General features: G+C 64.7%; 205 protein-coding genes, 1 tRNA gene and 2 pseudogenes. 131 read left to right on the top strand and 77 right to left on the bottom strand.

All coding sequences use genetic code 11. The features are described 5' to 3' along the window. The 3 genes and pseudogenes from A3E1_RS0114795 to A3E1_RS46080 form a co-directional block, all read left to right on the top strand. Window positions 1-2781, top strand: a pseudogene (locus A3E1_RS0114795) (hypothetical protein); the annotation flags it as partial. Between the two features lie 5 nt (window positions 2782-2786). Further along, complete coding sequence (locus A3E1_RS0114790; protein WP_157631522.1) at window positions 2787-3698, top strand: hypothetical protein; 912 nt, start codon at window positions 2787-2789, stop codon at window positions 3696-3698. Beyond that, window positions 3695-4972, top strand: coding sequence for an SUKH-3 domain-containing protein (locus A3E1_RS46080; protein ID WP_020521560.1), 1278 nt, complete (start codon window positions 3695-3697; stop codon window positions 4970-4972). Before A3E1_RS0114790 ends, A3E1_RS46080 begins: the two co-directional genes overlap by 4 nt. Here the strand turns inward: A3E1_RS46080 and A3E1_RS44685 are convergent, their stop codons facing one another. After that, window positions 4973-6184, bottom strand: coding sequence for an SUKH-3 domain-containing protein (locus A3E1_RS44685; RefSeq protein ID WP_020521559.1), 1212 nt, complete (start codon window positions 6182-6184; stop codon window positions 4973-4975). Between the two features lie 92 nt (window positions 6185-6276). Between A3E1_RS44685 and A3E1_RS0114775 the strand changes: the two genes are divergently transcribed. Together A3E1_RS0114775 and A3E1_RS0114770 are read left to right on the top strand one after the other, a co-directional pair. Next, on the top strand, window positions 6277-6633 hold the full coding sequence (locus A3E1_RS0114775) for a hypothetical protein (RefSeq protein WP_020521558.1): 357 nt from the start codon (window positions 6277-6279) through the stop codon (window positions 6631-6633). Between the two features lie 228 nt (window positions 6634-6861). Then, window positions 6862-11100: a discoidin domain-containing protein gene (locus A3E1_RS0114770; RefSeq protein ID WP_020521557.1), complete on the top strand. Its 4239-nt coding sequence runs from the start codon at window positions 6862-6864 to the stop codon at window positions 11098-11100. Here A3E1_RS0114770 and A3E1_RS40315 read toward each other — a convergent pair. Then, on the bottom strand, window positions 11093-11812 hold the full coding sequence (locus A3E1_RS40315; protein WP_157631521.1) for a uroporphyrinogen-III synthase: 720 nt from the start codon (window positions 11810-11812) through the stop codon (window positions 11093-11095). The two genes, A3E1_RS0114770 and A3E1_RS40315, sit on opposite strands and share 8 nt — an antisense overlap. Window positions 11813-11975: 163 nt before the next feature. On the opposite strand from A3E1_RS40315, the gene A3E1_RS0114760 reads away from it, so the two are divergent. From A3E1_RS0114760 to A3E1_RS0114720, 9 genes are all read left to right on the top strand, one after another. Then, window positions 11976-13226, top strand: a complete 1251-nt coding sequence (locus A3E1_RS0114760) for a CmpA/NrtA family ABC transporter substrate-binding protein (protein ID WP_020521555.1) — start codon at window positions 11976-11978, stop codon at window positions 13224-13226. Further along, the gene (gene ntrB, locus A3E1_RS0114755; protein WP_020521554.1) at window positions 13223-14053 is read left to right on the top strand and encodes a nitrate ABC transporter permease; all 831 of its coding nucleotides are present in this window, start codon (window positions 13223-13225) and stop codon (window positions 14051-14053) included. The genes A3E1_RS0114760 and ntrB overlap by 4 nt, the downstream gene beginning before the upstream one ends. Next, window positions 14050-14838, top strand: a complete 789-nt coding sequence (locus tag A3E1_RS0114750) for an ABC transporter ATP-binding protein (protein WP_020521553.1) — start codon at window positions 14050-14052, stop codon at window positions 14836-14838. Before ntrB ends, A3E1_RS0114750 begins: the two co-directional genes overlap by 4 nt. A gap of 75 nt (window positions 14839-14913) precedes the next feature. Next, the gene (locus tag A3E1_RS45660) at window positions 14914-16524 is read left to right on the top strand and encodes a SigE family RNA polymerase sigma factor (protein ID WP_020521552.1); all 1611 of its coding nucleotides are present in this window, start codon (window positions 14914-14916) and stop codon (window positions 16522-16524) included. Between the two features lie 202 nt (window positions 16525-16726). Beyond that, window positions 16727-17809: a sugar ABC transporter substrate-binding protein gene (locus A3E1_RS0114740; protein ID WP_020521551.1), complete on the top strand. Its 1083-nt coding sequence runs from the start codon at window positions 16727-16729 to the stop codon at window positions 17807-17809. 62 nt (window positions 17810-17871) lie between these two features. Further along, complete coding sequence (locus tag A3E1_RS0114735) at window positions 17872-18621, top strand: ATP-binding cassette domain-containing protein (protein ID WP_020521550.1); 750 nt, start codon at window positions 17872-17874, stop codon at window positions 18619-18621. Next, window positions 18621-19805 carry a sugar ABC transporter permease gene (locus A3E1_RS0114730; protein WP_020521549.1) on the top strand — a complete coding sequence of 395 codons (1185 nt, stop codon included), beginning with the start codon at window positions 18621-18623 and terminating at the stop codon, window positions 19803-19805. The genes A3E1_RS0114735 and A3E1_RS0114730 overlap by 1 nt, the downstream gene beginning before the upstream one ends. A gap of 22 nt (window positions 19806-19827) precedes the next feature. Next, window positions 19828-20976, top strand: coding sequence for an ROK family transcriptional regulator (locus A3E1_RS0114725; protein ID WP_020521548.1), 1149 nt, complete (start codon window positions 19828-19830; stop codon window positions 20974-20976). A gap of 75 nt (window positions 20977-21051) precedes the next feature. Next, the gene (locus A3E1_RS0114720) at window positions 21052-22128 is read left to right on the top strand and encodes a hypothetical protein (RefSeq protein WP_020521547.1); all 1077 of its coding nucleotides are present in this window, start codon (window positions 21052-21054) and stop codon (window positions 22126-22128) included. Here the strand turns inward: A3E1_RS0114720 and A3E1_RS49135 are convergent. Next, on the bottom strand, window positions 22121-22423 hold the full coding sequence (locus tag A3E1_RS49135) for a GNAT family N-acetyltransferase (protein ID WP_026208449.1): 303 nt from the start codon (window positions 22421-22423) through the stop codon (window positions 22121-22123). The two genes, A3E1_RS0114720 and A3E1_RS49135, sit on opposite strands and share 8 nt — an antisense overlap. Before the next feature lie 103 nt (window positions 22424-22526). Here A3E1_RS49135 and A3E1_RS0114710 point away from each other — a divergent pair, with 103 nt between their 5' ends. From A3E1_RS0114710 to A3E1_RS0114620, 20 genes and pseudogenes are all read left to right on the top strand, one after another. Further along, entirely contained in the window at window positions 22527-23648 is a 1122-nt protein-coding gene (locus A3E1_RS0114710; protein ID WP_026208448.1) for an inositol-3-phosphate synthase, read from the top strand. Next, window positions 23621-24535, top strand: coding sequence for an SCO3242 family prenyltransferase (locus tag A3E1_RS0114705; protein ID WP_245571180.1), 915 nt, complete (start codon window positions 23621-23623; stop codon window positions 24533-24535). The genes A3E1_RS0114710 and A3E1_RS0114705 overlap by 28 nt, the downstream gene beginning before the upstream one ends. After that, a complete protein-coding gene (locus tag A3E1_RS0114700; RefSeq protein ID WP_020521543.1) occupies window positions 24532-25353 on the top strand; it encodes a sugar phosphate isomerase/epimerase family protein in 822 nt (273 codons plus the stop codon). Before A3E1_RS0114705 ends, A3E1_RS0114700 begins: the two co-directional genes overlap by 4 nt. After that, on the top strand, window positions 25350-25868 hold the full coding sequence (locus A3E1_RS0114695) for an EboA domain-containing protein (RefSeq protein ID WP_020521542.1): 519 nt from the start codon (window positions 25350-25352) through the stop codon (window positions 25866-25868). The genes A3E1_RS0114700 and A3E1_RS0114695 overlap by 4 nt, the downstream gene beginning before the upstream one ends. Beyond that, window positions 25868-26716 (top strand): TatD family hydrolase, encoded by an 849-nt coding sequence (locus A3E1_RS0114690; RefSeq protein WP_020521541.1) that lies wholly within the window; start codon window positions 25868-25870, stop codon window positions 26714-26716. The genes A3E1_RS0114695 and A3E1_RS0114690 overlap by 1 nt, the downstream gene beginning before the upstream one ends. Continuing rightward, a complete protein-coding gene (eboE, locus tag A3E1_RS0114685) occupies window positions 26716-27852 on the top strand; it encodes a metabolite traffic protein EboE (RefSeq protein WP_020521540.1) in 1137 nt (378 codons plus the stop codon). Before A3E1_RS0114690 ends, eboE begins: the two co-directional genes overlap by 1 nt. Further along, window positions 27853-29226 carry a nucleotide pyrophosphatase/phosphodiesterase family protein gene (locus A3E1_RS0114680; protein WP_020521539.1) on the top strand — a complete coding sequence of 458 codons (1374 nt, stop codon included), beginning with the start codon at window positions 27853-27855 and terminating at the stop codon, window positions 29224-29226. Further along, on the top strand, window positions 29223-30263 hold the full coding sequence (locus tag A3E1_RS0114675; RefSeq protein WP_020521538.1) for a polyprenyl synthetase family protein: 1041 nt from the start codon (window positions 29223-29225) through the stop codon (window positions 30261-30263). The genes A3E1_RS0114680 and A3E1_RS0114675 overlap by 4 nt, the downstream gene beginning before the upstream one ends. A 105-nt stretch (window positions 30264-30368) precedes the next feature. After that, window positions 30369-31574, top strand: coding sequence for an ROK family transcriptional regulator (locus tag A3E1_RS0114670; RefSeq protein ID WP_245571178.1), 1206 nt, complete (start codon window positions 30369-30371; stop codon window positions 31572-31574). After that, the gene (locus A3E1_RS0114665; RefSeq protein ID WP_020521536.1) at window positions 31571-33103 is read left to right on the top strand and encodes a sugar ABC transporter ATP-binding protein; all 1533 of its coding nucleotides are present in this window, start codon (window positions 31571-31573) and stop codon (window positions 33101-33103) included. Before A3E1_RS0114670 ends, A3E1_RS0114665 begins: the two co-directional genes overlap by 4 nt. Then, window positions 33100-34104, top strand: a complete 1005-nt coding sequence (locus A3E1_RS0114660) for an ABC transporter permease (protein WP_020521535.1) — start codon at window positions 33100-33102, stop codon at window positions 34102-34104. The genes A3E1_RS0114665 and A3E1_RS0114660 overlap by 4 nt, the downstream gene beginning before the upstream one ends. Before the next feature lie 66 nt (window positions 34105-34170). After that, the gene (locus tag A3E1_RS0114655) at window positions 34171-35205 is read left to right on the top strand and encodes a substrate-binding domain-containing protein (protein WP_026208444.1); all 1035 of its coding nucleotides are present in this window, start codon (window positions 34171-34173) and stop codon (window positions 35203-35205) included. Between the two features lies 1 nt (window position 35206). Then, window positions 35207-36388, top strand: a complete 1182-nt coding sequence (locus A3E1_RS0114650; RefSeq protein ID WP_020521533.1) for a Gfo/Idh/MocA family protein — start codon at window positions 35207-35209, stop codon at window positions 36386-36388. Between the two features lie 56 nt (window positions 36389-36444). Further along, complete coding sequence (locus tag A3E1_RS40300) at window positions 36445-39630, top strand: carbohydrate-binding protein (RefSeq protein ID WP_020521532.1); 3186 nt, start codon at window positions 36445-36447, stop codon at window positions 39628-39630. Continuing rightward, window positions 39627-41702: a ThuA domain-containing protein gene (locus A3E1_RS0114640; protein ID WP_020521531.1), complete on the top strand. Its 2076-nt coding sequence runs from the start codon at window positions 39627-39629 to the stop codon at window positions 41700-41702. The genes A3E1_RS40300 and A3E1_RS0114640 overlap by 4 nt, the downstream gene beginning before the upstream one ends. A gap of 82 nt (window positions 41703-41784) precedes the next feature. Next, window positions 41785-42789, top strand: coding sequence for a sugar phosphate isomerase/epimerase family protein (locus A3E1_RS0114635; RefSeq protein ID WP_020521530.1), 1005 nt, complete (start codon window positions 41785-41787; stop codon window positions 42787-42789). A gap of 71 nt (window positions 42790-42860) precedes the next feature. Continuing rightward, complete coding sequence (locus A3E1_RS0114630; RefSeq protein WP_026208442.1) at window positions 42861-43445, top strand: copper resistance CopC family protein; 585 nt, start codon at window positions 42861-42863, stop codon at window positions 43443-43445. Window positions 43446-43454: 9 nt separating this feature from the next. Beyond that, a pseudogene (locus A3E1_RS48395) lies at window positions 43455-43805 on the top strand (toll/interleukin-1 receptor domain-containing protein); the annotation flags it as partial. 138 nt (window positions 43806-43943) lie between these two features. Then, complete coding sequence (locus A3E1_RS48390) at window positions 43944-44189, top strand: cold shock domain-containing protein (protein WP_051105031.1); 246 nt, start codon at window positions 43944-43946, stop codon at window positions 44187-44189. Between the two features lie 42 nt (window positions 44190-44231). Next, window positions 44232-44894: a SanA/YdcF family protein gene (locus A3E1_RS0114620; RefSeq protein WP_020521527.1), complete on the top strand. Its 663-nt coding sequence runs from the start codon at window positions 44232-44234 to the stop codon at window positions 44892-44894. Here the strand turns inward: A3E1_RS0114620 and A3E1_RS44680 are convergent. Further along, entirely contained in the window at window positions 44830-45435 is a 606-nt protein-coding gene (locus tag A3E1_RS44680) for a TetR/AcrR family transcriptional regulator (RefSeq protein WP_020521526.1), read from the bottom strand. The genes A3E1_RS0114620 and A3E1_RS44680 overlap by 65 nt on opposite strands. Beyond that, window positions 45416-45919, bottom strand: a complete 504-nt coding sequence (locus tag A3E1_RS0114610) for a hypothetical protein (protein ID WP_020521525.1) — start codon at window positions 45917-45919, stop codon at window positions 45416-45418. The genes A3E1_RS44680 and A3E1_RS0114610 overlap by 20 nt, the downstream gene beginning before the upstream one ends. 143 nt (window positions 45920-46062) lie before the next feature. Here A3E1_RS0114610 and A3E1_RS0114605 point away from each other — a divergent pair, with 143 nt between their 5' ends. Continuing rightward, on the top strand, window positions 46063-48444 hold the full coding sequence (locus tag A3E1_RS0114605) for a P-loop ATPase, Sll1717 family (protein ID WP_020521524.1): 2382 nt from the start codon (window positions 46063-46065) through the stop codon (window positions 48442-48444). Here the strand turns inward: A3E1_RS0114605 and A3E1_RS0114600 are convergent. After that, window positions 48416-49234 carry an alpha/beta hydrolase gene (locus A3E1_RS0114600; RefSeq protein WP_020521523.1) on the bottom strand — a complete coding sequence of 273 codons (819 nt, stop codon included), beginning with the start codon at window positions 49232-49234 and terminating at the stop codon, window positions 48416-48418. The genes A3E1_RS0114605 and A3E1_RS0114600 overlap by 29 nt on opposite strands. Window positions 49235-49301: 67 nt before the next feature. Between A3E1_RS0114600 and A3E1_RS0114595 the strand changes: the two genes are divergently transcribed. Beyond that, window positions 49302-50465, top strand: a complete 1164-nt coding sequence (locus A3E1_RS0114595; RefSeq protein ID WP_020521522.1) for a monooxygenase — start codon at window positions 49302-49304, stop codon at window positions 50463-50465. Window positions 50466-50472: 7 nt separating this feature from the next. On the opposite strand, the gene A3E1_RS47695 is transcribed toward A3E1_RS0114595, so the two are convergent. From A3E1_RS47695 to A3E1_RS40285, 3 genes are all read right to left on the bottom strand, one after another. After that, the gene (locus A3E1_RS47695) at window positions 50473-50649 is read right to left on the bottom strand and encodes a hypothetical protein (protein ID WP_020521521.1); all 177 of its coding nucleotides are present in this window, start codon (window positions 50647-50649) and stop codon (window positions 50473-50475) included. 24 nt (window positions 50650-50673) lie between these two features. Further along, entirely contained in the window at window positions 50674-51939 is a 1266-nt protein-coding gene (locus tag A3E1_RS40290) for an MFS transporter (protein WP_020521520.1), read from the bottom strand. Between the two features lie 75 nt (window positions 51940-52014). After that, window positions 52015-56502 carry a ThuA domain-containing protein gene (locus A3E1_RS40285; RefSeq protein WP_020521519.1) on the bottom strand — a complete coding sequence of 1496 codons (4488 nt, stop codon included), beginning with the start codon at window positions 56500-56502 and terminating at the stop codon, window positions 52015-52017. Window positions 56503-56663: 161 nt separating this feature from the next. Between A3E1_RS40285 and A3E1_RS40280 the strand changes: the two genes are divergently transcribed. Further along, the gene (locus tag A3E1_RS40280; RefSeq protein WP_157631519.1) at window positions 56664-56891 is read left to right on the top strand and encodes a DUF6412 domain-containing protein; all 228 of its coding nucleotides are present in this window, start codon (window positions 56664-56666) and stop codon (window positions 56889-56891) included. Between the two features lie 88 nt (window positions 56892-56979). Beyond that, window positions 56980-57579, top strand: a complete 600-nt coding sequence (locus tag A3E1_RS40275) for a YidC/Oxa1 family membrane protein insertase (RefSeq protein ID WP_020521517.1) — start codon at window positions 56980-56982, stop codon at window positions 57577-57579. Between the two features lie 44 nt (window positions 57580-57623). Here the strand turns inward: A3E1_RS40275 and A3E1_RS0114565 are convergent, their stop codons facing one another. Further along, window positions 57624-58247, bottom strand: a complete 624-nt coding sequence (locus tag A3E1_RS0114565) for a hypothetical protein (protein ID WP_020521516.1) — start codon at window positions 58245-58247, stop codon at window positions 57624-57626. 158 nt (window positions 58248-58405) lie between these two features. Between A3E1_RS0114565 and A3E1_RS44675 the strand changes: the two genes are divergently transcribed. From A3E1_RS44675 to A3E1_RS0114530, 7 genes are read left to right on the top strand one after another with little or no spacing between them, the layout of a single operon-like run. Next, window positions 58406-59800: a hypothetical protein gene (locus A3E1_RS44675; protein WP_020521515.1), complete on the top strand. Its 1395-nt coding sequence runs from the start codon at window positions 58406-58408 to the stop codon at window positions 59798-59800. Between the two features lie 32 nt (window positions 59801-59832). Then, a complete protein-coding gene (locus A3E1_RS0114555) occupies window positions 59833-61356 on the top strand; it encodes a GMC oxidoreductase (RefSeq protein ID WP_157631518.1) in 1524 nt (507 codons plus the stop codon). Then, window positions 61353-62222, top strand: coding sequence for an NAD-dependent epimerase/dehydratase family protein (locus tag A3E1_RS40265; RefSeq protein WP_020521513.1), 870 nt, complete (start codon window positions 61353-61355; stop codon window positions 62220-62222). The genes A3E1_RS0114555 and A3E1_RS40265 overlap by 4 nt, the downstream gene beginning before the upstream one ends. After that, complete coding sequence (locus A3E1_RS0114545; protein ID WP_020521512.1) at window positions 62219-63448, top strand: glycosyltransferase family 2 protein; 1230 nt, start codon at window positions 62219-62221, stop codon at window positions 63446-63448. The genes A3E1_RS40265 and A3E1_RS0114545 overlap by 4 nt, the downstream gene beginning before the upstream one ends. 32 nt (window positions 63449-63480) lie before the next feature. Next, window positions 63481-64380 (top strand): GNAT family N-acetyltransferase, encoded by a 900-nt coding sequence (locus A3E1_RS40260; protein WP_020521511.1) that lies wholly within the window; start codon window positions 63481-63483, stop codon window positions 64378-64380. A gap of 9 nt (window positions 64381-64389) precedes the next feature. Then, entirely contained in the window at window positions 64390-64821 is a 432-nt protein-coding gene (locus tag A3E1_RS0114535; RefSeq protein WP_020521510.1) for an SRPBCC family protein, read from the top strand. Between the two features lie 52 nt (window positions 64822-64873). Continuing rightward, window positions 64874-65917, top strand: a complete 1044-nt coding sequence (locus A3E1_RS0114530) for an LLM class F420-dependent oxidoreductase (protein WP_026208439.1) — start codon at window positions 64874-64876, stop codon at window positions 65915-65917. Here the strand turns inward: A3E1_RS0114530 and A3E1_RS0114525 are convergent. From A3E1_RS0114525 to A3E1_RS0114510, 4 genes are all read right to left on the bottom strand, one after another. Continuing rightward, entirely contained in the window at window positions 65885-67207 is a 1323-nt protein-coding gene (locus A3E1_RS0114525; protein WP_020521508.1) for a glycoside hydrolase family 18 protein, read from the bottom strand. The two genes, A3E1_RS0114530 and A3E1_RS0114525, sit on opposite strands and share 33 nt — an antisense overlap. A gap of 118 nt (window positions 67208-67325) precedes the next feature. Beyond that, complete coding sequence (locus A3E1_RS0114520) at window positions 67326-67994, bottom strand: hypothetical protein (RefSeq protein WP_020521507.1); 669 nt, start codon at window positions 67992-67994, stop codon at window positions 67326-67328. Window positions 67995-68059: 65 nt separating this feature from the next. Next, window positions 68060-68707 carry a hypothetical protein gene (locus tag A3E1_RS40255; protein ID WP_020521506.1) on the bottom strand — a complete coding sequence of 216 codons (648 nt, stop codon included), beginning with the start codon at window positions 68705-68707 and terminating at the stop codon, window positions 68060-68062. 35 nt (window positions 68708-68742) lie between these two features. After that, window positions 68743-69327 carry an RNA polymerase sigma factor gene (locus A3E1_RS0114510; protein ID WP_020521505.1) on the bottom strand — a complete coding sequence of 195 codons (585 nt, stop codon included), beginning with the start codon at window positions 69325-69327 and terminating at the stop codon, window positions 68743-68745. 86 nt (window positions 69328-69413) lie between these two features. On the opposite strand from A3E1_RS0114510, the gene A3E1_RS40250 reads away from it, so the two are divergent. From A3E1_RS40250 to arfB, 4 genes are read left to right on the top strand one after another with little or no spacing between them, the layout of a single operon-like run. Next, complete coding sequence (locus tag A3E1_RS40250) at window positions 69414-69752, top strand: hypothetical protein (RefSeq protein ID WP_157631517.1); 339 nt, start codon at window positions 69414-69416, stop codon at window positions 69750-69752. Further along, on the top strand, window positions 69749-71884 hold the full coding sequence (locus A3E1_RS0114500; RefSeq protein WP_020521503.1) for a bifunctional polysaccharide deacetylase/glycosyltransferase family 2 protein: 2136 nt from the start codon (window positions 69749-69751) through the stop codon (window positions 71882-71884). The genes A3E1_RS40250 and A3E1_RS0114500 overlap by 4 nt, the downstream gene beginning before the upstream one ends. Window positions 71885-71935: 51 nt before the next feature. Continuing rightward, window positions 71936-73204 (top strand): C39 family peptidase, encoded by a 1269-nt coding sequence (locus A3E1_RS0114495; RefSeq protein ID WP_020521502.1) that lies wholly within the window; start codon window positions 71936-71938, stop codon window positions 73202-73204. A 26-nt stretch (window positions 73205-73230) separates the two neighbouring features. After that, window positions 73231-73686: an alternative ribosome rescue aminoacyl-tRNA hydrolase ArfB gene (arfB, locus tag A3E1_RS0114490; RefSeq protein ID WP_051105027.1), complete on the top strand. Its 456-nt coding sequence runs from the start codon at window positions 73231-73233 to the stop codon at window positions 73684-73686. Here the strand turns inward: arfB and A3E1_RS40245 are convergent. Continuing rightward, window positions 73658-74710: a DUF4037 domain-containing protein gene (locus A3E1_RS40245; RefSeq protein ID WP_157631516.1), complete on the bottom strand. Its 1053-nt coding sequence runs from the start codon at window positions 74708-74710 to the stop codon at window positions 73658-73660. The two genes, arfB and A3E1_RS40245, sit on opposite strands and share 29 nt — an antisense overlap. Before the next feature lie 23 nt (window positions 74711-74733). Here A3E1_RS40245 and A3E1_RS0114480 point away from each other — a divergent pair, with 23 nt between their 5' ends. Both A3E1_RS0114480 and A3E1_RS0114475 read left to right on the top strand, forming a co-directional pair. Beyond that, window positions 74734-75849 carry a calcium:proton antiporter gene (locus tag A3E1_RS0114480; RefSeq protein WP_020521499.1) on the top strand — a complete coding sequence of 372 codons (1116 nt, stop codon included), beginning with the start codon at window positions 74734-74736 and terminating at the stop codon, window positions 75847-75849. Window positions 75850-75959: 110 nt separating this feature from the next. Next, a complete protein-coding gene (locus A3E1_RS0114475) occupies window positions 75960-77030 on the top strand; it encodes a glycoside hydrolase family 18 protein (RefSeq protein WP_083929499.1) in 1071 nt (356 codons plus the stop codon). A gap of 55 nt (window positions 77031-77085) precedes the next feature. Here A3E1_RS0114475 and A3E1_RS0114470 read toward each other — a convergent pair whose 3' ends face one another. From A3E1_RS0114470 to A3E1_RS0114455, 4 genes are read right to left on the bottom strand one after another with little or no spacing between them, the layout of a single operon-like run. Then, the gene (locus A3E1_RS0114470; RefSeq protein ID WP_020521497.1) at window positions 77086-78045 is read right to left on the bottom strand and encodes a zinc metalloprotease; all 960 of its coding nucleotides are present in this window, start codon (window positions 78043-78045) and stop codon (window positions 77086-77088) included. A 56-nt stretch (window positions 78046-78101) separates the two neighbouring features. Beyond that, the gene (locus A3E1_RS0114465; RefSeq protein WP_157631515.1) at window positions 78102-78947 is read right to left on the bottom strand and encodes an SCO6745 family protein; all 846 of its coding nucleotides are present in this window, start codon (window positions 78945-78947) and stop codon (window positions 78102-78104) included. Window positions 78948-78950: 3 nt separating this feature from the next. Then, complete coding sequence (locus A3E1_RS0114460) at window positions 78951-80927, bottom strand: M48 family metallopeptidase (protein WP_020521495.1); 1977 nt, start codon at window positions 80925-80927, stop codon at window positions 78951-78953. Beyond that, entirely contained in the window at window positions 80928-81527 is a 600-nt protein-coding gene (locus tag A3E1_RS0114455) for a LemA family protein (RefSeq protein WP_020521494.1), read from the bottom strand. It lies immediately after the preceding gene. A 63-nt stretch (window positions 81528-81590) separates the two neighbouring features. Here A3E1_RS0114455 and A3E1_RS0114450 point away from each other — a divergent pair, with 63 nt between their 5' ends. From A3E1_RS0114450 to A3E1_RS0114415, 8 genes are all read left to right on the top strand, one after another. Next, a complete protein-coding gene (locus A3E1_RS0114450) occupies window positions 81591-82130 on the top strand; it encodes a TetR/AcrR family transcriptional regulator (protein WP_020521493.1) in 540 nt (179 codons plus the stop codon). A 61-nt stretch (window positions 82131-82191) separates the two neighbouring features. Next, entirely contained in the window at window positions 82192-82644 is a 453-nt protein-coding gene (locus tag A3E1_RS0114445) for a hypothetical protein (protein ID WP_211215929.1), read from the top strand. Then, on the top strand, window positions 82644-83984 hold the full coding sequence (locus tag A3E1_RS0114440; protein ID WP_020521491.1) for a hypothetical protein: 1341 nt from the start codon (window positions 82644-82646) through the stop codon (window positions 83982-83984). The genes A3E1_RS0114445 and A3E1_RS0114440 overlap by 1 nt, the downstream gene beginning before the upstream one ends. After that, window positions 83981-85279, top strand: coding sequence for a VWA domain-containing protein (locus A3E1_RS0114435; protein WP_020521490.1), 1299 nt, complete (start codon window positions 83981-83983; stop codon window positions 85277-85279). The genes A3E1_RS0114440 and A3E1_RS0114435 overlap by 4 nt, the downstream gene beginning before the upstream one ends. A gap of 8 nt (window positions 85280-85287) precedes the next feature. Then, window positions 85288-86391: an ATP-binding protein gene (locus A3E1_RS0114430; protein ID WP_020521489.1), complete on the top strand. Its 1104-nt coding sequence runs from the start codon at window positions 85288-85290 to the stop codon at window positions 86389-86391. Continuing rightward, window positions 86388-89117: a DUF5682 family protein gene (locus A3E1_RS0114425; RefSeq protein ID WP_020521488.1), complete on the top strand. Its 2730-nt coding sequence runs from the start codon at window positions 86388-86390 to the stop codon at window positions 89115-89117. Before A3E1_RS0114430 ends, A3E1_RS0114425 begins: the two co-directional genes overlap by 4 nt. Window positions 89118-89126: 9 nt before the next feature. Next, the gene (locus A3E1_RS0114420) at window positions 89127-89525 is read left to right on the top strand and encodes a hypothetical protein (protein WP_020521487.1); all 399 of its coding nucleotides are present in this window, start codon (window positions 89127-89129) and stop codon (window positions 89523-89525) included. 30 nt (window positions 89526-89555) lie between these two features. Then, window positions 89556-90425, top strand: a complete 870-nt coding sequence (locus A3E1_RS0114415; protein WP_020521486.1) for a hypothetical protein — start codon at window positions 89556-89558, stop codon at window positions 90423-90425. Window positions 90426-90437: 12 nt separating this feature from the next. On the opposite strand, the gene A3E1_RS0114410 is transcribed toward A3E1_RS0114415, so the two are convergent. The 4 genes from A3E1_RS0114410 to A3E1_RS0114395 form a co-directional block, all read right to left on the bottom strand. After that, window positions 90438-91382 (bottom strand): hypothetical protein, encoded by a 945-nt coding sequence (locus tag A3E1_RS0114410; protein WP_157631514.1) that lies wholly within the window; start codon window positions 91380-91382, stop codon window positions 90438-90440. A gap of 36 nt (window positions 91383-91418) precedes the next feature. After that, the gene (locus A3E1_RS0114405; protein ID WP_026208434.1) at window positions 91419-91982 is read right to left on the bottom strand and encodes a disulfide bond formation protein B; all 564 of its coding nucleotides are present in this window, start codon (window positions 91980-91982) and stop codon (window positions 91419-91421) included. A gap of 17 nt (window positions 91983-91999) precedes the next feature. Continuing rightward, entirely contained in the window at window positions 92000-92158 is a 159-nt protein-coding gene (locus A3E1_RS47690) for a DUF5993 family protein (RefSeq protein WP_020521483.1), read from the bottom strand. Between the two features lie 65 nt (window positions 92159-92223). Further along, complete coding sequence (locus A3E1_RS0114395; RefSeq protein WP_020521482.1) at window positions 92224-93702, bottom strand: glycerol-3-phosphate dehydrogenase/oxidase; 1479 nt, start codon at window positions 93700-93702, stop codon at window positions 92224-92226. 100 nt (window positions 93703-93802) lie between these two features. Between A3E1_RS0114395 and A3E1_RS0114390 the strand changes: the two genes are divergently transcribed. Next, window positions 93803-95197 carry an FAD-binding oxidoreductase gene (locus A3E1_RS0114390; protein WP_083929503.1) on the top strand — a complete coding sequence of 465 codons (1395 nt, stop codon included), beginning with the start codon at window positions 93803-93805 and terminating at the stop codon, window positions 95195-95197. A gap of 50 nt (window positions 95198-95247) precedes the next feature. On the opposite strand, the gene A3E1_RS0114385 is transcribed toward A3E1_RS0114390, so the two are convergent. Beyond that, on the bottom strand, window positions 95248-95976 hold the full coding sequence (locus A3E1_RS0114385) for a D-Ala-D-Ala carboxypeptidase family metallohydrolase (protein ID WP_020521480.1): 729 nt from the start codon (window positions 95974-95976) through the stop codon (window positions 95248-95250). A gap of 68 nt (window positions 95977-96044) precedes the next feature. Beyond that, window positions 96045-97352, bottom strand: a complete 1308-nt coding sequence (locus A3E1_RS40240) for a threonine/serine exporter family protein (protein WP_157631513.1) — start codon at window positions 97350-97352, stop codon at window positions 96045-96047. Between the two features lie 130 nt (window positions 97353-97482). Here A3E1_RS40240 and A3E1_RS47930 point away from each other — a divergent pair, with 130 nt between their 5' ends. Together A3E1_RS47930 and A3E1_RS49130 are read left to right on the top strand one after the other, a co-directional pair. Further along, complete coding sequence (locus A3E1_RS47930) at window positions 97483-98301, top strand: RNA-guided endonuclease InsQ/TnpB family protein (RefSeq protein WP_281167376.1); 819 nt, start codon at window positions 97483-97485, stop codon at window positions 98299-98301. 10 nt (window positions 98302-98311) lie between these two features. Further along, window positions 98312-98530 carry a zinc ribbon domain-containing protein gene (locus A3E1_RS49130; protein ID WP_211215928.1) on the top strand — a complete coding sequence of 73 codons (219 nt, stop codon included), beginning with the start codon at window positions 98312-98314 and terminating at the stop codon, window positions 98528-98530. A 51-nt stretch (window positions 98531-98581) separates the two neighbouring features. Here A3E1_RS49130 and A3E1_RS0114370 read toward each other — a convergent pair whose 3' ends face one another. Then, window positions 98582-99088, bottom strand: a complete 507-nt coding sequence (locus A3E1_RS0114370; protein ID WP_020521477.1) for a PaaI family thioesterase — start codon at window positions 99086-99088, stop codon at window positions 98582-98584. Window positions 99089-99144: 56 nt separating this feature from the next. Between A3E1_RS0114370 and A3E1_RS0114365 the strand changes: the two genes are divergently transcribed. Together A3E1_RS0114365 and A3E1_RS0114360 are read left to right on the top strand one after the other, a co-directional pair. Further along, the gene (locus A3E1_RS0114365) at window positions 99145-99624 is read left to right on the top strand and encodes a winged helix-turn-helix transcriptional regulator (protein ID WP_020521476.1); all 480 of its coding nucleotides are present in this window, start codon (window positions 99145-99147) and stop codon (window positions 99622-99624) included. A 28-nt stretch (window positions 99625-99652) separates the two neighbouring features. After that, window positions 99653-100435 carry an SGNH/GDSL hydrolase family protein gene (locus A3E1_RS0114360; RefSeq protein ID WP_020521475.1) on the top strand — a complete coding sequence of 261 codons (783 nt, stop codon included), beginning with the start codon at window positions 99653-99655 and terminating at the stop codon, window positions 100433-100435. Between the two features lie 48 nt (window positions 100436-100483). Here A3E1_RS0114360 and A3E1_RS44670 read toward each other — a convergent pair whose 3' ends face one another. Continuing rightward, on the bottom strand, window positions 100484-100972 hold the full coding sequence (locus A3E1_RS44670) for a hypothetical protein (protein WP_020521474.1): 489 nt from the start codon (window positions 100970-100972) through the stop codon (window positions 100484-100486). Window positions 100973-101069: 97 nt separating this feature from the next. On the opposite strand from A3E1_RS44670, the gene A3E1_RS0114350 reads away from it, so the two are divergent. The 14 genes from A3E1_RS0114350 (at window position 101070) to A3E1_RS0114285 (ending at window position 117559) form a co-directional block, all read left to right on the top strand. After that, window positions 101070-102653 carry an acyl-CoA dehydrogenase family protein gene (locus A3E1_RS0114350; protein WP_020521473.1) on the top strand — a complete coding sequence of 528 codons (1584 nt, stop codon included), beginning with the start codon at window positions 101070-101072 and terminating at the stop codon, window positions 102651-102653. Window positions 102654-102684: 31 nt separating this feature from the next. Next, window positions 102685-103872 (top strand): glycosyltransferase, encoded by a 1188-nt coding sequence (locus A3E1_RS0114345; protein WP_157631512.1) that lies wholly within the window; start codon window positions 102685-102687, stop codon window positions 103870-103872. Window positions 103873-103882: 10 nt separating this feature from the next. Beyond that, the gene (locus A3E1_RS0114340) at window positions 103883-105301 is read left to right on the top strand and encodes a lipopolysaccharide biosynthesis protein (protein WP_157631511.1); all 1419 of its coding nucleotides are present in this window, start codon (window positions 103883-103885) and stop codon (window positions 105299-105301) included. Between the two features lie 182 nt (window positions 105302-105483). Then, on the top strand, window positions 105484-106836 hold the full coding sequence (locus A3E1_RS0114335; protein ID WP_157631510.1) for an O-antigen ligase family protein: 1353 nt from the start codon (window positions 105484-105486) through the stop codon (window positions 106834-106836). Beyond that, a complete protein-coding gene (locus A3E1_RS0114330) occupies window positions 106833-107852 on the top strand; it encodes a Gfo/Idh/MocA family protein (protein ID WP_020521469.1) in 1020 nt (339 codons plus the stop codon). Before A3E1_RS0114335 ends, A3E1_RS0114330 begins: the two co-directional genes overlap by 4 nt. Then, on the top strand, window positions 107849-108982 hold the full coding sequence (locus A3E1_RS40230) for a thiamine pyrophosphate-dependent dehydrogenase E1 component subunit alpha (protein ID WP_020521468.1): 1134 nt from the start codon (window positions 107849-107851) through the stop codon (window positions 108980-108982). Before A3E1_RS0114330 ends, A3E1_RS40230 begins: the two co-directional genes overlap by 4 nt. Further along, on the top strand, window positions 108979-109962 hold the full coding sequence (locus tag A3E1_RS0114320) for an alpha-ketoacid dehydrogenase subunit beta (RefSeq protein ID WP_020521467.1): 984 nt from the start codon (window positions 108979-108981) through the stop codon (window positions 109960-109962). Before A3E1_RS40230 ends, A3E1_RS0114320 begins: the two co-directional genes overlap by 4 nt. Continuing rightward, entirely contained in the window at window positions 109959-111077 is a 1119-nt protein-coding gene (locus A3E1_RS0114315; protein WP_020521466.1) for a hypothetical protein, read from the top strand. Before A3E1_RS0114320 ends, A3E1_RS0114315 begins: the two co-directional genes overlap by 4 nt. A 9-nt stretch (window positions 111078-111086) precedes the next feature. Further along, window positions 111087-112211: a DegT/DnrJ/EryC1/StrS family aminotransferase gene (locus A3E1_RS0114310; protein WP_020521465.1), complete on the top strand. Its 1125-nt coding sequence runs from the start codon at window positions 111087-111089 to the stop codon at window positions 112209-112211. Continuing rightward, entirely contained in the window at window positions 112208-113200 is a 993-nt protein-coding gene (locus tag A3E1_RS0114305) for a glycosyltransferase (RefSeq protein ID WP_020521464.1), read from the top strand. The genes A3E1_RS0114310 and A3E1_RS0114305 overlap by 4 nt, the downstream gene beginning before the upstream one ends. Continuing rightward, window positions 113197-114177 carry a UDP-glucose 4-epimerase GalE gene (gene galE, locus A3E1_RS0114300; RefSeq protein ID WP_020521463.1) on the top strand — a complete coding sequence of 327 codons (981 nt, stop codon included), beginning with the start codon at window positions 113197-113199 and terminating at the stop codon, window positions 114175-114177. The genes A3E1_RS0114305 and galE overlap by 4 nt, the downstream gene beginning before the upstream one ends. A 16-nt stretch (window positions 114178-114193) precedes the next feature. Beyond that, the gene (locus tag A3E1_RS46070; protein WP_020521462.1) at window positions 114194-116020 is read left to right on the top strand and encodes a DegT/DnrJ/EryC1/StrS aminotransferase family protein; all 1827 of its coding nucleotides are present in this window, start codon (window positions 114194-114196) and stop codon (window positions 116018-116020) included. Window positions 116021-116113: 93 nt separating this feature from the next. Continuing rightward, window positions 116114-116914 carry a phytanoyl-CoA dioxygenase family protein gene (locus A3E1_RS0114290; protein WP_245571174.1) on the top strand — a complete coding sequence of 267 codons (801 nt, stop codon included), beginning with the start codon at window positions 116114-116116 and terminating at the stop codon, window positions 116912-116914. A gap of 285 nt (window positions 116915-117199) precedes the next feature. Next, window positions 117200-117559 (top strand): hypothetical protein, encoded by a 360-nt coding sequence (locus A3E1_RS0114285; protein WP_020521460.1) that lies wholly within the window; start codon window positions 117200-117202, stop codon window positions 117557-117559. Window positions 117560-117635: 76 nt separating this feature from the next. Here A3E1_RS0114285 and A3E1_RS40225 read toward each other — a convergent pair whose 3' ends face one another. Continuing rightward, complete coding sequence (locus A3E1_RS40225; protein ID WP_020521459.1) at window positions 117636-119693, bottom strand: family 20 glycosylhydrolase; 2058 nt, start codon at window positions 119691-119693, stop codon at window positions 117636-117638. A 104-nt stretch (window positions 119694-119797) separates the two neighbouring features. On the opposite strand from A3E1_RS40225, the gene A3E1_RS40220 reads away from it, so the two are divergent. Beyond that, window positions 119798-120256 carry a DUF6328 family protein gene (locus tag A3E1_RS40220; protein ID WP_020521458.1) on the top strand — a complete coding sequence of 153 codons (459 nt, stop codon included), beginning with the start codon at window positions 119798-119800 and terminating at the stop codon, window positions 120254-120256. Between the two features lie 61 nt (window positions 120257-120317). On the opposite strand, the gene A3E1_RS0114270 is transcribed toward A3E1_RS40220, so the two are convergent. Then, window positions 120318-121331, bottom strand: a complete 1014-nt coding sequence (locus A3E1_RS0114270) for an endonuclease/exonuclease/phosphatase family protein (protein ID WP_020521457.1) — start codon at window positions 121329-121331, stop codon at window positions 120318-120320. A gap of 188 nt (window positions 121332-121519) precedes the next feature. Here A3E1_RS0114270 and A3E1_RS0114265 point away from each other — a divergent pair, with 188 nt between their 5' ends. From A3E1_RS0114265 to A3E1_RS0114235, 7 genes are all read left to right on the top strand, one after another. Next, window positions 121520-124582, top strand: a complete 3063-nt coding sequence (locus tag A3E1_RS0114265; protein ID WP_051105030.1) for a penicillin acylase family protein — start codon at window positions 121520-121522, stop codon at window positions 124580-124582. A 66-nt stretch (window positions 124583-124648) separates the two neighbouring features. After that, window positions 124649-125914, top strand: a complete 1266-nt coding sequence (locus A3E1_RS0114260) for a hypothetical protein (RefSeq protein WP_020521455.1) — start codon at window positions 124649-124651, stop codon at window positions 125912-125914. A 164-nt stretch (window positions 125915-126078) separates the two neighbouring features. Further along, a complete protein-coding gene (locus tag A3E1_RS0114255) occupies window positions 126079-128100 on the top strand; it encodes a carbohydrate-binding module family 20 domain-containing protein (RefSeq protein WP_026208429.1) in 2022 nt (673 codons plus the stop codon). A 45-nt stretch (window positions 128101-128145) separates the two neighbouring features. After that, window positions 128146-128466: an ArsR/SmtB family transcription factor gene (locus A3E1_RS0114250; RefSeq protein ID WP_020521453.1), complete on the top strand. Its 321-nt coding sequence runs from the start codon at window positions 128146-128148 to the stop codon at window positions 128464-128466. Continuing rightward, on the top strand, window positions 128450-128872 hold the full coding sequence (locus A3E1_RS0114245) for an SRPBCC domain-containing protein (RefSeq protein ID WP_020521452.1): 423 nt from the start codon (window positions 128450-128452) through the stop codon (window positions 128870-128872). The genes A3E1_RS0114250 and A3E1_RS0114245 overlap by 17 nt, the downstream gene beginning before the upstream one ends. Window positions 128873-128973: 101 nt before the next feature. Then, a complete protein-coding gene (locus A3E1_RS0114240; RefSeq protein ID WP_157631509.1) occupies window positions 128974-130257 on the top strand; it encodes a serine hydrolase domain-containing protein in 1284 nt (427 codons plus the stop codon). Between the two features lie 91 nt (window positions 130258-130348). Further along, window positions 130349-131668 (top strand): HNH endonuclease signature motif containing protein, encoded by a 1320-nt coding sequence (locus tag A3E1_RS0114235; RefSeq protein ID WP_020521450.1) that lies wholly within the window; start codon window positions 130349-130351, stop codon window positions 131666-131668. A 17-nt stretch (window positions 131669-131685) separates the two neighbouring features. Here the strand turns inward: A3E1_RS0114235 and A3E1_RS0114230 are convergent, their stop codons facing one another. From A3E1_RS0114230 to A3E1_RS0114215, 4 genes are all read right to left on the bottom strand, one after another. Next, window positions 131686-134223: an ABC transporter permease gene (locus A3E1_RS0114230; RefSeq protein WP_157631508.1), complete on the bottom strand. Its 2538-nt coding sequence runs from the start codon at window positions 134221-134223 to the stop codon at window positions 131686-131688. 52 nt (window positions 134224-134275) lie between these two features. Further along, complete coding sequence (locus tag A3E1_RS0114225; protein WP_026208428.1) at window positions 134276-136390, bottom strand: HelD family protein; 2115 nt, start codon at window positions 136388-136390, stop codon at window positions 134276-134278. Between the two features lie 7 nt (window positions 136391-136397). Next, complete coding sequence (locus tag A3E1_RS0114220) at window positions 136398-137042, bottom strand: DedA family protein (RefSeq protein WP_020521447.1); 645 nt, start codon at window positions 137040-137042, stop codon at window positions 136398-136400. A gap of 73 nt (window positions 137043-137115) precedes the next feature. Continuing rightward, complete coding sequence (locus tag A3E1_RS0114215) at window positions 137116-137448, bottom strand: hypothetical protein (protein WP_020521446.1); 333 nt, start codon at window positions 137446-137448, stop codon at window positions 137116-137118. 194 nt (window positions 137449-137642) lie between these two features. Between A3E1_RS0114215 and A3E1_RS0114210 the strand changes: the two genes are divergently transcribed. Further along, window positions 137643-138134 (top strand): DUF3145 domain-containing protein, encoded by a 492-nt coding sequence (locus tag A3E1_RS0114210; RefSeq protein ID WP_026208427.1) that lies wholly within the window; start codon window positions 137643-137645, stop codon window positions 138132-138134. Here A3E1_RS0114210 and A3E1_RS0114205 read toward each other — a convergent pair. Then, a complete protein-coding gene (locus tag A3E1_RS0114205) occupies window positions 138118-139509 on the bottom strand; it encodes an aminotransferase-like domain-containing protein (protein WP_020521444.1) in 1392 nt (463 codons plus the stop codon). The two genes, A3E1_RS0114210 and A3E1_RS0114205, sit on opposite strands and share 17 nt — an antisense overlap. Between A3E1_RS0114205 and A3E1_RS0114200 the strand changes: the two genes are divergently transcribed. Both A3E1_RS0114200 and A3E1_RS0114195 read left to right on the top strand, forming a co-directional pair. Further along, entirely contained in the window at window positions 139508-140728 is a 1221-nt protein-coding gene (locus tag A3E1_RS0114200; protein WP_020521443.1) for an aminotransferase class V-fold PLP-dependent enzyme, read from the top strand. The genes A3E1_RS0114205 and A3E1_RS0114200 overlap by 2 nt on opposite strands. Further along, window positions 140721-141950, top strand: coding sequence for an MFS transporter (locus tag A3E1_RS0114195; protein WP_020521442.1), 1230 nt, complete (start codon window positions 140721-140723; stop codon window positions 141948-141950). Before A3E1_RS0114200 ends, A3E1_RS0114195 begins: the two co-directional genes overlap by 8 nt. A 187-nt stretch (window positions 141951-142137) precedes the next feature. Here the strand turns inward: A3E1_RS0114195 and A3E1_RS0114190 are convergent, their stop codons facing one another. From A3E1_RS0114190 to A3E1_RS40215, 8 genes are all read right to left on the bottom strand, one after another. After that, entirely contained in the window at window positions 142138-143550 is a 1413-nt protein-coding gene (locus A3E1_RS0114190) for an acyl-CoA carboxylase subunit beta (RefSeq protein ID WP_026208426.1), read from the bottom strand. 92 nt (window positions 143551-143642) lie between these two features. After that, window positions 143643-144869, bottom strand: a complete 1227-nt coding sequence (gene fabF / locus A3E1_RS0114185; protein ID WP_020521440.1) for a beta-ketoacyl-ACP synthase II — start codon at window positions 144867-144869, stop codon at window positions 143643-143645. 16 nt (window positions 144870-144885) lie between these two features. Next, window positions 144886-145125: an acyl carrier protein gene (locus A3E1_RS0114180; protein WP_020521439.1), complete on the bottom strand. Its 240-nt coding sequence runs from the start codon at window positions 145123-145125 to the stop codon at window positions 144886-144888. A 27-nt stretch (window positions 145126-145152) separates the two neighbouring features. Then, window positions 145153-146103, bottom strand: a complete 951-nt coding sequence (locus A3E1_RS0114175; protein WP_020521438.1) for a beta-ketoacyl-ACP synthase III — start codon at window positions 146101-146103, stop codon at window positions 145153-145155. A gap of 79 nt (window positions 146104-146182) precedes the next feature. After that, window positions 146183-147352 (bottom strand): acyltransferase domain-containing protein, encoded by a 1170-nt coding sequence (locus tag A3E1_RS0114170; RefSeq protein WP_026208425.1) that lies wholly within the window; start codon window positions 147350-147352, stop codon window positions 146183-146185. A gap of 78 nt (window positions 147353-147430) precedes the next feature. Further along, on the bottom strand, window positions 147431-148615 hold the full coding sequence (locus A3E1_RS0114165; RefSeq protein ID WP_020521436.1) for a PucR family transcriptional regulator: 1185 nt from the start codon (window positions 148613-148615) through the stop codon (window positions 147431-147433). Window positions 148616-148624: 9 nt separating this feature from the next. Then, a complete protein-coding gene (locus A3E1_RS0114160) occupies window positions 148625-149398 on the bottom strand; it encodes an LppM family (lipo)protein (protein ID WP_020521435.1) in 774 nt (257 codons plus the stop codon). A gap of 15 nt (window positions 149399-149413) precedes the next feature. Further along, a complete protein-coding gene (locus A3E1_RS40215; protein ID WP_051105026.1) occupies window positions 149414-150007 on the bottom strand; it encodes a hypothetical protein in 594 nt (197 codons plus the stop codon). A gap of 192 nt (window positions 150008-150199) precedes the next feature. Here A3E1_RS40215 and A3E1_RS44660 point away from each other — a divergent pair, with 192 nt between their 5' ends. Then, window positions 150200-150745, top strand: coding sequence for a copper resistance CopC family protein (locus tag A3E1_RS44660; protein WP_020521433.1), 546 nt, complete (start codon window positions 150200-150202; stop codon window positions 150743-150745). On the opposite strand, the gene gltX is transcribed toward A3E1_RS44660, so the two are convergent. Then, the gene (gene gltX, locus A3E1_RS0114145) at window positions 150719-152131 is read right to left on the bottom strand and encodes a glutamate--tRNA ligase (protein ID WP_083929497.1); all 1413 of its coding nucleotides are present in this window, start codon (window positions 152129-152131) and stop codon (window positions 150719-150721) included. The genes A3E1_RS44660 and gltX overlap by 27 nt on opposite strands. A gap of 32 nt (window positions 152132-152163) precedes the next feature. Between gltX and A3E1_RS0114140 the strand changes: the two genes are divergently transcribed. Beyond that, complete coding sequence (locus tag A3E1_RS0114140; protein ID WP_020521431.1) at window positions 152164-152823, top strand: ThuA domain-containing protein; 660 nt, start codon at window positions 152164-152166, stop codon at window positions 152821-152823. Here the strand turns inward: A3E1_RS0114140 and A3E1_RS0114135 are convergent. Continuing rightward, window positions 152792-153292: a hypothetical protein gene (locus A3E1_RS0114135; protein ID WP_020521430.1), complete on the bottom strand. Its 501-nt coding sequence runs from the start codon at window positions 153290-153292 to the stop codon at window positions 152792-152794. The genes A3E1_RS0114140 and A3E1_RS0114135 overlap by 32 nt on opposite strands. 46 nt (window positions 153293-153338) lie before the next feature. On the opposite strand from A3E1_RS0114135, the gene A3E1_RS0114130 reads away from it, so the two are divergent. Both A3E1_RS0114130 and A3E1_RS47085 read left to right on the top strand, forming a co-directional pair. Next, on the top strand, window positions 153339-153869 hold the full coding sequence (locus A3E1_RS0114130) for a hypothetical protein (protein ID WP_020521429.1): 531 nt from the start codon (window positions 153339-153341) through the stop codon (window positions 153867-153869). After that, entirely contained in the window at window positions 153866-154039 is a 174-nt protein-coding gene (locus A3E1_RS47085) for a hypothetical protein (RefSeq protein ID WP_020521428.1), read from the top strand. Before A3E1_RS0114130 ends, A3E1_RS47085 begins: the two co-directional genes overlap by 4 nt. On the opposite strand, the gene A3E1_RS0114120 is transcribed toward A3E1_RS47085, so the two are convergent. Continuing rightward, window positions 154028-154435 carry a YjbQ family protein gene (locus A3E1_RS0114120; RefSeq protein WP_020521427.1) on the bottom strand — a complete coding sequence of 136 codons (408 nt, stop codon included), beginning with the start codon at window positions 154433-154435 and terminating at the stop codon, window positions 154028-154030. The genes A3E1_RS47085 and A3E1_RS0114120 overlap by 12 nt on opposite strands. Before the next feature lie 17 nt (window positions 154436-154452). Here A3E1_RS0114120 and A3E1_RS0114115 point away from each other — a divergent pair, with 17 nt between their 5' ends. Then, complete coding sequence (locus tag A3E1_RS0114115) at window positions 154453-155055, top strand: nitroreductase family protein (RefSeq protein WP_020521426.1); 603 nt, start codon at window positions 154453-154455, stop codon at window positions 155053-155055. Here A3E1_RS0114115 and A3E1_RS0114110 read toward each other — a convergent pair. The 3 genes from A3E1_RS0114110 to aceE form a co-directional block, all read right to left on the bottom strand. Next, the gene (locus tag A3E1_RS0114110; RefSeq protein ID WP_051105025.1) at window positions 155052-155636 is read right to left on the bottom strand and encodes a hypothetical protein; all 585 of its coding nucleotides are present in this window, start codon (window positions 155634-155636) and stop codon (window positions 155052-155054) included. The two genes, A3E1_RS0114115 and A3E1_RS0114110, sit on opposite strands and share 4 nt — an antisense overlap. A 103-nt stretch (window positions 155637-155739) precedes the next feature. Continuing rightward, on the bottom strand, window positions 155740-157017 hold the full coding sequence (locus A3E1_RS40205) for a M48 family metalloprotease (RefSeq protein WP_157631507.1): 1278 nt from the start codon (window positions 157015-157017) through the stop codon (window positions 155740-155742). 64 nt (window positions 157018-157081) lie between these two features. Beyond that, window positions 157082-159817 (bottom strand): pyruvate dehydrogenase (acetyl-transferring), homodimeric type, encoded by a 2736-nt coding sequence (aceE, locus tag A3E1_RS0114100; protein ID WP_020521423.1) that lies wholly within the window; start codon window positions 159815-159817, stop codon window positions 157082-157084. 176 nt (window positions 159818-159993) lie between these two features. Here aceE and A3E1_RS0114095 point away from each other — a divergent pair, with 176 nt between their 5' ends. Both A3E1_RS0114095 and A3E1_RS0114090 read left to right on the top strand, forming a co-directional pair. After that, window positions 159994-160404, top strand: a complete 411-nt coding sequence (locus A3E1_RS0114095; RefSeq protein ID WP_020521422.1) for a hypothetical protein — start codon at window positions 159994-159996, stop codon at window positions 160402-160404. Further along, window positions 160401-161933, top strand: coding sequence for a DUF4139 domain-containing protein (locus tag A3E1_RS0114090; RefSeq protein WP_020521421.1), 1533 nt, complete (start codon window positions 160401-160403; stop codon window positions 161931-161933). The genes A3E1_RS0114095 and A3E1_RS0114090 overlap by 4 nt, the downstream gene beginning before the upstream one ends. On the opposite strand, the gene A3E1_RS0114085 is transcribed toward A3E1_RS0114090, so the two are convergent. Genes A3E1_RS0114085 through A3E1_RS48385 form a run of 3 tightly spaced genes read right to left on the bottom strand, consistent with a single transcriptional unit; the run spans window position 161934 to window position 164022 of the window. Continuing rightward, window positions 161934-162725: an ABC transporter permease subunit gene (locus A3E1_RS0114085; protein ID WP_020521420.1), complete on the bottom strand. Its 792-nt coding sequence runs from the start codon at window positions 162723-162725 to the stop codon at window positions 161934-161936. Further along, window positions 162722-163603: an ABC transporter ATP-binding protein gene (locus A3E1_RS0114080; RefSeq protein ID WP_020521419.1), complete on the bottom strand. Its 882-nt coding sequence runs from the start codon at window positions 163601-163603 to the stop codon at window positions 162722-162724. Before A3E1_RS0114080 ends, A3E1_RS0114085 begins: the two co-directional genes overlap by 4 nt. Window positions 163604-163605: 2 nt before the next feature. Next, window positions 163606-164022 carry a GbsR/MarR family transcriptional regulator gene (locus A3E1_RS48385; RefSeq protein WP_051105029.1) on the bottom strand — a complete coding sequence of 139 codons (417 nt, stop codon included), beginning with the start codon at window positions 164020-164022 and terminating at the stop codon, window positions 163606-163608. Window positions 164023-164116: 94 nt separating this feature from the next. Here A3E1_RS48385 and A3E1_RS0114070 point away from each other — a divergent pair, with 94 nt between their 5' ends. From A3E1_RS0114070 to A3E1_RS0114045, 6 genes are all read left to right on the top strand, one after another. Then, window positions 164117-166360, top strand: a complete 2244-nt coding sequence (locus A3E1_RS0114070) for a transketolase C-terminal domain-containing protein (protein ID WP_020521417.1) — start codon at window positions 164117-164119, stop codon at window positions 166358-166360. Window positions 166361-166464: 104 nt separating this feature from the next. Next, window positions 166465-166884: a DUF3052 domain-containing protein gene (locus A3E1_RS0114065; RefSeq protein ID WP_020521416.1), complete on the top strand. Its 420-nt coding sequence runs from the start codon at window positions 166465-166467 to the stop codon at window positions 166882-166884. Then, on the top strand, window positions 166871-167320 hold the full coding sequence (locus A3E1_RS0114060; RefSeq protein ID WP_020521415.1) for a peroxiredoxin: 450 nt from the start codon (window positions 166871-166873) through the stop codon (window positions 167318-167320). The genes A3E1_RS0114065 and A3E1_RS0114060 overlap by 14 nt, the downstream gene beginning before the upstream one ends. An 18-nt stretch (window positions 167321-167338) precedes the next feature. Beyond that, a tRNA-Val gene (locus tag A3E1_RS0114055) sits at window positions 167339-167410 on the top strand. After that, window positions 167399-168424 carry a malate dehydrogenase gene (locus A3E1_RS0114050; RefSeq protein WP_322786260.1) on the top strand — a complete coding sequence of 342 codons (1026 nt, stop codon included), beginning with the start codon at window positions 167399-167401 and terminating at the stop codon, window positions 168422-168424. The genes A3E1_RS0114055 and A3E1_RS0114050 overlap by 12 nt, the downstream gene beginning before the upstream one ends. 93 nt (window positions 168425-168517) lie before the next feature. Beyond that, window positions 168518-169345, top strand: coding sequence for a spermidine synthase (locus tag A3E1_RS0114045; RefSeq protein ID WP_020521414.1), 828 nt, complete (start codon window positions 168518-168520; stop codon window positions 169343-169345). On the opposite strand, the gene A3E1_RS0114040 is transcribed toward A3E1_RS0114045, so the two are convergent. From A3E1_RS0114040 to A3E1_RS0114020, 5 genes are read right to left on the bottom strand one after another with little or no spacing between them, the layout of a single operon-like run. Next, a complete protein-coding gene (locus A3E1_RS0114040) occupies window positions 169322-170068 on the bottom strand; it encodes a tyrosine-protein phosphatase (RefSeq protein ID WP_020521413.1) in 747 nt (248 codons plus the stop codon). The two genes, A3E1_RS0114045 and A3E1_RS0114040, sit on opposite strands and share 24 nt — an antisense overlap. A gap of 9 nt (window positions 170069-170077) precedes the next feature. Next, a complete protein-coding gene (locus A3E1_RS0114035; protein ID WP_020521412.1) occupies window positions 170078-170851 on the bottom strand; it encodes a dioxygenase family protein in 774 nt (257 codons plus the stop codon). Between the two features lie 4 nt (window positions 170852-170855). Then, window positions 170856-171278, bottom strand: coding sequence for a type II toxin-antitoxin system VapC family toxin (locus A3E1_RS0114030; protein WP_020521411.1), 423 nt, complete (start codon window positions 171276-171278; stop codon window positions 170856-170858). Further along, the gene (locus tag A3E1_RS0114025) at window positions 171268-171534 is read right to left on the bottom strand and encodes a type II toxin-antitoxin system Phd/YefM family antitoxin (protein WP_020521410.1); all 267 of its coding nucleotides are present in this window, start codon (window positions 171532-171534) and stop codon (window positions 171268-171270) included. The genes A3E1_RS0114030 and A3E1_RS0114025 overlap by 11 nt, the downstream gene beginning before the upstream one ends. A 32-nt stretch (window positions 171535-171566) precedes the next feature. After that, entirely contained in the window at window positions 171567-172493 is a 927-nt protein-coding gene (locus tag A3E1_RS0114020) for a helix-turn-helix transcriptional regulator (protein WP_020521409.1), read from the bottom strand. A 62-nt stretch (window positions 172494-172555) separates the two neighbouring features. Between A3E1_RS0114020 and A3E1_RS0114015 the strand changes: the two genes are divergently transcribed. Continuing rightward, entirely contained in the window at window positions 172556-173419 is an 864-nt protein-coding gene (locus A3E1_RS0114015; protein ID WP_020521408.1) for an NmrA family NAD(P)-binding protein, read from the top strand. Between the two features lie 57 nt (window positions 173420-173476). Here A3E1_RS0114015 and A3E1_RS0114010 read toward each other — a convergent pair whose 3' ends face one another. Beyond that, window positions 173477-174007: a carboxymuconolactone decarboxylase family protein gene (locus A3E1_RS0114010; protein ID WP_020521407.1), complete on the bottom strand. Its 531-nt coding sequence runs from the start codon at window positions 174005-174007 to the stop codon at window positions 173477-173479. Then, window positions 174007-174558: a peroxiredoxin gene (locus A3E1_RS0114005; protein WP_020521406.1), complete on the bottom strand. Its 552-nt coding sequence runs from the start codon at window positions 174556-174558 to the stop codon at window positions 174007-174009. Before A3E1_RS0114005 ends, A3E1_RS0114010 begins: the two co-directional genes overlap by 1 nt. Before the next feature lie 274 nt (window positions 174559-174832). Here A3E1_RS0114005 and cimA point away from each other — a divergent pair, with 274 nt between their 5' ends. The 4 genes from cimA to A3E1_RS48380 all read left to right on the top strand — a co-directional run bounded on the left by cimA (window position 174833) and on the right by A3E1_RS48380 (window position 179117). Then, window positions 174833-176392 (top strand): citramalate synthase, encoded by a 1560-nt coding sequence (cimA, locus tag A3E1_RS0114000; protein ID WP_020521405.1) that lies wholly within the window; start codon window positions 174833-174835, stop codon window positions 176390-176392. A 108-nt stretch (window positions 176393-176500) separates the two neighbouring features. Continuing rightward, window positions 176501-176977 carry an RNA polymerase sigma factor gene (locus A3E1_RS0113995; protein WP_020521404.1) on the top strand — a complete coding sequence of 159 codons (477 nt, stop codon included), beginning with the start codon at window positions 176501-176503 and terminating at the stop codon, window positions 176975-176977. After that, window positions 176974-178287, top strand: a complete 1314-nt coding sequence (locus A3E1_RS0113990) for a TolB family protein (protein ID WP_020521403.1) — start codon at window positions 176974-176976, stop codon at window positions 178285-178287. Before A3E1_RS0113995 ends, A3E1_RS0113990 begins: the two co-directional genes overlap by 4 nt. Window positions 178288-178559: 272 nt before the next feature. After that, complete coding sequence (locus tag A3E1_RS48380) at window positions 178560-179117, top strand: hypothetical protein (RefSeq protein WP_026208420.1); 558 nt, start codon at window positions 178560-178562, stop codon at window positions 179115-179117. Between the two features lie 406 nt (window positions 179118-179523). Here A3E1_RS48380 and A3E1_RS0113980 read toward each other — a convergent pair whose 3' ends face one another. Next, entirely contained in the window at window positions 179524-180435 is a 912-nt protein-coding gene (locus A3E1_RS0113980) for a peptidoglycan-binding domain-containing protein (protein ID WP_211215927.1), read from the bottom strand. Window positions 180436-180651: 216 nt separating this feature from the next. Between A3E1_RS0113980 and A3E1_RS0113975 the strand changes: the two genes are divergently transcribed. The 6 genes from A3E1_RS0113975 (at window position 180652) to A3E1_RS0113950 (ending at window position 186618) form a co-directional block, all read left to right on the top strand. After that, window positions 180652-181113 carry a hypothetical protein gene (locus A3E1_RS0113975; protein ID WP_020521400.1) on the top strand — a complete coding sequence of 154 codons (462 nt, stop codon included), beginning with the start codon at window positions 180652-180654 and terminating at the stop codon, window positions 181111-181113. A 61-nt stretch (window positions 181114-181174) separates the two neighbouring features. Further along, entirely contained in the window at window positions 181175-182071 is an 897-nt protein-coding gene (locus tag A3E1_RS0113970; protein WP_063825131.1) for an endonuclease/exonuclease/phosphatase family protein, read from the top strand. A gap of 10 nt (window positions 182072-182081) precedes the next feature. Then, window positions 182082-182795 carry a type 1 glutamine amidotransferase gene (locus A3E1_RS0113965; RefSeq protein WP_040390842.1) on the top strand — a complete coding sequence of 238 codons (714 nt, stop codon included), beginning with the start codon at window positions 182082-182084 and terminating at the stop codon, window positions 182793-182795. 4 nt (window positions 182796-182799) lie between these two features. Beyond that, the gene (locus tag A3E1_RS0113960; protein ID WP_020521397.1) at window positions 182800-183057 is read left to right on the top strand and encodes a DUF1876 domain-containing protein; all 258 of its coding nucleotides are present in this window, start codon (window positions 182800-182802) and stop codon (window positions 183055-183057) included. Between the two features lie 5 nt (window positions 183058-183062). Further along, on the top strand, window positions 183063-185837 hold the full coding sequence (locus tag A3E1_RS0113955; protein ID WP_020521396.1) for a bifunctional [glutamine synthetase] adenylyltransferase/[glutamine synthetase]-adenylyl-L-tyrosine phosphorylase: 2775 nt from the start codon (window positions 183063-183065) through the stop codon (window positions 185835-185837). A gap of 7 nt (window positions 185838-185844) precedes the next feature. Beyond that, the gene (locus A3E1_RS0113950; RefSeq protein WP_020521395.1) at window positions 185845-186618 is read left to right on the top strand and encodes a metallophosphoesterase; all 774 of its coding nucleotides are present in this window, start codon (window positions 185845-185847) and stop codon (window positions 186616-186618) included. Here the strand turns inward: A3E1_RS0113950 and A3E1_RS0113945 are convergent. Next, the gene (locus tag A3E1_RS0113945; protein WP_020521394.1) at window positions 186615-188258 is read right to left on the bottom strand and encodes an SIR2 family NAD-dependent protein deacylase; all 1644 of its coding nucleotides are present in this window, start codon (window positions 188256-188258) and stop codon (window positions 186615-186617) included. The genes A3E1_RS0113950 and A3E1_RS0113945 overlap by 4 nt on opposite strands. A 137-nt stretch (window positions 188259-188395) precedes the next feature. Between A3E1_RS0113945 and A3E1_RS0113940 the strand changes: the two genes are divergently transcribed. Further along, entirely contained in the window at window positions 188396-189190 is a 795-nt protein-coding gene (locus A3E1_RS0113940; RefSeq protein ID WP_020521393.1) for an alpha/beta fold hydrolase, read from the top strand. Here the strand turns inward: A3E1_RS0113940 and A3E1_RS0113935 are convergent. The 3 genes from A3E1_RS0113935 to glnA form a co-directional block, all read right to left on the bottom strand. Further along, window positions 189180-191633, bottom strand: coding sequence for a penicillin acylase family protein (locus A3E1_RS0113935; RefSeq protein WP_020521392.1), 2454 nt, complete (start codon window positions 191631-191633; stop codon window positions 189180-189182). The two genes, A3E1_RS0113940 and A3E1_RS0113935, sit on opposite strands and share 11 nt — an antisense overlap. 27 nt (window positions 191634-191660) lie before the next feature. After that, a complete protein-coding gene (locus A3E1_RS0113930; protein ID WP_020521391.1) occupies window positions 191661-192470 on the bottom strand; it encodes an ion transporter in 810 nt (269 codons plus the stop codon). Between the two features lie 99 nt (window positions 192471-192569). Next, a complete protein-coding gene (glnA, locus tag A3E1_RS0113925) occupies window positions 192570-194003 on the bottom strand; it encodes a type I glutamate--ammonia ligase (protein ID WP_026208417.1) in 1434 nt (477 codons plus the stop codon). 119 nt (window positions 194004-194122) lie between these two features. Between glnA and A3E1_RS0113920 the strand changes: the two genes are divergently transcribed. Beyond that, entirely contained in the window at window positions 194123-194488 is a 366-nt protein-coding gene (locus A3E1_RS0113920; protein ID WP_245571170.1) for an RDD family protein, read from the top strand. Here the strand turns inward: A3E1_RS0113920 and A3E1_RS0113915 are convergent. From A3E1_RS0113915 to A3E1_RS47080, 3 genes are all read right to left on the bottom strand, one after another. Continuing rightward, a complete protein-coding gene (locus A3E1_RS0113915; protein WP_020521388.1) occupies window positions 194485-195183 on the bottom strand; it encodes a DUF4191 domain-containing protein in 699 nt (232 codons plus the stop codon). The genes A3E1_RS0113920 and A3E1_RS0113915 overlap by 4 nt on opposite strands. 10 nt (window positions 195184-195193) lie before the next feature. Continuing rightward, the gene (gene lipA, locus A3E1_RS0113910) at window positions 195194-196165 is read right to left on the bottom strand and encodes a lipoyl synthase (RefSeq protein ID WP_020521387.1); all 972 of its coding nucleotides are present in this window, start codon (window positions 196163-196165) and stop codon (window positions 195194-195196) included. 82 nt (window positions 196166-196247) lie between these two features. Then, window positions 196248-196460: a hypothetical protein gene (locus A3E1_RS47080; protein WP_157631506.1), complete on the bottom strand. Its 213-nt coding sequence runs from the start codon at window positions 196458-196460 to the stop codon at window positions 196248-196250. Here A3E1_RS47080 and aspS point away from each other — a divergent pair. Continuing rightward, window positions 196459-197691: an aspartate--tRNA(Asn) ligase gene (gene aspS / locus A3E1_RS0113905; RefSeq protein ID WP_020521386.1), complete on the top strand. Its 1233-nt coding sequence runs from the start codon at window positions 196459-196461 to the stop codon at window positions 197689-197691. The genes A3E1_RS47080 and aspS overlap by 2 nt on opposite strands. Here the strand turns inward: aspS and lipB are convergent. Continuing rightward, on the bottom strand, window positions 197681-198316 hold the full coding sequence (gene lipB, locus A3E1_RS0113900) for a lipoyl(octanoyl) transferase LipB (protein ID WP_026208415.1): 636 nt from the start codon (window positions 198314-198316) through the stop codon (window positions 197681-197683). The two genes, aspS and lipB, sit on opposite strands and share 11 nt — an antisense overlap. Window positions 198317-198424: 108 nt before the next feature. On the opposite strand from lipB, the gene A3E1_RS0113895 reads away from it, so the two are divergent. From A3E1_RS0113895 to A3E1_RS0113885, 3 genes are all read left to right on the top strand, one after another. Then, window positions 198425-200515 (top strand): MMPL family transporter, encoded by a 2091-nt coding sequence (locus tag A3E1_RS0113895; RefSeq protein ID WP_026208414.1) that lies wholly within the window; start codon window positions 198425-198427, stop codon window positions 200513-200515. An 18-nt stretch (window positions 200516-200533) separates the two neighbouring features. Further along, the gene (locus A3E1_RS0113890) at window positions 200534-200980 is read left to right on the top strand and encodes a hypothetical protein (RefSeq protein WP_020521383.1); all 447 of its coding nucleotides are present in this window, start codon (window positions 200534-200536) and stop codon (window positions 200978-200980) included. A 69-nt stretch (window positions 200981-201049) separates the two neighbouring features. Further along, window positions 201050-204472, top strand: a complete 3423-nt coding sequence (locus A3E1_RS0113885) for a LamG domain-containing protein (protein WP_083929495.1) — start codon at window positions 201050-201052, stop codon at window positions 204470-204472. Between the two features lie 36 nt (window positions 204473-204508). Here A3E1_RS0113885 and A3E1_RS0113880 read toward each other — a convergent pair whose 3' ends face one another. Then, window positions 204509-206212, bottom strand: coding sequence for a hypothetical protein (locus A3E1_RS0113880; protein WP_026208412.1), 1704 nt, complete (start codon window positions 206210-206212; stop codon window positions 204509-204511). Between the two features lie 95 nt (window positions 206213-206307). On the opposite strand from A3E1_RS0113880, the gene A3E1_RS0113875 reads away from it, so the two are divergent. Genes A3E1_RS0113875 through A3E1_RS0113865 form a run of 3 tightly spaced genes read left to right on the top strand, consistent with a single transcriptional unit; the run spans window position 206308 to window position 208321 of the window. Further along, window positions 206308-207285: an ATP-binding protein gene (locus A3E1_RS0113875; protein WP_020521380.1), complete on the top strand. Its 978-nt coding sequence runs from the start codon at window positions 206308-206310 to the stop codon at window positions 207283-207285. After that, window positions 207275-207643 (top strand): SCO5389 family protein, encoded by a 369-nt coding sequence (locus tag A3E1_RS0113870; RefSeq protein ID WP_020521379.1) that lies wholly within the window; start codon window positions 207275-207277, stop codon window positions 207641-207643. Before A3E1_RS0113875 ends, A3E1_RS0113870 begins: the two co-directional genes overlap by 11 nt. Before the next feature lie 6 nt (window positions 207644-207649). Then, a complete protein-coding gene (locus tag A3E1_RS0113865) occupies window positions 207650-208321 on the top strand; it encodes an LLM class flavin-dependent oxidoreductase (RefSeq protein ID WP_020521378.1) in 672 nt (223 codons plus the stop codon). On the opposite strand, the gene A3E1_RS0113860 is transcribed toward A3E1_RS0113865, so the two are convergent. Genes A3E1_RS0113860 through lpdA form a run of 4 tightly spaced genes read right to left on the bottom strand, consistent with a single transcriptional unit; the run spans window position 208292 to window position 212877 of the window. Then, complete coding sequence (locus A3E1_RS0113860; RefSeq protein ID WP_020521377.1) at window positions 208292-209176, bottom strand: TIGR01777 family oxidoreductase; 885 nt, start codon at window positions 209174-209176, stop codon at window positions 208292-208294. The genes A3E1_RS0113865 and A3E1_RS0113860 overlap by 30 nt on opposite strands. 4 nt (window positions 209177-209180) lie before the next feature. Beyond that, a complete protein-coding gene (locus tag A3E1_RS0113855; RefSeq protein WP_083929501.1) occupies window positions 209181-209681 on the bottom strand; it encodes an FKBP-type peptidyl-prolyl cis-trans isomerase in 501 nt (166 codons plus the stop codon). Between the two features lie 5 nt (window positions 209682-209686). Continuing rightward, entirely contained in the window at window positions 209687-211456 is a 1770-nt protein-coding gene (gene sucB / locus A3E1_RS0113850) for a 2-oxoglutarate dehydrogenase, E2 component, dihydrolipoamide succinyltransferase (RefSeq protein WP_026208410.1), read from the bottom strand. 44 nt (window positions 211457-211500) lie between these two features. Continuing rightward, window positions 211501-212877 carry a dihydrolipoyl dehydrogenase gene (gene lpdA, locus A3E1_RS0113845; RefSeq protein WP_020521374.1) on the bottom strand — a complete coding sequence of 459 codons (1377 nt, stop codon included), beginning with the start codon at window positions 212875-212877 and terminating at the stop codon, window positions 211501-211503. Window positions 212878-213016: 139 nt separating this feature from the next. Between lpdA and A3E1_RS0113840 the strand changes: the two genes are divergently transcribed. Continuing rightward, a complete protein-coding gene (locus A3E1_RS0113840) occupies window positions 213017-213322 on the top strand; it encodes a hypothetical protein (protein ID WP_020521373.1) in 306 nt (101 codons plus the stop codon). 127 nt (window positions 213323-213449) lie between these two features. Here the strand turns inward: A3E1_RS0113840 and A3E1_RS0113835 are convergent, their stop codons facing one another. Beyond that, window positions 213450-215027 carry a leucyl aminopeptidase gene (locus A3E1_RS0113835; protein WP_020521372.1) on the bottom strand — a complete coding sequence of 526 codons (1578 nt, stop codon included), beginning with the start codon at window positions 215025-215027 and terminating at the stop codon, window positions 213450-213452. A gap of 71 nt (window positions 215028-215098) precedes the next feature. Between A3E1_RS0113835 and gcvT the strand changes: the two genes are divergently transcribed. The 3 genes from gcvT to mscL are packed head-to-tail and all read left to right on the top strand — an operon-like array spanning window position 215099 to window position 216976. Then, window positions 215099-216196: a glycine cleavage system aminomethyltransferase GcvT gene (gene gcvT / locus A3E1_RS0113830; protein ID WP_020521371.1), complete on the top strand. Its 1098-nt coding sequence runs from the start codon at window positions 215099-215101 to the stop codon at window positions 216194-216196. A 2-nt stretch (window positions 216197-216198) separates the two neighbouring features. Further along, window positions 216199-216546 carry an MmcQ/YjbR family DNA-binding protein gene (locus A3E1_RS0113825; protein WP_020521370.1) on the top strand — a complete coding sequence of 116 codons (348 nt, stop codon included), beginning with the start codon at window positions 216199-216201 and terminating at the stop codon, window positions 216544-216546. Next, window positions 216539-216976 carry a large conductance mechanosensitive channel protein MscL gene (gene mscL, locus A3E1_RS0113820; protein WP_020521369.1) on the top strand — a complete coding sequence of 146 codons (438 nt, stop codon included), beginning with the start codon at window positions 216539-216541 and terminating at the stop codon, window positions 216974-216976. The genes A3E1_RS0113825 and mscL overlap by 8 nt, the downstream gene beginning before the upstream one ends. Here the strand turns inward: mscL and A3E1_RS0113815 are convergent. Beyond that, window positions 216948-217685, bottom strand: a complete 738-nt coding sequence (locus A3E1_RS0113815) for an adenosylcobinamide-GDP ribazoletransferase (protein ID WP_026208409.1) — start codon at window positions 217683-217685, stop codon at window positions 216948-216950. The genes mscL and A3E1_RS0113815 overlap by 29 nt on opposite strands. Next, window positions 217675-219504, bottom strand: a complete 1830-nt coding sequence (locus A3E1_RS40200; protein ID WP_020521367.1) for a bifunctional adenosylcobinamide kinase/adenosylcobinamide-phosphate guanylyltransferase — start codon at window positions 219502-219504, stop codon at window positions 217675-217677. The genes A3E1_RS0113815 and A3E1_RS40200 overlap by 11 nt, the downstream gene beginning before the upstream one ends. Window positions 219505-219535: 31 nt before the next feature. Here A3E1_RS40200 and A3E1_RS0113805 point away from each other — a divergent pair, with 31 nt between their 5' ends. Continuing rightward, window positions 219536-219730: a hypothetical protein gene (locus A3E1_RS0113805; protein ID WP_020521366.1), complete on the top strand. Its 195-nt coding sequence runs from the start codon at window positions 219536-219538 to the stop codon at window positions 219728-219730. Here A3E1_RS0113805 and A3E1_RS0113800 read toward each other — a convergent pair. After that, complete coding sequence (locus A3E1_RS0113800) at window positions 219717-220715, bottom strand: aldo/keto reductase family protein (RefSeq protein WP_026208408.1); 999 nt, start codon at window positions 220713-220715, stop codon at window positions 219717-219719. The genes A3E1_RS0113805 and A3E1_RS0113800 overlap by 14 nt on opposite strands. A 24-nt stretch (window positions 220716-220739) precedes the next feature. Then, window positions 220740-222668 carry a WG repeat-containing protein gene (locus A3E1_RS0113795; protein ID WP_245571168.1) on the bottom strand — a complete coding sequence of 643 codons (1929 nt, stop codon included), beginning with the start codon at window positions 222666-222668 and terminating at the stop codon, window positions 220740-220742. A gap of 428 nt (window positions 222669-223096) precedes the next feature. Between A3E1_RS0113795 and A3E1_RS0113785 the strand changes: the two genes are divergently transcribed. From A3E1_RS0113785 to A3E1_RS40195, 4 genes are all read left to right on the top strand, one after another. Next, entirely contained in the window at window positions 223097-223951 is an 855-nt protein-coding gene (locus A3E1_RS0113785) for an ABC transporter permease (protein WP_020521362.1), read from the top strand. Continuing rightward, the gene (locus tag A3E1_RS0113780) at window positions 223944-224747 is read left to right on the top strand and encodes an ABC transporter permease (RefSeq protein WP_020521361.1); all 804 of its coding nucleotides are present in this window, start codon (window positions 223944-223946) and stop codon (window positions 224745-224747) included. Before A3E1_RS0113785 ends, A3E1_RS0113780 begins: the two co-directional genes overlap by 8 nt. Beyond that, window positions 224744-225703 carry an ABC transporter ATP-binding protein gene (locus A3E1_RS0113775; RefSeq protein ID WP_020521360.1) on the top strand — a complete coding sequence of 320 codons (960 nt, stop codon included), beginning with the start codon at window positions 224744-224746 and terminating at the stop codon, window positions 225701-225703. Before A3E1_RS0113780 ends, A3E1_RS0113775 begins: the two co-directional genes overlap by 4 nt. A 78-nt stretch (window positions 225704-225781) precedes the next feature. After that, window positions 225782-227026, top strand: a complete 1245-nt coding sequence (locus A3E1_RS40195) for an MFS transporter (RefSeq protein ID WP_051105021.1) — start codon at window positions 225782-225784, stop codon at window positions 227024-227026. The last annotated feature ends 159 nt before the right edge of the window (window positions 227027-227185 follow it).

Here is a 227185-nt window from a genome sequence, read left to right as displayed (position 1 = left end):
GACCCTGAGCTGACGCAGCCGGTGCAGGTTGAGCAGGTTGATCCTGAGGTGACGCAGCAGGTCAGTCCGAAGGTTAGTTTGCAGAAGGCTGACCCCGAGCAAACACAGCCCGTGCAGGTTCAGCAGCAGGCACCGGTCGACCCGAGGATCGCCTACGCACACGAGCCGGGACCGGTGGATCCGCGGATCGCGTTCCAGCAAGGGACTCAGCAGCAGGGGACTCAGCAGACACCGCCGCCGAGCCAAGCGCCGGGATCGACTCCGCCGCCGAGTGGGCCGCCGCCGTCGCGTCCGCAGGCACACCGCCCGCCGGACCCTGCCGGTCTGGCACCGGGCAGCATTCCGTTTGGTTACGAGGAGTTCTTCAACGATCCTCGCTGGGCCGAGCAGGCGCTCGCGTTCGAACAGGCGGTCGGTGCGCGGTTGTTCAACGATCCGGCTGTGCTTCAAGCAGCCCGCGATTCGGTTGTCCGCCTTCGGGACATGATGGTGGCGCTGCAGGCCGTCGGTCAGGTCAACGCCAACGGGGAGCTGGTGCCTGTAACGGATGCCGACATCCGCAACGCCTTCTTCCCTGGAAGGTCCAGTGATCTGACTAGCGCGGGGCAGGCCAGCGCGGACACCAGCATGGACGATCTGCTGGAACGAGGCAACGTCCGTGAGCTGATGACGGCGTATTTCAATGCGGCTTATGCCTTCCGGCATGGTTCGACCCTCGCCAACATGCTGCAGGCAGTGATTGCGACTGGCAATTATGATCTGGCACGCCAGGCCGGCGTCGATACCGATGTCTTGCACGACATCCGGGCACAGCTCAATGCGAACCGTGAGCGCGCACAAGGCGATCCAGTCACTTGGGGCGGCATCTTCTCACAAGGCATCGTCAGCCTGATTTCAAGCCATGCGGCGATGGACCTCATTGAAACCGGCCGCAGCCACGATGGCCGTGGCGATCGTGATACCGCGGTGCAAGCGGCGATGGCCAACACCGCGCAGCACTACGCCGACCTCGGCACACCACTTGGTGAATTCGAGCGCGCATTCATCGAGCAGGCACTTGGCCGCCCACTTACCGACGCGGAGCAGTTGCCGTGGCGGGAAGGGCACACGCTTCTTGAGCTGAACTCGCAGTGGTTGCGAGAGTTCGATGCACGCGGATTCCCGACCGCTGCGGGCATTTCGATGACGACCACACGAATGCTCACAGCGGCGCGCCTAATGGGCTTGGACGCTGATCAACAGCAGCAATTCATGGACGCCTTGATGGCGTGGATGCTGCCGTGTCGCGACCACTCTCTGGCCGAGATCTACCGCGCGGCAATGATTTCGGATATCGAGCGGGTCACCCGTGAGCAGTACCCTGATCTCTCGGTCGTTGAGTTGTATCGCGAAATGACCGGCATGGATCTGGCGAGCCTGCGTGACGAGGTCGGAGTCCAAGACGAGACGGCGCATCCCGATCCGCAATCGCGGCGCGGTCTGCTGCCACACGAAGCTCGCTACCTAGAGCGCGCCTTCGACGGCACTCTGAGCGACGTCACGCCACAGATGCGCCAAATCGCCCAACAGGCATGGCACATGCTGGCCACGGGTGACGTGTCGACACGGGCTCTGCAGGAGTTCCAGCGAGCTCATGGTCAGGAGCCCACTACCGCGGCGGAGCGCAGGCATGCGGCCAACTTCCCAGGTCATTTGCGGGAATGGTTGCAGCGCAACGGAATCGACCCGGACGACTCGGCAGCGGTGCGTGCGCTGACGGACCGGCTGTCGATGGCGCACATGATTTCGTTCTCGGTCTACACCGGATTCGGCTACGGGCTCATCAATGGTGCGCTCACGGGACGGATGGAGTCGGAAGACGCTCCCTGCGCGCGGCGCATCGCCGAGGCACTGCCTGAGTTGGACCTTCAGCCACCGGATGACACCGCGGTTGAGCGAGAAGTGGGCAGGAAAGCCCGGCAGCTCGTGCAGAAGTACTTCGATAGGTATACCGGTGCCATTGAGAGAGGAAGGACGCCGGAACAGGCGGAGCCCCGGCACATCCCGGAGTCAATTCGGGCCGTCATGCACGGTGAAGCGGGCGACCGCTGGCGGGACGCACTTCAGCGTCACCGTGCGGCTGTCGCGCTAAATCACGCGCTCTTCGCCAGCGGCGACGATGAGGCAGCGCGTGCTGTCGGCCGCGAGATTGCACAGGCCCAAGCGGACTTGCGTGCCGCCGTGGTGGACATCCATGCTGCTCTGGATGAGGCCCTTCCGGGCATTATCGCGGAGATGAAGTGGCACGCCGACATGATCATGGACGGGGCGCAGCAGCTGCCGCACCAGGGCTCTGAAGAGAATCCAAGGCTCGTCTATCGTGGTGATGGCGCGAATCTTGATCCGGATGAGACGTCCCCGCTCTACGGTTCGCCGAGCCGGGATCCAGAGCCTATGCCGAAGGTGGTGAGCACCACCGTCGATAGGGCACAGACCATCATCTTTATGGGCAACGACGACTCCATTACCGACGAAAACCGCGTGCTGGTCGCTTATCAGCTCACGGGCCAGGCGTCCGTCGATATCGCACCGTTCTCTGTCTATCCACTTCAAGAAGAAGTTCTGCTGCCGCCGGGCTCACAGGTTCACCGTGTGGATGATCCAGAGGCTGCCGAGAGGCTGCGGCAGGAAATGATGGCGCTAGAGAAGTTCCCAGACGAGTGGCGAGATGACGCGGACGGTAATCCGCGGTTCAGGGTCATTATCATGCGGGAGGGCGAAGCACCCGGAGAGAGTGAGTGACGCACATGGGCCGGAGCTATCTCGTGCCAGAACACCAGAACCCTGGTGTGGTTGAGATGTACATGAATCTGCATGAGATGATCTTGCGGTTGGCGGGGCGGATTCCGGATGAGAAGCTCGCCAAAATCCGTGCGACGCTTCATGAGGGCGATTGGCAGATGACAGGGGCCGAGCTGGAAGCGGTCGCCTTTACCTACAAGGTCCTACTGCCGACGCAGGGCATGACGCAGTTGCCACGTCGCGTCACGGAGCCCGGATGGCAGACAAACAAGCCATTGGAGCCAGCGGGCGATTTCAATACGGTGCTGCCGCTGAAGAACTACACGTTCACGCCATTTCCGCCTCAGTATCTCGGGCAGCTCCCAGCAAACTGGCTCGACCTCCTCGATATTTCAGCGGGCGAGCCTGCGATCCCCTATCGCCAGCTTCGCGAGCTTTACGGATGGGATCATTCCCCGCTGGTGCCGGGCCTCGGGCCAGACGATGGGGTGACGGGCATCTGGCAGTCGTGGCGTTCGGGTCCCGATCCGGACAGTCCAGTGAAGAGAATCTATATTATCGAGCTTCACCCGAAAGCGGATCCCTCGGAGTACGAAAGCCTCGCCAGGACCGACTTGACTATCGCTAACAGGAGTGAAGAGCAGCTGCTGGAGGCGTATCGGTCGGGGTGGGAGTTGCCGGAGTACCACCGGCGGGCGCAGTTCAACGGTGTGCTCGTGTGGGCGAGGTATCCGGGGACGGTCCACGTGGTGGCGGAGTCTGGAGGACGCGCTGGCGCACGGGTGCCGGGGACGGACTTCTCCACCGACGGGCTGGTGGTGTGGCCGGGGCCGGGCAACGGTGAGCTGTCCACAGTGGACGATGTCGCCAAGTTCCGGGCGTTCTTGGCGTTGCGCAAAGCGGGGAAGGTCGCATGACGACGGTTACGGCACGGGATGCAGCACAGGTGGCAGCCTACTTCGCTTATGTGTCAGGCAAACCGGGGCCGTCGTGGCAGCCGAGGGTGGCGGAGTTCCCCGAGTGTTTCGTGGTGTGGGCTGTGCCGCCGAAGCCGATCATCGGCACCGGGGTGCGGACCGTTATTGACAAGGTGACCGCTCGTTTGACGACCTATCCGGCGGCGACGCCTGAGGAGATCCGTCAGCGGCATCAACTGAAGACCCTTCAGCGCCCGCCAGCACCGGCGACCGCGGATTCCTTCGTGGCGTTGCGCCGGATGGGCAGGCGCGTAGCGACGCCAACAACCGTGGCGCACTTGACGTTCGCCGACGGTGTTCTCCGGAGGGCGAGTGGGGCCAAGGGCGACCAGGTCGTACGCCACCATCCGCTCGTGCTCGACTGGCTGACCGATCACGAGCCAGGCGATCTGGTGCGCGGTGCCTACCGGCACGCTGAGCTGATCGTGGTGTCGGACTGGCTGCACGACATGGAGCACGAGGCGACCCTGACGGGTCAGCCGCCGGTGGATCTGGACCAGGCGCGAGCGGTGGCTCGTGGACTGTCCAGTGTGGAGCTGCGTTACGTGCGGGAGGAAGGCGATCCGCTTGCGGGCGGGCCAGCCGAGCCGTGCGATTCGTGTCTTGAGGCGTGGGCGCACTTTGGGATCGCGCCAGCGTCAGCGGTGCGCCAGCCCGATCCGGGGTTGCCGGTGATGGGCATTCCGCCTGAGCTGGAACGGTTTCCGGCTGATGTGGCGGCGGCGCTCGCGGCGGGTGGCTTTGGCCAGCAGCCGATGATCGGTGACCGTCCCGTGTCGCGGGCCGAGTGGGCGCAGTTGTCGCTTGATGTGCTGGCCGACGACTTCGGTCATGAGCCGCTCGAGGCTGTTCGGGCGGCGCTCGAGGCGTACCCCTATTTGGTGGTCACCCGAAGGGGGCCTGGAGTGACCCACCGGGTGCGGCCTTTTGAGCTCGCACCCGATCTGGCGGGCAAAGCCGGGATGTCGCTCGCGGATTTCGCTCAGGTGATTGGCTTTCCGCTTGCGCCCCTTGGGGTCGAGGCCGGTGGCGACGGGATCCTCGCTATCGACGCGCGCGGCATGGTTTTCGTTCTGGACCAGGCGGGCGAGTGGTTCGCTGGCGAGAACGTGGAGACGGCGCTGATCGCGCTGATCCAGGGAACCCGGCTGGCGCGGGTCCGGGACGATGGATTGATTGAGGTCCCGGAGCCCGCTGGGGCAGAAGACGAGTAGCTACCAGGTGCCGTCGGCGCGTACACGTGGCGTGGCGGCACCGGTTAGCAACGCTTGCATCGCCTCGTCGAGGTTGGCCCCTACATACCAGATGCCCACGTGGTCCACGATGAACACGCGCTGTCCCTCGTCGATGGCGAGCACGGCTGTGTGACCAGCGCCTTCCTCACCGATCGGGAAGAGGCGCGTTCCAATGTGGACGCTCGCGTCGCCGAGGGTGTCGGCGAGCGGGACGGACATTTCCGTGTTGAGCGTGAAGCCTTCGACCCGCTGGGCGGCCGCCGGTGCGCTCTGAAGCACGCCATAGACCGTGCCGTAGGGCGCGAGAAGCTCCGGCAGGAACGGCAGGACGGGCAGCTGGTGGCGCAGCCCTGGCGTTAAGGCGGTGTGCACGAGGGAATCGGTGATGAGCTGCTTGACGAAGCTCAGGTCACCGGTTTCCTTAGGCGGCAGCGGAGGGGCCATGAGGTCTGGCGGCGGATTACCTGGTACCCCCAAGGAAAGAAGGACCGCGCGGACCGTATGGCAAGAGAACCCCGGCTGGGGATCATCGGGGTCGGAGCCTTCGGTAAAGGCCCGCAGCCGCACCGAGGCGGTGCCGAGCAGAGAGCGAACCTGGTCCAGCGGTGGGATGTCGCTGCCGAAGAAAGCGAACAGGGCCTTGGATAAGGCGATGAGTTCAGCGTGCCGCTCGGCGCCACGATTGCGGTTGCCCGGGGCGATGGAGCTGAACGCCTGCCACACGAGCGGGTGGTGGGCCGGGGTCGCGTCGTCGGTGTGCCCGACCGCGGTGAAGGCGGTCCCGTTGACGGTCAGTTCGGCGGCGACGTGCGGGAGCCGGAACGGCTGGCCGTTCAAATAACGCACGAGTTCCGCTTCGAGAAGGGCCGCTCGGCGCTGGCGCTCACTTAAAGGGATGGCTGGCGCCCGAAAGGAAGAAACCTCCGGTTCGCTGCGCGGAACGTACATCTCGCGGGCCACGATGTCGGGAACGCCCGGAATCATGGTGATGTCACCGGTTTCCCGGTCGATGATGTAGGTCTGGCCACTGCCCGGCGGGAGGTCCTGCCGGTGTTGCGGCGGGTAGGGCGCCCAGACAACCCAGCCTTTGTCGAACTCGTTCAGGTGCGGCTCGCACTCGTAGCCGCGCTGGAACGATTCCGTTACCGCCCAGCGGCGCACGATTCCGTTCAGTTGTTCTTGTGAGATCATCTACGGCTCCCCAGCAGTGTTCACCCGTCTGCACAACCTATCGCAGACGGTTCGTGGTTGCGCACCCGCTCGATTTCTGGACCATGTAGGGCATGCGGGAAGAGGCCGGGCAGGATCGCTGGGACACGGTTAACTTAAGGCCGGATCAGTTTGAGCAGGTGCTCGCCACTGACGTGGTCGAAACCATCCGCATTGACCAGGCGATGGCGCATGTTATGGCCCGCCTTGAGGGCACGCCTCCGCCTCCTCCGGTTAGGACGGTCCGGTTCGGGGCGCCGATCGCGTTCTGCACGCTCGCCATCGTGTGTGGGTCAGCCGCCTTGTTAATCGAGAGCAATTTGTGGCGTGTGCCGTGGCGTCTGGCCGGCATCATCGGGTTCGGTGCGCTGTCCGTCATGAGTGGTGCCGCGGCGCTATTTCTGCTGATTGACCGGCTGCGCAAGCGGTAAAGCGACCTACAAACAGCCTGCGTAAGGGCCCCGTGCCCGATTTATCCACAATAGATACTCACCGTTGACGTGACCGAAGCACGTCTGTAACGTTTGGCCAACGCAGCGCAATTTTCATGCAAAACTAGGTTCGAATCTTTGCTTCCCAATGCAACTACTGCATGGGAGGGAGAGAGGGGCATTCCGCTCGGCCCTAACCCTCGTCCGTCCTAACGAGACAGGAATGTCATGAGATCCAAGCGCACTTGGCGGGTCATCGCGGCGTCTGCCGTGGCCAGCCTGTTGCTCCCCGTCGCGCCGTTTCCGGCCGCGGCGGCAGGCGGCCCCAACCTTTCCATTGGCAAACCCGCGGCAGTCAGCAGCACCAACGCCCCTTATGGGGCGGGCAATCTCAACGATGGCAACCAGGCCACTTACTGGGAGGGTACGAATAACTCGTTCCCTCAGCACGCCACGATTGACCTCGGCAGCCCAACGAGCATCGATCAAATCATCCTGAAGCTTCCAGCCGGCTGGGGTTCGCGGACCCAGACGCTGAGTGTGCAGGGAAGCCTTGACGGCTCAGGCTTCTCAACCATCGTCAGCAGTGCTGGTGTGGTCTTCAACCCCACGGCGACGATCAACTTCCCAGCCGCCACGACGCGTTACGTGCGTGTGCACATCACGGCTAACACCGGATGGCAGGCGGCGCAGATCTCCGAGTTCGAGATCTACGGGACGTCGACGTCAACGGGCAACCTGGCGCAGGGCAAGGCGATGGCCGAAAGCAGCCACTCCGACGTCTATGCCGCTGGCAACGCCAACGATGGCAATCAGGGCAGCTATTGGGAGAGCGCGAATAACGCGTTCCCACAGTGGCTTCAGGTCGACCTCGGTGCTTCCGTGGCCATCAACAAGCTGATCCTGAAGATTCCCTCCGGCTGGGGCGCGCGCACGCAAACCCTGGCTGTGCAAGGAAGTACGAACGGAACGTCGTTCACCGACATCGTCGCGAGCGCGGGCTACAACTTCAGTCCCACCGTGACGATCAACTTCAACACCACGACAACGCGGTATGTGCGGCTGAACATCACCGCGAACACCGGCTGGCCAGCGGGCCAGATCGCCGAGTTCGAGGTCTATGGCCCGGGCACGGGCGACACCCAGCCGCCGACGGCACCGTCCAACTTGGCTTACACGCAGCCCGCGAGTGGCCAGATTCGCTTGACGTGGAACGCTTCCACCGACAACGTGGGCGTGACGGGTTATGACATCTACGCCAACGGCACGCTGCGCAGTTCCGTTAACGGGACGACGCTGGTGTTTGTCGACAACCAGCCCGACACGGCCACCGTCACGTATTACGTGCGGGCCAAGGACGCGGCCAACAACCAGTCGGGCAACAGCAACAGCGTCACCCGCACCGGACAGTCGGGTGACACGCAGGCGCCGACAGCACCGTCCAACTTGGCCTACACGCTGCCCGCGAGTGGCCAGATTCGCTTGACGTGGAACGCTTCCACCGACAACGTGGGCGTGACGGGCTACGACATCTACGCCAACGGGGCGCTGCGCGCTTCCGTCAACGGCACGACACTGACCTACACCGACAGTCAGCCGGACACGGCCACGGTCAGCTACTACGTCAAGGCTAAGGACGCGGCCAACAACCAGTCCGCCAACAGCAACACGGTGACCCGGACCGGCACCCAGCCGCCGGGAAGCAATGTGGCGCAAGGCAAGCCGGTGACGGAGAACCACCACATTCACACGTTCGCCGCTACGAACGCGGTTGACGACAGCACGGCCACCTACTGGGAGAGCAACGGCGTTCCCGGTATCCTGACGGTGCTGCTCGGCTCCAACCACGTGACGGACCGGATTGTCGTCAAGCTCAACACCGACAGCGCCTGGGGTGCCCGCACGCAGAACATCACGGTGTTCGGCCGCGAGCAGAGCGCCAGTGGATTCACCCAACTGGTCGCAGCGGCCAACTACAGCTTCAGCCCGGCCAGTGGTAACCAGGTCACGATTCCGTTCGCGCAAACCGTCGCCGACGTCAGGCTGCAAATCAACTCCAACAACGGTGCTCCCGGCGGTCAGGTCGCCGAGTTCCAGGTCTTCGGCACTCCGGCGCCGAACCCGGACCTCACCATCACTGGCCTGTCGTTCAGCCCGGCCGCACCGTCGGAGACCGACAACATCACCCTCAGCGCCGTCGTGCGCAATGCCGGTGAGGTGGCGTCAGGCGCGACCAACGTCAACTTCTACCTCGGGGGTACTCAGCCAGCAGGCACCGCGAACGTCGGGGCATTGGCCGCTGGGGCACAAACGACGGTCAGCGTGAACATCGGCCCGCGCAGTGCGGCCAGCTACCCGTACAGTGCCAAGGTCGATGAGGCCAACAGTGTTGTCGAGAAGAACGAAACCAACAACACGTTCACGAGCGCCACGAACCTGGTGGTGCAGCCCGTTCAGAGTTCGGACCTCGTGTCGACGGTCAGCTGGAGCCCGGGCAACCCATCCTCCGGCAATGCCGTGACGTTCTCGGTGACGGTCCGCAACCAGGGCACGATCAATTCAGCGAGCGGAGCGCACGGCATCACGCTCACGGTGCTCAATGACACGGGCGGCACGGTCGCCACGTTCAACGGCTCCGTCAGCGGAGTCATCAACGCGGGTGCTAGCGCCAGCCCGGTGAACCTGGGTCCGTGGACCGCCGCCAACGGCCGTTTCACGATCCGTGTCGTGCTGGCCAACGACGGCAATGAGCTGCCCGTCAAGCAGGGCAACAACACGAGCAACACCTCCCTGTTCGTCGGCCGCGGCGCGAACATGCCTTATGACATGTACGAAGCCGAGGACGGCAGTGTGGGCGGTGGCGCTACGGTGCTCAGTCCTAACCGGACGATCGGTGACCTCGCTGGTGAGGCGAGCGGCCGCCGGGCCGTGACCCTGAACAGCACCGGGTCTTATGTTCAGTGGACGACGAAGGCGCCAACCAACACCCTGGTTACCCGGTTCTCCATTCCGGACAGTGCCGGTGGCACAGGCACCACGACGAACCTGAGCATCTACGTCAACGGCACCTTCCACAAGAACATTACGCTGAACTCCAGGTATGCCTGGCTCTACGGAGCCGAAGCCGGACCGAGCAACTCGCCCGGAGCCGGTGGGCCACGGCACCTTTACGACGAAGCCAACATCATGCTGAACTCGTCGATCCCGGCGGGCTCGACTATCAAGTTGCAGCGTGACTCGGGGCAAAGCATTGCCACGATTGACTTCATCAACCTGGAGCAGGTCTCGCCGCGGGCGAACCCGGACCCGGCCCGTTACAAGGTGCCAGCCGGATTCACCCATCAGGACGTGCAGAACGCGCTCGACGCGGCCCGTCAGGACGCCAACTCCCTTGGTGTCTACCTGCCCGCCGGCACGTACAGCACGGCCAGCAAGTTCACGGTGTATGGCAAGGCGACCAACGTTATTGGCGCCGGTATGTGGTACACCCGGTTCGAGACACCTCAGTCGCAGGAGAACACCAACGCCGGTTTCGATGTGCCGACGTCGGGCAACGGCTCCCGGTTCGAGGACTTCGCGTTCTTCGGCAACTACACCAACCGCATTGACGGCCCGGGCAAGGTCTGGGGCGAATTGATGAACAACCAGAACCTGGTCATCAACCGCACCTGGGTCGAGCACACCGTCTGCGCCTACTGGGGTGTCCACAACAACAACATCACCATCACCAACAACCGGTTCCGCAACACCTTCGCCGACGCGGTGAACTTCACCAACGACACCACCAACTCACTGATCTCCAACAACGAAGGCCGCGGCAACGGCGACGACGCGTTCGCGCTGTTCTCCGCGACCGATGGCGGTGGCTCGGTGGGCAACAACGGCAACGTGTTCGAAAACCTGAGCGCGACACTAACGTGGCGTGCCGCGGGTGTGGCGGTCTACGGCGGGTTCAACAACACCTTCCGCAACCTCTACATCGCCGACATGCTGACCTACTCCGGTTTGACCGTCAGTTCACTGAACTTCGGTTATCCGTTCGTCGGCTTTGGGCCTGGAATAACCACCTTCCAAAGCATCTCGCTGGTGCGGGCTGGTGGGCACTTCTGGGGCGGGCAAACGTTCGGCGCGATTTGGTGCTTCGCGGCGACCCATGATTACCGGGCGCTGAGATTCATCGACATCGACATCGTCGACCCGACCTATTCGGGCATCATGTTCCAGAGCAAATACCCGGAACAGAAGGCGGTCACGGACACCACGTTCAACGGGGTCCGCATCTCGGGCGCGCAAAAGAGCGGTGACGCGTTCGACGCCAAGTCTGGTTTCGGTATCTGGGTCAACGAGATGCCGGAAGCGGGACAGGGCCCGGCGATCGGGTCGGCCACCTTCACCAACCTGGTGTTCAGCAACAACTTCCAGAACATCAAGAACACCACGACCACCTTCACGCTGATCATTAACTAGTGGCTGCTCCTTCGACCACTAGGCGGTAACCGCGACGGGAGACTGTCGCGATCAGCCAGCTGCGTTCGCCGAGTGCGGTACGCAGCTGGCTGACCGTTTGTTCCACCCGCCTGACGGACAGTCTCGCCAGCGTCGACCTCGGCACCGGAGCGCCACGGCTATCGGCAAGCGCGCGCAACACGGTGGCCAGAGGCGGGTCGAGCGCTATGGCCCGGCCATCGACGAGCAAAGCGTTGCCCTGCAACACAAACCGGAGCCTCCCAGCGGTGAATTCGCGACGCTGTGCCCACAACGCCGCGGCGAGCGCGTGTTCCAGCAGCGGCCGTGCAAGACGAAGCGGCGGCTGGGCGGCGACGTCACTGGCAATCCCGGCCTGCCCGTTCGCTGGCACCGGCCGTCCTATTAAGACCGGCAACCCGCGTTGGGAAAGTGTCGCGACCGCCTCCGCATCGCCCGCGGCGATCACATCGCTGGCGAAAGCGGTGAGAACTTGGGCTTGCAGGCCGGTGCGGTTAGAGAGGCTTAGCAAGGCGGCGAGCATAGGCGCTGAAGCGAAGGCGACGGCGTGGACGTGCCGTTGGACGACGAGGCGGAGTAAGGCCGGGCGCGATGGCTCGGATAACAGCGCGCCTAGCCCGAGCAAATGGGCGTGGAAGCGGCCGGACTGTGGTCCGGACATCGCGATCGTGTAGCCGGTTAGCGTCATTGCCATGGCCGACAGACTCGGGATGGCTGGTTTCTGCGGTGTTGCCCGCAGACATAGCCTGCCGTAAACCTCCCTCACGCCCGGTCACCAGCGAATGTGCGCGCGGTATAACGGGCTGTTGACTAACCGGCAATGGTGGCGGCCGGCAGCGTCCCTACCGTCGCCCACTATGGACAACAATTTGCACCGCCGGAGGTTCCTGAGCCTCGCCGGTTCCGCGGCACTCGTGACAGCCGCCGGTGGCGCGCTGGCGGGTTGCGCGATCGGCGACAGTCAGGCGAAAACGCCTGAAAACATAAGCAGCAGCAAACCGGTCCGGAAGGTCAAGCTCGGCTTCATCGCCCTGACCGACTGCGCCCCGCTGATCGTCGCCAAGGAGCTCGGCATGTTCGCCGAGCGCAGCCTCGACGTCGAGCTAATCAAACAGGCATCGTGGCCGGTGACGCGCGACAACCTGCTCAACGGCGAGATCGATGGTGCTCACGCCCTGTTCAGCCTGCCGCTCGCGGTGGCGACCGGCATCGCCGGCAAGGCGGGCACGATGGACCTCAAAATCGCCTTGGTGCTCAACAACAATGGCCAGGCCATCACCCTGAAGAAGGCGTACTCCTCAGCCGGTTACGGTGACCTCGCCGCCGCCAAGGCGATGCTGGAACGCGAGGCGCCGAAGCTGGCGATGACGTTCCCGGGCGGCACGCACGACACCTGGTTGCGTTATTGGCTCAAGGCGACCAAGGCAGACGTGTCCAAGGTGCAGATCTCGGCACTGCCACCGCCCACGATGGTCGCCAACATGACCGCCAACAACATGGAGGGGTACTGCGTAGGTGAGCCCTGGAACGCCGTAGCCGTCCAAAACGGAGTGGGCTTCACGCACCTTGCCACGCAAGACATCTGGCAGCACCACCCGGAGAAGGCCCTTGTCGTGGGCCCGAAACTGACCAACGACAAGGACATCCTGCACGACGTCATGGCGGCGGTCCTCAAAGCACAGAAGTGGCTCGACGACTTGGCGAACCGGCCGAAACTGGCCGAACTGCTGGCTCCGGTCAATTACGTGAACACTCCGGCCAAGAACATCGAAGGCCGCCTGCTCGGTCAGTATGACCTGGGCGTGGGCCTGGGCAGCAAGACATTCACCGGCGACCAGATGACCTTCTACCGCGACGGCATGGTCCCGATGGCGCGACGGTCCTATGTGTACTGGTGGCTCGCCCAGTATCAGCGGTTCGGTTTGCTGAAGGAGACACCTGATTACGCCAAGCTGGCCGACGGCCTGATCCTGCGCGATGACTACGCCAAGGTAGCCGCGTCGGTAAACGTTCCAGTGCCAGATGACGACATGAAACCGTTCGTGGTCAAGCTCGATAACACGACGTTTGACCCGGCGAAGGTGGCGGAGGAGGCGAAGCGCCCATGACGACAACGTCGCTAGAGGCGGTCATCGTCCCCCGTAAGCGCGGCGGAGGCCGGATTCTTAAGCAGCTCAAGGGCTTTGGCTGGATGCTTGTCGGCCTGGCCGTGTTCCTCGCGTTGTGGCAATTCGCCGCGAGCGGGGAGGAGTCGGTGCCCACTCCGCTCGATGCGGCAACGACTCTGGGCGAGTTGTGGAGCGATCCGTTCGCCAATAGCACCAACGACAAAGGCATCGGGCTGCACCTTTACATCTCCCTGCAGCGCGTGTTCCTCGGATTCGCCGCGGCGGCGGTCGTCGGCATCACCCTCGGGCTGCTGATGGGGGCGATCCGGCCGGTGTGGCAAGCCATGAACCCCATCGTGCAAGTGCTGCGCCCGGTCTCGCCACTGGCTTGGTTCCCGATCTGGCTCTACATCATCAAAGACGCTGGCGTGTCAGCGGTGGTCGTTGTCTTTATCACGGCCCTATGGCCGACTCTTATCAACACGGCGGCCGGGGCCGCGGCGATTCCGCGCGATCAGCGCAATGTCGCCAAGGTGTTCCGGTTCGGGCCGCTGGCGTACCTCTGGCATGTCTTGATTCCCAACGCCCTTCCGCTCATCATCACGGGACTGCGGTTGTCGATGGGCATTGGCTGGATGGTCATCATCGCGGCCGAAATGCTCTCGGGGAACTCGGGCATTGGCTACTTCGTGTGGAACTCCTACAACGCTTTGGAGCTAGACAAAGTCGTCGCGGCCATTGTCTGCATTGGAGTGATCGGTTTGGCGCTCGATGCTGTGCTGCTGAGGATTTCGCGGCGTGTGACGCTGGAAGAGGTGCGGTCATGACGATCCGGATCACTGGTATCCGCAAATCCTTTAAACAGCAGGATGTCCTGCGCGGGATCGACCTGACGATCCAGGCTGGTGAGTTCGTCTCGTTCATCGGGCACTCCGGCTGTGGCAAGTCGACCCTCCTGAACATCGTTGGCGGGCTAACCAAACCGGACAGTGGCAGCGTGCTCGTTAACGGCCAGCCGGTAACGGCACCGGGCCCGGACCGCGCGATGGTGTTTCAGAACTATTCGCTCCTGCCGTGGCTCAGCTTGCTCGCTAATGTGCGCGTCGCCGTCCGGGAAGCCAGGCCGGACTGGAAACGCGAGCGCGTCGATGAGATGACCGAGCGGTACCTAACAGCCGTTTCCCTGTGGGAGCACCGTAATAAGCGGCCCGGTCAGGTGTCGGGCGGGATGGCGCAACGGGCGGCCGTGGCCCGTGCCTTCGCGGTTGGGCCGCGCACGTTGCTGCTCGACGAGCCGTTTGGCGCTCTCGACGCGCTCACGCGTTCGCGCTTGCAGCAACAGCTCATCGAGCTGTGGGGGCACGAGAGTGAGACCGAGACGGTCCTTATGGTTACGCATGGACTCGACGAGGCGATCCTGCTGGCCGACCGCATCGTGGTAATGTCGAACCCGCCCTATCAGTCGATCCGGACCATCATCGGCGTGCCGATCCCGCGCCCGCGCCACCGCACGACGATCGGGCACCATCCGGCCTATGACGAGATCCAGCAACAGCTCGTCGACCTCCTGATCGCCGACCACGTGGAGGAGCTAGCGGGAGCCGCGGCCTAACAAGAATGCCGGGGAGCGTGAAAGACTCCCCGGCATGCTGCAACCTGGCTTTCGAGGTCCGCGTGTTAGAGAAATGTGAAATTGGCGTCGCAAGGCTTTGACCTGGATTTTGACGGCTTCTACCAAGCGAACTTCCGGGATACGGTGTCTATCGTCTATGGACTGACGGCGGACATGCCGGAAGCGCAGGACATCGCGCAGGAGGCGTTCGTCCGCGCGTGGCAGCGCTGGGAAGCGCTTGTCAACTATGAGAATCCGGTGTTCTGGGTGCGCCGTGTGGCGGCCAATCTGGCGACCTCGCGGTGGCGCAGGGCGAAGGTGGCCGCCGCCTACCTCGTGCGGCAACGTCCCCTGGACACGATGCCAGAGCTGTCGCCAGCCAACATCGACATCATCAACGCCCTCAAGAAACTGCCCGTCATCCAGCGCAAAGCGATTGTCCTGCACTATCTCGTGGACATGGCGGTCGATGACGTCGCGGCGGAATTCGATGTTCCGGTGGGTACCGTCAAATCTTGGTTGCACCGTGGCAGAGCCGCATTGTCGGAACAGCTTGCTGACGAAGTCAGGATGGGCGCTCCGGCTCCGGATGTCAGGCAAGTGAAGCAAATAACTGGCCGACGCCAGGCTCAGCGCCGTATCGCCGCCACCGTCGCCGTCTTCCTGGCGGTGCTCATAGGTGGGCTCGCCTTGCTGAAACCCGGCCGCGACGGTGCGCCGCAGCCACCGGCGACGCCTTCCCCTTCGGTCAGCCCGTTGCCTATGGCTCCGTCGTTGCCGGCCTCTTGTCAGCCAGCGCTGCTGCCACTTCCGTCTGGATTGGAGGACGCCAGAAGCCGGGTTCGGGGCGGTGATCCCAGCGGCAAATATCTATACGGGACGGCGATTTCCGGCCAGGAGGTCCACTCTCTCATTTGGACCGACGGTGTGGTGACGGGGGTTTTCCCGGTCGGGCGTTTGCCAGCCAGCATCCGGGCGATGAACATCAACGGAGTCGCTGTGGGTGCGAATGGCTACGTTGACGGTCCACTGGCCCGCCGGGCGTTCTACGTCCGCGACGGCAAACAGGTTCCGATGCGCGGTGTGTGGCCCCACCCGGTCGCCATCAACGCGTCCAACGTGGCGGCAGGCTCGTCCGACTTCCGGCCAGCCGTGTGGCGTGACCTCGACAGGGAGCCCGAGTTTCTGCCGCTGCCACCTGGTTATAACGCGGGTACGGCTTACTCCATCCGTGACGATGGCTTGATCGTGGGCATCGCCGCGAAGGCCGACTCGGCCGCGAAGGAACCGGCCGAGGGGCTGGCGGTCGCCTGGCACCCGAGCGGGGAGATTCAGATTCTCGATCCGTCCGAACGCTATCCCTGGGTTTGGCTGGAAGGCGATTACGTCGTTATGGGAAGCTTTTCGGAGGGAACGAAGTATCTCAATATTCGGACAGGTGCGACGGGTGATTCGCCACAAGGCCGCATCAACAGACATGGCTGGCTCGTCCAGCCTGCCCCAGGCGGTGTGTCGATCACCGATGGCCCCCGGAGCATGGTCGTCAGCAAGAGGCAAATAGTCGCTGGCGCGAGCGAGCCGCAGACGATTTCCATCGTCGCGGTGTCGCCGGACGGCAGGGCGATGGCTGGCTATGCGCATTGGCTTGACGGGCACGAACGACCGCTCAGGTGGACCTGCTCCTAGACCGCTCCCAACGAGGGCCCGGGCGACCGCCCGGGCCCTCGTTTCGTGCGCGTTGCTGAATTGTTATCGCGGGCAACAAACTCGGGACTTGCGGAAATACGGCGGCTGAACATACGTTGTCGCTCACAACAAAACCCTCGGCAGCGACCGGTCGCGCTGATGCACAGCCCTAAATAAATCCCTAAGGAAGGATCTGAGCACCATGCGCAAGACGATCCTGGCCCTGACCGCCGGAATGCTGGCGCTCGGTGGTCTGGCCGCCTGTGGCGAAGATGCTGGCCCAGGCGAAGCCAAGAAGCCAAAGATCGGGGTAATCCTGCCCGACAGCAAGTCGTCGGCCCGCTGGGAGACCGCGGACCGTAAGTACCTTGAAGCCGCCTTCAAGGCCGCAGGCGTCGACTATGACATCCAGAACGCGCAGAACGACAAGGGCGCTTTCCAGACTATCGCCGAGCAGATGATCACCAACGGCGCGAACGTGCTGATGATCGTTAACCTCGACTCCGGCAGCGGCAAGGCCGTGCTGGAGAAGGCAAAAGCGCAAGGCGTCGCCACTATTGACTACGACCGGCTGACCCTCGGGGGATCAGCGGAATATTACGTGAGCTTCGACAACGAGGCCGTCGGCAAACTGCAGGGAACCGGTCTGGCCAAGTGCCTGACCGACAAGAAGGTGGCCAACCCCGTCGTCGCCTACCTCAATGGTTCGCCGACTGACAACAACGCCACCTTGTTCAAGAATGGCTACGACTCGGTCCTCAAGCCGAAGTTCGACAGCAAGGAATACACCAAGGGCCCCGACCAGTCCGTTCCTGACTGGGACAACGCCACCGGTGCCACGATGTTCGAGCAGATGCTGACCGGCGCCAGCGGCAAGATCGATGGCGTGCTCGCGGCGAACGATGGTCTCGGTAACGCCGCGATCACCGTGCTGAAGAAGAACAACCTCAACGGCAAGGTTCCGGTGACCGGTCAGGACGCGACGGTCGCGGGTCTGCAGAACATCCTTGCGGGCGACCAGTGCATGACCGTCTACAAGGCGATCAAGAAGGAAGCCGACGCCGCCGCGGAATTGGCTATCGGCCTGGCAAAGGGAACGAAGAAGCCGGTCTCCCAGAAGGTGATCGACCCGGAGACGAAGCGAGAGGTGCCGTCGGTTCTGCTGGAGCCGCAGGCGATCTACTTCGACTCGGTGAAGGCAGTCATCGCCGATGGCTTCGTCACCAAGGCCGAACTGTGCACGGCAGCGTTCGCGGCCAAGTGCACCGAGGCCGGGATCAGCTAGACCGCCCGCTATTACAGTGGCCCGGGTTACGGCCCGGGCCACTGCGATGAAAGGACGCAAACGTGCAAGCACCCCTCCTCGAATTGCGCGGGATCAACAAGAGTTTTGGTCCCGTGCATGTGCTCCGCGACGTCGCTTTGACGGTCCGCGCGGGTGAGGTGACCGCTCTGGTCGGCGACAACGGCGCCGGGAAGTCCACTTTGGTCAAGTGTGTTGGTGGAACGCACCAAATCGACAGTGGCGAAGTCTTCTACGAAGGCAACCCGGTGCAGGTGCACAGCCCGCGCGACGCGGCGCAGCTGGGCATCGAAATCGTCTATCAGGATCTGGCGCTCTGCGACAACCTGGACATCGTCCAGAATATGTTCCTCGGACGGGAACGCAAACGGGGCTGGGTGCTTGACGAGCCAGAAATGGAAGCGCTCGCGACGGCGACCCTCGCGGGGCTGTCGGTCAAAACGGTAAGCAGTGTGCGCCAGCCGGTGTCGAGCCTGTCGGGTGGCCAAAGGCAGATCGTCGCGATCTCCAAGGCCGTGCTGTGGAACAGCAAACTGGTGATCCTGGACGAGCCGACCGCGGCTCTGGGCGTCGCGCAAACGGCGCAGGTGCTTGAGCTGGTGCGCCAGCTGGCCGACAACGGGCTGGCCGTGGTGCTCATCTCGCACAACATGAACGACGTCTTCGCGGTGTCCGACCGGATCGCCGCCCTCTACTTAGGACAGATGGTGGCGCAAGTCAAAACCACCGACATAACCCATGCCCAGGTCGTCGAGCTCATCACGTCTGGCCGCAGTGAAGGGCTGGCCCAGTAATGAGAGAGTGGTTCGCTTCGGTCCGCAGGGGCAACCTCGGCGCGCTTCCGGCGATCGCCGGGCTGCTGGTGCTGTGCACCGTTTTCACCATCATGCGGCCGCGATTCTTCAGCGCCGGTAACTTCGCCAACCTGTTCACCCAGGGCGCGGCCGTCACGGTCATCGCCATGGGTCTCGTCTTCGTGTTGCTGCTAGGGGAAATCGACCTCAGCGCTGGCTTCGCCTCTGGCGTGTGTGCCGCTGTCCTGGCGATCACCCTCGATCAGCAGCAATTCCCTTGGTACGCAAGCGTTGGCATCGCGATCGCCACAGGACTGGTGATCGGGCTGATACTAGGATTCCTCGTAGCGAAGCTGAACATACCGTCGTTTGTGGTAACCCTGGCGGCATTCCTTGCCTTCCAGGGGATCGTGCTGCTCATCGTCAAGGACGGCAATATCGTCCCGGTGCGCGATGAGGTCATCGTCGCGCTGGCCAACAAGAACATGCCGCCGCTGCTCGGCTGGATCGTGGCTGGCGCTGGGGTCCTGGGATACGCCGCTATTCAGATCGTCTCGGCGGTTCGCCGCCGCGCGCGGCAAGCCACGGCTCCGTCGTGGAACGTGCTGGCGCTGCGGATCGGTGCCCTCGCCGTGCTGACGGTGACGGCGGTGTATGTGCTCAACCAGGAACGCAGCCGTAATGCGCTCATATCCTCGCTTAAGGGAGTGCCTTACGTAGTACCCCTTATCGTGGTGTTGCTTATCGCTGGAACTTTCCTGTTGCACCGCACCGCTTATGGACGGCACCTCTACGCCGTGGGTGGCAACCGTGAAGCCGCCCGGCGAGCCGGTATCAATGTGGACTTGATGCGCATCTCCGCCTTCGTCATCTGCTCGGGACTGGCCGCTGTCGGCGGCATCATCGCCGCGAGCCGGGCGACCTCGGTCGACCCGAACACCGGTGGCTCAAACGTTTTGCTCTACGCCGTTGGTGCCGCGGTCATTGGTGGCACAAGCCTTTTCGGTGGCAAGGGCCGCGTGCTCGACGCCATTCTCGGTGGCGCTGTAATCGCTGTGATTGACAACGGCATGGGGCTGATGGGCTACACATCGGGTGTGAAGTACGTTGTCACCGGCACCGTTCTGCTGCTTGCCGCGAGCGTTGACGCGCTTTCCCGCAAGCGGGCGAGCACCAGCAGTTAAGCCAGTGAGCAACGGGAGAGGAATGCGGGCATCGGCACCGAGCCAGGAGGAGATCCGGCGGCAGAATCTAGGCGCGCTCTTGCGGTTCGTGCACGAGCGTGGCCAGATGTCGCGGGCGGAACTCACGACGGAGCTTGGCCTGAACCGCTCCACCATCGGGGCTTTGACGGCAGATCTGACCGAGGCCGGCCTGGTGACCGAGGAAGCGCCTCGCGAAACTGGCCGGGCCGGAAGGCCGTCGCTTGTGGTCCGGGCAATGTCGGAGACGGTCTACTCCTACGCGGTTAGCGTTGAGGTGGACCAGATCCGGGTTGCCCGGGTCGGCCTCGGCGGCGTCATCCTGGATCAGCGCAGTGCGAGCCGTCCCCGGGGCGAAACGAGTGACCTAATCAGTCCGATCGCGACATTCATCCGGGACATGACCGGCGCTGGGCGTTGCCTCGGCGCGGGAATCGCGGTCGCGGGGATGGTCCGCCACGAGGACGGTGTGGTGCATCTGCACGGCGACCTTCCTATCGCGACACTCGTGCGGGAGCAGTTGCCGGATCTGCTTCCCCAGGTCAAAGTGGGCAACGTGGCCGACCTGTGCGCGCTCGCCGAGCACACCAGGGGCGTGGCCGCGGGTTGTGACAACGTTATTTACGTCTATGGCGACGTCGGTGTGGGCGCCGGGATCATCGCGGGTGGACGCCGGGTCACCGGGCACGGAGGCTACGGCGGGGAAGTCGGCCACATGGTGGTCAACCCGTCTGGCCGGCGGTGCAGCTGCGGCTCAAAAGGCTGCTGGGAGACCGAGATTGGCGAGCTGCCGCTGCTGGAGCTGGCTGGCAGCAACGAAACCGGGCTCTCAGCGGTGTTAGCCGTCGTCGACCGGGCCGCTCGCGGCGACGCCGTCGCCATCTCGGCGGTCCGTCACGTGGGCGATTGGCTCGGCTTCGGGGTCGCCAATCTGGTGAACATCTTCAACCCGGAGCTCGTGATCTTTGGCGGGACGTTGCGCGACGTCTATCTCGCGTCAGCCGCGCAGGTGCGCAGCAAGCTCGCCAGCATGGGCCTGGCCGCGACCCGTGAGCACGTGCGCCTGCGGACTCCGGCACTCGGGGTGGACGCCGCTCTCATCGGAGCGGCCGAGCTAGCCTTCCAGGCGCTCCTGGAAGATCCGCTAGCTTAGCGGCTCAAGTCAGCTCGCGGGGCAAAATCGCAAACAACGCGCGCCTGCTTGAAACCGCCCATACAGTCGGCAACTGTGACACGGAAACTGCTGCTCTGCGCGCTGCTGGCCAGCGCTTTCGCCTTCGCGGGAAGCCCCGCGGCCGCTGACCCGGCGCCAGCGCCCCCACTCCTCGTGCGCATTCAAGCCGCGGGAGCCGAAGCCAAAGTCGGTTACTCAGTGATGCTGCAAAACACCCGGCCCGATCCGCAAACGGTGATGGTGACGCAGAGCTTCGCCGAGGCACCGACCACCGTGTCGGCGTCAGGCGAGGCCAAAGTGGACGGTGGCGGCGCACAGTGGATGGCCGTAGAAGTGCCGCCGCTGCAAGCGGTAGTGCTGAGCACGGATGCCGTTTTCCCGTCGCTTTCCTCCTCGGCCCGCACGACGGTCTGCATCGCCGAGCCGCACGGTCCCGTGCGCGATTGTCTCGTCGGCGATCTGCCGCTGGCTATCGCTCAGGAGCGTTCCAGCGGCCCGTTCCCGTGGACGGCGGTTCTGCTGTGGACCCTCGCCGTGGCGGCCATCGGCGCGGGCGGGTACGCGGCGTACCGCTGGCGTGATCGCTGGATCCCCGGCCTGTTCGCCTGGATGCGCCCGCGCCGCAGTTTCCTCGCTGTCGTGGCCGCGGCCGTCGCGCTCGTCGTGGTTTCCGCGGGCATCCTTGGTTACGTGGCCAAGCGCACCAAGTCGGCTGTCTCGACCGCGACCGGGGCCAACAGCGTGCTGACGACACGGGGCCAGGAGTCGTTGCAGATCGGGTTGCCCGCGATGGCTGGCCGGGCTGAATTCACCGTCTACCAATGGTTCTGCCAGAACACTGAAACCCGCCGGTGTCAGGCGATCGTGTCCATCCGCAACACGGCCAGCTCGATGCAGCCTTGGCACCGGCGGATGCAGCGGCTGCACGAGACGCCGCAGAAGTGGGTCGAGCCGGATCACGACGCGACTGTCGCGGCCAACGGTGGCTCGGACATCTTCGCCGCGCCGTTAGCGGCAGGGGAGCGCCGGCTCGGGACGCTCGTGTTCACCTTGCCGGATCAGGAACCACTGTCGTGGCTGGAGCTTCGCGATGGCGCCTATCCCCGCGGCGTGTCCATGAACTTCAAATAACCCACGCATGCAGATGCATGTCGTGCCGGCCGTCGGCGTGGATGGCAGCGCTTCGCTTGGTTCCCTCCAGGACGAAGCCCGCCTTCTCGGCGACCCGGCACGACGCCGCGTTGCGGAACGAATGGTCGAGGTGCAGGCGGTGGAAGCCGGTGCCGAAAGCCCAAACGCTCACCGCGCCCAGGACACGCAAACCGCCTTCAGCATCGATGATCGGCTGCGGGGTGGCGGCTAAGCTGCCTGCGGGAATGGCTGACTGTGTCGTGAGGACATACGTCACGCACTTATCCTCCAGCATGGCGGAAGTTTTGCTCAAATCGAAAAAACTAAGTCGCACTATCTAGAAAGTTTTGCGTATACGGATTTAATATGGCCGTCACTAAGACGTGACGGAGGCCCTTGTGCGCACCGGAATGTGGCTGATCGGCGCTCGTGGTTCAGTGGCCGTGACCAGCATCGTTGGAGCGCTAGCCGTGCGTGGTTCGTTCGCCGGACCGCCCGGTTTGGTCACCGAACTGCCCGCCCTGCGCCACCCGGCCATCCCAGCCCTGAACGATCTCTACATTGGAGGGCACGATAGCGCGCCCTTGTGCCTCGTCAAGAAGGCGCAAGATCTCGCCGCGGCCGGGGTGCTGCCAGCTCCCATCGTGCAAGCCGTGTTGCCGGAGCTGAATTCGCTTGAGGGCGAGGTGCTTCCCGTGCCCACGGGACGCCATCAGCTCGAGGTGGCCCAGCGTGCCGCCGATGACCTTAGGCGCTTCCAGGAGCGGCACGATCTCGACCGGATCGTGGTCGTCAACGTCTCGGCGACGGAACCCTTGCGGCACTTCGACGGTGACCTCGGCATGCTGCAAGAAGCCATGCGCGCGGGGCAGGTGCTGTCGTGGAGCTCGCTTTACGCCCATGCCGCGCTCAGCGCTGGCTGCTCCTATGTGGACTTCACGCCGTCGACCGGTGCCCGGATTCCCGCTCTGCACGAACTAGCCCTGGAGAACCAAGTTCCTTACGCCGGGCATGACGGCAAGACAGGCGAGACTCTGCTGAAATCGGTGCTCGCACCCATGTTCGCGATGCGTCACCTGCAGGTGCGCTCTTGGTCGGGGATCAACCTGCTCGGCGGGGGAGACGGCGCGACACTAGCCGAGCCGGGCGCCAATGCCGCCAAGGTGGCCAGCAAGCAGCGCGTGCTGCGCGAGACGCTGGGCTATGAGCCTGAAGGGCAAACCCGCATCGATTTCGTACCAGACATAGGCGACCTGAAGACGGCCTGGGACCTGATCACGTTCAGCGGTTTCCTCGGCACGCGCATGCGGCTTGAGTTCACTTGGCACGGCTGCGATTCCGCGCTCGCCGCACCGCTCGTGCTCGATCTGGCCCGCCTGACCGCCGCCGCGCACGCTCAAGGGTTGAGTGGTCCCTTGCCCGAACTCGCGTTCTTCTTCAAGGATCCTCTCGGTGACGTGCCGCACGGTCTTGCCGCCCAATGGAATCTGCTGTGCGACTGGATCGGTGGGTGGAGCTGATGTGGCGCGATCTGCTTGAGCTGGTGCGAGCCCCAGCCGCGCTGTCGGTTCCGGGTGACGCGATCGCGGGAGCCGCGGCGGCTGACTGTGTGAGCGGCAGGACCGCTGGGCTGGCCGCGGCCTCTGTGTGCCTCTATTACGCGGGCATGGCGGCCAACGACTGGGCCGACCGTGAACTGGACGAGATCGAGCGCCCGGAACGGCCCATTCCGTCGGGACGCGTTACCCCGTCGCAGGCGCTGACCGTCGCCAGTGGACTGACCGCGGCGGGGCTCGGCATCGCCGCGCTGGCCGGTGGGCGACGGGCGTTAAGCGTCGCGGTTCCGCTCACGGCGGCGATCTGGGCCTACGACCTCAAGTGGAAGAACACCGCTCAGGGACCGGCCGTCATGGCCGCGTGCCGGGGGCTCGACGTGCTCCTGGGCGCCAGCGGCGGACGTATCACCCGTGCCCTGCCGACAGCGGCGGTCGTGGCCGCGCATACCTACGTCGTGACCGAACTGTCCCGCCACGAAGTCCACGGCGCCGACGCTTCCCTCGCCCGCAAAACCCTTCCCGCCACGGCCGCCATCGCGGCGGCCGCCACCTCGCTAACGCGCCCATCAGGCACCCCTTCCCGCCCGGCGCGCACATCGGGAATGTCCGGAGTGGACAAGGGCGCTGCCGCGGCCCTCAGCGGCTGGTATCTCAAGCGATTCGGGACGGCGCAACGCAAAGTCATGGACAAGCCGAACGCGGAGCATGTCCGTGCCGCTGTTGGGGCGGGGATCATGGCGTTACCCGCACTTCAAGGCGCTTTGACGGCCCGCCAGGGCAGGCCGGTGCTCGGGGCGCTGGTGGCCCTAGGAGCCGCTCTCGGCAAGCGTCTGGCCAGGCGGGCGACATGACGCTGCGCTTCGGCTACGGCACCAACGGTTTCGCCAACCATCGCCTTGAGGACGCTTTCGCGGTCATCTCCGACCTCGGCTACGAGGGCGTGGCCCTGACACTGGACCACAACCACCTTGACCCCTATGCCCCCGGGCTCGGCTGGCGGGTCGAAGCGGTCGGCCGCCTGCTCGAACGGTATGACCTCGCTGTCGTCATCGAAACAGGCGCCCGCTATCTGCTCGACCCGTGGAACAAGCACGCGCCAACTCTGCTCGACGACGACGCCAGCAAACGCATTGGCTTCCTCAAGCTCGCCATCGACATCGCGCACGACCTTGGCGCCGAAGCGGTTTCGTTCTGGGCGGGCGTGTGCCGCGCCGACACCGAAGTCGCTTGGGAGCGCTTGGTTCGCGGGTGCGCCGAAGTCGCTGAAGCAGCCGACAGCCGCGACGTCATGCTGGGCTTCGAACCCGAGCCGGGCATGCTCGTCGAGTCGCTGTCTGACTGGCATCGCCTCCGGCACGATCTCGGCCAGCCGCCACGCTTTGGGCTCACGCTCGACATCGGGCACTGCCGGGCGGTCGAGCCGCTGCCGGTTGACGACTGCGTTCGCCTTGCCGGGCCTTATCTCGTGAACGTGCAGATAGACGACATGAAACGGGGCGTGCACGAGCACTTGGAGTTTGGGGAGGGCGAGATCGAGTTTCGGTCCGTGCTCACCGCTTTGTCCGAAGTGGAATATGACGGCCTGGTCGCGGTGGAGCTACCGCGCCATTCGCACGCCGCCCCGGCCGTCGCCGCACGGTCGCTGACCTATCTTCGGGAGCACTCATGACGTGGCTTGAAGACGCTGTAACGGCCGTGGCAAAGGAGGCCACCGCGATCCGGGCGCTGTTTCCCGCCGCGGGACGCCGGGCTGGGCGCGACAACGCCGACGAGGCCAGGGCGGCCCTCCTCCTGGCGTTATCAGGCGAGAGCCTGGCCAAAGAGGTCGCCGGCCTCTACCACCATGGCGACAACGACGAGAAACGGGCCGTGCTCAAGACGTTGCCGTCTTTGGACGTGGGCGACGGCTGTGTGGAGCTGCTCCGCGATGCCTTACGCTCCAACGACTCCCGGCTGATCGCGGCGGCACTCGGCCCGTACTCCCGCCATCTGGCCGACGCTGAGTGGCGCCAAGGCGTGCTCAAGAGTGTCTTCATGGGACTGCCGTTGTCGTCTCTGCACGGGCTTGACGAGCGTGCCGACGCCGAACTGGCGCGCATGCTCGGCGGCCTGCGTGACGAACGCGAAGCGGCGGGCCGCGTTATGCCCGCCGATGCCGTTGCCCTGCTAGAGAGGCTGGCCTGATGCGCATCTTCGACCCGCACATCCACATGACGTCGCGCACGACCGACGACTACGAGCGCATGGCGGCCAACGGGGTGACAGCCGTGGTGGAGCCGGCGTTCTGGCTCGGCCAGCCCCGCACCAGCGTCGGCTCCTTCACCGACTACTTCGACGCCATCATGGGCTGGGAGCCCTATCGTGCCGCGCAATATGGCATCACGCACCACTGCACGATCGCGCTGAATCCCAAGGAAGCCAACGATCCCCGGTGCCGTGAGGTGCTTCAGGTGCTGCCGCGCTATCTGGTCAAAGACCGCGTGGTGGCCGTCGGCGAGATCGGCTACGACTCGATGACCCCGGAGGAAGACGAAGTCTTCGCTCAGCAGCTGCAATTGGCACTAGCACACGACCTGCCCGCTCTGGTTCACACTCCCCATAGGGACAAATCAGCTGGTACTCAGCGGAGCCTGGACGTGGTCAAAGAGTCCGGCATAGAACCGGGCCGGGTCGTGCTGGACCACCTCAACGAGGTCACCGTGGCATCGGTCCTCGAGACCGGCTGCTGGATGGGCTTCTCGATCTACCCGGATACCAAGATGTCGCCGGATCGCATGGTGGTGATCCTGCGTGAATACGGCCTGGACCGCATGCTCGTGAACTCCGCCGCGGACTGGGGAAAGTCGGACCCGCTGCTGACCGTGCGCACCGCCGAGGCCATGGCAGCAGCGGGTTTCACCGCTGACGAGATCGACAAAGTCCTGTGGCGCAATCCGGCCGAGTTCTACGGGCAGTCGGGGCGGCTGGACCTCGGTGAAGCCGAAGCGGGCGGGGCGTTTGAGGGCAACACGATTCTGCGCGGCGGTTCGTGATGCGAGCCGGCCACCTTCACTTGGCTTACTGCACTAACGTGCACCCGGCCGAGGACCTCGCCGGCATCGTGGCACAACTGGACCGCTTCGCCGTACCGGTGCGCAAAGAACTTGGCGTGGACGTGCTGGGCCTCGGGCTGTGGCTGGCCGCCCCCGTGGCGGCGGCGCTCGCGGCCGACGCCGGCCTGCGTGCGAAGTTCAAGCACGAACTAACGAGCCGCGGCCTGGAAACGGTGACGTTCAACGGCTTCCCATACGAGGCGTTCCAGGCCCCGGTCGTGAAGTACGGCGTCTACTATCCGGATTGGACGGATGAGCAGCGGCTGCGCTACACCCTCGATCTGGCAACGGTTCTCGCCGATCTGCTGCCCGATGACGCGGTCCGTGGCTCGATCTCCACCCTCCCGTTGGCGTGGCGCACGCCGTGGGATGCCGAGCGCGCGAACGCAGCCCACGCCAATCTCAACGCGCTGGCGGCAGGGCTGCGCCAACTGCCGCGCCTGATCCGCGTCGCCTTTGAGCCTGAGCCAGGATGCCTGATCGAAACGACAGCCGATGCCATTACTCACCTTCGGCCGGCAGCCGCCTGGCGCGAAGGCGCCGGCATTGACCTTCACGGGTGGGAGGGCATCGACACCGGACATCTCGGCGTGTGTGTGGATCTGGCGCACCTGGCGTGTGCGTGGGAAGAGCCGAAAGTCGCGCTCAAAGCGCTGGAGGAAGCGGGAATCCCCGTCGTCAAGGCACAGATCTCGGCGGCGCTAGAGGTCGCCGATCCGGATAGAGCGCGGGCCGTGCTGGAGTCCTATGTCGAGCCGCGGTTCCTGCATCAGACGCGGGCACAGGGCGGCGACGCGTTTGACGATTTGCCGCAAGCGCTTGAAGCACAAGCAGACGGCCCGTGGCGCGTGCACTTCCACGCCCCTATTCACGCCGCCGCGCTCGAACCGCTGAGCACCAGCGTGGACGTGCTCACTGAGGGCATCGACGCCCTCGTGGCGGCCGGTGTCGACCACCTCGAAGTGGAGACCTACACATGGGGTGTGCTGCCTGCGGCGAGCCGCCCGGTGACGGATCGGGATCTGGCCCGCGGGATCGCCGCTGAGCTGAGGTTCCTCAAGGAAAGGGTGTCCTGAATGGACCGGCCAACCCCTCTGGTCGTGCTGAACGTGGTGGGTCTGAACCCCAGCCTGCTTGAGCACATGCCAAACCTGCGGCGAACGTGCCAGCATTCGTCGCGGCTGGAGCCGATCCTGCCTGCCGTGACGTGCAGCATGCAGGCCACCCTCCTGACCGGTGAAATGCCCCGTGAGCACGGCATTGTCGGCAACGGCTGGTACTTCCGCGATCTCGGCGAGGTGCTGTTGTGGCGCCAGCACCATGCGCTAATGGGCGGCGAGAAACTCTGGCAGGCGGCGAGGCAGGTCTATCCTGATTACACGGTCGCCAATGTCTGCTGGTGGTATGCGATGGGTGCCGACGTGAACTGGACGGTCACCCCGCGGCCGATCTACCGGGCCGACGGGCGTAAAGAGCCTGACTGCTACACGTTCCCCGCTGACCTGCACGATGAGCTGCCCGTGTTCCCGTTGTTCAGCTACTGGGGACCGGGGGCGGGGATCGCCTCGTCGAAGTGGATCGCCGAGACGGCGCAGCACCTCATGCGCACGAGACAGCCGGACCTGACGCTGGTCTATCTTCCGCACCTGGACTATGACTTGCAGCGGTTCGGGCCGCACGGGCCAGAGGCGATCAAGGCGGCGGTGGAGCTCGATGAGGCCATCGCGCCAATGCTCGGCGACTGCCAGGAACGCGGCGCGACCGTCGTGGCGCTGTCTGAATACGCGATCACGCCAGCGGATCAGCCGGTGCACATCAACAAGCTGTTGCGTGAACACGGCCTGCTCAACGTGCACACGCAGGACGGCATGGAATACCTCGACCCGTGGACTTCCCGCGCTTTCGCCGTCGCCGACCACCAGATCGCCCATGTATATGTGCGCGACGAGGCCGACCTCGCGACCGTGGCCAAGCTGTGCGCCGATCTCAAGGGCGTGGCCAAAGTGCTTGACGCGCAAGGGAAAGCTGAACACGGCCTGGACCATCCGCGCTCCGGCGAACTCGTGCTCGTGGCCGAACCGCCCGCTTGGTTCACCTATTACTACTGGCTGGACCCGGCGATGGCACCCGACTTCGCGACGCATGTCGAGATCCACCGCAAGCCCGGCTATGACCCGGCGGAGTTGCTTTTCGACCCGGCCGGTCCCGGGGCCGCCAAGGGCCGTGCGGCCAAGGCTCTTCTCAAGAAAAAACTCGGCATGCGGTACCGGATGAATGTCGTCGGTTTGGAAGCCGGAGCCAGCGCGATCCGTGGGTCGCACGGCATGCTGCCACAGAGCGCGGCCGATGCGCCGGTTTTCCTTAGCTCTCAAGCGGAAGCGGCCCCGGCGGCGATAGCCGCGACGGAGGTCAAGAAAGTGCTGCTGCGGCTGGCTGGGCTGACGCCATGACCATCGCCCCCGCGCCGGCCGCGCTCGCCTTCCGGGTAGACGAGGTGCTGAGCACGTTCTTGCGCCAGCAGGAACCGTCCCCTTTGCTGGACGCGGTGCGGCGCTTCGTCAGCACCGGTGGCAAACGGATGCGCCCAGCCTTTTGCTACTGGGGCTGGCATGGCGTGGCTGAGGCGGGGGCCGACGACAACCCGGCCATCTTCGCCGGGGCGGCGCTGGAGCTGTTTCACTGTTTCGCGCTGATCCATGACGACATCATTGACGCGAGCACCATGCGGCGGGGCAAGCCCTCACTGCATGAGGAGTTCGCCGGCTGGCATGAAGACCAAGGCTGGCAAGGCGATTCGCAGGCTTTCGGCCGCAACGCCGCTTTGCTGGCTGGAAACCTTTGTGCGACGTGGGCCGTGGCGCTGTTTGACCAATGTCATGGCCCGCCCGCTGCCAAGGCTCTGTTCACCGTGACGCGTGCTGAAGCCATCGCGGGGGAGTTCCTGGACATCACCGCCCAGGCGCGTGGCAGTGGCCCTGGAGCGGTCGAGCGGGCCTTGCAAGTCGCCAGGCTGAAGACAGCGCGTTACTCAATCGCGCGGCCCCTGCAGATCGGGGCCGCGCTCGCCGAAGCTGACGAAGCACTTCTGTCGTCTCTGGAAGACTTCGGTGACCTTCTAGGTGAAGCATTCCAATTGCGTGATGACATCCTTGGTGTCTTCGGTGATCCCGCGCGCACGGGAAAGTCTGTTTTGGACGATCTGCGGCAAGCCAAGCCCACCGTGCTGCTCGCCCTGGCGTGGCGAAGGTCGAATCGCCGCCACGCGAAGCTTCTAAGAGAGATCGTCGGGCAGCCCGATCTCGATGAGCAAGGTGCCGCGGCGGTGCGTGACGTCATGATCGGCACTGGTGCGCTAGAAGAAACGGAAGCCCGGATTGAGCGCAGCCATCGCCAGGCGCTCAAGGTCCTGAACTCGCTATACATAGGCGAGACAGCCCGGGAGAACCTGCGTGAGCTGGCCAACTTTGCCGTTTCCCGGCGAAGTTAATTATGGATCAACAGAACTTCTTTCCATTTGAACAAAAGATATAGACATGGCGAAGCAAAGCTCGTAACCTCTCTGACACAACATCCGGCTATACCCTGTGTCCACATGGGAGCATCGTTAATGAGCCTGGCGAGAGAATTGGCCGAACCTCTGCAAGTCCGCCTGCTGCGGATGTTGCGGGATGAGGGGCCACTGTCGCGGGCAGAGTTGGGTGACCGGCTCGAAATTCCCCGGACCAGGCTGCTCGCCGAGCTGGACCGTCTCGTGGCGGCGCAGATCATCGCCGAAGCCGGGCCTGCTGAGTCACGCGGGGGAAGGCGGTCCACGCTCGTGGAGCTTAACCCGCGGCTGCGGTTCGCGGGTGTCGACCTCGGCGCCACCTCCATCGACGTCGAAGTGGTCGACGCGCGGCTGGAAACCATTGCCGCCTATAGCGAACCAGCCGATATCAGAATCGGCCCCAAAGCGATCCTGCACCGGGTCAACGAACTGCTTGGCAAAGCCAAGGTGGAAGGCGCCTACGACCGCCTCGACGCGGTTGGCATCGGCGTGCCCGGCCCGGTCAGTTTCCGCGACGGTGTTCCGGTTTCGCCGCCGATAATGCCCGGGTGGGACCGGTTCCCCGTGCGCGAGTTCCTGTCCCGTGAGCACGGCTGCCCGTCCGTGGTGGACAACGACGTGAACATCATGGCGATCGGGGAGCGCCACGGTGGAGTCGCGCACTCGGTCGACAACTTCCTGTTCGTCAAGATTGGCACCGGCATCGGCTGCGGCATCCACCTCGCGGGCGAGGTCTACCGCGGCACCGACGGTTGTGCTGGCGACATCGGGCACATCCAGGTCGATCCCAACGGGCCGGTGTGCTCGTGTGGCAACATCGGCTGCCTCGAAGCCTTGTTCAGTGGCGCGGTCCTTGGAGCGCAAGCACTTGAGGCCGCCAAGATGGGCAAGTCAGCTTCGCTGGAAGAACGGCTTTCCTCTAACGGGACTGTTACGGCGCAGGATGTCGCGCTTGGCGCCATGGAAGGCGACCTCGCGTGCATCCAGATGATCCGTGACGGTGGCCGCCGGGTGGGCGGGGTGCTGGCCGGTCTGGTCAGCTTCACCAACCCGTCCATGATTGTGATCGGTGGCGGGCTGGCTCAGCTGGGGCACATCCTGCTAGCCGAGATCCGCAGCGTCGTCTACCGCCGCTCGCTTCCACTCGCGACCGGCAATCTCCCCATCGTGCTGTCCGAGCTGGGAAGCAGGGCCGGTGTCGCCGGTGCCGCCGTCCTCGCCAGCGAAATCCTCTTTGAGCAGGCGTCATGACAACGACCGAACCTGATGTGATTCTCCGTCTGTCCAATGTGGTCAAAGACTTTCCCGGCGTGCGGGCCCTCGACGGTGTCGAGCTGGAAGTCCGTGCCGGAGAGGTGCATTGCCTGCTCGGCCAGAACGGAGCCGGCAAGTCCACTTTGATCAAAGTGCTCGCAGGCGTGCACAAGGCCGACGCCGGCACCGTGGAGTGGCTTGGCGAGCCGGTGTCGTTCGCCAACCCTCAAGCCGCGATGAAAGCCGGCATCGCCACGATCTACCAGGAACTCGATCTCGTTGACGACATGTCTGTCGCCGAGAATGTGTTCCTCGGTCACGAACCCCGCAAATTTGGTTTCGTGCTGCCAGGGCAAGCCGCCCGCAACACGACCACGATCCTGCGGCGGCTGGGCCACGCCGAGGTCCCGCCGCGGCGGCTTGTCCGCGCTCTTCCGAACGCTGGCAAGCAGTTGGTGAGCATGGCCCGTGCGCTTTCGCACGAGGCCAAGCTCATCATCATGGACGAGCCGAGCGCTGTGCTCGCCCATGATGAGGTCGCCAACCTGTTCCGGATCATCCGTGATCTGACCGCCCAGGGCATCGCTGTCGTCTACATCTCGCACCGGCTCGAAGAGATCCGTGAGATCGGCGACCGCGTCACGGTTTTGCGTGACGGTCAGACCAGTGCGGTCAACCTTCCCGCGCGCACGACGCCAACGCGTGACCTCGTGAGCCGGATGACCGGCCGCAACATCGAATATGTCTTCCCGCCGCGGCCGGAAACCGAGCGCGGCGAGTTGTTGCTAGAAGTCGAAAACCTCAGCCGGGACAACGAGTTTCACGACGTCTCGCTGAAAGTCCACGGTGGCGAGATCGTCGGCATCGCGGGCCTCGTCGGCTCAGGCCGCTCGGAGTTGCTGGAGACTATCTTCGGCGCCCGGCGGGCTGACAGCGGCAGCATCACCATGAGTGGAAAGCCATTGCGGGGCAGCGTCGCCACCGCGGTGCGGGCCGGGCTCGGCATGGCACCCGAGGAGCGTAAGTCGCAGGCGCTGCTCCTGGGAGAACCGGTCTACCGCAACATGACCCTCACGACCTTCTCGCGGATCGCCCGCTTCGGCTTCACCGACGCGGACCGTGAACAGCGCGAGTCGATGGCCGTGGCCGATCAGCTGGAGCTGCGCCCACGCGACGTCCGCCGTTCCGTGAGCACCCTCTCGGGCGGCAACCAGCAGAAGGTCGTGGTTGGACGGTGGTTGCTCGGCGGCACCAAGCTGCTGATCCTCGACGAGCCAACGCGTGGCGTCGACATCGGGGCGCGAGCTGAGCTCTACCAAGTGATCCGGCAACTGACCGCCCAAGGCGTCGGTGTGTTGCTGGTGTCCAGTGAAGTGCCTGAGGTACTCGGGCTGGCCGACCGCGTGCTCGTCATGCGTGAGGGCCGTGTGGTCCGGCAGGCCGATGCCGGGCAGCTCACCGAAGATGACGTGCTTGACCTCGTCATGGCGGGGTCGCTTGATACTTCTGGAGAAGAAGCGGCGTGACAGCGTTGACGACTACCGGCTGGTGGCGGGACGAGTCCCGTGAGCCCTTGCGGCGTAACCTCGGCCTGATCGGGGTGCTGGTCGCCCTGTTCGGCATCGGCGCCATCATCCGGCCCGACCTTTATGGCGACCCGCAATGGGTCGTGGACAACACGCTCGTCATCCTGCAGCAGGCCGCCGCCATCGGGGTGGTCACGGTCGGCATGACGTTCGTGATTATTGGCGGCGGCATCGACCTGAGCGTCGGCGCCCTGATCGCTCTAGCCGGGGTCTGGTCGACAACCGTTGCGACCCAAAGCTTCGGGGCCGGTGGCATGATCTTCACCGCGATCATCGTCGGTGTCCTCGCCGGTCTCGTCAACGGGGTGCTCATCGCCTATGGACGGCTGGTTCCCTTCATCGCCACGCTGGCGATGCTGGTCGCCGCGCGTGGTCTTGCCGCCCAGATCTCGGGCAAGCAAACGCAGGTGTCCAACGACCAGTTCATCAACGGGCTTGCCAGCAGCAAAGTGCTTGGCATTCCTTCGCTCGTGCTCGTTCTGCTCGCTGTCGCCGGTCTCGGCTGGGTGCTGCTCAACCGCACCACGTTTGGCCGGCGGACCGTCGCCATCGGCGGAAACCAGGAAGCGGCCCGGCTCGCTGGCATCAACGTTCGCCGGCACACCATGCTGCTCTACGCGCTGTCCGGCCTGTGCTGTGGCATCGCGGCCATCATGCTCACCTCACTAGCTACCTCATCGCAGGCCGCCGCGGCCGAACTCTATGAACTCGACGCCATCGCCGCCGCGATCATCGGAGGCACACTGCTTTCCGGTGGCCGGGGCACGGTGACGGGTTCACTGATCGGGGTGGTCGTCTTCGCGACCATCACGAATCTTTTCGCCATCGCGAACCTGCCGACCGAGGTCCAGAACATGGTCAAGGGCGGAATCATTGTCTTCGCTGTCCTTGTCCAGCAGCTGAAATTCAAGTCAGTCAAGCAACTCCTGACACGCACGTAAACGACGCTCCAAAAATGGCCATCTATGAATGGCCTGGCTGCTCACACCCTTTTTCAGGAGGAATGTATGGCAACTCGCCGCAATATGTTGCTCGGCGGTGCCGTTTTAGGCGCGCTCGCGGCGGCTGGATGCACCAGCAACGAAACACCCTCCGGCAACGCGCAGACCAAGGGCCCCGACGCGGGCAACCCTAACGCGGCACCGGGCAAGAAGATCACGATCGGCTTCTCCGCTCCCGCCGCTGATCACGGCTGGATCGCGGCCATCACCAACAACGCCAAGGCACAAGCGGCCACCTACTCGGACGTGACGTTCAAGCAGGTTGAGGCCGGCAAGGACGCGGCGGCACAGCGCGCCGTGCTCGAGACCCTCATCGCTGAGAAGCCTGACGTCATCGTGCTGCTCCCGCACGACGGCAAGGAGCTCAACGCTTTCGGCCTCAAGGCCATGAATGCTGGCATCCCGGTCGTGAACCTCGACCGCGCCTTCCCCGACGCTCTCGCCTACCGTTGCCAGATCAAGGGCGACAACTACGGCATGGGTGTCGCGGCCGGTCACTACATTGGCAAGGCCCTCAAGGCCAAGAACATCGCCAGCCCGATCATCGGTGAAATCGCCGGCATGGACGAGCTGGAGCTCACCCAGGAGCGCAGCCAGGGCTTCAAGGCAGCCCTTGCTACGTATGGCTTTACGGTGGCCAACCGCCGTGCCGCCCGCTTCACCGCGGACACCGGCCAGAAGGAAGCGCAGAACCTGCTGCAGGCACTGCCCAAGATGGACGCTCTGTGGAACCACGACGACGACCAGGGAATCGGTGTGCTCGCGGCCATCAACGCCGCTAGCCGCAACGAGTTCCTGATGGTCGGCGGCGCGGGCTCGAAGAAGGCGATCGAAGACATCGCTGGAGACAAGTCCGTCCTCAAAGCGACCGTCACCTACAGCCCCTCGATGGCGTCCTCGGCCATCTCTCTGGCCCGGCTCATCGGCCAGAACAAAGGCATGGCAGATCTCGTCGAGCTGCAGGTGCCGAAGGAGGTCATTCTCGCCTCCGAAACCATCACCAAAGAAAACGCACAGACCTATTTGAAGCTTGGATTCTGATATGGCAAATCTCCGGGTTGGCATGATCGGGTACGCGTTCATGGGCGCCGCGCATTCACAGGCGTGGCGCACCGTGAACCGGGTCTTCGACCTGCCAATGCAGATACAGATGGCAGCTGTCTGCGGCCGCGACAAGGAAAAGGTCGCAGCCGCCGCGGGCCGGCTTGGCTGGGAGTCCTACGAAACCGACTGGCGCTCACTCATCAACCGGGACGACATCGATGTCATCGATATCTGCACACCCGGAGATAGCCACGCTGAGATCGCCATCGCAGCTCTCGCGGCAGGAAAACACGTGCTTTGCGAGAAGCCGCTGGCGAATACGGCCGAGGAGGCGCGGGCCATGGTGGCCGCCGCCGACGCGGCGCCTGGCGTGGCGATGTGCGGGTACAACTACCGGCGCGTGCCGGCCACGACGCTGATGCGGGACCTGGTCGCCCAGGGCCGCGTCGGCAAGATACGGCACGTGCGCGCGGTGTACCTCCAGGACTGGATCACAGACCCGGAGTTTCCGCTCGTGTGGCGGCTTCAGCGGGACAAGGCTGGTTCCGGTGCGCTTGGTGACATTGGCGCTCACATCGTGGATCTGACCCAGTTCATTACCGGGCAACAGATCAGCGGCGTGAGCGCCGTGACCGAGACCTTCATCAAGGAGCGGCCGCTTCCGTCGGAGTCATCAGGCCTCGCGGCGTCACGTGACGGGGGCCGTACCGGGCACGTCACGGTCGACGACGCGGCGGTCTTCGTGGCGCGTCTGAGCGGAGGGGCGATCGCGACCTATGAGGCGTCACGGTTCGCCACGGGACGCAAGAACGCGCTGCGCATCGAGATTAACGGTTCGCTCGGGTCACTGGTCTTCGACCTGGAACGCCTGAACGAACTCGAGTTCTACGACGCGACCAAACCGGGACCGGAGCAAGGATTCAACCGGATCCTCGTGACCGAGCCCGAGCACCCTTATCTGTCCGCTTGGTGGCCGCCTGGCCACATCATCGGATACGAACACTCCTTCACTCATCAAGCTCGTGATTTCATCACCGCCGTAGCGACGGGAACCAGGCCCGCACCGTCCTTTGGGGACGCTCTGCAGGTGCAATTGGTGCTTGACGCGGTGTTGCGCTCGGCTGAGACCGGATCCACGTGGACTGAAGTGGAACCGGTGTTTGCCGCGGCGGCGAGCTAACACCACACGGGCGCGGCGGCGCGTGCCCCAAACAATTACGGAAGGCAAACCGTCCTATGTCTATCCGCTCAATAGGCAGCACGTTATTGCTCGCGGTCACCACCGGAGCCGTGGCGTTGCTGCCGACCGCCCCAGCCGCCGCGGCTATTGATCCTGCCGACTATCAGCAGGTGGAAATGGCCCGTGGGGTCGCCGAAATGGGTGAACCGATTTCGCTCGCGGTGCTGCCGGACAACTCTGTCCTGCACACCGCGCGCAACGGTCAACTGCGCCGCACCGATCACGCCGGAACCACCACGGTCATCGGCACCATTCCCGTCTACAGCCACGATGAGGAAGGCTTGCAAGGAGTCGGCATCGATCCCGGCTTCGCGAGCAACCGCTTCATCTACCTCTACTACGCGCCGCCACTGTCCACTCCCTCCGGTGATGCCCCCGCCACCGGGACGTCGTGGACGCAGTGGCAAGGCGTCAACCGCTTGTCCCGCTTCACTTTGAACGCCAACTGGACCGTGAACATGGCCAGTGAAGTGGTCGTGCTGGACGTTCCGGCCGACCGGGGCATCTGCTGCCACGTCGGTGGAGACATCGACTTCGACGCGGCCGGGAATTTGTATCTGTCCACGGGCGATGACACGAATCCCTTTGACTCCGCTGGGTACTCGCCGATTGATGAGCGTACGAACCGCAACCCGGCCTATGACGCGCAGCGCACCTCGGCCAACACCAATGACCTGCGCGGCAAGGTGTTGCGCATCAAAGTGAACGCGAACGGGACTTACTCGATTCCGGCCGGGAACATGTTCGCGCCTGGGACAGCCAGCACACGGCCCGAGATCTACGCGATGGGGTTCCGCAACCCGTTCCGGATGACCGTCGATAAGGCGACCGGGCATATCTGGCTCGGCGACTACGGCCCGGATGCGGGCAGCACCAACGCTAACCGGGGCCCGAGCGGCCAGGTCGAGTTCAACCGGATCACCTCGCCCGGGTTCTATGGCTGGCCCTACTGCACCGGCACCAACACCACGACAGAGACTTACAACGAGTGGAACTTCGCCACCGGCGCGACCGGGCCCAAGTTCAACTGCACCGGCGGGGCGACCAACAACTCGTTCCGCAACACAGGTCAGTCCACTTTGGCCGGTGCGCGCCCCTCGTGGATTCGCTACGGCGGTGACGCGGGCACCCCGCCAGAATTCGGCGGTGGGTCCGAATCGCCCATGGGCGGCCCGGTTTACCGTTACAGCGCGTCGAATCCGTCCACCATCAAGTTCCCGCAGTCCTTCGACGGGCACTTCTTCGCCGGCGAGTTCGGCCGTGGCTGGATCAAAGACATCGCCGTGAACACCGACGGATCGCCTGGGACCATTCAAGATTTCCCCTGGGACGGGTACCAGGTAATCGATCTGGCCTTCGGCCCCAACGGAGCGCTCTATGTGCTCGACTACGGCACGGGCTACTTCAGCGGTGACGCGAACTCCGCGCTCTACCGCATCGAATACATCGCGGGCACCAACCGCGCGCCCATAGCGAAGGTGAGTTCTAACAAGACCTCCGGCATCGCCCCACTGGCCGTCCAGTTCTCCTCTGCCGGATCGTCGGATCCCGAGGGCGGGACGCTGAGCTACCACTGGGACTTCGGCGATGGCACCACGTCGACCGCGGCGAACCCGGCGAAGACCTATACCACCAACGGGGTGTACACGGCGACGCTGACCGTGCGCGACACGGGGATGGCCACTGGCACGTCGAGCGTCATCATCACGGTTGGGAACACCGCGCCGACGGTGACGGTGCAACTGCCCGCGAACGGTTCGGTGTTCTCGTTTGGGGACACGATTCCGTTTCAGATCACGGTCACCGATCCCGAAGACGGCACCATCAACTGCTCCCGGGTCAAGATGACCTATGTGCTCGGGCACGATCAGCACGGGCACGCGATCACCTCGCAGAACGGTTGCACCGGTGTGGTGCAAGTGCCGGTCGACGGTGAGCACGATGACGCCGCGAACATCTTCGGGGTCTGGGACGCCGAATACACCGACAACGGCGCCAACGGCCAGCCTGCCCTGACGACGCACGCACAGCACATCACGCAACCGCGACACCGGCAGGCCGAGCACTTCAACGGTTCCCAGGGTGTCAACACGTTCGCCAAGACGCCTGCCGAAGGCGGCAAGACAGTCGGCGATATCCACAATGGAGACTGGATCTCGTTCAACCCGTACACCTTGGGCAACCTCACGTCCTTCACGGCACGGGTGTCCTCGGGTGGCGTTGGCGGGACGCTTCAGGTGCGGGCGGGCTCGGCGACGGGCACGGTGCTTGGCAGCGCAACGGTTCCGGTGACTGGCGCCTGGGATGTGTTCACGAACGTCAGCGGCACGATCACGGGAGCGCCGCCTGGCTCCACGACGCTGTATCTGACCTTCGCCGGTGGCGCGGGCGCGCTCTTTGACGTGGACGCGTTCACGTTCGCGTCAGCGACCGAGGCGGAAAGCTATACGTCTCAGACCGGCGTGGGCCGCATAGCCAAACCGGCCACCGCGTCCGGCGGTTTCACCGTCGGCAACGTGAACAACGGCGACTGGACGGCCTACAGCGGCATCAACACGCTGGGCGCCACCAGGTTCACGGCGAAAGTCTCGTCCAATGGCGTCGGCGGCACGATCCAGGTGAGGTCCGGTTCAGCGACCGGAACGTTGCTTGGCTCGGTCACCGTCCCGGTTACGGGCGGCTGGGAAACGTTCACGAGCGTCACCACGCAGCTGTCGGCAAGTGCCAGTGGGCCTTTGTATCTCGTCTACACCGGCGCCGCCGGGGCCTTGTTCGACATCGATCACTTCACGTTGCACAAGTCGTCGAGCGGCCCGGTTACCGGGCTCGCGGGCAAGTGCGTCGACATCAGCAACGCTGGAACCGCTGACGGGACCAAAATTCAGCTGTGGGGCTGCAACGCCTCCGCGGCACAGAAGTGGACCCGTAGCGGCCAAACATTCCAAGCCCTAGGAAAATGTCTGGACGTGTCTGGCGGCGCGACCGCTGACGGCACGAAGGTCCAGCTGTGGACCTGCAACGGAACCGGTTCGCAAAACTGGGTGACCGGCGCGAACAACTCGCTCATCAACCCGCAATCCGGCAAGTGCCTTGACGTATCTGGCGGCAACTCCGCTGACGGCACCCAGATCCACATCTGGACGTGTCACGGTGGGACCAACCAGAATTGGATTCTGCCATGAGAAAAGCACTAGCGATCGCCCTGTTCGCGGCGGCGTGCACCGCGGGGCCGGTCAGCCCGGCCAGCGCCGCGGACGCTCCCTATGACGTGCTCGTGTTCAGTAAGACGGCCGGATTCCGGCACGACTCGATCGCCGTTGGCACACAAGCGATCCGCGACCTTGGCGCGGCGAACAACTTCACGGTCACCGCGACCGAGGACGCGAATACCTTTACGGCCAGCGGTCTGGCGAACTATGAAGCGGTCGTCTTCCTGAACACCACAGGCGACGTACTCAACGATACGCAGCAAGCGGCGTTCGAAGCCCACATCCGTGGTGGCCGCGGTTACGTTGGCGTGCATGCCGCCGCGGACACCGAGTACAGCTGGGCTTGGTATGGCAACCTCGTGGGCGCCTACTTCGCGAGCCACCCCGCTATTCAGACCGCCACGACCCGAGTGGAGAACCGTGGGCACGCCGCCACGTCGAGCTTGCCGCAAACACTGAGCCGCTCCGATGAGTGGTACAACTACCAGACCAACCCGAGAAGCACAGCCAAGGTCTTGTCCACTTTGGACGAGACGAGCTACTCGGGTGGCAGCATGGGCGCCGATCATCCGCACTCGTGGTGCAAGGCGTTCGACGGTGGCCGGTCCTACTACATCGGTGCCGGGCACACCCAAGCCAGTTATGGCGAGGCGAGTTTCCGCGCACAGCTCCTGGGCGGCATCCGTTACGCGTCCGGACGGTCCAAGGCGGACTGCCGGCCGGAGACGGGCTACACGACGCTGTTCAACGGGTCGACCACGGGATGGTCGCAGGCCGGGCCGGGCAGCTTCACCAACAGTGACGCGACCTTGGCCAGCACCGGGGGCATGGGCCTGTTCTGGTACTCAGCCAAGCAGTTCACGTCGTATTCGCTGAAGTTCGACTGGATGATGCCGGGCGACGACAACTCCGGTGTCTTCATCGGCTTCCCGCCCTCGACCGATCCGTGGTCGGCGGTCGATAACGGATACGAGATCCAGATCGACGCGACGGACAGCGCTGACCGCACGACCGGTGCGGTGTATGGCTTCCAGTCGGCGAACATCGCCGCCCGTGACGCTTCGCTCAACGCCGTGAACGAGTGGAACGCCTACGAGATCCTGGTTGAGGGCGAGCGTCTACGTGTCTATCTCAACGGGACGCTCATCAACGACTACACGAACACGATCGCGGCCCGCTCGCTGGCCGGCCACATCGGCTTGCAGAACCACGGCGCCGGTGACGACGTCCGGTTCCGCAACGTGCGGATCAAGGAACTGGGCACGCCGCCCGGCAACGTGACCCGCGAAGCCGAGGCGTTCTCCACGGTGAGCGGCGCACAGGCGTTCACTAAGGCTGGCGCGCACGGCGGGCAGACCCTCGGTTACATCGACCCGGGCGACTGGGCCGCTTACAACGGCATGGACCTGACCGGTGTCGTGACCTTCAAGGCGCGTGTCGTGTCTGGCGGGCCGGGCGGGCAGGTGCAGATCCGCACCGGCTCGACGACCGGGGCGATCCTCGGAACCCTCAACGTCCCGAACACGGGCAGCTGGACCACCTTCGCTGACGTGCAAACGGCGCTCAGTGGCGTTCCCTCCGGTACCCACAACTTGTATTTGACCTTCACCGGAACAGGCGCGGGACTCTTCGATCTCGATGACTTCACCCTGGTGAAAGGCACCTCCGGAACCGGGGCGATCACGGGCCTGGCCGGAAAGTGCCTCGATGTAAACAACGCTGGGACAGCCGACGGCACGAAGATCCAGCTCTGGACCTGCAACGGCTCCGCGGCACAGACGTGGACCCGCAACGGCCAGACCTGGCGAGCCCTCGGCAAGTGCCTCGACGTGGCCGGCAGCGGCACCGCCAACGGCACGAAGGCCCAGCTCTGGACGTGCAACGGCTCCGCGGCTCAGAACTGGGTGCCGGGCGCGAACGGATCGCAAGTGAACCCGAACTCGGGCAAGTGTCTAGACGTATCTGGCAATAACTCCGCCGATGGGCAGCAGATCCATATTTGGACCTGCCATGGTGGGGCTAACCAGCGCTGGACCACGCCCTAAAGAACGTGGGGGAACCCGTCTCGCACGTACGCCGACCGGGCGAGGTGTGGTTCCCCCACTCAAACAACGATAGGGAGTTTCCATGGCAAGGCCCATCACCCTTTTCACCGGTCAGTGGGCGGACCTTCCGTTCGAAGAGGTCTGCCGGCTGGCGTCAGAGTGGGGATATGACGGTTTGGAGATCGCCTGCTGGGGTGATCATTTCGACGTTTCCGCAGCTCTGACCGATCCGTCCTATGTGGAGCGCAAACACGCGACCCTCGCCAAGTACAACCTGAAGGCTTGGGCGATCTCGAACCACCTGGTGGGCCAAGCCGTCTGCGATCACCCGATCGACGAACGGCATCAGGGCATTTTGCCCGCACGGATCTGGGGGTCAGGCAACCCCGAGGAGGTCCGGCAGGCGGCGGCGAAGGAAATGGCCGACACGGCGCGGGCAGCGCGGGCGTTCGGCGTTGACGTCGTCGTGGGATTCACGGGCTCCTCGGTGTGGCACACGCTCGCCATGTTCCCGCCTGCTTCGCAGGAAATGATCGATCGTGGGTACGAGGACTTCGCACGCCGTTTCAACCCGATCCTTGACGTCTACGACGAGGTCGGGGTCAAGTTCGCGCACGAAGTGCACCCGAGCGAGATCGCCTACGACTACTACACGACCAAGCGCGCGCTTGAGGCGGTGGGCAACCGTCCGGCCTTCGGCCTGAACTGGGACCCCTCGCACATGGTGTGGCAGGGCATCGACCCGGCGAACTTCATCCTCGACTTCGCCGACCGGATCTATCACGTGGACTGCAAGGACGCGAAGGTCAACACGAAGGATGGCCGCCGCGGCATCGTGTCGTCGCACCTGGCGTGGGCCGACCCGCGCCGCGGCTGGGACTTCGTGTCCACCGGGCACGGCGACGTGCCGTGGGAGGCGTGCTTCCGCGCGCTCAACACGATCGGGTACAAAGGCCCGATCTCGATCGAGTGGGAAGACGCCGGAATGGACCGTCTCATCGGCGCTCCCGAGGCGCTGCAGTTCGTGCGCCGGCTGGCCTTCGACGCTCCGGCCGCCGCGTTCGATGCGGCTTTCTCGTCCAACTAGAGTGAGGCTCTCTGCCGGGGCCGCTGGCAATGATCCCGTCCCCGGCAGAGCATTTCTTCGGGAGTGCCCTGATGCGCAAGACCGCCGCTTTTGGACTCGCGCTTTCCGTTGCGATCCTTGGCTTTCCGGCCCCGGCTTTCGCGCACGGGCAGCTGGCCTATTCAGTGCCGGCCAACCAGACGACCGTCAGCACCACACCGCGTGAAATCGCGCTGTATTTCACCGAAGCCCCCGCTCAGTCCGCCACCTTCACGGTGACCTCCCCGGACGGACAGCAACTCCTGTCCGGCTGGTCGCACGGTCAGCCGTCGCCGCTGCCCACCCCGGCGCAGGAGCTGAACCTTGTCGACGGCAAGTGGGAGCCTGTCTTCTATCGCACCGGCTTTCCGGCTCTGCTGACCGTCACGCACTGGCCCGTGCAAGGTCTCTACACCGTCAGCTATCAGTCGGTAGCGTCTGACGGCGACAAGGTCCAGGGCACGATCCGGTTCGACTATCAAGGCCCCATGACCACCGCACCACCCGCACCCGCCGCATCGTCGCCCCATGCGAGCTCTAGCTCGTTTCCTTGGTGGTTCGTGGGTGTAGCCGCAATACTCCTGATTGGAGCCTTGGCCTGTTTCGCACCGCGCCACCGTCGGAAGAAGGCTGACTAAGATGGGGCGATGGCCCCTACCATCTCGATGTTCATCAGCTACGCCCACGCCGACAAAGCATTGGCGCGCACGCTGGCGACCGGCCTGACGACCTATGGACTACGAGTCTGGATCGACGAAGGTGAGCTGCTGGTCGGCGACTCCATCATCGATCGCATCTCACGCGCGATCCAAGAGGTTCACTTCGTTGTCGCCATCGTTTCGCGCAATTCGGTGCAGTCGGCCTGGTGCCAAAAGGAACTGGCAATGGCGATCTCTGGTGGCATAAACAGAAGAGGGGTAAAGGTCCTGCCGCTGCGCGTCGGAGACGTGGAGATGCCAGTGTCGCTGCACGACGTGCTGTATCTGCAGCTCACTGACCTCAACGCTGACAATGTGATCAAGGAGCTGGTGTTGGCCGCGATGAAACATGAGGCACAGCATCAAATCGCCGCAGGTCTCACCGCCCCGCTGCAGGCGGTCCCAGACCTTCCGGCAACCGCCGAGGTTCGTGATCCCCTGAGCAGCTATCAGGCTTCGGTTCGGCCGCCAGCCGAGCCGCGCCGGGTCTCCGGCTATGTGAAGTGGTTCAATGCGGAAAAAGGCTTTGGCTTTCTCACCACAGATGATGGGCGCGACATATTTGTTCATTTCTCCGCCATCGAGATGAATGGATATAGGGTTCTGGAGGACGGCCAGGCCGTCAGCTTCGAGATCGTGCAAGGTACTAACGGACCGATGGCTGACAAAGTGAGAGTTCGGTGAAGAAGGCGCCGCAGGGCAGACCCGCTAAGGCAAAATGAGGGCATGGGCGGGGTCTGGTGGCGGCGTATCAAGTGGACGGCGGTAGCGCTGATCGCGGCAGCGGTCGTGTTCGCCGCGGCGAGTTTGATTTGGGTACGCGCAGCGTCGTCGGGACGCCTGTACACGCTGGATGACGTCCCCGCGAGACCGGTCGCCATGGTGCTCGGCGCGCAAGTGTTCGCCGACGGGACGCCGTCGCCGTTTCTTGAAGCCCGCCTGGCGATGGCACGCGATCTCTACCATGCGGGCAAGATCCGGGCCGTGCTCGTGTCTGGCGACAACATGAACTTCGACTACAACGAGCCTGACGCGATGCGCGACTGGCTGATCGCTCAAGGCGTTCCGGCGCACAAGGTCGTGGCCGACTACGCCGGGTTTGACACGTCTGACTCGTGCCAGCGGGCGCATCGCATCTTCGGGGCGACCTCGCTGATCGTGCTGACGCAGAGCTTCCACATTAGACGCGCGGTCGCCCTGTGCCGCGACGCTGGCATCGACGCGATCGGCGTCGGCGACGACTCCGTCGCGGTCTACCGCCAGCCGTGGCGCAACGGGCTCATCAGGGAACAGGGCGCGATCGTGAAGGCCCTTTTCGAAGTCGTCACCGGCCACGAGCCGACGCACTGGGGGCCGCGCGAGACTTCCCTCGACGAGGCGTTGCGTTAGCACTGCCCCAGATGCGGCTCAGAAACAGCCTGACGTCAGGCATCTCGCCGTGACGCAACGCCCACTGATCGAGCGTGTGCAGCACACTGTCCGTCAAAGCTGTGATGAGGTCGCGATCCGTCCCCTTGGCTAGCAGCCCCAAGGCGTCAGCGTTGCCGACCAGATGCCGCACCCACTGATCCGGTTCCGTCGCCCGAGCGGTCGCCAAGATCGCCCTGTCGGCGGGATTGTCCTGCGAATACCGCCAAAGAGTGGCCGCGCCCGCTTCCAGTTGAGCCCACAGATCGTCCACTGTGGACACTCGCCGCCACGGCCCGAGCTTGTCGAGAATGCGTTGGGCCGCACCGGCTAGCACGGCGTTGAACAAGTCATCTTTGCCGTCAAAGTAGTGGTATGCCGAGGTTTTCGAGATGCCCGCGTCGGCGATGATCTGGTTGAACGATGCCGCGTCCTTGCCGTCGCGGGCGAAGTGCTCCTGTGCGACCGCGAGAATAGCCGCACGGTTCTCGCCGGGAAGCCGGTTAAACCGCGGCAACGGCACGGTCTGCCACCGCCAATCTGTTGTTGGCAAAGGAGGTCATCGCCCAGTGACCGATCCATAGTGGAATCGCGATGGCCCCGCCCACATAACCTGCGATGCCCGGGAACAGCGAGAGAATCTGGAACGCACACCACGCGTAACCGACGACGGTCCAGCGCCTGACGAAACCGTCTGACATGCGCCCGGCAAGCGACACGGACACGTTGCGCACGATGAAGAAGTCTTCGGTGAAGTTATAGGGGATCGCGAACATCCACCACACCGAAGCCGGGTTAGCGTGACCGGTCAGCATCAAGGTCCGCTGCAGCCCACGGCAATAGAGCGCGACGAGCCCGAAGAACACGAGCACCGCGATCAGCCCACCGGGCATCTCGGCCGCCCAGAACTCGCCCAGAATGCCTTGTCCCCACTGCGGCGCCCACAGCGGATAGGTCAGCAGAACCGTCACCAGAGCGGTGCCGATGACCTTGATAGCCACTCGCATGTGCCGAGTGTACCACTGGTACACCCTACTGGTTCACCTGGCAAAGTTAGTACGATCATCGTCGATTTTCGTACCACTAGTGGTATTCGTGCGACTCCGCAACGTGGCCATATTGACGAAGCCACAACGACTGGGGAGGCAGCGTGGAGCGACTTTTCTTTGGCTATGGTTCCAAGCCGGAGGCCGTGCGAGAGCTGATCAGGGAAACCGCTGCCGAAATGGCGAGTCACGCCAATGTGGACAGTTCCATTTCCTGGGAAGATCTTCAGGTCAACGGACGGCTCATCGTCAACGAGATCGAAAGTCAGCTGAACTCGGCCACCATCGGCGTTTTCGAGCTGACGTCCATGAACGACAACGTTCTCTTTGAGCTGGGCCTGGCCATTGGAAAGAAGAAGCGCGTCGCGATCCTGCTCGACGCGGACGACCGGCAAGCCGACAAAGCCTGGCGCGACTTCGCCCTGCTGACCACCACGGGTTATTCCAGCTACCGGAACAAGAAGGACCTCGTAGAAAAGCTGTCGCGGGTTGTCTCGGACAGTGGCGGCCCGACACTCTGGGATGACCTCACGGGTGGGCTCGACGAACGTGCCGCCCCGTCGCGTCTCCTCTACATTCCAAGCCTCAAAGAGGACGAAGCCAGCCGCAAGCTAACCCAGCTCATCGAGCGCTACAGCAAACTGGAAGTCAGCACACTTGATCTGGCTGAATATGGCAGTAGCGCACCGCTCGCCTGGTACATCGAGGAAATTCATCGCTCTCGTGTGGTGATCTTCCACATGACTCCCACCAAGGCCTACCTGGCCGAAGCCGGCAATCCCCGGGTCTCGTTGCTCGCCGGCATCGCCCGTGGCATGGGCCGGGAGGTCCTCATCGTCGCGGAGCACACGGTCCGCAGTCCCATCGACTACCGAGACCTGGCGATTCACTACCGCAGTCCCAGTGGGCTGAAGTCCGCCGCGAAGACCTGGATCGAGTCGCTGCACGAGCCACGCTCAGCGCCCGTGTCGCGGGTTCGGGAGCACCTGGCGGAGATCGCCGCGTTGCGGTTCGGTAATCACGTCGCCGAACGCGATCGCGAAGGGCTCGACCGCTACTTCGTGGAAACCCGCGACTACCGCGACGTTCTCGACGCCAGTGCCAGCATCTTCTGCGGCAAGAAAGGGACGGGCAAGACCGCGAACATGCTTCAGGCTGCCGCCGCCCTTCGCGAAGATGCCCGCAATCTGGTGTGCGTCATCAAGCCGGCGAGCTATGAGCTCGAAGGTCTCCTGGAGGTCATGCGGAAAATCAAGACCGCCTACCTCGGGGACTATCTCATTGAGGGACTCTGGAAATACCTGATCTACACCGAGATCGCCAGCCAGGCTGTCGCTGAGGCGGAGAGCCGCCCGGCCGGAATTCCGACCGGCTCGCCACTGGCCGCACTGCAGTCCTATTTGGAGAAAGAACACCTGGGCAGCGACGCCAGCTTCTCGGAGCGGCTGGACCGCCTGATCAACTCCATGAACAAGCTGCTCGAAGACGGCATCGACGAACACTCCGTCGCCGAGGCGCGGCAGAAGGTCAACTCGGCCCTGTTCACCGATAGCCTCAAAGCCTTGCGCGGCAAGATCGCACGGGCGATCTCCGGCAAGCAGCGGGTCGCCGTTCTCGTGGACAACCTCGACAAGGCTTGGGAGCCAAGCGCGGATTTGCCGTTGCTCGCTCAGTTCCTGCTGGGCCTGCTGGGCGTGGTCAGCCGGGCCTCGGATGAGTTCCGGGCGGAGGCTGGCCGAAACACGGCCAGTCAAGTGACGCTCACCGTCTTCCTGCGAAGCGACATCTTCGCCTTCATTCGCACCCAGGCCAGGGAACCTGACAAGATCCAGGTAGTGGAGATCGGCTGGCGCGATCCTGACCTGCTGGCGCGCGTGCTGGAGGATCGTTTCCTCGCCTCCTCGACGGAGGAAAACGTTGCCGCGGAAGACTTGTGGGTGCACTACTTCGAGCCGGAAGTGCGCGGCCTGACTTCGCGCGAATACCTCCTGTCCCGTGTGCAGCCACGCCCTCGTGATCTGGTTGTCTTCGCCAACGCGGCGGTGACGCGCGCGGCGAACGCCAAGCACACGAAGATCAGCGAAGATGACATCCTCGAAGCCGAGAAGGACTACAGCCGCTTCGCCTATGAAGCGCTGCTGGTGGAAGCTGTCGCGTTCTCCGTGAACCTCGAAGACATCCTGATCGAGTTCGCCGGCGAGGAATCGATCCTGAGCCCGGCCCGCCTCAGCGAACTGCTCAGCATCGTCAGCCGGAGCGCCTTCCAGCAACGTGAACACACCAAGGTGTTGCGGCAGCTAGCCTTCATCGGGGTCGAGACGGGCGACGGACGCTTCGACTACGGCAGCTCCGACGAGGACATGCGCAAGGCCGACGTGCTCGTCAAGAAGTTCGAACGGGCGGCCGGGCGTTCCTCCCGCTTCGAAATCCACCCCGCCTACCGGGCTCACCTGGAAATTAGCGATTCGGTGCCGGGAGAGCGCTGACAACGGCGGCGATGAGTTCGGGGCCGTCGAGCAGGACGCGGTCGTTATGGTCGGCGCCCTTGACCTCGACCACGGTCACCGGGCCGGCGGCCCGTTTGGCGACTTCACGGCTTTGAGCCGCCGGCACGATCGAATCATCAGAACCATAAACAACCACCGTGGGTACGCCGAGGCGAGCCACGTGATCGGCCACCGGAAACTTGTCCCGGGCCAGCAGCCGCACCGGCAGGAACGGATAGTGCACGGCACCGGCGTCGGGCAGGCTTGTGAACGGCGAGCGCAAGATCAGTGCCGCGGGCGGATGCTCAAGCGCGAGCGCTGTGACCACACCCGTGCCAAGGCTCTCCCCAAAGTAGACAACCGGCCCGGGACCGAGAAACGTGAGCGCGGCCTTGGCGTCGAGCAGCAGGCCCTGCTCCGTCGGGCTGCCCGGATTGCCGCCATAGCCGCGATAGTCCAATAGCAGCACAGAAAAGCCCTGCGCCGCGAGGGCCTCGGCCAAAGGCGCTCTTCCGGCCCTGTTCCCGCCGTTGCCGTGCGCGACCAGGAAGCGTATGCCACGGTCGTTTGCCGTCGCGGGCACGAACCAGGCTTTCAGCTCAAGTCCGTCCTCAGTGGACAGCGTGACGTCCCGCGCCCCCGCGATAGCCAGGTGAGCCGCGCCCGGATCTTCCGTGTCCGGAAAGTAGATCAGCTTGCGCTGAAACGCCCACATCAGCAGCATCAGCAGTGCCACGATCACTAGCAGCACCAGCACGGGCTTCACGATCACTCCAGCCTTACCCAGCATGCCTTCATGGTAATTTTCAGGTAAGAGGCGATGTCCTGGCGGGCTACCGGCGCGTAACGTCGGAGTCATGAAGCGGGTTCTCGCCGGTTTGACTGTCTTGGTGCTAGCCGGGTGCACGGCGCCCCAGGAGCAACAGCCGCCGTCCACGGCAGACGCTCACTCGACACATACGTTCAGCGTGGCGCCGCCCAAGCCGTTGCGCGCGGGGGAGCGGTTCACCGAGCTGAAGATGGAGCGGGCGTTCACACCGCAACCTGACCGGGGCACCGATGAGTATCGCTGCTTCCTGGTTGACCCTGGATTCACCCAGCGGACCTTCGTGACCGGCAGCCAGTTCCTGCCGCAGAACCCAGCGCTGGTGCACCACGCGATCTTCTTCCGTGTCGCCCCCGACGATGTGGCTCAAGCCAGGGATCTCGACAGCGAAGACGACGGTGACGGATGGACCTGTTTCGGCGGCACCGGCATCGGGCGAGGCGATCCGCGCACGCGTGGCCTGGCCAGTGGCGCGGCCTGGATCGCCGCGTGGGCGCCGGGCGGCGACGAGATCGTGCTCGCCAATGACATCGGCTACGAGATGCCCGCCGGCAGCCAGATCGTCATGCAAATCCACTACAACCTGCTGGGCGCACAAGGCAAAGCCGGGACGGACCAATCAGGGATCCGGTTGCGCCTCAACGACGGTGGGTCCTCGATGCGTCCACTGCAGACGACGCTCTTGGTCGCGCCGGTCGAACTCCCGTGCACCGCAACCGAATCGGGGAATCTGTGTAACCGTGACAGGGCGCTCATCGATGTGTGGTCCCGCTTCGGGAATCAATCCGGAACCACGATCGGCGGGCTCCTCCTGTTGTGCAGTGGCGGCAAACCGAAGCCGGGACCGGTGCAAAGCTGTGACCACAAGGCGCGCGAAGCCGGGGTCATCCAAGCGGCAGCCGGGCACATGCACCTTCTGGGCCGGTCTATCAAGGTGGAGCTTCATCCTGGTACGCCTGAGGCAAAGGTTTTGCTCGATGTTCCTGTGTATGACTTCGACGACCAGGGAGCCCGTCCCCTCGCCGAACCGGTGACGGTAAAGGCAGGCGACATCGTGCGAGTGACCTGCACCCACGACGCGTCGTTGCGCCAGCAACTGCCGGCCCTGCGTGGTCTCGAACCGCGCTACGTCGTTTGGGGAGAGGGAACTAGCGATGAGATGTGCCTTGGCATCCTCAGCTGGACCCGCACCTAGCCTCCGGTCAGTCGAAGTCGAAGATGGAGTTGCGGTCGTAGAAGTGCAGGATATAGCGGCAGTTCGTGCAGATCAGCAGGGTCATCTTGTGTGAGGTCAAGCCCCACTTGCTGTCGAGACGGCCTTCTTCTTGCTGAAAGCCGGTGCTCTGGCACAGCGGGCACGCGAGCTGCGGTGTCGTCATGAGGTGGCAGCCTAAGGCCATCGGTCAAGCGGCGCTGGTGGCAGGCACGAGGGGCTGCGGGTCTTCGGCCGGGCGGGCACGCAGGTTGCGCACGGCGGGGCTGGTGAGTGCGGCGAGTGTCGCCATCGAAACGATCGCCGCGCAACCGAGCAACGCGTGCCTGGCGCCAACGGCTTCGGAGACGGGGCCGGCGGCAAGCATGCCGAGCGGGCCGAACATCAATGACCCGAGCGCGTCATAGGAACTCACGCGGGACAGGGATTCCGCGGGGATTTCCCGTTGCATCGTGGTGTTCCACAGTACGCCGAAAATGTTGAAGCAGACGCCCATCGCGAACCCGGCGGCGACAGCTATCCACAAAGGAGCGTTGACGCCCAGTGACAGGGACGGCAAGGCGACGGCGAACATCATCAAGGTGGCGACCAGAATCGGCCGCTTCGGGCGCACGCGCATGGCGATGACCGCTCCGGCAAGCATTCCCACGGCCTGGGCGACCAGAATCGCCGACCATGCCTTAGCACCACCGAGTTCGTGCTTGGCCACGACAGGGCCGAGCACACCGTGCGCGGCTTGCATCGCCATCACTAGAACCGAAAACTGGGCTACGACGACCCAAAGCCATTGCCTGCTGTGAAACTCGTGCCAGCCGTCGCGCAGTTCCTTTAGCACCGTTTGCGGTTTCGGGCGGGCGGCCATCGTGGTGCGCCGGCCGAGCGCGGCGATCAGGAAGCCGGCGGCAGCGAACAACAGTCCCGATGTGGCTAGAGCCCAGCCCGCACCGATCAGGGTGACCATCGTGCCACCGGCGACCATGCCGCCAATGCGGGCTGAGTTCATGCCGAGCCCGAGCAAGCCGTTGGCCGACTGAAGCTGGTGCGCTGGAACGACTTCGGGCACGACGCCGATCAAGGCGGGCCAGAAGACCGCTAATCCAATGCCGCCAACGGCTGACGCCAAGGCGAGTGCGGGAAGCGGTGCCCAGTGGGTGAAAAGCATCGCCGATAGCGCCAGGCAGGAAACCGCGTTCATGAGTTCGCCGGTCATCATCACCCGCTGCCGCGGGAACCGGTCCCCGATAACGCCGCCAAACAACATGAAGGCCACCATTGGTGCCGTGTTGGCGGCGAGCACGACTGACAGCGTGGTGGCTGTGGCTCCGGGCAGCTCAAGCACGCCAAACGCCAGCGCCACCGGGGCACAAGAAGCGCCGAAGACGGAAACCGTGCGGGCGGCTAGCAGCAGGCTGAACTTGCGGTCTTTGAGCAGGCTCAGGTCCTGGCGATACGACACGTGCCGACTCTAGCGCGGCAACGGGCGGGGGCCGGTCCCCTCTGCTGTTGGCAGAGGGGACCGAACTGCGATTTACTAGACCGTGCCGATGATCTGCAGGTCCGACAGCTGAGCCGCGGGCCAGCCGGTGTTGGCGGTGAAGGTGAGCCGGACATAGCGGGCCGTCGTATTTGCAGGCAGGTTCACGGTCACGGACCCTCCAGCGGGGAACGAATAACTCGCCGAGCCCACGATGGTGGTGTACGAGGAGCCGTTGGTGCTGCCCGAAAGGGACAGTGTCTGATTGCGTGAACCCCAGCCCGGTGGCACCCGCAGGACAAGGGAAGTCAGCGAGCACAACGAGCCCAGGTCGACCGTGATGCTTTGCGGGAAGGCGTTATTGGGGCTTTCCCAGTAGCTGTTGACATCAGCGTCGACCGTGTTGGACGGCACGTAGTTTTGCGTATGCGAAGCGGTGACAGGCTTGCCCAGCGCGAGGTTGGACGATCCGCCCACGCCACTGCCGGACAGCGCCACGGTCAGACCGTTCACCGTCAGGTTGCCTGACTTGGCACCGGCTGAGGTTGGGCTAAACGTCACGCTGATGTTGCATGACGCTCCGGCCGCGAGCGTGGAGCCGCAGCTGTTCGTCTGGGCGAACTGCGCTGGAGCGCTCACGCTGACCGATCCGGCCGCGGTGCCGGTGTTGGACAGCACGACCGTTTGCGGATTGCTTGTGCTGCCCACGTTGACCGAGCCGAAGTTCAGCGAGACCGGTGACACCCCGAACACGGGACCGCCACCAGCGCCGCCGAAGATCTGCAACTCCGACAGCTGACCGGCGGGCCAGCCCGTGTTCGCCGTTATCGTCACGCGCACATAGCGGACCGCCGCCGCCGTGAACGCGATGTTGACCGTGTTGCCGGTCGCCGGGTCAAACACCCGTCCCGCTGACGGGGAAAGGGTTGTCCAGTTGGACCCATCGGTGCTGCCTTGCACGGTCAGCGTCTGGGTCCGGGTCGCCCACGCGGCTGGTGGTGGCAGCTTCAGCGTTACCGAAGCGACCGAGGACGGTGCCGTGAGATCGACCTGAATCCACTGTGGGAAGGCGTTGTTGTTGCTTTCCCAATAGCTTGAAGCGTTATCGTCGTTGACGTTGGACGCGGGGAATCCGCCATTGGACGAACTGGCGGTCACCGGTTTACCCAGAGCCAGGTTCGTCGTTGAGCTGACACCTGTGCCGGACAGTGCCACATTGGACGGTGCCACACTGAGCGTCCCGCTCTTGGCCCCGGCCGACGTGGGCACGAACCGCACCTGCACGGTGCATGAAGCACCAGCGCCAAGGGCAGTCGGGCAATTGTTGGTTTGCGTGAACTGCCCGGTCACCGAAAGAGCCGGAACCGGGACGGACGCTGTGCCCGGGTTGCTGATGGTGACGTTCTGCGGGTTCGATGTCGTGCCAACATTCTGGTTGCCGAAACTCAGCGAAGACGGCGAGACGGACAGTCCAGCCGTGTCAGCCATGCCGCGGCCGTTGAAATCAACCCAGTTCACGTTGAGAATGCCGCCGGTTCCCGTGCCGCCGGTGGGGTTCTTGACGACGAAGAACAGCGGGCCACTGACAGTTGATGCCGGTATGGCAACCGTGAAGTCAGCGTAGGTCTGCCAGGCACCCGTCGATCCGACGGTCGCTGTCGCGAGCAACGTGCCGCTCGCTGAACCGGTGCGGACCTCGATGCGACCACCGCCGGGGGAAGCGGCGCGGAACCGGATCGAGTCTATATTGGACAGATTCACGGGCGTGTAGGACCAGTAGTCGCCGTCCTCGATGAAACCGATGTTCTGGAACCCTCCAGCGGTATCACCGGTTGCCTCACGGACGACTCCGGGGTCACCTGTTCCGATGCCGCCGGGGGCTCGCCCCGTACCAGAGAAGTGTTCTGCTTGTTTGTGTTTGGGTTGCAGGACCTTGTTGGATCTGCCAACCAGGCCACCGTTGTCGGTGTAGGCCGCTTCGAAGACGGAGAAGACGTTAGCGTCATCGCCGTGCCCCGAATTCGAGGCGGTGGCGACGCTTCCGGAACAGCCAGTGTAGTTCTGAATCGGGTGGCCGTGCTCATCGTGGCCGAGGTAGTACTGCAGCACGAGCCGCGTGCAGTTGATGGTCTCGTCCGGATCGGTGACCGTTGTGGTGTAACGGATCTGATCGCCCCAGGCGAAGAAGCCGCCGTCGAGCGGATACGTCATGTTCACGGCCGGGACCGTGTTGCCCACGCTGATCGGAACGCTTGCCGTGCCGGTCTTTCCGCCCGGATCCCGGACCGTGAGCACCGCCGTGTAGTTGCCCGCGATGCTGTAGGTCTTGGACGGGTTGGCCGCCGTTGACGTGGTGCCGTCACCGAACGCCCACGAATACGTGATGACTTGGCCGCCCGGATCGTTTGATCCCGCACTGGAGAACTGCACCGTCAGCGGAGTCGGGCCGCTTGTCGGCGTCGCACTCGCGACGGCGATCGGTGCCGCGTCGCCTGGCAGGTAGTCGATCCGGTAGACGCCAGAGTCGGCGTTGTTGCCGCCGAAACCGGTGCCCCACTCGATCAGGTACATCGCGCCATCCGGGCCAAACTCCAAGTCCATGGGGCGCAACACGTTCATGCCAGCGAACAGCTGGTTGATGTCCACAAGCGACCTTCCATCCGCGGTCACCTGCATCGTGTACATCTTGTTCTGGTTCCACTCGCCAAACAGCGCCTTGCCATCCCAGTAGGCAGGCCACTTGCGCGAGGAGTTCAGCGAAGCGTTGTAGCGGTAGACCGGGCCGCCCATCGGCGCACCGCCGCCACCGATTTCCGGGAACAGCGGATTGCCGCCGTAGTCATAGTCCACGGTAGCGGGTTTGGCGGGCGGAAGGTTCTGCAGCCCGGTGTTGTTGGGGGAGTTGTTAACTGGCGCGTTGCAGTTGTGCGCGCCGTTACTCGGGCCAGACGGGAACGTCCAGTCGTGATAGGCATAGTTGTTGCCATGGCAATAAGGCCAGCCATAGTTTCCCGCCGTCACGACGTTCCACTCGACGGTCCCTTCAGGACCGCGATTGGCGTTGGGAGCGCCCGCATCCGGTCCATAGTCCGCCGCGTAGAGCGTATTCGTCGCCTTGTCGACGCCGATGCGGAACGGGTTGCGGAAGCCCATCGCGAAGATTTCCGGCCGCGTGTTCGCCGTCCCCGATGGGAAGAGGTTGCCAGCCGGAATGGTGTAGGTGCCGTTGGCCTGAGGCGTTATCCGGATTATCTTGCCGCGCAAATCATTCGTGTTGCCAGACGTGCGCTGCGCGTCGAAGTCCTGCCGCCCGGATCGTTCGTCCAGTGGCGAGTAACCGTCTGACTCAAACGGGTTGGTGTTGTCACCCGTTGCCAGGTAAAGGTTTCCGGCCGCGTCAAAGGTCATGCTCCCGCCAGCGTGACAGCACGTGTTGCGCTGCGTGGTGACTTGCAGCAGAACAGCTTCAGTGGAAAGGCTGAGGCTGTTGCCCGACACGGTAAAGCGGGAGATCTGATTGCGCGGGCCGCCGGTGTTGGGCGAGTAATAAAGGTAAATGAACCCGTTGCTGGCGAAGTTGGGATCGAGCCGGATGCCCAGCAGCCCATCCTCGTTACCCGTGAAGACGGGAAGCGTCGCCGCTGTGACGGTTCCGCCCGCGGGCAGAATGATCTGCACCCGCCCGTCGCGCTCGATGTAGAACACGCGGCCGTCGGGAGCGACGTCAAGCTCCATCGGGTTATTCGTGTTGGAGTCGATCGCGATCTTTTGGAAGCTGCCGTTCAGGCTCGCTTTGCAATCGCTGGCGACAGCGTCAGCGGTCGTGTTGATCCCGCCGAGCAGGTGATTGCGGAACGCGGTGTCGTTAAAGGTCTCGTTGGCGTGGCCAAGGCCGGTGTACCAAGACTTTCCGCCATCGAACTCTTGGCACCAGGAAATAGGATGGTCAAACCCCATGGGTGTACCAGGTGAGTACGTCTTCTCATCCAGCGACGCCAGCACGTGGACCCTCGGGCGCGGGTTGGCCTGGAAGTTGTACCACTCGTCCGTGCGCGTCCACTTGGCCGGGAGCCCACTCGTCGAAGCGTGCGCCGGGTCTTCCACTTTGACCGTGGCACTTTGGACGGCCGGGTGACTGGAGAAGTAGGCGCCCGCTAGGTTGCCGTACCACGCCCAGCCGTATTCGGTATCGGCCGCGGCATGAATGCCGACGTAACCGCCGCCCGCGCGGATATACCGCTCGAACGCGGCTTGCTGTGTGGCGTCGAGGACGTCACCGGTGGTGCTGAGCCAGACCACGGTGGCGTAGTTGGCCAGGTTGGCGTCGTTGAATTGGGCGGCGTCTTCCGTCGCCACCACCGTGAAGTTGTTCGCCGTTCCGAGAGCCTGGATCGCGGCGATTCCAGCCGGGATCGAGTCATGCCGGAAGCCGGCTGTCTTCGAAAAGACTAGGACAGAGAAAGCGGCAGCCTGCGCGGGTGCCGGTGCCAGCAGGAACGCGGACGCTAGCACCACGCACGCGAGGACGCGGCGTAAGGCAGACACGGATGATCTCCTTGCCAGGTAAGCCCGGTTGAGCGGAGACCGGAGGGATGGGGACGGTTATGTTCAATGAATAAACTAATTCAATCAATGCAGAAGTCAATCCAAAGTGGAGCAAGAAATTTACAGGCGTGATGTTGCACGGGGCTGCTACGTTGCCTGACGTGCCGTTTTTCGCGCTGTTGTTCTTGCTGGCTGATCAGCCGCACTGGACCAGTGCGGTCGTCCTGACCGTCGCGGCGATCTGCCTCGCGATCTTTATGCGGCCCGTGATCGCGGCGGTCGCCGCACCTTCGACCGGGTTCGGGTCAAGCCACCGGCGACCGGTTTATCTGCGTCAGCGTGATCCCGACGCCGCTGGTCACCCCCGCCCTCGCGCTCCAGGGCGCTAGCCGTCGCGCTTTCCTGTCCCACGCCATGATCGTGGGCTTTGAAGCGCTGCGCTGGTCCTCTTTCCTTGCCTAGCTCTGGAGTCTTCCTGTGTTCGATTTCCTTGCCGTGCCCATGAACTACGCCGTCACCAACCTGGCCGTCATCGCCGGTGTGCCGTTGGCCATCGTCCTGGCGACCCTGCTCGCCCGGGTCATCCTGCTGCCGCTGGGCTATGCCCAGCATCGCGCCGACCAGCGTCGCACTGACCTCCTTGGCCGCGCGGCCAAGCTGCCGGAGGCCGAACGCGTCCAGCTGCTGCAAGCGGAGGGAGGCAACCTCGCGCGCGGCTGTCTGCCGATGCTGTTGCAGATTCCGGTCTTCGCCGCGATGTATTCGCTGTTCGTCTCGCCAACCGTCGGCGGCTCGGCCAACGTTTTGCTGACGGAGACCATGTTTGGCGTTCCGCTGGGGAGCCATCTCAATTCCACCAGTGCGATGGTGTTCCTGGGCCTGATCGCCCTCATGGCACTGGTTGGTTATCTGTCCACACGCACCCTTCCCGTCAAGCCGACGGGAATCTTCAAGGCACTGCCTTATGTCTCAACAGTTTTCGCGTTGTTCCTGCCACTGGCCGCGACGCTCTATCTGGTCACGACAACAACGTGGACAGTCGTGCAGACCGTCGCCTTGCGCCAATTCGCCCCGTGAGCGGTCGGCGGCGCCCACGTCTCGTGGGCGCCGCCTCCCTAGTGCTAGCCGCCGTAGACCTCGGCTATATCCAGGTATGCCTGGTCGAAGCGAGCCATCGCCGCCTCGATGTTCGGCTGTGGTTCCGGGTCGCCTAGTGCCTTCTGCATGAGAGCGTGCCCGGCGATGAGGTTCTCCCCGGCGGACTTGAGCGCCGCGTTGCCCGTTGAATCCGGGAAGAACTCGCCCTTCTTCAGATCAGCCCAGCCAACGCTTTCCAGCTCGACTCCTGACGCCGCGCTGATGTCGGCGGCTTTGAAGAACGACTCCTGAGCCAGCGCCCGCAAGTGCTTGATCTCCTTGGGATCGGTGCTGAGCGCGGCTTGGCCGAGCAAGCCCAGGCCTTCGCCCCACCCTCGGACGTAATCGTGCCGTTGCCAGATGTCCAGCTCGTCCCACGGATCGAAGGCCACGGGGCAGGAGAGGCACTCCGGCGGCCAAGGCGGTTTGGGCGCTAGTTCCGGCAGGACGATGGTGAAGCAGTCGAAGATGGGCCGACCGCCGAACTCGCCTACCTGAAAGCACACCCGAATCGCCTGGCCGCCGGCGTTAGCCGGACCGGCAGGAACCAGGAACGTGGCGCTAAGCATCAGCGCCGCGGCTAGCAGCAACCGCCTGAATACGTTCATACTTGCCTCCTTCTATAAAGAGAGCGATCGATGTTGGCACGGTAGCGGCTAGCGGCGGGCGGCACTCGTGACTGACCCTTACACGACACCATGACCCGCGAACAAGATCCCAAAGGCCTTGAAGCCCAGCTCGGCTGAAGCGTTGCTATATTTCACCGGTGCTGAAACGGGTACTGGTCGCTGTCAAGCCCCACTGGGCGTTCGCCGTCGCGCTCGGCGTGGCCGCGTTGATCCGGCTGCTCGTGCTCGTCGCTTACCGCCCGGCATTGTGGTACGGCGACACGCCTGAATACCTTGGCAGCGCCAAAGAACTGGCGATTCCGCCGGTGCACCAAATTGGCTACCCGGTATTCCTCTCAATCACCCATTTCGAGGGCGTCACGGTCGCGACCGTGACAGCGGCACAGCACCTTATTGGGCTTGCCTTGGCGATACTCTGTTACGCCTTTCTGCAGCGCCGCCACGTCCCCAGGTGGCTGTCGATCGCGGGCGTTTCACCGCTGCTATTCGACGGGTTCCTCATCACCATGGAACAGTTCGTCATGGCGGACACCTTGTTCCTGGCGTTGTTGCTGACCGGGCTGGTGATGCTGTTCTGGGACGAGCGGCCAACAGTGTGGCTCGCGTTTGGGGCGGGTGCGTTTCTGGCCGCCGCCACTCTCACCCGGGTAATCGGGCTTCCGGTGGCGCTGCTAGCCGTTATTTACGTGCTATTGCGGCGCGCGGGATGGCGTCCAATGCTCACGCTCGCGGCGACAATGGCGATCCCCCTAGCCGCCTATGTGATGCTGTTCCATCAGAAGTACGGAACCTACGGTTTCAGCACCCATCAAGGCGGCTTCTTTTATGCGCGGGTAGCCACCTTCGTCGACTGCGACAAGCTGCAAGTCGAAGAGCGCCTAATGCGTTTATGCCCAGTGGAACCTCTCGATGCCCGTAAGCACCAGGAGTATTACCTCTGGCAGGCTGGCGCGGTCGCCCAGTGGGGTGAGGCGACCGACATCGGGCAGGAGTTCGCCAGCGCGGCTATAGCCCAGCAGCCCGGCGCCTACCTGAAGGTCGTGGCGCTCGACATGTGGCATTACTTCGATCCGTTCTGGAAGCCGGACCCCACCACGACGAGCTATCGCGTGAGCTATGAGCTGGCGGCCGACCCGGCGACCATTCCCCTGGTCGACGCTTCCACGGGCCGTTACAAGGTCTTAGAGGAATCGCGACGGTCAGCGCTTACCGAGGCGCTCCACTGGTATTCGCTGCACATCAAGACGCCGACGTTCCTGATCCCCATCCTGCTAGCCGTTGTGCTGGTCGCTCTTGCCCGCCGCCGGGACTGGGCCAATGTCGCCGCGGCGCTGATCGTCGCCTCAGGGATGGGAATGGTGCTCGCGATGACGGCGATGGACATGCACGAGCCCCGGTTCCTGCTGCCAACCATTCCGATCGTGGTCCTTGGCGCGACGGTGAGCATTTCCTCGCTGCTTCGCCGCTCACCCGAACGGGCACCAGAGCCAGAAAATCGGCCGGCCGAACTAGCCACAGTGGCGGGTAACTGATGTTCTACGTCATTGGTTCCGGAGCAGCGGGTGTGTCCGCTGCGGTGGCTTTGCTGGCGCAAGGTCACGAGGTCACCATGCTCGACGCTGGCAACAGCCTAGAACGTGAGCGCGCCGAATTGGTACGCCAAATGTCCGAAAAGGACAAAGGCGAGTGGACGGCAGCACAAGTGTCAGCGGTCAAGGACAACATGCGGTCCGGTGCCGCGGGCATTCCGCTCAAATACATCTACGGCTCGGACTATCCGTACCGCGACGGCGAGACCCACCTCCCCAGGCGCGGCAACGACACCGGCCTGCTGCCGTCCTATGCCCAGGGCGGCCTAGCGAGCGTCTGGGGCGCTTCGGTCCTGCCGTATCACGCTAGCGAACTGGGTTCCTGGCCCATCACCTACGAGGACTTGGCACCGCATTACGCCTCGGTGTTCTCCTACCTGCCGCTGTCGGGTGTTGAGGACGGACTGGAACCGCAGTTTCCGTTGTACTCCAGCAAGTTCGGCTCCTTGCCGCAAAGCCGGCAGGCTCAGTTGTTCCTCGCTGACCTGGACCGCAACAAGGAAGCCCTTCACGCGAAAGGCTTTCTCTTTGGCCGGTCCCGGCTGGCGATCGAATCGACCGGGTGTGCCGCGTGCGGCCTGTGCATGTATGGATGCCCCTACGGGCTCATCTACAACCCGGCCTTCACGCTGAGGGACCTGCGCACGAACCCACTTTTCCATTACCAGCCCGGCGTTGTCGTTGAGCGATTCTCCGAGAACGCGGGCGGTGTGCGGATAGAAGCGCGTTCGCTGGCCGACGGTTCGCCGCTGACCTATGAGGGCTCCAGGTTGTTCTCGGGCGCGGGAGTGCTGCCAACGGCCAAACTGTTCCTGGAATCCACCCAGTCTTACGGGCAGAAACTGTCTGTTCTGGACAGTCAGTACTTCTTGCTGCCGATGCTCCGCTACGCCGGTGCGCCTGGGGCGGCGAAAGAGGAGCTGCACACGCTGGCACAAGCGTTCATTGAGATTTTCGATGAACGGATCTCGGCCAACAGCGTCCATTTGCAGGTCTACACCTACAACGACCTCTACCGTCAGGCGATTCAGGCGATGCTGAGGTTCGCCTACCCGCTCTTTAGGCCGATGTCAGACGCGTTCCTGCAACGGATGCTCCTGATCCAGGGCTACCTGCATTCCGACCTGTCGGCCCGCATCGAGCTGACGCTGGACAAGTCCGGAACTCTGGAGATGAACGGCCGGCGCTCGCCCGCGACACGTGCCGCGCTCAAGGGGGTCGTGCGCAAGCTCAGGACGAGCAGGTCGCTGTTGAAGGCCATGCCCATCGGCCCGGGCATGAAGGTCAGCGAGCCGGGCCGGGGATTCCACTCCGGTGGCACGCTTCCCATGCGCAGCCAGCCCGGCCCCTTCGAGACCGACCGGCTTGGCCGCCCGTATGGCTTCGAGCGGGTCCACATCGTTGACTCAAGTGTGCTGCCGACGATCAATGCGAGCACCATCACGCTCACGGTGATGGCGAACGCGCACCGGATCGCTTCCGATCGGAGTCTGTCATGAATGTCGCCGTTACCGGTGCCGGTGGCTATCTCGGTTCTCGGCTCGCCGCCGCGTTCCGCGCGCACGGCGGCAATGTGGACGAACTCAAGCGCTCAGGCGACAACGCCGTCCCGTTCACGCTCGCGGATGGCGCACCCGAGGGCTACTTCCGCGACGCGAAGATCGAGGTTCTCGTGCACTGCGCGTGGGATTTCAGCCTTGTTCGCAAAGAAGATATCTACCGGGTGAATGTCGGCGGCTCGATGAAGCTGCTGGAGCAAGCTCATCGCGAAGGCGTTAAGAAGATCATCTTCATTTCAACCATTAGCGCGTACCCAGGCTGCAAGAGCCTTTACGGTCAGTCGAAGCTCGCGATCGAAGAGCAGGCGCGCCAGTTCGGAGCGATCGTCATCCGCCCCGGGGTCGTGTTTGGCGAGAAGCCAGGGGCGATCGTGGGCGCGATGGCCGCGGCGATGGAAAAGCTGCCTGTGGTCCCCCTGATCGGCAACGGCCGGCAGACCCTTTACCCGTGCCACGAAGATGACCTGGCCCAGCTCGTCATCGCGCTAGCCACTTCCGCCGAGCCGGGCGGCATGCCCATCATCGCCGCCGGTGAGAACGGCTGGACCTTCCGGGAGATCCTGGCAGGCCTCGCCAAGGCGCGCGGTCGCAAGCTCCGGCTGCTGTCCGTGCCGTGGCGAGCGGTCTGGATGCTGATCTGGACGGCGGAACGAGTGGGGCTGCGGCCCGGCTTCCGCAGCGATAGCGTCATCAGCCTGGTGACCCAGAATCCGGCACCGGACTTTGGACCAACCCGCCAAACCCCTGTTACATTCCGCGACTTTTCGGCCCTAACCGGGTCGGCCCAGATGGAGGAAGAGCAATGACCGCGACGTCCGAGATTGAGGTCACGGTGCTCATGCCGTGTCTTAATGAAGCCGAGACGGTGGCCACGTGCGTTCGCAAAGCGGTCGAGGGACTTGAGCGCATCGGTGTGCGTGGAGAGGTCCTGGTTTCCGACAACGGGTCGACCGACGGGTCACAGGCGCTCGCGGTCGAAGCTGGCGCGCGGGTTGTCCATGCCCCGATCCGGGGGTACGGCGGCGCGCTGCTCGCCGGCATCGAAGCCGCTCAGGGCAAATATGTGATCATGGGTGACGCGGACGACTCGTACGACCTGGGAAATCTCGGCCCGTTCATCTCGCAACTGCGAGCGGGCAACGATGTCGTGATGGGCAACCGTTTCCGCGGCGGCATTGAGCGCGGAGCGATGCCCTTCCTGCACAAGTATCTCGGCAACCCGGTGCTGTCGTGGCTCGGCCGAAACCTCTTCGGGCTGAAGAAGATTGGCGACTTCCACTGTGGACTCCGGGGCTTTCACCGCGACCGGATTCAGGCCCTTGGGCTGTGCATGCCCGGCATGGAGTTCGCCAGCGAGCTCGTGATCCGCGCCGCGCTCGCGAATTACTCGATGGCTGAAGTGCCAACAACGTTGCGCCCCGACGGCCGCAGCCGCCCACCGCACCTGCGGACCTGGCGCGACGGCTGGCGTCATCTTCGCTTCCTGCTGGTGTTCGCCCCGAAGCGGACGCTCATCCTGCCCGGCCTGATCTTCACGATCCTGGGCCTGGCCGGCATTGGCTGGCTGCTTCCGGCCGAGCGGCAGATTGGCAGCGTTTCCTTTGACTCCAACGCTTTGGTGTATGCCTGTCTTTCGGTTCTCGTCGGCGTTCAGCTCATGCTGTTTGGGGGATTCGCCAGGCTCTACGGTGTCCAAGAAGGAATCACCAATGAGGACCATCATGCGTGGTGGAGCCGCATTCTCCGGTTCGAAGTCTGTGTCGCGGCGGGGCTGATTCTGATCGCCGCTGGCATCGGTGGCACCGTGTTCGCGCTCAGCACCTGGGGCAACAGCGGCTTTGGGGAGCTCGTGTTGCGCGAGACGATCCGGATCGTGCTGCCATCCGCGACGGCTATCGCGCTCGGTGTCGTCGTCATGTCGTCAGGCTTGTTCGCGAGCCTGCTGTCGCTGCGGGCCGTCTCGGGCTCGGCGCTGCGGCCCAGCACGGACAGCGCTAAGGCCCAAGTGGTCAAGCAAAGCGTGGGCGTCTAAATCCGGTTGCACCGGTCGGTAGGGTCGGAAACGTGCTGATCAGGGAAACGACGGTTGACGATATTCCGGATATTGACGCGATCCGGCGGGCGGCAGAGCCGTGGCATGTAGCGACTATCGAAACACAGCGAGTGTGGTTCGACAGCAATACGCCTGAGTCGAAAGTGCTCCGGCTCTGTGCCGAGGTCGACGGCAGGGTGTTGGGCAGCGGCTGGGCCAAGCTGGACCTGCACGCTGACCAGCCGAATGCGGGCATCATGGCGCTTGGTGTGCATCCGACAGTGCAGCGGCAGGGGATCGGGGCGGCGCTGCTGGCTCGGTTTGAGGAGCATCTGCGCGGGATCGGTGCCAGCCAGCTGCAGGTCTACCTGGTCGTGAACGACGACTCGGTCGCCTTCGCTGAAAATCATGGGTTCGTGCTTGGCGCCACGAATAGGTGGATCGTCCTGGACCCGCGCGTCCTTCCACCCATGCCCGAAATCCCCAGCGGGGTAACGATTTTGACGGCCGCTGAGGCGGGACCGCAGCCGTGGTATGACGTCGTCGACGTGGCTGCCCGCGACGAGCCAGGCGACGTCGCCTTCACGGGAATGCCTTATGAGGAGTGGTTTGACAGCCAGTGGGTGACGCTCGACAAAGAGCTGAGCCTGATCGCTTTCGTCGACGGCAAACCGGCGGCGGCCACGGCACTGATCACGAATCACGAGACCGGCAAAGCGATGTCTGGCGGCACGGACAACCTGCGCGAGTTTCGCGGGCGCGGCCTGGTGAAGCTGATCAAAGCGAAGTCGCTGGAACTGGCCGCTCAGGCGGGGATTACCGCCGCATACACCGGAAACGACGAGGTCAACGCTCCTATGCGGGCGATCAATGCCTGGCTGGGCTATGAGTTCGTTGGTGAGACCCGTTCCGCTATCAAGAAGTTCGCCTAGTATCGCGGAGTGAGCCAGCGACGGATCTCCGAGACGCGCGTCATCAATGCCCCGGCAGCCGAACTCTTCGAGCTGCTGGCAGATCCGCAGCAGCATCCGGTCATCGACGGCTCAGGTTCGGTGATCGCGGCCCGGGGCAGCAAACGCCGGCTCGCGCTGGGCATGAAGTTTGGCATGGACATGCGCATGGGGGCGCCCTACAAAATCCTCAACACGGTGGTGGAGTTTGAGGAAGGGCGCCTCATCGCCTGGCGCCACTTCAACGGCCACCGCTGGCGGTGGGAGTTTGAGCCCCGAGGCGACGCCCAGACGGCCGTCACCGAAACCTTCGACTGGTCCACGGCCAACTATCCCTGGCTCATCGGCATCAGCTGGTTCCCACGGCGCAACCGCAAAGCGATCCACGAGACGCTGAACAACCTCGAGCGGCTCTATTCCTGACCGTCCAACCAAGCACTTGCTTGTTCGACGAATTCGCCATAACTTCGTCTGTGTGCGGATTGGAATGATGATCAGCTACGCCGGTGGGTTCGAACAAGCCGTCGCGGAACTAGCCGACTATGAGGCAGCCGGGCTTGACCTGGCCGTCGTGCCCGAGGCTTACAGCTTTGACGCCGTCAGCCTGCTCGGGTTCGTCGCCGCCCGGACGACCCGGGTGCAGCTCGCTTCGGGGATTATGCAGCTCTATACCCGCACGCCCACGCTGACCGCGATGACCGCCGCTGGGCTGGACTTCGTCTCCGGCGGGCGGTTCAACCTGGGCATCGGCAGCTCGGGTCCGCAAGTCATCGAGGGCTTCCACGGCGTACCCTTCGAGGCTCCTCTGGGCCGTACGCGTGAAGTGATCGAAATCTGCCGCAAGGTGTGGCGCCGTGAGGTGCTCGTGCACAACGGCAAGTACTACCAAGTGCCCCTGCCCGGAGGCACCGGCCTCGGCAAGCCGCTGAAGATAATCAACAAGCCGGTGCGTGACCGGATCCCGGTGATCCTGGGTGCCGTGGGTCCCAAGAATGTCGCGCTGGCGGCCGAAATCGCTGAAGGCTGGCAGCCCCTGTTCTACTACCCGGAAAAGGCGCACCACGTGTGGGGCGAGCCGCTCAAGGCTGGACTGTCCAAACGCGACCCCGCGCTCGGCTCGCTCGACATCCTCGTGACCGCGCCCTTCGCCATCACTGACCGGCCCGAGCACGTGTGGGAGGGGCACCGGCAGGCGCTCGCGCTCTACATCGGCGGCATGGGAGCCAAGGAGAAGAACTTCTCCAACGAATTGGTGCGCCGCTACGGGTACGCCCAAGAAGCGCAAAAAATCCAGGAGCTGTTCCTGAGCGGCCGCAAAGCGGAGGCGGCGGCCGTCGTCCCGGATGAGCTGGTGCACAACACGTGCATCGCCGGGCCGCTGTCCTATGTGAAGGACCGGCTCGCCGCCTTTAAGGCCGCTGGTGTTACTACCCTTCAGATTTCACCGATGGCGCAGACGCACGCTGATCGGGTGCGTGACCTCGCGTCACTGAAGTCCATTGTGGATGGCGGTAGTTAGCTCACCTGTCGCTGTGTCGCCGTCCAGGGACCAGACCATGGAGCCGCCGAGCCCGTTGGTCTTGATATACGCGCACTTCTGGGCGATGACCTGTGGAGTGTCGTAGGACCAGAAGTTGGTGCCGCTCAGTTTCCAAGAGGCGACCGCGGTCGGGTCGTAGAAGACCGTGCCTGTCTTGGTGACCAGCTTCTTGTAGTCTTCCGTGCCGTCTTCGAACGTGCCCCGGGCCGGTCCAGTGGACGGTTGCCCAAGTCCGTTGTTGGTGCTGCTCACGCCAGCCCAGCCCTTACCGTAGTAGGGAATGCCGAGCACGAGTTTGCTGGCTGGTGCGCCGCCAGCGAGATAGGTGTCGATGGCGAGGTCAACGCTGAAAGTTGAGCCGCTGACCGGGTAAAGGTTGGAGGCGTGCCCGGTGACCGGGTTCCACGGGCCGGTCAGGTCGTAGCCCTGGATCGTCGCGAAGTCCAATGACGACAGCAGGGGCGCGATCTCGATGCCAGCCGCGATCTTTGCCGGGTCGGCCGGGAGGAACGCGGTCAGCGAGAACGTGCGGCCGACCTGAGCGCCGTAGGCGTTGAGCTGGCTACGGAACTCCTGAGCGAGAAGGGTCAGGTTGTGCTTGTCCTCGGGCCGCACGATGTTGCCCACGTTGCCTTCTGAGCCGGGCCATTCCCAGTCGAGGTCGATGCCGTCGAAGACGCCGTAACCACTGCCCACGCCCCCGCGCGTCGAGTTACCAATGAACGGGAGGTCGCCCTTGAGGTAGAGGTCGATGCAGCTGGAAACCATCGCCGCGCGCGAAGCCGGGGTCAGCGCCGCGTCGGAGAAGTACTTCGACCAGGTCCAGCCGCCGAGCGAGATCTGGACTTTCAGGTTCGGGTACATCGCCTTGAGTTTCTTGAGCTGGTTGAAGCTTCCGGCGAGTGGCTGGTTGTAGACATCGCCCACGCCGTCAACGGATTCGCCGGCCTTGAAACCCTTTTGGTAATCCGCCCAGGCGTCACCGACGCCAGCTTCGTTGGCCTCGAAGCACTTTCCGTCCGCGCCAACGTTGCCGAAGGCGTAGTTGATGTGGGTGAGCTTGCCCGCCATGCCTGAGGTGTGCAGGCTCTTCACGGTGAAGTTGCGCCGGTAGATGCCCCACTGCGTGAAGTAGCCGACCTTCACGAATGGCGCAGCGGCCGCCGACGGTAGGTCAGCGGCCGCTGCGACTGGGGAGGAGTGAACAGCTACCAGCGCGGCAGGAGTTACCAGCAACGCGATCAGGGTGCGCCTGAAGGTATTTATCATATTAAAGATAGTTATCTTTAATAATTTTCAGCGGATCGTCCAAATGGGGGAGGCGGCCGGTGCGGACGCGAGAAAGGGGCGGGGGATTCACCACGCCGCACCGGCCAGAGCAAAGCCTCTATTCCAGTTCGGACAGTCGCGCTAGTTCCAGCTTGCGCCGGCGGTTGAGCAGGAACAGCACCACGGCGCCGACGGCGATGATGGTGACGCCGGAAACCGCGATGGTGCCGACGGCTGCGCCGGTGGTGGGCAGCCCCGGCGTGCCGGGGGTGCTGTTGCTCGGCGAACCGCCTGGATCGCCGGGCGTGCTGCTGCTCGGGCTTGGGCTGGGGTCCGGCGACGGGCTCTGCGACCCGCCAGCGGGACAGGTGTGCGTCAGCACGAACTGCGACGCGGTCCCAGTGATTTCGGCCGACGCCCCGGTCAAGGTGTAGCCGGCTGGAAGCGCGATGTAGGCCTTGCTGTGACCGGACAGGTAGATGGCCCCACCGTCGGTCGGGATAGTGAACGTTTTCGGACCGTCAGGCGTAGAGAACTGAGCGGTGACGGTGACGAAGTCACCGGTCGTGTCGTGGTTGCCAGCGAGGTTGAAGACCCAGACATCTTTATCGCCATATGGCCCGCCCGGAACGCCGCCGCACTCGTGGTCGCTGTGACCGACGGCCGTGGTCGGCACGTTGCCGGGATTGATGTTAATCGTCATGTTCGCCCATGCCGGGCTGGCAAAGGCCATAATGCCCGCAGCCGCGATGCCGGCTAGCAGGCTGGGGAGCCTGAAGAGACGCATGTAAGGGTTCCTTGTCGAAGGCTGGTGAGGGTTCACCTCCTACAGCGCCACGACCCGGCTTTGTGTCACCGCTTGGCGTTACTGGGTGGTGCGGACGGGCGTCCGCCAGGGACCTGGCCGTCGTTGCCTGGGGTGTGCGACTTCTCAGGCTTCGGCTTGTCCGGCAGAGCCGCGCAGTACGCGTCTACCTGATTCGCCCCGCCCGCGGCGGCCACGAGCCGCTCGAACGCGGGGCTTTCGAGCGCCTTCGCGCGGTCTTCGCTCGACTTGGCGAGATAGGCGTGGCAAAGGCCCTTAACCATTTCCGCCGCCTCATCGGAGGCGGAGGGCGCGGCCGATGGCGTTACCGAGCCAGCCGATGGGTGCACGCTAGGCACGGGAGACGACACCGTCGGAACCGGCGTCGGGCGGAAGGGAGAGGGGATGATTCCCGTCCCCGACGCGAACGCGAGTCCGCCCGCCGTCACCAGGGCGACGACCGCGCTGACCTTGAGAACGAGCATCCGGCGCAGCCTGTGCGGCCGCTGCATCGGATTGCGCCGGGCGGCCAGGAACGCGGCGACCGCGGCTGACTCGCCCGCCAGCTCGCCGGGCAGGGCCGGGCCGGCAGCGCTGGACAGCAGGGCAGACAGCTCGGGATGAGCGGTCGACGAAGCGCCGCTAAGCAGTCGCTCAGCGGTTTCGCGATCAAGGTGGCGCGGGTGCTCGGTCATCTCATCCCCTTCAGCGTCTAGTCCCACGGTTCATGTCACTCTTCCGTGCCCGGAATGTGCTGCCCAAGCGCTTCGCTTAGGCGTCGTAACCCCCTGTAAGCGGCAGTGCGGACCGCTCCGGCGCGCTTACCCAAGACCTTGGCGGATGACTCCGCGTCCAGTCCGATCACGACCCGCAGCAGGATGGCCTCTGCCTGGTCCGGCGGCAGTGACGCGATCAGCGCCATCGCCTCCGAAGTAGACACGAGCTGCATCGCCTGGTCCTCGGTCACCTCCCGGTCGGGCAGATCGGCCAGCGTTTCCACCGGTGTCGCCACGGAGGGGCGCCTCTGATGGTGCCGCAGGTGATCTAGCGCACGGTGACGGGCAATCGTGATGGTCCACCGACGGAAACCGTTGCTGTCCCCACGGAAGGTATGAAGGTCCTTGACGATATGCAGCCAGGTCTCGGAAGCTACGTCTTCAGCATCAGCACCAACGAGTACTTGGAGATAGCGCAACATACCGGGCTGAATGGCTTGATATAGGGCGCGAAATGCCTGGTCGTCACCTTCGCGGGCAGCGCTGAGCGCAGACGCCAATTCGTCTGGCTGAGCATGGCCTGGCCCGGTCGCGGTCACCCGAGGATTCTGCACTCTCCCACGCCCGATCGCGAGCGCCGGGCGGCGATGTGACAAAACCTCACCCTCTGGCGCTGTTTAAGACCGTGAGAAGACCTGTATTTGTCGACAGCTCCGGCCGCCGGCGCCGCGCTGTCCTGGTGCTCGGAAGCGGACTCGGGGTCCTGCTCGTCACCGGACTGGTCATGCTCCTGGCCGGGCTGTTCACGGGGTCACCAGGTCAATTGCCGGGCTGGCCGGACGCGGCCCACCCGGAGCCCGCCGCGACCCCCGCGCAGGAGCCTGAGCCAGCGCCCACCTCCGCCACGCCGCAGCAGAAGCCGACCGCCACCCCCGCCACTGTGCCGGCCACCACCCCTCCCGGAAACGGGAACGGCAACGGCAACGGCCACGGACGGCCGTCGAAGACCCCCGGCAAGCCGTGAGCCACCGATTAGTAAGGCAGCCCAGAGCCCACTGGATTCTCCTGCTGCTCGGCCTTGTCGTCCTGCTCGGCCTGCTGATGCTGGGCGGATATTCCAGCGGCGTGCTCGGCGGGTCCGGGCGCGATCAGCCGGCCGGCGATATGCAGGCCGACCGCGTACCAGAAGAAGCTCTTAAAGCCGGACCGGTGATCAGGCTGGACGGTCCCACGGTCCGGAGCCTGTCGATGCCTGAAAAGACCATCGCGCTGACGTTTGACGATGGGCCTGATCCACAGTGGACGCCGCAGATTCTTGACATCCTCGCCAAATATGACGCTAAGGCGACCTTCTTTGTCATCGGGGCAAACGTCAACGAAGAGCCTGAGCTGACCAGGCGCATCGCCGATGAGGGGCACGAGCTCGGATCGCACACGTTCACGCATGCCGAGCTGGCGGTCACATCCGCGTGGCAGCGTCAGCTGGAGATCACGCTGACGGGCAACGCGATCGCTGGCGCGACGGGTTTGCAGACCAACCTATTCCGGCCACCGTTTTCGTCCAGTGCGGACGCGTTGACCAATGGTGATTTCGAAACGCTGCAAGAGATCGCTCAGCTGGGCTATGTCGCTGTGCTGTCCGATGTGGACACTAAGGACTGGAAGCGCCCAGGAACCGATGCGATCGTCAAGGCCGGTACACCGGAGGTAGTCGCCGGAGCGGTCGTGCTGATGCACGACGGTGGCGGTGACCGGAGCCAAACCGTTGCGGCCCTTGATGTTATGCTTCCGGCGCTGAAGGCCAAAGGCTACCGTTTCGAGACGGTGTCGAAGGCGGCTGGCGCACCGTCGGCGATGACACCGGCTCCGACGGCACAGCAGTGGCGGGGCAAGACGTTGCGGTGGGCGCAGGTGGTCGCTTCGGCTGTCGCGACGGGAATGACGTGGCTGCTGGGCATCGCGTTGAGCCTTGCTGTGCTGCGGTTGGTGGTGCAGCTCATTACGGTTCGCCTGCACCGCAAGCGCGTCAAGCGGCGCTGGTCTTACCGGCGTTACGAGGTGCTGGTGCCGGTGTCGGTGATCGTTCCGGCGTACAACGAAGCGGCCAACATCGCGGCGACCGTGCGTTCACTTGTGGCAAGCGACTACCCCTATCTGGAAGTGATCGTCGTCGACGATGGCTCCAGCGATGGCACCGCTGACATCGTCCGGCGGCTTCGCCTGCCCGACGTTTTCGTTATCCAGCAAGCGAACGCGGGCAAGCCGGCCGCGCTTAACACGGGCATGCGGGCCGCCCGGGGCGAGTTGTTCGTGCTGGTGGACGGAGACACCGTCTTTCAGCCCGATACCGTCTACAACCTCGTGCAAGGGTTCGCCGATCCCCGTGTTGGCGCGATCGCGGGCAACACCAAGGTCGCTAACCGCAAGGGTTTCCTCGGTCGCTGGCAGCATTTGGAATATGTGATCGGGTTCAACCTCGACCGGCGGTTCTATGATGTCGCGGGTTGCATGCCGACAATTCCGGGTGCGATCGGGGCGTTCCGGGCCGAGGTGATGAACGATGTCGCCGGTGTTCCGGGCGACACGCTCGCCGAGGACACCGACTTGACCATGGCCGTGATCCGGGCCGGGTGGAAGGTGACCTACGAAGAGCACGCGATCGCCTGGACCGAGGCGCCTTCGACGTTGCGGCAACTGTGGCGCCAGCGGTACCGGTGGTGTTACGGGACGATGCAAGCGATGTGGAAGCACCGCCGGGCCGTCGGTGAACGTAACCGGCTAAAGATCGGGCTGACCTATCTGGCCCTTTTCCAGGTGGCGCTGCCGCTAACCGCGCCCGCGGTCGACATCTTCGCCGTCTATGGCCTGCTTTTCCTTACGTGGCAACAGATCGCCGTGTTCTGGATCGGCCTGCTGGCGCTGCAAGGTTTCGCGGCGGCGGTGGCGCTCAAGCTCGACCGGGAAAAGCTCGGCCCGCTGGTGAGCATCGCCTTCCAGCAGATCGTCTACCGGCAGCTGATGTATCTAGTGGTCGTTCAGTCCGTCGTGACCGCCCTGATCGGCAGCAGGCTCGGCTGGCACCGCATGGCCCGTACGGGATCGGCCGCCGCGCTGATGTCGCACGATGAGCATGATCGGCCTCTTGCCAGAAATTAACGGATGGAGCACGCTCTAGGAAAATTTCTTTCCACCCCCTCTGGAGTGTTAATGGACAGACGAACGACCTTGAAGCTCGCGGCTTTGGCAGCGTTGGGCGCGGCGAACACCGCGGCCGTGCAGCCGAAGAAACCACCCGTGAGCACGACACGCAACGTCCTGTTCAAACGGTGGAATAGCGACGCGGAACTGAGCACGGGAACACTCGCCGGGCTGGCCCTGGCCGGTGGCGCTCTGACGATCTCGGCTCCCGTGGGCCAGCGCAGCTTCACTGACCCGGTCACCGGAACGTCGGGCACCTACGACTACGCGACCTGGACGTCACCGATGCTTCCCGTCGGGTTCACCGCGACCGAAGCGATCGCCTCGTGGACCGCGAGCACGCCCGGTGGCACCTGGCTGGAGATCCGCCTTCGTGGGGTGACTCAGCTCGGCAACACCACGAAGTGGTACATCATGGGCGTCTGGGCCGCTGACGACACCGAAATCACGCGCACCTCGGTGTCGCTGCAAGGAGACACCGACGGATTTGTCTCCGTCGACACTTTCGTCGCGGCGGAGGGTCACGCTGTTACCAGTGTTCAGGTCGAGGTCGCCCTCTACCGTCCAGCTGGGACAACGCAGACGCCACAGGTCCGCTCGATGGGAATGATGGCCTCACAGCTGCCGGAGCCCGGAAGCGTCGCCGCCAGCACGCCCGCGCTCGCTCAGGGCGTTGTGCTGCCGGTGCCGCAGTATTCGCAGCACCTGCACGACGGTCACTATCCGCAGTGGGACAACGGCGGTGAAGCCTGGTGCAGCCCGACGTCGACCTCGATGGTCGTGGCGCACTGGGGCACTGGGCCGACGCCAGCCGACTACGCCTGGGTCGACCCGTCCTTTGCCGACCCCTGGGTCGACTACGCGGCCCGCAACACCTTCGACTACACCTACAGCGGTTGCGGCAACTGGCCGTTCAACTCCGCCTACGCCGGCCGGTTCGGCTTGGAAGGATTCGTGACGCGGCTGCGCTCGCTCAACGAGGCTGAGAAGTTCATCGCCGCGGGCATTCCGCTGGTCCTGTCGCTGTCGTTCAAGAAGGGCAAGATTCCTGGTTTGAGCTACGGCACGAATGGGCACTTGCTGGTGTTGGTGGGTTTCACCGCGACCGGGCAGCCCGTGCTCAACGACCCGGCCGCCGTGGACAACCCCGCGGTCCGCAAGATTGTTGGCAGGGCTGAATTTGAGGCCGCCTGGCTCGATACGAGCGGCGGCATCACCTACGTTATTCACCCGTCATCAGTGTCCTTGCCCACGCCCCCCGGGCAAGCAAACTGGTGAACGGCCCCGATCCGGGGCGGGTGCGAATGCCCGCCCCGGATCCGGGTAATAATGTCCGCGTGACCGGCGATCTTCAGGTGAGCGACCGGCTCGTCATTCCCGCGGCGGAACTAGGCGAGCGGTTCTCACGCAGCTCCGGCCCGGGTGGCCAGGGCGTCAACACCACGGACAGCCGGGTTGAGCTCAGTTTTGATGTGCAGCGGTCAGCCAGCCTGCCCGAGCACCTGCGAAACCGTGCCATCGAGCGGCTCGGTTCGCGCCTGGTCAACGGAGTCCTGACGATCACCGCGAGCGAACACCGGGCGCAGCTGCAAAACCGTGTCGCCGCGCGAGCCCGGATGGCCGCGCTGTTGCGTGACGCCATCGCACCGCCGGGGCCGGCGCGCCGCCCGACCAAGCCCAGCAAGGGTTCCGTCGAGCGCCGGATCGCCTCGAAGAAGCGCCGCTCCACCATCAAGCAATTGCGCCGCGGCGACGAATGAGCGCGCGGTAGCTTTCCAGCACGGCGGGCCGGTGCTCGGGCCGCGCTAGGATGTCGGTGTTGTCCACCCAAAGCTCGATGGAACCGATGGGCGGCAAGCGTTTCAGCTCCGGGTCGGTGATCAGGGCAAGCAGTTCCGAGGTGAGTTCACTGGCGACTGTCCGGTAAGGACGGTCGAAAAAGGGGACGGTCGCTGGCTTTACGGCGGGCAGCCCGCGTTGCCGCTGCCGCTCGGCTAGGAAATCGGCTGCCCGGCAAAGGCCGTCTTCGCGCTCATGCCAGGTCTTCGCGGTCGCGGCTTGTTCTAGGTGTGGGGTAAGTGATTCAGCGAGAGGGAGCAGTCTCTCCGTCCACTTTGGATAAGGGATCCATTGCCGCTCTAGGAAGAAGGCCAGCTGCATCAGCACCGTGACGAGCCGGGCGCTGAGCATCCGGGACTGCAGCTCCTGTCCCGTTTCGGCCGTGCGGCCCACAAACGCCAGCCCCTGCGCGAGTTTCTGCCAGGCCGAGGCCAGATTGAAAACCTCAACCTCCAGGGGGTACTCCCGGAGTTTGCTCTTCCATTGACCAAACGCCACTGTCGTGTCGTGAAACACCGGCCCCCCAACGGCTTCGAGCACGCTGTGCCCGGTGAGGCAGAGCCAGTCGAGGTGGCTGAGCGGCAGCAACCCCAGGCGGCTCGCGATAAACGCCTCAACCGTCGCGATTTCGGTTTGGTGCACGGGCTGTGGATTCCACGTCACCGGGAAGCGCACCGGCCTGCCCCGGAACGTTTCCGGCAGGTCACGCTCCAGCGACGCGCTCAGATCGCCGATGGCCTGCTCATCAGCCGCGTCGACGAGCAGCGTGAGCCGACAGCCCCAGTCGTGATCCTGGCTGCGCGCGTCATCGAGCCCGAGCACGTCTGAGCCGGACCCGAGCCTCCCGGCTAAGTGGCGCAAGCGGGGAAACCCGCGGTTGAGCAGGGGAGCCACGAGCTCCCGGTAGAACGCTTCGGACAGCGCCGCACCTGCCAGTTCAGTCACGAAAGGCATTATCTTCTGCCAAAGTGGATTTTGTGGCGGGCAAAGACGGCCGGTTCTCCCCACCGTGGACAGTCATCGTCCCGGTGGCGGCGTTGCTTCCGCTGTTTCTTCTTTGGGGACGCAAGCCGCCCATCGCGGGTGTCATCGTCGTGGCCCTGCTGCTCGGCGCCGCCGTCCTGGCCGCTGTGCACCACGCTGAGGTCATCGCGCACCGGGTCGGTGAACCCATGGGCTCGCTGACCCTCGCTGTCGCGGTGACGGTCATCGAGGTCGGTCTTATTGTGACGCTCATGTCGGCCGGCGGCCCGAAGAGTTACTCCCTCGCCCGTGACACGGTCTTCGCCGCGGTCATGATTACCTGCAACGGCATCGTCGGACTGGCGCTCGTGTCCGGCACGCTACGGCGAAAAGTGGCACTGTTCAATGCGGAGGGAACGGGTGCCGCGTGGGCGACGGTCGCGACCATCGCGACGCTCTCACTGGTGCTGCCGACCTTCACGACCAGTCAGCCTGGACCGGAATTCGCTCCGGCGCAGCTGGCCTTCGCTGGCGTCGCTTCGCTCGCGCTCTACGGCCTGTTCGTGCTCACACAGACAAAGCGGCACCGCGACTTCTTCCAGCCGATCGCGACCGACGGGACCGTCATCGACACCGCGGCCGAGGATGCCCACGGGCTCCCGAGCATCAGGGCGAGCATGCTCAGCCTCGGGTTCCTCGTCGTGGCGATGGTGGCGGTCGTTGGCGACGCGAAGCTCATCTCCCCGTCCATTGAGGATTCAGTCGCGGCCGCGGGCTTACCGGCCGGAGTGGTTGGTGTGGTGATCGCCCTGCTCGTGCTGCTGCCCGAAGGCATGGCCGCCGTGCGTGCGGCGCGGCGCGACCGGATTCAAGTCAGCCTCAACCTCGCCGTGGGATCGGCGATCGCCAGCATCGGCCTGACCATTCCAGCCGTGGCGCTCGCGTCGGTGTGGCTTGACGGACCGCTGATCTTAGGACTGGGCCCGATCCATATGGCGCTGCTCGCGCTGACGATCGTGGTAGGAACGCTGACGATCGTTCCAGGACGGGCGACCCTGCTCAATGGCTCGATCCATCTCGCCATTCTGGCGGCGTTTCTCGTGCTCACGACGGTGCCCTAAGACGGTGGTGGGACCAGCAGGGGTGCGCCAGGCTGGTCCCACTTACCTCAGCGCCGGGTCATCAAAATTCGTCACAGTGACGGTCCGGCATCGGCAGACGCCTATAGGACATGAAACGTTTAACTTTCTTTCTAGTGGCGTTGCTGGGGCTCGGGGTGGTCCCCGCGCCCGCGGCGGCCGCCACGCCAATGCAGATCTTCGGTGCGTGGCACTGCAGCGACGATTTCTGCACCTGGGCGACCGTGCGTTCGGTCGCGCAATTCGACAGCCAGAATCACTGGCTGATCGACCGGGGCGATGGGCGGCCCTCGGTCAACCTTGTCGTGCTCAGCTTCGTCAACCCACTGCGGCTGCTCAACCAGACCACCGACGCCGGCAACCTCAACGGCATCCCCCGCGGGATGAACACGGACATCGTGAACTATTTCAAATCACGGGGCATCCGCGTCATGTTCTCCATCGGCGGATTCACCTACGCCGACGACTGGGACACCGCCCTCGCTAGCAACGCCAGCCTGCTCGGGCAGCGGGCCGCCGCGATGGCCTCGCAGTTCGGGGTAGGGGTGGAGATTGATTACGAGCGCAGCACCAACCCGAACCTGACCGGGCTCCAGGCGTTCATCAGTGCCTACCGTGCCGTGCATCCCTACGACGCGTCCGGATCGGACCATCGCGCACGGCTGACCATCGACGTCGCGGCCGGTGACCGCTATCTGATCGACATCAACCGCAAGGCGACGGCCGACTGGCTGCGCACTGACGCTCCGGTGCTCGACTACGCCAACGCGATGGTGCCGGCCCGTCAGCCGTCAGCTTCGGCCGCGCAAGGGCACTGGCAGGAACACGTGGACGGCAAATCCAACTACTCCCCGCCAATTCCGCCACTAGCGCCAGCGAAGTTCACGGGCAGCCTGTATGTCGCTTATGGACGGTCGCCGCTGCCGGAGTGCACCAACTTCAGCAGCTCGGTGCAAAAGGCGGTGGGGCCGTATGTCCAAACTGTCGCGCCCAACGGCGCGGGCACCACACCGGGGATGCTCGGGCTGATGTTCTGGGCCGCGGAACGCCCGGCAACCCGGGGCATCGGCACGGTTCCGCCGAACACCTGCGAGGGTGGAATGGGTGCTGGCGCAACGGCTTTCAGCATCGCGATCCCGATGCCGGCCCTGCGGCAGAGCTGAGAAAAAAGGGTTCCGGCGCCGCGCACCGACGCCGGAACCTCCCTAGCGTATCAGGCTAGGCTCGGTACGCGTTCCACGCCGACAGCATCCTCGCGGCCTGTCCTGCGGTGAACTCGTACATGCAGGCGTCTTCCGTGTAATCCATGAAGTTATGGATCGGGTCGAGGCCTGGCTTGCTGGCGCAAGTGTCGCGCCCGGTGGGGCAGCCGAAGGCCGGTGAGGCCTCGGCGGGGGTGTCGGAAACCTGGTCGCCCTGACCGTTACACCCACCTTGGAAGGTGTGGTAGAGGTTGAGCCAGTGCCCGACTTCGTGCGTAGCGGTGTCGCCCAGGTCGTACGGGGCGGCGGTGCCACCCGGCGCCGATTCGTGCAGCATGACCACGCCGTCAGTCGTGTTGAGCTTCGACTTCGGGAACGTGGCCCAGCCGAGCAGATCGTCGCTGAGCTCACCGGTGTAGATGTTGAGCGTTCCCATGTCGCCGACCCGCAGGGCCGCCTTCATCTGCTTCTCCGCCGCCGATCCATAGATGATCGGGTACCAAGCGGGGTTGGTGACCCGGTTGATCGACTGCAGAGAGAACTGGAACGAGGTCGCGGCCCCGCCGGTCGCACCGGCGTAAGCCTGGTTCAGCACATTCATCTGTGCGTTCACCATGGAATCGGGAATGTTGCCATTGGCCCTGGTGCCGTCCTCGGAAATGATGTGGAACACCACCGGGATCGTGACAGCCGCGGCCGCCACATCACCCGGCTTGGCTTCCTTCTTGCCCTTAGCGGAAAGAAGGTCACGCATCTCCTGATCGCGGCGTGCCGCTTCAGCCGGGCTGAGCTCGTTGGGGTCGTGCTTGGCTCCGCCACCAGGCTTCGCTTTCGCACTTACCGAGGTCTCGGTCACGGTCGCACAGATGTCGCTTTGTGCGGCCGCGAGGCTGACAGTGGCCGGGTTTAGGGCCATAACGGCCGCTGCGGCGAGGGTTACCGCACCGGCACTACTGAGGGTGCGCCTCAGTTTCATCGAATCACCTCTCCCAATGAACGATGTGGAGAGGAGCCTATGGTCAATACCGAGGATTACTCAAGGATCGGCGACGGTAAACCGATCGGGTTAGAGATCGGCAGCCCGGCGTAAGCCCGCTGGGAAAGCGGAGTCAGCAGGTCGACGAGGCGGTCCGTCGCTTCTGGACCGAGATCTTCCCAAGGGCGAAACGCTAGCCGGTCCGTTATCGCCTCAATGTCGCGATGTGCTTGAGCCGCAAGGGCTGTCGCACGTCCCTCGAGGTCGAGCCAGCCGCGGGCCATCAGCCGTTGTTCCGCTTCGGCCCACTGCTCGTCGGTCCATCCCCGGGCCGGCTGAAGGGCATCACGCGACAAATCAAGACTTGTACGCCAAACCAGCGCCTCGCAACCGTCGAGTTCCCAGGACACCAGCGCGGCGACGTGCCCATCGCCGCGGTGTTCCCTAAGGACGGTCGTGGCATGCCACAGCTTGGCGATCGGCTCGCTTGGCACGGGCAGGGCGGCATTGGCCGCCGCGAGCACCCGTCCCGCTGTATCGACATAGCTAGCTGCTTCACTGAGCAGGTCGGCTGCCTCAGACAGGGTCGGCTGCTCGCCGAGGAGCCGCCGCAGGGCAGCGACCGCACCGTCTTGGCGGGCCTGCAACACCGCCTCGGGTGTGGCCCGGGTCCACACGTCGGGCAAGGCCCGCTCCACCATCGGCGCGGCGAAACTGAAGAAAGCGGCGGTGACCGGGGCTGCGTCCACTTTGCCCAGTGGCGCGCTACGCCCGGCGAAGTAACCGCGCCAGAATCCTCTTAGTCCCGCCGTCTCAAACCGCTCACGGCACTCGGGAACGAAGTAGGTCACCGCGTGCAGCGGCTCGAACAGGGACCACATCCGGCGGGCGTCGTGAGGCATGCCTCATGAAATCACAAGCGGCGGAAGTGGGCAGTGCAGCAGAGCACACACCGTTCGCAGCAGTTCGATTTCGCGTACCGACGGCGCACCGTCAAAGGACACGACCGCCTCGGCCGCGTTGATGAGCTGTTCCTTGCCATCCGGGCCTAGCTCGCGCAACACGTGCCAGACGTCGTCGAGCCGTGTGACGGGCAGCTTTTGCCACCCTTGCGTCTCGTCGGGAAACGCCACCGTCATTCCGGCGCGAAAGGCCGGATCGTCCTCGGCGAGAACCATCAGCAGCGTGATCGCTTCGGTTTTGGCGCTGCGCAGCGAACGGCGCTCGGAGTGCCAGTGGGGTTTCGGGTGCATCGACTGGTAGAGATCGCTGTGCAACATCGCGGAGAAGCAATATTCAAACGTACTGATCCGTCCGTCGGCGTTGATGAGCGCTTGCACCGCGTCTAGTACCGCCTCTTGTTCAGCCTCCGAGCGGTGCCGCAGGGCCGGGAAGGCGATCTCGGCCAGCGGCAGGCGCAGGAGCGGGTCGAGCATGACGAGCTGCCCTGACTCGCGAAACGCGGTGTCAGCGACCTCGGGCCCATAGCGAGCGGACAGCTCCGCGTACTGGGCTTGGCGCACCGGTGCGTCCTGAGACAGAAGCAGCCCGAGCACGAGCGGGATCACCTGATCGACGCGGTGCGCCCGGTCCCGGATGTCAGGCGGAATCCGGTCCAGCAACATCGCCGCACGCGCGTAGTGCTGATCCTCGGGCGTCGCCACCTTGTCGGTAAGACCCATGGTGCCCGCACCGGGCGTCGCCGGGCGCAGGCCCAGCGGAGTGGAGTCGTTCCAATGCGACGGCAGCTTCGCCGCGCCGAGCGCTGACGGCTTGCCGGGCGAGTCTTGGAGCGGGCCTGTTCCGGCGGCTAGGCGGCTTTCGGTCAGGCCCAGGGTCACGTCTTCTTGCATGCCAACGGGTGGCGACTGCGCCCAATGCTGTTGCAGGGCGGCCAGTTGCGCGACGTCGAAGTCGGGTTCGAGCGCCTTGATGCGGTCGGGCAGCGGCGGATGGGTCGCGAAAAGCGACTGCCGCTTCTTGGCCCCGGAGCCGAAGAGCATGTGCCCGACCTCTTCGCTCTTGGGCGCCTTGATCGTGGATCCGCCGGGCAGGCCCGCGATCTTCTTGAGCGCACCCGCGATGCCTGTGGTCTGGCGCGTGAACTGAACGGCTGAGGCGTCCGCCAAGTACTCACGTTTGCGTGACACCGATGCCTTAATCATCCGTCCAAAGAAGACACCGACAAACCCGGCGATCACCAAGGCGATGCCGATGAGGGGCAACGGGTTCCCGCCCGACTTCTCATCGCGGGAGCGGGTGAAAACTCCCGCGCGCATCATCGTCTCGCCAGCGACGGTCAGGAACAGGATGCCGAAAAGGAGTCCCATGAGGCGGATGTTGAGCCGCATGTCGCCGTTAACCACGTGACTGAATTCGTGTGCGATGACCCCTTGCAGCTCATCGCGATTGAGCCGTTCGAGTGCCCCGCGCGTCACCGCCACAGCGGCGTCCGAAGTGGACCAGCCGGCCGCGAAAGCGTTGATGGACTCCTCGTGCTGGAGCACATATACCTCGGGAACCGGTGTCCCAGAAGCGATCGCGATCTCCTCGACCACGTTGCGCAGCCGCCGCAACTGCGGGTCGGTCGTGTCCTCCGGCACATAGTCGCCGCCGAGTTCGCGTGCCACCCGCCCGCCACCGCCGCGCAACGTCGCCGTGCGGTAGAGCGTCGCGAGCCCGATGGCCGCCGCTGTCGCGATGCTGCTGACCGTCACGATCTGCACGATGTCGCTCGTTGAAGCGCCGAAAGCGTTGAAGGCGAACAGAACCGCGAGGTCGACGGTGATGATGATGCCGATGACGGCGAGCGCGAACAGCAGCACCAGCCGGAAGGACATCCGGCGCAGGTGCCGCTGGCGGTCGAAGAAGTTTGAGGACATCTAGAACTTGACTTCTGGAGCCTTGCGCTCTTCGGGACCTTCCGTGGCCTCAAGCAAGGCGGCCGGCGCGAAGCCCATGGGGCCAGCGACCACGTTGCCGGGGAAGGCTTCCCGCTTGTTGTTGTACGCCATCACGGCGTCGTTGTAAGCCTGCCGCGCGAACGCGACCTTGTTCTCCGTGGAGGTTAGCTCTTCGGAGAGCTGCATCATGTTCTGATTCGCTTTGAGGTCCGGATAGGCCTCAGAAAGCGCGAACAGCCGCCCCAGCGTTTGGCTCAGCACGTTTTCCGACGCGGCCAGGTTCTGCATCGCGGCGGGATCGCCGGGATTGGCCGCGGCCGAGGCTTGTGCCGTCACGGCTGAGTTGCGCGCCTGGATCACCGCGTCGAGGGTCTCGCGCTCGTGCTTCATGTAGCCCTTGGCGGTCTCGACCAGATTCGGGATCAGGTCATGGCGCCGCTTGAGCTGAACATCGATCTGAGCGAACGCGTTCTTGTACGCGTTACGCGCCCGGACCAGGCCGTTGTAAACGGACACGCCGTAGCCCACGACCGCCGCGACGATCAGCAGGAGGCATACCAATCCCAGAATCCACTCCATTCGCGCAGAATATCCGAATTTGTCTCGCTCTTGAGGCGTTTTCGATCTGCTACAAATAGCCACGTGGTGTCACTTCGCGATGCGGCGCTCGATGCGGCCCGGGACTGCGTGCTGGCCTATGGCGTGCGCAGGACGACCCTGACCGACGTGGCCCGCCGGGCAGGGGTGTCCCGGATGTCGATCTACCGCCGCTGGCCCGATGTCACCACGCTTGTCGCTGATCTCATGAGCCGCGAGTGGCACGAGGTCATCGTCTCGGCCCCGCCGACCATCGACAACATCGTGACCGTGGCCAGACGGCTGCGCGAGCACCCGCTTCTGCGCAAGATTTGCGAGGCTGACCCGGAGACACTGCTGCCCTATGTGCTGTCGCGCCGGGGCACCAGCCAGCAGGAGATGCTGACGTTCCTGGAGGAGGCGCTGCGCGCGGGGCAGGAAGCTGGGGCGGTCCGTTCCGGGGACCCGGGGCACCTGGCACGGGCCGTCTTGCTGACCGTCCAGTCGTTCGTCTTGTCGGCACCGGTCGCCCTCGATGAGTCCTTTTCGGACGACGATCTCGATCACGAGCTTCGTGCGTTGCTGACGCGCTATCTGACCTCCTGATTCTGTGTTTGTCGCACCTCTGCTGTAGAAATACCGCGTGCTTGCGGGAGATCAGAGCAGTGTGACTCAGGTGGTGCCGCCGATACAGCCGCGCAAACTGGCCAAGGTGCCGTTTGCCGAGCTGGCGGAAGGACGGTTGCAAGGGGTGGTCTCATCCGGATCGGACATTGACCGGGTCTACGTGTCCTCGATCGAGGCGGGCACCCACGACTTCAGTTGCAGCACCAACAACAACCGCCCGTGCGGTGGGGTCTATGGCGGTGGCTGCAAACACTTGAGCGCGCTCATGGACGAGGCGATCCTTCAATACGGAGCCGGTAGAGTCCGCCGCTATTTGCGCATTGACGGCGAGGGTGATGACCTCATGCGCCAGCTCAAAGGAACCCATCAGCAGGCGCCCGCGGCGACGGTGTTTAGCCGGTTCCTGCGGCACCTCGCCTATTTGGAGCTGCCCACCACCACAGAGCCGTTGCCAGAGTTGCACTGGTTCCCGGCCCGCCGAAGGGAAAGCTGATGCTGCCGGCTCACTACGAAGCACTGGCTTCAGCGCCAGCGGGAGTTGACGAGGCCCTCGGTTTGCTCGACGGCTTCGATGAGGCGCTGTGCCATGGGTTTGCCCGCTTAACGGACGCGCACGCGGGAGCACTCGCGGCGCTGGCGGGCGCGGTTGGCTCGACGCCGCTGCGGGAACGGGTCGCCGAAGCGGCCGAGAAGATCGCCGCCGGATCGGTTTCCAGCGAACACCTCATGGCGCTGGCGGCGGCGCGTGCCGCCATCACGGGAGCGGTGCACGACGCCTTGCTGGCACAGTTTGACGCCGCCACTTCCCGCACCCGCGCCGTTTGGTCGCCGTCCACTTCGGACAGTCCGTCCGCTCCGGAGAACTTGCTTGGGGCGGCACGGTCGTGGCTGGCGGAGCTGGGTGTGACCGGGTGGCGCGGCGTGACAAATGACTTGGTGGCCGCTTCGGCGACGGTGGTGCAAGGGTTACTGGGCGATCCGTCCTCGCGGCGGCTGGGGGTGCTGCTTGATGGGCTAGCCGCCGAGCTGAGCGCTTGCAGTCCACTCGCGACGATGGAGCAACTGCCGGCCCGGCGCTGGGGTGACCTGTGGTCACGGGCGCTTCTGTTGTCACAGCACGGAAGCTGGGGTGGCGGCGACGTCACCACCGTTTCGGGGCGGCTGCTGATCCTGGGCGCTGATGTGCACGAGCACGAAACCACGGTGCAGGTTCAGGTGCACGGGATCATCGAGGGGGAAACGCCGCGGCTCGTTCGGGCGAGCTTGACCGCGGCTAAGGTCGCGACCATTACGGGGGCGGGGGATTGGCGACTGCTCACGGCGTACCAGGCGATGCTCCGCGCCTTGGCCGAGAAGCGCGGCCTGGAGTTGAGCGAGATGCCGGTGCTCGCCTCCGGCGATCTGGTCTGGCAGGACGAGCGCGCTCAGGTTGGTGATGTGGCCGATCCGTTCACGACGGCGCGGGTCCTGTTGCCGAAGGCGACCGCGGCTGCCACACCGCCGCTCGACCGGCACCCGGTGCGCATCGCGGAGCCGGTTCTCGTTGAGGGGCAACAGATCCCTGACATCGACCGGCTGCCCGCGACCGGGCCATTGACCCGGGACCTCGTCGCCGGTGCCTCGGCGTGCATCGGGCTGATGCGCTGGGACGCGGGGCGATGGGTGCTGCAACCACTCGCCGTGCAGGCGACGGTCAAGAAGAAGCCCGTGTCGGTCCACAATGGAGACTGGGCGCAGGGGATACCGGATCCCAAGGTGGCCAAGGCAGAAGCGGCCAGCGGTGACGCCGTCGCCGTGCTGCGGGAACGGGCAGGACGGTTGCTGCGTAAATGAGTTCAGACGAGAGCCGCCGGCAGGTCCTTTACTGGCGCCTGCTGGCCAGACTGTTCGATGGCGAAGAGCAGCCGACGCTGGAGTCAGCCAGTGTCGCGATCGTGGAAGATCTGGGGTTGCCGGTCGCGTTGCTGGATCCGTCGATCTCGGTGGATACGGTGGTGCAACGGTTTCCGGATATCGCCGCCGAGTTTGATGGGCTGATGGCCGAGGGGCCCGGGGAGCCCGACGGTGGGGAAGTGCGCCGGGCAGCGCTGGTTTCCAAAGTGCTGCTCAATGTTTTCGCCACCGGCTCGGGCAATGTGACAGCGACCCAGCTGTCGAAGTGGCAAGCCGACGCTGGCTGGTTCGAACGGGCGCTCGGCATGGACCCGGGTGAGTTGCGGACGAGGCCGCAAGGCAACGAGCTAGGCGGCGTGCTCGCTGGGCTCGAAGGCGATCTGGTCAAGCGCATGCACCTGCGCGAGGTGCTGGCAGACCCGGCTTTGGCCAAGCAGCTGACGCCGAGCATGTCCCTGATCGAACAGTTGCTGCGCGACAAGAACAATCTCGACGGGCTCGCGCTCGCTAACGCTAAGTCGCTGATCCGGCGGTTCGTGGACGAGGTCGCCCAGGTTCTGCGGACTCAGGTCGAGCAGACCAGCGTGGGCACGATCGACCGCACCGTGCCGCCCAAGCGCGTGTTCCGCAACCTTGACCTCGACCGGACCATCTGGAAGAACCTGACCAACTGGAGCCCGGAAGACGAGCGGCTCTATGTGGACCGCTTGTTCTACAAGCAAACCGCGCGGCGCACTACTCCCGCCAAACTCATCGTCGTGGTGGACCAGTCCGGGTCGATGGTCGACTCGATGGTCAACTGCACCATCCTGGCGTCGATTTTCGCTGGGCTGCCTAAAGTGGACGTGCACCTCATCGCCTTTGACACCAGGGCTTTGGATCTCACCCCTTGGGTGCACGATCCGTTCGAAGTGCTGTTGCGAACCAACTTGGGCGGCGGTAACGACGGCCCGGTCGCGATGGCGATGGCCCGCCCGAAGATCACCGATCCGCGAAACACCGTCATGGTCTGGATTTCTGACTTCTACGAGTTCGGCCGGTCACAGCCGCTTTTTGAAGGCATCGAGGCGGTGCACCGATCGGGGGTCAAGTTCATTCCGGTCGGCTCGGTGAACAGCAGTGGGACCCAGAGCGTCGACCCGTGGTTCCGCCAGCGCTTCAAAGACCTGGGCACGCCGGTGCTATCCGGTCACATCCGCAAACTTGTCGCCGAACTGAAGAACTTTCTGACCTAGGAGAACCAATGCTTCGCCCCCCTGCCGAGATCAAGTACGCCGAGGAACTCGACTGGCTGGAGTCCATTGACGACGGCCCGAAGCCGTTCTCGTGGCGCCTGAGCCCCAAGATGGTCCGGCTATTCGTCCTCGGTTCCGAGCGCTCCGACGGACTCGACCGTGAGGTCAGCCAGAAGTGGTTCGGTGACCGCAGTTTCGTCGAGCGCAGCATCGTCACGCTGGCCTCCGACCGCGGGCTGCTCCTGATCGGCGACCCGGGCACGGGCAAGAGCTGGCTGGCCGAACTGCTCGCTGCCGCGATCTGCCGCAACTCGACGCTCGTGGTGCAGGGCACGGCCGGCACGACCGAAGATCACATCAAGTATTCGTGGAACGTCTCGATGGTTATCGCGAAAGGACAGTCGCGTCAGTCGATGATCCCGTCGCCCATCATGACCGCGATGGAAACCGGTGTGATTGGCCGTTTCGAGGAGCTGACGCGGTCAACGTCTGACGTGCAGGACGCGCTGATCTCGATTCTGTCGGAAAAATATGTCTCCATTCCGGAGCTCGACGACGACAACATCGTGTTCGCGCAACCGGGCTTTTCCATCATCGCGACGGCCAACAGCCGTGACCGTGGCGTCAACGACCTGTCGTCAGCCTTGAAGCGCCGGTTCAACTTCGTGCGGATTCCCGTGGTCACTAACAAGCGCAGCGAGGCCGAGATCGTGCGGTTCCGCACCGCGGAGTTGTTGCGCCGGCACCAGATCGAGCTTGAGGTCCCGCCGACGCTGCTCGACATCCTGCTGCAGAGCTTCGCCGATCTGCGGGCGGCCGCCTCCGCTGCCACCAGCGATGACGAGAAGCTGGAGTCGGCGCTGTCGACCGCGGAACAGATTGGTGTGCTTGAAGACGCGATCCTGCACAGCCAGTTCTTCGGCGACACCGCACTTCGTGCCTCGACCCTGGCCAGCTCGCTCGTCGGTTCGCTGGCCCGGCGCAGTCCGGAGGATCTGGCCATCCTCAACAAGTACTGGCACGGTGTGGTCGAGCCACGCAGCAAGGCTGACGGTGGTGAGTGGCCAGACTTCCTTGAAGGCGGCCGCCAGGCGATCTCCACCCTGTCATGACATTCGACGCACTGCGGGCACAGCTAACCGGCGCCGCGACCGCTTTCGCCGACGGCCCAGGAGTCCTGGCCGGGATTCTGTCTGGAATGGTCGATGACGTTGACCGCGCTCTGCGCGAGCCGCTGGAGATTTTCCCGGTCTGTCACCACTCGCCAGCCTCCGGGCTGGCGATGGTGCGCCGCCTGCGGGAGAAGCAGCCGAAGGTCATTTATCTGGAGCTGTGCGAAGACCTTCAGCCGTTGCTGAGCGAGCTGCGCAACTGTCACCTTCCGGTGGCGCTGCAAGCTTTCGCGTCTGAGCTCGACGGCTTTCCCGATGACTGGGGTCCGCTGAGCGTGGTCGCTCCAGTCACCGAATCCTCGGCTGAGTACCAGGCGATCGCGTACGCGCTGGAAACGCCAGGGGTCGAGCTGGTGCTTGTGGACCGCTCGTCGGATCACGTGTTCCAGTGGATGCCCCAAGACGACGCCAAACCCGCTGAGGCTGACTCACTGCATGGCGACGCGGTCGGGATCGAGGTCGGTGACCTGCGGCCACGGTTCGCTGAGCTGGAGTCCTATCTGCTGCATCACGGGAAGGTGCGCCACTGGTCGGAGTGGTGGGACCAATATGTGGAGCAACCGCTCGCTGACGCCAGCTACGAGACCTACCGTCAGGCGATGGTGCTGATCGGCAGCCTGTTCCGGCGGCTGGGCACTGATGATAGGTCCAAGCTGGACCGTGATGAGGACCGCGAGCGTTACATGTGGACGCGGATGCGGGAACACCTGGCTTCCTCCGGCGTGCCTGTGAGTGATTGCCTTTACATCTGCGGTGCCTTCCACGCGGCTTCGCATGTCGCCGAGTTTGGCTCTGCCTCTGATGTCATGTTTGACATCTCGGAGCGCACGGGCACGAAGTGGCTCTACGGCATGATTCCGTCGAGCTATTCAGCCATCGAAGGCCAGTTCTCCCTCGCGCCTAGTTCGGTGTCGATCGCGGCCACGACGTGGTCAAAATCGTTAAGCCGCAGTGGGCTAAAGCCGTTCTCGCTGAGTGGGCAGAAGGGAAAGGCCAAGGGCGGCCGCAAGGCTCTCGCCGCCCCGGTGCCGGCGGTGGAGACAAGCGATCAGCTGACTTCCTTCCTGTCCCGCCCGCCCACGCTGGACAGTCTCGACGAAGCGGAGCTGCTCGGCTGGTGCGTCGATATCGTCCGGCTCGCCCGGCGAAACGGTTACCTGGCAAGCACTGCCGATGCCATCGCCATTTACGAGACGTCGATTCTGTTGGCCGGCATGCGCAACCGTGCCCGGCCCACGCCCTATGACTTCCAAGACGCCGCTGTCACGTGCATCGAGAAGGAAACGGTGCCTGGGCGCCGGGATGTGCGGCGGCTCTGCGAGATCCTCATGGGCGGCGATCGCATCGGCCAGGTCGGCTATGACGCGTTGCCACCGCTAGCCCGCGACGTCTATGACCGGCTCGTCCCGCTGGAGCTCAAGCTTGAGCAACGGACCGTCCAGCGGGCTTTGCTTGACCTGCAAGCCAATCCGCACCTGCAGCCGTGCTCACGGTTGTTGTGGATGCTGCGTTACCTCATGCCCCAGGGCGCCGTCCGGCCTATCATGGGTGACCGCAAGCTCGGCGAACAGTCCATTCAGGAGAGCTGGGATCTGGCGATCGGCAAGAACCAGCGTGCCCTGATCGAGCTGGGCTATGAGGGTGTGACCATCGAGCAGGTGCTCGAACAGCGGTTGCGCAGGGCGGTTAACGCTCCTAACGCGACTGCGGCCACAGCCCTTGCCGCTGTTGAGGATTCGCTTCTTTACCTGGGCAGCCGCCGGTTCACCGACGAGCTCGGCCAGCGCGCGGTCACGTTGCTCGCCTCGGAACGGGCGGCCGATGACGCGCCTCAGGTGCTGCAGCGGATTCGCCGGTTGCTCGCCTTCTACCGGACGTCCAGTCAAACGCTGCCCGCCTGGTGTGAGTCGTTCGTCAAGACCGGTTACGCGCACTACTGCACACTGCTGCCAACGGCCTTCGTCGACGAGGAGACCGGCGTTCGCCAAGTCGCGGCGATGCTCGGCTTTCTGTCCACAATGGAGAGTCTTGCGATGTCACTCGGCTGCGACCGCGCGCAGCTGGAGATCGCGGTGCAGCAGTCTCATCCAGAAGCACCCGCCAAGGTCGCGCTGCTGTGGGCGGTCCGCTATCAGCTTGGTCTGCTGCCACTGAGCGAGCTGCGCTCCCGTGCGCACGAATTGCTGGCCAACCCGCTGATCGTGCCGAAATTCCCGTTGTATCTCAGCGGATTCGTGCAAGCACTCGAACCCGTGCCAACGCTGTCCTCCTTCGTCGTCGAGCTGATGTCGACTGCCTTCGCCAAACTGCCCGATCCGGTGCTGTTGCCGTGGCTGCCAACGCTGATCACGACGTTGCGCGAGCAGGCGCCCGAGTTCGTGCCAGTGCTCGTGCGCGAGGCCGGCCGCACGTTCCCCGGCAACCTGCCCGCCGTGGACACCTTCGTGCCCCCGTGGCTTGCCCCGGCCAGACCGGCCGTTTCCGTGGCAGCGCCAGCGTCCTCGGCGGCGACCGTCCTCATCGCCGGTCATCCCGAAACGACAGACGCTCTCGCGGCGCTCCTCGGCTGCGACGCCACGTGGATCTCCCAAAGCGCTCCCGGCGGCCTGGCGCTACTGGCCGAGCATCCCGCGACCGCGGAAGCCTTGCTGGAACTGATCGGTTAGCGGGGTCAGGTGTACATCAGGTTTGAGGCGACCGAGGCCAACGAGCACGGCAGGCGGGTCGGGATCTTTGGGCTGGCCAACGGCCTCGCGAGATCGGGGAAGCTGAGTGCCGAAGACTGGAAGTGGTGGCGTGCGAACAATGACTGGCTCGACGCCGCCTACGCCGATCCCGGCAAAGTTGACGCCACCTTGTTTGACAAGTCGGTCAACCCGCACGTCACCTGCTGGTTCAAGGACTCGGCCGGGCATCTTCTCGAACGGGTACCCGGCTATCTAGCTTTGCTTGACCGCTATGACGTCGCCTGGGTTGAAGTGCGCTCCAGCGATCCTGGCGTCGTGCTCTATGAGGACGACGTCCAGATCGTTGTCGCTGCGCACAGGACAACGGAACTGGGCACGGCCGCATAAGCTCGGTCCACGCCGGATGGAGGAGGACGGGTGCGGATTCCACGGTTTTGGGCTGCGGCCGAAGGATCGGGCACGGGGCCGCAGGGGGAGCGGCTGTTCCGGCGGGCCTGGGGATGGTCGATGTCGTCCACGGCCGAGGCGCTCACCGTCGCACATGAGCAGTTGCGGTCCGCGCTCGCTAACGTCCTGTCTGGCACCCGTGTCGGTGGCTACTATCCGCGTGCTCCGTTGCGTGAGCCCATTTTGGACGAAGTCCTCGATGGTACTGAGCAAGCCCTTGCGGTTACCCGCAATCGTTATGGCGCCGAGGTCCTCAACACCGACCGCCTGCTGATCGCTGATATCGACCTGCCCGAACTGGAAGATCAGGCCGGTGATGGCTGGCTGCGGCGCCTGTTTCGGCGGCGCCCGGCTCGGGAAGAAACGCCGGGCGAGCCGCCGGTGGTGCAAGAGCGGGTTGCCGAGCTGGAGCGCTGGGCGGCGGCCCATCCGGATTTCGGCGTGATCGTTTACCGTACGGCCTCCGGTCTGCGCGTGTTCGTCACCGGTGTCAGTGAGCCCACGACCTCGGCACAAGGCGAGAGCATTCTGGTTGAGCTGGGTGCTGACCCGATCTATCGCGAGCTGTGCCGCACTCACGGGACATTCCGTGCCCGCCTCACGCCAAAGCCATGGCGCCTGCCCGGCTTCAAGGCACCGGGGGACCGCTGGCCTTTCGCCGACAGCCGGTCCGAACGCCGTTTCCAGCGCTGGCTTGACGACTATGAGGCCGCCTCCCGTGGCTACGCCGTGTGCCGGCGGCTCGCGGCCTATGGACGCGCCCCGTCGGTGTGGGAGGCACACATCATCCAGCGGCACGACGACCGCGCGTTGGTGCAGACCGTGTTGCCCCTCGCTTGACGAGGAGGCCCGCTAAAGCAAAATCCGGCTTCGCTCAGCTTCGTTAGCCTGGAGCCGCTGCTGGCAGGTGGTGCGCCGGGCTTCGAGGCGGGCGTGCAGCTGCCGTACTTTGCCGATGAGCTCTTCGACATTTGCCTGGGCGTCCTTGATTCGCCCCCGCACTGACAGGTCAGAGAAGATGTTATCGAACCAAACGTCGGCGAAGCGGGTGAATTCGCCGATCGCCAGACCGGGCATCACGGCGGCAGCACCCTGAACGTCAGCCAGCTCATGGCGCAGCTTCGTCAGCGCATCGTCGGCAGCGTCGGCGGCTCGCGCCGCTTCGTCAAGGCGCGAATGCTTGATAGAACTGCTGATGATGCCACCTCCGAAGAAAGTGTCGTAGGTGGACCAGTTTGAGGCGCTCGACAGCAGGGAATCCACCCGGCCCAGCGCTTCCAGCGCGCTCGCCGCGGCGTCCCGAGCTTCTTCGGTCTCCGTCAGCTCCGCCGCTAACGTTCCGCGCTCTTCGGCCAGCTTCGCCAGTTTGTTGCCCCGGTGTCCGCCGGATCTGGTTAGGGCACGCTCTTTGTCAGCCAAGGCGGCCCGAAACTGTTGTGGGGCATGAGAAACCGAGGCTCGCCGGGTGTCGGTTTGCTGAAGTTCCGCGACCGCTGTATCGAGCCGCGCCTGAGCTTCCGCGACGCGGTATCGCGCGGCCTCGGCTTCAGCCTTCTCCCGCGCCAGATCGTTGTCGCGTGAGCCGCGAAGGGAGGCGATAACCCTTGTCAGCGAGAGCTTTTCGAGCTTCGTCACATCCCTGGCTTCCACGGCGTGGGCCTCGGTCAGCTCGGCGACCGTCTGGCGCCGGAGCGCGACCAGCTGGCGCAACTCCTCGCATCTTGCTGTCAGGATCTCTAGCTCACGCATAGCTTGAGCGGCACAAGCCAGCTTCGTTTCGTAGTCCCCGTCGGTCATGGACACCATTGATAGCAGCCGGGTGCAAAAGACGTCCTAGCGGAAGATCTCGTAGCGCGACGGATCGTCAGGCAAGAACCAGTGGAAGCCTTCTTCGAAGAACACGGCCACGAGGTTGGCCGCGATGATCGCGAGGAACAGCCCGAGCGCGACGTGTGACAGCACACCGAACCGGATGCCGGTGGGGAGCAGCTCCCGGGCGAAGATCAGGCTCACGCCACAGAAGAGGATCACGATCACGAAGGTGATGAAAGCCCACGTGTAGAGGTGCAGCCCCAGGACCGGCTCACCGTAACCCGGGTCGGGTGGCCGGATGTGCAAGAGCATCTGCCGCGCCGACATCGCCGCACCGGCGACGGCCGAGATGATGCTGATGCCGTATCCGGTCGCGTAGTCACGGAGCGAGACACCGCCGTGCCGGGCCCGGCTGATGATGTAGGCGGGCCCGAAGGCCGTCAGAACCATCGACATGCGCTGCAACACGCACAATGGACACGGATACTCCCGCCCGATGAACTGCACGGCGAACGCGCTAAGCAAGACCCCGCAATAGGCGAGCACAAAAGCGTGCGCGAGCCAGAAGCCGATGCGGTTGCCGATGCCTGGCATGAGTCCACCTAGAAATTCAGGGGGAGCTTGCTGGTGATGTGATGGCTGAGCAGCCAGAGCACCGCGGCCAGGCTGACCGTCCACAGGATCAGGATCAGCCGGCGGGACTTACCGCGATACGTCACCCATCCCGTGTAAAGCAGCAGGCCGAAGATCAAGGTGTCCATGCCATCCTCCAGTTACGATCTTCGGAGGTTTGGCCATCTTTGTCTGCGAAACCGCTCTTTCGGGACTAAGAAAAAAGCGAGCGGGCAAAGGGCAAGGCGGCCTCGCGGTCGGCCAGAACGAGGCCAGCGCGGGTGCGGCGGTCGAGAAGGTCGGATTCATCAAGAGCGCCTTCGTGTCGCACCGCCCACTGGAGTTCGCCGGTGGTGACTCCGGGGGCGACCTCTTCGGTTCCCATGGCGGCCACTAGTGGGGCCTCGGAGCCATAGCGGGCAGCGAGACGAGCGGGCGCGTCCACGTTGGACGGTCCGGCGCCAGGCAGGGCAAGGGATTTGGTCACGCATCCGCTGGCGGGAAGTTTGGCGAGCTTGACCGCCGCGTTGACGGCGTGCTCGGCCATCCGGCGATAGGTGGTGAGTTTGCCGCCGACGATGGTGACCATGCCGTCTTCGGAGACCACGGCGTGACGGCGAGACAAGTCGGCCGACGCCCCTGGGGCGGCCAGCAAAGGCCGCAGCCCGGCGAACGTTCCCAGCACCTCGTCGCGCCGGACCGGCCGGTGCAGCACGGAATTGAGCACGCTGAGCAGAAAGTCGACGTCCTGTTCCGGTGCGACGGGAACGTCAGGCAACGGACCGTCAACCGGATCATCAGTGATACCAACGTAAACGCGCTCGTCGTGTTGCGGGAGCGCGAAGACGTACCGTGAGGTCGATCCTGGCACGGGCACGGTCAACCCGGCGCTGAGTCCATTGAGGACACTCTTGTGCAGGACGAGATGGGAGCCTCGCGACGGACGCAGACTTAACGAAGGCGCCAGTGACGCGGCCCATATCCCGGTGGCGTTGATGACCACGCGCGCCTTGATGTCGAAGGAAGATCCCGTGAGCTCATCGCGCAACTGGTTCTTCGATACCGCCCGGCACCGGGTGATGATCCGTGCGCCATGCCCGGCGGCGGCCCGCGCGAGCCCCGTGACGAGCCGGGCATCGTCACACAACTGACCGTCCCAGGACAGCAAGCCGCCGCGTAACCCTTGTGGCTCAAGCGCTGGCACGATCGCCCTCGCCTCCACCGCCGACAGTCGCCTGGGCTTGGGCAAGACGCCCCTAGGCGTTCCGGCTGTGAGGCGCAAGAGGTCACCTGCCGCCATTCCGGCGCGGGCGAGGTGAATCATGGACTTGGAGACGCCGGCCGCGGCGGGCAGCAGCATCGGCAGGGGACGCACGAGGTGCGGGGCGATGCGGGTCATCAGTAGCCCACGCTCTACGGCGCTCTCCCGCGCGATGCCAACGTCGCCCTTGGCGAGGTAGCGCAGTCCGCCGTGGACGAGTTTGGAACTCCAGCGTGAGGTGCCGAAGGCGAGGTCGTGCGCGTCGATCGCGGCGACGGTCAGCCCACGGCTCGCGGCGTCCAACGCGACGCCCGCTCCGGTGACACCGAGGCCGACGACGAGGACGTCAACCTCACTTTCGGCAAGCTCTTGCAGCTCACGTGCCCTTCTGACGGCATTGAGCGACTGCGACGGGTTGCGGCGGTGTGACATCACGTGCCACTCTGTCACAGTGACGGAAGAGAGTCCAGAGCGCTGGGGTGGATGGGGCGATCCGGCGAAGGCGGCCCCCCTGCCCGACAAACTGCGCCTCATGCTGGGGCTAGAAGGTCAGTCTCCGGGCGTGCCGCTCGAGGAGGTGACGGTCGCACCGCCGCGTTTCGACGTGAGCGGGCTCACCGCGATCGTCGGCGCCGAGCACGTGCACACGGATGCGTTGGCGCGAGCGCGCTTTGGCACCGGAAAGTCCACTCCCGACCTGTTGCGTCAGCGGGCGGGCGACGTGACGACCGCTCCGGATGCCGTCGTGCGTCCCGGTTCACATGACGAAGTGCTGGCAGTGCTTGCCTACGCGGCCAGCGCTGGGCTCATTTGCGTGCCGCACGGAGGGCGAACCTCGGTCGTGGGCGGGCTAGTGCCCGAAAGCTCAAGCGCCACAGGCACCGTAGCGATCGACCTCACGCGGATGAACGCGTTGCTTGACGTTGACCCGGTTTCACGGACCGCGACCCTGCAAGCCGGCGTTAGGGCGCCCGATGCCGAGCGATTGCTTGCTGAGCATGGCTTTACACTCGGGCATTTCCCGCAGTCGTTTGAATACGCGACGATTGGCGGCTTCGCGGCGACGCGTTCGTCGGGGCAGGCGTCAGCTGGCTACGGCCGGTTCGACGCGATGGTCGTTGGCCTGACCGTGGCGACCCCACGAGGCACCATCGAAACGGGCCGTGCCCCGGCGAGTGCCGCCGGACCGGATCTGCGGCACCTGTTCCTGGGCTCGGAAGGCGCTTTCGGGATCATCACCTCGGTGACCGTGCGCGTGCGGCCGGTCAAGCAGCTGGCCTATCAGGGCTGGCGGGTGGAGTCGTTCGCCGACGGTCTCGAGATCGTCCGCAAACTCGCCCAAGACGGCCCGTTGCCGGCTGTCCTGCGGCTATCAGACGAGATGGAAACGATGCTGCAGCACTCGGGCGAGGGCTGTTTGCTCATCACCGGCTCGGCCGGCGATGTGTCCGTCCCGGGCGCTGAACCGCTGGGAGAGGAGCCCGGCGAAAAGTGGCTGCGCGGGCGCTACGAAGGACCGTACCTTCGCGACAGTCTGCTCGACGCCGGAGCGTTCGTCGAAACCCTTGAGACAGCAGCGTTCTGGTCGCGCATCCCGGCCCTTTACGCGGCCGTGAGAGAAGCCATCACGGACGCTTTCGTGCTGTGCCACGTGTCGCACGTGTACGAAACCGGTGCCTCGCTTTACTTCACCGTTGTGTCGCCGTCGATGACGCTCGACGAGTGGACCCGCGCCAAAGCCGCCGCGAGCGACGCCATCCTCGCCGCTGGCGGAACCATCACGCACCATCACGGCGTCGGCACCGACCACCGAGACTGGTACGTCCGCGAGGTCGGCGCGCTCGGCATCGAAGCGCTGCAAGCGGTCAAGCGCGCCCTCGATCCAAACGCGACACTCAACCCCGGCATCCTCCTGCCACCCGTTTAGAAGGCCGGCCGCTGATGCGGCCGGCCCGGTGTGCGTCCTAACTAGACGGATCAGATGCCGCAGGAGCTGGCGGACCAGAACTGCGACGACTTGTGCGCGACGTGCGTGTGGTCGCTGTGGCCCGCGTAGCCGGGACCGAGGATCTCACGCCAGCCGTGGTAACGCGCGCGTTGAGCGAGCGTGCAAAACGACGGGCTGCCAACCATGTCGACCGCGTCGCCGTATAGATGACGGCTCGAAGCTGAGCCGCCGACGGCGTTGTTGCACGCGTAGCTGCGGAAGCCGCTCGTGACCACGATGGGAACGTCGCCGAGCGCGTGACGCAAGGCTTCTAGTTTCCACATGTTCACGCGGGCATTGGCTTTCGCTGTCGCGGCCGAGACCGCGCCACCTGACCAGTCTGAGTTGCATTTGTTCAACTCGGCATAGGTGAAGTGGATGGTCGTGCAGTCGTTGTCCTGCAACGCGTAGATCTTGTTGTACGTGGCTGCCCCGGCGATGCCATCCGCGGCAAGGCCCCAGGCCTGCTGGAAGCGAATGAGCGCGGAACGGGTCGCGGAACCGAAGTCGCCATCGAGAGCGAGCACCGCACCGTAACCGGGGTAACCGGAAATGCGGATTTGCAGCTCTCTGACGTCGTTTCCGGTCATGCCCTGGGAAAGGTTGCGTCCCCAGGTGTAGCAGCCATCGGCGTGTGCGGCGGTGGATGTGCCGAAGATGACCGTCACCGAGGTGATGATCGATAGGAGGACGGCGGTAAGTGCGCGGGTAAAACGCATGGAACCTCCACATCGGACGGGGGAAATCCGGTGTCATCGATCCTTGCGCTGGGGTGGGTAGTTGTCAATTATTTTCTTTGGCGTACGGAACGTGAAGAAAATAAACGCGAAGAGGCACGGGCGGTAGCCGTCAGGCTTGAGCCAACCAGGACGCCAAGGGCGACTGAGACGACGGTGAGGAAGGCCGTCACCAAGCTCGACGTGGGGTTGCCGACCGTTTGGCCGACCAGGCTCGAAACCTGAGCCAGGCCAAGGGCTCCCGGCACCAGCAGCCAGAAGGCGGGCAGCGAAGCCACCTGGGCTGGCGGTCCTTGCAGACGCTGCACGAGGGTCGCCACCGGGACGACGAACAGGCCGCCGGTGAACGCGCCGAACAGTCCGCTCGCGGTGGGATCGTCGGGAATGGACGCCCCGCCTTTCTGCGCGCCCCAAGCGATGAAGAGCATGACCAGCAGCCAGGGCAAGGAGCGCTTGGGAGCTGAACTGTTAAAGAACATGCCGACGCCGAAGATGAACACACCTAGAACGGGCACCCAAGGCTTGCCGGACAGGTCGGCCAGTTGATGCGACAGGTCGACGATCGGGGTCCACCAGCCAGTCAGCGCTAGCTGCTCCGCGGATGGGGGGACGGCTAACTGAGTACCAGCGAAAATCCCGAAGGTTAAAAGCAGAAGCATGTAGACGCCGGAAACGATGCGGCTTGCCCCGCTGATCATCGATCTGGTCGCCATCTCTTGCGCGCCAAGGGTAAGCGCCGCCCCGGGCAGGAACGTCACCAGAGGCGGGATGACGAGCTGGTTCGGATCGATGGACAGATAAGGCGCGTAGGCGTAGGCCAGACCAGTCACGAGGGCGGCGGCCGCGACCGGCAGGGCCAGCGAGAGCACCTGGACCCGGTCTGCGACCAGGCGCAGCAGCCCGACGAGCAGCCCTAGCCCAGCGAGCAAGATGAGCGCCGACACCTCGCCGGTCAGCAACAGTCCAAGGCCGACGGTCAGCACCGTGTGCCCCAGCACTTGCACGGCCGCGTTGAAGCGCGGCTTGGCTTCAACGATGATCTCCAGCCGGTCGATCGCCTCGGCCGGCGGGATCGGGCGCGCTTTCACCTCTTCGATGAGCTTGTAGAGACTGTCCACTTGGTCTAGCCGCAGGGGCGGACCGTCAGCGTTCATGAAGTCTGTCGTGACCGACCCGTCCTCGCTGACGACGCGCACGAACACACCCGTTGGCACGACAAGGAATTCGACGTCGCCCTCGCCATAGGCGTCAGCGAGGGCCTCCATCTCCTCGGGGATGCGGCTAGCCGCCTCACCCGCGAGACACAGGGCGACGCCGCAGCGGCGCAAGAACTCCAGAAGGTCCGGGTCTCTGGTCACCATAAGAGGGTAGCGAGGATGCTCCGTCGTCCAGCGCGGGGAAGGGATCGCAGAAAGCCGGGAAGACACCTTTGAGGTCGTTGGCCAGTTTCGATCGTACGACTTGGGAGGTTAGTACAAATACCTTAATCTGTTTCATGTAGACAGTAAGACAGGTAGAGCCCGGTATACCTACCGGCTTCGCCTTTCTTCCACAGCGCAGCGTTTGCTTCTGGCCGAGTGGGATAGATGTCGCTGGGTTTGGAATCATTGTGTCGAGCAGTCTCGCGCCGCGCACAATGCTAAAGAAGAGTGTGGCCCAGCGCGGCTAGATAAGATGCTGACCGGCTGGCGTGCCGAGTACGAATGGCTGGGTGCAGGTGCATCAGTGCCGCAGCAGCAGATCATTCGAGACTTCGCCAGGTCCCGCACGAAAGCGCTCAAAGACATCAAGGCGCGTCTTCCTCAGCAGCAGCGGGCTGGGATGCCAGGCTTTAAGAAAAGAGATCTGGCAGCGCCGACACTCAATTACACGCTGCGTGGCTTCCGCCTCAAAGAGGGCCAGCTGTATCTGGCAGGCGGAGTCGTCCTGAGCGTTGTCTGGTCGCGCGAGCTGGCCGCCGGTGCGTCCAGCGTACGGGTCTACCGTGACAGTCTCGGGCACTGGTATGCCTCGTTCGTGGTTAAAGCGATAAGCGAGCCGCTGCCCGCTACCGGACGGGTGATCGGCATCGACTGGGGGGTGAAAGAAGTTGCTACCACGACTAGCGACAGTCACGACCTCCCGCACGCCACGCACGGCCAGAATGCCGCCGCAAGGCTTACCCGCTATCAGCGGATGATGGCACGCAGAAAACCTAAGAAAGGTTGCCCATCCTCGACGGGTTACCTTGCGGCCAAACGCAAAGCGGCAAAGGTGCATAAGAAGGTTGCCCGGCAGCGTCAGGACACCGCTCGCATACGGCCGTGATGTTAGGCTCGTGCACCCTGCCAACACGACAAAGGACTGCGCTAACTGCGGTGCGAGAACCAAGCACGCACTACCGCTGTCCGAACGTATCTATAAATGCATCGCGTGTGGAGCGGCCTCGCCCCGGGACAAAAACTCCGCCCGAGTGATGCTCATACGGGCTGGTCTCAACCCGGCTGGTGCTGATCGAGTAAGTCCGAGTGGCCTGCAAGGTCATCCGGCATCGTGAGCCAGGAATCCCTGGCCTTCGGACCGGGAGGAGTCAATCAGGCAGTATGCGTTACTGGTCAAATCCCATGATGAGGCAGCTCGACGTGGCGTGGGCGACCAGTTTTCCGGCCTCGTCACGCAGCTCAGACTGGGCCAGGGCGACCCGGCGGCCGCGCTGGATGACGGTGCCCTCACAGGTGAGCAATCCCGACTCGGTGGTGACCGGCCGCAGGAACTTCGTGTTCAGGTCGAGGGACGTGTAGCGCTCGCCGACTTTGAGTGTCGAGTGAACTGAGCACGCCGCACCGGTGTCGAGCAACGTGGCGATCACTCCACCGTGGACACCGCCGAGCGGGTTGTAGTGAAACTCCTGTGCCCGCATCGTCAAGCGCACGACGCCGAACTCAGCCTCGAAACTGAGCATGTCGACCAGATCCATCACGGGCGGGCGTGGCGCCTTTCCGGCGATCATCGACTGCAGTTGCTCCAGCCCGTTGAGCGTGATCATTTCAGCGAAGTCGATATCGGCCGGGTTCTGCCAGGAATAAGTCCGGCTGCGCATCTGCGTCTCGGTCATAGACTCAGCCTGGCATTGGCTTGCTGAGTCTGTCAACGAGACCTAGCCTGTGAGATATGCAACCGGTAGCGCTTGAGTGGTCCGTCGACAACTGCACCGTGGGACGGGCTATGGCAGTGCTCGGGGAACGCTGGACATTTGTGGTGTTGCGTGAGGTTTTCAATGGCATCAGGCGCTTCGAGGACATCAGGGCGCATACCGACATCCCACGGCAGGTGCTGACCAACCGGCTCGCTGTGCTTGTCGAGCAAGACATCCTGCGCCGCTCGCCATATCAGGCGCCGGGTGCCCGCGTCCGCTACGAATACAAACTCACCCCCAAAGGCCTCGACTTGTACCCGGTGCTCGTGTCCATCTGGGCGTGGGGCGACCGTTACATGGCCGACCCGGAAGGTTCCCCGGTTGAGTTCGCCCATCGCGATTGTGGCGCACAGGTGCACGCCCAGCTGTCGTGTGTGGAGGGACATCTGATTTCCTCGCCCCGTGACGTCGTTCCCCGTCCCGGGCCGGGAGCCGTAAAACGCACTCTTCCGTAGACATATATGGATCTGTCACTATGCGCTCATGCGCCGGTTCACGCTCCCCCTCGCGGCATCGGTCCTTGCCGCACTCGTCATCACCACGCCGGCCTATGCGGCCGCACCCGCCTACACCGCTTTAGGGGACTCATATTCCTCAGGTGTAGGCACTCGTGAGTACTACTCCGACAGCGGAGGGTGCCAGCGATCTCCCCACGCCTTCCCCGTCCTCGACGCGGCCCGTCTCGGTGCCGCCCTCACCTTCGCCGCCTGTTCTGGCGCCAAGGTTCCCGACGTCCTCAATGGACAACTGGGTAGCCTGAACACCAACACGCGCTATGTCACGGTGTCGGCCGGTGGCAATGACATCGGCTGGTCCTCGGTCATCGTGCAGTGTGCCAAGCCGTGGCCCTACACCTGCTGGGGCCAGATCGACGCGGCGGAGAACTACATCCGCGACACGTTGCCCGGTCAGCTAAATCAGCTGTACGCGCGGATTCGCCAACTGGCACCCAACGCCCGGGTGGTCGTCGCCGGGTACCCTCGGCTGTTCAATGGCCAGGAATGCAACGCGATCGCCCGCATCTCCCCGGGTGAGCAGTCCCGGCTGAACGCGGCGGCCGACTTGCTCGCCACGACGATCGCCGCCCGCGCCGCCGCCAACGGCTTAGCGTTCGCCGATGCTCGTGGCCCGTTCACCGGACACGCCGTCTGCGACGGTTCCGAGTGGATAAACGGGACGTCGTGGCCGCTGGGCGAGTCCTATCACCCGAACAAGTCCGGTCAGCTGGGCTACGCTGGGTTCGTCGAGGCCGCCTTGCGGGGCTAAAGAAAACGCGCCCCCGCAACGTTTCGCGGGGGCGCGCCAAGCGCTTGTCTACTTCAGGTTGCAGGTCATCGCGAGCGGTAGCGCCCAAGCGGTGACTTCCTTGGTGAACGGTGCCTCGAAGTCGGCGATCTTAACGCCCTCAAGGAACTTGAGGTCCGAGGAAGCCTTCATGCTGTCGGCGACCTTCTGGATGTCCGCCTTGACCTTGGGGTCGGTCGCGGTGCCGGCAAGTGCGGCCAGGGCGTCGGCTTCCTTGACGATCGCCGCGGTCGCCTCCTTCTTGGCGGCCTCGGCCTGCGCCTTGGCGCCAGCCTCGTTGAAGCCAATCCAGGTGCCGACGGCGGTCCCGATGGTGGTCATCATCGTTTCCATCTTCGTCTCGATCTGCGAGCACACCTCTTTGGTGTTCGGCGAGGCCGAAGGAGAGGGCGACTTGCTCTCGGCGGCCGATGGAGTGGCGGCGGGCGTGTTGGTGTTACAGGCGGCGGTCAGCGCGAGTGCGAAACCCGCGGTGAGGGCCAGCATGGTGCGGCGCATCGTGGCTGTCCTAAAAGTTGGGGGTATGGCCGCGGGCCAGCGTAGTCCAAGCGCAGGCTCTAGGCTGACCCGGTTACTGGCAAGTAAGGTAGCGCACATGGGTGCCACACATGAGGTCCTGAACCAGCCCCCGGCGCTAATCGGCTATGACGCCTTCGCCGCTGACAACGCCCTGGCCAGTGGAGTGGATCGTTATGGAGCCGAGGCCTTCGATGGCAGCTTCTTCGGCTCGGAGCAGGCCCAGGAGCTGGCGCGGCTCGCGCACTCCTACCCACCCGTGCTGCGCACCCATGACCGCTTCGGCAACCGCATCGACGAAGTCGAGTTCCATCCGGCCTGGCACGAGCTGATGCGCCGCGCGGTCGAAGCCGGTGCCGCCGGGGCGCCGTGGGCGGCTGGCGGAAGTCATGTCAAGCGCGCGGCACTGGCTTACCTTGGGGCACAAGTGGAAGCGGGCCATGGCTGTCCGATCTCGATGACCTATGCGATCCTGCCCGCGTTGCGGCACGAGCCGTCGCTCGCGTCCTTGTACGAGGCGAAGCTGGCAAGCCGTACCTACGATTTCGGGCTTCGCCCGCCTTTGGAAAAGGACGGTCTCATCGCTGGCATGGCGATGACGGAGAAGCAAGGCGGCTCCGACGTTCGCGCCAACACGACGCGGGCTGTGCCCACGGGCGATCACTATTTGCTGACCGGGCATAAGTGGTTCTGCTCGGCACCGATGAGCGATGTGTTCCTGGTGCTCGCGCAAGCGCCCGGTGGGCTGACGTGTTTCCTGCTGCCCCGTGTGCTGCCCGACGGCACCCGCAACACGTTTCGCTTGCAGCGCTTGAAAGACAAGCTGGGCAACCGGTCCAACGCCTCGTCCGAAGTGGAGTTTGACGACACCGTCGCGTGGCGGGCCGGCCCGGAAGGCCGGGGCGTCGCCACCATCATCGAGATGGTCCAGATGACACGGCTCGACTGTGTCATCGGCTCGGCCGGGCTCATGCGTGCCGCGCTCGTGCAGGCGATCCACCACGCCCGGCACCGCCGCGCTTTTGGGGAGCTGCTCGTCGACCAGCCCGCCATGACCAGTGTGCTCGCCGATTTAGCCGTGGAAAGCGAAGCGGCCACGGCGTTGATGCTGCGCCTGGCCAACGCGGTGGACACCGGCGAAGTCGCGTTTGGACGGCTCGCCACCGCGGTGGGCAAGTTCTGGGTGTGCAAGCGCGGGCCGATGGTCGCCGCTGAAGCTCTGGAATGCCTGGGCGGCAACGGTTATGTCGAAGACAGCGGCCTGCCCCGGCTCTACCGCGAAGCACCGCTGAACTCCATCTGGGAGGGCTCGGGCAACGTCATCGCGCTAGACACGTTGCGTGCCATGGCAAAGCAGCCCGAGAGCGTTTCGGCTTTCTTCGCCGAGCTGGCGCTGTCCGAGGGCGCTGACGCGCGTTTGGACGCTGCCGTCAAGCGGCTGCAAACCTTGCTGCTGACGGCGGATCAGTCCAGTGCCCGGCGCATCACAGCGCTCATGGCGGTGTGTTTGCAGGGTTCGCTGCTCGTGCGCCAGGCTCCTGCCGACATCGCTGACGCGTTCTGCGCCACACGCCTGGAAGGGGACTGGAGCGGTGTCTTCGGCACGCTGCCGCCGGGCACCCCTGCCTCCGCGATCACAGACCGGGCATTTGGGGCACGCTAGCGAACAAACGCCGAGGCGCTATCCTCGCGTGGTGGAAGCAACGCAGCGGCGCCCAGTGCGCGTGGGCATGCTCGTCATCAGCGAGTACGAGTCGGACGCGCGAGTGCGACGGCAAGCTGAAGCCCTCGTTGAGCGCGGTGACGAAGTTACCGTGCTCGCTTTGCACTCCCCGGGCAGGCCCGAGGTCGAGATGATCGACGGAGTGAAAGTCGTTCACCTGCCGACGCAGAAGTACCGCGGCGAGTCCAGCATGTCCTACATCAAGCTCTACGGCGGTTTCGCGGCCCGTGCCGCGGCGCGGATGGTGCGCTGGGGCCGCAAGTTCGACGTCGTTCAGGCCCACTCCATGCCTGAAGCGCTGGTGTTCTCGGCGACGTGGCAGCGTGCGCTGCGGGTGCCCGTGGTGCTCGACGTCCACGACCTGACCTCTGAACTGTTCTCCTCCAAGTTCGAGAACAAGAACGCCCTCATGGCCGCGGTGCGCTTCAGCGAGCGTGCCTCGTTCAAATTCGCCAACGAGGTACTAAGCCCGCACGAGAAATACGCGGAGATGCTGCGGTCGATGACCAGCACGCGCGTGACGACGGTGATGAATTGCCCGGACGACCGCCACTTCCAGGCTCGCCCGTGGAAGGGCTGGGAGCCCGGTGGCGAAGTCGTCTTCGGTTATCACGGCCTTATCGCGCCAAGGCACGGCTTGGTGCAGGTCGCCGAAGCGCTCAAGATGGTGCACGCGGAAGCACCCGCCGCCAAGATGCGCGTGTGGGGCAGCGGCGATGGCATCACGCCATTGCGCGAGCGAGTCACCGAGCTAGACCTCAGTGACGCCGTGCAACTGCCCACGAAACTGTTGCCCATCAACGAGATGACGCGCGAGCTGGACAAGATTCACGTTGGCATCCTGGCGAGTCAGCTCGACCCGTGGACCGCCAATGTCCTGCCGAACAAGCTGATGGAATACGCCGTGATGGGCATCCCGGTGATCACGTTCCGCAATCCGACCATCGAGCACTACTTCCCGGATGACGCGGTGACTTTCGTCGATCCCGCCAGCCCGGAGAACCTGCGTGAAGCGATGCTGCGTCTCATCCGCGAACCGGAGAAGGCACGCATCCAAGCCGAGCGCGCCCGGGAAGTCATGACCGGGCGCACATGGCGCTATCAGCGGGAGCACTACTACGACGTCATCGACCGGATGGCGGCCCTGCGCCGTGGCTGAGGCCGCCGTCGTGAACAGGCGTTCCGGCACGGTCATCAGGACGAGCTTGCTGTCAATGCTGGCCATCGCGGCACTCGGCGTGACGCGGCTCGTGCACAACCTGCTGCTGGCGCACGCCACCACCAAGGAGATCGTGGCGCAGGTGAGCGTCATGATCGGTGCGACGATGATGGCCGGTCTCTTCCTGCCCGGCGGTCTATCGAGCGCGGCCGGCAAGTTCATCCCGTTCCACTTAGGACGGGGAAACTCGCTTACCGCACAAGCGGTTTACCGCCTCATCTCGCGGGCCGGGCTCCTGGCGTCGGTGCTGCTGTCCTTGCTCACGGGCGCGGGGATCTACCTGTGGGGAGCGTCCATCGCGGACGCGGCGGCCACGGGTTTACTGACGCTGGCCTTCTCCCTTTACAGCATTGAGAAACAGGCGCTCTACGGTTTCGACCGGGTCGCTGGATACGTCCGGCTGGAGCTGGCGGGCTCGGTCGTCGCCATCGGCCTGATGATCCTTGTCGTGTCGGCGGGGTGGACGGCCTATCTACTTCCGCTAGCGCTCGGCTACACCGTTCTCATCTTCGGCGCGTGGTTCATGTTGCGCCGGGGCCAGCCCAAAGCACCGGTGTCCCTGGTATCGGCGGCGGAAAGACGTGAGATCTGGGGCTTCGTCGGCCTGGCCAGCCTTGGCGGCTTCGCCAGTGCCGGTCTGCTGCAAGCCCTGCCGGTCATCGCTGAGATCGTCACGTCCCAGCAAGAGGTGGCCTACTTCGGGGTATCCGTCGCGCTCGTCGCTCCGCTTTACTTCTTGCCGCGGGCGCTCAGCATGGCTTTGTTCCCGGCGATGGCGCACGCGCACGGAGCCGGCGACGCGGAGACCGTCAAGCGGCACGCCGATCTGACGACCCGGGCGCTGTTCGTCCTCCTGGCACCTCTTTTCGCCGTGGCCGTGGTGCTGGCGCAGCCGGTCCTCAGCACGCTCTATGGGGCCGAATACGCGGCTGGCGCCACGGTTCTGCAAGCGCTCCTCGTCGCGAGCTTCTTCATGGTGTCGCAAGTAGGTGCCGTGAACGCACTGTCCAGTGGGGACGCTCGCGATGTGCGGATTCCCGTAGGGTCGGCGGTCGTGGGCTGGTTCGCGGCTGTGATCGCCGCTGTGCCGCTCGGCATCTGGATCGGCGGGCTGGGCGTGGGAGCTTCCTATTTGCTGGCCGCCGTCGTCAGTGCGGCGTGGCCACTCGTGGTCATCGCCCGCCGGCATCAGCTCGCCTGGTATGGCCCAGTGATCCGCTCAGTGCTGGCTATTGCCCTCGCCGTGGCGATCGCACAATTCCTCAAAGACGGGTGGATACCGAGTGTCATCGGCGCACTTATCGCTGGTGCGGCGGCTGTCGTTGTGCTCTACAAGGACATTAGGGACATCCTCCGTCACCGCCGGTGACTAAACGATAGGTTTGCACCGCCCAAGACCTGGCTGCTAGCGTCCTTTTCGCGCACGTCTGGCGGGTCGGTGCTGCGGGATGAGGAGCTGGTGTGCAGTCGAGCGGTGTAGCTACGCGTAGTGCCGCCACCTTGCTGGGGAAATCGATCTTTGTCCTTCTGGGCTTACTCCTTGTGCTGGTCATGGCCGAAGGATGGCTCGTCACCATCTTTGGTTCGAGCCATTTCAACGCGGGTACCCAGAAAACAGTCATCGATGAGGCAGGGTGGCCTAAAACCCTCAAAAGCGTGATCTACTTCGCGCTGTTCGGCGTGACCGTGGCCAAACTCACCATCGATCGCTCCTGGGGCATGCTGCGCTCCAAAGTGGACATAGCGCTCGCGGTGCTCGCGTTGGTTCTCATCGCGGCAGGGCTGGCTGGCGGGTCGTCGGCCACCTTGATCGGCCAGGCGCTGTTCGTCTATTTCCGCGGCGCCATCGTCTTTTACGCCTGGCGCGCCCTGAAGCCGAGCTGGGAGCAGGCGCGCCCGCTGTTCTGGCTCGGGGGCGGGCTCGTGGTGCTCAACGTCTTAGCGGCCTTGTGGCAGTTCCTGGCGGGCCGTTCGGCTTACACCGCCGTCGGCTGGCCGAATCTGCAGTGGGCCGATGAGGGCCGGGCACAGGGATTCCTGCCGCACCCAAACGATCTCGGCCACGTGACCGGCCTGATGGTCCTGGGACTCGCCGCGTGGATGCTCAGCCGCGAGAACATGAAGCGGCGCTGGTGGGCGCTGTTCGTCTTGATCGCGGCCGGTCTGTCGGTTGCCAGCTCGAAACACTCGCTGCTGGCCGCTGTGGCCGGGCTCGGGGTCATCGCGGTGTTGCGGCGCGGCCGGTTCAAGCGGGCGATCGCTCTAGGGCTCATCGTCGCCGTGATCGGCGGCGCGCCCATGGCCTTCTCCCCAGAAGTGCGCTATCAGCTGTCGTACCGCTTCGAAGGGCTGTTCAACGCCCTAGGCATCAAATGGGGCAAGCCGCAGACCAGCAATGACCAGGAAATCCGCATCCTTTACGCCAAGCAGGGCGCCAAGTTGTGGGCGGCGAGCCCGGTGCTGGGTTACGGCGTCGGCCAATTTGGCGGCATCGTCGCGGTTAAAGCCGACCCAGCGTGGAATGAAGACCCTCGGTTCGTTGAAGTGCTCGGCGGCAAAGGCTTCGACAAGCTCAACTTCGAGGCGACCTCGGTCGACATGTTCTGGCTCCATTTACTCGTGGAAGCGGGAGCGCTCGGCATATTGGCCTATCTGGTCTGGCTGGGCCTGATGGTGGCGCCACTAGTGCGGTCGGCCTGGCGGGACAGGGGCGGGACTTTCCCGCTCTGGGCAGCCGGTACGGTGATTTTCGCGGTGGTTATCGCGGCGTGGTCACCCTCACTTGAGGACCCGCTCTTTCCGCCGCTTATGTTCTCGGTGCTGGGCTTCGGCTGGGCACTGCTGAGTTCAGCGGGCACCATTGGCGCGGTCGCGTCTGAAGGCAGAGAGGTGGATCGGACATGACGGGTGGATTCGCCCAGATTGGTTTTGGGTACTGGGGGCCAAACCTCGCCCGGAACCTGGGCACCCTGGCCGGGCCACGCTGGCGTTACCTGGTGGACCTGTCGCCGGAGCGGCGCGAGAAGGCGGCCTCGCTTTACCCGCAGGTGAACGTGACCGACGATCTTGACGCGGTGCTGGCTGACGATCAGGTCAGCGCGGTCATCGTCGCGACCCCGGCGGCCTCGCACGCCCCGCTAGCGCGCCGGGCCCTGGCCGCTGGCAAGCACGTCTTCGTGGAAAAGCCGCTCGCGTTGTCTACTGAAGACGCCGTCGAGCTGGCCCGCACCGCCGACGAAAAGGGCGTGACCCTGATGGTGGGTCACACGTTCGAGTTCAACCCGGCCGTGCGCGCGATGAAGGAATACATCGACTCTGGCGAGATCGGTGAGGTGCTTTACCTGCACTCGCAGCGGCTGAACCTGGGCCGGATCCAGAGCGACATCAATGCTTTCTGGTCGATCGGGCCGCACGACGTCTCGATCGCGAACTACTTGCTCGGCTCGTCGCCCCAATGGGTGTCCGCTCGCGGGGCTCGCTATCTCAATGACACGGTTGACGACGTCATGTTCGTGACCGCCTCCTACCCGGGCGGCGTCCTCGTGCATATGCACGTGAGCTGGCTCGACCCGTCAAAGACCCGCCGCACCACCGTGGTGGGCTCCAAGAAGATGCTGGTCTATGACGACATGGACCAAGACGGCCGCCTGAAGATCTTCGACAAGGGCGCCGATCGCCTCGACCCTGACGCTTACGGCGCCTACCAATACCGCCTGCGCGATGGGGCCATGCACGTGCCGTCGCTGCCGATGGTCGAGCCGCTGTCGACCGAGCTGCGCCACTTCATTGAGTGCGTGGACACGGGCCGCCGTCCCGACGTCGACGGATGGAACGGTGCGCGGACCGTCGCCGTGCTCGAGGCGGTCGACCGTTCGCTGCACGCCGATGGCGCCCGCATCGATATCGGGACCGTCCAATGACGATCACCCTGCCCAACTTCCTGAGCCCGGAACCGGAGAAGGAGAACCCGGCAGCGCCGGCAATCCCGCTTCCGGCCGAGCCCGAAGCGGCCATCACCGGCGCCACGACGCTCAGCAAAGCCGTGACAGTCCCGCTCGGTGAAGGTGAAGCAGCAACGCTCAGCCAGGAAGCGGCCGTCAACGAAAGCGAGGCCGCGGCTGAAAGCGCGGTTGCGGCAGAAGGCGCGGCGTGGGTAACACGGCAAACAGTGGTAGCGGGTTCGCGGGAGTTGGGGCTCTACCGGGGAATGCGGTTCATCCGCCGCTTCGAGGAGACACTGCTTGGCCTGTTTGAGGAAGGCATCCTCAACGGCACCACGCACGCGTGCATCGGGCAGGAAGCCGACGCCGCCGGGGTCATCGAGCATCTGCGCGAGGGCGACCACATCTTCAGCAACCACCGCTGTCACGGCCACTATCTCGCTTGGACGGGCGATGCCCTGGGCTTGATGGCCGAGATCATGGGCAAGGAAGCCGGTGTCTGCGCCGGAATCGGTGGCAGTCAGCACATCTGCGCCGAGGGCTTCATGTCCAACGGTGTGCAAGGGGGCATTTTGCCGACCGCGGCAGGGATCGCCCTGGCGAAGAAACTCAAGGGCGAAGACACGATCAGTGTCGTGTTCATGGGTGACGGGACGCTGGGGGAAGGTGCTGTCTACGAGACGCTGAACATGGCGTCGCTGTGGGAGCTGCCGTTGCTGATCGTGCTGGAAGACAACGAGTGGGCCCAGTCCACGCCGGTCGCGCTGAACACCGCGGGCAGCATGCGGGCGCGGTTCGAAGCTTTCGGATTGCCAGTGTCCGAAGTGGAATCCACGGACGTCTTGGAAATCAGCTCGCACGCCGAAGAACTCGTCGAAGCCGTGCGCACCACCGGCAAGACCCACGTTTTGGTCATCCACACTTACCGGCTGTGCCATCACTCCAAAAGCGACGATCACCGTCCCGAGGAGGAAGTCGCGCTGCGCTGGCAGACCGAACCGCTTGCCGTGCACCGTCAGCGGCTCGCCGAAGCCGACTGGCAGGCGATCGACGCGTCGGTGGAAGAAGAGCTGGCAGGCATTGTCGCGAAGGCGAGGGCGCTGCCGTGATTTTCGCTAAAGAGCTTGGCGCCGCACTGCGCGAATCCCTGGAGACCGATGAGCGGGTCGTGCTGATCGGGGAAGACATCATCGACCCCTATGGCGGGGCGTTCAAGGTGACCCGGGGACTATCGACGGACTTTCCGTCGCGGGTGCGCACGACGCCGATCTCCGAGGGTGCCATCGCCGGGTTCTCGGCCGGCCTGGCCCTCGCCGGGATGCGCCCGATCGCCGAAGTCATGTTCGGCGACTTCATCACGCTGTGCTTCGACCAGATCGTCAATCACATCACCAAATACGAGGCGATGTACAACGGCAAAGCCACGTGCCCGGCGGTGTTCCGGGTGCCGAGCGGTGGGCACCGGGGTTACGGCCCGACGCACAGCCAGAGCCTGGAAAAGCATTTCTTCGGAGTACCCCATCTAAGGGTTGTCGCGGCAAGTCTCTTCCATGACCCGCGTGATGCGTTCCGTGACTTTTTGAGCCAGAACACCCCTGTGCTTTACGTCGAGCACAAACTCCTCTACCCGCAGCACATGCGGCTCGCACCCAACGGCCTTATCACCACACGAGAAGGCTCAACGGTTCGCCTGTCAGCTGTGCCCCGCGAGGATTGCACCGCAACGGTTTTGGCCTACGGCTATCAGGCCGGGCTGGCCGCCGACATCGTGGAAAAGCTCGCGGTGGAAGAGGAAATCTTCGTCGAGCTGCTCGTCCCGGCCGAACTGTCGCCGATGGACTGGGCTCCGGTAGAGGTGTCCGCCAAGGCGACGGGAAGCCTTGTCACGGTGGAAGAAGGCACGGCGGGCTGGTCCTGGGGCACCGAGGTTTCCGCGGTCATGTCGGAGCGCCTGTTCGGGTTGCTGCGCCGCCCGGTGAGTGTCGTCGCCAGCGAGAAGACTGTCATTCCGTCCTCACGTGCCAAGGAAGGCCGCATGCTCGTCGGCTCGCCGCAGATCGAAACCGCCATCCGGGAGGCCGCCAAGTGAAGCCGGTCATCATTCCCACGCCCGACGTGAACAGTGAGCATGGCGTTGTCGTGGCCTGGTTCGCCGACAACCACGCGTGGGTGGACGCTAGCGCCGATCTGGCCGAAGTCGAGACCAGCAAAGCGGTTCTCGAAGTCACCGCGCCGGACAGCGGCTACGTCCTGCACTTGGCCAACGTCAAGGACGAGATCACGCTGACGGCTCCCGTCGCGTTGCTCTTCGATGACCTCGACGCGCTCAAGGCACACGAGGCGGCCCTTGCCGCGCAACGCGAAGCGCTGAAGGCCGAAGGCCCGCGCGCGAGCCTCAAGGCGATCCAGCGAGCCGAAGAGCTCGGCATCGATCTGTCCACACTGGACAGTTCGCATCTGATTACGGTCAAAGACGTTGAGGCCGCGTTCGCCGCTATCCAGCCGGTGGACTACAGCGACCTGCCACGGCCGTTGCAAACAAAAGAAGGCGTGCAGCGGGTTCTGCTGATCGGTGGCGGACTCGGGGCGACCCAGGTCATCGACATCTTCGCCGGGTCAACGACACAGCAGGCCGTCGCGGTTCTCGATGACAAGCGCGACAAGTGGGGAAGCGACGTCGTCGGCGTGCCCGTCGTCGGTGGTCCGGACCGGCTCGCCGCGCTGTGGCAGGAGCAAGCTTTCGACGCCGCGGTCATCGCCATCAGCACCAGTGTCGCCGCGCGCAAGAAGTTCCGTGAACTCTGCGAAAAGCTCGGCATCCCGCTGGCTAACGCGATCGACCCCACCTCGAAGATCGCGACCGGCGTCGTCATCGGCACCGGCAACGTCATCTGCGCCTTCTGCCACTTCGGCTTCGAAGCGCAGATCGGTGACAACAACTTCTTCTCGGCATACAACTCGTTCGACCATCACAACGTGATCGCGAACGACTGCTCAACCGGTCCTGGAAACCTGACCTCTTCGCGGGTCAAGTTGGGTAACCAGGTGCGGCTGGGCACCGGTATACACATTGAACCCGGCGTCGAGCTGGGAGACCGGGTTCAAGTGGCGTCCGGAGCGACCATTGTCCGTTCTGTTCCCGCAGACCATGTCGTGAAGACCAAGGTTGTGACGACCACCGTCGTCCCGGCCCGGAGCAAGTAGGAGTAAAGCGTGTCTAAGATTCCCCTGGTCGATCTCAAGGCGGGCTATGCCCGGCAGAAGGCCGAGATCGACGCGGCCATCCAAGAGGTCGTCACCAACACCCGGTTCATTCAGGGCAAGGAAGTCAAGGACTTCGACGCCGCTTACGCCGCGTTCTGCGGCACCAAGCACTCCATCGGTGTCGGCTCGGGAACGGCCGCCCTGCACCTGGTGCTCGCCGCGCTGGGCATCGGCCCGGGCGATGAGGTCGCGGTGCCGGTGCACACGTTCATCGCCACGGCTGAGCCGGTGAGCTGGCTGGGCGCCAAGCCCCGCTTCATCGACGTGGACCCCGAGACCGGCAACATGGACCCGGCCGAGCTGAAAGGCTTGATGGACGGCGTTTCCGCGGTCATGCCGGTGCACATTCACGGCCGCCCGGTCGACATGGAGACCATCTCGGCCATCGCCGCCGACGCTGGCGTGCCGGTCATCGAGGACGCCGCTCAGTCTCAGGGCGCTGAGATCATCAAGACCGACGGCACCGTCGTGCGCGCCGGTGGTTACGGCATCGCGGGCTGCTTCTCGTTCTTCCCGGGCAAGAACCTGGGCGCGTTTGGTGACGCTGGTGGCATCACGACGAACGACGACGACTTCGCGGCGAAGCTGCGGATGCTGCGCGATCACGGGCGCACCACCAAGTACTCCCATGAGATTGTTGGTTATGCCCATCGCCTCGACACCCTGCAAGCGGCGGTGCTCAACGTCAAGCTGACCACTTTGGACGCGGGCAACCAGCGCCGGCGTGAGCTCGCAGGGCTGTATTCGCAAGCGCTGCTTGGCATTGGCGACCTGCGGCTGCCGCCGGTGACGCCGGGCCAGGTGTCGGTCATGCACCACTACGTCGTGCGCACGCACCACCGTGACGCGCTTCTGGCTTTCCTGAAGGAAAACGAGGTCGAGGCGGGCATCCACTACCCGATCCCGCTGCACCTTCAGCCTGCCTACGCGTTCCTCGGGCACAAGGAAGGCGACTTCCCGGTGGGCGAGGCCTACGCCAAGGAGTGCCTGTCCCTGCCGATCTACCCGGAGCTGACCGAAGAGCAGCTGGAGCGGGTCGTCGCGACGGTCAAGAGCTTCTTCGAGACGGTATGACGAATCTTCGGGTCCTGGCTGTCACCAACCTCTGGCCGGTTGGTGAGAGCTTCCGTGGCATCTTCGTCAAGGAGCAGATCGAGGCGCTGCGGCGGCTCGGTGTGCACGTTGACGTCGAAGTTGTCGCGCAGGCACGCGGCAAGGGGGACTACTTCCTTGCCGCGCAACGGATCCGGTCTTTGCTCAAGCGCGGTCGCTACGACATCGTGCACGTCCACTATGGAATGTCGGCTCTGGCCGCACGGCTCGCGGGCGGCACCGTCCCCCGCGTGCTTTCGCTCTACGGCAGTGACATCAACGTCGGCTATCAGCGGGCGCTCACTAAAGCCGGGCTCAAAGGTGTGTCGGCGCGCATCTATGTCTCGCAGAACCTCGCCATCAACGCGGGGGAGCCTAACGGGACGGTCATCGCCGACGGCGTTGATTTCGAGCTGTTCAAGCCGGGCGACCGGCTGGCGGCCCGCGACCTTTACGGCTTTTCAGAAAGCGAACGAGTCGTCTTGTTCGGTGGCCACCCGGATAACTGGGTCAAGGGATACGACGTCTACAGCGCCGTGCTCAAAGAGCTGCAGCAGCGCGGCATCAACGCCCGTGAGCTGACGATCGTCGGCCCGAACCAGCCGCGTGCGGCGGTGCCGGGCAAGTTCGACGCGGCCGATGTGCTGCTGTTCACGTCACGCAAAGGCTCTGAGGGTTCGCCGAGTGTCATCAAAGAGGCGACGGCGATGAACCTTCCCGTGGTCAGCGTCAACGTTGGCGACGCGGAGAAGCTGCTCAATGGCGTCGAGCCGTCAGAAATCGTTGATTTTCCAGAGCCTTGGGGCGATGAAGAAGCCAAGGCTAAACTGATCCGCTTACTGGCTGACCGCACGGCTGATGTGCTGGCGGCGGGCAGCCGCTCAAATGGGCGGGAACAAAACGCATGGTTCAGCTCCGAACAGGTGGCTGAGCGTGTCCTCGAGGTGTATCGGCAGGTGCTTAACAAGTGACCGAGAAGGACGTTTGGCTAGTCACGGGCGGTGCCGGTTATATCGGCGGGCACACCGTCGCCCGGTTGCACGCGCAGGGGCACGCGGTTGTCGTGCTCGACGATCTGTCCAGTGGGCTGGCGCACCGCGTTCCTGACGGGGTGCCGTTCGTGAACGCCGCGGTGCAGGACCTTGCGGCCGTCGCCGAAGCGTTGCGTGAGCACAAAGTCACTGGAGTCATCCACTTCGCGGCGAAGAAGTCCGTGCCCGAGTCGATGGCTGACCCGATCCTCTACTACCGCGAGAACCTTGGCGGCATGACCAGCCTCCTCGGGGCAATGGTCGAAACCGGGGTGAAGAAGATCGTCATCTCCAGCACCGCCGCCGTTTACGGCATGGTGCAGGACCCGATCGTCACCGAGGACACGCCAACGGCGCCCATCAATCCCTACGGGCACACCAAACTCATCTGCGAGCAGATGGTGCGCGCGGCGGGCGAGGCGCACGGGATCTCGTGGCTGGCGTTGCGTTACTTCAACGCCGTCGGCGCCGATGACCCGGCCCTGGCCGATCGCGGCATCTCCAATCTGTTCCCGCTCATCTTCCGGGCCTTCGCCGCTGGCAAGCCGGCCCTGGTGACGGGCGACGACTTCGACACCCACGATGGCACCGGTGTGCGCGACTACATTCACGTCGCCGACCTCGCCGACGCTCACGTCGCCGCGGTCGAGCGGCTGAACAAGGGCGCCGCCGCTGACTTCTACAACGTTGGCACCGGGCAGGGCTACTCCGTGCTTGATGTGCTGGCGGCACTGCGTGAGGTCACGGGCGAAGAGGTTCCGTACACGGTTGGCCCACGCCGCCCCGGTGACCCCGCCTCGGTGGTGGCCTCCGTCGAGCGCATCCGCACCGACCTCGGCTGGTCGGCTCAGCGCGATCTCATGGACATGGTTTCTTCCGCTTGGTCAGCGCGGAAAGCGCTGGAACTGTCCGCTTAAGAAAGGGTCTGTCTCCGTGGCACCTCAGTATCAGTTCCAGTCCGGCAGCGATGTGCGTCCCTGGGCCAACAGCGTGCGCGCGGCGGTTCAGCGTCTCGCGTTGCCGGCCCGGGTGGCCCTGGTGCCCACGCTCACGTCGACGGAAACGCAGCGTGGCTGGCGCGAGGAGCAATACTCACTGCGGCGTCCCGATGGCACGGCTTTCTCAGTGAGCGTTCGCCGCCCTGACGACACCGCCATCTACCCGGCCGTGATTGGCGTCGATTCTGGGGCACCGCTTGGCGATGGGCTCATCTCGGTGAGCATGCCGGCAACGGTCGCCCCTGAGCGTGAGCAAGAGCTTGTCCTCAATGGACGGTCAGTTCTGGCTGCCGCCGTTGACGATGTGCTCGCGGTGCGGGAGTGGCTAAGCGACGGTGGGATCAACCAGATCGGTCTGGCTGGCGGCGAAACCGCTCTGCACGCGGCACTCGTGCTCGGCGGCTCCGAGCCGGTCGCCTTTGAGCTGCCAGTTCAGCCTTACCTCAACAGCGGTTACCTTGCCCTGCCGGGCATCCTGCGGGTGGCCGATCTGCCCGACCTCGTGGCGGCGCTCGCCCCGCGCCCGTTGTATTTGCGGTCCGCGCACGAGACGGTTACGGCCGCCTATGGCGACGGCCCGCTGACCGTTGGCGGGCCGACCGTCGACTTCTTCAAGGCCGCCTTCGCCACTGAGGCGAAGTTCAGCATTCCGCCGCTGAAGGTGCTCTTCGACATCTCGGCCCGTGTAGAAGTGGCCGACAACCTCGACCAGGTGCTCGCCAGCGGGATGCTGACCCAGGGTCAGCTCGTCGGCAAGTTTGAGAAGCTAGCCAACAAATTCACCGGTTCCGATGACACGATCGCGGTGTCCACGGGGACGGCGGCGTTGGATATCGCCTACCAGCTGCTCAACGTCACGGGGCGCACGGTCCTGGTACCAGTCAACACGTTCTTCGCCACCGCGGCCTCGGTGGAGCGCAATGGCGGCAAGGTGGAATTCGTCGATATCGAGCTCGACGGCTTCGGTATGGACCCGATCGCGCTGCGGTCTGCTTTGGAAAAGCACGACGACGTCGCCGCCGTGGCGGTCGTGCACATCGGTGGCATCGTCGCGCCGTCGTTCCGCGAGGTGCTCAAGGAGTGTCAGGCGCGCGGCATCCCGGTCATCGAGGACACCGCGCACGCACTGGGCGCCTCTTTGGACGGTCAGCTCGCCGGATCCTTTGGCGCCATGGGAACTTACAGCCTGCACCCGGCTAAGGTCGCGACCTCCGGCGAAGGAGGCCTGTTCACGGCTGTCTCGGCCGAGCACCGCGACGCCGCCCGCAAGCTGCGTGACCACGGCAAGATCTCGATTTCGCAGAACATCCACGACCGCCTCGGCAACAACTGGCGGCTCAGCGAGGTCCACGCGGCGGTCGGCCTGGCCCACTTCGCCCGGCTCGACGAGCTGCTGGAGATGCGCCGCGCCCTGGCCAGCTGGTACGACGAGCACCTCAACACGGTGCCGCACGTCAAGCGCTACGACATCCCGGCTGGCGTCGAGAGCAACTACTACAAGTACATGGCGTTCCTCGACCCGTCGATCGACCGCGCTGAGCTGAAGAAGGAGCTGCGCGAAAAGCACGGCGTCTCCCTGGCTGGCGAGGTCTACGACGTGCTGCTGAGCGACCAGCCTTACTACGCTTCACGTTTCGAGGGCCGGACCTTTGAAAAGGCACTCTGGTTTACGAAACACCACATTTGCCTGCCCGCGTTCCCGTCAATGACGACCCGTGAGCAGGAGCATGTTCTAAACGCCCTGCGTAGTGTTCTATCCTGACCCGCAAGCCGGCAACACAAGCGAAGGACTGAGGTAATGCAGGTTCTTTCGAACGGGGTTCCCGTTCCAACCGACTCCGAGCACTTTGCACCGATGCAGGACAGCACAGCTCTGCTGAACGACCCCGCTGCGCTGCGGGACCGCTTCCAGCAGGACGGTTACGTCTACCTGCGCGGAGTGCTCGACCGCGAGAAGGTCATCAACCTGCGCGGCCACTACTTCGGCATGTTCGACGACGCCTACTTCGCCTCCGGCACCGATCGTTCCGCGGGCATCTGGTCCGGCTCCGCGCCGGCCAACGCCCTGCCCCACGGCGTCGAAGGCCACCCGGCTCACACACTGGTCCGCTCGCCGTATTTCGAGGACTTCGCCGCCTCACCCGAGCTGGCCAACCTCGCGCAGATCCTGCTCGGCGAGGACGAGGTCTTCCAGCTGCCGCGCCAGATCGTGCGCCACTTCAACAAGGGCCCGCTGTCCTCGCGCGCACACACCGACTTCGACTACATGGACCGCGGCTCCGCCAGCATCATCACCATGTGGCTCCCCATCGGCGACTGCCCGCCTGAGTCCGGCGGCCTGACCTACCTCGAGGGTTCACACACCATCGAGAAGTCCAAGCTAGACGTGCTCAAGGGCAAGCGCACGGACCGCTCCGGCGACCTGCGCCCCATCAGCCATGACCTCGGCTGGACCCAGGAACAACTCGGCGGCCGCTGGCTCTACGCCGACTACAAGGCCGGCGACGTCGCCATCCACTCGCCTCACCTGGTGCACGCGTCGCTCGACACCCAGACCGACGCGATGCGCATGTCCGTCGACCTCCGCTTCCTGCCGAAGTCGGTCGAGCCCGACCCGCGGTGGCTAACCAAGTGGGCCGGCAACGACGGCAATTAATCCGGCCTATTTCCTCCCTGAGCTGCGTTGCGGCCCCTCTTGTTGACCGTAAGTCAACGGCGAGGGGCCGCGCCATGTCAGGAAGAAAATATGCCTGGCTTAATTCGGGGGTCAGGCTTGAAAAACCTTTAAGGGCAACAAATATTTCCGATGTCCGTCGTGGGCGCGACCGTCCCTCCCGCGAGGCCGTCAAGGTCCGCGCTTCCCGGGCTGTTGAGGACCTCTGATGAAGCGCACTGAGCTGACCCGATTGCTGCTCGATAGCAGCGTGGTGTGTGCATTACTGTGAGGCGCGTTGAACTGGCCCGCTTGCTGTCTCGTGACGGCGAGGTGTTCGAGCTTTGCCGTGAGGCGTTGCTGGCCGGCGCCAGATTCGAGATCTGGCCCGGACTGGTCGAGCGTAAGGCTTTAGCCAGGATTTACTCGCTCCGGGCGGCGTTGGCGCGTAAGCGAAATGTGCCCGCGATGGGGATGGATGAGGCGGCTGAGGCGCTCGGGCGGTTTGAGGGTCCTGAAGTTGCGCTCGGGTACGTTGATGACGGGCCTGCGGGCTACCACTTCCAGCTCTTCCTCGCGCCCGATCTTTCCGGCGTCGTCGCGTGCCTTGGTGCGGGACTTAAGCATGATCCACAGCCCAAAGCGTGATCCACATCCGTGGAGACGTGATCGAAAGGCGCTTTGATCACGTCTGTGGGGATGTGGATCACGGGTGAGCGATGGGTTAGGACAGGGTGACGTCGTCGGCGTGGTAGGCCGGCTGGCCGTACCAGCCGTGGAGGTAGACCGTCACCGAAGTGGTGCTCGGGCCGGTGGTGAAGCCGACGCTGAGTTGGGAGTAGGCGCCTCCGGTTCCCGGCGTCCAGGTGTTCGTGTCAGTGGTTCCGGTGCCGGCAACGCCTAGGAAAATGTAAGAACCGTTGACGAAGGCGCGCAGCTGATACGTCCGGTTCGGTTGCACCGCAATGACTTGCTGACACCTGGCGTTGTCTGACGACGATGTCGCGCCACGCAGCGCGCGAGTTCCGGACTTCACCGGGCTCGTCACGACACTGCACTGACCGCCGGTCCACGGGCTGAGTGAGCCGGACTCGAAGCCTCCGTTGACAATCCCGCCTCCCGGAGGTGGGCTGGACGTCGGACTCGTTGTGGGGCTTGTGGTCGGGCTGGCCGTCGGCGACGCGGTTGGCGATGCCGGTGGGCCCCAAGGGATTTGCGTCGAGGGATAGTAGCCAATTCCCATGATGGTCCAGCGCGGGCCATGCGCGCCGAGCCTGGTGCGGAAGGAGGTCCAGCTGTGTGTGGACCACGGCGACCAGCCGAGTTCCGCGATGGCTGGCAGCCTCGGGAACGCCATGTATTCGACGTGCTCCGGTGTGACGATTGTTTCTGTCCACAATGGAGCTTCAACGCCGAGGACCGCGGATTCGGCTACGCCGCTCAAGTGCGTCCCCGGGTTCCACTCATAGGCGGTCTGCACCTCGATGAGTCCAGCCCACGAAAGTCCAAGCGGGGTCGACGAGTTGTACTTCATGTCCAGGTAAGCCTTGTTGGCCGGGGACATGACGACCTTCGCGCCGCGTGACACGGCAGTGGATACGAGACTGTCTGATGTGGACAGTCCCCAGTACTGCACTACCCGGTTTGACGAGTGCTGCACGGCAGAAGCGCCGATCTGGTGCCAGCCCATCACGGCTTTGCTTCGCGCGGTCACCATCGGCTGAACCCGGTTGATGAACGTGGCGTATTGATCCGCTGGTGTCACGTTGGCTTCGTCCCCGCCGATGTGCAGGAACGGCCCCGGCGTCATCGCCGCGAGCTCGCCCAGAACCTGGTTCACGAACGTGTAGGTGACTTCCTTCGTCGTACACAAGGAAGAGAACCCGACTTCAATGCCGGTGTAGAGGGGCGGTGCGGTGTTGTTGCAGTTCAGTTCGGCATAAGAAGACAACGCGGCGTTGGTGTGTCCCGGCATGTCGATCTCGGGAATCACCGTGATGAACCGTGACGCCGCATAGGCGACGATGTCCTGGAACTGTGCCTTGGTGTAGTAGCCGCCCGGCCCGCCACCAACCTGCGTGGAACCACCGTGGGTCGCCAGCCGTGGGTAGGAGTCGATGACGATCCGCCAGCCCTGGTCATCTGAAAGATGCAGGTGCAGCTGGTTAATCTTGTACAGCGCGACCCGGTCGATGTGCTCCTTGATCGTGCTGACCGGATGGAAATGCCTTGCTACGTCTAGCATCGTGCCGCGATAACCGAAACGTGGCTTGTCGACAATACGGACGCCTGGGATCTGCCAAGGCCCGGCTTGGACCGTCGCCGCTTCGATCTCAGCCGGCATGATCTGCCGCAATGTCTGCACGCCATAGAAAAGTCCGGCGGCGGTTTGTGCGCGGATGACAACCATCGAGGCGGTGATGTCGAGGGTGTAGCCTTCCGTGCCGACGGACGGGTCCGCACCGCTGAGCAGCAGATTGATCCCGCTCGTGGGCGTACCGGGTGCCGTGGTCACGGGCAACGCGTACCCGGTGGAACGGCGCAGAATCGAGGCGGCATAGTTGCCGACCTCGGTAGCACCGGTGCCCGTGAAGATGCTTGCCGATGACGGCAGGGTGTAGGTCACGCCCGCTGTCGCCTGAACAGAAGCAGGCACAGGGACTAAATGGCCAAGGGAACCAATCGCGGCAGTGGCCGGGGCCGCCACCATCGTCCACATTGCTGCCCCGGCGATGACCAGCGCACTGGCCCCGACGGCGGCGCGCGAACGCCGGAAAACCATGATGCCTCCGAGTTCGAGAATTTATTAGTAAACTTTATTGAAAGATTTGAGGCTGTCAAGGTATGCGGCGGTTACCGGCACACTTGGCCGGGTAATGAAAGTGGATGAAGGATGGCGGGCTGCAGGATGACAGTAAAGAGCAGTGGGACAGGCGATTTGCCGAACTGTTGCAGGAGATTCGGGTAGCGCAGACCGGCGGTCAGATTCTGTTCGCGTTCCTGTTGACGCTGCCGTTCTACAACCGCTTCGGGGAGATTGACGGCGTTGACAAGGTTGTTTATGTTCTGACGCTGCTAGCCGCCACGGCCTCCATGGCGCTTCTTATCGCTCCCGTGAGCTATCACCGGCAGGTGTTCCGGCAAGGGCGTAAGCCGCAACTCGTGACCACGGCATCGACGCTGGCGCAGGCTGGGCTCGGCGCGTTCCTCGTGGCTCTGTCTGGTGCGGTGTTCCTCGTGATCGACGTGGTAGCGGGCCTCACCTGGGCCGCGATACTCTGCGCCGCAACGGTTCTCGTCTACGTGCTGCTCTGGTATGTGCTTCCAGCGGTCGACCGCGACTAAAGCACATGCCGGGAGACAGCCGCCGCCACCCTGCCTCGCAGGGCGGCTGTCTCTTGTGGACCTAGTAGTACTTCAGTGCGGCGCCCTGACCACGGTGGTCAGAGTATTTCTGGGGCCCGCCTGGGCTGCCAGCGGCTTGCCAGGCTTGGTAATAGTCGACGGTGCCCGAGCCGGAGGCGGTGTGCGCCTTCGCGAGCAGGAAGTCGATTCTCGTGCCGCCGTGGGTGCGGTGGACGTTGTCCATGCACTTCCAGATGTTGTACGCGCCGTCGTTGGTCTCGTCGCACTTGCGGTATTGCGGGTCTTTCCAGCCGAGGTTGGAACCGCCGCAGTTGCCGAGTGCACCGCCCGCGGTGGTGGTAGTCCCTTCGTACCAGCACTCCCAGTTCACCGAGGTGCCGCTGACGGCCGCGTCAACGTGGTTCCAGTCGCCGCCCATGATCTGCATCTGCGATGAGCCGAGATTGGCCAGCGCGGAGCTGATGATCTTCGAGTTGTCCCAGGCGCAGTCAGCGTCCTGGGCGTTCCCGTTGTAGGGAAGGTGCACCGAGGCGACGTTGACGTACTTCCCGGCGACCTTGTCGTCTGAAAGCCTCAGGGCTTGTGCCGTCCAGGTGCTGTTCTTGCAGTCGGTCTCGGACTCGAACTCGCGGTACTTGAGCGGGATCGTAGCCTCGCCAACTTTGGAGAGCCTGCCGGTCCGGTAGACGATTGAGGATCCACCGGTGTCGTTGGTCTCGTAGCAGTGGTAGTCCTCGCCGGTCCGCGATTGCAGCAGGTTCGCGATGTTCTCGCAGCCCGGGAGGTTCAGATAGTCGGTGCCTACTTCCTGAACGGTGACGATGTCGGGGCGGTAGCTGACCCGGCCAGCATCGGTGATGTAGTAAATGAATTGGCGCCAGTCGGTGTCGGGGCCGGTCGACATGCGTGCCGTGTTGTAGTTCCAGACCTGAAGCCAGCCATTGACCGACTGTGGTGGTGGCGCGGCCTGAGCCGGGGACTGTCCGAATAGGACGGCCGCCGAGGCTATGACCAGGGCGAGAGGTATCCGCAGTATGCGGTGAACAGATTTCATGAGTCAAGATCTTAAGATACTCGATCAAAATTGCAACAGGTTCTAATTTTCTGCAGCGTGTGCTAGACCGGCAAAGATGAATTTCCCTCTGTTGTAGACGGTGGGGTCATCCCTAGGATGTGAGCACCCTTCACATACACCGTCCCGAGAGGGGATAGCCCGTGTTCAGCAAAGTGACGCGGGCCGGAATGGCGCTTGTGCTTGTCACCAGTGCATTGGTGCTCGCTCCCGCCGCCCCGGCTGTCGCTGCCAGCGCATATCTGCAGCCCAATGACTTCTGCCTGGATCAGTGTGACGATATTCTGCCGCCCGGGCAGAATGGGAACGCTACGTTGGCGGAAATCCTTGCGGCACAGGCGTTCGGCCTGAAACCTCCGCACAACGCGGATCAGATCGCGAAATACAACAACCTGCTCAGCGCCTATACGGGGCTGACGAACGAGCAGATTGGGCAGTTCTACAACGATGCCTCCTTCGGCGTGCCCGCGTCGCAGGTGGAGAGCACGATTACGCCGCGGTCCGATGTCAGGATCGTGCGTGATAAGGCAACGGGCGTCCCGCACATCTATGGGACGACACGTGGCGGCACGATGTTTGGGGCCGGGTTCGCCGGTGCCAATGACCGGCTGTTCCTGATGGACCTGCTTCGGCACGTCGGCCGGGGAAACCTGACCTCGTTCGCTGGCGGGGCGCCCGGCAATCAGGCGCTGGAGCAGCAGGTCTGGCGCAACTCGCCCTACACCGAGGCTGACTTGCAGGCGCAGGTCGACGCGCTGCGCGATAGCGGTCCGCGGGGGCAACTGCTCTACAGCGATATCACGGAATACATCGCCGGCGTCAATGCCTACATCGCTCAATGCATGGCGGCGCGGCCCGTGAATTGCCCAGGGGAGTATGTCCTGACCGGACACCTGGACGCGATCACGAACGAGGGTGGCCCGGTGCCGTTTAAGGTGACTGACGTCGTCGCGATCAGCGGTGTCGTGGGCGGGCTGTTCGGCGGGGGCGGCGGGGCTGAGATGCGCTCGGCGCTGGTGCGTGTCGAAGCCCGGATCAAGTACGGCCCGGTCGTGGGTGACCAGGTTTGGCGGGCGTTCCGGGAGCAGAACGACCCGGAGACCGTGCAAACGCTACACAACGGGCAATCGTTCCCGTATGGCCAGACGCCGGCGAGCCCGAGCGGAACCGTGCTGCCGGATCGAGGCACGGCGCATCCGGTCCCCGTTGTGTATAACCAAACCGGCGGCGCGAGCGCGCAAACCCTGACGGAGCAGCGAAGGGGTATGTCGAACGCCGTTGTCGTCTCCGGAGCGCACACGACGACCGGCAACCCGATCGCGGTATTTGGGCCGCAGACGGCCTACTTCTCGCCGCAACTGCTGATGCTGCAAGAGCTTCAGGGCCCGGGCATCAGCGCACGGGGCGCGTCCTTCGCCGGAGTCAATCTCTATGTCCAATTAGGACGCGGGCAAGATTATGCGTGGAGCGCCACGAGTGCGAGTCAGGACATCACCGACACGTACGCCGTAGAGCTTTGCGGAGACATCAACAGTAACGTCTACAAGTTCCGTGGTGTCTGCACCCCGATGGACGTGCTGCGCCAAGACAACTCTTGGACACCAACGCTCGCCGACGGCACCCCGGCCGGATCGTATTCCCTCATCACGTATCGCACCAGGTACGGCCTGGTGTTGTGGCGCGGCATGGTAAACGGTGTCCCGACGGCGTTCGCCTCTCTGCGCTCGACCTACCGGCACGAGGCGGACTCGGCGATCGGGTTCCAGATGTTCAACGACCCGGCGCAAATGGGCACCGCGAGCGCGTTCATGAACTCGGCGCACAACATTGGCTACGCGTTCAACTGGTTCTATGTCAACTCACGCGAAGCGGCGTACTTCAACTCGGGTTCAAACCCGGTGCGTCCAGCGCACGTTGACCCGAACCTGCCGATCGCGGCAACGCAGGCCAATGAGTGGACCGGGTGGAACCCGGAGAACAACACCGCTCAGTACACGCCTGCCAGCGCGCATCCGCAGTCGGTGAACCAGGACTATTACATCTCCTGGAACAACAAGCAGGCCAAGGATTACAGCGCCTCCGACGGAAACTTCAGCTTCGGCCCTGTGCACCGCGGCGATCTGCTGGACAAGAAAGTCAAGGCAGGCATAGCGAACGGGCAAAAGCTCGACCGCGCGGCGGTGGTCAAGATAGCGGAAGCGGCCGCGCACGAGGATCTGCGAGCGACATCGTTGCTCCCGTTGCTGCTGCAAATCCTCAAGCCCACCGGCGATCCCAACGTCGCCAAACTGGAGGCGTGGCTGAACGCGGGCGGCCGCCGCACCGAGACAAGCCCGGGAAGCAAGGTGTATCAGCACGCTGACGCCATCAGAATCCTGGACGCCTGGTGGCCAAAGCTCGTGGAGGCTATGTTCAAGCCAGCGTTGGGCGCGGAACTCTACGGATCGCTAACCAACGCGCTCGGCGTGGACGAGTCGCCATCGGATCACGGTCAGCCGCATAAGGGTTCCGCGTTCCAATATGGATGGTGGGGCTACGTGTCGAAAGATCTGCGCTCTGTTCTCGGGCAGCCCGTGAGCGGACCGCTGGCCGCGACCTATTGTGGCAACGGCGATCTGGCCAACTGCCGCAACGCGCTCCTCACCAGCCTGACGCAGGCGGCCGGAGTACCAGCGAATCAGGTTTATCCTGGCGATGGTGATTGCGCCGCAGGCGACCAGTGGTGCGCGGACACCATCATTCATTCGGCGCTCGGCGGCATCGGGCAAGACCCGATCAGCTGGCAGAACCGCCCGACCTATCAGCAGGTCGTGCAGTTCCCCGCGCGGCGCGGCGACAATATCGCCAACCTCGCGCACAACAAGTCAGCTAGTGCGTCGAGCACACAGTTCCTCACGAGTCACACGCCGGGCAAAGCTGTCGATGCCAACGATGGCACCCGGTGGGCGAGTTCGTGGAGCAACAACCAGTGGCTCAAAGTGGACCTTGGCTCAGCGCAGAGTGTCAAACGCGTGATTTTGAACTGGGAGTCGGCCTACGCCACGGCCTACCGGATTGAGGTGTCCACTGACAATTCAACGTGGACAACGGTTTTCTCGACCACCGCCGGCAATGGAGGAACCGACAACGTCCAGTTCAACGCCGTCAATGCCCGCTACGTGCGGATGTATGGCGTGACGCGGGCGACGTCCTACGGATTCTCACTATACGAATTCGATATCTACGCGAAGTGAAGCAAAGTGGGGCCCGCTCTCAGAGGCGGGCCCCACCAGTTTGCTCAAAGGTGCTATACCAGCAGCATGACGAAGCGCACCGCCATCGCCGTGACCGGTGGCGTCCTGTTAGCCGTTGTGGTGGCTGGCATCTGGGCACAGGCGGTGCAGCCCCCCGAAGCGTTTCCGGCAAGTTCGCTCGTCGCGTTCGTCCTCTTCGGACTATCGATCGTGATATCTTTCGCCAACATTCCGCTGATTTGGGCTAACCGCCGGCAGATCCGTTTTCAGATCACGGCGTCCGGCTTTCGCTTGATTCCCGCGAGCGATCCGCTGCTGCCCGCTATCGGGACCTTGACGCTTGTCGCGGCCGCGATCTCGATGCTCATTGGCGGGCACGGGTTGCTCGCCCCCGACACCCCGCCGCCGGTGCGGCTGACGCTCACGGTTGTCAGCATCGCGTGTGTACTTCCCTTCCTGGCCCTCGGCGTGCTCATCGCCAGCACAGCGTTGCGTCCGGGTGGGACGGAGCTGACGCCCGAAGGCATTGGTGTCACGACACCGTTCGCCCATCGCTTTATCCCTTGGGAGGCATTGGCTTCCGGTGGGCCGCCGCGGCCGTCGCTGGGCTGGAATGGCCAGCAAATCCGGCTCGCGATCGTCCGGCCCGATCTCGTTCAGCAGCGCGGATTTCAAGCCAGCATGGGGCCGACGACGGCGCCGACGCTGCCGCTGCAAACCAAGACCCATCGCTGGCTAATCGCCGACGCGATCCGTTGGTACGCCGAGCATCCAGAAGACCGCGCCGCGATCGGAACCGAAGCCGAACACGACCGTCTCACAGGACGGTTTGAGATTCGCGCCGAGGTGAAACCATCGCGCCCACTCACCATCGCTATCGCCGTGTGGACAACTTATGCCGGTGTATTGCTTGGTGTGCTTACCGCCGTGGCCGATCTCGTGCTGATGCGGGTGTTCGGCGACGAACTCCTGGCGGCCGATCCCGAACTGACGCCCACGGATGTAGACGGCAGCCTTGCTATGTTCACGATTTACGGTGCCGCCGAAGTCGCTGCCGCGCTGTTGGCCGGCGCCATCGCGGTCGTCCTGGCCAAGCAGGTCAGCCGAGGTGCCGATCCGGCGCGCCTTGGCCTGGCTGTCCTTTCCGGACTCGTCTTGTTCGCCGCGTTGTGCCCCTGCGGTTCGCCGCTCTTGGGGCTGGACGACACGCTCGCCGGACCATTCGTCTTCATGGCGTGGTTCGCCATCCGTGGTCTCATCGCCCTCGCCGCGATCGCCACCCTCGTCTTGCTCGTGGTGCCGGCATCAGAGAGGTTCACTCGCCCTCGCTAAAAGATCTTTGCAAGATTTTGCTGGTACGCCATAAGCCCGACCTGCGGCACCACCTATTACCTGCGGCTGAAACTGAAAGGCCCAGCTCAGCGACTCTTCACATCTCCGCAACGCGGGGCTAACCTCGGTGAAACTTTCGCAAGAGTTTCCAATGAGGAGGCTCCATGTCCGTCCCTCGTTCCGTCATGGCCGCCGTGGCTACGGCAGCCGCGGCCGTGCTATTCATACCAACGCTTACTGAAGCCAAAGTGGATGCGAACCCTGGTCCCCGCGACGTCATCGTGCATCTGTTTGAGTGGCCGTGGACGTCGATCGCTTCCGAATGCACGAATGTGCTGGGGCCCAAGGGTTTTGGTGCGGTCCAAGTTTCCCCGCCCCAGGAGCACGTCGTGTTGCCTGGCCACGGCTTCCCGTGGTGGCAGGACTATCAGCCGGTCAGCTATCAAATCGTGTCACGACGTGGTGACCGAGCCGCGTTCGCGAGCATGGTGCAGACGTGCCACGCCGCGGGCGTGAAGATTTACGTCGACGCTGTCGTGAACCACATGGCAGGCGGGGCGTCGACTGGCCCGGGAAGTGCTGGCAGCACCTACACGCAATACAGTTATCCTGCCGTGCCTTATGGTTTCGACGACTTCCATCACTGCGGCCGCAACGGCAACGACGACATTCGCAGCTGGACGGACCGTTGGGAAGTGCAGAACTGTGAACTCGTCGATCTGTCTGACCTCAAGACGGAGTCGTCTCACGTGCGCGGCAAACTCACCGCCTATCTAAACGACCTCATCGGCCTTGGCGTTGACGGATTCCGGATCGACGCGGCGAAGCACACTCCCGTCGCCGATCTGCAGGCCGTCTTGAGCGGACTGTCCGGCAGCCCGTACATCTTCTCCGAAGTCATTGAAGGCGGACCCGGCGAAATCAGCCCGAGCGAATACACCGGCCTCGGCGACGTCACCGAATTCCGTTACGGCGATAAGGTCGGCAACGCGTTCCGGGACGCCAACTTGAGCGGTCTCAACGACTTCGGCGGCATGCTGCTATCGCACGGTGACGCGGTCAATTTCGTGGATAATCACGACACCCAGCGCAACGGCCGGGCGCGACTGACCTATAAGGACGGCCAGACCCACGCGCTGGCACAGGCTTTCAGCCTTGCCTATCCCTATGGCACGCCACAGCTGATGAGCAGCTTCAGTTTCACGAACAATGAAGCCGGCCCGCCAGCCAACGGCAGCGGGATCACCAATCAGGTCACGTGCGGTGCGGGCTGGGAGTGCGAGCACCGGCGTACGGTCGTGGCGAACCTGGTTGGATTCCACAATCAGGTCAACGGCACGGCGGTCACCAACTGGACGTCGCCGCAATCCAACCGGATCGCCTTTGGTCGCGGCAACAAGGGTCACACTGCCTTCAACCGGTCTGGAAGCGCTTGGAGCACAACGTTTAGCACGCAGTTGCCCAACGGCAACTACTGCAACGTGGCTCTGGACGGGTGCTCAGTCATCAGTGTCAGCGGCGGTCAGTTCACGGCAACCGTTCCGGCCAACGGGATGATCGCGCTGCACGTTGGTGCTCTCAGTGGCGGCACACCTTCACCGACGCCAACTCCTACCGGGTGCACCTCAACGGCGACCACGTTTAGTTTCAGCGAGAACGCCTACATCGTCGGCTCCATCCCAGCATTGGGCAGCTGGAACACGGCCGCCGCGATTCCCGTTCCGGGCACGGTGAACATTCCGTTCAACACGACGTACCAATACAAGTACATCCGCAAGGACGCCGCCGGCAACGTCACGTGGGAATACGACCCGAATCGCAGTCACAGCACGGCGACGGCTTGTTCGGTGGCCTATGCCGAAACGTGGAACGGGCCAGGTTCATCGTGCACCTCGATCGCTGTGACGTTTGAGGTGAACGCGACCACGACGTGGGGACAGAACGTGCATGTCGTGGGCAGCATCGCTCCGCTGTCGTCTTGGAACACGGGATCGGCGCCTTTGCTGAGCTCTGCTGCGTACCCACTGTGGCGCGGGGTTATCAATATCCCGCCGGGCACGGCTTTCGAATTCAAATTCATCAAGAAGGACGGCTCGGGCGGTGTTGTGTGGGAAAGCGGCGCCAACCGCACTTACTCCACCGGCACGAGTCCCTGCGCCGCCACGATTTCCACGACCTGGAAGTAGCTTGGGCTGTTGTCTCCGCCAACGGTAAGTGGTAACTTACGGTTCGTGGAGACTTACCAAGTGCTGGACGCACTCGGTGACCGGACTAGGCGCAGCATCCTTGAGCTGCTGCGCGAAGGTCCGGTCACCGTCGGCGAGCTGGCCGCGCGGCTGCCCGTCAGCCGTCCCGCGGTGTCGCAGCACTTGCGCGTGCTCCAGGAGTCGGGACTGGTCGCGCACGAAACCGTGGGAACGCGCAACTTCTATCGCGTCGACTCCCGTGGGCTGACCGTGTTGCGGGACTGGCTCGACGACTTCTGGGGCACGGCGCTGGAAAGTTTCGCCGCCTTCGCCGATAAGGAGAGTAGCGATGGAACCGCTGATTAAGACTGTCCGTGTTCAGGTCGCGCCAGACCGCGCGTTCGCCTTGTTCACCGCGCGCATGGGGGAGTGGTGGCCCTTGGCCACTCACTCGGTCGGGGCAGCTGACGCCACAGATGTCACGCTCGAAGGCCGCGTTGGCGGCGAGATCGTGGAAACCTTACGGGACAACACCACCAGCGTCTGGGGAACGGTAACCAAGTGGGATCCGCCCGCCGTCGTGGCGTTCACGTGGCACCCGGGGCGCACAGCCAGCGAAGCCACGCAGGTCGAAGTCAGCTTCACCGCTGACGGCACCGGAACCCGCGTCGAGCTCGTGCACACAGGCTGGGAAGCACGCGACGCGGCGGCACGCGACAACTACGACTCCGGCTGGGATTTCGTCCTCGGCTGCTTCACGTCTGGGGTGTAAAGGTTCGTTTCGGTTGGTGTGCCGGGGTTTCGCGTCAGCCAAACGGACCAGATTCGGCGAAACACCGTTGGGGCTCATCAGCTATTGCCTATGGTTGCGGCATGTGGACCCGACGGGGGTTGGCCCTTTCCGCAGTGTTGTGCCTTGCGATTTCGCTCGGAGCGGCCGTGCCGTCCGCGGCATCAGCCACGGTTGCACCCGCGGCCAATCCTGCCGCCGCGGTTGTGGCTGATCAGTGCGTCGCGGACCCGGCCAGCGTGGCCTCTAAGGCCCCCGGATCCCCGTCGGCCACGCTACCCGCGGATCTGGTGTCCAAACTGGACGCGGCCGCGCAAGCTTCGTTTGCCGAAGCAGCCGCTCCCGGTGCTCTTGTTGGCGTTCGCACCCCACAGGGAACCTGGACGGCGGCTTACGGTTATGCCAACCCAGAAATCCAGGCGCCGATGTCGACCGACATGCACATGCGCATCGGTTCTGTGACCAAGACTTTCACCGGCACCGTGCTCTTGCAGCTCGCCCAGGAAGCGAAGTTGTCCCTGGATGACCCGATAGACAAGTACTACCAAGGCATCCCGAACGGCGACCAGATCACGCTCCGGCAACTGGCCAACATGACCAGCGGAATCTCGACCTACTACACCGAGCCGTTCCTGGAACGCTATTTCGGGAACCCCGAAACGACGTTCACGCCTGACGAACTGATCGCCTACGGCGTCGCGGCATCGCCCATCTTCGAGCCCGGTGCTCAGTTCAACTACTCCAACACCAACACGATCCTGCTCGGAAAAGTCATCGAATCCGTTACCGGCCAGCCGGTTCAGGAAGTCTTCCAGCAACGCGTCTACGACCCGCTGGGCCTGACCGAAACCTCGCTCCCCGATGTGTCACTGGAAATTCCGGCACCGCACCCGCAGGGCTACACCTTGCAGGGAGCCAAGGAACCAGGCGTGCCCATCAACGCCACCAACTGGAGCCCTTCCTTCGGCTGGACCGCCGGCGGCATGATCTCGACCCTTGGCGACATCCTCACGTACAACCGCGCTCTCGGGACGGGCCAAGGACTCCTGTCGCCCGAAACGCAAGTCGAGCGGCTAACCTCCTGGCCCGAACCAACCGGCTATGGCATCGCCCTTGGCTGCTTCGATGGCTGGGTCGGCCACACAGGCGAACTGCCCGGCTTCAACACCTCGCAGTTCTACGACACCACAACGGATACCTCCGTGGTCGTGATGGTCAACAGCGACATCGCCTCCGGCGGCTGCACCGAATCTCCAACGCTGTCAGACAATCCATCCGACCTGCCTTGCTCGGCTCCAGCCACGCGCGTCTTCGTCGGCCTCTCCGAAGCACTCGGCCACCCCTTCCAGCCACCACCCGCTCGCTAGTGCGGTGAGATGCCGAGAAGGCTTGCGGCTATGCGGTTTTCCGCTGGAATCGCGGCGGGGAATTGTCGTCGCGGTTGCTTAGAATTCTGGTGTGGCGGTTGAGGGGGCGGTTGACGAACTGATCGCCGCTGTCCGTGCCGCCGCTTCGGCTGAGGCGCGCGTGCTGAAGGCGCTAACGCTGGTCGAAGAAGTCACTCCTGTGCGTGAGTTTGCGCCGATGGAGGTCGCCTCCGCAGTCGCTTGGTCGCGTCAAGCCGCTACGGCGAAGCTTGCCCTCGCTCGCGAAATGCTTGAGCTGCCTAACGTCTACAGCTCGCTGAGTCGCGGCGCCATCGACCTGCCGAAGGCCCGCGTGTTCTGTGAGGAGACAAGAGTCCTGCCCCGCGACACCGCAGGTCACGTGTGCGACCAGTTGCTGCCCGAAGCACTTCGCCTTACTACGGGCCAGCTGCGCGCGAAGCTCGCCCGTCTCGTTCTCAGCACGGATCCCGATGCGGCAGCCATGCGCCACAAGCAAAAGACTGCCTCACGACGCCTTGTCTTCGAGCCCGATCGCGATGGCTGTGCCAGTTTGCTCGGGCTAGATCTGCCTGCCGACAGAGCCCGTGCCGCTGCGAACGCTGTCCACACCCAAGCTCGATTGGCTCGCGCGAATGGCGACACACGCTCGATGGGTCAGCTGCGTGCGGACATCTTCCTAGACCTGTTGTCGGGCAAGCCTTCCAGCGGTCGCGGTGGCATCGTCGAGCTGACGGCATCGCTGCAGATGCTTACTCAACTAGCCGAGACACCTGGCGACCTCGCTGGCTACGGTCCCGTGATCGCCGACGTGGCCCGAAAAGTCGCGGCGCAGCAAGGAAAAGCGTCGTGGACCTACACTGTCCACGACCCAGAGACTGCCGAAGCCTTTCACGGCACCACCCGCGCCCGCCCCACGCAACCAGACCTCCAGCGCCCACAGCGTTCGTCGCCCGGCACCGCAACGCAGGCTTCTCGGCAGAGCAATTCCGGCGACCGCGAACAGACACGGTGCGGCGGAACTGCCAGCCGCAGTCAACCGACCGAGCGCATGACGGTGCCAGGAGACAAGGCCGAGGTTCGCCGTCGGCAGGTGGAGAGCACAGCGGAAGCTCGTCGGGCGACGGCTGAAGTCGCAAGGATCGTGCGGGCACGCGACCGGAGGTGCCGTGCGCCTGGTTGCCGTGTTCCCGCTTCACGATGCGATCTCGACCACCGGCAAAGCTGGGTCAGAGGCGGGCGATCCGAACCGTGCAATCTCGCACCGCTGTGCCGCTATCACCACCGTGCTAGGCATGAAGGCGGCTGGCGCTACCGCCGCACGAAGCGAGGCGGCTATGTCTGGCGAAGCCCACTCGGCCGGATCTACGAAGTCGAACCCGAACCCCCGTAGGTAAGCGGCGATTCAGGTTATTCAGAGGCGAGGCCGGCGGTGATGGAGGCGCGGGCTGCCAGGCGGGCGGGTAGAAGGGCGGCCACGGCTGCCGCCAGTGCGGCGACCGCGAGGTAGAGCGCGAACTGTCCAAACGGGACAACGGGTGAGCCGTGCCCGTAGAAGCTAATCAAGCCAAGCGAAGCGACCCATCCCACGGCTCCGCCGAAGACGAGCCCGGCACCGCCGCCGACGATGGCCATGAGGATCGCCTCGAGCAGCAGCATCGCTCGCAGGCCAGCCCGGCTCAGGCCGAGCGCACGCAACGTCGCCGACTCGCGCGTGCGTTCCCACACCGAGAGTGCCAGCGTGTTGCCGATGCCAAACACCGCGATCAACAGCGAAACCCCCAGCAGGGCAGTGAAAATCCCGAGCAGCCGGTCGAAGGTTTCCGTCAGCTCCGCGCGTGCCTGAGCTTTTCCAGAAACTTCGATCAGGGGGTACTCAGTAAGCACTCCATCCAGCACAGCCTGTCCCTGAGCGGCGGTCAAACCTGGTGCCAGGGAAAGGATGATGGCTTCCGGAGCGGACTGTCCGTGCAGGGCGGCGAAGTCGTCCCAGCTAAGAAGGACGACAGCGGTGTTTGGCGCGTCGTCATAGATAGAGACGACCGTGAACTTCCCGTTGTCAATCTCCAGAGTGTCACCGAGTTTGGTGCCGCGCTCGTCGGCATAGCTGCGGTCGATGGCGACGTTTCCGTTGCCTAGCTCATCGATCGAGCCGTGGAGCACCTCGGGCAGAAACGGTCCCGTGAGTTCCTGTGCCGACCAAATGTAGATGCCTGAGTTGTTCACGGTGCCTAGCTCGCCGCGGACACCGGTGACGGCGGCGAAAGCGGGATTGTCCCGTAGCGCGGTGATGAGCGCGGGCGGGACGGTCGCCTTGCCGTTGCCCATTTTGACGTCCACTGAAGTGAGCTGAAAGTCGACCGCGAAGTTCTCGTTGAGTTCCTTGCGAGCCTGCTCCGAGGCGGTGGCGAGCAGCACGCTGACCGTGGCGAGGACGCCGACGCCCACCATGAGAGCGCTAGCGGTCGCTGCCGCGCGGCGGGGTTGGTGGCGGGCTTGCCCGAGGGCGAGCCGTCCACTCGCACCGAACAGCTTGGACGGCAACCAGCCTGCCGCCACCGTTAGCGGGCCGATGACAACGGGCAGCAGCAGGATGAGTCCGCCGAACAGGATCACGGCTCCGCCGAAGACCCACGGCAGACCGTCAAAGCCCCACGGAAGTCCCCGGCGCATGAGCCAGGCGGCGAAAGCGGCCAACGCCAGGGCAGCCGCGACTCGCAAGAACGCGTGGCGGCCAGCGGGACGCAGCTCGCGCAAAGGAGCGATCTGCAGTGCTTGCAGCGGCGAGATCCGAGCCGCGCGCCATGCGGGCAGGAGAGCGGCGACGACCGCGGTTAGTACGCCGACGGCGAAGGTAAGCAGGATAGGGAAGGGCCGCAACACAAGCGAGTGATCCGGGACGGTGGTGCCGCCGGTCGCGCCGCGCCCGATGACAAGGCCCCAGCCGATCGCGGCGCTGACAAGCACACCCGCCAGCGAGCCAGCGATGCCCAGGCCGGCGGCCTCAGCGAGCACGAGAAGGCCAACCTGTTTGCGGCTCGCGCCGAGGCAGCGCCACATGCCCAGTTCGCGGTAGCGCCGCGCGGTCAGGATCGTGAACGTGTTGTAGATGACGAACACCGCCACGGCGAGCGCGATCAGGCTGAAGCCAAACAGGATCTGGTGGAAGCCGTCGACATACTTCCCGGCGTCAACGGCGAGCTGATGGCGCCACGCGTCGCCGGTCAAGACCCGGAAACCTTGAGGGACAACGGCTTGTACGGCGTCGCGGGCCTCCGACGGTGAGGTCCCCGGAGCGACCCGCGCGACGACTTCCGTGGCACCAGCCGGTTTGACGAGGCGTTCCAGGTCGGATGGGTGCAAAGCGGCGACTGACAGCCCAGAGATCCCGCGGTGGATACCGAAGTCGAGCAGACCCGTGATGGTCATGCGGTGCACGGTGCCGTCGTCAGTGGCGAATTCGGCTACCCCGTTTAGTTTCAGCCCGTGCCGCTCGACGGTCGCGCGGTCGACGGCCACTTCGCCGGGACTGGCAGGCAAGCGCCCGTCCACGAGATCAAAGCGCCGCAGTTCCGCGACGTCACCAATGCTGATGGCATAACCGGCCTGGCCATAGTTGGAGATGAGCCGCCCGTGCTGGTCGAGCAGACCGAACACTTCGCTAACCCGAGTGTCCACAGCGGACAGTTGCGGCAACCCGGCGATCGCGGCGGCGGTCTGCCCGTCGATCCGGGCGAGGTCGTCATCCTTGGGCGGCATGACGACGATATCGACGTTGCGGGCTGAGCGCGCCAGCGCGTCATAGAAGGCGGCCGTGGCCGTGTCGGCGTAGACGAAGGTGCCCGACAGGAAACCCGCCCCGCCAGCGATCGCGGCAGCCGTCAGCATGAGCCGCCCGGCCTGGACACGCAGGCCAGACCAAACCGTCCGCAGGAGGGGGAATCTCACCCGTAGAGTCTGCCAACAGGGCGGCCTTGAGATCGATAGGCCGTCTGTCGGATCAACGCCACTGTCTGGTCGCGATGGTCGTCAAGCGCTGCGTCGCCCGGGACAAGGCGACATAAAGCGTGCGGGCGTTCTCGACCCCGGCCGGCTCGATCAGAGCGACCGCGTCGTACTCCATACCCTTAGCCGCCAGCGCGGTCACCACGCTGACGCGTGCTTCGAGCGCCTCAGCGGGCAGCCCGTGCCGCAGCCACGACTTGATACGGTCGCGAGCCTGAGCCTCGGGGGCGATGACGCCCACGGTGCCTTCGACCTCGCTGAGCAGCTCGGTGACCGCCGCGACCACGGTGGGACGCAGGTCTTCGCCGCCGACGAGAATGTGCTTAGGCGCGATGCCCGTCGAGCGCACAGCCACGGGCAGCGGAAGATCAGGCTGGACCTTGCGAATCACTTCGGCCGCGACTTCGAAGATCTCCGCCGAGTTGCGGTAGTTCGTCGTGAGGCGGTGCTCGTGCCGGGCCCGGGAACTGATGGCCTCGTCACGCGCGCGAGCTGGCTCGCCCGCGTTGCCCGCCCACGCCGACTGGGCCGGGTCGCCGACGATCGTCCAGCTGGCGGCCCCGCCTCGACGGCCGATCATCCGCCACTGCATGGGCGTGACGTCCTGCGATTCGTCGACCACGACGTGGGCGTAATCGCGGTAGTCGGCGCCACGGATGGCGCGTTCGCGGGACTGTCCGCCTACGAGACCTAGGGCTTGCTGTTGACGTTGCTTGCGGGCCTTGGGTTTTGGCTGTGTGCCGATGAGTTCGGCGATCTCGTCGAGCAACGGCACATCGTCGATGCTCGGCTCGTTCTTGATGCTGCGAGCCAAGAGCCGCTGCTCGTCATGGCTCAGGATGCCGTCGGCATAACGGCGCAGCCGTCGCGGGTCGCCCAGCCAGCTCAGCACGGTGGCGGGCGTGACGATCGGCCACCACCTTCTCAGGAACGTGCGAAATTCCTCGTGATCGGACAGTTCGTCATCGAACCTTGACTGCTCGATGCGCAGCTCATCGCGTACCCCCGAAAAAAGGTGGTCGAGAATCTCGCCGAATGCCCGGCCGCGGACCTCGTTGCGCCGCGAACCTCGCCCGATTTTGCGCCTGATGTTTTCGGCATCGCGTTTGGAAAGCGTGAGCCAGGTGCCGCGATAACGCATCCGCAGACCGTCGGGGCTGTCGGCGGGCTCGTCTTCCGCGGCGCGGCGCAGCACCTTACGCATCCGCAGCGAACCCTTGACGGCCCGCACGGCGGCGGTCTCCTCGCGGGTCGCGTTGACACCCTCGACGAGCTGGCCGAGCGAGCGCAAAGTCGCGGAATCCTCGCCGAGCGCGGGAAGAACCGTTTCGATGTATTGCACGAAGACCGGTGACGGGCCAACGATCAGGACACCGCCGCCGGCGAACCGTTGCCGGTCGGTGTAGAGCAGGAACGCGGCGCGGTGCAGGGCCACAGCGGTCTTGCCCGTGCCGGGACCGCCCTCCACGACGGTGACACCGTTGGCGGGGGAGCGGATCGCGAGATCCTGCTCATGCTGAATCGTGGCGACGATGTCGCGCATGCCCGTCCCCTTGGCACGGCTCAGCGCGGCCATGAGGGCACCATCGCCGACGACACGCAGCTCGGCTGCGGCTTCGGCCGACGGGTCGAGCAGATCGTCATCGAGCGAGGTGACTTTCTCGCCGAACGAGGTGATCATCCGGCGGCGGATCACGCCGAGGGGGCGGGCGGCCGTGGCGCGGTAGAACGCGGCGGCGGCGGGAGCCCGCCAGTCGATCAGCAGTGGCTCGCCGTCTTCGCCCCGGACCCCAAGGCGCCCAACGTATCTGGCGCGGTTGGCCCAGGCCTGCTCTTCCGGATCGTCGCTGGCTTCAAAGTCAGGACGCAGGTCAAGGCGGCCGAAGACGAGGCCCTCGTGCTGCGAGTCAAACGTGTGCCGGCGCCGCGCCGCGTGGAAGACCATCGCGTCGCGCTCGACCAGCGAGCCAAAGTTGCCGACCTTGGCCAGCTGGTAGCCGTCAGCTTCGGCCTGCTTGGCGTCAGCGCGCAACCTGGCTAGCCGGGAGTAGACCCGGTCGACATGTTTCTGTTCCAGGACGATCTCATCGTGCAAGGTGGAGTCGCTCATCTTCTTGCTAGCCGACCGCATCCTCTGCTAGCTCCGGCGCGGGCTGCGCCAGTGCCTTCTTCGCGCGGTACTTGAACCACATGGTGGTCGCTACCCCACAAAGGACGGCCAGCAGGAGCGCTGCCCAGGAGAACCGCTTGAGCCACGTCTCGGCCACCTCACCGAGCCAGTAAAGGACGTAAACCGTTCCGTAGGCCCAGACCAGGCCGCCGGTCGCGTTGGCCAGGAGGAACTTGCGGTAGGGGACCTTGAGGGCGCCAGCCATAGGCCCGGCAAGGATGCGCAAGAGGGCGACGAAGCGTCCAAAGAAGACGGCCCAGGTGCCCCAGCGCGCGAACATGCCTTCAGCACGCGCGAGCTGGGCAGGGCCGAGGTGTTTGGGGAATCTGCGGCCCAGGCGCTCCAGCATCGGGCGGCCGCCGCGCTTGCCCACCGCATAGCCAATCGAGTCACCGACGATCGCGCCGACCGCGGCGAAAGTCGCCACACCCAGCGGCGTCCCGACTCCCTTAACGGTCAGCAGGGCCGCACTCACGAGCGTGATTTCGCCTGGGAGCGGGATGCCCATGCTCTCCAGGCCGATGACGCCGCCAACGATGAGATAGATGACAATCGGTGGAAAGTCTTGCAGCCACTGCGTTACCTGCTCCACCGCTTGCCCCTTCGCAGAAATAAAGGCCGTCCCTGGCGCATCGGCGGCCAGGGCGGCCTTTCATGTTACGTGCTTAGGCGGTCTCGAACACACCCGCGTCGGCAAGCCGCTTCTCGGTCGCGTCCCAGCCGTGGGCCGGGTAGGACTCGTTCAGCGTGACGAGCTCCGCGCGGATCTTCGCGGCGTGACCGGCACCGGCCAGGACGCGGATCTCCTCGACGAAGGCATCCGACGTGGTGCTCAGGTGCGTCGTCTTGCCATTGGTGAGGTTGCGCACGTAGACGTGCTTGCCACCGTTGAGGGGGATGAGGTACTTGAACTCACCGAGCACGCTCAGGGCGCCATCTTTGCCTGCCTGCCCGGCACGGACTGACGCGCGCGCGGTCTTTGAGGTGCTTGTCGCCACGTGCTGCTCCTTGATTGCAAAGTCGATTGACCCTGAAACTTTACACGACACTCCCCGGAGAAGAAAAAGTCGGTCCAGATCTTGGCGCGTCACTGGCGTCACACCGCTATCGCCGTCATCATGGGTCTCACCCGGAGGGAAAAAGTCAGGCCGTAGGGGAAGACGTGCCTGTCTTTGTCCGGGAGGTCAACGAAGTGCCGACGCGTGGCGTTGTATACGTCCACTCGAGCCCGCTCGCTGTGTGCCAGCACGTGGAGTGGGCGATGTCGCGTGCCCTGGCAATTCCAGTGTCCTTGCCCTGGACGGTGCAGCCGGTCGAGCCAAGTTCCCGCCGAGCCGAGTGCGGCTGGTCCGGCCGTCCTGGCACAGCCGCGCAAATCGCCCACGAACTACGGCAGTGGTCGATGATCCGGTTCGAGGTCACGGAAGAGCCCTCGCCAGGCTGCGACGGCGAGCGGTTCATGCACGTGCCGTCTCGTGGGCTGTTTCGCGCGACAACGGGAGCGGCCGGGGACATCCAGATCGGGGAAGACCGACTGCGCACGATCATCGCGCAGTCGCGTAGCCCCGAAGCCCTGTCTTTCGCGCTCGACACCGCTATGGGTACCGACTGGGACACCGAGCTTGAGCCCTATCGGTATGCCGCTGAGGGCGCCCCGATCACCCTTCTTACCCGCGCAGGCTAGCCGCGCCCAGCCTTCGTGCCCCTTCCGCGAGCTCACTGGAGTCGGCCGCTTCGGCGAATGACAGGCGGAGATAGGCACCCGGCGGCTCGGCGGCGAAGTAGCGCCGCCCCACGCAGGCGGTCACTAGTTGCTGCCGCGCGGCGTTGGCCAGTGCCGTGTCGTCAACGCCGGGCGGCAGGGTCACCCACAAGTGCAGGCCGCCGGCGGGGCGGCTCACTGTCCAGTTTGGACAATGGTGGGCGATCGCCTGCGACAGGTCACGGCACCGGTCCCGCAGCGCCACTGACAGCACGCGCAGATGCCGGTCCCAGGCGGGCGAGCTGAGCAGCTCCAGCGTCGCCTCCTGCATCGGGCGCGTGATGAAGAAGTCGTCGACTTGGCGGATCGCCCGCAGGCGTTCCATGACCGGGCCACGGGCGATGATGGCCCCGATCCGCAGGCTCGGTGCGGCCGGTTTGGACAGTGACGTCACGTAAACGACGTGACCGTCGCGATCGTCGGTGATGAGCGGCCGCGGCGGGGTCTCGTGGTGTGCCAAGTGCCGCGCGAAGTCATCCTCGATGACAAAGGCACCACTCGCGCGGGCGATGTCGAGGATCTGCTTGCGCCTATCGGCTGAAAGCGTTGCCCCCGTTGGGTTCTGATAGCACGGCTGGCAAAACAGGACCCGCGCGCCGGTCATCGCGAAGGCGTCGGCGAGCAGATCCGGCCGCAGTCCTTCCTCATCGATGGGTACGGGTACCGGCCGCAAACCGGCGGCGCGAGCGGCAGCGAGCGCGCCCGGATACGTTGGTGACTCAACGAGAATCGGGCTCCCGGGCGCGGCTATCGCACGGAAGGCCATCGACAGTGCGCTCTGTCCGCCAGCGGTGATGAGGACATCGTCGGCGGCCAGTCCGGTATACGCGGCGAAGATCGCCCGCAACTCGGGCAGGCCGTTGGGAGGAGTGCGCTCCCAGGCGTCAGGACGCCGGCCGGCTCGGGCCAAAGCCGCGCTGAGCGCGTTTCCGGACTGTAGCGAGCGGTGCAGGTAGCCGCCGTCCAGGAGAATCGATCCCGGCAGCACCGGTGAGAGAGCGTCCGAAAGCGACCGGATGTCCACGGCGCGATCAGTCAGCGCGACCGTCTGCCAGCCGGTGTCGATGGTGTCCTTGGCCGCGCGGGCCCGTGGGGCGACATAGGTGCCACTGCCGGGTCGCGTGACCACGGCTCCTTCCGCCGCTAGCTGTGCCACGGCGCGTGCGACTGTCACGGGGCTGACCCGGTAGCGCTCCACCAGGACGCGACTGCTGGGAAGACGGTCGCCAGGAGACAGCTCATCGACGGCCGAACGCAGCGTGGAGATGAGCCCGGCGAAAGTGCTATCGTTCTCCATGAGAGAACATGATAGCGCTACTGATCTAGATATCGCAGCGCTACGGTCGGACACTCCCGGCTGTGGCAACGTCATTCACTTCAACAACGCGGGCTGCGGGCTGCTGGCCAAGCCGGTGCTGTCCACGATGCTGGAACATCTCAACCTAGAAGCCAACATCGGTGGGTACGAGGCTTCCGCGCTGCGCGCTGACCAGGTAGCCGGGTTCTACCGCGAAACCGCCGCTCTGATCAACGCGAAGCCGGAGAACATCGCATTCGCGGGCAGTGCTACTCACGCCTATGCCACAGCGCTATCGGCGATCCCCTTCTCGCCCGGGGACACCATCCTCACCACGCGCGATGACTTCGTCTCCAACCAGATCGCGTTTCTGTCCCTGCGCAAGCGGTTCGGCGTCAGGATTGTCCACGCGCCCGATCTGCCGGGCGGCGGTGTTGACGTCGCGGCTATGGCCGCGCTGATGCGAACGGACCGTCCGCGTCTGGTGGCCGCGACACACATCCCGACGAACTCCGGACTCGTGCAGCCAGTCGCCGAGATCGGACGCCACTGCCGTGAGCTCGACCTGCTCTACATCGTCGACGCGTGCCAGTCCCTGGGGCAGTACGAACTTGACGTTGAAGCGATCGGCTGCGATCTGCTGACGGCGACCTGCCGCAAGTTCCTGCGCGGGCCACGGGGATCCGGCTTCCTCTTCGTCTCGGATCGTGTGCTGCAAGCCGGATACGAGCCGCTTTTCATTGACATGCATGGCTCGCGCTGGGTAGCGCCCGACCGGTATGAGCCAGCGCCAACCGCGGCACGCTTTGAAGACTGGGAGTTTCCGTACTCAACTCTGCTCGGCTGCGCCGAAGCCGCACACTATGCCCGCCAAGTCGGCATGCCAGCGATCGCACGCCGCACCCCAGCCCTCGCCGCGGATCTACGCGACCAGCTCGCTGTCATACCAGGCGTGCGCGTCCTGGATCGCGGGCCACAACTGGGCGCGCTCGTCACGTTTGCCATCGAGGGGTGGGAAGCACAGCCGTTCAAAGCCGCGCTCGACGCGCGAAACATCAACTCAGCGTTGAGTTTCCGTGAGTTCGCTCAGCTCGACTTCGGGGACAAGAACATTGACTGGTGCCTTCGGCTTTCGCCGCACTACTACAACACGGGCGGCGAAATCGCCGCCGTCGCTGACGCCGTGGCCCAGTTAGCGGGAACTGGCGCCGATGGCTGAGCAAAGCCTTTGGCACAACAGGGATTTCCTGAAATTCTGGGCAGGCGAGACCATATCGTTGCTGGGCACACAGATCACGAACCTCGCGCTGCCCCTCACCGCGATCTACATCTTTGGCGCCACTGATGAGCAGGTGGGGTTGCTGCGGTTCCTGCAACTCGTGCCTTACCTCGGTCTGGCCATGGTGTTCGGCGTTTGGGTCGACCGGGTACGCCGTAAGCCCGTGATGCTGGCAGCCAACGTCACGCGGATGGTCCTCATTGGACTGATCCCGGTGCTGTGGTGGCTGGGATGGCTCAATCTGGTCGTGCTGCTGGCGATCGCGGCGGCGGTGGGCATCGCCTCGGTTCTTTTCGACGTGAGCTGGATGGCCTTCGTGCCCGTGCTGGTGCGGGATCGCCGCAACTATGTCGAGGCGAGCGCCAAGATGGGCGTCAGTTCGTCCTCAGCGGACATCGCTGGACCGGGGTTGGCAGGCTTGCTGGTGAGCATGCTGACCGCACCGGTGGCACTCATCGTCGATGCCGTGAGCTATGCGTTTTCAGCGGTGCTATTGCTCGTGATCCGCACACGTGAAGAGGCGCCGGAACCGGTCGCGGAACGCCATCTGCTCACCGAACTTCGTGACGGCATGCGCTGGGTCATCCGCGATCCCATCCTGCGCTGGCTGGCGCTCATCGGCTTCTGCGTCAACTTCTCGATGATTTCGGTGTGGACGATGTTCCTGCTCTACGGCACCCGTGACTTGGGGCTGAGCTCGGCGACGCTCGGCACCATCCTGGCTGCCGCTTCCGTGGGCGGCCTGACGGGAGCGCTGATCTCACAGAAGGTGATCCGGCGGTTTCCCCTGGGCCGCGTTTACCTGGTGGCCCAGTCGGCTCTGCTGCTGGGTCCAAGCCTGATCGTGCTCGCCGGTGGCCCGCGGCAGATGATGGTCGGGATGTTCGTCGCCTCGTTCTTCCTTACCTACCTTGGACTCGGGGTCGCCGGCGTCATCATCGTCAGTCTGCGTCAGTCAGTCACCCCGCAAACAATGATGGGCCGGATGACAGCGGCATTCCGCACGCTCCTGTTCGGAGGAGGAGCCCTCGGCGGACTCTTCGCCGGCCTGCTCGCAGGCGAACTCGGCGCCAAACGCGCCCTCACCGTCGCCGCCCTAGGCTCCGCCGCCGTCATCGTCGCCCTAGTGCTCTCCCCAGTCACCCGTCTGCGCACCGCATAACAAACGGCCGCTGTCCACCCCAGACAGCGGCCCCTCACCACAGAATCTCGCGCCGCTTTGTACGGACAGCCGATCCGCTCTAAGGCGGCGGATTTACGGCCGGTCACTTGCAGGCATAATTTTCACGCCGAGTAGCGCGAACCTCGCACCGCTTGCACACGGACAGGTGGACCCCACAAAGGAGGCGTCATAACGGTATGTTGCCGTGTGCACCCCGAGCCGCCGGAGCGTCTGACAGGGCGCCTGCGATCCGTTTGCGGGTTTCGGCGGGCTTGATGATGTCGTCGACGACGCCGATCTCGAGTGCGCGGTTGACGCCGCCGGCTTCGGCGAGCTGTTGCTCGACGAGCTTGGCGCGCAACGTTTCGCGCTCTTCTGGCGGGCAGGCGGCAAGCTTCTTGCGGTGCAGCACGTTGACCGCGGCTGACGCTCCCATGACCGCGATCTCGGCGCTGGGCCAGGCGAAAACCGCTGTGGCGCCAAGGGAACGCGAGTTCATGGCGATGTAGGCGCCGCCGTAGGCCTTGCGGGTCACCAGGGTTACCCGCGGGACGACCGCTTCGGCGAACGCGTGCAGGAGTTTCGCGCCGCGGCGCACCACTCCTTCCCACTCCTGGCCGAGACCGGGCAGGTAGCCCGGCACGTCCACGAGCACGATCAGCGGGACGCCGAGGGAGTCGCACATGCGCACGAAACGAGCCGCCTTCTCCGCGCTGGAGGCATCCAGGCATCCGCCTAGGCGCAGCGGGTTGTTGGCGATGACGCCGACGGTCCGGCCAGCGAACCGGCCGAGCGTGGTGACGATGTTGGGCGACCACTTGGCGTGCAGTTCCACGCCGGGCTCGTCCAAAAGCGCCTTGACGACGGGCTTGACGTCGTAGGCACGTGTGGCTTCTGGCGGCATGGAGGCCGACAGGTCCCGGTCGTCGGCGACGTCGGCTGGACTGATCCGGCCTTGGGCGCCAAGGAGTTTGGCGACCTTGCGCGCCTCTTCCAGCGCGGAAGATTCGTCCTTCGTGGTGATATGAGCTACGCCGGACCGCCGCCCGTGCGGCTCGGGGCCGCCCAGGCGTTCCATGTCGACCTGTTCGCCGGTGACACTGCGGACCACCTCGGGACCGGTGACGAAGATGCGTCCCGCTCCGCTCATAATGACGATGTCGGTCAGTGCTGGGCCGTAAGCGCCGCCACCGGCGGCCGGCCCGAGCACGACCGAGATCTGCGGCACGCGGCCGGAGGCCCGGACCATCGCCGCGAAGACCTGGCCCACACCATCAAGCGCGACAACGCCTTCGGCTAGCCGGGCACCACCGGAGTGCCACACCCCGACCACCGGGACGCGCTCACGCACAGCCGCGTCAATAGCGTCCACGATGTGCTGGCAACCCTCGACGCCCATGGCACCGCCCATTTTCGTGGCGTCGGTGGCATAGGCGATCGCTGGCGTCCCGTCGATGAGACCGCGGGCGGTCAGCACACCGGAGTCGTCCTTGCCGGTGAGCGTCTTGACGGTGCCCTTGTCGAACAGCGTCCTTAGCCGCACCAGCGGGTCGCGAAAGTCCACAGTGGACTCGTCAAGCGGGGTGGAGGTTATCGTCATGACATTCTCCAAGCGCTGATGCGGCGAAGCCGCGTTGTTTCTCGCGGCTTCGCCGCGCACGCTTTGGCACTGTGCTGACTGCTTCGCACGGGCTACGCCCGCGCGAAGATCAGCGCGACGTTGTGGCCGCCAAAACCGAACGAGTTGTTGAGGGCCGCTGGAATCTGCATGGGACGGGCTTTGTGTGCCGCCACATCCAGGGTCAGCGCGTCGTCGGGGTCATCGAGGTTGATCGTCGGAGGGACAACACTGTCGCGGATCGCCAGGATCGTGGCGATCGACTCAAGCGCGCCCGCCGCACCGAGCAGGTGACCGGTCATCGACTTTGTCGCCGTCAGCACCGGGTGTGCACCCAGAACCCCTTGCACCGCACCAACTTCGGCCATGTCTCCGACCGGCGTCGAGGTCGCGTGCGCGTTGACATGCGTGACATCGGTGGCAGCGAGGCCGGAATCGCGCAGGGCCACGCGCATCGCCCGCGCGCCACCTTCGCCTTCCGGATGCGGCTGCACGATGTCGTACCCATCAGAGGTCATGCCCGCCCCGGCAAGCCGGGCGTAGACGCGGGCCCCGCGGGCAGCGGCGTGGTCGGCGCGTTCAAGGATGACGATTCCGGCACCCTCACCGAGCACGAAGCCGTCACGGCCCTTGTCCCATGGGCGGGAAGCCTTTTCGGGATCGTCGTTGCGCGTCGACATGGCGCGCATCGAGGCGAACCCGGCGATCGGCAGCGGATGGATCACTGCTTCCACGCCGCCGGCGATGACCACGTCGGCCCGGCCGGAACGGATCATGTCCAGGCCCCAGGCGATCGCCTCAGCACCGGTCGCGCAGGCGCTTGTCGGCGCGTGCACCCCGGCCTTGGCTTTGTACTCAAGCCCCACGTAGGCCGCAGGCCCGTTGGGCATGAGCATCGGAACCGTGTGCGGGCTGACCCGCCGCGGCCCGGAAGCTTCAAGAATGTCGTCCTGGGCAAGCAGGGTCTGTGCCCCGCCGATGCCAGAACCAACCACGACACCGAGTCTTTCCCCATCAAGACTGTCGCGGTCTAGGCCGGAGTCCTTCCAGGCCTCGGCTGCCGCGATGAGGCCCAGGGCCTCAGACCGGTCGAGCCGGCGCAACAGGATCCGGTCGAGCACCTCGCTCGGCTCTACCACCAGCTGAGCGGCGATGCGAACCGGCAACTGTTCGGCCCACTCCTGGGTCAGCTTGCTGACCCCGGAGCGTCCGGCCAGCATCGCGTCCCAAGTGGACGCGACATCCCCGCCGAGCGGGGTAGTGGCGCCCAGGCCGGTGACAACTACCTCTGGCTTAGTCACATTAATCTCGCAGTTCTCAGGCTTGCTTGAGTACGAAGTCGGCTGCGTCACCCACGGTGCGCAGGTTCTGCACCTCGTCGTCCGGGATCTTCACACCGAAGCGCTCCTCGGCCGCCACGACGACCTCGACCATGGAGAGCGAGTCGACGTCGAGGTCGTCGGTGAAGGACTTTTCCTCGCTTACGTCGTCAGGGTTCACGCCAGCGACCTCTTCGAGAATCTCGGCCAGGCCGGTGACGATCTCTTCCTTGGTCATTTCTTTCCTTTCGGGTTTGTTTTGCAACTACGGGCAGCGGATGACTTGACCGGCATAGGTCAGGCCCCCGCCAAAACCGACGAGGAGCACGGAGGCACCGGACTTGACCTCGCCACGTTCGATCATTTTGGACAGCGCGAGCGGAATGCTTGCCGCCGAAGTGTTTCCGGACTCCACGATGTCGCGCGCGAGAACGTCGGGATTGACGCCGATCTTGCGCGCCAGTGGCTCGATGATGCGCAGATTGGCCTGGTGCGGAACAAACCCGCCCAGCTCAGCCGGCTCGACACCGGCTTTCTGGCATGCGGCCAAAGCGATAGCTGGTACTGCGGTGGTCGCCCACCGGAACACCTTCTGTCCTTCTTGGACGATGTAAGGCCGCCAGCCCTCGATCGCGATCGCCTCACTGGGATCTGAGCCCCACACGACCGGCCCGATGCCCGGCTCTTCGCCTTCGCTGATCGCCGTCACGACCGCCGCGCCCGCCCCGTCACCGAAGATGACGCAAGTGGACCGGTCGGACCAGTCGGTTATCTCGGAAAGCTTCTCCACACCGATCACTAGCGCGTTCTTGGACGCACCAGCCTTGATGGCGTGGTCGGCGTTGGCCAGCGCATAGGAAAAGCCGGAGCAAGCGGTGTTGAGGTCGAAAGCGGCCGGGGCACCGATGCCAAGCTTGGCCGCTACACGGCACGCCGTGTTGGGGCTGCGGTCAGAGTTGGAGCAGGTGGCCACGACGATCAGGTCAATGTCGGTGGCGGAAAGCCCCGACGCGGCCAGTGCCTTCTCAGCCGCCAGGGCGGCCATGTCAGCGACGGATTCGCCGTCGGCGATCCGCCGCTCTTTGATCCCGACGCGGGACTGGATCCACTCGTCGTTGGTGTCGACCATCTGAGCGAGGTCGTCGTTGGTCAGGATGCGTGATGGCTGATAGTGGCCGAACGACAGGATCTTGCTGCCGCTAACACTGCTGCTCATGTCGCCGTCTCCCTTAGGTCGCCGACGCCATGAGGCACTAGCCAACCTGTGATTCCGATTCGCTCGTGCAAGCACTCGCTCATGAAAGCTCTCCGATGCGCGCGAGTGGCTGCCCGGAGCTAACCGGGTCATCGCGGTGCGCCAGCCACTCGACAAGAAAACCGGTCTGGTGCGCGGTGATATCGACCGCGCCCTGCCGGGTGTTGATCTGCCCGATGAGCTGCCCAGCTTTGATGGGTGAACCCTCTTCGAGGCCGTCAGCGGGAACGAAGGTGCCGGCGGTAGCGGTCACCACGACCCCGAAGTGAAGGGATGGCTCGTTGGTGTGAGCCGCCCGGTGCCGCGCGATCAGGTCGCGTGCGGCCGGGAGGTCATCTGGGGTGTTCAGGGTGACGATCTCGGGCAGGCCTGGCCCGCGCAGTTCGCGCTTGATCAGGCCAGCGAGGGTGCCCGCTGGGGGCAGCTCGATGACGGCGGTGACGCCGAGGTCGGCGAGGCCGCGCATGCACAGGTCCCAGCGGACCGGTGCGGTGACTTGGCGGACCAGGCGAGCGAGCATCTCGTCGCCGTCGGTCACGGCGACGCCATCGGCGTTGGACAGCAGCAGACGGGCCGGGTGAGTGGGCGTGATGCCACCCGCGATGGCGCCGAGGGCCTGCTCAGCGGGCGCCATGTAAGGCGTGTGGAACGCCCCGGCGACCTGAAGCTTGATGACTTTGGACTTGGACGGCGGTTCCGCGGCGAACTTGTCCAGGGAGTCGCGGGCGCCAGCGGCGACGATCTGCCCAGCACCATTGCGGTTGGCTGCGTAAAGGCCGTGTTTCTCAAGCGCGGCAAGGATTTCCGGCTCTTCGCCGCCAATGATCGCGGCCATGCCGGTGGGTTCGAGCGCGCAAGCGGCGGCCATTTCGCGGCCACGCACGCCGGCGAGCGTGATGGCCGACTCGGGTGTCAGCACTCCCGCCAGCGCGGCAGCCCCCAGCTCGCCGACGCTGTGCCCGGCGGCGACGGAAACGTCGGCGATCGGCAGGTAGTCAGCGGCGAGGAGAGCAGCGGCGATGAGGAGTGGCTGAGTCTTGGCCGTGTCCTTGATTTCGTCGGCGTCAGCGACGGTGCCAAGGTGGATGAGGTCGACGCCTGCCAGGGCGGACCACCAGCGAAGTTTGGACTCAGCGCCCTCCAAAGAGAGCCATGGGGTGAGGAAGCCGGGCTTCTGGGCACCCTGGCCAGGGGAGAGAACTGCTAGCACCACTTAACCCTGCTGGATCACGGCCTTCCACGCCTCTGTCATGCCTCACTAATTCCTCCTACAACTGTTGTAGGAGGTCTACAAACCAGGCTCCAGGCGCCCGAGGACAAGGGCAATGCGCAGGGCAAAGGCGTCGCGGGGCAGGAGCGGGGCGAAGCCTGTGACTTCAGCCACCCGGCGCAATCTATAGCGCACCGTGTTTGGGTGAACGAACAGCGCTCTAGCGGTCGCTTCCAGGGCGCCACCGTTGGCGAGGAAGGCGTCGAGGGTCTCCAGTAGCTCGCCGGAGGCCTTGACCAACGCACCGTAGGCGGCATGCCGCAAGATCCGTCGCGCTTCTCCATCGCCGGATAGCGCCCGCTCGGGCAGGAGATCGTCAGCGTGGACGGGACGGGGAGCGGCAGGCCATGCGCCCGCCGCACGGAACCCGGCCATCGCGGACCGGGCTGAGTCAGTGGCCGCCTCGAGCGTGGGCACGGACGGGCCAATGACTACAGGGCCCTCGCCAAAGGCACTCAAGAGCGTGCTCGCGGCCTTGTGCGTGTCGTCGGCACCGCCGATCACGACCACGAGCCGATCCCCGTGCACGCCGCCCAGCACTTCGAACTTTCCGCGCCGGGCCGCCCGCGCCACGCCGTGCAGCACGGCTCCGGCTTCGCCGCCGGGCGACCGTCCAACCACGACAGTGACGGGTGGAGCGTCCGTCCAGCCGAGCGCGGCGGCGCGGCTGGCCAGGACATCGGCGGAATCCCCGCGCAGCAACGCGTCCACGAGGAGGGCTTGGAGCCGGGCGTCCCAGGCGCCGCGGGACTCAGCCGCGCGCGCGTAAACCCGGGCCGCGGCGAAGGCCACCTCCCGCGAGTAGCGCAGGACCGCCTCGCGCAACATGGCTTCCTCGCCCTTGGCGGCCAGTGTCGGCACCTGCTCCTCGACGACTTCGATCGTGACCTGAATGAGCGCCACGGTCTGCTGCAGGCTGATGCTGCGGGCCAGGGCCCGGGGAGCGGCGTCGAAGACCTCGTCAGAAACCGCCTGTGGCCCACCGTTTAGGCCGCCGCCTTGGCGCAGCCACTCCACGAGGGACTGAACGCCGGCCTGGGCCACGAGCATGACCCAAGCCCGCTGATCGGCCGGCAGATCCCGGAACCAGACGAGCGATTCGTCCATTCTGGAAACGCTCGCGGTGGCCAAAGCACCCGCCGACCGCTCGATTTGGCGCAGCGTCGCCGCTAAGGGCTCACCCGCCGCGCCGCCTCTGGTCATGGGGACAGCCTAGGGGGCCGGCCTGTCATCGATGGTTGGATACGCCGCGGTTGGGGGCAGCGGACCTGGAACGACCACGCCTTCTTGGGTAACGGCGGCGGGCGGGGTCCGGCGCCTGCGGGAGATGACGACGGCCACCACGATCAGCACCGCCACGAGAACCACGCACAGCACGCTGCCCACGATGGTGGCGAGCTGCCACGAGATCAGGGCTGGCTCTTCGGCCACGGCACGCAGCTCGTAGTTCTTGGTCATGCGCAGGTTCCACGTCGCGGTGTTGCCGTCGACCTTGGCGTCAGCGTCGTGCTCAATCACCTTGCCAGGGAAGGTAACCGTGAACTTCATCTCGACGTTGGCCAGCATGGCGGCCATCTGAGCGCCTTCGGCGCCAAGCTCATCGCTTGCCGCCTTGGCCTTCATCGTGAAGACATAGCGGCCGTTCTCGTGCACGAGGCGGGGCGCATCGGCTTCCTTGTCGCTGGACTTGTTGAACTCGGCCAGCGCCAGGTTTTCGAACAGGATGCGCTGCCCGTAGAACTTTCCGTCGTCGTAGACCTCGACCCGGCTGCCCGTGGGCAGGCTGTCGTTTCCGCTCGACATCTGCTCGAACGCCTTCTCCGGGGACTGGCCCGAAGCGGTGAGGAGCACTTTCTCCATGGCGAAGATCATGGATCCGTTAATCGTGTCCGACTTGGAGACGGTCAGATCCATCTCGATCTTCATGCAGCCGGTCAGGGTGACCGCGGCAAACAACAGCGCGGCAAGCGCTCGGAGGGGTCGCATGGCAGAAAGTATGGACTATCGCCCCTGCTTACGCAGCACGAAGGCCAGCACGAAGATGCCCATCGCGACGATGATGATCAGTGCGCTGTTGAGGCCGGTGAACTTGGTCCAGTCGCCGAGCACCTGGGCCAGATCAGGGGAGTCGGAAGTGGTTGGGGCGACGTCGGCGCCACCGCCACGGCCGGCGTTGATGCCCGGGTCGCCGGGCACGCCCGTCAGCGGAACGCCCACGTTGATGAGTGTCGTTGGCATGCTGAGGCGGCCGTAGAACCAGCCGGCGCCCACTTTGCGGCCGTCGGGCTGGGTGTCGGGACGAAACGCGCGCGGGCCACCAGCCGCCTGCGGGTAGAGGTCATAGGTGTCGGTGGCTTTGCCGTCGGTCAGAATCACCAGCGTGTACTTAGGCCCGAGCCGGTCGGGTGCCGGGGAACTCGTGACGCTGCGCTGCCCGGCCAGCCAGGAAACCTCGCTGAAGACAACGTTGAAGCGAGCTTTGTCTTTGTCGGAGGCGAGCTGGATCGCGGTGTCGATGCCCTCACCCGTGATTTCGATGACCTTGATGGGATCGGCCATCGTGCCCGCTGAGGCCGTGGCTAAGGGCAGCGTCATTGCTGCTCCGACTAGCGTGACGCCCAACAAGAGCAGCCTGCGAACCATCGCTCGCCCCGATTCTTATGTCCCCGTGATTTGCTACCTAGACGCCTGGCTTGACCGGAAAGTTGCATGGAGAACTGTCGGGTTTCGGCACTTTATAGATCTTGTTTTTTCCCCGGGAACTTTCCGCCCAGGTACCGTCGACCAATGCTCATGAAGCGCATCGCCCTGGGAATCGCCGCCCTTGCCGTCGCCGTGTTCGGCGTGCAGGCACCAGCTTTCGCCCACAACTCGCTCGTGGAGCGGCTGCCGGAAAAGGACGCGGCGCTGACCCAGGCGCCCGCTGAGGTCAAGCAGCGCTGGCTGGCGTCGCTCAAGCCCACCGCCAAGATGACCGTCACCGGCCCCGACGGCGCGAGCGCGATCGGCGAGCTGAAGATCGACGGCAAGTTCATGAGCGCGCCGTTCACCGGGAAGACCAGCGGCAAATACACCGTCGCCTATGAGGTGCCTTCGGATGACGGCCACCCGATCACAGGCAGCTACGGCTTCACGCTGACCTTGCCGGAACCGGAACCGGTCAAGCTCACGCAATCGCCGACCCCGGCCGCGTCGAGCCCAGCGGCTGCTGCCACCCCGGAAACCAAGAGCGAGAACACTCCCTGGCTCCCGTGGATCGGCGGCGCGGCCGTTGCCGGGCTCGTCGTCGGCGGGCTGATCTCCTTCTTACGAAACCGACGCCAGCGCGTTTAGGCGCTGCAAGGTTTTCTCACGGCCGAGCACCTCAAGGGACTCGAACAGCGGAAGCCCGACCGCTTTGCCGGTCACGGCGACACGCACCGGGGCCTGAGCCTTGCCGAGCTTGAGTTCGTGGGCCTCACCGACCGCGATCAGGGTGTCCTTTAACGACTGAGCGTCCCAGGACTCCAGCTTCGAGAACGCCTCGATCACTGAAGGCAGGATGTGAGCGTCCTTGCCTGCCTTGGCCCACGCCGCGTCGTCGAGCCGCGGCCGGTCGAGGAACAGGAAATCCACATTGGGCACGATCTCCGACAGCACGGCGATGCGCGTCTGTGCCAGTTCGGCGACCTGCTCGAACAAGGCTGGGTCATAGGCGTGCGGTGCCCACGGGGGAGCGGCGATGCCGTATTCGGCGCCTTCCTCCTTGAACGGTCCGGTCAGCCAAGGCTGGCACGCGTCGATGAACTGCGGGACGGTCAGCGCACGGATGTATTCGCCGTTGAAGGCACGCAGTTTCTTCTCGTCGAAGAACGCCGGCGACGGGTTCACGTCTTCGAGGCGGAACTCGGCCTCGATGACCGACCACGGCACGATCTCCCGGTCGCCTGATGGCGCCCAGCCCAGCAGCATCAAGTAGTTGCGCATCGCGTCGGCGAGGTAGCCCTCGTCGCGATACATCTCCAGGGCCACCTTGTCGCGGCGCTTGGACAGCTTCTGCCGCTTCTCGTTCACCACGACGGGAACATGTGCCCAGATGGGCGGCGTCTTGCCCAGCGCCTCCCACAGCAGCTGCTGCTTGGGCGTGTTCGGCAGGTGCTCCTCGGCGCGGATCACGTGGGTGATGCCCTGCGTGATGTCGTCAGCCACGTTGGCCAGCATGAATACGGGCGAACCGTCGCCACGCGCGATGACGAAGTCGTCGAGGTTCTTGTTCTCGAACGACGGTTCGCCGCGGATGAGGTCCTTGACCACGGTCACACCCTCATCGGGCGTACGGAAGCGAATCGCGCCACTGGTCAGCCCACGGTCCCGGCAGAAGCCGTCGTAGCCGCCGTATTTGTTGTCGGTGCGCTCATTGATCTCGTCGCGGGTGCAGGTGCAGTAGTACGCCTTGCCCCCGTCAATGAGCTGCTGGATCGCCTTTTGCTGCTCGGCCAGGTAGGACGACTGGAACAGCGGGCCCTCGTAGGAGCCGCGTTCGATGCCGATCCACTCCATCGCGGTCAGGATGCCTTCGGTCCACTCGGGACGGTTGCGCGCGGTGTCAGTGTCCTCGATGCGCAGGATGAAGACACCACCGTGCTGCTTGGCGAAGATCCAGTTTTGCAGGGCTGACCGGGCACCACCGACGTGGAACATCCCGGTCGGGGAGGGGGCGAAGCGCACACGTACTGTCACGCCCCTCAGGGTAGTCGGCTAACCTGTCGCGCATGCGAAAGGCCTTGATCGTTCGTGGTGGCGCGGATTTCCACTTCCCGGTCGAAACGACGGATAGCTTTCTGCCGTTCCTCGCCGACGCGGGTTTTGAGGTGGAAATTGCCGATTCACTGGCGGTTTACGAAGATCAAGAGCGCTTACTGAGTACCCACCTCATCTTGCAATGCTGGACCAAAGGCGACCTGACGCCGGCTCAGCAAGCCGGCCTGGAAGCGGCGGTCAAAGCGGGTGTGGGGTTCGCCGGCTGGCACGGCGGCATCGTGGCGGCGTTCACCGACCGCAACTACCAGTGGATGACCGGCGGCTGGTTCGTGTGCCACCCCGGAAACTTCGTGCCACACCAGCTCACCGTGATCAAAGATCATCCGGTCACGGAGGGCATCACGACCGTCGATTTGAACACCGAGCGGTACTGGGTGCTGACCGACCCGCTCAACGACGTGCTCGCGACGATCACTTTCACCGCCGAGGAGCCGTGGAACGAGCCGGTGACCCATCCAGCGGTGTGGACGCGGCAGTGGGGCAAGGGCCGCATCTATGTGAACACGGTGGGACATCACCTGCCCGATCTCGATATCCCCGAGATCCGCACGATGATCGAGCGCGGCATCCTGTGGGCGGCTAGCGCTGCCACACTTCCGCATCAGCGATAAACGCCTTCACGGTGCCCTCAACCCGCGTGCCGTCGATCGTGACGGAACCGGTTTCGCACGGCATGAACACCGTGGACAACTCGTGTAGGTGACCGCCGAGGTCGAAGGCGTCTGTCGTGAACAGACGCCGGTCCTGTGGCGGTCCTATCTCGACGGTTACCCCACCGCCCGACGCCTTCATGCCGTGGGTGAGATCGAGCTCCAGGCTGACTGGCGTCTCGACGATCGCGGGCGTTGGCCAGGGCAGGCCCGCGACCTCGGGGAAGTGGCGGGTGAACTCACTCGCAAGCCAGTCTCCTAGGACGCTGTTAGAGGTGATGACCTTCGTCATCCCCTTATGCCACAACACAATGGCGAGCCCAGCACCTTGCTCCGACCAGTCCGCGCGCCAGACGCTCGCGAACGCCATGCGCTCGTCGCCGTTGAGAATCGTGATCCCGGGATTCGCCCCGATGAACCGGATAGCCATGCCGCTTTATAGCAAGTGTGCGTATGGCCATGAGAGCATGCGTCCCATGAAATCGAGGACGGTCATCACGATCGTGCTTTGCGCCGGCATGGCGGCCGTGGGATTCCTATGGGGACTGACGAGCACCTCATATGAGCCCACTGCTTCGCCGCCGGGCGCGTGCTCGCTGGTGCGTCCCGAGCTGATGGACCGCATCGCGCCGGGACACGGTGGAGCGGCGGTCGTGGGCACTGTCGCCACGGCCGAGGCGGTCCGGGCAACCGCCTGCCAATGGCAGAGCGAACAGGTCTGGGCCTGGGTCGCGGTCGGGACACGAGGACGGGCCGAGGGGCGAGGGCCGGGCTGTGGCGGCGTGCTGCTTACCCGTCCCATCAACCGGCTCAATACTGAAGTACCGCTGGGTGAGAAAGCGAGCTACTACCTGGTGGCTTCGGCCGGGAAGCGAACTGTCCGGCTCGAGGCCTGTTTGGGGATCCACACCGTCTCCGTGGGGCTGGACTATCCAGAAGCGGCTGACGAGAAAGTCCTCGTCGCCAACGCGATCGCCTTGGGACAGGAGGTCTTGTCGCGACTATGAAACCGGTTGTTGCCGCGACAGCGGCGGTTTTGGTGAGCGGGTTGCTGGCCTTCGCCATTGGCAGGCTCGTGGCGGAACCGTTCTGGCAGTGGCGAATGCAGACCATCCAGGACAGTGTCGTGCCGCCGCCGCGGCCCGAGCTGCCTTCGCCTATCGGGCTACCCGGCTAGGAAAGAGAAGCGGACTTGCCGCGTGGGGTTGTCCCCGTTGGGGTCGACGAGGCAGATCGATTGCCAGGTGCCGAGCAGGATCTGTCCATTGAGGACAGGCAGCGTCGCATAAGGCGCGACGAAGGCTGGCATGACGTGATCGCGCCCGTGGCCACGGCTGCCGTGACGGTGCACCCACTTGCCTTCTTGCGCGGGCAGCACATCGTCGAGAGCGGTCAGCAGATCGTCGTCGCTTCCGGCGCCGGTTTCGATGATGGCGATACCAGCGGTCGCGTGCGGGACGAAGACGTGCAGGAGACCATCGCCTTTGTCCTTGGCGAAGGCGGCGGCTTCGCGCGTCAGGTCGGTCACGCTCGGCTGGGACCCGGTTCGCACGGTCACCACGATGCTGTCCATACCGGTACCTTAAATGGGTGGAATTTCAGGAGGTTGTTCGCCGTCGCCGTTCCGTCCGCAGCTACGACTTGGACCGTCCCATCCCACCCGAGGTGGTGGACCGGATTCTCCGCAATATCGTGAAGGTTCCGTCAGCCGGATTCTCTCAGGGCTGGGGCTTTCTCGTCCTCGACAACGCCGCCGATATCGCGCGTTACCAAACCACTGTGCACACCGCTGAGCCGCAAGAGGCGAAGAATTGGTTCTCCGCCAACGCGAAAGCGCCCTTCATGATTATCCCGTGCTCCAATAAGGACGCTTATCTCGACCGCTATGCCCAGCCGGACAAGGGTTTCACGGACCGTTCCGATGACTGGTGGCCCGCGCCCTACTGGGATATCGACACGGGCATGGCGACGCTGATGGCGTTGCTGACGGCGGTGGATGCCGGGCTAGGTGCCTGCCTGTCGGGCATGCCCAAGGGCGCGATCCCGGCGGTGCGGGCCGAGTTTGGCATTCCGGCTCAGTTCACCCCCATCGGAGTAGTGACCATGGGGTACTCCGATGAGCCGCCCCGCGATCACCGAAGCCGCCGCAAACCGGCCAGCCAGGTCATCCACCGTGGACAGTGGAATAGCTAAGACTCGATATCCGGCAGGAATGTGTTGCTCTTGGCGAACCAGGCCACGCCAAAAGCTAGCACCGCGATCGATTCACCCCAGAACATCGGGCGCACCGAGCTCACGATGTCGGCTGGCAGCAGTTTGCTGCCGAACGCCGCTGTAGCCAGGCCGAGCACAATGAGAATGCCGCAGATGTAGTAAGTGATGTTGCGTGCCTTCTTGCGTGCCGTCATGGCCTGCGGGTGGATCGAGCGCGGGAAAATGAAGAAGCAGAAAATGGCCAATACCAGGAACAGGATGATCGCCGCGACTCCGTGCACGACTCCTTTGGGTGTGTCGGCTGTGGACACGAGGAGCTGGTCGTCGTGCGCTGTGGTGGGAAACAGCGCCACAACGATCGCGGCGAAACCAGCGATGGTGCCGAGGATGTCGTCTGGGCGGGCATAGCGGTAGCAGATGAGGAAAACGCCGATGGCGCAAAGGCTGCCGACGAAGACATCTCGCATGCCGGTGTAGTAGGCGCCGCTAATGGAGCTGAGCAGAACCGCCTGCTTTACCTGCACGGCATTGCCGATGGTCACCGCGAACGGGAGTGCCATGCCTACGATTCCGACGCCCTGCCGGAGGCGGCGGACCGTTGTTGAGTCCTGCGATGTGTGGGCCATAACTCTAGGTACGCCATTGATCGCTATATGTCAATGGTCACCATGAATGCGCGATTTCCCTGGCGTACCGCTGCTCAAACTTGCTGAGTTCCATGTCGATGGTGGCCGCTTCCGACTCCGTCAGCACGATGACCGGCTCGGCGTAGGGAAGCGTCGTCGCCATGCGATAGCGGTAGCCCGCGGGCGGATGAGTGCTAAAGAGCGAGGCGTCGTCACGCATCGACAACTGGAAGAGCCGGATCCGCGTCTCGGACCGCCGGATCCGGGTTTCCTCGATGCCCTTGCGCCACCCGGCGAAGCCTTCACCATTGCGGGAGCGCGCGCCGACGACGGTTGTCAGTTGTTCCACATTGGTGAGCAGGTCGACGAACATCATCGCGCGCGAGCCGGCGAGCCTAAGCGCGATGGCGTCGGCGAAGTATTCCGCGCGCTGGGTCGCGCGGGCAGCGACCGCGGTGATGGCAATGTGTAGCAGCACAAAGAGGTAGAAGGCGGTCCACAGAAACGGCTTCATGATGGCCATTCCCAGCATCGCGAAGAACGATCCGCCACCGAATCCCTCGCCTTCGCCGTCAGCGTGCACGATCCGTTCCGGACGGACGAGGTCGGCGAGCTGAGCGAAGATCGTGCAGGCAGGCTGAGTCAGCAGTCCACGCCGGACGTCTCGGTTGACGAAATGCCCGAGTTCGTGTCCTAGCAACGCCACCCGTTCTTGCGGCTGAAGACAGATCCATAACGGAACGCCTATGACGAGCACTCTGCGCCGTCGCAACCCGACCACGGAGGCTGACGCGTTCCATTCGTCGCTGAGGAAGACGTGATGTGGCATGGGCGCGCCCATCTCGTGGACGGCCCGTTCGATAAGGGCGAACATCGCCGGCGTATCCGTCGCGGTGATCTCGTCGAAATTCTCACGGAACGGTTTCATCGTGCCGAGCCGCGGGCGTAAGACAATCGCCAGGCCGACGAGAATCGCCCCCAGCACTTGCAGCACGATGTGACCGGTAACGACGAGGTAGATCCCGGCTGCGAGCGTGGCTAGCAGAGCGCACATGACATAGATCGAGATGCCGAAGAGCAGCACGAAAGCCGCGTTGACGTCAGGCTTGCTGGCGGTGTGGCCAGCCAGCTCGCCAAACAACTTCCGGTTCGCCGAAAACGCCATGCGGGCGGCCCAGACGTTGATGTGCCTGGCGATGAAGCCGTCCTCGGGCTCAGGCTCCATGAGGCCAAGGTTGAATTCGCAGCGTTCACACCAGGGCGGCGCGTTGTTGACCGTCACGAGGGCGATGTGGCAGTGGGGGCAGGGAGGCACCGGAGGATGTTAAAGGCCGGGCCTGCGAAAGCGCAGGCCCGGCCCCAGAAGTTGGTGCGAACGGTTAGCTGTCGCCGCCGGTTTCGCCGGCTGGTGCGGCTGAGATGTCGTCAATGGCGTATTTGCGTGCGGCGTCTGCTGGCGCGGTAGCCGGGACTTCACCCTTGCGGGCGAGCTGGCTGAGCACGGCCACCACGATGGACTCCGCGTCCACGTTGAAGTGGCGCCGCAGTGCCGACCGGGTGTCGGACATGCCGAAGCCGTCTGTTCCCAGTGAGACGTAGTCACCTGGTACCCACCGGGAAATGAGGTCTGGCACGGCCCGCATCCAGTCCGAAACCGCGACCACCGGTCCTTCGGTCGTCTGCAACGTGGAAGTCACGTAGGGCACGCGAGCCGGCTTGTCCGGGTTGAGCAGGTTGAACCGCTCGGTGTCGACGGCGTCGCGGCGCAGCTCGGTCCAGCTGGTGGCCGACCAGACGTCGGCCGACACACCCCAGTCCTGGGCGAGCAGCTCCTGGGCTTTGAGGGCCCACTGCATGCTGATGCCGGCGGCGAGGATCTGTGCCTTCGGTCCGTCCACTGTGGACCCCTGGTAGCGGTAAAGACCCTTGAGTAGACCGGGAACATCGACGCCTGACGGCTCAACGGGCTGGAAGATCGGCTCGTTGTAGATGGTCAGGTAGTAGAAGATATCCTCAGGCTGCTCGCCATACATGCGGCGCAGACCGTCTTGCATGATGTGCGCGATCTCGAAGCCGAACGCCGGGTCGTAGGCGACCGCGGCCGGGTTGGTCGCCGCGATGAGCAGCGAGTGCCCGTCTTCGTGCTGAAGGCCTTCACCGTTGAGCGTCGTGCGCCCGGCGGTCGCGCCGAGCAGGAAGCCGCGCACCATCTGGTCGGCCGCCGCCCACAGGCCGTCGGCGGTGCGCTGCCAGCCGAACATCGAGTAGAAGATGTAGACCGGGATCATCGGCTCGCCGTGTGTGGCGTAGGCGCTGCCGACGGCGGTGAACGAGGCGACCGACCCGGCCTCGTTGATGCCCTCGTGCAGGATCTGCCCGGCGGTGGATTCCTTGTAGGACAAGAACAATTCCCGGTCGACCGGCGTATAGGTCTGGCCGTGCGGAGAGTAGATCTTCGCGGTCGGGAACAGCGAGTCCATGCCGAACGTGCGCGCCTCGTCCGGGATGATCGGCACCCAGCGGGCCCCGATGTTCTTGTCTTTCATCAGGTCTTTGATAAGCCGCACGATGGCCATCGTGGTGGCGACCTTCTGCTTGCCGGAGCCCTTCTTCAGGTCCGCGTAGGACTTGTCCTCCGGCAGGACCAGCTTGGTGCCGGTCGTCTTGCGCGTGGGAATCGAGCCACCAAGGGCGGCACGCCGCTCCAGCAGGTAGGCCGTCTCGTCGCTCTTGGCGCCCGGGTGGAAGTAAGGCGGCTGATAGGGATCGGCTTCCAGGGCGGAGTCCGGGATGTCGAGGAACAGCCGGTCACGGAACGCCTTGAGGTCGTCAAGGGTCAGCTTCTTCATCTGGTGCGTGGCGTTACGGCCTTCGAAGTGTGACCCGAGTGTCCAGCCCTTGATGGTCTTGGCCAGGATGACGGTCGGCTGGCCGGTGTGCTCGGTCGCGGCCTTGTAGGCGGCGTAGACCTTGCGGTAGTCGTGGCCGCCGCGCTTGAGGCCCCAGATCTCGTCGTCGCTCATGTGCTCGACCATCTTGCGGGTGCGCGCGTCGCGCCCGAAGAAGTGCTCGCGAACGTAGGCGCCAGACTCGGCCTTGTAGGTCTGGTAGTCACCGTCAGGCGTGCTGTTCATCAGGTTGACCAGAGCGCCGTCGGTGTCGGCGGCGAGCAGCGGGTCCCACTCGCGGCCCCAGACGACCTTGATGACGTTCCAGCCGGCACCGCGGAAGAAGGCTTCCAGTTCCTGGATTACCTTGCCGTTGCCGCGAACCGGGCCGTCAAGGCGCTGCAGGTTGCAGTTGATGACGAAGGTCAGGTTGTCGAGCTCTTCGCGGGCCGCCAGGCCAATAGCGCCAAGGGTTTCCGGCTCGTCCATCTCGCCGTCGCCGAGGAAGGCCCATACTCGCTGGTCGCTGGTGTCCTTGACGCCGCGGTGCGCCAGGTAGCGGTTGAAGCGCGCTTGGTAGATGGCATTCAAGCCGCCGAGGCCCATCGAGACCGTGGGGAACTCCCAGAAGTCCGGCATCAGCCTGGGATGGGGGTACGACGGGAGCCCGCCACCCGGGTGCGACAGTTCCTGGCGGAAGCCGTCGAGCTGGTTCTCCGACAGGCGGCCCTCGAGGTAGGCACGTGCGTACATGCCGGGCGAGGCGTGGCCCTGGTAGAAGATGTGGTCTCCGCCACCGGGGTGGTTCTTGCCCCGGAAGAAGTGGTTGAAGCCGACTTCGTAAAGCGAAGCGCTCGAAGCGTAAGTCGAGATGTGGCCGCCGACGCCGATGCCGGGGCGCTGTGCACGGTGGACCAGCATGGCCGCGTTCCACCTGATGTAGGCGCGCAGGCGGCGTTCCACGTGCTCATCACCGGGGAACCACGGTTCGCGGTCGCTCGGGATGGTGTTGATGTAGTCAGTGGTGGTCAGCGGCGGGACGCCGACCTGGCGCTCGCGTGCGCGCTCAAGAAGGCGCAGCATGATGTAACGTGCGCGCTTCGCGCCGCGCTCATCGATCACTCCGTCTAGCGACTGGATCCACTCCAGCGTCTCCTCGGGGTCGATATCCGGGAGCTGGCTCGGCAGGCCGTCGCTAATCACCGGGCGCTTGCGTTCGGTGGCCACAGGCGTTCCCTCGTTGTCAGTTAGTTGATTGGTCCCAACCCGCTAATCCTGCCCCTTGGATGGGCGGTTCGTCACGCGTACCGCCACTTGATGCGATCCGCGACACGTGTACTGACCAGTAACTTTTTGTGGCTAGGAGGTGCGTGAATAGATGAACGGCACTATATTTGGCTTACATGCGCCCACTCGCCGGCTTGCTGATCCTCCTTTATGGACTGCTCCTCGCGCTGAACACTGGCCTGCCCACGGTGGGGAAACTGGCTGGTGACCAGGTGCAGGTCACGGTCCGGGTGGGGGACTGCGCGGCGCCACTGGGCAAACCTCCCTACGGCGGTCTCTATGGCGCTTGTGGCGCGTCGTGGGCCGGTTCCGAAGATGGCATGCTGTTCGGCGACAAGGTCAATTACGTCAGCGCGTCAGACGCCTACAAATACCCCCTGCTGAGTGACTACGCCGTGCTGTCGCCCAGCAATACCGATCAAGTCGCCGCCATCACCTCGCTTCTCATCATCACGCTGGGCATCCTGCTGCTCGTGACCGAGCGCAAGGCGCGAAGCGAGCCTGAGCCAGTTAGCGTGGACCCATGAGCGAGGCTGTGGAAGGTGCGATTACAGCGGTAACCGTCTATCCCGATCGGGCCCGGGTCACCCGGCGTGGCCAGGTCAAGCTGGCCGCGGGCGAGCAGAAGGTGGTGTTCGGTCCGCTGCCTTTGGGGCTGTTGCGCGATTCGGTGCGGATCTCTGGTGAGGGTCCGGCCACGGTTCTCGGCGTGGATGTGATCACCCGCCGCCTGGCCCGTCCCGCGAGCGCGAACCGCGCTGAACTGGAAGCCCGGCTGCGTGAGATCGAAGACTTGATCAGTGACATCGACATCGCCAACGAGGTCGCCGAGACGCGGGAGAAGCACCTCAACCGTGCCGCGGTGCGCTCCAGTGAGCTGCCCGAGGGGTTTGACAGCCAGCTAGCCGAGGTCAAGACCGGCGTGGCCAGGCGCAACCGTCAGCGCGCGGATCTGGCCGACGAGGTCAGTGCCGTCAAACGGCAGATCGATGACCTCAACTATCAGAATCAGCCTGATGACCTGCTCGCTGAGGTGACACTGGAGGCGCATGAGGACAGCGAAGTCGCGTTTGAACTGTCCTATGTGACCACGGGCGCCAGCTGGCACTCGACCTATGATCTGCGGCTGGCCGGTGAGCAGCTGACGCTCAACTGGTACGGGATGGTCAGCCAGTTCACGGGCGAGGACTGGCCGGAGTGCGACCTCAAACTGTCGACCGCTCGCCCATCTGGTTCGGTCGAAGTGCCGGAGCTGGACCCGTGGTTCATCGACCGGTTCCGCCCGATGCCGCCACCGCCCCCGCTTCAGCCCATGGCTTACGGTGCCGCGATGGAGGTGGCCGATGGCGCACCGCAAGCCCCGGGCGCCACCATGATGCGAGCCGCTCCCGCTCCCAAGCCGAAGCTGCGGGAGGCCGTCGCGGTCGCTGAGCAAGGCCCCGCTGCCGCGACCTATACGCCGTCCAGGCCGGTCGCGGTGCGTTCAGACGGCACCACGCACCGGACCGTGGTCGCCAAGCTCACTTTGGAAGCCCAGCTGGATCACATCACCGCACCGGTGCGCAGTGAGGAAGCGACGCTGCGGGCGACTGTCCGCAACAGCACCGCGCACACCCTGCCGCCCGCGATGGCTTCGCTGTTTCACGAGGGCGATTTCGTCGGGTCGACGCAAGTGGAAGCCTGGGCACCCGACGAAGAACGTGAGCTGGCCCTGGGTGTCGATGACCGGGTGCGCGTCGAGCGCGAGCTGGTGAAGCGGTCGGCGAGCAAGGCCACGCTCGGGTCAGCACGGCGCATTGACGCCGAATACCTCATCACGGTCACCAACCACAGCCCGCGCCCGATCCGCCTGACCGTGCTCGACCAGCTGCCCGTTTCGCGCGATGGCCAGATCACGGTCAAGGAGACGATCGCCGAACCCGCCCCGGTGGAACGGTCCGAGCTCGGGGTGGCGACGTGGAAGACCCCACTCGATCCCGGTGCCAAGACCAAAATCAAGTGGGGGTACCGGGTAGAGAGCGCCAAAGGCGTCGAACTAGCCGGATGGCGCGATTAGTCAGACGGCCACATCGCGGCGGTTGAAACGCCACGTGCCCAAGGCGATGAAGACGGCACTCAGGCCGGCGAAGATCAGCAAACTCGTGCCTGAGATGCCGTTCTTCAGCGGCTCGTTGCCCAGATACCACTCGAACGGGCTGAACCGCTCTATCCACTTGAGACCGTCCACTTGCGGCAGGAACGAGTCGGACAGATAGGCCAGCACCGCTACAGCCGCTCCGGCACCGATCGCGAGACCCTTACGTCCCGTCCACGCGCCAACGGCATAGGCCAGCGAGGCGAAGAACAGCCCGAAGAACGCGAGCTGCACACAGACCGCGAGGATCCGTCCAGGGGACACCGAAGTGAACTCAGACGGACCGCGCAAAGCCGTGACCACGAGCCACATCAAGCCGGTGATGAGCGTCAGCGCGGTCGCGATCGCGAGCAGGCGCTGCAATGCCAGCTTCACACGTGTCACCGGATGGGCGAGCACGAGATCGAGCGTGCCTGCTTCCTCGTCGGACGCGATGGCTTTCGTCCCGGCGGCGATGGCGAACACGGCCAGCAGGATCGGCACGAGCAACCCGAACACACTGGTGCCCAAGTAGTTTTCCGGTTTGGACATGTCCTGCAGGTTCAAGGCTTCCTTGAGCGACTGCGGATAACTGTCCATCGCCTTTGTCAGCTCAGGGTTTTGCCCGAGCGTAGGCCAGAAGCTGGCATACATCGCGGCCACCGCCGTCAAGGCCACCGACCAGCCGAGGTAGCCACGGCGGTTGTCCCGCAACGACTTGAGAAACACGCTCACTTTTCCTCCCCGGTTTGGTAGTAGCTGAAGAACAGCTCCTCAAGCTCTGGCTCCTCGCTGAGGATGTCCACGACGTGATGCGGGGCGATCGCCTTGATCAGGGCGTCGGCATCGCCCGTCAGCTGGGCGCGCCAAACGTTGCCGTCCCAGTGCTCATCGCGTACCCCCGCGATGTTAGGAAGGTCCACGGCGGCCTGGAACCGGACCTCGACCTTGCGGAAAGCCTTGGCCCGCAAGTCATTGATGTGTTCCACCGCGATGAGTTCGCCGGCCCGGATGATGCCGACCCGATCGCACGTCTGCTGCACCTCGCTCATCACGTGCGAGGACATGAAGACGGTCTGCCCGTTGGCACTGGCTTCCCGCACGAGCCGCACGAACTGCTGTTGCAGGAACGGGTCGAGCCCACTGGTCGGCTCGTCGAGGATCAGCAGCTTGGGGCGGTGCATGAACGCTTGCACCACACCGACTTTCTGCTTGTTGCCCTTGGAGAGGCTGCCGATTTTCTTGGACAGGTCCAAGTCGAGCAGCGCGGCCAGCTCGTCGATGCGGGCCTGCGGCACACCGCCGCGCAGGCGGCCAAGGTAGCGCAGCAACTCGTGCCCGCTCTGGCGTCCATTCACGACGAAGTCACCGGCCAGGTAGCCAATGTGCTGGCGCATGGCGGCATTGCCATGTGGGCTTTGGCCAAGCACGCTCACCGTTCCCGACGTGGGGCGCAGCAGGTCGAGCAGAATGCGGATCGTCGTGGATTTGCCAGCGCCGTTGGGGCCGAGAAACCCGAAGACCTCGCCTTCATTGACGCTGAGATTCAGGCCTTTGAGCGCCTCGGTGCCGCGCCCATAACGTTTGCGGAGGTTCTCTGTCTGGATGACCACGGTCAATCCTTCTTCAGCCTCGTCTGGATGAATTCTTCGATGAGTTCGGGGACTCTTTCGCCGACGAAGGCGTAGAAATCCCGGGTGATGCGAAGCCGTTGCGCGCGGGCGGCATCCTCGTCGCCGATCAGGTCGATGCCTTGCTGCATCAGCCGTTCCATGAGCAGGTATTTGGCGCGAGGATCCGTGCTGCGCACCATGGCGTCGGGCAGGATCTCGTAGGCGTGACCCCGGCCGGGGGTGGGCACGCGGCGCACGAAACCAATGCGTTCGAGCATGCGCATGCCCGTGCTCACGGAACCTTTGGACAAACCGAGAGCGTCGCCTAGCTGCACGCTGGTCTGGGCGGGCGGGTCGCAGATCAGCAGCCAGCCGAGCAACTTGCCGACCGCGGGACTGAGGCCCATCTGGGCGAGCATCGTCCCGACTTCTTCGGCGTACTCCCGCTCGTTCACGCATGCTCCTAAACGTTTAGAACTTTCTGAACGATAACACACAGCTAGGATTTCGAGCGTGACTGAGCCCGTTGAAGATCGTCTTCGGCAAGCCCTGGCGACCTGGACCCGTGGTGCCGAGCCGGTGGCCCTCGAACCGCCTTTGACGCAGGCACTCGCGTTGCAGCTGTTCGACGCGCAGCTCACGAGCCGGCACCTCGACTTGGCCGCCCGGCGCCTTCGTGCCTCAGACGCCGGCTACTACACCATCGGCTCGGCCGGTCACGAAGGAAACGCCGCTGTCGCGCTGGCGTTGCGCCCCACGGACCCCGCCCTGCTGCACTACCGCTCCGGGGCGTTTTACTGCCTGCGGGCCTCGCAGCTAGCCGAGTCCAAAGTGGACCCCGTGCGTGACGTGCTGCGCGGGGTCGTGGCGTCGGTTAACGACCCGATCTCCGGGGGACGGCACAAAGTCTTTGGCCACCCTGAGTTACACATCATTCCCACGACTTCCACCATCGCCTCACACCTGCCGCGCGCGGTCGGTCTCGCCTTCTCCATCGAGCGCGCCCGTCACCGCAACGTCCCTCAGGTCGGCAAGGTCTCGTGGCCACGTGACGCCATCGCGGTCTGCTCCTTCGGCGACGCCTCCGTCAACCACGCCTCGGCCACGGCCGCCTTCAACACGGCCGGCTGGGCTGACTTCACCGGGTTGCGGATTCCGCTGCTTTTCGTCTGCGAGGACAACGGTCTCGGCATCAGCGTGCGTACCCCGCCGGGCTGGGTCGGGGCGACGCTGAAGGGACGGCCGGGGCTGCGCTACTTCTACGCCGACGGATGCTCGGTGGCCGAAGCGTTCTCGGTGGCACGCTCCGCCGTGGCGTGGGTGCGCCGTCATCGCCGTCCAGCCGTGCTGCACCTGCGTACCGTCCGGCTCATGGGGCACGCGGGAGCCGACGCGGAACAGGGCTACCGCACCGCGGCCGAGATCGAACACGACCTGGCCCTCGACCCATTGCTGGGCACGGCCCGGCTGCTCGTGGAATCCGGGGCGGCCACACCAATGCAGCTGCTCAGCCGATACGACGAGATCGGCTGGAACGTCTTGCAAGCCGCGACCCAGGTGCGTGACGAACCCCGCCTGGCCTCGGCCGCCGAAGTCGTGGCGCCCCTGGCACCACGCCGGCCGGTGCGGGTCATCAACGCCATCACCCAGTCGGGCGAACGGCTCGCCGGAGCCCTTGCGGCGCAACGAGAAAAGGCGTTCGGCGGGCGCTTGCCCGAGCGGGCCGGCGGGCTCACCCTCGCGCAAACCATCAACGCCGCTTTGACCGACATCATGGCCGCTTTGCCGCAAACGCTGGTGTTCGGCGAAGATGTCGCCCGCAAGGGTGGCGTTTACGGTGTCACCAAAGGACTTCGGGACCGGTTCGGCCCTGCCCGTGTCTTCGACACGCTCCTGGACGAGACCTCGATCCTGGGCCTGGGCATCGGGGCCGGTCTCGGCGGGCTGCTGTCCATTCCGGAGATTCAGTATTTGGCTTATCTGCACAACGCTGAAGACCAGTTGCGTGGGGAAGCGGCCTCCATGCGGTTCTTCTCCAATGGGCAATATCGCAACCCCATGGTGGTACGCGTCGCTGGTTTGGCTTATCAGCAAGGATTCGGCGGGCACTTCCACAACGACAACTCCGTGGCCGTGCTGCGAGACATCCCTGGGCTCGTGCTCGCGGTGCCTTCCCGTGCCGATGACGCCGCCGAGATGCTGCGCACGTGTGTCGCCGCCGCGGAACAAGACGGCACGGTCAGCGTCTTCCTTGAGCCCATTGCGCTTTACCACACGCGCGACCTGCACCAGCCGGGCGACAACGGCTGGCTCGCGCCCTACCGCGCGCCACAGCACTGGGGACTCGCCCACGTTCCGGTGGGGCGCGCGCGGACGTACCCGTTCGGCTCGGGCGATGAGCTGACCATCATTACCTTCGGCAACGGCGTGCGGATGTCCCTGCGCGTGGCCGCGAAACTCGCCGAAGCCGGGCACGGTTGCCGTGTCGTCGACCTGCGCTGGCTATCCCCGCTGCCGATCGCCGACCTGATCAGGGAAGCCTCGGCGACAGGCAGAGTGCTTGTCGTGGACGAGACCCGGCGCACCGGAGGCGTCGCCGAAGGCGTGCTGGCCACCCTGGTCGACGCCGGTTACGTGGGCCTCGTCAGGCGGGTCGCGGCCGTTGACACTTTCCTGCCATTGGGGCCCGCCACCGCACACGTGCTGGTCGGCGAAGCGGACATTGAGCGCGCCGCCGGGGCACTCCTCGCGTCGTAAAGATTTGTGGCCGGCCGACGCGGTGAGCCACTTGCGCTTAGCGTCTTTAGTGTGTGGACTACGCTCGCAGGAGAGTATTCGTTCCAGTTAGGAGGCAAGCGACAGTGAACGCGACCGCTGGCCAGGGTTCCCGGTTTGGCATTGAATCGGGAATGGTGGTCATGGAGATGGGTTACGACGAGGACGTCGACCACGAACTCCGTGATGCCCTGGCCGACGCAGCCGAGTCCGACCTTGTCGATGAAGACACCGACGAGGTCGTTGACGCAGTGCTGGTGTGGTACCGGGAAGATGACGGCGACCTCTTCGATGTGCTCGCCGACGCCATCGGCCCACTCGCCGAAAATGGTGTGGTGTGGCTCCTTACGCCCAAGTCTGGGCGAGAAGGCTATGTCGAACCCAGCGAGATCGCCGAAGCGGTCCCCACCGCCGGCTTGACCTCGACTTCCACCATCAGCGCCGGCCCTGATTGGAGTGCCACCAGGCTCGTGGCCCCGAAAGCCTCACGCGGTGCTAAAAAGTAGCGACCCTGCGCCGGACTTCACGCTCAAAGACCAGAACAACCAGGAAGTCCGGCTCTCGGATTACCGGGGGCACACCAACGTGCTCCTGGTGTTCTACCCACTCGCGTTCACGAGCACCTGCCAAAACGAGCTAGGCCAGCTGCGTGATCATCTCAGTGACTTCGAAGACGCGGCGATTCTAACGATCAGTGTCGATTCGGTGTTTTCCCACAAAATCTGGGCCGATCAGCAGGGGTACGACTTTCCGCTGCTCGCGGACTTCTGGCCACACGGAGCGGTCGCTCAGGCCTACGGCGTGTTCAACTTCGACAAAGGCGTCGCCCAGCGGGGCACCTTCCTCATTGACCGCGCTGGAATCATCCGGTTCGCTGAGATGAGCCTCACTGGAGCCCGGAATCAGGATGGGTGGCGGTCGGCCCTTTTGGCGATTCGATAGGATGGCCCGGTTGCCCCGGGGCGCGTAGCTCAGCGGAAGAGCATCCGCCTTACAAGCGGAGGGTCACAGGTTCGAACCCTGTCGCGCCCACGGATTAACCATCTGACCTCGGAGGCCATCATTTCCTCGCCACTGCAAGTAACCGTGACCGGCGCGGCCGGCCAGGTTAGCTACTCCCTGCTTTTCCGCATCGCCGCCGGTGAGGTCTTCGGTGCCAACACCCCGGTCGTGCTGCGCCTGCTCGAGATCGAGCCCGCGATGAAAGCCCTCGAGGGCGTCGCGATGGAACTCGACGACTGCGCGTTCCCGCTGCTGTCCGACATCGTGCTGACCTCCAGCCCAGCCGAAGCCTTCGCCGGCGCCAACTGGGGCCTGCTCGTCGGCGCCTCGCCGCGCAAGGCCGGGATGGAGCGCGGCGACCTGCTCGCCGCCAACGGTGGCATCTTCGGCCCGCTCGGCAAGGCCATCCAGGCCGGAGCCGCCTCGGATATCCGCTCGCTCGTCGTCGGAAACCCGTGCAACACCAACGCTTTGATCGCCGCCGCGCACGCGCCTGACATCCCGGCCGACCGGTGGTTCGCGATGACCCGCCTCGACGAGAACCGCGCCAAGGCCCAGCTCGCCAAGAAGGCCGGCGTCCCCGTGGCACAGGTCACCAACCTCGCCATCTGGGGCAACCACTCGGCCACGCAATACCCCGACGCCTACAACGCGCGCATCGCGGGCAAGCCCGCCGCCGAGGTCATCAACGACCCATCGTGGACCGACGGCCCGTTCATCGAGACCGTCCAGAAGCGCGGCGCCGCCATCATCGAGGCCCGCGGACTGTCGTCAGCAGCCTCCGCCGCCAACGCCGCGATCGACTCCGTACGGTCGGTTGTCAACGGCACCGCCGCCGGCGACTGGACCTCGCTGGGCGTCGTGTCCAAGGGCGAATACGGCATCCCCGAGGGCCTCGTGTTCGGCTACCCGGTCGAAACCTCCGCCGACGGTGGATGGCACGTGACCGAGGGCATCGAGCACAGCCCCGCCGCGCAGGAGCGCATCCGCAAGACCACCGAAGAGCTGGTCCAGGAGCGCGACCTCGTCAAGCACCTGCTCTAAGCACTTTCCAGCAATGGCCCCGGGCGCGCGCCCGGGGCCATTGCTGTTTAGTCCAATGTGTCCACTAGATCTGCCGGTCGCTACGATGACGCCATGAAAGCGGACAAAATGGACGATCAACGGATAAGCGAGCAGGTTGGCCAGGGGCTGGCTGAGCTGGTTCCCGACCCGGATCGCCCGGGTTCCTGGACGCTGCGGATCGATGGTGTTGGACAGTCCTATGTGGACATGGAGGATCCCACGTTCCTCGCGTTTGAGTACGCCCACCGCGTCGCCGCGGTCATTGAGGCGGTCAAGCCCCAGAGCGTGCTGCACTTGGGCGGCGGAGCGATGTGCTTGCCACGGTTCATAGCGGCGACCTTCCCGGACGCCCGGCAGGTGGTCGTGGAGCACGATGAACTGTTGCTCTCCTTCGTGAACCGGGTGCTGCCCCTGCCACCCGGCAGCCGGATCGACGTCCTCGTCAGCGATGCCCGGCTCGTGGTGGAGTCCGCACCGCTCGAAGCGTTCGACCTCATCATCGCCGACGTTTCCGAAGTCGCCCAGATGCCGCCGAGCGTTGCCAGCATGGAGTGCGCCGAGGAGATCGCCGCGCGCCTGCGGCCGCAAGGCGTCTACGTCGTGAACGTTCCCGACCTGCCCGACTTAGCCTTCGCCCGGCGGGTGGCGGCGACGCTGCTGCGCACATTCACCGATGTGTGCGCGGTGGCAGAGCCGGTAGCGGTTCCCGGAAAACGTTTCGCCAACGCGGTTTTCGCGGCCTCCACCGACTTTCTGCCGCTCGAGCAGCTGAGCCAGCTCGCTCAGCGAGGCCCGTTCGCGGGCAAGCTCATGCCCCACGACGGGCTCGTGGATTTCGCCTACGGCGCCTTGCCGGTCACTGACGCGACCGATGTCCTACTCGACGAGGCCGGCCTTTAGCGCGTCGATGTGCTTACGTGTGACGCCATAGCGGGCAAGGTAATCCGCGACCGAACCATGGCGCTCACGTAGTTCCGTGAGCGTCAGTTTCATCGCCAGCGCTGGCGTCTGCACATAGAACGGTGGCGGGATCTTCGCTGCCTCAACGGGATCGGTGCGTGCCAGCCATGCCTTGTAGGCGTCTTCTGACAGTTCCGTCAGCGCGTAGTCTTCCTCGATGTCGTTGTCGGCCACGCCAACGAGCGACAGTGTCAGCGCGGCGATGGTTCCGGTGCGGTCTTTGCCGGCCACGCAGTGGATGACGGTCGGCCCTTCGTCCACTTCAGACAGCATGACGATCACGCGTGCGATGTCGGCGGAGCCTTGTTCGAGCAGATCGTTGTAACGGTCGGCCAGCCAGCGCGCCACCCCGATCTCGTCGTTGTAGGTGCTGTGATCCCACAACTCGTGCTCAAGGTGGTGGTGGTGCCACGCGGCCCCGGTCCAGTCGGGAACGCGGCCCATTGACGTGACTTCAAAGTCGCGGCGCAAATCGATGACACGCCGGATGCCAAGGGCGGCAAAGGTTTCTTTGTCTTCGAGGGTCAGGCGGCCAAGATTGTCGGAGCGGAAGAGCACACCACGGCGCACGAAACCGCCGTCAGTTGTGGCTAGCCCACCGAGATCGCGAAAGTTGAAAACCGTGTTGAACGGGACCGAACGGGGCACCGGGGTGATCGCCATTTCCCTACGTTAGCCGAGCTGAATGGACCGTTTCGAGAGCCCGCCCCAGAATCCCTCGATAACGGTGCGTTGCGTATCGATGTCCGCCTCTGCCGCGCCCAGCGTCACGAACAGCGGCGCGAAGTGCTCCGTGCGCGGATGGGCCCGCCGTCCCGAGGGCGCCTTGTTCAGGAAATCCGCCAGGCCGTCCACGTCACCGTGCGCCAGCGCCTCACGCCCCCACTCATCAAATTCAGAGGACCATTTCGGGGGTACTCCGTGAAAGCCGGCCGACATATCCAGCTCCCGCAGATTGTGCGTGAAGAACCCCGACCCGATGATGAGCACTCCTTCGTCGCGCAGTGGGGCGAGTTTGCGCCCGATGCTCAAAAGCGTGTCCGGATCGAGCGTCGGCATCGAGATCTGCAGCACGGGAACGTCCGCTGCGGGATACATCTCTTTCAACGGCACGTAGGCACCATGGTCTAGCCCGCGGTCAGCCACGTCGACCGTTCCCGGGATCAGCTTGCGCACCTTGGCGGCCAGTTCAGGGGCGCCTGGCGCGGCGTATTGAACCTCGTAATACCGCCGGGGGAAGCCATAGAAGTCGTAGAACAGCGGCACAGTCTGGGTGGCAGCGATCGCGAGCGGCGCTTCCTCCCAGTGCGCGGAAACGATCAGGATCTCCTTGGGCTTCGGCAGGTCACGTGACCACTGCGCTAGCTCCCGCGTCCAGATCGCGTCATCAGCCAGGGGCGGCGCCCCGTGACTCAAGTACAGCGAGGGTATCTTTTCGTTGAACACTCAACTATTGTAGCCTGCCTGGCCGCGGAACAGGAGTGACGTCTAATAGGGGCTCAAGCGCCATGAAGTCACGCGGATTCATGGTGTAGAGCGGCAGCCGATTGGCGATCGCGGTGGCGGCGATCATAAGGTCGGCAAGCATGTTGCGTGGTTTCCGGTTCGTCGTGAGCGCTGCGGCGGCGCACAAACCGAACGCGCGGGCTGCTTCGGCGTCGAATGGCAGGGGATCGAAGGTGGTCTCCGCATGCTGGAGCACGCTTATGCGGCGTGCTCGCTCGATGGGGTCCTTCGCGTGGTGTGGCCCGGAGGACAGTTCGGCTAGCGTGACGGCGCAAATGACGAGCTGTTTTGGCAGGTAGACCGGATCGATCGCGCTGAGGCTGATGACAATGTTGGTGTCGATGAGTCCAGGGGCGTCACCAGTCACGGTCGGGCAATTCTGTGTCCAGGCCGGAGAAGATCTCATCACGGAACTGATCGGGATCAATGACCGGAGCTGTTGCGAAGATCGCCAGCGCCTCATCGCGTGGGACAAAAGTCCGGCGCCGCAAAGGGATTAGCTTGGCGATCGGGGTGCCGTTGCGTGTGACGATGAAGGTCTCGCCCTCCTCCACCCCCCGCATAATCGCGCCAGAATCATTGCGCAACTCTCGCTGGGTGATCACCCGTGAAGGCTGTGTCATGCAAGCATCTTACAGCAATGTGCTACGGGGTGCTACGCCGCAGTGAAGCGGGTGCCGAGGGTGTGGAGGTAGGTGCGGACCTCGGTGGGGGAGATGACGCGGAACGGGGCGTCTAGGGACGCGAGGATGAAAGAACACATCTCCAGGGTGTCCGTGTTGATGGTTATGCGGCAGACGGTTTTGGAGCGGGCCTCGACCGAGCCGAAGTATTGGGCGACCGGCTCCACTTTGGACAGTGGTGCCGTGACGTCCGCGATGACCTGGTAGCGCGAGGGCGCGGAAGCGAAGCTGGAGCGCACGAAAGCGGCGGGATCACCGCCGGGGACGGTCCGTGGGCGGAACGTGGCCGACTCGGCGGACGGGTCGTCAAGCCGGTCGACGCGAAACGTTCGCCAGGCGCCACGGTCGAGGTCGAAGGCGACCAGATACCACCGGCGTCCCGTGGCCACGAGATGGTGTGGCTCCACGTGGCGGTCCTTGTCCTGGTAACGGAACCGCAGCCGGTTGCCCCGCTGGATAGCTGATGCCAGCAGCGCCAGGGATTCCGGGTCGGTCGTGGAATGTCCCGGCGACGGCAACGTGACCGTCGCGGCGGTCAGCGCCGACACGCGCTCACGCAACCGGGAGGGCAGCACCTGCAACAGCTTGCTGAGCGCACGCACACTTGCCTCGTCGACGCCGCTGACCGCCTGGGCTGCCGTCGTGCGCAGCCCGACCGTGATGGCGACGGCCTCGTCGTCTTCGAACAACAGAGGTGGCATAGCCGCGCCAGCGCTCAAGGCGTACCCACCAAGTGTTCCTAAAGAAGCCTGGACCGGATAGCCAAGCTCGCGCAGGCGGTCGACATCGCGCCGGACGGTGCGGGGGCTTACTTCCAGGCGTTCGGCTAGCTCGGATCCGGGCCACTCGCGGCCGTTTTGCAGGAGGGAGAGGAGCTTTAGCAAGCGGCCCGCGGTCATAACCCAAGATTGCCAGAGATCTAGGACAAAAACTGACCTATATCGACTCTAGCGTAGAGAACATGAGAATCTTGGTGACCGGGGCGACCGGCTTCGTAGGGCGCAATGTGGTGGCACAGCTCGTGGACAAGGGCGTGCAAGTCCGGGCGCTGACCCGCAATCGCGCCAAGGCCAGCTTCCCGGCGGCGGTAGAGGTGGCCGAAGGCGACCTGAGCGATCCATCGTCGTTGGACGGGCTCTTCACGGGAATCGACGCGATGTACCTGTTTCCGGTGGAGGAAACAGCCACGGAGGTCCTCGCCAAAGCACGGCAAGCTGGCGTGAGACGGGTCGTGGATCTGTCGGCGGCGTCGGTAACCGTTGGGCTGCACGACAATCCGGTCGAGGCGGCGGTGGAGCGATCGGGGCTGGAGTGGACACATGTGCGGCCCGCTGGGTTCATGGCCAACCAGCTACAGCTGTTCGCCCCGATGGTGCGGGCGCGGCGCACCGTGCGCTATCCGTTCGGCGACGTGCCCATGCTGATGATTCACGAGGCCGATATCGCCGCCGTCGCCGTGGCGGCATTGCTCGAAGACGGGCACCACGAAGCGGTCTACACGCTGACGGGAGGGCAAGCCGTGACGGTCCGCGAACAGGTCGCCGCCATCGCGGCAGCGCTCGGCGAAACGGTTCGTTATGAGGAAGTCAGCCGCGAAGAAGCGCGGGAAATTCTCAAGGCGCAGAGCGGTTTCTCCGCTGAGGCCGCAGATCTGATGCTGGGCTTCAGCGATTACGACGGGACCGAGGCGAGTAGTGCTGACGGCTACTCCGATCAGGACTGGTCGGCGCTGGAAAAGCCATGGCCCGACGTCGAAAAGGTCACGGGCCGCGAGCCGCGGACGTTCGCCGAATTCGCCCGCGATCACGCCGAAGACTTCAGGTAAAAGGAAACGGCGCTCGCCACCGGGGGTTATGGGCGAGCGCCGTTCCTATGCGGACTGTCAGGCGAGGGTAGCCTCGGCGTCCAAAGTTACCGCCGCGGCATGGATAACCGCCGCGACGCGCAGTGCCTCGTGAACCGCTTCACGGCCCACTCCGGCGCCCATGAGGGTCTTCTCATGGGACTCCAGGCAGACACCACAACCGGTGATGGCCGAAACCGCCAGGCACCAAAGCTCAAAGTCAGCCTTGTCTACCCCCGGGTTGCCGATGATTTGCATCCGCAGCCGGGCCGGCAGCGACTGGTAAGCGTCGTCGCCGATGAGGTGCTTCGACCGGTAATAAATGTTGTTCATCGCCATGATGGAGGCCGCACCCTTGGCAGCCTGAAGTGCTTCAGGCTTAAGGTGATCGGCCGCCTCCGCGGCGATTTCCCGGAGCACGACCGGGTTTCGGGCAGCGATGGCACAGGCCAGCGCGGTTCCCCAAAGTTGCTGCTCGGTCAGCGGCGAGGTGCCAAGAACCGTGCCGAGGTTGAGCTTGGTGTCGCGGGCATAGTCAGGAAGCTGCGCCTTAAGCGCGTCAAGCCCCATCAGACCCTCATGAGGGCTTTGGCGTTCAGCGTGTCGCCGCCCTTGTTCCAGTTGCAGGGGCACAGCTCGTCGGTCTGCAGTGCGTCGAGCACCCGCAGGACCTCAGAGACGTTGCGGCCCACTGAACCCGCGGTCACCATGGCGAACTGGATTTCGTTGTTGGGGTCGATGATGAACGTGGCGCGCTGCGCGACACCATCCTCACCGAGGACACCGGCGGCCGTGGCGAGCTCGCGCTTGATGTCGGAAAGCATGGGGAAGGGCAGCTCGCGCAGGTCTGGGTGGTCCTTGCGCCACGCGAAGTGCACGAATTCGTTGTCGGTGGATACGCCCAGCACCTGACAATCCCGGTCGGCGAAGTCGCCGTTCAGACGGCCGAACTCGGCTATCTCGGTGGGACAGATGAAGGTGAAGTCTTTGGGCCAGAAGAAAACGACACGCCACTTGCCTTCGTAAGACTTGTTCGTGATCGTCTCGAATGCGTTCTCCGGGTCAAGAGAAACGCACGCGGTCAGTTCGTAAGCCGGGAAGTGTTCGCCGACGCTGAGCACAGTAAATCCTCCAACGAATGATCTGGAATGACTCAAGATTAACGAGCGATCTTCACGCGGAGGTTGCGGGTTCATTAATTGTGGGGTTCGCCACCCGAGCGCTCATTTCCTACTCCGTGGGACGGGATTTCCATCCACTGGCATGGAGTGCTTAAGTGGTGGCGTGATGAGCTTCGTGCTGATTATTGGCACCTAGCGCGCCGGCCCGCCTCCCCGCCGACGCGCAGACCTCCTGCATCCGCAGGAGGTCTTCTTGTTTTCCAAGGAGCATGGGATGCAAATCTTCGATACGACTCTGCGCGATGGGGCGCAACGCGAGGGGCTGACCTACTCAGTCGCCGACAAGCTCGCTGTCGCGCGCCTGCTTGACCAATTCGGGGTGGGCTTCATTGAGGGCGGCTGGCCCGGAGCGGTGCCGAAAGACACCGAGTTCTTCCGCCGAGCCCGGGAGGAAATTGACTTCAAGCACGCGGTGCTCGTCGCGTTTGGGGCCACGCGCAAGGCGGGTGTGAAGGCCGAGGAGGATCCGCAGATCCAAGGTCTGCTGGACGCTGAGACAAGCGTGGTCTGTCTCGTCGCCAAGTCCGACATTCGTCATGTCGAGCGGGCGCTGCGCACCACGGGCGAGGAGAACCTCGCGATGGTGCGTGACAGCGTGCGGTTCTTCCTCGAACGGGGCCGCCGCGTCTTCATCGACTGTGAACACTTCTTCGATGGCTTCCGCTATGACCCTGACTACGCGCGCAGCGTCGTGCGAACGGCACTCGACGCGGGCGCGGAGCGGGTTGTCCTGTGTGACACCAACGGGGGCATGCTGCCCTCACACGTCGGCAAGGCCATCACCGAACTTGGCATAGACCCAGCGCTGCTGGGCATGCACGCCCAAAACGACACCGCGTGCGCCGTCGCGAACACGCTCGCCGCCGTCGAAGCCGGAGTTCGGCACGTGCAGGGCACCGCGAACGGCTACGGGGAACGCCCCGGCAACGCCGACATCTTCGCGGTCGTGGCGAACCTGCAACTCAAACTCGGCATGACCGTCCTACCGGACGGCTGTCTGGAACAGATGGCACATGTCGCACATGCCATCGCCGAGATAGCGAACATCGCTCCCGACACCCACCAGGCCTACGTCGGGAAGGCCGCTTTCGCCCACAAGGCGGGACTGCACGCGAGCGCTATCAAAGTCGACCCAGCCCTCTATAACCACATAGATCCGGCTGTCGTCGGCAACGGCATGACCATTCTCGTCACCGAGATGGCCGGCCGGGCCAGCATCGAGCTCAAGAGCCGTGAGCTCGGCCTGGACCTGGCCGGTCAGCCAGAGGTGCTTTCGTCGGTGACGAAGAAGGTCAAAGACCTTGAGGCACAAGGCTGGTCGTTTGAAGCGGCCGACGCCTCCTTCGAGCTGATGGTGCGCTCCGCGCTCGGTGAGCAAACGACACCGTTCACATTGGAGAGCTACCGGGTGCTCGTGGAGCATCGAGAGGACGGGGCCGTCGTTTCAGAGGCCACGGTCAAGATGAGGGTACGAGGTGAGCGCGTTATCGCGACGGCGGAAGGAAACGGCCCGGTCAACGCGCTCGACCAAGCCCTGCGCCACTCGCTTACGCGGCACTATCCGCAGCTGTCCGGTTTGGAGCTAGCCGACTACAAGGTGCGCATCCTGGCTGGCTCGCACGGAACCGACGCGATCACGCGCGTGCTCGTGGAAACGGTCGACGAGCACGGGCGCGACTGGACGACGGTGGGGGTCCACGAGAACGTGGTGGAAGCCAGCTGGCACGCGCTCGTCGACGCGCTCAGTTACGGATTGGCCAAAGCGAAGGTGTAACAAGCGTCCCCGGTGCGGTCGCCTTCCTTGCCGCACCGGGGTTCTCATTTCATTCGAAACTCACCTGCAACCAATCGGGCGAGGTATGCGCCTATACCGTTTGTGACCATGACCCAGCCCGTGGACGTGCGTGACGACGCATGGTTCTGTGCGGTCTACGAAGACCAATTCGCGAGCCTTGTCCGGCTGGCATTCGTCACGACCGGCGGGACGGCGTCGGCTGAAGACCTGGTGCAGGACGTCTTCGCCGACTTGTACCGGCGCCGCGCGCAAGTGTCCGATCCGGCCGCCTGGCTGCGCCGGGCCACCGTGAACCGGTGCACGTCCTGGGTTCGCCGCCGTGTGCTGGAACGAAAACACGCCCGCCCCGAACCGGTGACCGTGGAGGTTCCCCTCGGGCCGGACGCCGTGGCGGTCCGCAAGGCCCTGGCACAACTGCGGCCGCGGCACCGGGCCGCCGTGTTCCTGCGCTACTACCTCGATCTGTCCGACGCGGACATCGCCGCAGCCATGCAGTGCCGTCCCGGCACGGTGAAATCGTTGCTGCACCGCGGTCTGAACGTGATGAAGGAGCACCTGCGGTGAGCGAGCAACGAATCCGTGACGCATTGCGTGAGATCGCGGGCAGCGTGCCAGTCCGGCCCGATCCGTCGGCCGCTATGGTGACGAACTCACCTGGTACCCGCAAATCTTGGCTGGTGCCTGTCATGGCCGCGGCCGCGGTGGTGCTGATTCTCGCGGTGGGCCTGGTGTCATGGCCCGGTGGTGGCCAGCAGCCGGCGGCGGGCGGCGAGCCGACGCTGCCGGATAGATTTCCCGCTTTTTCTCACGTGCAAGGTGAGACCGGCGGAAAGTTCGGCCGCGCGATCGCTGCCTACTTCAACGGTTCTGGCCATGAGGACTTCACTTTTGGGCAGCTGATTTTGGCGAGCGCGGAAGGCGACCGGTACCGCGAGATCGAGGTCCCCGAAGTCGACAGCGGCCTGGTTGATACCCGGCTGAGTGCTTCAGGGACGAAGCTGGTGATCGGGGGCACGAGTATGGCCTTGGTGGATCTGCTCACGGGGGCGCGGCGCGAATACCCAGGCGCCGCGGGAAGATATGTCAAGCCTCTGGCTATTTCGCCCGATGAGCGGCTGGTCGCCTACACCGTCGCGGATTCCCGGGGTTCACAAGGTATTTTGGCGCTGCTGGATCTGAGCACCGGGCAGCGCACACAAGTCGGGACCAAGGATGTGTCAGTCGCGGCGTTTTCCCCGGACGGGACCGAAATCGCTTTCGACGAGGGCTACCCAGACCGAGACGAATTGCTGATCGCACGTCTCGACGGGACAATCGCGCGGCGTATCGTCACCCCGCCGCGAAGCAGCCTGGCGGGAGCCAATTCCTGGTCGCCTGACGGCAAGTGGCTGGTGGTGATCTCCCGCGAGCCGGACCGCTATGAGGGCCAGAGCATATGGGCGGGCGATCCGTCCTACGTCTTCCTTGACACGGCAGGCAAGGCTGGACAAGGGCCGGCGCCGGTGCCAGCCAAGGGAATCGTTCCGGCGGCGTGGGGCGATGCTTTGCTGGGCTGGCGCTCCCCGACGTCGATGTTGGTCAGCGGCGGTGACGTGGACGGGACGACGTCGAATCTGATCGTCGAAGTGAATGTCTTGACGGGCAGCCGCGAGATCGTCAGCCGTTTCGCTGTCGGGCCGCGCGACGACCTTGCCGTGGGCGACGTTCAGCTAGCGACTGGATTGCTTGACGGCATTGGCATCCGCCACAGCACGAGCCCTGACCGCGGCATCTGGCCGGCCTGGGCGATCGTGTCCACTTCGGTTTGCCTGGCGCCGTTCGTTGTGGCCGTCATTTTGTGGTGGCGTAAGCGGAGCCGGGCTGTGTTGCGGTAAGCCGCATCTTCTATTCTGTCGCACTGGTGTTCTAGTGTTTGGGGTGTGGATGTCGCTGAGCGGATCGTGGTGGAGGGACGGATCGCTTCTGCCGCAATAGGTCGCCAGCTTGCCCTCATTCACGAGATGAGCCGCGAAGCGCCGGTGCCGGAGTTCGCGCCGATGGAGCTGGCGTGTTTGCTGGGCCTGACGCGGTTCGCGGCTCAGACCCAGGTGCGGCTGGCCGCGGAGCTTTGCGAGCGTCTGCCGGATGTGCTGGCGGCTTTTGTCTCATGCCGACATCGACCTTGCGCGGGCACGGGTCTTTTGTGGAGGTGCTATCGGCTTTGGAGGTTTCGGCTGCCCGCCGGATCGCGGCGAGCGTGTTGCCGGTCGCGCCCGAGAAGACCACCGGGCAGTTGCGGGACATGCTGCGGCGTAAGGCTTTGGCTGCGGACCCCGCTTACGTCACAGCTCGGCGCAAGCAAGCGGAAGCGTCACGCAGCGTTCAGCTACACGCGGCCGATGACGGCATCGCTGCCTTGACGGCCTTCGGGCTCGATGCCGCCCGCGCGAGCGCGGCGTTCGCACGCATCGGCGCCATCGCCCGAGCCCGCCACGCCGCTGGCACCGCCACAGGCGGGACGCTGGAGCAGATTCGTGCCGACGTGTTCCTGGAACTCCTGGAGGGTAAGCACTCCAGCGCACCAGCTGGTGTTATCCAGCTTGAGGTCAGCGTGGAAACTCTTGCCGGGCTTAACAAAAACCCCGGCAAACTCGGCTCGTTTGGGCCAGTCGCTGCTGACATCGCCCGCCAGATTGCGCGATCGCACCGCGATGCTCAATGGTAATTCGCGGTTCGCGGAGGCGATGGCTCGCTTCTCCTGCAGGGCCTCACCCGCGCAAGGCCACCGAAACAAGACCCAGTGGACCGCTTCGCGAACAGTGCGTCGCAGCGGTGGATTCGGCTACGGGACAGAACATGCCGTGCGCCGGGCTGCCTCATGCCCGCTAGGCGAAGCCAAATCGACCACACCATCCGCCACACCGACGGAGGCCCAACGCAGCACGACAACCTCGGAGCGCTGTGCGAGTATCACCACCACGCCAAGGATTGCGGCAGATGGCAGCTGACACAAACTGCTCCTGGCCGCTTCACGTGGACCAGTCCGCGCAGCAGGATCTATCACGTGGGTCCCGAGCCACCTTAAGCGAGCTGACGCCGGGCACGGCCGAGGCCCGGCCGCGCCCGGGGGACTAGCAGTCGTAGAGCGAGTTGGGGTGGATTCGCTCGCAGTAGCGCACGTGCAAGTGATTGTCGTGGTTGGACAGCTGCTGCGTTAGGCCCTCGCTGATGAGCGTGGGGTCGTTGAACCAGACGACGACGATGTGGCCCGGTGCGGCGGCTTTGATCTGCTGCACCAGCGTCCGTGTCGCGGCGCGGTCATAGGTGCTGGACTGCCATGTGATCCGGCCAGCCGTGCACTGTGCGTTGTCGGTGCGGATCGGCCACAGGTCAACATCGAGGCCGACTTCGTGGCTCGCGTGCCCGGGGATGTCGCCACCGTGCTCAAACCCGATGTCGCCCAACGGAACTTTGCCCTGTCCCGTGGTCGCGAAGTCGGCGACCGCCTTTTCCAGTTGCCCGATCGCGGCGGCGGTGCCCCAGTTGGCGGTGCCGTTGCTGTCCGGGTCCTGATCGCACATGTTGGCAAACGAGGGATAGTCGTAGTGCCAGACTAGATTGCGCCAGCTGACCGGGCCGACGATGCCGTCAACGCCAATGCCCGCATGGCTTTGGAAGTTGCGCACCGCGGTCGTGACAGCCGCACTGAACACACCGTCAACGGGCAGGCTGAGATTACGTTTGGCGTTCAGCTGCACCTGCAACGCTTTGACCGCGTTGCTGGCCGAGCTGCCCTGCTGGATGGTTGGGACGAGGGCGCCCCAGGTGGCAGGGCCGACGATGCCGTCTGAGCCAAGGCCTTTCGCCGTCTGGAACGCTTTGACCTTGGTGACCGTGCCGGAGTCGAAGGTGGACGTGAGCGCGGTCGCCTGGCCATGGTGGGCGAGCAGGTGCTGAATGGCCAGAACGTCGGCGCCGCGATTGCCGCTGTTCTGCGTGTGGAAGAACGCGTTGGCGTAGGCCAGCGCCGGGGATGAGTTCAAAAGCGTTGCGCTAGCTAATAAAGCGAGCGCAACGGATAAACGGGCGGCGATTCTCATGGCACAAATTTTCACATCGTCCAAAGAGGATGTAAATGGTTACCGACCTTGCGTGAGTGGAACTTGATTGATTAAGCTTGCGGAGGTTTCGCGGGCCCACTCTGATCCTTAAGAGAGGGCAACCATGCAAAAGTCAGACCGGAAGAAATCGAGGCGCTGGTGGTCAAGGGAGACAAGGATTCACTGGCTCTCGCGATCAGCGGGCTAAACGTCACTCTCGCCCATCACGCTGCTTGGACCGAAGAGCGCTTCGGTGAAGTCAGCGAGCGTTTCGATGCGGTCGACAGAAAGTGGGAGGCGGCAGGTCGGCAGTTCGAAACGATCGATGTGGCCTTGGCCAATATCGACACTCGGACGGCGAAGATCGATAGCAGGTTGAGATTCCTGGAGTTGGGGCAGACCAGCCACGGGAAACAACTCGACGACATCAACCGCCTTCAGGTCACGATGCTCAAGCGGCTCGACAAGCTGGACACCGGCCACGATGAGCTGAAAGCAGGGCAGGCGCGGCTTGAGTCTGGGCAGCAGATGATTCTAGGCGAGATGCAGGGTTTGATCGCTCAAGTCGAGCGGGTGCTGAGCTTCGCCATCAAGAATGAGCTGACGACCGACCAGGAGTAAAGCACGGGATCTGCACACGACGGGCACATCTTCAACGATGTGCCCGTTTACTTTTGAGCGCATGCGGTGGATGCGATGGGTTGTTGTTGCGCCAGCGGGGATGTGGGCGCTCGTGCGGATCGCGGGGTGGGATTCGTGGTATCCGGCGGTTCAGCTCATCGCGTTCACCCCATATGTAGCGGTGCTTTCGCTGATCCCGTGGGGGCTGACCGTCCTATGGCGACGGTGGGACGCGGTGATCGCGGCTGGTGTCATCACGGTTCTGCTCACGGTTTGTGTGCTGCCACGGGGACTGGAAGATAGCGATCCGCTCGCGGGAGCCAAGGGACGGGAGCTAAAAGTGCTGACCGTCAACATTCTGTTTGGGCACGCGGATTTCGGCCGGGTGCTGGAGCTGAGCACGCAAGCGGATGTCGTGATGGTTCAGGAACTCGTGCCTGCGTTCGCGGAAAAGTTAGAGCCGCATTTTCCTTATCACGTCAAGGGTGGCGAGGTCGGGATCTACAGCCGGCTGACGTTGAAGGGACACGAGTTCCGGCCGAACCCGATGATGTTCGGGCAGATCACGGCGGAGTTGCCGGGGGCAAACGTGATGCTGCAGTCGGTGCACACGGTCGCCCCATCGGAGCAGAGCCGGGTCGAGCCGTGGCTGGAGAGCTTCCGGAGGCAGCAGCGAGCTGAGCCGGACGGTCCGATGTGGATCCTGGCGGGCGACTTCAACGCCACGCTCGACCACGCGGTCATGCGCAACCTCGTGCGCTCGGGTTACCGGGACGCGGCGGCCGTCGTGGGCAAGGGGTGGACCGGGACGTGGGGGCCGTATGACGGCGACAACATCCCGCCGGTGACGCTCGACCGGGTCCTGGCGGACCGCCGGATCGGGATCAAGGACGTGGAGATCTTCGAGGTGCCCGGCAGCGATCACCGGGCGGTGCTGGTCACGCTCGTGCTGCCCTAGAATTGCGCGCGTGACAAACGTAGTGCTCGTGGTGGAAAACGATCCGACCGACGATGTGGGCCGCCTGGGCCCGTGGCTGGTCGAGGCTGGGCTCCAGCTCGACATCAAACGGCCGCATCTCGGTGAGGAGCTGCCTGAGGACCTTGACGGCTACGTGGCGTTTGTCGTGCTGGGCGGCGAGCAGTCGGCCTTTGACGACACCCCGTGGTTTCCCCGGCTTGAATCACTGATGCGCAAAGGCGTGCGGCACCGAGTACCAACGCTGGGTATTTGTCTTGGCGGGCAGTTGCTGGCGCAGGCGCACGGCGGCCGGGTTGAGCGGTCTGAGGCGGGTTTGGAAATTGGCGCGAAGCTCGTAGCCAAGCGGGACGCGGCCGGAAACGATCCGCTCTTTGGGCCGCTGCCGTTCGCGCCTGACGTGGTGCAGTACCACTACGACGAGATCACTCAACTGCCTGCCGGTGCCGTGCTGATGGCGGCTTCGCCGCGCTATCCGGTGCAGGCGTTCCGGATCGGGGACCGGGCGTGGGGCACGCAGTTTCACCTGGAGACCGATACCAAGATGTTCGCGGGCTGGACCGGCACGGAAGCCCTGATCGAAGGGGTGGACGCGATCCAGGAGGACATGGAAGAGGTGTGGCGGCCGTTCGCGCACCGGTTCGCTCAGCTGGCGCTCGGCCAGCTGAGCGAATCGCCAACGAGGGAGAATTTACCCCTATTGTAGAAATATGGGTACTTGGACGGTAGAGCTCGCCTTCGCGGAGGACACCGAGCACACTGAGGCGATCGCGATCCTGCGCATCCCGGACGGCCGGGAAGTTCGCGGCCTGGGCCAGGCCAAACGCGACCCAGCGGACCGACCGGTCGCCGAGATCGGCGAAGAAATCGCCGGCGCGCGCGCCTTGTCGAGTCTCGCGCACGAGCTGCTTAACGTCGCCGCGGCCGAGGTCGAAAAGAACGTACGGCGCGATGACCCCCTAGGCTAGACGGCGTGGGTGGGATCGGACGGCTGGCGCGCTATGGGCTGACCGTTCCATGTCCCCCTGAGCTGAAGCTGTGGGACGCCGAGCACCAGCGGCCGGTCGATGAAGAGGCCGCGCTCGTGCTGGAGCAGATCGGCCGGGCCGCTGACCCTGACTTGGCGCTCAGGCAACTGGAGTGGTTGTTCGAGCGGGACGCGGCTGTGCTCGACGCCGTGCTCACGGACGAGGATCTGCGCATCCGGCTCGTCACGGTCCTGGGCGCGTCAGCGGCACTCGGCGATCACTGGAAAGCCCTGCGCCACAACATTCCGCCCCGGTACGAGGTCCACAGTGGACTATCGACGGTGCCGCAGCTTAAAGCCGCCTATCAGCGTGGGCTGTTGCGGATCGCCGCGCTCGATCTCGGGGATCACGCTGGAGTCGAGTGGGCGATGACGGAGATCACCGCCCTGGCCGACGCGACGTTGCGCGCGGCTTACCGCATTGCCCTGCAACGGGTCGACGTCAAACCCCGGCTGGCCGTGATCGCGATGGGCAAGTGCGGTGGTGGCGAGCTGAACTATGTGTCCGATGTGGACGTTGTCTTCGTCGCGGCCGAGGATGAGGATCTGGGGCCAGCGACGACCGTCGCCGCGGCACTCATGGAGATCTGTGGGCAGGTCGCCTGGCAGGTCGACGCCAACCTGCGGCCCGAAGGCTCGCAGGGCCCACTCGTGCGCACGCTCGCCAGCCATCAGGTCTACTACCAGCGCTGGGCGCGTACGTGGGAGTTTCAGGCCCTCCTCAAGGCGCGGCCTGTCGCAGGGGACGCGGGACTGGGCAAGGCCTGGCTAGCCGGGCTGCAACCGCTGATTTGGCGCGCGGCCGAGCGGCCCGAAGCTGTCGACGACGTGCGCAAGATGCGCCGCCGCATCATCGAGCAGATCCCGCCGGGCGAGGCTGACCGCGAGATCAAGCGTGGCCCGGGCGGGCTGCGCGACATCGAATTCGCCGTGCAGCTCCTGCAACTCGTGCACGGCCGGGCCGACGAGACGATTCGCTCGGCTAACACCCTGACCGCGCTGCGGTCGCTTGTGGACGGTGGCTACGTCGGGCGGGCCGACGGTCACGCACTGGATGAGGCCTACCGTTTCCTGCGCCGGGTCGAGCATGCGTTGCAGCTACAGCGATTGCGGCGTACGCACACGGTGCCCGCGGCCGCCGAAGCCGTGCGCTGGCTGGCGCGTGCGCTGGGCTACACCGTGGAAGCGTTCCGCTCAGCGTGGGTCGCGCACGCCGCCGAGGTGAGGCGACTGCACGCGAAACTGCTCTACCGTCCGCTGCTGGCCGCTGTCGCGCGCGTTCCCGCTGACGGGCTATCGCTCAAGCCGGACGCGGCACGCAAACGCTTGGAGTTGCTGGGTTTCGCCGATCCGGCGGGGGCGCTGCGGCACATCTCCGCGCTGAGCGCTGGCGTTTCGCGCACGGCGGCGATTCAGCGCACGTTGCTGCCCGTCTTGCTGGCCGAGTTCGCCGACTCTCCGGATCCGGACGCGGGGCTTTTGGCGTACCGGCAGGTGTCTGACGCTCTGGGTTCGACCCCGTGGTACTTGCGGTTGCTGCGTGACGAAGGGCCTGTGGCGTTGCGGCTGGCCCGGGTGCTCGACAGCGGGCGGTACCTGACCGACTTGCTCTCACGGGACCCGGAAGCGTTGCGGCTCTTGGCTTCCGACGCTGACCTGGTGCCACGCAAGCCACTGTCGTTTATGGACGCCGCTGCCCGGCATACGTCGCCGGAAGAAGCGGTGTTCGCGGTGCGCGCGTTGCGGCGGCGGGAGCTGTTCCGCATCGGGTCGGCGGATGTGCTTGGGCTGCATGACGTTTCGGCTGTTGGCCCGGCGCTGTCTGACGTCACCGATGCGACGCTGGCCGCTGCCCTGTCCGTCGCCGCTCCGCCCGAGGACATGCGCTTCGCGATCATAGGCATGGGCCGGCTGGGTGGTGCCGAGATGAGTTACCCCTCCGACGCCGATGTTCTCTTTGTTTTTGACGGGGGTACTGACGCGGCCGCGCTCGCGGTCGCTGAGACCCTGCGCACGTTGCTCGCCCGGCCCGCCCCCGATCCGCCGCTGGGCGTGGACGCGGACTTGCGGCCTGAGGGCCGTCAGGGGCCACTCGTGCGCAGTCTGTCGGCCTACAAGCGCTACTACACGACCTGGTCTCATGTGTGGGAGGCGCAGGCCCTGTTGCGGGCCCGTCCGGTCGCTGGGGATGCTTCGCTGGCCGGGGAGTTCGTCGCGTTCATCGACAAGATTCGCTACCCACGCGACGGCCTCACCCGTGAGCAGGTGACCGAGATCCGGCGGATCAAGGCACGGGTCGAAACCGAGCGCTTGCCACGCGGAGCCGATCCGCTGACGCACACCAAACTTGGCCGGGGCGGCATCGCCGACGTGGAGTGGACGGTCCAGCTGTGGCAACTGCAGCACGGGCACGCCCATGCCGGGCTGCGTACGACCCAGACCCTGGCAGCCCTGTCGGCCGCGACCGAAGCGGGACTCGTGTCGGCCGAAGATGCCACGGTTTTGGCGGCGGCGTGGACGCTGGCTTCCGAGATTCGCAACGCGATCACCCTGATCCGTGGACGTGCCGCCGATCAGCTTCCGCGGCACGGCAAGGAACTCGCCGGGGTGGCCCGGCTCCTGTCTCCAGGGACCGAGCCGGGGGAGTTCCTGGACGAATATCTCAAGGTGACAAGGCGGGCCCGGAAGGTGGTCGAGCGCCTCTTCCTAGGCTCGTTATAGTGATCGAGTGGCGCTCTATGTCGTGGGGGATCTGCATGGGTTTCTAACCCAGGCCACCACCGCGCTGCGCTCGGCCGGGCTGACCGACGACGAGGGCCACTGGGCTGGCGGAACAGACAAGCTATGGTTCCTCGGCGACCTCACCGATCGCGGGCCTGACGGCATCGGCGTCATCGATCTCGTGCGGCGTCTGCAGACCGAAGCTGAGGAAGCTGGCGGGCAGGTCGGCTGTGTCCTGGGCAACCACGACATGCTGCTCTACGGCAGCAAATACGTGCCCGAGTCACCGGTGACCGAGCTGCGCAGCATCATCCAGGTGTGGGCCCTCAACGGCGGCCAGGAAAACGATCTGTCCGCGTTGGACGACGACCGTGCTACCTGGCTGGCGGGTCTGCCCGCGCTCGCGCTCGTCGAGGATCACCTGCTCTTGCACGCCGACACCCTCGCGTACCTTGAATTCGGCGGCACCATCGACGAGATCAACGCCACGATGGGCGACATCATGCGCGAGCATGACGAATCCACCTTTGGCACCCACGCGCGCCTGCTTTTCAACCGGTTTGACTTCCTCGACCGCAACGGCGGCGCCGAAAACGCCCGCAAACTCCTCGGCCAGCTGGGCGGCACCCGTCTCGTGCACGGGCACTCCACCATTCCGGAGACCTTCCGCGTCAACCCGTCCACAGTGGACGGCCCCATCATCTACGCCGACGGCCTGGCCATGGCCGCGGACACCGGCATCGCGCTTGGCGCCCCCTGCGTCGCCATCAAGGTCACCTAAACAATCTCGCCCTCAATCGACTCCATGACATCGGCTTTGCGGTTGTCGATGACCGGCTTTGTCCCTGCGGCATCCAAGAGAATCTTTGGCGCGTTCTTTGCGAGCCAGCCCATCTTGATGGCCATCGACACGAACCCGCCGCTGGCGTGTACGAAAGCCCAGAGTCCAGTGCGCTTAAGGCTTCCGCGCCAGTCTTTCGTCTCCAGAGCTGGGATGAGCCGCTCGACCGAGCTGCCCTCACTCAGTGCCACAGCCTTGCGCGCGTCCTCCAGAGCTGTGGCGTAATCTGCCAGCCCAACAGCGGCCCAGCAGCGCATCTCATAGCCCAGACCCGGATCGAGGCCGTGCTCCATTGCCAGCGTGATCTGCCTACGCACTTGCTTGAAGTCCTGCTGAGCTAGATAAGTCAACCCCCGCAGCATCATCATGTCCGCTACGGGGGCGCCCAGCCGCTCGGCCTCGGCGATCTCGCGCAGCGCCCGGTCAAACTCGCCCCGGCCGACAAGCGCGGTCGCCAGCGTGCGGTGTAGCACCGCACTCGGTGGCAGGACAAGCGCGGCCTGCTCGAGCTCTCGCACCGCGGAACTAAAGTCACCCGCGCTCATTAGCCTGCTTCCCAGCTCTACCCGGGCTGAGGCGAGTTCCAGGGCAGATTTTGGCGGGTACGGAATGCGTTGCGCCCGAAGCAGATGCAGGCTATGCACCAGTGCTTCAGCCTCGGCTAGGTCACCCTTGCCCGGCTGAGCAGTGATTCGTGCACGGATCAGCTCCGCCATGTGCGGTTCTGTTGTGGTGGCGGAGATGGCGTGCTCCAGCAGTGCGTTGATCTGATGGTGTTCGCCCCGGTCATACCAGATGGGCCGGATGTTGTGATTGGACAGAAAACGCCGCCGCGCAGCCCACTCTTCCGCGATCGCGGGCTGCTCCAGAAAAGCGAAGTGGCTGTAGGGCGCCGAGCTTTGCTGCTCCAGGATCTCCATCACCCGGTCTTGCTCCAGCGAACAGCCTAAGAACAGCACACTGCGATGGCTGAACAGATAAGACAGCAGGCCGGCGATGCCACCGTTGGTGTATTTCGCCTCGTACTCCGACAGCGTGAACACCCGGTCGGTCGGGTCGAGCACGTCGCCGTGGATCTTTAGCAGAAAGGGCTCGTTGTCGGTCAGCGCACGCTGGAAGGAGTAGGCGCGCGCACCCCAGACCTCAGCCTCGAAGGGCTGGCCCGAGGCGTCAAACACCCGCTTGAGGACTCGGTCGAAGTTAGTCGTCACGACCGGCGCACACCGCTGTAGATGGGGGATATAGCAAAGCGCCGGCAGGAAGTCGGCTGCTGTGATGCCATCGGGAACGACCGTGGTCTTCGGCCCGAAAGCTACCGCGAGCTGATCTTCAAACACCAGGCGCCCGAGGTCGTGCCGAAGGGATTCAGCGGCTTTGCTGTAGTCCCCGGTGGAAACGAGCGTTTCGATCTCCATCGGGATGCTGCTCTGACGGCCCATCGCGGAAAGGAACTGCGGCCAGCCCTGATGGCCGTATGGCTGGGAGAGTCCGGCGCCAACGAACGGGACCACGCGGTGCATCCGGATCGCGTCGCAGAGCCGTTCGATATTCGTGGTGTTCTCTTCCCGGAAGATGCTCACGGATCAGCACCATACAGATTTGCGCATGAATCATTACCGTCCGTTGGTTCAATTTAGAAGTTGCCAATGCGATGAGTTTCGCGGACACGGGCCGTCTTACCTGATGTCAGATGAGAACAGACGCTTAGGAGCACGTCATGGGTAACTATGCCGACGTCAATGGTCTTCACCTGTACTACGAAACCCACGGTGCCGGAAAACCGCTGATCCTGCTGCACGGTGGGCTGGCCTCCGGCGAAATGTTCGGTGCGGTCCTGCCGGCGCTAGCCGCGTCGCATCAGGTGATTCTCGTCGATCTGCAGGGACACGGGCGCACCGCTGACATCGACCGTCCGCTCGACGTGCGGTTGATGGCTGACGACATCGGCGCCCTCATCGATCACCTCGGCCTGGACAAGCCCGACGTCGTCGGGTTCTCGATGGGCGGCGGGGTCGCGCTGTGGACGGCCATCAAGTTCCCGGAGAAGGTGGGCAAGGCCGTGGTCGCCTCGGCGAACATTCGCCGCGACGCGATCTACGCCGAAATGCTGGGGCAGCAGGGTCAGGTGAACGCGGCGGCCGCCGCGTTCATGAAGGACACGCCGATGTATGAGCTGTACCAGCGCGTCGCCCCGCACCCCGAATACTTCCCGCAGCTGCTCGACAAGATCGGCGAGGTCCTGCAGCAGGATTTCGACTTCACCGAAGACGTGCGCGGACTGCGCGTACCGACCATGATCGTGGCCGCCGACGCCGACATGGCACCGCCGAGCCACTACATCGAAACCTTCAAGCTCCTCGACGGCGGCCTGCGCGACGGTGGCTGGACGGGCGAAGGCCGGCCCAAGGGAGGGCACGCGCTAGCGATCCTCCCCGGGCTGACCCACTACAACCTGGGCGACTCTCCGTTGTTCGCCGCCGTGACGCTGAATTTCCTGGGCGCTACGGAGTAAACGTCAGCGTGGCCGTGGCTTCCGCTTCGATCGACTTGCGGTCGAAGCGGAAGCTGATCGTCTTCCCGGTCCGCCACAGCTCCAACTGGTCGTCATAGTTCTCGTGGAACGGGTGACCGGAGTTGCCCGTCAGCTGAATCCAGCGCGAAGCGTCCAAGTTGGACAGATCCACGATCATTCGCATGCTCGGGACGGCATCGACCTCATAGCCCTTGCCCGCACTCCAGCCGGTCGCGTTGACGATGGCGTCGCCGCCAGCGGTCTCTACGGGGGAGCCGTTGAACAGCCACTCGATCGGGGCGATGCCGGACTCGCCAAACGTCGCGTGCGTCGGGGTGAGCGTGTGCATCTTGCCCCACTCCCAATCGCGGGCCGACTCGCCCTGGGCGTCAGCGAGTTCCTTGACGGCTTCAGCCATCGCGCGGGCGAGCATGTCGTCACGCTTTTCCACCTCAGGCGTGGATTTGCTGTCCCACCAAGGAGAATCAGGCTTGGTGAGCAGGCCGCGTACGACCTCGAACCAGCGGTCACCACCGTCGGGCCGGTAACTGTCACCCAGCTCGTCAAACGTCAGCAACAGCAGGTGCCGCCAGATCGCGTTGTAGTAAGCCGCCGGAGCCGAGTTGGCTGGCTGCTGGAACCGCCAGTCCTTCAGCAGACTGTCGGCATCTTTCTCCACCTTGGCCAGTGGCGGCCGCTTGACCTTCAACAACTCCGGCACGAGCACCGGCGCGAAGCCGTTACGGTTGTCGAACTGCTGCAGCTCGACATCGTCGACCGTGATCTGGCCCCGCGTTGACGTGATCAGATCGTTGATCCGCTGGCTGCGGTAGCCGTAGCTCCAGTCATCGGTGAGGTGGTGCGGATACTGCGGGCCGATGACGGCCTGGTTGGCGGTGACGAGGTAGCCCTGCTCCGGGTTGTAAACGCTCGGCAGCTCCTCGAACGGGATGTAGCCCTTCCAGTCCTGCTCCGGGTCGGAACCGTCAGCGAAGTAGCGGCCATCTCCCTTGCCGCGCACCGGAATCTTGCCCGGCGACTGGTAGCCGATGTTGCCGTCGACATCGGCGTAGATGAGGTTCTGCGCCGGAACCTCGAACAGTGCGGCCGCCTTGCGGAAGTCCTGCCAGTTGCTCGCCTTATTGAGCACGAGGATCGCGTCGGCGGTCCGGCCGGGGTCCAAGGCGGTCCAGCGCATCGCGATGCCTTTGTCCCCGCCCAGTTTCTTGAGTTCCTCGCTCGCGTCAGACAGCAGCGGACCGTGCTTGGTGGACCGCACCGTGATCGTCACGTCTGGCCCGCCGGCGACTTTGATGGTCTCCGTGCGCTGGGTGATTTCCGCCGTGGCAAGGTTTTCGACATACATGTCGATCACGTCGGGGCCAAGGTTGGTGAAGCCCCACGCGATGCGGGCGTTGTGTCCAATCACGACACCGGGCACGCCGGAGAACGAGAAGCCGGCCGTGTTCAGGCCGCATTCGCAGTGCAGGCCTATCTGGTACCAGATGCCAGGCTGGCTCGGGCTCAAATGAGGATCGTTGGCGAGGATCGGTTTGCCGGTGCTCGTGAGCTTTCCGCCGATGACCCACGAGTTGGAGCCGATGCCCTCGCCATCGCTGTTGCCCATCAGGCCGGGCAGGCTCGCGAGATCCGCCTCCAGCCCAGCTAGCCCACTTTGGAACGTGCCGGGCACGAAGTCGCTGGCAGGAGTCGCCGCCGCGGGAGCGCCCGTGCCGGGAACGATCGGCACGTTGCGGTCGAACGGGTACGCCGGGTAAAGCTCGTCGACCTGAGTCTTGTTCAGCCCGTGCGCGAGCAAGGACGCGCGGCGGATCTCGTCTTCCATATTGCCGCGCAGATCCCAGGCCATGGCTTTGAGCCAGGCGAGGCTGTCGATCGGGTGCCAAGGCTCGATTTTGTAATCGGAGTTCTGCAAACCCAGCAGGGTGTACTCAAGTGAGTTGCCCTCTGGAAACTCAGCGAGCCAGGCGTTCACGCCTTCGGCGTAGGCCTCCAGGACGGATTTCGTCTCGGGAGCCAGCAGCGCCCATTCCTGCTCGGAAACCCGGCGCCAGCCCATCGTGCGCAGGTAGGTGTCCGTCTTGACCTGGCTCTCCCCGAACAGCTCGGAGACCCGCCCGGCGGTCACGTGACGGCGGAAGTCCATCTCCCAGAAGCGATCCTGAGCGTGTACATAACCCTGTGCCCGGAACAGGTCGGCCTCAGTCTTGGCGTAGATCTGGGGCACACCGTATTGGTCGCGGTAAACCTGCACCGGAGCGGACAGCCCCTTGAGGGTCAGCGTCCCGTCATGTTGCGGGAACGAGGAACGGACAGCCCAGACACCGGCGCCAGCGGCGACCAGAACGAGCACCAGCAGGACGCCAAGGGTCCACAAGCCCGTCTTGCGGGCGATGCGGAGGGCACGAGGGGACGGCTTCACGAAGGGGCAGGTTACCAGCGGGTTCGCTTAGCTGTCTCTAGCTGACTGGGCATACTCGGCACGCAGGTCGTTGGCGGCTTGGTAGAGCGCTTCGATCTTCGCGTGCATGGGATCGTCAGCGGCGTCCGCCTTGGCTTCCATCTCGCGCGCTTCTTCCATCGAGTTGATGACGACGCCGAGCAGGATGTTCAGGAGGACCAGCGCTGCGAACACGACAAAGCTGATGTAGTAGACCAAGGTCCAGGCTGAGTAGTCGTAAGCCGGGCGTACCACGTTGGTCAGGTCATCGAGCGCGAGCAAGCAGAACAGGCTGACCAAGGCTGTGCCAATGGTGCCGTACTGCTCGGGGAACGCTTCGTGGAACAGGATCCAGCCGAGCATCGCGTAGATGTAGAGCACCATCAGCGCGACCATGAGCAAGCTCAGCGCGCCCGGGATGCTCCGTCCAATCGCGACCATGATGATGCGCATCTGCGGGAAGATCCGCACCGAGCGCAGAATCCGGGCCAGCCGTGCCAACCGCAGCAGCGTGATGTTCTCGCGGATGCCTGGCAGCAGAGCCGCGACGACAATGGCGAAGTCGAACAGATTCCAGCCGGATTTGAAGAACTCCATCGGCTTGCTGCCGTGCGCGCCTATGCGGATCGCCAGCTCGACGATGAAGAACGCCAGGCACAGGTGATCCAATGTGGAGATAACCGAGCCAACGTCTTGCTCAAGCCGCGGATAGGTCTGGAGTCCTAAAAGGAGGGCGTTGAAGAGGATGACGCCGACGGTGATCCCATTGAACGCACGCGAGTGCGCGATCCGGTGCAGCGCAGCAGTTAAATTGGACATATCCGGCACATCATAAAGGCCCGCCCCAGCCGGGACGGGCCTTTACGCGTCAGACGATTTACACGTCACTGCAATTCTGCTTCGACGCGCTCGCTTCGCTCACACGTCGAAGTACAACGCGAATTCGTGCGGGGTCGGCCGCAGCGAGATCGGCGCGATTTCCGCCGAACGCTTGTAGTCGATCCACGTGTCAACGAGGTCCTGGGTGAACACGCCACCAGCGAGCAGGTAGTCGTGGTCCTTCTCCAGGCCGGTCAGCACCTCACCGAGCGAACCAGGAACCTGCGTGACCTGAGCCGCCTCCTCCGGCGGAAGGTCGTAGAGGTCCTTGTCAACCGGTGCTGGCGGCTCGATCTTGTTCTTGACACCGTCAAGGCCAGCCATCAGCATCGCGGAGAACGCGAGGTAAGGGTTGCTCGACGGGTCGGGGCAACGGAACTCGATGCGCTTGGCCTTCGCGTTGGTCCCGGTGACCGGGATACGCGTGCAAGCGGAACGGTTGCGCTGCGAGTAAACCAGGTTGACCGGAGCCTCGTAGCCCGGCACCAGACGACGGTAGGAGTTCACCGTCGGGTTGGTGAAGGCGAGCAGCGAAGGCGCGTGGTGCAACAGACCGCCGATGTACCAGCGGGCGGTGTCCGACAGGCCGGCGTAACCGGTCTCGTCGTACATCAGGTTCTCGCCGCCGAGCCAGAGGCTCTGGTGCGTGTGCATGCCCGAACCGTTGTCGCCGAACAGTGGCTTCGGCATGAAGGTCGCGGTCTTGCCAGCGTGCCAGGCGGTGTTCTTCACGACGTACTTGAACAGCTGCATCTGGTCGCCGGAGGCGAGCAGCGTGCTGAAGCGGTAGTTGATCTCAGCCTGGCCGGCCGTGCCTACCTCGTGGTGCGCACGCTCAACGGTGAAACCGAGCGACACCAGGTTGGAGACCATCTGGTCCCGCAGGTCGGCGTAGTGGTCGGTCGGCGCGACCGGGAAGTAACCGCCCTTGTAGCCAGGCTTGTAGCCACGGTTAGCGGAGCCGTCGGCCTCGGCGGAAGCGCCCGTGTTCCACGCACCCTCGATTGAGTCGATGTGGTAGAACGCTTCGTTCGCCGCCGAAGAGTGACGGATGGAGTCGAAGATGTAGAACTCGGCCTCGGCGCCGAAGTATGCGGTGTCCGCGATGCCGCTGGAGGCGAGGTAGGCCTCGGCCTTCTTGGCGACGTTGCGGGGGTCACGGGAGTAGGCCTCACGCGTGAACGGGTCGTGGATGAAGAAGTTCAGGGCGAGCGTCTTCTGCACCCGGAACGGGTCGATGAAAGCGGTGGTCACGTCGGGCAGGAGCAGCATGTCCGACTCGTGAATCGCCTGGAAGCCCCGGATCGACGACCCGTCGAACGCAAGACCGTCCCTGAAGACGCTGGCGTCAAAGGACTCGACCGGGACGGTGAAGAACTGCATCACGCCGGGCAAGTCACAGAAACGGACGTCAACGAACTTCACGCCCTCAGTCCTGAGGTATTGAAGGAGCTCCTCGGAATTGGCGAACAACACGTCCTCCTGGCTTAACATTCTTGGGTTGGCTGGCCCCGAAGGTAGAACTACCTGGTTGCCCGGTCGTGTCGCCTCTGTTTCGGCCATGTTACGTCGCCCATGAGTACCCTGTTGTGGTGGACACACCCTCCTACACCCGGCGTTTCGCTGCCCTGATGGCTGACTGGATCCTCTGCCTGCTTATCTCAGGGCTGTTCGCCCGGCCCATGGTGGATGGCTGGGCGCCGGTGCTCGTGCTGATCGTGGCATACACGTTCTTCATTGGCCTGTTCGGCCAGACGCCGGGCATGCGCCTTCTGGGCCTGACCTGCCTGAGTTACGACAACGGACAGCCGGTAGGCATCCCACGCGCCTTCGTGCGTGCCGTGCTGCTCGCGCTGGCCGTCCCCGCGCTGATCAACGACAGCGAAAAGCGCGGTCTGCACGACCGCGCTTCTGGCACGCTTATCCGCCGGTATGACCCGGCGATCTCCAAGGCTTAGCGGCCGCGCATCTGACGGGTCGCGCCCTTGGGCGGGCGGAACTCCTTAGGCAGCTGGCCCTTGGGCATCTGCGGCCGGGCCGTCAGCGCGGTCAGCGCCCGGTCAAGGTTGTTGATTTCCTTGCCGGAGATGTTGTTGGGCATGCGAATCAGCGTGGAGCGCAGCTTGCGCAGCGGCAGCTGACCTTCGTCATTGCCGATGATGTAGTCATAGAGCGGGGCGTCGCCGACGACCTTGCCCAGGCGGCGCTTCTGCTCGGTGATCATCTGCTTGACGCGCTGTGGGTTGCCCTCGCCGATGAGGATGACGCCAGGCTTGCCGATCACGAGGTGAACGACATCCATCTGCGTCGTCGCGGCGAGGGGCTTCTCCGGGTTGGCACGCCAGTTGCCACGCATGTTGCTGATGAGGTGAATGGCCGCCCCAGGCTGGCCTTCCATCGACGCCATCATGGCGGTGTTGGACCGCAGGTTCAGCACGATCAGCACGGCGAGCAGCGTCAGCATGATGCCGAGCGGAATGACCAGCCAGCCCCAGACGAACCACAGGCCAACCGAGATGGCGATGGGTATCAGCACCGCGACGATGACCAGCGGGACGAATTTCTTATCCTGCTTCGCGGTGAATTGGAACACCATGCCGATCTGCTTCAACCGCGTGATGAAGGAGACCTTTTCCTCTGGGGCCTTTGCCATGAACGTGAGTCTAGTTGGCCGCGGGAACGCGCGCGTCGAGTGCCTGCTGGTACAAACGGCCAGCGCGGTAGGACGAGCGAACGAGGGGACCGGACATGACCCCGGAGAAGCCGAGCTCGAGTGCTTCTTCGCGCAGCTCGACGAACTCCTCGGGCTTCACCCAGCGCTCCACGGGGTGGTGACGGGTGCTCGGGCGCAGGTATTGCGTGATGGTGATCAGCTCACAGCCCGCTTCCACCAGGTCCTTGAGCGCCTGGGAGATCTCCGCGCGCTCCTCGCCCATGCCCAGGATCAGGTTTGACTTGGTCACCAGACCGGCCGTGCGGGCCTGCGTGATGACATCGAGCGAGCGCTCATAACGAAACGCCGGGCGGATGCGCTTGAAGATGCGGGGGACCGTCTCCACATTGTGAGCCAGGACTTCAGGCCTAGAAGCAAAGACTTGAGCCAGAAGCACAGGGTCGCCGTTGAAGTCGGGGATCAGCAGCTCGACGCCGCAACGGGCCACGAGGCCATGGCTCTGCTCACTGGATCCCCGCGCGAGCGCGTGGATCTGGCGCACCGTCTCGGCATAGAGCCACGCGCCGCCGTCGGGCAGGTCGTCGCGAGCCACACCGGTGATAGTCGCGTAACGCAGGCCCATAGTCGCGACCGACTCGGCCACGCGGCGCGGCTCGTCAGCGTCGAACTCGGCGGGCTTGCCCGTGTCGATCTGGCAGAAGTCACAACGGCGGGTGCATTGGTCGCCACCGATGAGGAAGGTGGCTTCGCGGTCTTCCCAGCACTCGTAAATGTTGGGGCAGCCAGCCTCTTGGCACACCGTGTGCAGGCCTTCACGCTTAACTAGGCCGTGCAGCTCGGTGAACTCCGGGCCCATCTTCGCCTTGACTTTGATCCAGTCAGGCTTGCGCTCGATGGGAGTCTCGGCGTTGCGCGCTTCGATCCGAAGCAGACGCCTGCCTTCAGGCACGACTGTGGTCATTCCCTCAGCGTACGTCCAGGGGGCGGTAAATCGCTTTGGTGGGCCGCTATGATGCCCGCAACAGCTCCTTTGCCGAGGTGAGTCATGGTGTGACGCCCATGACAGTGACCCCCGTCAAAGCGCTGCCGAGGCCCACGAGGATGGGCGAAAGTGCGGTGGCACCGCGAGGTTTTCCCATACTCGCCCGCACAACGAACGTGGCGACTCCCGGCAGGTGCCCTGAGGCGACTCTGCCAAGGGACTCGCCACGTTCGCCCATGGGGATGGCGTTGCGAGAATGAGGAGGAAAAGCCATGCAACGCATCCTGTCTACTGAGCTCACCCTGCATGCAGGGGAGCGCGTGACATTGGCCGGCTGGGTAAACCGCCGCCGCGAACTCAAGTCCGTTTCGTTTCTGATCCTGCGTGACCGGGCGGGCCTGGCCCAGGTGGTTTTTCCGCCGGGAACGCCGCTGCCGCCCGAAGAATCCGTGATCAGGGTTACGGGAATCGTCAAGGAGAACGAGATCGCCCCGGGTGGGGTGGAGCTCGTCGAGTCTGAACTCACCCTCCTTTCCGGTGCGCAGCACGAGACGCCGTTTGAGATCTTCCGGCCCTCGCTGAGTCCCGCGCTGCCTTCGCAGCTGGACCACGCCCCGCTTTCGCTGCGGCATCCGTCGCGAAAGGACGCCCTCAAACTAGGCGCTGAAGCGGTGAAGGCGTTCCGCGAAACGTTGGACGGGCTAGGTTTCACCGAAATCTTCACGCCCAAAATCGTGGAGTCCGCGACCGAGTCCGGAGCCAACGTCTTCGCGCTGGACTACTTTGGACGGCCGGGCTTTCTCGCCCAGTCGCCGCAGTTCTACAAGCAGCTGATGGTCGGCGTCTATGAGCGCGTGTTCGAGGTCGGGCCAGTGTTTAGGGCCGAACCGCATGACACGACGCGGCACCTGGCGCAATACACCTCACTGGACGCTGAGCTTGGGTTCATCGAGGACCACCGCGACGTGATGCGTGTTTTGCGCGACGTCATGGCCGGGATTATGGGACGCGTCAGTGACATCGAAGTGCCCGCGGAGATTCCGGCGCTGCACTTCGCAGACGCGCTCGAAATCGCGGGCGCCGACCCGCAAGAGCCGGACCTTTCTCCCGCCGACGAGAGAGCGCTCGGTGAGTGGGCGCTTAAAGAGCATCAAAGCGACTTCGTTTACATCACCGGGTACCCGATGAGGAAGCGGCCGTTCTACACCCATCCCGACCCACACCGGCCGGGCTACTCCAACGGATTCGACCTGTTGTTCCGTGGGATCGAGCTGGTGACGGGTGGCCAGCGGCTGCACCGTTATGAGGACTACATCGCGGCGCTGGAGCAGCGGGGTGAACCGCTGGGACCAGTGAAGTCCTATGTGGAGTCCTTCAAACTGGGCTTCCCGCCGCACGGCGGTTTCGCGATCGGCCTGGAGCGCCTGATCTCCCGGATAACCGGTGCGGCGAACGTCCGTGAAGTCACCGCTTTCCCGCGGGACCTCACACGCATTAGTCCGTAGCGAGCAACTCTGGCAGGTGGCGTTCGACGTAGGGCAGAACCTCGTCGACCGTCACCGGCCGGCCCAGCTCTTGCGTGAGCGAAGTGGCCGTGGCGTCTTTGATGCCGCAGGGGACGATATTGCCGAAGTAAGTCATGTCGGGGTCGCAGTTGAGGGCGAACCCGTGCAGGCTCACGCCCCGCGCGACACGGATGCCGATCGCGGCGACCTTGCGGTCTTCTACCCAGACGCCTGACTTTCCTTTGACCCGGGCGGTTTCCAGCCCCAGATCGGCACAGACGTTGATGAGCATCTGCTCGGTGCGGCGCACGTGTGCGACCACGTCGGCGAGACCGCCGCGGATGACCGGCAACTTCACGATGGGGTATCCGACGATCTGTCCCGGACCGTGCCAGGTGATCTTGCCGCCCCGGTCGACATCGACCACTGGGGTGCCGTCAAAGGGACGTTCCCATGCCTCGGTGAGTTTGCCGGCGGTGTAGACGCTCGGGTGCTCTAGCAGCATGACGGTGTTGGGCTGCGTTCCGGCCACGACACCTTCGTGCAGGCGGCGCTGCTCGTCCCAGGCGGTCAGATAGTCGACGAGACCGGCGCGGATGACGGTCAGGGGCGCAACGGTAGTCACGTGCACAGGTTACTCCGACCCCGGTTCATGAGCCTTTATCGCGATCGGTAACGTGTGCGATTAGCAGAGCTTGTGAAACCTTTCACTAATGGTGTCATGGAGTGACAGATGAGATTGCGGTGGATAGTCCCTGCTCTAGGCATCTTGGCGTGGCTGCTGATCGCGGGCGTCATGTCAGGCCCCTCCTCAAAGACGGCTGATGTCCAGCAAAACGACAACGCCGCGTTCCTGCCGAAGACCGCCGAGGCCACCGAGGTCTTGGAGCTCAACAAGAAGTTCATGGATTCCGATGTCGTTCCGGCTCTGCTCATTTACGGGCGTGACGGCGGGCTGACCGACGCGGACAAGAGCACCATCAAGTCTCAGGTGGACAAGATCTCCGCCGAGTTCGGTGACACGCTGGCCGGAGACCCGATCAGCCGCACTCCTATCGTGTCCAAGGACGGCAAGGCGGCACAGGTGCTGCTGCTGTTCAATGGCACGGATTCGAAGAAGAACGTCGAGCACATCGAGTGGATTCGTGCCAACATCGGCACGGCTGATGGGCTCAAGGCGCACGTCGGCGGGCTCGGCGGCATCCTCACCGACCTGATGAAGGTCTTCGAGTCGATTGACGGGACGCTGCTCCTGGTGACCGTCGGCGTGATTTTGCTCATCCTGCTGGCCGTCTACCGCAGCCCACTGCTGCCTTTCGTCGTGCTGTTCTGCGCCGGGCTGGCCTATGTGCTCGCCAACGGCGTGATTTATCTGCTCGCCCGCGAAGACGTCATCGACGTTTCCGGTCAGAGTCAGGCGATTCTCAACGTGCTGGTCCTGGGCGCCGCGACCGACTACGCCATGCTGCTCGTGTCACGGTTCCGTGAGGAGCTCCGGGGACACCAGAGCCGCTTCGACGCGATCAAGATCGCGCTGCGGGCGTCGTTCGAGCCGATCGTGGCCAGTGGCGCGACCGTCATCCTCGGTTTGCTGTGCCTGCTTTTCTCAGATCTGTCGTCAAACAAGGGCCTGGGACCCGTTGGCGCCATTGGCATCGCGGCCAGCCTGCTCGTCTCGCTGACGCTGCTGCCCGCGATTTTGGCGCTGTGCGGGCGGGTGCTGTTCTGGCCGTTCCGCCCAGCCTTCGGTTCTGAACCTGCCGAGACGAAAGGCCTGTGGGCCAAGGTCGCCGGTCTCGTCGGCAAGCGGCCGCGCATCGTGTGGGTTGGCACCACACTGATTCTGCTCGCCGGAGTGCTCGGATTGTCCAAACTGGACGCTGACGGCATCCCCCAGACCGACAGCTTCACGAAGCAGACTGACTCGGTCTCGGCACAGGAACTCATCAACGCTCACTTCGCGGGTGGCACCGGCAATCCGGCCGAAGTCATGGTGAAGCAAGAGAAGCTGGCTGTCGTCCTGGAGACCGTCAAGGGCATCAAGGGTGTCGACAGCGCGGTCCCTTACACCGGTGTGTTCATGCCGCCGATGCCCGGAGCACCGTTGCCGCAGCCGAAGGTCGTCGACGGGATCGTGCGCATCGACGCGACCCTGACTGACAAGGCGGACAGCAAAGAGGCGACGGAAACGCTTAAGCGGCTGCGCACCGCGGTACACGCGATTCCCGGGGCGGACGCCAAGGTCGGCGGGTTCACGGCCATCAACTACGACGTGCAGACGACGTCGCAACGTGACCGCACCCTGATCATCCCGATCGTGCTCGGCGTTATCTTCCTCATCCTGATGCTGTTGCTGCGCTCCATCATCGCGCCGCTGCTGCTGATCGCGACCGTGGTGCTGTCCTATCTGGCGACGCTGGGCATTTCCGGTTTCGTGTTCACCGATGTGCTCGGGTTCCCCGGTGCGGACTCGTCATTCCCGTTGTTCGCGTTCGTGTTCCTCGTGGCGCTGGGCGTGGACTACAACATCTTCCTCATGACACGTGTCCGCGAAGAGGCTGGAAAGATCGGGCACCGCGCGGGAACGCTCAAGGGACTGGCCGTCACGGGTGGGGTCATCACCTCGGCCGGCATCGTCCTGGCGGCGACCTTCGCCGCGCTGGCCGTGCTGCCGGTGGTGTTCGTGGCCGAGGTCGCGTTCGCGGTGGCCTTCGGTGTCTTGCTGGACACCTTGCTCGTCCGGTCGCTGCTCGTGCCCGCGTTGAGCCTGGAAGCCGGACGGTTCGTCTGGTGGCCGGGCAAGCTGCGGCGCACTGAGCCTTAGCCACGTAACCTGTAGCCCATGCGTGCCCTGACCTTCGTCCTGCTCTGCGTCCACATCGGAGTCGCGGTGATGTGGCTGGGCAGCATGGGCTACAGCCTTTTCGTGGTTCAGCCCGCGCTCGCGCGGATCGCCCAGGGCGATGTCATGCGGCTAGAAGATATGCACCGTGAGCTGGCCCAGGGCAACCGGTGGAAGGTCGTGGCCCTCATCGCGGTGCTGTGGGCCAGCGGGATCGCGCTCGTGATCGTCCACCCGGGACAGTGGGTCCTGATCTCGCTGAAAGCGCTCGCCCTCGCCGGGGCGTCAGCGCTGTTCTGGTGGGTGTCCTGGCGCGGGTGGCCCCAGCGCGTCTTCGCGTTACCGGAAGAGCTGCCGGCGCTTCAGCTCCGCTTCCGCGCCGTCGCCCGCTCGATGTTCGCCCTGGTGGCGCTGTCCTTCGCGCTCGGTGTGCTTACCCGCTACTGATCCTGTGCGGCGCCTATGCGCTGATGCCCCACGCTCGCGCTGAACGTCAAATCAGTGCGAGGAGTATCGATGAAGCGTATAGCAACCGCTGTCTTGATGAGCGGATTCTTGATTGTTGTCAACAGCGCTGAAGCCCAGGCCGCGCCCGCCTGTGCGCCGTCGGCCCTCAGCGAGGCGGCCGCGGTAAGACTGGCCGCTCAGTGCAAGTCCAAAGTGGAAGTCGCCGGTCTGCGCGACGGCCATCAGCAAGTCTTCGCCAACCCGGATGGCACGCAAACGCTGATTTCCTATGCCGTGCCTCAGCGCGTGCGTAAAGACGGGACGTGGCGGGACATCGACCTCAAGTTACAGCGGGGAAGCGACGGGCGATTATGGCCCGCGGTGGCCGCTGACGTGAGCTTCTCGGGCGGGGGAGACAGCCTGCTCGTGTCCACTCTGGTGGAAGGCAAGCGGTTCAGCCTTTCCTGGCCGCACGGGACCCTGCCCGCTCCCACTGTCAACGGGGCGATCGCGACCTACGCCGAGGTGCTGCCCGGTGCCGACCTGGCCGTGGAGGCGACGCGTACGGGGTACCGGCAGGTGCTGGTGGTGAAAACCGCCGCCGCGGCAGCCAATCCAGCCGTGGCGAAGGTCCGTTACAAGATCTCCGGTGACGTGACGGCCCGCAACACCACCGCAGGCGAGCTGGAACTCGTTGACAGCAAAGGAAAAGTCCTGCCCTTCGGCTCACACGCGTCAATGATGTGGGACTCGGCGCTCGATCCGGCGGTCGGTGGCGAAGTGCTGCCCGGTGTTGTGTTCGACCCGGCCAGGGCTCCGAAGTCGACGGTCAGCGAGCCGAGCGAATTGGCTCATGTGCGCAGGATCAGCGTGACCGCACAGGACAACAGTCTCACCGTCGTGGCCGACGCGGAACTCTTGCGCACGGGCACGCTGCCGATTTTCATTGACCCGCCTTGGGATGAGGCCAAGGTCGGCTGGGCCTACGCGACCAACGACAACGCCAACTGGACGCCGGGCGAGCACGCCCGCGTCGGCGACAATCCCGATGACACGCGCCTGTTCCGGTCCTACTTCTCCCTGCCGATCACTGGGCTGCACGGCAAGCAGGTCATCTCGGGCTCCTTCCATGCCGTGCTCGACCACAACGCCGCCTGCGCCGGAAACACCGCGCACGCCTACCGTGTCGGCGACATCGGCACGCCGAACGGCAGCCGCATCGCCTGGTCCACCGGGCTCGGTGTCAAGCTGGGTTCGGCATTTGGTGACGTGAACGAGACGGGTTCGTGCGGCAGTGTTCCACCCGACGTGACGCTGATCTTTGGCAACAACACCACGTTCCGCGACGACCTTCAGGGCGCCGCGAATGCTTCCGCGGGAAGGTATTCCGTCGGTCTGTGCATGTGTGATGACGCCGCCGGCAACGGCGAGACCGGCACCTACGAGTGGATGAAATTCCTCAACAGCTCTGGCCGGATCGTGGCCACCTACAACTCGTACCCCGGAACTCCGGCGAACCTGACGACCTCCACCCTGGCCTGTGGCGCGACGGTCGGCACGACCTCACCGACGCTGAAGGCGCAATACGTTGACGCGGACGGCTCTGACACGCTCACCGGCTACTTCGAGTGGAAGGACAACGCCGTCGGCCCGGTCACCCCGGTGACCGGGCCCGCTAGGCCGGCTGGGGACTATGGTGACATCACTTTGAGCCTGGGCGCGGGAGCCGAAGGCAAGACATATTCCTGGCGGGTGCAGACGCGCGACGGTATCGCCCCGAACCCGTCAGCCTGGTCCGGCTGGTGCAACTTCACCGTCAACGCGAGCCCGCCACCGCAGTCTGGCGTCACTTCCCCGGTCTATCTCGCCGACGGGGTGGCCCATGGCGGGCCGGGCATCTCCGCTGACTTCATCCTCAGCAATGGCGGGTCTACGGGACAAGACGTCACCAGCTACACCTATGGCTGGACCGATCCACCGTCCACTGTGGTCAACGTGAGCGCCGGAGCCTCCGCCACGGTCAAGCTGACCCCACCGCGCTACGGCAGCAACACCTTGCACGTGTTCAGTAAGGACGCCGCGGGCACTCCTGGCCCGACCAAGCACTACTCGTTCCTCGTGCAGGCACCATCGGCGCCGATCGCCCACTGGCCTTTGGACCAGATCAACGCACCGGGCTTCAACAACACCGTCGGTTCGGCGCACATGACCGTCGAAAGTGGCAACACCGATGTGGTCTGGACGCCGGACCTGCGCTACATCGGATCGCCGTCGGCGAACTTCAACAGTGTTACGGAAACAACTACGGCCACCAACGGTGTGCTCACGGCGGCGGGAGCGGGCCTGGACACGTCAGGATCCTTCAGTGTCGCGGCTTGGGTCCGGCCGCAGTCGCCAGGCGGATGCGCCAACGTGATCGCCTTGTCCGTTGACGCGAGTTCGAACTCGGGCTTCACCCTCGGCCACGACTGCTGGGCCAACCGGTGGCGCGTTGGTCTGCACGACATCAACGGAGGCGGCTCGACGCTGACCTTCGCGGCCTCTACTTCCGTTCCACAGCAAGGAAAGTGGACCCATCTCGCGGCCGCCTGGGACGAAGCTGAAAGCAAGCTGAAGCTCTACGTCAACGGAACGCTAGAGGCCGACGTGACGCCGTCAGCGCAGTGGCTGGCCAACCGGGCCGGCGGCTGGGCGTCCACCGGGCCAGTCGTCATTGGACGGTCAAAGGCCTATGGCACGCCCGGATCGTATTTCACTGGTTCCGTCGCCGAGGTGCGGTTGTGGAACCGGGTCGCGGTCGCGGAGGACATCACCGGGCTTATCAACACCCCGGTGCAGGTCGCCAGCTATGACTTCGCCGACGGGTCGAACTGCTTCTGCGGCGACGCGCTCGACGGGTCCTACTGGTCGCGTCACCTCACCCTTAGCGGCTGGGAGACTGGCGCCTCGGGCTTCGCGACTCCGGGCCACGATGGCAACGATGCCTTGCAGCTCAACGGAACCAGCGGCCACGCCTACACGGCGGGACCGGTGCTGCGTACCGACCAGTCGTTCACGGTGTCGGCGTGGGTCAAGGTGAACGCGGTCAACGGGACGGACCAGGTCGTCATGATGCAGGGCGGCTGGCCCTGGTGGGCCATGACCATGGGCATCTCTGGGTCCAGCAACAAGTGGGTGTTCGGGGTGTCCACCGAGAACGGATCCGGCGGCTTCACCTGGGGCTGGGCTGAGTCCAACGTCGCGGCGGTTCCCAACACCTGGGTGCACCTGACGGGCGTGTTCAACCAGGCGACCGGGGAGACCCGGCTTTACCTGAACGGGACCGAACAGACCGTCAAGGGCACCGGTGCCAAAGGCTGGAACGCTGTCAGCAGCCTGCACGTGGGCAGCATCTGGGGCAACGCGGCACTGTTCGGTGGGCAGATCGATCAGATCAAGGCCTATGCCGGGGCGATGACCCCGGCACAGGTCACCAGCCTCTACAACAGTTAGTACTAGATGGGCGCCCTGTTCGCAGGGCGCCCACTCTTAGCTGACGCGCCAAATCCAGACGTCGCCGGCGCGTTCCGGCGGCCCGAAGAGCTGGGTCGCGGCTTCCAGCACGGCTGGCTGATGCGCTTTCCACTGCGCGCCATGAATCACGTCGTCGAGCACGATCAGCTTCGCGTCCCAGTACCGCAGATCGTCGCGTGCTTCCTGGCGCTGTTGTTCGCCGATCGGGGGCACGACACCGGTCCGGGCGACACCCTCCAAAAGCGACGCCGTGGGGCGGGGAACCGGCCCGATGCGGCCCGTGCCGTCGGGGCCGCCCGGGCCGAGGAAGAACCCAGAGGGCACCCGGAAAACCGGCCCGTCATTAGCGAGCGCCGCCGCCTGCCAGCGCTGACCGTCAGGCAGCAGATCGTTGGGCAAAGGCACCGGGACGATGACGTCATTGGGCGCCACGAAAGACTCCCACTGCCCGGAGGTGAAGAACTCCGGCACTTGCGGGCGTGGTCCCGTCAGCACGGGCTGCGGGAACAGCGGCAGAAGCGCGACCACGAAAGCCGTGATCCACAAAGGCCGGTTCATCTTCACCGATGACGCGAGCCAAGCCAGCATGAGCCCGATGATGGGGGCGACCACGAGAGCCAGGCGCGAAGGCAAGGCGGCGTTGAAGATCGGAAGCTTCGTCAGCAGTGCCTCAGGCATCCAAATGTCGGTCAGTCTGCCAAACACGCGCAGTTGCGGCCCAAGCGACAGCACCGTGAACACAGCCGCCGTGACGGCGAGCAGCTTGACTTCCGTGCGCTTCCACAGCATCACGAACGCCGCGATCGTCAGCAGCATCAGCGGAATGCCGAAGAATGAGTTCTCCTCCGTCGGGTTCGGTGCCAAGTGTGTGTTCAGGCCGAGCCAGCCGGCCAGGGAACGTTGCGGCCACGAGAAGTAGGCGGCCAGGTCCTCGTTGTGCACGCGTGGGTCGAAACCGGTGCCGTGGAAACCCTGCGGGCCGGCGAAGTGCAGCCACAGGGGATAAGCCAGGAACACCGCCGACACGGTAGCCGCGACCGACAATCCCTTGACGGCGTTGGCGATGGGGGGACGCTTTAGGAGTACCCAAAGAAGGGAAAAAATCGCCAAAGCCAAGGCGCAGAAGAAGAGTTGCTCGGCCGCGATCGAGAAGCAGGCCGTGATGAGCAGTCCTAAACCGATGCCGTTGCGCAGCCATCCGCCGCCGCGATGGAGCACGATGACGCGCATGATGATCAGCGGCACGAGCCACTGCGCGGTCCAGTTCAGGTGCGAGTTCGCGTGCGAGATCATCGCGGGGCAGAACCCGGCGAACAGGCCGCCGATCGCGGCGCCGAGCGCATTGGCGCCTAAGTGCTTGTGGAACAGCCAGTACCAGGTGAAGCCGTTGGCGGCCAGGTTCAGCGTCAGGATGACGACGAAGGTGACCGGTGCCCCGAGCGTCATCGTTAGCGGCGCGAAAAGCCAGGCGAAGACCGTGACTGTGGTGTTGACCGAAAGGTTGACGCCGTCGGGGACGTTGAGGATGTAGGTGAACAGCGGGTTCTGGGCGTGGGTCAGCGAATAGCTGCCAAAGCTGAGTAGCCACTCAAAAAGGGCCTGATCCCCGGAGTTGACCAGACTGGCGCGGCCTTGTGGATTCAGCCAGAAACCGCTGGTCACCCAAAGCGCGAGGGCCAGGGAGACTCCAGCGACTGAAAGGTCGGCTTTCCTTGTCACCAACGGAGCTTAGACAACCGGCCTGGACGGGAGCGCGGCGCGCCGGCGGCGAGGGTTGTTGACTCGCTAATTGAAAATGACTACCAATAGCAACTATGAAGATGGCATTTGTCGGAAAAGGCGGAAGTGGCAAGACAACGCTCGCCGCCCTGATGGCACGGCACCTGTCCGGGTGCAGTGATAAATTGCTTAGTATCGATGCGGATATCAATCAGCACCTGGCCGCGGCCCTTGGCATTTCCGAAGACGAAGCGGTTCTCCTGCCAGCCCTTGGTGATCACATGACGTTGATCAAGGACTACCTCCGAGGCGACAACCCACGCATCAGCTCAGCCGCGGCCATGGTGAAGACCACACCACCCGGGCGGGGCTCACGCGTGCTCACGATCGACGGTCCCAACCCGCTGTTTGAGGCGCTGGTCCGCGAAGTCGGCGGGGTGCGCCTGGCCGTCACGGGTCCTTTCGCGACCGAAGACCTGGGTGTGGCGTGTTACCACTCCAAAGTCGGTGCGGTGGAACTGCTGCTGAACCACCTGGTGGACGGTCCGGGCGAGTACGTCGTCGTGGACATGACGGCGGGAGCGGATTCCTTCGCGTCCGGGCTGTTCACCAGGTTTGACGTCACGTTCCTGGTGTGCGAGCCGACGTTGCGCAGCGTTGGCGTCTACAAGCAGTACATCGGCTACGCGCAGGACTTCGGCGTCCGGGTACACGTCGTCGGCAACAAGATCGACGATCAGTCCGATGTGGACTTCCTTCGCTCACACGTGGGCGATCACCTGCTGACCTGGATCGGGCGGTCGGGCTACGTCAAGGCCGCCGAGCGTGGCGTCGCGCGCCCGCTCTCCGAGCTGGAGCCAGCCAACGCCGCCGCCCTTGAAGCCATGAAGACCGCTGTGGACGCGTGCGTGAAGGACTGGCCGCGTTACACCGCCCAGGCGCACCAATTCCACGTCCGCAACGCTCTGGCCTGGGGTAACGCCAAGACGGGCGAAGACCTCGCGAGCCAGATCGACCCCGAATACGTGCTCGGGCAGACCGAGCCGAGAAAGGATGATTCCCATGTCGCTTGACGTGCCCGCCGCGCTGCAGGAGAAAGCCTCCCGTGGCGAGGTCGAAGACACCGAGTTCGTCGACTGCATCCGGCAATCCCTGCCGTATGCCTGGAAGGTAATCAGCGAAGCGGCGGCCGTGGGGGAGCACGCGACCCCACCACCGTCGGAAAAGGAGCGTGGCGAACTGCTGCGCGCCCTGGCCAGCGACTCGATCCGCGGCGCACTGGAGCGCCACTTCGGCCGCAAACTCGCCTTCCAGAACTGCCACCGCGTAGCGGCGTTCCCGTTCTCTGAGGTGGGCGGCGCCGCGTACCAGGAGTTCATCTCGCCGGTCGCGCAGCTGCGTAACCAGACCCCAGAGTTGCGCGACTGCTAGCTCGGGATGGAAGTCTTCCTCACCAGCGTGTGGGGAACCCGCCGCTCCGCCGAGATCGCCATCGAGGCGGAGCGGCTCGGGTTTACCGGCGTCTGGCTGGCTGAGCATCACGGCACCGAATACGGCCGCTGCGAGGACGCGGTTGAGCTCGCTCTGTCCATTGTGGAGCGAACGTCGCATCTCAAGGTTGGCACCGCCGCGGTGCCCTTTTGGCGTTCTGCGCCGTCGTCACTGGCCGCCCGCGTTGCCGGTTGCCCACGGCTGACGCTGGGTGTTGCCCGGGGATCGAAGGCTGAAGCTCAATGCCGCCCTGAGGTCTATGAGCACGGCTTCGGGCCGTGGCTCACCGAACTCGCGAGCCTCGTGGACGGCGTCAAAGTGGCCGCGTCCAGCACGCCAACGATCACTTTGGCGGCGTCCTTGGGGCTGCCGCTGCTGCTGGGCGTGGAAAACGATGACACTGCCGTGGCCTCAAAACTCGCCGCCTGGGGGACAGGCGGCGACCACGTGCGGGTCGTCCTTCCGTCCAACGTGGACTGGTCCTGGATGCTTTCCTGGCAAGGACTCAAGCTCTCCGACCCCGGTCCCTACGTCAGGCATTTGCGGGGGATAACGACGACGTCCCTGGTGCGACGTCAAGCGGTGATGTTAGAGGCTGTCGGACAGGGCGGCTTTTAGAGCCGTGCGCACAGAAGGGTGATGGAAGACGAAACCGTTGCTGCTCAACACGGTCGGGAACGCTCTGTAGCTGCGGTAGCCTTCCTCCGCGTACTCGCCGAACAGCAGCCGGACAGCGATTTTGGGCACCGGGAAGATCGCGGGACGGTGCACTGCCTCACCGAGAGCCTTCGTGAACTCAGCGTTGGTAACCGGCTTGGGCCCACACATGTTCACCGGCCCGGCGATCGCGTCGTTATCGAGCACGAAAAGCGCCGCGCGCAGCCAGTCTTCCAGGGATATCCACGGCACCCATTGCCTGCCGTTGCCGAGTTTGCCGGCGATCCCGAGCTTGAACGGAAGCAACTGCGGTTTCAGCGATCCGCCGGACTTGTGCAGCGGGAAGCCAGTGCGCAACAGCACCACCCGGGTGCCCGCCTCACGCGCCGGCTTGGCCGCGCCTTCCCACTCGACGCCCACTCGCGCCAGGAAGTCCGTCTGCGGAGCACCTGACTTCTCCGTCAGCTCCTTGTCGCCGCTGTCGCCATAGATGCCAACACCGGAAGCGTTGATCATCACCGGGATCTTCTGGGCTGCCGCGGCGTGGGCCAGCGTGCGGGTCGGGAAGACCCGGCTGTCGTGCAGTTCCTTGCGGTAAGCATCGGTCCACCGGTGGCCGATGCCCGCTCCGCACAGGTTGATGATGGCGCCGGTGTCCTCGGGAAGCTGGATCGGCGCGGAAGGATCCCAGGTCAGATGTTCAGGCTTAGTGGCCGGGCGTCGCACTAACTGCGTGATGTCATGCCCGGCGCCGCGAAGTTCCTTAATGAGAGGGCGGCCCAGGAAACCCGAGCCGCCCGCTACCACGATCCGCATAGGATCATTTTCCGTTGATGGACACGACATCAACAACAAAAACGAGAGTCTCGTTCGGTTTGATGTCGTTGCCGGCCCCGCGTGCGCCATAGCCAAGGTCCGACGGGATCACCAGGAGCCGCCGAGTGCCCTTCTGCGCACCGACGAGGCCCTGGTTCCAGCCTTGGATCACGCTGGCCTGGCCGAGAGGCGCCACCGTGAACGGCTTGGCACCCCGGTCCCACGAAGCGTCAAACTGCTTCTTCGTGGACCAGGCGACGCCGACATATTGCACGGACACCGCGTCGCCGGCCTTCGCGGCAGGGCCCTCACCGGTGATGATGTCGCGCTGCTCCAAGCCTTTTGGGGCGTCACAGCCGTCTGGAACGGTCACCGACGGCTTCTTGCCCGCCTCAACGCCAACTTTGACGTCACACGGTCCGCCGCCTCCGGCTTGCTCCTCGGCGCTGGCACAAGCGGCCAGGCCGAGCAGCAGTGCACCACTGAGCGCTAACGTGCCCAGCATTTTTGTCACAGGCCAAGCTCCGCTTCGAAGTTTCCGGCCTCCAGGCGTTCCTTGATCGCGGTAAGGAACCGTGCCGCGTCGGCGCCGTCGACCAGACGGTGGTCATAGGACAGTGCGAGGTAGACCATCGAGCGCGGGACGATGATCTCTCCGAGTTCGGCGTCGTCGACCACGACCGCGCGCTTGACGACGGCACCTGTTCCCAGGATCGCCACTTGCGGCTGGTTGATGATCGGCGTGTCGAACAGGGCGCCCCGGCTGCCGGTGTTGGTCAGCGTGAACGTTCCGCCCGACAGATCGTCCGGCATGATCTTGTTGTTACGCGTGCGGTCCGCCACGTCGGCGATGCGCTTGGCCAAACCGGCCAGGTTCAGATCGCCAGCGTTCTTGATGACCGGGACGATCAGGCCCTTCTCCGTGTCGACAGCCATGCCCAGGTGCTCGGCGTCGTGGTAGGTAACCGTGCCGGCCTCCATGTCCATCGACGCGTTGACATTCGGGTACGCCCGCAGGGCCTCCACCGCGGCAAGCGCGAAGAACGGCAAGTAGGACAACTTCACACCGTGCGTCTTGACGAAGTCGGCCTTGGCCTGCTCGCGCAGCTTGGCGATGCGGGTCACGTCGACTTCCACGACGGTGGTCAGCTGTGCCGACACCTGAAGCGACTCGACCATCCGCTTGGCGATGGTCATGCGCAGGCGGGGCAGCTTCTCGGTGCGGCCGCGCAGTGGGCTCGGTTCGGCCTTGGCCTTCTCGGCCGGAGCGGACTTGGCAGCCGCTGCCGGAGCCGGAGCCTTCGCCTTCTCAGCCGCGTCCATGACGTCCTGCTTGCGGATGCGGCCGCCGACGCCCGTGCCCTGCACCTTGTTCAGGTCGACGCCATGCTGGGCGGCGAGCTTGCGCACGAGCGGCGTGACGTAACCGTCGGCAGCACCGTTTCCGTTAACCGACTCAGCGGCCAGGGCAGGCGCCGGTGCCGACTCGATCACGGGAGCCGTGGGCTGCTGCTGGGCCGGCTGGGGTGGCGGCGTCTGAGCTGGCTTCTCGGCCGGCGCGGCTGGTTCGGCGGCCGGAGGTGGCGTGGTCTCCTGTGCGGCCGGCGGTGCCGGAGTGTCCTGAGTGGACGGTGCCGCAGCGCCATCAGCGGCGCCGATGACGGCGAGCGTGGCGCCTACCGCGGCGGTCTCGTCCTCGGGAACCGCGATCTCCAGCAGCACACCGGCCACGGGCGACGGGATCTCCGTGTCGACCTTGTCCGTCGAGACCTCGAGCAGGGGCTCGTCGACCTCCACATTTTCGCCGACCTGCTTCAGCCACCGGGTCACGGTGCCCTCAGTGACGCTCTCGCCGAGGGCGGGCATCTTGACCGGGGTGCCCTCACCAGCGGGCTTTGCCGCGGCTTCAGGCTTGGCCGCAGCAGCGGGCGCTGGCGTCGCTTCCGCGGGAGCGGGCTTTTCTTCCGCTGCTGGCGCTGGTGCTTCCTCCTGCGCCGGGGCCGGCTTTTCTTCCTGCGCTGGCGCGGGAGCCCCTGCTTCGCCTTCATCGGCGATGATGGCTAGCTCCGAACCCACCTCAGCGGTCTCGTCTTCGGCGACAAGGATCTTCTGGAGGATGCCGGCGGCGGGTGATGGGATTTCGGTGTCCACCTTGTCGGTGGAGACTTCGAGTAGCGGCTCGTCGGCTTCGACCCGCTCGCCCTCCGCCTTGAGCCAGCGAGTGACGGTGCCTTCGGTGACGCTCTCGCCTAGCCGCGGCATGGTTACCGATACCGGCATTGCTCCGAACTCCTTATGTGGAAAGTCTGTCTACTTTGCTCAGCTTAGTTGTGCGCGTGCAGTGGCTTGCCCGCAAGTGCGAGATGTGCCTCGCCAAGCGCCTCGTTTTGGGTCGGGTGCGCGTGAATCAGCTGAGCGACCTCGGCCGGGAACGCCTCCCAGTTGACGATCAGCTGCGCCTCACCGACCTGCTCGCCCATGCGTGCGCCGATCATGTGCACGCCGACGACCGGGCCGTCCTTTTGGCGTACCAGCTTGATGAAGCCCTGGGTGTTAAGGATCTTGCTCTTGCCGTTTCCGCCCAGGTTGTAGTTGTAGGTCTCGACGTTGCCCTCGCCAAACTTCTCCTTGGCCTGGGCCTCGGTGATGCCGACAGAGGCGATCTCGGGGTCGCAGTAGGTCACGCGCGGGATCCCGGACTCGACGATCGGGGCGGGCTTGAGGCCGGCGATCTCCTCGGCCACGAAGATGCCCTGCTGGAAGCCGCGGTGGGCCAGCTGAAGGCCGGGGACGATGTCGCCGACGGCGAAGACGCCGGGCACGTTGGTGCGCAGGCGCTCATCGGTCAGCACGAAGCCGCGGTCCATCTTGACGCCCTGCTCTTCGTAGCCGCAGTTGGCGGTGGACGGGCCACGGCCAACGGCGACGAGCAGCAGCTCGGCCTCAAGCGTCTCGCCACCGGCGATGGTCACCTTGACGCCGTTAGCGGTCTTTTCGAGCTTCTCGAACGGCTTGCCGACCTTGAAGTTGATGCCGCGCTTACGGAACGAGCGCTCAAGCTGCTTGGAGATGTCCGGGTCCTCGGCGGCCACGAGGCGGGGGAGAGCTTCGACGATCGTGACGTCGGCGCCAAGCGACTTCCACGCGCTGGCGAACTCGACGCCGATGACCCCGCCACCGAGCACGATCGCGCTCGTGGGCACCCGGTCAAGGGTGAGGGCCTCTTCGCTGGCGAGCACCTTGTCGCCGTCGATTTCCAGGCCCGGAATGGTCTTGGAGTAGGAACCTGTCGCGAGCACGACGTGCTTGCCGGTCACGCGCTGGCCGTTGACCTCGATCGCGTTCGGGGCGACGAGCTTGCCAGCACCTTCGATGTAGGTGACCTTCGCGTGCTTGACCAGACCCTGGAGTCCTTTGTAGAGCCCCGCGACCACGCCGTCCTTGTAGGCGTTGACGCCCTTCATGTCGACACCGGTCAGCTCGGCGTTGACACCGAAGTGCGACGCCTCACGGGTCAGGTCAGCGACCTCGCCGGCGTGCAGCAGAGCCTTTGTGGGGATGCAGCCGCGGTGCAGACACGTTCCGCCGAGTTTGTCTTTTTCAATCAGCGCAACGGACAGGCCAAGTTGGGTAGCGCGCAGCGCGGTCGCGTATCCGCCACTGCCGCCGCCGAGAATGACTACGTCGAAGCTGTCGCTCACGGTTCACTCCAAGATCAGGTGGATAGGTTAGGCACCCTCGGTCATCTTGTCACTCTCCAATGAGCCGTGCGCGGGGAGGTGCGCAACGACACGTCCCACTACGCTTGGAGCGCTAACGAAGGCGCTTTGGGAGGACGCGGTGGGTTGGTTCCGGAGGCGTAAGCCAGAGACGGGCAGGCAAGCGAGCCCTGGCGATATCGCCCACCTTGAGCAGTTTATCCAGTCCCGGAGAGGGGTCGAAGCCTTCATCGAGCCACGCACGACCGTGACCGAAACCACGGTCATTCTCATCGCCTACGACGGCGAGTGGACCCGGAGGCGCATGCCGCACCCACTGGCGGTCCGCCAGTTCGCCCAGCGCTGGTCCATTCCCGTCTACGACGTGCAGCTCGTCGGGTACCCGCAGCGCATGCGTGATTTCAACGCCCGCAAGAAGCAGGCTTAGCTGATCCACATCCCAAAACGAGATCCACATCCCGCGAGACGTGATCAAAGTGCCTTTGGATCACGTCTGAAGGGATGTGGATCTCGGACGAAGGTCGCTGGGTCGCCGGGCGGCCGGTCGTAGCGGACTAGCCGTTGGCGGCGAGGTCGTCGACGAGGGCGAGCAGGGTGCGAACCGGAACACCGGTGCCGCCCTTGCTCAGGTAGCCGGTCGGCTCACCGGAGTGAAACGACGGGCCGGCGACGTCGATGTGGGCCCACTCGACACCGTCGGTCACGAACTCGCGCAGGAAGATGCCGCCCTGCAGCATGTGCCCGGACCGCTCCATCCCGGCGCTGACCTGAAGGATGTCAGCGACGTCGGATTCCATCGACTTGCGGATCTCGTCGGGCAGGGGCATCGGCCAGGTCGGCTCGCCCACGGCGTCGCCGGCGACCTTGGCCCGCTGGCACAACTCGTCGCTGCCCATGACGCCGGCGATGCGCTTGCCCAGCGCGACCACCTGGCCACCGGTCAAAGTGGACGTCTCAATGAGATAGTCCGGGTTGTCCTCACACGCCCGCGCGATCGCGTCACCGAGGATCATGCGGCCTTCGGCGTCGGTGTTGAGCACCTCAACGCGCTTGCCGTTGCGCATGGTCACGACGTCGCCGGGGCGGTAGGCCTCGCCAGAAAGCATGTTCTCCGCGATCGGGATGAACGCGCTGACCTGCAGTAGCGGGCGCAGCTCGGTGAGGGCGACCATGACGCTCGCGACCGCGGCCGCGCCAGCCATGTCGGACTTCATTTCCCACATGCCCTGAGCCGGCTTGATGGAGACACCACCGGTGTCGAACGTGATGCCCTTGCCGATAAGAGCGAGCTTCTTGGTCGCGGCCACGGTCTCTGGCGGCGTGTAGGTCAAGCGAACCATGCGCGGCTTGGCCTCCGAGCCGGAACCGACGGCCAGGATGCCGCCGTATCCACCCTTGGCCAGGGCCGCGTCGTCGAGCACCTCGACTTCGAGGCCGGCCTTGCCAGCGGCTTCAGCGATCTCCTCGGCGAAACCCGGCGGGCGCAGCATGTTGCCGGGCACGTTGACCCAGTCGCGGGTGCGGGCGACCGCGGAGGCCACGACACCGGCACGGTGCAGCTCAGTCTGAGCGCCCGTCTCCTTGGCGTCGGGCACGAGCACCGAGATCAGCCCGACCGGCTCCTTGCGGCTGGTCTGTGGCTTGCCCTTGTAACCCGGGAAGCGGTAAGCGCCGAGGGCGGCGCCTTCGGTCACGGCACGCAGGGCATGCGTGCCGCTGTCGGAGGCGTCGTCGCTAAGGGGCAGCGCGACCGCGACCGACTTCGAGCCAGCGAGCGCTCGCACGGCCGAGGCGGCGGCGCGGCGCAGCGTCTCAGCCGCAGGAGCGGCACCGGTCGGTTCCGGGCCGAGGCCAACGACCACGAGCAGGGGCGCAGTGATCACGCCCATGGTGGCGATCTTGGTCACCTCGCCCGGGCCGCCAGTCGCGCCGAGCAGCGTGAGAGTGGAAGTCAGTTTTCCGTCGAATGCCGCGGCGATGCTCTCCGCGCCCGAGGCAAGCAGCAGCTCGCCTGGGGTGCCGTTGCTGCCTTCCTGACTGTGGACGCCGATAACGACCGCGTCGACGGCCTGATCGGCCGGATCGGTGTCGGCGAGACTGAGTATGGGCAGCGCTGTGGTGGGCGTCGTCACGGGTTCTCCTGAAGGTATGGGTCTGCTCCGCCGATGCTAGCCAACCACAATCGTGGCTGTAAGTTGCCATCATGACGTTGCTCATGTCGCCGCTGCACGAGCGGCACGTTGCCCTTGGTGCCAAATTTGCTGCATTCGGGGGATGGGACATGCCCTTGGAGTACGCCGGTGGCGGGGTTCTGAAGGAGCACACAGCAGTACGCGAGGCTGTGGGAATCTTCGATGTTTCGCATCTTGGAAAAGCCCGCATAACGGGCAGTGGTGCGGCCGGCTTTGTCAACGCGACGCTGAGCAACGACCTCGGCCGCATCAAGCCTGGAAAAGCGCAGTACACGCTGTGCTGCGACGACGCGACCGGTGGCGTGGTTGACGACATTATCGCCTACCTGCACAGCGACGATCACGTCTTCCTCATCCCGAATGCTTCGAACACGACAGAAGTCGTGCGCCGATTGCGGGAAGCCGCGCCCGAGGGATTGACGATCACCAACGAGCACGCGGACTATGCCGTGCTCGCGGTGCAGGGACCGAAGTCGGCGGATTTGCTGGCCGCGCTCGGGTTGCCTACCGAGCACGAATACATGAGCTTTGAGACCGCCACGCTCAACGGTGTCGAGCTGACGGTCTGCCGCACGGGATACACCGGTGAGCACGGCTACGAACTCGTGGTGCCGTCGGCTGACGCGCTCGCCGTGTGGGACGCGCTTTTCGCCGTCGAGGGCATCGAGGCGCGCGCTTGTGGACTAGGCGCCCGCGACACGCTGCGCACCGAGATGGGCTATCCGCTGCACGGTCAGGATCTGTCGCTGGACATCACGCCCGTTCAGGCGCGCGCTGGCTGGGCGGTCGGCTGGAGCAAGCCAGCGTTCTGGGGCAAAGACGTGCTTACGAAAGAGAAGGCTGACGGTCCGAAGCGGACACTGTGGGGCCTCGTGGCACAAGACCGGGGCATCCCGCGAGCACACATGCAGGTGCTCGCCGGCGACGAGGTCGTGGGCGAGATCACGAGCGGCACGTTCTCCCCGACGCGCAAAGTAGGCATCGCACTGGCGCTGCTGGACGCCAGCGCCGGCCTGACCGAGGGCTCCACTGTGGAGGTTGACGTGCGCGGACGGCGGGCGGCGATGACCGTGACCAAGCCACCTTTTGTGACTCCATCGGTTAAGTAACCATGGCCGTCAAGTACGAGAAGGTGCGCGCTTGGGTGGAGGCACTACCCGGCGGGCAAGAGGTCATGGTCGAGGAGTGGGGCCATCCCACTCTGCGGGTGAACAACAAAATGTTCGCGGGCGGTGCCCCGGGCAGCTCGACCATGTCGGTGAAGTGCACCAAGGAAGAGCAAGAGGTGCTCATCGCCGAGCAGCCCGACGTGTACTCCATCGCACCTTACGTAGGGCGGTTTGGCTGGGTGCAAGTGCAGCTGTCCAAAGTAGACGCGGGCGAGCTGCACGAGCTGATCATCGAAGCGTGGCGCCGGACAGCGCCGAAGAAATTGGTTAAGGAGTACGAAGGTGCTTAAAGGATTCAAGGATTTCATCACCCGCGGCAACGTGGTTGACCTCGCGGTCGGTGTCGTCATCGGTGCCGCGTTCACGACCGTCGTCACCGGGTTCACCGACTCGTTCCTCACGCCGCTGATCAACATCGTGGGTGTGGGCAGCGATGGTATCGGTGGCGTGATCCCACTGCCGGGCAAGGACAACTACATCACTTACGGAGCTTTCCTAAGCAAGATCGTGGGCTTCCTCATCACGGCGGCGGTCGTCTACTTCCTCGTCGTGCTGCCGCTCAACAAGTTCTTCCGCAAAGAGGAGAAGAGCGAGGCGCCGGCCGAGGAGCTGTTGCTGCTGCGGGAGATCCGCGACGCGCTCGTCGCGCAGAACGGCGGCGTTCCAGCGCCACGGCAGGAGAGCAACCACGCTACAGACGTGGTAAAGAAAGTCCAATAAGGACAATCGTGGTCGCCGCCTCGATGAGGAAACCGAGCACATCGCCGGTTATCCCACCGAGGCGGCGTTTGATGTGTGCCAAGAGGGCAAACGTCAAACTGGCCGCGACGAGAACTGCCGCTATGCCTTTCCAGGACTCACTTAGTACCCCCAAAATAAGCACGAAGGCGGTGTTGGCGGCGATGGCTGGCCAGCCCACGGACCCGGCCACGAAGGCGCCCAGCCCATCGGGGCGCGCGGCCGCAACCCCACGCCGGCAGGCGATCACGGCGGCAAGCCGCCCGGTGGCCACCGCGACGACGACGCCGGGAATGCTAACGACAGCGAAGGCCGCCGACTGGATGAGCACCGTGAGCACGAGCGCGACAACGCCGAACGCGCCGACGTCAGGTTTCTTCATGATGGCCAAGGCCTGATCACGCGACCGGTACGACCCGAGCCCGTCGACCGTGTCGGCAAGTCCGTCAAGGTGCATGCCACGCGTCAGTAACGCAAGGGCCCCAACGGTTAGTGCCCCTGCCAGCAACGGCGGCAAGCCCGCGAAACGGAACGTCCACAGCAGACCGCCGGCGAATGAGCCGAGCAACGCACCGACCGCTGGCGCGAACCGCATCGCCCAGCTCGCTGTCACGCGGCTGAGTTCTGCTGGCGGGCGGAGCGGCGCGACCGTGAAAGTGGTTAGCGCCAGGCGAAGTCCGTCAGTCCACAAGCGGCATGGATCCCTCGAACTCCGGAGGGGCGGACAGCACAGGGGGCTTGAGCGGAAGCGAACCGGCCAGCGTGATCGCGTTGTTGAACAACGGCAGCGCCAGGAGCGACGCGGCGCCCTCGCCAAGGCCGGTACGCAGGCTGAAGTACGGCTCGGCACCGAGGATGTCCGCGACGGTCTTGGTCACCGGGTGCCCGCCGTGGTCAGCGACCGTGATCCACAGCCGGGACTGGCTGCCCAGATCACGGGCCAGCAAAGCGGCGGCGGACCCGAGCGGGCCGTCGATGAGCACCGGCGTGCGCCGGGCGGTGGCACCGAGGATCAGGCCCGTGGCCACAGCCACGTCAGGCCCGGCTAGCTCGGACATGATGGTGTCAGCGTTGAGATCCTTGTCCCGTGAGCGGTGCAAGGCGTCACGGACGGCACCGGCTCGCAGAATCCAGGACGGGTCATCGACGTTGCCATCAGGACCCACGATGCGGCCGAGCAGGCCAGCGATCTCGCTGCCCGTGATGCGCGAGACCACGGCGGCCGCCATGGCATCGGCACCGGGGCTGCACGAGCCGATGATGATGACGTCGGCGCCACTGTCGGCCGCGTCGTCGGCGAGCTGCCAGCCTTGGGTCAGCATCGTCTGGATCGTTTCGATCGAGGCGGTGCGGCCGTAAACCATGTCTTCAGCGGTCGGCACTTCGGCGACCTTCACCCGCACGCCTTGCTGAGCGGCCAGCAACCCGAGCGGGCCGTTGCCTTCACGGGCCGCCTGGGCGATAGCCGTGCTGACGGTTACCGAATCACCGGCGGAACCATCGCCGTCACGCCCGCCATGCAACAGAACGAGGTGCGGCTGGCGCCATGGCTGTGGCACGGCTTGTGCTTGCGTGCCCGCGGCGAACACGACGATCCGCGCCAGGTCGCCCAGGCCGCTGCCAGGAATGTCCAAACGGGACAGATGCTTTTCGGCGCCTGAGCGGGAGTCGTCGTCGTGGATCGGCAGGTCCATGCCCGGCCGGATAACCATGCCTGTCTCAAGAATCGGCAGCGCCCGGGTCGACTCCGTCAAAGCGGCGGTCGCTGGTTCGGCCGGGGGCCAGGCGGCTGCGGCGGTTTCAGCGGAAGTGGCGGCAGCCGCGGCGCTCGCTTCGGCTCCGGCTGTCGTGCCGGCGGCGAGGGCGGCTCCAGCCGCGGCGGTCGTGGCCACGCCCAGCTCTGCCTCGGTCACGGTGACGGCGGGAGTGGCAATTGGCACCGAAGGCGCGGACCAGATCGTCGGCGGGGGAGGCGTCACCTTCGGCTTGGGCGCGGCCTTCTTCAGGGTCTGCGGCTGGCCGGCCACGATGAGCGACACCTCGTCGCAGGCTTCCGCGACCGCGCGGTTCAGATCGCCCATCAGATCGGCGAACTCAACGCCCACAGCCGTTGGCGGGATAACGGTCAAGCCGACCTCGGGGCTGACAAGCACCACCTGCGCCGGCGTCATCCGCACCGCGTCGGCGAGACGGGAAACCAAGGCGGCAGCGTCATTGCGGCCGAGCAGAGCGGTCGCCCAGCCGCCTAGGTCGTCAACGAGCACAGCGGCGTCTGGCCCGGCCTGGCTGACCGCCTCGATGAGCTCTGACGGATCGCCCGTGGCTTCCACGGTTTCCCAGGTCGCGGGGCGGCGGAACTGGTGCGCGGCGATGCGCTCGGCGAAGCTGTCGTCATCGTGGCCCGCCGTTGCCACATAACGCACTTGCGGCTCATCAGCCAGCAAGGCTTCGGCGAACTCGCTTTTGCCCGAGCGGATGCCGCCCAGAACCAACACCTTCCCACCGGCCATGGTCGCTAGCGTACGGGATAAGGTGAATGCCATGACTTGGAGCTGGCGTTATGAAACCGCCGACGGCAAACCGGTTACCGGCCCCAGCGAGGCGTTCAGCAGCCAAGCCGACGCGGAGTCCTGGCTCGGCCAGACATGGAAGGACCTTGTCGCCGCGGGCGCGAACACGGCCGTCCTCATGGAGGACGACCGTGTCGAATACAAGATGGGGCTTACGGTCGTTTAGCTGGGGAAACGGTCTTGGCCGGGTCGCGCTCGGTCACCGGCTCCACGATCTCATCGATCGCCTTGAGCAGGTCGGCGTCGAGCTTGACGCCGCTGGCCTTGACGTTGTCCCGGACCTGATCGGGACGAGACGCCCCAACGATCGCTGACGAGACGTTCGGGTTCTGCAGCACCCACGCGACGGCGAGCTGGGCCATGGTCAGGCCAGCCTGCTCGGCGAGGGGTTTGAGCAGCTGCACCCGGGTGAGCACGTCGTCTTGCAGCCATGCCGACACGAAACCGGCGCCCGACTTCTCGTCAGTGGCACGCGATCCTTCCGGCGCCGGCTGACCAGGCAAGTACTTGCCCGTGAGCACACCCTGCGCGATCGGCGACCAGACGATCTGGCCGATGCCGAGCTCTTCACAGGTGGGGATGACTTCGGCTTCGATGACGCGCCAGAGCATCGAATACTGCGGCTGGCTCGACACCAGCGGAATCTTCAGCTCGGTCGCGAGAGCGTGAGCGGCCCGGATCTCCGAGGCCTTCCACTCCGAAACCCCGATGTAGTGCGCTTTTCCACTGTGGACGATGTCGGCGAAAGCCACCATCGTCTCCTCAAGCGGAGTGGAGTAGTCGTAACGGTGTGCTTGGTACAGGTCGACGTAATCGGTCTGGAGCCGCGCCAGCGAACCGTTGATCGACTCCATGATGTGCTTGCGTGACAGACCACGGTCATTACGCCCAATGCCGGTGGGCCAGAAGACTTTGGTGAAGATCTCGAGGCCCTCGCGGCGTTCCCCTTTGAGCGCCCGGCCAAGCACCGCTTCGGCGCGCGTCCCGGCGTAGACATCAGCGGTGTCAAAGGTGGTGATGCCGCTGTCGAGCGCTGCCCGCACACAAGCGTGTGCCGCTTCCTCTTCCACCTGGGAACCGTGAGTGATCCAGTTTCCGTAGGAGATTTCGCTGACGAGCATGCCCGATCGGCCAAGGTGACGGAATTCCATGGTGCCGACCCTATCTCGCGGTCGTTACAGCACCGGTTTCGTGTCGGCGAGCAGCCGGTCGAGCTCTTCCATGACCTGTTTGCGGCTGGCTAGCACCGGATCGATGAACTGGCGGCCCTTGCGGTCCAGCGCACCCCAGCGTCCATCCGGGCCGGCGATCAGGAAGGCGACCGGGTGAATGACCAGGGCCGGATGCACCGGCGGCACGACCACGGTGCCGTGCCGGTCGACAACGCCCTTGCGGCCTGCCGCGTCAACGATGGCCAGGCCCTCGTCGGCGAACCCGTCGACGTAACGGCCATCGGTCAAAGCGGTCGAGAAACCGGTGAACTGGAACGGCACGATCACGCGGCCCTTGGTGTCCACGGCACCCCAGCCGCCACGCTTGACGGCCGCTAGACCCCGGCGGAACGGGCGCACGTCTTCGAATCCGGTCGAGATGACTACCCGGCCGTACTTGTCGATCGCGATCCAGCCCGCTGTGCCGTCTTTGGACACCCACGCCAGGCCTTCGGAGAACGATCCGACGCCGAGCAGGCCAACGTTGGAGTCGATCTGCTTCTCACCGTTTTCACTGATGAGTTCCCACGCGTGCGTTTCGCGCCGGCGTACCCAGGCGACGCCATCGCGGAACGGCTGCACGTCGGCGAACGCCGGGGCGATGGCGAATTTCCCTTCCGCGTCAACGTATCCCCAGCACTGGGCACGATCGTCAAACCGTGGCACCGGGGCCTTCGTGATCTGGAGGATCTCCTCTTTGGACCGTGGGTAAGGACCCATGCCGTTTTCGGCGATCTTCAGTGAGACCGCGTCGAGAGCCAGCTCGGTGCGGGCGATGAGTTCCGGGTCCTCGACCTTGCGCAGCTCCAGCGCCGACTCGAAGTGGTTGAACGCCTCCATGTAGCGTCCCTGGTCCAAACAGGACCGTCCCGCGTGCTCGTGCATCGTGGCACGCAGCCGGTCGGGCAGCTCAGTGGAGTTGGCTTCAGCGAAAAGACGGTCTGCCTCCGCGAAATCACCACGCCACTGCAGCACGTGTGCCAGGCGGGCTTTCGCGATGGCGATGCGCCGCAGCTCACCGGTCGCTTCGGCGTGTACGAGGGCCATCTTGCCGTCTGACAGGGCCTTGGTGAGCTCGCCCAGGATCCGCGAGACCACGGCACGAAGGCTCAAAAGCCTTGCGCGGCTTGCGTTATCGGTCGACGGGCTCAGCTTCTCGGTGAGCTTGTCGCGGATCTCGCGCAGCTCATCAGGGTTGTCGACCAACTCGCGCAAAGTCTCGTGGTGGAAGCGCCACTCGTAGTTGGCCAGCACCTGTTCCGGGTCGGGGCCGGTGTCCTCAGGCGTCTCGGGCTCGGCACCCGGATCGGCCAGCTCGGTCACGACCTCAGGCACGGTGTCGGGCGACGAGGCGCCCAGCTTCACGACGATCGGCGTCAGCATCGTCGGTGCCGTGAGCGCTGTCGCGGCGCCAGCCGCGGACGAGGCGACCGGCATGACCGTGTCGGGGGTGGCGACCACCGCGGGGGAGACCGGGTTGGCTGACACGGGCGAGGGCATAGCAGTCACCGGGGCGATCTCCTGCGGCTGCGGGGCGGGACCGGCTGGGGCGAAGGCGTTGAAGGCTTGCCGCTGAGGCGCACCAGGCTGACCTGGTCCCTGCTGCCCCTGCGGCTGCGGAACACCCGGGCCAGGCTGACCCTGCGGCGCAACACCGGGTCCTTGCGGAACACCCGGTCCCGCCTGGCCACCAGGTCCCGGAGGCAGCGCGGGCTGGCCCTGCTGCGGCGGACGGCCGTAGACCTGACCTTGCTGCGGCGGGCGGCCCTGCGGCCCTGGCCCGTGCGGGTGGTGCCCAGGGTGCTGAGGATGTTGCTGCCCGGGCGGTCTCGGCCCGTATTGCTGCGGCGGCCGGGGTCCATATTGCTGTGGCGGGCGCGGTCCACCCTGCATCGGCGGGCCCTGGTGCGGCGGACGTGGAGGCCGGCCTTGTGGTCCGGGTGGGCCTTGGTGTCCTTGCGGCCCATAGGGCTGGCCGGGACCGTGCGGTCCGGGGCCCTGCTGGCCCTGCGGTCCGGGGCCCTGCTGTCCGTAAGGCTGTCCACCTTGCGGGGGACGGCCGCCGGGATGGCCCTGCGGAATTGGCTGTCCCTGACCCCGGGCCGGCGGATAGGGTCCTTGACGCTCGGGTTGCTGCTGTTGAGGGGCGGGTTCACCAGCCGAACGGGGAGCGGGCACGCCAGGCCGGGGCGCCGTCGGGGATTCCACCCATGCGGGCAGGCCCCGGTGCCGCTCGTCGGTCCGCTCGTCAGCCACGATCGCCCTCGCTGCTTATGTGTGTCCGCGGGAGAAAAGAAGTAGTGCGAGAGGAGGGTACTCAGGTGGGCTTAGTCACCGCCACTGTGGATCGCCTGACATTCCGAAACTTCACCGAGCTGGCATCCCTAACCGGGGCAATTGCCGCATCTGGGTTCCGTCGTTTTTCGACCTACCGCCAGGCCACCGTCGCCTCCCTCGTGACCAACACGATGTTCGGCTTCCTGCGCACCTACGTCATGCTCGCGATCGTGGGGACAGCCGGTGCGACGCTAGCCGGATACACAGGGGCTCAGCTGGCTGGATACGTCTGGGTGGGCCAGGGATTGCTGGGCGTGGTGCTCCTTTGGGGCTGGAACGACCTGGCCGAACGGATCCGTTCCGGAGACGTCGTGACCGACCTGATGCGGCCCATCCACCCGGTCTTGAGTTACCTCTCTGCTGACTTGGGGCGCGCGGCGTACGCGATGATGTTTAGGTTCTTGCCTCCCATAGTCGTGGGGGCGTTGGTGTTCCAGATCTACCTGCCGAAGGATCTGGTGACCTACCCGTTGTTCCTGATCTCCGTCCTGCTGGCGGTGATCGTCTGCTTCGCGTGCCGTTACCTGGTCAACGCCAGCGCTTTCTGGCTCCTCGATCACCGTGGCGTGACCATGTTCTGGCTGTTCACCTCGGGCATCATGGGCGGCCTGTATTTTCCGGTGCACTTCCTTCCCGACTGGGCGGTCGCGTTGCTCTGGTTTGGCACCCCGGGACCGTCGCTTCTCCAGGCACCCATGGACATCTTCGTTGAGCGCGACGGCGTGGCCATCCGCGTTGGGCTGATCGGCATCCAGCTCTTCTGGGCCGTGCTCCTGCTGTGGGTCTGCACCGTCGTGCAAAGGCGGGCCGAGCGAAAGATGGTGATCCAGGGTGGGTGAGACGCTGCGGATCTACCTTCAGCTCATCGGCGCACAAGGGCGCGCGCAGGCGTCCTATCGCGTCAGCTTCTGGCTCGACCTCGCGGGCAACGCGATCGTCGTGGGCGCCGACCTGCTGACCGTGCTCGTGATCTACACCCAGGTGCCCAAGCTCGGCGGCTTCGGCGTCGCGCAGACGCTGGTGTTCTTCGGGCTCGCCCTGGCCGCCTTCTCGCTGGCTGACCTGTTCGTCGGCAACATCGAGCGGATGAAGACCTACGTGCGCATGGGCACGCTCGACGGCGTACTGGTCCGGCCGCTCGGGGTGCTGCCCCAGCTCCTCGCGATGGACGTCGGTTTCCGCCGCCTGGGCCGCGTCGCCTACGCGCTGGTCATCTTCGCCGTCTCACTGTCCTATGCGGACATTCCCTGGACGCCCTCTCGCGTCGTGCTCGCGGTAGTCGCGCCGCTGTCGGGAGCGGTGTTCTTCTGCGCCTACTTCGTCGCCACGGCCACGGTCGCGTTCTGGTGGGTCGAATCAGGCGAGCTAGCCAACGCTCTCACCTACGGCGGGCGCGACTTCACGTCCTATCCCATCACCGTCTACAGCGGATGGTTCCGCAAGCTGTTCGCCTTCGGGCTCGGCTTCGGCTTCGTCGCCTACTATCCCGGCCTGGCTTTGCTGGGCATCCCCGACCCGCTGGGCTTTCCGTCCTGGCTGGGCTGGGGGAGCGTGCTCGTCGCGCTCATCGCCGTCATGGTCGCCGCCACCATCTGGCGCACCGGAGTTCGTCACTACAGGAGCACGGGGTCATGAGGGTCATTGATGTGCGCGGGCTGCGCAAGGAATTCACGGTCCGGGTCCGCAAAACCATGCTGCGCAGGGAAAAGCGGGTCGTCGCGGCGGTCGATGGGGTCGACCTTCGCGTGGAACGGGGCGAACTTCTGGGGTACTTGGGGCCGAACGGAGCCGGCAAGTCGACCACGTTGAAGATGCTGACCGGGGTGCTCCACCCGACCGCGGGGCACGTTTCGGTGTGCGGGTTCACTCCGGTGCCTCAGCGCATCAAGCTGGCGCGGCGGATCGGGGTGGTTTTCGGGCAGCGATCCCAACTGTGGTGGGACCTGCCCCTGCGCGATTCCTTCGATCTTTTAAAGGCCATTTACCGGGTACCAGGTGAGCAGCACGCCGCGCAGTTAAAGCGCTGCCGCGATCTGCTAGACCTGGATTCCTTTATGGACACTCCCGTGCGCCAGCTCTCGCTCGGGCAGCGCATGCGCGGGGAACTGACCGCGTCCCTGCTGCACAGCCCGGAGATCCTGTTCCTGGACGAGCCGACGATCGGGCTTGACGTCGTTTCGAAGCAGGCCGTGCGCGGTTTCCTCGCCGAGCTCGGGGCACGAGGCGACACCACCATCGTGCTCACCACACACGACCTGGCCGACATCGAGCGCCTGTGCTCGCGGATCGTCGTCATTGACCACGGCAAGGTCGTGCACGACGGCAGCATCCAGGACCTGCACTTGCGTTACGGCTCCAGGCGCCGCGTGATCGCCGACTTCGACGTTGCGTTCACTTATCCCGTCGATCTTCCGGGCGTGGTCCTGGAGTCGTCCACGGGCACCCGCCTCGTCTTCGCCGTCGACGAAGTCGGCCCACTGGCAGCCGTCCTGGCCGCCAACGGCTCACTGCGCGACCTGTCGATCGCTGAACCCGAGATCGAGGATGTGATCTCGCGCCTATATCAAACACCGGCCGGGCAGGTAGGCTAGCCGGAGTTCAGGGCCGCTATGGGGCATGCCGGTTGGGTGGGACGGCATGCAGACACCAACGGCATACCTGGACTTTTTGTGACTCAGTACAAGGACATGATCCGTGTCACCGGACCGGCGTTCCTCGTTCTCTCCTTCCTCGCCCGTCTCCCCGCGGCGATGGTCCCGCTCGGCGTCATCACGCTGGTGGCGGCCGTCACGGGCAGCTTCGCCACGGCTGGAGCGACCGCGGCCGCCTACGGCATCGGAGCGGCGCTCGGCGGGCCAGCGGTCGGCACCTTCGCTGATCGCTTCGGCCAGCGTTCCGCGGGCCTGGTCGCGGCGATCCTCAACGCCCTCGCGCTAGCCGCGATCGTTGTGGCCGTTGGGGTTTCAGCCCCCTCTGCCTTCGTCATGCTCGCCGCTGCTGTGGCCGGGCTTTGCACACCCCAAGTCGGACCCCTGGCCCGCGTCCGCTGGTCCGCCTTGCTTTCCGCCGCCGCAAACCCTGTTCCCGCTTCCGCCGCGCAGCCGGTTGCCGCTTCTGTGCGACGGAGTCGGCTCGCGACGGCCTTCTCGTATGAAGGCGCCGCCGACGAACTGTCCTATATGGCCGGACCGGCGCTCGTCGGAGTCATTGCGGTGCTTGGCTTTTCCTGGCTGCCGCTCGTCATCGCGGCTGTGCTGACACTGCTTGCCGCGGTTCCGTTTGCTTTGCACCGCACCGCCGTCGCGGGATCGCGTGCTGTCTCGTCCCGGGAGCCGTTGCCTATGGTGCCGTTGAGTTTACTAATCGTGGCGATGAGTGGCATTGGGATCGTCTTTGGCGCTACTCAGACCGGTGTGACAGCGTTCGCTGAAGAGCTGGGCATGCCGAGCGCGGCCGGGCTCATCTACGCGGCCCTGGGCGTCGGCTCGGCCGTGGCCGGCCTCGCCACCGCCTGGCTGCCCGCCCGCTGGACTTCCCTTACACGCTATGGGTTCTCCGCGCTCGCCCTTGCCACAGGCGCCTTGGCGCTCGTGTTAGCACCGTCCACTTTGGCCGGTGTGACCGCCGCCATGCTCGCAGTCGGTGTCGTGAGTGCGCCCTATCTGATCGCGGTGTTCGCTCTTGGCAGTGAAGTGACCCCACCGTCCCGCGCCGGAACCGCCATGACCCTCCTCGGATCCGGTGTCGTGGCCGGCGTAGCCCTAGGAGCAGCACTCGCCGGCCGCCTCGCCGACACTTACGGCCACATGGGCGCCTTCACCGTGCCGCTAGCCGCAGCCATCCTCGCGCTCGCGACCGCCTTCACCTTCCGCGTGGTGACCCGCCCCGCCCATCCCACACCCGCGCCCGCCTAACCTCTCCCGCGCGCCGCCGGGCTTCCCGGCGGCGCAACCCCTTGCCACGCGGTGCACCCCCATCCCGCGCTGCGCGCTCGCTTTCCGCGCTGCGCGCTCGCTTTCCGCGCTGCGCGCTCGCTTTCCGCGCTGCGCGCTCGCTTTCCGCGCTGCGCGCTC

This window comes from Catelliglobosispora koreensis DSM 44566 (genome assembly GCF_000379685.1).
Taxonomy (GTDB): Bacteria; Actinomycetota; Actinomycetes; order Mycobacteriales; family Micromonosporaceae; genus Catelliglobosispora; species Catelliglobosispora koreensis.
This window is presented reverse-complemented; position numbering and strand designations above follow the sequence as displayed.

Bases quoted from the DNA above. Each gene is read 5' to 3' on its own strand.
- A3E1_RS0114790 (WP_157631522.1), top strand. From the start codon at position 2,787: ATGGGCCGGAGCTATCTCGTGCCAGAACACCAGAACCCTGGTGTGGTT.
- A3E1_RS46080 (WP_020521560.1), top strand. From the start codon at position 3,695: ATGACGACGGTTACGGCACGGGATGCAGCACAGGTGGCAGCCTACTTC.
- A3E1_RS44685 (WP_020521559.1), bottom strand. From the start codon at position 6,184: ATGATCTCACAAGAACAACTGAACGGAATCGTGCGCCGCTGGGCGGTA.
- A3E1_RS0114775 (WP_020521558.1), top strand. From the start codon at position 6,277: ATGCGGGAAGAGGCCGGGCAGGATCGCTGGGACACGGTTAACTTAAGG.
- A3E1_RS0114770 (WP_020521557.1), top strand. From the start codon at position 6,862: ATGAGATCCAAGCGCACTTGGCGGGTCATCGCGGCGTCTGCCGTGGCC.
- A3E1_RS40315 (WP_157631521.1), bottom strand. From the start codon at position 11,812: ATGGCAATGACGCTAACCGGCTACACGATCGCGATGTCCGGACCACAG.
- A3E1_RS0114760 (WP_020521555.1), top strand. From the start codon at position 11,976: ATGGACAACAATTTGCACCGCCGGAGGTTCCTGAGCCTCGCCGGTTCC.
- ntrB (WP_020521554.1), top strand. From the start codon at position 13,223: ATGACGACAACGTCGCTAGAGGCGGTCATCGTCCCCCGTAAGCGCGGC.
- A3E1_RS0114750 (WP_020521553.1), top strand. From the start codon at position 14,050: ATGACGATCCGGATCACTGGTATCCGCAAATCCTTTAAACAGCAGGAT.
- A3E1_RS0114740 (WP_020521551.1), top strand. From the start codon at position 16,727: ATGCGCAAGACGATCCTGGCCCTGACCGCCGGAATGCTGGCGCTCGGT.
- A3E1_RS0114730 (WP_020521549.1), top strand. From the start codon at position 18,621: ATGAGAGAGTGGTTCGCTTCGGTCCGCAGGGGCAACCTCGGCGCGCTT.
- A3E1_RS0114725 (WP_020521548.1), top strand. From the start codon at position 19,828: ATGCGGGCATCGGCACCGAGCCAGGAGGAGATCCGGCGGCAGAATCTA.
- A3E1_RS49135 (WP_026208449.1), bottom strand. From the start codon at position 22,423: ATGCTGGAGGATAAGTGCGTGACGTATGTCCTCACGACACAGTCAGCC.
- A3E1_RS0114700 (WP_020521543.1), top strand. From the start codon at position 24,532: ATGACGCTGCGCTTCGGCTACGGCACCAACGGTTTCGCCAACCATCGC.
- A3E1_RS0114695 (WP_020521542.1), top strand. From the start codon at position 25,350: ATGACGTGGCTTGAAGACGCTGTAACGGCCGTGGCAAAGGAGGCCACC.
- A3E1_RS0114690 (WP_020521541.1), top strand. From the start codon at position 25,868: ATGCGCATCTTCGACCCGCACATCCACATGACGTCGCGCACGACCGAC.
- eboE (WP_020521540.1), top strand. From the start codon at position 26,716: ATGCGAGCCGGCCACCTTCACTTGGCTTACTGCACTAACGTGCACCCG.
- A3E1_RS0114680 (WP_020521539.1), top strand. From the start codon at position 27,853: ATGGACCGGCCAACCCCTCTGGTCGTGCTGAACGTGGTGGGTCTGAAC.
- A3E1_RS0114675 (WP_020521538.1), top strand. From the start codon at position 29,223: ATGACCATCGCCCCCGCGCCGGCCGCGCTCGCCTTCCGGGTAGACGAG.
- A3E1_RS0114670 (WP_245571178.1), top strand. From the start codon at position 30,369: ATGGGAGCATCGTTAATGAGCCTGGCGAGAGAATTGGCCGAACCTCTG.
- A3E1_RS0114665 (WP_020521536.1), top strand. From the start codon at position 31,571: ATGACAACGACCGAACCTGATGTGATTCTCCGTCTGTCCAATGTGGTC.
- A3E1_RS0114655 (WP_026208444.1), top strand. From the start codon at position 34,171: ATGGCAACTCGCCGCAATATGTTGCTCGGCGGTGCCGTTTTAGGCGCG.
- A3E1_RS0114650 (WP_020521533.1), top strand. From the start codon at position 35,207: ATGGCAAATCTCCGGGTTGGCATGATCGGGTACGCGTTCATGGGCGCC.
- A3E1_RS40300 (WP_020521532.1), top strand. From the start codon at position 36,445: ATGTCTATCCGCTCAATAGGCAGCACGTTATTGCTCGCGGTCACCACC.
- A3E1_RS0114640 (WP_020521531.1), top strand. From the start codon at position 39,627: ATGAGAAAAGCACTAGCGATCGCCCTGTTCGCGGCGGCGTGCACCGCG.
- A3E1_RS0114635 (WP_020521530.1), top strand. From the start codon at position 41,785: ATGGCAAGGCCCATCACCCTTTTCACCGGTCAGTGGGCGGACCTTCCG.
- A3E1_RS0114630 (WP_026208442.1), top strand. From the start codon at position 42,861: ATGCGCAAGACCGCCGCTTTTGGACTCGCGCTTTCCGTTGCGATCCTT.
- A3E1_RS0114620 (WP_020521527.1), top strand. From the start codon at position 44,232: ATGGGCGGGGTCTGGTGGCGGCGTATCAAGTGGACGGCGGTAGCGCTG.
- A3E1_RS0114610 (WP_020521525.1), bottom strand. From the start codon at position 45,919: ATGCGAGTGGCTATCAAGGTCATCGGCACCGCTCTGGTGACGGTTCTG.
- A3E1_RS0114600 (WP_020521523.1), bottom strand. From the start codon at position 49,234: ATGCTGGGTAAGGCTGGAGTGATCGTGAAGCCCGTGCTGGTGCTGCTA.
- A3E1_RS0114595 (WP_020521522.1), top strand. From the start codon at position 49,302: ATGAAGCGGGTTCTCGCCGGTTTGACTGTCTTGGTGCTAGCCGGGTGC.
- A3E1_RS47695 (WP_020521521.1), bottom strand. From the start codon at position 50,649: ATGACGACACCGCAGCTCGCGTGCCCGCTGTGCCAGAGCACCGGCTTT.
- A3E1_RS0114565 (WP_020521516.1), bottom strand. From the start codon at position 58,247: ATGAACGTATTCAGGCGGTTGCTGCTAGCCGCGGCGCTGATGCTTAGC.
- A3E1_RS40265 (WP_020521513.1), top strand. From the start codon at position 61,353: ATGAATGTCGCCGTTACCGGTGCCGGTGGCTATCTCGGTTCTCGGCTC.
- A3E1_RS0114545 (WP_020521512.1), top strand. From the start codon at position 62,219: ATGACCGCGACGTCCGAGATTGAGGTCACGGTGCTCATGCCGTGTCTT.
- A3E1_RS0114525 (WP_020521508.1), bottom strand. From the start codon at position 67,207: ATGATAAATACCTTCAGGCGCACCCTGATCGCGTTGCTGGTAACTCCT.
- A3E1_RS0114520 (WP_020521507.1), bottom strand. From the start codon at position 67,994: ATGCGTCTCTTCAGGCTCCCCAGCCTGCTAGCCGGCATCGCGGCTGCG.
- A3E1_RS40255 (WP_020521506.1), bottom strand. From the start codon at position 68,707: ATGACCGAGCACCCGCGCCACCTTGATCGCGAAACCGCTGAGCGACTG.
- A3E1_RS0114495 (WP_020521502.1), top strand. From the start codon at position 71,936: ATGGACAGACGAACGACCTTGAAGCTCGCGGCTTTGGCAGCGTTGGGC.
- arfB (WP_051105027.1), top strand. From the start codon at position 73,231: ATGCCCGCCCCGGATCCGGGTAATAATGTCCGCGTGACCGGCGATCTT.
- A3E1_RS0114475 (WP_083929499.1), top strand. From the start codon at position 75,960: ATGAAACGTTTAACTTTCTTTCTAGTGGCGTTGCTGGGGCTCGGGGTG.
- A3E1_RS0114470 (WP_020521497.1), bottom strand. From the start codon at position 78,045: ATGAAACTGAGGCGCACCCTCAGTAGTGCCGGTGCGGTAACCCTCGCC.
- A3E1_RS0114465 (WP_157631515.1), bottom strand. From the start codon at position 78,947: ATGCCTCACGACGCCCGCCGGATGTGGTCCCTGTTCGAGCCGCTGCAC.
- A3E1_RS0114460 (WP_020521495.1), bottom strand. From the start codon at position 80,927: ATGTCCTCAAACTTCTTCGACCGCCAGCGGCACCTGCGCCGGATGTCC.
- A3E1_RS0114455 (WP_020521494.1), bottom strand. From the start codon at position 81,527: ATGGAGTGGATTCTGGGATTGGTATGCCTCCTGCTGATCGTCGCGGCG.
- A3E1_RS0114440 (WP_020521491.1), top strand. From the start codon at position 82,644: ATGCTGCCGGCTCACTACGAAGCACTGGCTTCAGCGCCAGCGGGAGTT.
- A3E1_RS0114435 (WP_020521490.1), top strand. From the start codon at position 83,981: ATGAGTTCAGACGAGAGCCGCCGGCAGGTCCTTTACTGGCGCCTGCTG.
- A3E1_RS0114430 (WP_020521489.1), top strand. From the start codon at position 85,288: ATGCTTCGCCCCCCTGCCGAGATCAAGTACGCCGAGGAACTCGACTGG.
- A3E1_RS0114425 (WP_020521488.1), top strand. From the start codon at position 86,388: ATGACATTCGACGCACTGCGGGCACAGCTAACCGGCGCCGCGACCGCT.
- A3E1_RS0114410 (WP_157631514.1), bottom strand. From the start codon at position 91,382: ATGACCGACGGGGACTACGAAACGAAGCTGGCTTGTGCCGCTCAAGCT.
- A3E1_RS47690 (WP_020521483.1), bottom strand. From the start codon at position 92,158: ATGGACACCTTGATCTTCGGCCTGCTGCTTTACACGGGATGGGTGACG.
- A3E1_RS0114395 (WP_020521482.1), bottom strand. From the start codon at position 93,702: ATGTCACACCGCCGCAACCCGTCGCAGTCGCTCAATGCCGTCAGAAGG.
- A3E1_RS0114390 (WP_083929503.1), top strand. From the start codon at position 93,803: ATGCTGGGGCTAGAAGGTCAGTCTCCGGGCGTGCCGCTCGAGGAGGTG.
- A3E1_RS0114385 (WP_020521480.1), bottom strand. From the start codon at position 95,976: ATGCGTTTTACCCGCGCACTTACCGCCGTCCTCCTATCGATCATCACC.
- A3E1_RS0114370 (WP_020521477.1), bottom strand. From the start codon at position 99,088: ATGACCGAGACGCAGATGCGCAGCCGGACTTATTCCTGGCAGAACCCG.
- A3E1_RS0114365 (WP_020521476.1), top strand. From the start codon at position 99,145: ATGCAACCGGTAGCGCTTGAGTGGTCCGTCGACAACTGCACCGTGGGA.
- A3E1_RS0114360 (WP_020521475.1), top strand. From the start codon at position 99,653: ATGCGCCGGTTCACGCTCCCCCTCGCGGCATCGGTCCTTGCCGCACTC.
- A3E1_RS44670 (WP_020521474.1), bottom strand. From the start codon at position 100,972: ATGCGCCGCACCATGCTGGCCCTCACCGCGGGTTTCGCACTCGCGCTG.
- A3E1_RS0114350 (WP_020521473.1), top strand. From the start codon at position 101,070: ATGGGTGCCACACATGAGGTCCTGAACCAGCCCCCGGCGCTAATCGGC.
- A3E1_RS0114335 (WP_157631510.1), top strand. From the start codon at position 105,484: ATGGCCGAAGGATGGCTCGTCACCATCTTTGGTTCGAGCCATTTCAAC.
- A3E1_RS0114330 (WP_020521469.1), top strand. From the start codon at position 106,833: ATGACGGGTGGATTCGCCCAGATTGGTTTTGGGTACTGGGGGCCAAAC.
- A3E1_RS40230 (WP_020521468.1), top strand. From the start codon at position 107,849: ATGACGATCACCCTGCCCAACTTCCTGAGCCCGGAACCGGAGAAGGAG.
- A3E1_RS0114305 (WP_020521464.1), top strand. From the start codon at position 112,208: ATGACGAATCTTCGGGTCCTGGCTGTCACCAACCTCTGGCCGGTTGGT.
- A3E1_RS0114290 (WP_245571174.1), top strand. From the start codon at position 116,114: ATGCAGGACAGCACAGCTCTGCTGAACGACCCCGCTGCGCTGCGGGAC.
- A3E1_RS40225 (WP_020521459.1), bottom strand. From the start codon at position 119,693: ATGGTTTTCCGGCGTTCGCGCGCCGCCGTCGGGGCCAGTGCGCTGGTC.
- A3E1_RS40220 (WP_020521458.1), top strand. From the start codon at position 119,798: ATGAAGGATGGCGGGCTGCAGGATGACAGTAAAGAGCAGTGGGACAGG.
- A3E1_RS0114270 (WP_020521457.1), bottom strand. From the start codon at position 121,331: ATGAAATCTGTTCACCGCATACTGCGGATACCTCTCGCCCTGGTCATA.
- A3E1_RS0114265 (WP_051105030.1), top strand. From the start codon at position 121,520: ATGGCGCTTGTGCTTGTCACCAGTGCATTGGTGCTCGCTCCCGCCGCC.
- A3E1_RS0114260 (WP_020521455.1), top strand. From the start codon at position 124,649: ATGACGAAGCGCACCGCCATCGCCGTGACCGGTGGCGTCCTGTTAGCC.
- A3E1_RS0114255 (WP_026208429.1), top strand. From the start codon at position 126,079: ATGTCCGTCCCTCGTTCCGTCATGGCCGCCGTGGCTACGGCAGCCGCG.
- A3E1_RS0114245 (WP_020521452.1), top strand. From the start codon at position 128,450: ATGGAACCGCTGATTAAGACTGTCCGTGTTCAGGTCGCGCCAGACCGC.
- A3E1_RS0114240 (WP_157631509.1), top strand. From the start codon at position 128,974: ATGTGGACCCGACGGGGGTTGGCCCTTTCCGCAGTGTTGTGCCTTGCG.
- A3E1_RS0114225 (WP_026208428.1), bottom strand. From the start codon at position 136,390: ATGAGCGACTCCACCTTGCACGATGAGATCGTCCTGGAACAGAAACAT.
- A3E1_RS0114200 (WP_020521443.1), top strand. From the start codon at position 139,508: ATGAGAGAACATGATAGCGCTACTGATCTAGATATCGCAGCGCTACGG.
- A3E1_RS0114205 (WP_020521444.1), bottom strand. From the start codon at position 139,509: ATGGAGAACGATAGCACTTTCGCCGGGCTCATCTCCACGCTGCGTTCG.
- A3E1_RS0114195 (WP_020521442.1), top strand. From the start codon at position 140,721: ATGGCTGAGCAAAGCCTTTGGCACAACAGGGATTTCCTGAAATTCTGG.
- A3E1_RS0114190 (WP_026208426.1), bottom strand. From the start codon at position 143,550: ATGACGATAACCTCCACCCCGCTTGACGAGTCCACTGTGGACTTTCGC.
- A3E1_RS0114180 (WP_020521439.1), bottom strand. From the start codon at position 145,125: ATGACCAAGGAAGAGATCGTCACCGGCCTGGCCGAGATTCTCGAAGAG.
- A3E1_RS0114175 (WP_020521438.1), bottom strand. From the start codon at position 146,103: ATGAGCAGCAGTGTTAGCGGCAGCAAGATCCTGTCGTTCGGCCACTAT.
- A3E1_RS0114165 (WP_020521436.1), bottom strand. From the start codon at position 148,615: ATGACCAGAGGCGGCGCGGCGGGTGAGCCCTTAGCGGCGACGCTGCGC.
- A3E1_RS0114160 (WP_020521435.1), bottom strand. From the start codon at position 149,398: ATGCGACCCCTCCGAGCGCTTGCCGCGCTGTTGTTTGCCGCGGTCACC.
- A3E1_RS40215 (WP_051105026.1), bottom strand. From the start codon at position 150,007: ATGACGCTGCCCTTAGCCACGGCCTCAGCGGGCACGATGGCCGATCCC.
- A3E1_RS44660 (WP_020521433.1), top strand. From the start codon at position 150,200: ATGCTCATGAAGCGCATCGCCCTGGGAATCGCCGCCCTTGCCGTCGCC.
- A3E1_RS0114140 (WP_020521431.1), top strand. From the start codon at position 152,164: ATGCGAAAGGCCTTGATCGTTCGTGGTGGCGCGGATTTCCACTTCCCG.
- A3E1_RS0114135 (WP_020521430.1), bottom strand. From the start codon at position 153,292: ATGGCTATCCGGTTCATCGGGGCGAATCCCGGGATCACGATTCTCAAC.
- A3E1_RS0114130 (WP_020521429.1), top strand. From the start codon at position 153,339: ATGAAATCGAGGACGGTCATCACGATCGTGCTTTGCGCCGGCATGGCG.
- A3E1_RS47085 (WP_020521428.1), top strand. From the start codon at position 153,866: ATGAAACCGGTTGTTGCCGCGACAGCGGCGGTTTTGGTGAGCGGGTTG.
- A3E1_RS0114120 (WP_020521427.1), bottom strand. From the start codon at position 154,435: ATGGACAGCATCGTGGTGACCGTGCGAACCGGGTCCCAGCCGAGCGTG.
- A3E1_RS0114110 (WP_051105025.1), bottom strand. From the start codon at position 155,636: ATGGCACTCCCGTTCGCGGTGACCATCGGCAATGCCGTGCAGGTAAAG.
- A3E1_RS0114095 (WP_020521422.1), top strand. From the start codon at position 159,994: ATGCGCCCACTCGCCGGCTTGCTGATCCTCCTTTATGGACTGCTCCTC.
- A3E1_RS0114090 (WP_020521421.1), top strand. From the start codon at position 160,401: ATGAGCGAGGCTGTGGAAGGTGCGATTACAGCGGTAACCGTCTATCCC.
- A3E1_RS48385 (WP_051105029.1), bottom strand. From the start codon at position 164,022: ATGCTCGCCCAGATGGGCCTCAGTCCCGCGGTCGGCAAGTTGCTCGGC.
- A3E1_RS0114045 (WP_020521414.1), top strand. From the start codon at position 168,518: ATGAAAGCGGACAAAATGGACGATCAACGGATAAGCGAGCAGGTTGGC.
- A3E1_RS0114040 (WP_020521413.1), bottom strand. From the start codon at position 170,068: ATGGCGATCACCCCGGTGCCCCGTTCGGTCCCGTTCAACACGGTTTTC.
- A3E1_RS0114025 (WP_020521410.1), bottom strand. From the start codon at position 171,534: ATGACACAGCCTTCACGGGTGATCACCCAGCGAGAGTTGCGCAATGAT.
- A3E1_RS0114020 (WP_020521409.1), bottom strand. From the start codon at position 172,493: ATGACCGCGGGCCGCTTGCTAAAGCTCCTCTCCCTCCTGCAAAACGGC.
- A3E1_RS0114015 (WP_020521408.1), top strand. From the start codon at position 172,556: ATGAGAATCTTGGTGACCGGGGCGACCGGCTTCGTAGGGCGCAATGTG.
- A3E1_RS0114010 (WP_020521407.1), bottom strand. From the start codon at position 174,007: ATGGGGCTTGACGCGCTTAAGGCGCAGCTTCCTGACTATGCCCGCGAC.
- cimA (WP_020521405.1), top strand. From the start codon at position 174,833: ATGCAAATCTTCGATACGACTCTGCGCGATGGGGCGCAACGCGAGGGG.
- A3E1_RS0113995 (WP_020521404.1), top strand. From the start codon at position 176,501: ATGACCCAGCCCGTGGACGTGCGTGACGACGCATGGTTCTGTGCGGTC.
- A3E1_RS48380 (WP_026208420.1), top strand. From the start codon at position 178,560: ATGCCGACATCGACCTTGCGCGGGCACGGGTCTTTTGTGGAGGTGCTA.
- A3E1_RS0113970 (WP_063825131.1), top strand. From the start codon at position 181,175: ATGCGGTGGATGCGATGGGTTGTTGTTGCGCCAGCGGGGATGTGGGCG.
- A3E1_RS0113960 (WP_020521397.1), top strand. From the start codon at position 182,800: ATGGGTACTTGGACGGTAGAGCTCGCCTTCGCGGAGGACACCGAGCAC.
- A3E1_RS0113940 (WP_020521393.1), top strand. From the start codon at position 188,396: ATGGGTAACTATGCCGACGTCAATGGTCTTCACCTGTACTACGAAACC.
- A3E1_RS0113930 (WP_020521391.1), bottom strand. From the start codon at position 192,470: ATGTCCAATTTAACTGCTGCGCTGCACCGGATCGCGCACTCGCGTGCG.
- A3E1_RS0113915 (WP_020521388.1), bottom strand. From the start codon at position 195,183: ATGGCAAAGGCCCCAGAGGAAAAGGTCTCCTTCATCACGCGGTTGAAG.
- lipA (WP_020521387.1), bottom strand. From the start codon at position 196,165: ATGACCACAGTCGTGCCTGAAGGCAGGCGTCTGCTTCGGATCGAAGCG.
- aspS (WP_020521386.1), top strand. From the start codon at position 196,459: ATGCAACGCATCCTGTCTACTGAGCTCACCCTGCATGCAGGGGAGCGC.
- A3E1_RS47080 (WP_157631506.1), bottom strand. From the start codon at position 196,460: ATGGCTTTTCCTCCTCATTCTCGCAACGCCATCCCCATGGGCGAACGT.
- A3E1_RS0113895 (WP_026208414.1), top strand. From the start codon at position 198,425: ATGAGATTGCGGTGGATAGTCCCTGCTCTAGGCATCTTGGCGTGGCTG.
- A3E1_RS0113890 (WP_020521383.1), top strand. From the start codon at position 200,534: ATGCGTGCCCTGACCTTCGTCCTGCTCTGCGTCCACATCGGAGTCGCG.
- A3E1_RS0113885 (WP_083929495.1), top strand. From the start codon at position 201,050: ATGAAGCGTATAGCAACCGCTGTCTTGATGAGCGGATTCTTGATTGTT.
- A3E1_RS0113875 (WP_020521380.1), top strand. From the start codon at position 206,308: ATGAAGATGGCATTTGTCGGAAAAGGCGGAAGTGGCAAGACAACGCTC.
- A3E1_RS0113870 (WP_020521379.1), top strand. From the start codon at position 207,275: ATGTCGCTTGACGTGCCCGCCGCGCTGCAGGAGAAAGCCTCCCGTGGC.
- A3E1_RS0113865 (WP_020521378.1), top strand. From the start codon at position 207,650: ATGGAAGTCTTCCTCACCAGCGTGTGGGGAACCCGCCGCTCCGCCGAG.
- A3E1_RS0113860 (WP_020521377.1), bottom strand. From the start codon at position 209,176: ATGCGGATCGTGGTAGCGGGCGGCTCGGGTTTCCTGGGCCGCCCTCTC.
- A3E1_RS0113855 (WP_083929501.1), bottom strand. From the start codon at position 209,681: ATGCTGGGCACGTTAGCGCTCAGTGGTGCACTGCTGCTCGGCCTGGCC.
- sucB (WP_026208410.1), bottom strand. From the start codon at position 211,456: ATGCCGGTATCGGTAACCATGCCGCGGCTAGGCGAGAGCGTCACCGAA.
- gcvT (WP_020521371.1), top strand. From the start codon at position 215,099: ATGACGTTGCTCATGTCGCCGCTGCACGAGCGGCACGTTGCCCTTGGT.
- A3E1_RS0113825 (WP_020521370.1), top strand. From the start codon at position 216,199: ATGGCCGTCAAGTACGAGAAGGTGCGCGCTTGGGTGGAGGCACTACCC.
- A3E1_RS40200 (WP_020521367.1), bottom strand. From the start codon at position 219,504: ATGGCCGGTGGGAAGGTGTTGGTTCTGGGCGGCATCCGCTCGGGCAAA.
- A3E1_RS0113805 (WP_020521366.1), top strand. From the start codon at position 219,536: ATGACTTGGAGCTGGCGTTATGAAACCGCCGACGGCAAACCGGTTACC.
- A3E1_RS0113800 (WP_026208408.1), bottom strand. From the start codon at position 220,715: ATGGAATTCCGTCACCTTGGCCGATCGGGCATGCTCGTCAGCGAAATC.
- A3E1_RS0113795 (WP_245571168.1), bottom strand. From the start codon at position 222,668: ATGCAGGGTGGACCGCGCCCGCCACAGCAATATGGACCCCGGCCGCCG.
- A3E1_RS0113775 (WP_020521360.1), top strand. From the start codon at position 224,744: ATGAGGGTCATTGATGTGCGCGGGCTGCGCAAGGAATTCACGGTCCGG.